Origin of the sequence: Paraburkholderia sediminicola, from assembly GCF_902859805.1 — a bacterium.
Lineage (GTDB): Bacteria > Pseudomonadota > Gammaproteobacteria > Burkholderiales > Burkholderiaceae > Paraburkholderia > Paraburkholderia sediminicola.
Genome location: NZ_CADIKC010000006.1, coordinates 1 through 230,686, shown reverse-complemented (window position 1 = coordinate 230,686; position 230,686 = coordinate 1). Strand labels below are relative to the sequence as shown.

Genomic DNA, 230,686 nt, shown 5'->3' with positions numbered 1-230,686 from the left:
ATCATCTCGGTGATGCCGGCGGCAATCGCCTCTTCAACCGCGTACTGAATCAGCGGCTTGTCGACGATCGGCAGCATTTCCTTGGGACTTGCTTTGGTAGCCGGCAAAAAGCGTGTCCCGAGGCCCGCTACGGGAAACACGGCTTTGGTGACTTTCAGCATGGTAGGCATTCCCACATCGGTTAGAAATTAGTGTGTTCGCGGGCCTCGCGGCCACTTGATGTCGCCGAAAAGATTAACAAAAAAATCAATCTATTTCGTGCATTAATTTTTCTCGATCCAGATAAATAAATCGATTGGCCTTCGATATTCCGGATCGTGACATGCATCAGGAAACAATTACGTATTCGTATCGAATTATTTTCTGAAATTCCGAAAATTTTACGTATCCGGCGAAGCGGATCGCGGGCCATCTCAAGCGCGTCCGGGGGTGCATCGTGGATGTACGAAGGCGCCCCCGGACACCGCTCATTCGTTCTCGTCGATCTGGGGCAGCTTGCCCGGGTTCATCCGAAAACGGCGGATCGGCTCGTTGCGCAGCGCCTCGCGGTAGGCGGAGGCTGCGACAAGGATCAGCAGCACGGCAATGCCGGCGAGTAAATGCAGGTTCATGACTTCACCTCTGGTCAAGAGAATCCGTGCTTTAAATTAGCACAACAAAAGCGGTAAATAATTCGATGTAGCAAGTACTTATGCGGAATTACACTTCGTCACAAAATCGCCATTTAATTCGATTTGCCACGCAATTTTTTATCGTTTTTTTAGCTCCGCTGTGCACTAGCATGTGATGCACCGCGGGCGCGCATGGCGTGCCCGCGGAATAAGCTTTTTTTCCCTCAGAATAAGGACCGCGTATGAGCGACTCAGCACTGGATGCCGCCGGCTCATCCCTGCCCCTTTCCCCGTCACGCAAGGCCGCCGCGCCGCGCGCGCAGAGCGAAGCGCGCGCCGAGAGCGCCGGCAAGGAACATGTAATCGACGCCATGCGGGGCTTCGCCGCGCTTCTGGTCGCGTATTTTCATTGCCGCCAGGTTGAATGGGTGGGCATGCAGACTTTTCACCAGAGTGTCGGCCATTCCTTCAGTCTGAGTACGATCGCGGCTTACCTGACCTTTCCGATTGCGTGGGGTTCGGCCGGCGTGCCGATTTTCTTCGTGATCAGCGGCTACTGCATTCATCGCGGCGGTGCGCTACGTCTGGCAAAAAATCCCGACTACCGGCTCGACACCGGCAATTTCTGGATCCGCCGTTTCGCGCGGATTTATCCGGTTTTGCTGGCAGCGCTCGTGCTGACTTTTGCACTCGACTGGGTCAGCTTGCAATTGCCGCCGGTCAACCACAAGATCCGCGAGATCGGCCTGCAGGCCTTCCTCGTCAACCTGTTTTCGCTGCAAGGCGTGGCCGGCAAGACGTTTGGGTCGAACGGCGCGCTCTGGACGCTATCGCTCGAAGTGCAGTTCTACGCGATCTATCCGCTGCTATTCGCGCTGCGCCGGCGTCTGGGCATGACTTCCGTGCTGGCGATCGTCGCGGTGATCAATGTGGTTTCGGCCTATGTGTTCGAACGCCACGATTTGCAGTTCTTCACGTCCTACTGGTTTTCGTGGATGCTCGGCGCGTGGATTGCGGACGCGAAGGCCCGTAGCACGCCGGATACGCGTTCGTCGGTCTGGCTCTACGTGCTCGCCGCGGCGTTCATTGCGCTCGGCTGCGCGGCGTTTCATTTCGGCCAGTACGGGGCATTCCAGCTCTGGGCGGTCGGCTTTGCCTTCTATCTGTACAAGGCGCTGGAGCGCCCTGATGGTGATCAGGCCAATACCCTTGGCGTGCGGCTCCTTTCACGGTTCGGCGATTTCAGCTTTTCGCTGTACCTGATCCATCTGCCGATCTTTGTGCTGCTGTCGTCGATCCTGTTCCGTTCGTCGCTGCAGATGTCGATCTGGCCGTCGTTCGGCTACATGCTGGTGGCCGTGCCGGTGGCCTACGTGTTCTACCGGCTGGTCGAACTGCCGGCGATGAAGTGGTCGGCGAGTTTTAAGTCGCGATAGGGTTAGGTCCTGCTGTTCTTCTTTTCGTGGATGAAGCTCTCCGGACGGTGGATTGAGACCGCCGGCCTTGAACCCGGACAGCGCGTGCGTATCACCGTCGAGCACCAGGAACTCATCATTACGCCGCTCTAAATAAAGAAGGGCCGCGAACGCGGCCCTTCTGTCATGCTATGAAACGTCGCTTGACCGAGGCTTGTCGTCGGAACAGGGATATCCGACGGTTTCCAGCGACATGCCACAATCCGCCAACAACCTTATGGTTGATGATGAGATAGAAAACCGAAATACAATTGTTTCATTCAATTCATAAAATATTGCAACGCGCAAAACGTTTTCCGCCGTCTCGTCAAATCCACACACCTGCAGATTTCTTAAGAAATCCTGAATCTCTGAATCCACATCATCAACGGCCCTCTCACTGGAAGAAAGCCAGACATGAATCTTCCGCCGCCCATCTGAACCCTCCCTTTGCTGAACGGCAAATGTTTTTTTCATGCTGTCAATCTCCGAGTCTTTCAACTCATGAAATTGAGCATCAACCCAAATGGTGAGTTTCATAATTCCGTCCTGACGGCAGTCCGCGACGCTGCATTGCATTAATTACACCCAGGGCCCGGCTGACCCAGACGCTTCCATTCTCCATATGCACCTAGCGCCTCAGCTTTTGGCACCTGTCCGTTGCCCACCTTTTCGCCTGTCATATTGCCGCTGGCGTGATACCAGCGCCAAAAGTCCCGAGGAAGCCCATACAGGTTGTCCCATGGCCCAAGCCCAAACGGATCATTGAACTGAACAGGATTGCCGTTGACGTAGGCATACGCATTCGTCTGCCCACTCGCGTACCCTATAGGATCTTCGCTGATGAACCGTCCGGTTTGTGGGCTGTAGTACCGATTCCGATAGTAATACAGCCCCGTCCCATCATTCTCCCGCCCGATGTACTGCTGCGGATTCGGATCTGCCGCCCCGGTTTGCGTCGTCGCACCGTACGGCTCAAACCGATACTGCGTCAGGCTCCGCTGGTTCGCATCCGTCAGCGCAATCACGTTGTTATTCGCATCGCGCAACACGTACCGGTCCTGACCCGCATCGTCTCCGATACGCCGGTACGTCAGTTCATCCAGCCCGCTCTCCGGATACGGCGAGAACACGCGGATGCGCTGTGACCAGTCCCCGTCCGGCACCATGAAGTTCAATTCATCCCCGATCCAGACGGTCTGCATACGCCGGCCGTTGACCGTGCGGTCCGTGCGCCGGTCAAACACGTCATAGCTGAAACTTGCCGTCACGCTGCCGGTCATCTGGCCCAGCAGACCCTGTTCGTTCCAGCCGTACTGGCTCACGCCGTCACTGGCCAGATTGCCGTTCAGGTCATACGACAATGTCCTGCCCGCCCACCGTGTGAGCTGGTTGGCCGCGTTGTACTGCGCGTCACCCACTGCCTGCGGCAGATCAACCTTCGCGAGACTGCCACCGGCCTTCGTGCGTCGCCCAGCCTGGTCGTATCCATACGTCAGGTCGCCCAGCACGCTGCCATCGGCGCGCCTGTACGTGATGGCCGTCAACTGGCTGGCTGCATCCCACGTATAGGCCGCCGTGATGCCACTGGCGAGCGTCGCCTGACTGCGCCGCCCGAGCGCATCGTAGGTATATCCGAAAGTGCGCGGCGTCTCGTCGTTCACCCGATACGCGATCTGCGTGACGCGATGCTCCGCATCACGGCTGTAGTCCACCGTTGCACGGTCCATGTCGATGCCGGCCAGCTCACGCGTGTCGGATGCGTAGCGATATGACCAGATGCCCTGCAGGGACGGCCAGTCGGAAGTCCGCGTCAGCCTGCCCGTGAGACGATCGTAGTAAAGGACCGTGCCGCCAATCGACTGGTCCGCAGCGACGTTGCCGCGCCGGCTCGGCCCGTAATCGCCGATGCCACTGAGCTTGTCAAGCGTGTTATCCCAGCCGTAATGCCAGCTCCGGCTCACCGCCGTGCCGGCTGCCGGCCGGAAATCGATCTGCTTCGTACGTCCTGCCGCGTCGTAGGTATAGGTTTTTACCTGCCCTTTTCGGTCGGTCACGCTCGCCAGTTGCCCCGCGCTGTTCCACGTGTATGTCTCACTATGACTTAGCGGGTCGGTTTTACTCACCGGCCGGCCAACCGCGTTGTAGGCGTAACGGGTCGTCACGCCCTTCGGGTCCGCCTGACTTGACAGGTTCCCGTTGCGGTCCCATGTGAAGCGGGTTACTCCGTTCAGCGCGTCGGTGACGTCGGTCGTACGGTCCAGCGCGTCGAGCGTGCGCTTCGTCGTGTTACCCAGCGGGTCCTGCACTGCCGTCACGCGCCCCACGGCATCGGGCGTGAACTGCGTGGTCCTATTCAGCGGATCGGCGACACTGGTCAGATCCGCGCCGGTATACGTGAACTTAGTCACGCCCTTGAGCGCGTCGGTCACCGTCAGCGGGCGGCCCTGGCCGTCGCTTGTCAGCGTGGTCCGGTTGCCCAGGCGGTCGGTGACCGTCAGCAGGTTGCCCTTCGAGTCGTACGTGTAGGCGATCGCAACGCCGCGCTGCGGGTCGCCGGCCTCTGCGTCCGTCAGTACCTGGCTGTAGCTGTCGTAGGTACGTGTGCGCAGCGTGCCGAACTGGTCGGCTTCACTGCTGCGGTTGCCGTTCGTGTCGTAGCCATAGGTGTACTGGCGGTCGCCTGCAGCGAGGTTAGTCACGCGGCCGGTCGCGTCGTACGTAAAGGTCTGCACCTGCTGTTCCGGCTGGCCGGCCGGATAGGTGCTGCGCAGCACCCGTCCATTCGCATCAAACTCCAGACGGCGGATGCTGCTGCGGCGGTCTGTCACTTCGGTCCTGGTCACCTTGCCGCCCGTGACCGTATAGGCGAGGCCGAAGGTGCTACCGTCTGCGAGCTTTTGGGCAACCACGCGGTCGTTGTCGTCGTAGGTACTGGTGACCTGCAGATTGCCCTCGGGGTCGGTGACGCTCACCAGCCGTGATTTGCTGTCCCAGCCGTATTTCCACACGCCGCCGGCTGCGTCCGTGACCTGGGTGAGACGGTCCTGGCTGTCGTAGGTATAGCTGACCTGGCGGTTCAGCGGATCAGTCACGCGTGAGACGAGCGGTGTGCCGCGCGCACCGGCCACCGTCGTGAAGGCGAGCTTGCGCCCATTGGGACCCGTGATGCCGGTGATCGCCCCGTTCGCGCTGTCGCGAGCGATCACGACCGCATTGCCGTTGCGATCCTGAACGCGGCTCAACCGGTACAGCCCGTTGACCATCGTGAACTGCTGCACCCGGCCGTCGCGCAGCGTGAGTGTCATGCCGGCGCTGCCGCCACTGATCCCCGCGCGGTAGTACGCGCCCGGGCTCGTCAGGTCATCCCAGGCCGCCGTGGTGCCTGCGCGCGGGGTAAACGGCACCCGCACACCGCTCGGCAGGTACAGTTCGACGCGTTGTCGCACGCCACTGTCATCCGCTGCGCTGAACACCAGGTAGCTGTCGTACGCAAACGTCATCCCCACACCGAACACGCCGGCCACCGGACTTCCAGATGCATCATAGGTACTGCTGCGATAGACACGCGCGACATCCAGTGCGATCGTGTCAGCAATATGCAGGTCATGCGCGACCAGCCTGAACTGGCCGGTGGACAGGTTCACCGGGTCCGCCCCCGATGTGCTGCTGCCGCAGCCGGCTGTCGCGTCAGCCGCGCAGCCCCCGGCGTCGCCGGCGTGGCCATCGGGGAGGTCGCCGTCTGCGGCGATGACGCCCTCGGCTGGCACCGGGCCGACGGTACTACCGCCAGCGGAGCCGCCGCCGCAATACGCGGCAATGGTCAACGGGTTGCCGCAGGTGTAGCCGCCCATGCCGCCGAAATCGGCCGCAGCCGCCTTCAGCGAGCATTGCGGGTCGGTCGGGAAGGCGCCGGCTCTGGCGTAGGCCATTGGACATTCAATGGCGCGCGCATGCGGTGCGGCGAACCATGACGCAAACAGAAGGAACAACAGAAAAAACGGGCGCGACAACACACGCCGCACCGCACGGGCATCGGTTGATTGCATGGGAATCTGGCTGTGATCTGGAAAGAAAAAGCTTGGGCGTCGTGCGTCTAGCGCGCGCTGGCCTGAGTCAAGGGTGGCGAAACCGGCGATTTACCGGCTTCTGATACAGGGGGAGAACCCGCGCTGCTCACAGGCAGCGCCGAGAACAAAGTCCCCTGCCGCCTGATTGCGGCGATATTGCCCGCCGCATCGTAGTCGTAGTACGCGGTGGCGCCAGACACCGTGACGGATGTGAGCCGGCCTAACGCGTCATAGCCATACGTGATGTCATCGGCATGGCAGAAGGAAGAAAACAGTGCCGCCCCGATGACCAACGCTGTGCCGGCCGCGCCCCGGACTGTTGCCGACGATGCTTCTGCATGACTCTCAACTGGAATTCTCACCGCATCTCCTCGCAATCGTTACGTTTTTTGCAAACCGATTGCGAACAATACGGCACTGACCCTCATTAGAGAATCAGCTGGTTCAGTTCAATTCGTAGGACTAACGCTACATCCGCGCCGGAAATACCCTTCATCAATCCGCGTCAGAAACACGAAGCCACGTAGTAGAGCCCGGTTGCACGCGCAGCCCACGGCACAATAAAAAACGGAGCGAAAGTCCTCAGGACTTTTGCTCCGCTGCGCTAACGGCAGGAACCGGCCAGGTCCCTGTCTACCCCCGCGTTAAATCACTTCGCACGTTCATCCGGCTAACCGCCCGCGCGAGCCCCTCAACGGCCCGCCACGCGCTTCAGAATCCGTTCGACACCTTCCACATACGTCGTCGTCCCGAACCGGCTCAGCGCCGTCTGATAGCCGTTTCTGACCAGCTTGTTACGCAGGTCGTCGTTCGAGCGCAACTCGGCGAGCGTATCGGCGAGACCATGCGCGTCGCCGGGGGTGCACAGCACGCCGTTCTCGTAATCGTCGATGATCTCCAGCACGCCGCCCGCGCGTGCCGCCACCACCGGCCGCTGCGCCAGCATCCCCTCGACGATCACGCGACCGAACGGCTCCGGCGTGATCGACGTGTGGACCACCGCATCGACCGCGCACATGCAAGCCGGAATGTCGTGCTGGAAGCCGAGGAAATGCACCCGGCCGCCCAGATTGTGCGCGGCGACGAACGCATGCAGCTCGATCTCGTACGCGTCCTCGCCGAACAGCGGCGCACCCACCAGCACGGCGTGCATCTGCGGATTGAGGACCATCGCTTCGAGCAAGACGTGTTGGCCCTTCCAGCGCGCGAGGCGGCTGAACGAGCCGACCAGAAACGCATCCTGCGGCAGGTTCAGCCGCTGGCGCAGCGTCGCTTGCGGGACCGTACGCAAGGCGTCGAACGGCGTCGCGGAGATACCGTTGAACACCACGTCGATACGCTTTTTGTCGAAGTGCGTGAGTTCCGCGAAGGCGTGAGCGGAGGCCGCTGAATTGGCGATCACGTGCGTGAGGCCGAGGCGTGCACACCACTTGATGATTGCCAGTTGCTTGCCGCCGAAATGCTCGGGACTCACGATATCGCGCAGATGCCAGACCACCGGCCGTCTGGCGAGCTTGCCGGCAATCGCGCCGATCACCATCGCGCGCTGGGTGTTCGCGTAGATCACCTCTGCGTCGCGCGCGCGTTTCGCGGTAGCGCGCACGAGCGACAGCAAGCCCTTGAGCGCCTGGCCCTTCGGCAGCGAACCGCCCTGCTTGCGCACATTGCGCAATGCGCCGGCTTCCAGCACGTTGACGGTTACGCCAGCCTTGGCCAAAGCCGTGCGGAACGGACCGTCGTCGAACAGCACGACTTCGATGCGCGAGCGCAAAGCTTTGACGATTTCCAGCAGCGATAACTCGGCGCCGCCGAGCACGCCGCTCTGGTCGACTGCGAGAATGCGCGGTGCGTTGGCGCCCGGCTCTGCTTTATAAGGAACGTACGTCGGCAATGTTGCCGAGCGCAATGCCGGCACCGAAGCCCGCACGTGGGCGAAGAAACGTTCGCGGAAATTGGCGGCCGAGAACTGCTCGGCGTTGGCGCGGCAATCCGCCGGCGAAAAACGCTTCACGTGGCCGTCGAAACGCTCGACCGCCGCAATGATCGACTCGACGTTCTGCTCGTCGAAAAACATGCCCGTGGGCTTCGACTCGGACAGATCGCGCACGGTTTCAAGCGCTCCGCCCTTGCCGTAAGCGATCACCGGCGTGCCGCAGGCCTGGGCTTCGACCACTGAAATGCCGAAGTCTTCTTCCGCGGCGAACACGAAAGCTTTCGCACGGCTCATCTTTTCCTTGAGCACCTTGAACGGCTGGTAACCCATGATCTCGACATTCGGCCCGGCCTTCGCGCGGATCTTCTGCATATCGGGGCCGTCGCCGATCACTACGAGCTTGCGCTCCGGCATCTGCGCGAACGCTTCGACGATCAGATCGATCTTCTTGTACGGCACCATCCGCGAGGCGGTCAGATAGAAATCATCCTTGTCGGTGCATAGCGCAAACGCTTCGACGTCGACAGGCGGAAAGATCACCTGCGCTTCGCGCTGATAAACCTTTCTGATCCGCCGCGCGATGAAATCGGAGTTCGCAACAAAGCCGTCCACCGAATTCGACGTGCGGATATCCCAGTTGCGGATGTAGTGCAGAATCAGCCGCGCCATCGCGGACTTCGGCCCGGCGGTCAGCTTCGACTGCTGCAGATACTGATGCTGCAAGTCCCATGCGTAGCGAATCGGCGAATGCACGTAGCTGATATGCACCTGATCGGGGCCGGTCAGAACGCCCTTCGCCACCGCGTGACTGCTGGAAATCACCACGTCGTAGGCCGACACGTCGAGCTGCTCGATCGCGAGCGGCATCAACGGCAGATACGTGCGGTATTTGGTCCGTGCAAGCGGGAGTTTCTGGATAAACGAGGTCGTGACCGGCTTGCCGCGCAGGAAGCTGCGATCGTCGAGAAAATCGACAAGGCTGAAGAGGTCGGCGTCCGGAAAGCACGCAACGATCTGCTCGAGCACCTTCTCGGCGCCTGCATAGGTAACGAGCCAGTCGTGCACGATCGCGACGCGCACCGTCTTGTCGCTACGCAACGCCGAGCGGCGCGACGGCGCCTGAACACCGGGAACGGTGGTGAGTTCAGCCAGTGCGCTGCGCTTCACGGGATGCAGCACGGCTTCTTCAAGGACTTCGTGGTTCATGCGCTTTTCCTCGGATTCAGTCGCAACAGCAGTGAACGCGCAAGATCGCGCAAAGCGGGTGTCATCGTGATCGACCAGGCGACGTTCGCGCCAACCATCAACAGGCCGGCAGCGATCGCGAGAGCGAGACTCGGCAGGAAGCTGGCAAGCCACAGGCTGGCCAGCAGAAAAGCGAGGTGCGCAAGCATGTCGAGCGCGATCTGGCGGGCGCGAATCGCCGACAGGCGCAGCAGCACGGCGTAATCGAACAGCGCCCGGCCGGCCACGGCAATCGCCGCGCCCGTCAACCCGAAATGGGTAATGCCGAGCCACAATGCCCCTGCAAACAAGGGCAATTCAAAGAGGCCGACGCGCGCGGCGGTGGCCGGATTGACCTGTGACTGGATCAGAATCCGCGTCACGTTCGCCTGGCCGACGAGCCACACGGCGACGATCATGATCCGGCCCACCGGCGCGGCCACAGTGGCGATCTCATTGCCGACCCATAGATGCAGGAACGGTTCGAGCACGAGCATCGCGACCAGCGCCACTGGCGTGAACACGCCATTGAGGAATTCGAGCGACTGCTGCGTGATGGTGTCCGCATCCGCGCGGCCCACAGCTGAGAGCCGTGGAAACAATGTGCGCACCAACGCGGTCGGCACGATATTCAGACGCGTCACGAGGTTCTGCGGCACCGTGTAGTAAGTGACGAAACGCGCGCCGAGACTCGTGCCGAGCATCACGCGGTCGAGCGATTCGGCGATCATGTTGGTGACGCTCGCAATCAGCATCCAGCCGCCGAAGTTGAAGAGCCCCTTCGCCACGCCGAGTTGCGGCGGCAGAATGCTGCGGATCTCCAGCACTTTCAGCGCGGAACGGCCCAGCAGAATCGCCGCGAGAATCCGCGCGAACACTGCGGCCGCGAGCACGTTTTGCAAGGTCGCCCCCAGCCACAGTGCAGCGCCGAGCGGCAGCAACTGGAACAGGAAGGTGCCGATCGTCTGATTGGTGTTGTAGACACCAAAGCGCTCCGCGCCGTTGATTGCACCGGCGAACACCCACGACACGTTGGCAATCGGAATCGCCACCGCGAGCCACGGCAGCGCCATATAGACCTCATGCTGCAACTCGGGCGACACCTTGGTGAAGTACGCGGTGTACAGAAACGCGCCGAAATAGATGATCAGGCCGCCGACCACACCGGTCGCGAGATTGAGCCACGTCGCGCTCCAGAACACGCGCGCGCTCTCGCCCTTGTCGCCCGAGGCGCGCGCCTTCGAGATGTGGTTCTGCGCGGCCATGCTCATGCCGAGATCGAGGATCCCGAAGTAGCCGATCAGGGTCCACACGAGACTGATCACGCCGTAGCGCTCGACACCGAGCAGCTTGATATACGACGGCACGGTCACGAGCGAGACGAAAGTCGGCAGCACCAACCCGAAGAAGTTGATTGCTACGTTCTTGAGAATGCCTTTGTCCATCGGATGCCTTGGGTTTGACTACATTTGCCTGGTATTGCGAAGAAAGCGGTCATGCCGTACGTCGCGTCATGGCTTCCAGCGATACATCATCACTTTCCCGCGTGCGTCTTCTTCAACGAACACGAGGTACTCGCCATTGCTGCGCTTCGAGGCGCTGATGCCGTTGGGGACGTCGACCCAACCCGAAGCACTGCCCACTTCCGGGCCCGGACGAATCACACCGATCTCCTTACCGCTGTCCTTGTCCCACACGTGCACCGCGCCGACCGGCTCGACGCCGAAGATGTATTGCCCTTCAACTGTGAGGCCGATAATCGTGGCGATGGGTTTGGTCTGCGTGGCCCACGGCAGCGTGATCGAATAGCGCTGCACCGGATTGCCGCTCGACCATTTGTCGTAGCGCACCAGCACGCGGCCCACTTCTTTCCAGAAGCCGCGATCCACCGGTGTATCGGGCGTATAGCCGGTCACATACATCGTGTCGGTTTCGGGCTCGTAGATCGCACGATGCAGTTCGGTGAACGGTTGCGGCACCGGGTACTGCGTCAGGTTCGAATACGAGTAGATGGGATTGCCCTTCCCATCGAGTCCGCCGAAACGGAAGCGGTAAATGCCCTTGTTATCGCGGGTGCGCCAGATATCGCCGGCGCTGTCGACCCACCAGCCCCAGCCGCCCGCGAGCTTCGTGCCGCTCGTGTTGAGCGTGAATTCGTCCGTGTTGAACTTGCCGTCGCCGTTCACATCGCGCCAGATCCAGTCGCCACCCGGCGGCGCATTCGGCACTTTGGCGACCGCGCGTTCACGCCCGGCAATGAAGCCCGAAGGAATCGCCGTCTCGCCGTCATGCTGCGGGTCGAAGCGATAGATCTTCAGGTGGTCCGCGTACATGTCGGTCAGGTACAGGAACGTGCGGCCCTTGAGCTTGCGAGCGATCGGCAAGCCGGGATATTGGTCGGTGTGAAAGACCGGGTCGTCGGGATACTTGAAACGGTTCGACAGAAAGCCCGCGTATTTCCAGTCCTGCCCCGCCGGCTTCGAGAGATCGAGTTCGAAGCGCTTGTTGCCGGTATAGACGCTGTCCGGGCGCGACGGATCGATCCACGCGCCGTCGACGAACAACAAGCCTTGCACCTGCCAGTTCTGCTTGCCGTCCGGCGCATAGCTTTCGAGCGTGGCGCCGAGGCCCGCGCCGATCGGGTCGTAACGCGGACCGATGCCGTTGGTCGACACATAGACGTTGCCGCGTGCATCCACGCCCACGCCAGTCAACCCATTGAAGCGCTGCGGGCCGGGCTTGCCGGGCGTACCGCTGAAAATGCCGCCGCGTTCACCGAGCGAGCCCGACTCCGCATAACGGCCGTTGCTCCTGCTGAAAAACAGCACCTGTTGGCGCGGACCGTTGTCCGCGATCAGAACGCGGCCTTGCGCATCCAGAGCGATATCGACCGCGACCGTATCGGCGGGCAGCGTGAACGTTTCGTCGATGCGTTTGCCCGCGGCGGTGTAGTGCTCCACATGCGGCGCCTTATCGTTGCGCGTACCGCTCAACACCCAGAGCGTGCCGTCGGGCGCCAACGCAATACGGCCCGGTTCGTGCACGGTCCAGGTTGTTTTCTGCTGCATCGATTCCGCGTCATACACTTCGATGCGATCGCGCGCAGTGTTCGCCGCGTAAAGCGTGGTGTCGTTCGCCGCCAGACCGCCGATTTCGGCGCTCGTGCCGGTCGGCACTTCGTTCATCATCAGAAAGCCCGCTGCGAGTTGCGCATGCGGGTCAGCGCTTTTCGCAGCTGGCTGGAACGGCGCGGCACGCTTCGGATCGGCAATCTGCCTGCGCGAAATGCCGAACCATTGCTTGCCCTTCTCCGGCCACACGCCCTGCTCGACCAGACGTCCTTTCTCGTTGCCGACTTCGATCGCCACAAAGGCGTACTTGCGATTCACCGAGACCGCGCTGCCGCCACCGTTGCCCCATCCATGCGTGCCGCCCGCGAAACCGAGCATCTTGCCGTTCTGGTAGACGCTCGCTTCAGCGCCGCTTTCGTCCCATGGCGCGTTCGTATAAACCTTGCCGTCGGGCGCGACCGCAATGGCGGTGATGTTGATCTGCGTCCACGTGCCATCGCCGAAACCGAAGGTGTTACCGATCCAGGAATTTTTCGCGTTCAAGACGGTTTCCGCGGATGCCGTGAAGCTGACCGATGCCGCCGTCATTCCGGCCGCATAGGCAAACACAGCAAGCCAGGTTTTGAACGTGAAACGGGCCAAAGTTATTCCTCCAATCAGGGCCGTGCCGCAATGGGATAAAAGCCCGCGCGGATGCAAAATCCAATGAGATGACGACTGACGCCGCGAGAAGCGACGCAGGAACACGAGACTGATTCCCGCAAGACACGACGTATAAGAAGGGGCCTGGAAATCGGGCTCACTACACAAGCTCACTACGCAGGCTCACTGCCCAACGCGAGCCCGGTCGAATACGGGCACTGGGCGCGTGACGCACGCGCCATCCCCGGCCCCCCGTCCACACGGCTCACATTACGCGGAAAGAATGCCGCGACGAAAATCGAAAATAATTCAAAAATATTCGGTGCTTTAAGCGTCGTGAAAGAAAATGATTTAAAAATCGATTAAATGAAAATGGCCGTGCGCAGCTGCGTCCGGCGGTGCCTTTGCGCCCCATCCTTACCGATGCAGCCTGACTCCGACTGCACTTCTTACGGATTGCGACAACCACAAGACACAAGCATAAAAATCTATTGCGAATGGATAACGAAACACCCTGTTGCAATCTGATTCATTTATCCATTTCATTCCCGTTTTTTCATCAATTTATTTTCCCTAGAATCGAATGCACTTCCGTTGCGACGCGAAGCGAGCGCGCTCTTGCCATCAAGCCCTGTTCCTGACTTGAGACGGCTCGCGCAATCCTTCGCCCGGCCCATCCGCTTCACACCATGGACGGTTCATGACTGCTAGCGCACTGCCTTTAGCGCCTTCTCACTCTCGCCGCATCGTGCAGCTCGACGGTTTGCGCGCCATCGCCGTGCTCGCGGTATTCGCCCAGCACGCGTTGAAAGCGCCGCTGTGGATGGGCGTCGATCTGTTTTTTGTTTTGAGCGGCTTCCTGATTACCGGCATCCTGCTCGAGCGCAAGGCGCGTCAGCAGTCGTATTTCGGCTATTTCTATGCACGCCGGGCGCGGCGCATCCTGCCGCCTTATCTGCTGCTGATGGTGGTGTCGTCGATTCTGTTCGGCTTCGGCTGGGCGCAGCACTGGCAGTGGTATGCGTTTTTCGCGACCAATATCGGCGACGCGCTCAATCAAAGCGGTCACGACAGCCTGAATGTGCTGTGGTCGCTGGCGGTCGAAGAGCAGTTCTATATTTTCTGGCCGTTCGTAATCCTTCTGCTGCCCGAGCGCGTGCTCGGCTACGTGGCGGCCGCGCTGATCGTGCTGGTCCCGGTGCTGCGCGCAGTCGCCACGCCCTGGTTCGATTCGTTCTGGCCGATCTATTACCTCACGCCGTTCCGCATGGACCTGCTGGCGGCCGGCGCGCTGCTCGCTGTCGCCGTACGGCGCGATCGCAACGCACTCGAACCCTTCAAGGGCCTCGCCGTGCTCGGGTTTTTTGCCGCGCTCGCCGTGCTGGCGTGGCTGCATCTGCACTATCCGCGGTTCCGGGCGGCCAATACGCCGCTATCGAACGCTGCGCTCTACAGCATTTCGTTAGTGCTTTGTACTTCAGTCGTGGTCATCGCCCTGCAAAGCAAGGGCATCGTCAAGCGGCTGCTGTGCAACCCCGTTCTGGTCTATATCGGCACCATCAGCTACACGATTTATCTGATCCACCTGAGCGTGCTGTACACGCTGTGGCCGCTGAATCTGAATCGCTATCTGACCGCGGCGCTGGCACTCGCGATCACCCTCGCCTACGCCAGCATCACATGGTTCGCGTTCGAAAAACGTTTGATCTTCGGCTCGGCAGGCAAAGCCCATTCGCCCGCCGGCAGCGTGTCGAGGGGCGCATCGCAAGCGCCGCAAAGCCGCGCATGAGGCGCCGCGCGTGGCTCGCTGCGGGCATGTCGGCCGCTGCGTCAGTGTTGTTTTCACTGGCACTGGATGCGCACGCCAGCGGACCTGCATCGCAGGTGCTGGTGGACGCCTACGGCGATTCGACCACGCTCGGCATCACGTGCAGCGAGGGCCGCTGCGGACCGCAGGCGCAAAACGCCGTGTCGTATCTGCAGGACGAATTGCAAGCCAGGTACGGTCAAAAGGTGCGCGTCACGAACTACGGCGTGGGCGGCACGATGGCCAGCCAGTTGCGCGACGGCACCGGCAACCGCCGCGCCGGCCCGACCGCAGGTTTGCCGTGGCAGGAACGGCTCGCCGCCTCGTCCGCGCAGATCGTGTTGATCAACTATGGCATTAACGAAGTGATGCAGAACCAGACGCCCGAGCAGTTTTACGCAGCGGAAACCACGCTCGTGAAAACGGCTCGCGCGCTCGGCAAGGAGCCGGTTCTCCAGACATCAAACCCGATGCCCGACAACCGCCTGAACGCGCGGCTCGCCACGATGGTTGCGATGACGCGCCGGGTGGCCGCCGAACAGCAGGTGCCGCTCGTCGATCAGTTCGCGTACGTCAGCAATCTGCCGGACTGGAAGACGCTGATGTCCGACGGCGCGCATCCCAAGCCGGGCTTGTACCGGCTCAAGGCGGAACAGGATTTTCAGGTCGTCGATCCGCTGGTGCGGCGACTGCTGGACGGCACGCTTTGAAGCTCCTTTTTCAAGTGCACTTCTCTTTCTCTTTTACCAATATCGAAGGCAAGCTATGAGCCAACCACGCAAAGCGATCATCACCGGCGTATCCGGACAGGACGGCGCCTATCTGACCAAACTGTTGCTCGACAAGGGCTACCACGTGACCGGCACTTACCGGCGCACGAGTTCGGTCAATTTCTGGCGCATTCGTGAGCTCGGCGTGCTCGATCATCCGAATCTGCGTCTGGTCGAACACGACCTGACCGATCTGGGCTCGACGCTGCGCCTGCTCGAAGGCGCGCAGGCCGACGAGCTGTACAACCTCGCCGCGCAAAGCTTCGTGGGTGTCTCATTCGACCAGCCCGTGACGACCGCCGAAGTGACAGGCATCGGCGCGCTGAATCTGCTCGAAGGCATCCGCATTCTGAATCCGAAGACCCGCTTTTATCAGGCATCGACCTCGGAAATGTTCGGTCTCGTGCAGGCGGTGCCGCAACGCGAGGACACACCTTTCTATCCGCGCAGCCCGTATGGTGTGGCCAAGTTGTTCGCGCACTGGTCGACCATCAACTATCGCGAGTCTTACAACCTGTTTGCGAGCAGCGGGATTCTGTTCAATCACGAATCGCCGCTGCGTGGCCGCGAATTCGTCACGCGCAAGATCACGGACACCGTCGCCAAAATCAAGCTCGGCAAACAGGACGTGCTGGAACTCGGCAACCTGAGCGCCAAGCGCGACTGGGGCTTCGCGCTCGAATACGTGGAAGGCATGTGGCGCATGCTGCAAGCCGATGAACCCGATACCTTCGTGCTCGCCACCGGCCGCACCGAGACGGTACGCGACTTCGTGCGCATGGCGTTCGCCGCCGCGGGTTATCAGATCGAATGGTCGGGCAAGGAAGAGCGTGAAACGGGTATCGACGTGGCAACCGGCAAGACGCTGGTGCGCGTGAACCCGAAGTTCTATCGCCCGGCGGAAGTGGATCTCCTGATCGGCTGCGCGGACAAGGCGCACGAGAAGCTCGGCTGGAAGCCGGAAACCACGCTTGAACAGCTGTGCCACATGATGGTTCATGCGGACCTGGGCCGCAACGAGCATCACGAGACGTTCTGATGCTGTCCTGAGTATCGGCTGCGCGGGCAGCCGATACTCCATGAAAAAAGGCCTGATCGCAAAGATTCAGGCCTTTTTTCTATTGCGTCTTTTTCTATTGCGTCACGACACCTTCAATGCACGCCACCCGCCGCGATCGCTTCGCTATACACCGACGCCACACGCTTCGCGATCACCGAATTATCGAAGTTCTCGCGCGCATAGCGGCGGCAGGCATCGGCATCCGGCAACTTCAGTGAACCGTTCAACGCGCCTGCCAGGCCTTCCGCAATCGCCTTCGCGCCCGTCTCCGGCAACACCAGGTTCGGCGACAGACCCGCCACTGCCTCCGGCAAACCGCCCACCGGCGTCACCAGCACCGGCGTGCCGGAAGCCAGCGATTCAACGGTAATCAGCCCGAAGCCTTCGAGCGCCACCGTCGGCACCACGCTGATATTCGCCGCACGGTACAACGCGGCCAGATGCTGATCGGGCACGAAGCCCAGCAGTTTCACGTTGTCTTCGAGGCCCGCCTCGGTGATACGTGCCTGCAATTCCCCTTCGAGCCGCCCCTTGCCCGCGATCAGCAGCAGCACATCGGGCTCAGTGCGCTTGAGCAGCTTCACTGCATCGATCAGATCTTCCAGGCCCATGCGGCGCACCAGACGCCGCACGGCCAGCACGATTGGCCGGTCCTGCGGCAGTTGCAGCTTCAGACGCGCCTCGGCCGGCGTGATCGGCAGATTGAACTGCTCGACATCGACGCAGCCCGGCACTACGCGCACGCGGTCGGGTGCGATGCGATAGCGCGAAGTCAGAATCTTGCCGAACGCTTCCGACAACACGATCAGCCGCGATGAGCGCGCATACACCGATTGCTCCAGATAGCGCTTGGCGCGCTGGCCGAGCGAATCGGCGCCTTCGACGTGACTCTCGTCGGCCCACGGTCCCTGGAAATGCGAGACCTGCGGAATGCCGCGCGTCACGTCGAGACCCGGAAACGTGTACAGCGCGAAGTGCGACGAAATCACATCGGGACGCGAGGTGCTGATCTCCTGGCGCAGCGCGCGGCGTGCCGCCATCAAGCGCAGCGGCAGCGATTGCGCGGCAGAGCCGAAACCGTTGATCGCACCACCGGTGTCCGCGGCCACTTTGGGTGAACCGGCCACCACGCCGCGCACCGCGACGCCCGCGCCCGGCAATGCGCCGACCAGCGAGTAGTACATGCGGTCGAGGCCGCCCGCGCGTTCCGGAAACCAGTGCATCCCGATCTGCAGCGATTTGATTGATCCTGTCGTCATAGTTGTTGTCCCTGAGCGTTGTGGTGGATTGTCTGCCCGGCCAGCGTGTTCAGCGTCAGCGCGTCGGTCTTGGCGACCACCGCGGCTTCCGCTTCGCTGCGTCGGCGGTCCTTCTGCTGCCCCGCCAGTTGCCGGTACAGCGCGATGTATTGCTCGGCCATCCGCGCCCAGCCGAAGCCGGTTGCGAGTTCGTTGGCGGCGACGCCCATCGCGCGGCGTGCTTCGTCGTTACCGGCAAGACGTGCGACAGCGCCCGCCAATGCCTTGGGATCGTCCGGGTCGTCGAGCACGATGCCGCATTCTGGCGTGATGATTTCCGCACCGCCCGCCGTGCGCGCCGTGACCACCGGCAAGCCCGCGGCCATCGCTTCGAGCAGCGACAGGCTCATCGCCTCATAGCGCGACGGAAACACGAACGCGTCGACCGAATGCATCAGCACCGGCATTTCTTTGACCAGCCCGAGAAAATGCACGCGATGCGCAATGCCGAGCGCCTTCGCCTGTTCCGGATACGGGCTGCCCGGCAGAAAACCGGCCACGGCGATCTGCACGTGCTCGGGCAGATGCTTGAGCACGTGCAACACCGTGCCGAGGTTCTTGCGCGGCGTGCGCAGGTCGCCGACGAACAGCAGCAGGAACGCGTCAGCCGGCAAGCCGAACTTCGCGCGGTCACCCGTGGCAGCCGCGAAGCCTTGTGTATCGACGCCGTTGTAGATCACGTCGACACGGTTATGAGGCGTCAAGCCGATCGCGCGAATTTCATCGGCGACCTTTTGCGACACCGCCGTAATCACCTTCGAACGCCGGTAGGCCCAGCGTTCAAGCAACGCGTTGCAGCGCGTATAGACCGACTGATACGCGGACCACACGCCCTTCGTGAGCCCGAACGGGTAGTACTTGCTGCCGAACCAGCCGCTATGCACGAAGTGCGAGGTGTTGACGTCGGCAGGCGCCCACGTGATGAAGCCGTTCACGTGCAGCACGTCGAATTCGCGGCGATGCGCGCGCAGCCACATTGCGCTTTTGAACGCGAACACCTGCTGGCGCAGCAGATTGGTGGGCCACCAGCGGCCGATCTTCATCGGCACCCAGCGGACGTTCGGATGCGCGAGCAAATCCGGCGCAACGTGCGACGCAACCAGCGTCACACCGATGTTTTCCTCGAGGGCGGCGCGCGCAATCTCGTGGTTGACGCGCCCCTGGCCGTCGTTATGGCGCACGACGTGCGTGACAATGGCGACTCTCAATCAGTGCCTCCGTGGAAAAGTAGCGTGCGTCTGCGGTTCATCTTTTCGTAGTGCACCGCGGATAGGATCGAAAAAACACTCATGAAAAGCAGCAGCCCGCCGGTGCCGACCAGCGAATTGGTGAACACCAGCATCGCGAAAGTGGCGAGACTGAGACTCAGGCAGGCGGACACGAATTTGTCGTTGCGCAGCTTGAACGACGCGAGCGCCGCGCGCACCACCAGCCAGACGATGCCGGACATGTAGAGCAAGGTGCCGGGCCAGCCGAGCACGAACGGGATGTTCATCACGCCGCTGTCGAAGTTGCCGTACTGGCCGAGCTGGCCGCCGTCGTTCGAGAGCTTCGTCGAGGTGCCGGTCGCGCCCATGCCTTCGCCGGAGACATCGGTAAAGGCGGTCTTCGCGAAGGTCGCGTAGAACTCGTTACGCGCCGCGTAGCTCTGGTCGTCGCTCAGATTGACTAGCGTGTTCAGGCGCGCCTGCATCCGCTCGGCGACCGGGCCGACCGTGAGCAGCGGCACGCAAAGACCGGCAAGCAGCACCGCGCTCGCGACGATCCGCACGCGCACCTTGTTGTTCGCCTTGACCAGCTGGATCAGGAGCGCGATCGCCCAGCCGCCCCACGTCGAACGCACGAGGCTCAGCGCGAACGCGAAGAAGCCCAGCGCGGCAGCAACCCAGCGCACGCGGTGCGTCGCTGCCATCACGTAGACCATCGCGCCCATCATCGCGAACGCGAACGGTCCCGACGAGTTCATTGTGCTGAAGACGCGTACACCCATCGGCACGGGATCGCCCTGCGAATTCATCTGCGAGCCGAGCATCCACAGCGCGTCCCACGGCGGCATGATGAAGAACTGAATCAGGCCGTAGCCGCCCATCACCAGCATGCCCCAGATGAAAGTACTCACGATGGTGTCGCGGTACTTCGGGTACTCGCGCGTGTGCGCCATGATGTGAAAACCGATCAGGATCGGATAGAGCCAGTTCGCGAGGTCATAGGTCGCGGCGAGCGGCCCGCTCGACATCACGCCGATCATGAACGCGTAGGCGAGCCCCATCAGAACCAGCAGCACCGGCAGGCCGCGCCGCTGCGAAAGCAGCTTGTAGTAGCGCAGCAGGGAGAACGCGCTGATCATCGTCACCGCGAGCGGCGCAACCTGGATCAGGCTGGTCGGCGTGAACGAGCCTTTGGACCAGTCGGCAAGACGCCGCACCTCCGGGCTCAGGAACCACAGCCACCACATGAAGCCGATGTAGCGCGCCGGGCTCTTGAAGTAGAGCCACAGGCCCGTCAGGATCGCGAGCATCGGGAAGCCGAACGTGAGGACCGTACCCTGATGCGCGATGATCAACATCACGGTGATCAGCCACAGTAAGGCCTCCGGCAGCCACTCCTTGCGGGCGCCGGACAGTACCCGCTCCGCGTTATCGCCGCCTCGCGCAATCGTCGACATCGTTTAGAGACCTCCGCGTGATTCGCGCGGGCCAGAGCGTTGACCTTGGCCCTGGCTGCCCGCGCGAACTCGCGCCGGCTGGTTCACCGCGGTGGCGGCCGCCGCCGTACGCGGCGCCTTTGCCGCGGCATCGGCGTCGGCCGTACCGGTCATCACGCGTCCGCGCGACGCTGCGCGCGCCCGCAGCATCTCCTGCGTAATTCTCACGTGCTGCATCGCATAGTTCTGCGTGGTCAGATCGCGCGACAGCAAACCGGCAGCCGCCGCCTGCGCCTGATGCAACGCGTCCGCGGGCGAAGCGGCGAGCTGGTCCACCGCCTCACGCAAAGCCTGCGGATTAAACGGCGGGATGTAAGCCGCCTCGCCCGCCGGAAAATAATCCTGCAACGCGCCGACGTTGGTGACCACCATCGGCTTGCCGACCGCCGCCGCTTCCAGCATCACGGTGATGCCCGAAGCGTGCGAATTCGGCCGCAGCGGCACGACGATCACATCGGCCCAGTCATAAAGCTCGTGCTGCTTCCTGATACCGGAGAACAACGCGATCTCGACGTTCGGCGCGCGCAGCGAAGCGGGAATCCGCCGGCGTGTCGCGAGCTTCACCGTGTAGCGCGCATCGTTGCCGAAGGCCTTGATGAGCGTTTCCCAGTCGCGGTCGCGATCGTTGCCGATGGCGGCGATACGGATCGGCGTATGCGGCGTCCATTCGGTCGGCGCCTTCACGGGAAAGTCCTGCGTGTTCAGGCCGTACAGGAGCGGCTTCGCGTCGCGATTGAAATAGCGCTGGCATAGTTCGGCGTTTTCAGTGGCGAGCGTAGTCAGCTGGTCGGCGCGCGTCATCAGCTTGCGATACAGCCAGCTGCGCAGAATCCCATAGGAAGGCCATTTATCGAGCAGCCACACGCTTTGCGCCAACAGCAAGGGGCTGGCATCAGCGCCCGCCTTGCGGCCGCTCAGCAGCAGCATCAGCGCGGCGGATAGCCATTCCTGCTCGGTATGCGTCCAGATGACGTCCGAGCGCAGCATCTCGTCGCGGTTGCGCCACGTATGGATGAAGTCGAACCCGAGCGCCGCCTTCAGCGCGCGCCGCAGCAAACGCACCGGTTTGCTTTCGCGCGCGTCCTGCGAATAGGTCAGCCTGAACGCGTCGGATTCGGCATGGTGATACCCGTACAGGCAGCCGATGTTGTCGCCCGGCCGGTAAAAGCGCGGGTCGGCGCCATAAAACAGATGAACGTGAACTTTCGTACTCATGCAGACACTCCGCTCTGCCGGTGGAAAGGGGCATCGGCCTGCGCGGGCAGGCGCCAGTGCCGATGCACGAACGTGCAGGACGTTGGGGACAGGTGAGCGCTCGCGGGCTTCACGCGGTCCGCGACAACGCGCGGCGCGCTTCATGCGCGCCGGTACGAACCGCACGCCAGCGCGACAGTCTCAGGCTCGCCTGTTTCGACACCAGCGCAAGCGCGGCGTGCGTGAGCCCCGGATAGACGCGCGTGCCCACCAGCGTCCACCACCACCACGCGGTTTCGCGGCGCAGCGGCGGCAACTGGTCGCGCAGGATCAGGTGGAAGTTGAAGGCGGCATTGCGCAACGCCGCCATGGTTTGCGCGTCGCGCCGGTCGTCGTCGAAACGCTCGGCCGGGAAATGGTCGACAGCCACGCGCGGGTCGTACATCAGCTTCCAGCCGGCGTTCTTTACGGCGAGGCTGAAGGCCATATCGTTGTGAACCTGAGCGCCCGCGCCACGCAGGCGCTGATCGAAACGGATCGTGCGGACCGCGTCGCGCCGGTAGCTCATGTTGGCGCCCTTCAGGATGTCGACTTCGCGCGCGCCACCCACACCCAGGTGGTGATTGCCGATGATCTTGCCGTGTGCCGTGACCTTGCCGACCAGCGGCCGCTCGCCGTCGAGCACGCGGCCTTTTTCATGCACCCAGTCGCGTCCACCCAGCGCACCGAGGCGCGCATCGCTTTCGAATGCGGCAGCAATACGCTGGACCCAATCCACGTGCGGTGCGGCGTCGTCGTCGGTGATCGCGATCACGTCGCCTTTGGCCGCATCGAGTCCGCGATTCAGGGCCGCGACCTGGCCGGGCACCTCCACCAGCGCGACCGACAACGGCAAGCGGCCGGGCACCGCCGGATCGCGCAGACAGGTGTGGGTCGCTTCGTCGTCGGCGCGCGCGACCACCACCACTTCGTCCGGCGCGCGCGACTGCCGTTGCAGCGCCGCGAGGCAGCGCGCCAGGTCGGCCGGGCGGCGGTAAGTCGGAACCAGTACGGTCACTTTCATCGTGATGTCCTTTTCTATCGTGTTTGCGCTGGCATCAGCACACTGGGCTCAGCCTCGTGGTTCAGGTGCTCAGGTGCTCAGATATTCCTGGACCGCCGCATAGCCACGGTCGTAGCCGCCGCGCGAGCGCGCCGGCATACCGTTGAAGATGCCGCCCTGCACGTGCACGCCGGCTGCGCGCAGACGCTTCAACGCCTCCGCGATCTCGCCTTCGTTGTGCACGCCCGAGCGAATCACGAAGAAGGTCGAACCGGCATACGCGCCGATAATCGACGCATCGGTGACGGCCAGCACCGGCGGCGTGTCGATCAGGATCACGTCGTAGCGCTTGGCGAGGCCTTCCAGATATTGCGGAAGACGCGGCGACATCAGCAGTTCCGACGGATTCGGCGGACGACGCCCGCACGAGATGAAGCTCAGGCCTTCGACATTCGAGGCGCGAATCGCTTCTTCGAGCGAAATCTGCCCGCTCAGCAATTCCGACAGGCCGTTTTCCTGGGTACCGCCCACATAACGTTCGAGCACGCCGCGACGCATATCGCCGTCGATCATCAGCACGCGTTTGCCCGAGTTCGCGAGCAGCACCGCCAGATTGACCGTCAGGAAGCTCTTGCCGACGCCGGACATCGGTCCCGTCAGCATGACGATGCGGTTCTTCGCGTCCATCATCGTGAACTGCATGGACGTGCGCAGGCTGCGCAGGCTTTCGATCGTGACGTCCTTCGGCCGCGCATTCGCCAGCACCGAGCGCAGGCGTTCGCCGCCGCGCTGGAAGCCGCTTTCGAGCAAGGCCTGTTCGGCGCTCAAGGGCACGAGGCCGTATACCGGCAGATGGAACGCGCGCTCGATATGGTCGGGATCGTCGATTCCCTTGAACATATTGCGGCGCAGGAACACGAAGCCGGTGCCGCAGATCAGGCCCAGAATCACTGCCGCCGAGAGAATCAGCACCTTCTTCGGCTTGACCGGCGCACCCGGGCGCATCGCCTGGTCGACGATATGCACGTTGCCGCCGGTACCGGCCTTCTGCACCGACAACTCCTGCACGCGGTTGAGCAGCAGCACGTAGATGTCTTCGGCCACCTTCGCATCGCGCTGCAGCTGCACGGCCTTCACTTCGGTTGCCGGCAGATCGCGGAAGCGGTCAGCATATTTGGCGCGTTGCGCCTCCAGTTCGGCCATCTGCTGACGCGCGGCCACGAGCATCGGATGGTCGTCGCCGTAGCGCTCGGTCAGCTGCGCCATCTGCAGACGCAAACCGGCGATCTGCTGCTCGTACTGCACGCTGCCTTCGAGGTAGACCTTGGCTTCGTCGCTCGCATTGATGGAACCGGACTGGCGCTGGTAAGCGGTCAATGCGGCTTCGGCGCGTTCGAGATCGGCCTTCAGGCGCGGCTCTTCGCTCTTCAGGAAGTCGAGCATCTTGCTCGCGTCGACCTGCTTGTTCGACACGTGCTGACGGACATACGACTGCGCGAGCGCATTGGCCACCAGAGCGGCGTGCTCGGGGCTCTTGTCTTCCAGCGAAATCTGGATCACGCCGGTCTGCTTGCCCTGCTCCTGCACGGTGATCGCCGACTGGAACGCGGTGATCGCGTCGAGGTCGTTAAAGCGCGTCACAATGAACTCTTCACCCGGACGGGCCACCAGCTTGCTGACGAGGATCGTCACACCGCCGCCCTGCTCCTGCTGGCCCACCTGGCCGCGCAGCAGCAATGAGCCGTTCTCCGCGTACAGTTCGTAGTGCTGCTCGTCGAACACCTTCATCATCAGCTTCGCGCCTTCGAGCGCGGGCACCACGTCGAGCGAATCGACCTCGGCGTCTTCACCGCCCCACGCGTACGAGGACAGGCCCAGCCACGGCCGCGCCGGCTGGCCCGGCGTCGCCAGGCGCGCGGCGATGCTGCCGAGCAGCGGAATCGTCTTCGGCGCGACGCTGAAGTTCAGCTTCAGTTGCTGGACCACCGGGCCGACTACGCCGCGGCTCTTGATGATTTCGATTTCGGCGTCGGTCGGCAGCGAAGTCGAGCCGGTGGTGATGGCCGCGCCCGTTTGCGTCTGCGTGAGCGCCTGCGAGGTGTTGTCGGACTGCTCGACCCGCACGTGCGCATCGGCCGAATAGATCGGCTTGGCGAGGAAACAGTACGCGGCGGCCAGCGCGACGATCGCCGCGGCAATCGCGATCAGCCACCAGATGTCGTCGAGGATCACCTGCACCAGTTGCCCGAGGACGACGTCCTCTTCTTCGGTCTTGATCGGACCGGCCATGTGTGGAGAGATTTGGTTGCTCACAATTCGATCCCGTTTCGGTTGCTTCGGCGTGGGCTTCAGCGGGTGCTTCGGCATGGGCTTGCGCGTTTGCCTCGGCGTTTGCTTCGGTCCCGCGCCCTGTGAGAGCGGCGCGGGCCTGTCGACGGTTCAGACAGTTATTTCGTCAGCTGCTTCAGGTAGAACAAGGTCTGGATGGTCGGCAGGACTTGCTGCAACACACGGTTGAACGTGGTCGAAGCGGCGGTGCCCACGTACACGACGTCCATCGGCTGCAACTGGAACTGGGACGACAGCATGATCGCGTCGGGCTGCGTCATGTCGAGGCGGTACACGTCCGGCGTGGTCGGATGCTCGCGCATGCCGCGCATCACGAAGATCTGGCGCGGATTGGCGTCCGTGTCGAGAATGCCGCCCGACTGGGTGAGCGCGTCGGCGATCGTCAGGCGGCCCTTCAACATCGGCACCTGGATCGGCGTCTTCACTTCGCCCATCACGAAGATGCGGCTGTCGCTGCGATCCGGAATGTTGATCACGTCGCCGTTCTGCAGCATCACGTTCTGCGTGGTGTCGCCCTGGTCGAGCATGCGGTTGGCGTCGAGCACGTACAGCTTGTTGTTGCGCGTGAGGCGCACACGCTGGATGTCGGCGTCGCTGTTCGTGCCGCCCGAGCGCGTGATCGCGTCGACCAGCGTGAGCGGCACGTCGCTGATGGCGAGCGGGCCCGGCGTCTTCACGTCGCCGGTCACCTGCACTTTCTGGCCACGGTACGACAGCACGCGCACGTCGACCTGCGGATTGCGGATGTAGCGCACGAGGCCGGCGCTCAACTGATCGCGCACTTCGCCCACGGTCTTGCCCGCGGCCTTGATGCGGCCGACAAACGGGAAAAAGATCGTGCCGTCGGGGGCAATCGTCTGGCCGTACGGATCGGCCTGGCCTGGCAGCGCGGCGGTATACGGCTGCTGCAAGGCGCCGCCGATCGACTGCGTGGTGTTGCCGCCCGCGGACAGCGTGCTGCCCTGCGGGGTGGTCAATTCCGGGTGGTCCCACACGGTAATGCCGAGAATGTCCTGCGGCGAGAGCCGGTACACGTACTGCGACGGATCGCTATAGTGCGAAGTCGGCAGCGCCTGTTGCGCAGCAGCGGCTTGCGCCTGAGCTTGAGCCGCCACCAGCGGGCCGTCGATCAGATGAACCGGATAGGTTTCGTTAGCTTGCTGACCCTGGTGCTGGCCGTCGTCTTTCAGGCGGGACGTGTCGAGGTAATTGCCAGGTGCGGTAGCGCAGGCCGACAGAAAGGACGTCAGCAAAAGCGTGGCGGCGAGTTTCGATTTAAAGCCCGTCGAATTGACGTTCGCGAATGTGTGTGCAGTACTTTTTTTCATCAGCATATTTTCTTCAGCCATCCCATGACCAGGTGTTCGATGAGCACGAGACTCTCCCTATAGTCGACTTCCCTGCCGCCGTGCGGATCGGCGACGTCGGAATCGTCTTCCCACTTGCCGAGCGGATAAACCTTGCCGCGCGAAGCCGGATCGAGAGCTTCGACCGCGCTTACCTGCGCGCGCTCGCTGACGAGCACGAGATCGGCTGCGCGCACGAGCCGGCGGTCGAGGCGCCGCGAATAGTGGATGCCGGAGGCGACGCCCTGCTCGGCGAGCAGGCGCCGCATCACCGGGTCCATGGCGTGGCCGTTGGTGGCGCGCAGGCCCGCCGAATGAAACGCGATCGGCGCTGAGGATGGCCGCGACGGCGCGCGCTGCCGGGCCTTGAACAGCATCTCGGCTGCGGGCGAACGGCACACGTTGGCGTGGCAGACGATCAGAACGTTGGCGAACATAGCGGGCTCCCTGGTGAGGCTTTGGCGGTGCGGCGGCTTATTGGCCAAATTACTGGCCGACCTCGACCGTATCGGCCGCGTCTATCGTGACCGGCAGGCCGTTCGCGCCGACCTTCGCAGGCGCATTGCGCAGCGCGTGCTGACGGCCGATCGCGTGATACTCGATACCGAGTTCGAGCAGCGCGTCCGGCTCGTACAGGTTGCGGCCGTCGAAAATCAGCGGCGTGGTGAGGCTCTCCTTGAGCGAACCGAAGTCCGGACTCTTGAAGACTTTCCATTCGGTGAGGATCACCAGTGCATCGGCGCCCTCGGCCGCTTCCATCTCTTCGTTCACGAACGACAGGCGCGCATGCTGTTGCGGCACGTCCTTCAGATCGAGTGCGAACACGCGCTTCGATTCGTCGATCGCGACCGGGTCGTAGGCCTTCACGCGTGCGCCACGGCGCAGCAGTTCGGCGATCAGCGGACGGCTCGGCGCTTCGCGCATGTCGTCGGTGTTCGGCTTGAACGCGAGGCCCCACACGCCGAAGGTGCGATCCGACAGGTCCTCGCCCAGACGGTCGACGATCTTCTGCGCGAGGATCTTTTTCTGCGTGTCGTTGACGGCTTCCACCGCTTCGAGAATGCGCAGATTGGCCTTATGGTCGGCTGCCGTGCGAATCAGTGCCTGCACGTCTTTCGGAAAGCACGAGCCGCCGTAGCCGCAACCGGCATACAGGAAGTCGTAGCCGATGCGCGGATCGGAACCGATGCCGCGGCGCACCGCTTCGATATCGGCGCCGACGCGGTCGGCCAGATTCGCGAGCTCGTTCATGTACGAGATACGCGTGGCGAGCATCGCGTTGGCTGCGTACTTGGTGAACTCGGCCGAACGCACGTCCATGTACAGCGTGCGTTCGCGATTGCGGTTGAACGGCGCGTAGAGACGCTTCATCAGTTCGCGCGCTTTTTCGCCGGGCACGTCTTCGTCGCAGCCGAGCACGATGCGGTCGGGACGCGTGAAGTCTTCCACGGCCGCGCCTTCTTTCAGGAACTCCGGATTCGACACCACGGAGAACATGTGGCTCGCGTTGCGCGCGGCCAGTTCCTCGGCGATCACGTCGCGCACGCGCGAAGCCGTGCCGACCGGCACCGTCGATTTGTCGACGATCACCTTGAAGCCCGTCATATGGCGGCCGATATTGCGCGCGGCGGCGAGCACGTATTGCAGATCGGCGGACCCGTCTTCGTCGGAAGGCGTGCCCACCGCGATGAACTGGATGTCGCCGTGCGCGACCGCGGCCTCGATGTCGGTCGAGAACTTCAGGCGGCCTGCCTTGCGATTGCGCGCGATGATTTCCTGCAGACCCGGTTCATGGATCGGCACGCCGCCGTTGTTGAGCACGTCGATCTTGCGTTGATCGACGTCGAGACAGAACACGTCGTGGCCGATGTCGGCGAGACATGCGCCCGTTACGAGGCCTACGTAGCCACTACCGATGATCGTCAGGTTCATGTATTACACCTCGGAAAATGGAGTTGATTCATTAAATGCGGTCGCGCGTTGCGCGGCTGCATGTTCAATATGCGTTGCTGCCCACAAAGCCCTTCCATAGCGTCAGCACGACGATCTTGATGTCGAGCCAGAAGGTCCAGTGCTGCATGTAGTACAGATCGAGCTTGACGCGGCCCATCATCTTTTCGATGCGATCGGTCTCGCCGCGATAGCCGTTGATCTGCGCCCACCCGGTGATGCCCGGTTTGATCCGGTAACGGTGCATGTAGCCCTTCACCAGATCCTTGTAGATGTCGTCGTGTTCGAGCGCGTGCGGACGCGGACCGACCACCGACATCTCGCCGCGCAACACGTTGATGAACTGCGGCAATTCGTCGAGGCTGGTGCGCCGCAGGAACGCGCCGACCGCGGTGATGCGCGGATCGCGCTTTGTAGCCTGAGTGATCTTGCCGGCCTCTTCCTTGTGCATCTTCATCGAGCGGAACTTGTAGATCTCGAACTGGTTGCCGTCGATGCCTTTCCTCTTCTGGCGGAAGAACACGGGGCCAGGCGAGCTCACCTTCACCATCACCGCGATCACCAGCATCACCGGCGCCAGCGCGGTCAGTGCCGCCAGTGCGAACAGGCGGTCGAAGATGCGCTTGGGCAGCACGCGCAGATCGGTGATCGGCGAGGCGGCCAGGTTGATCGCCGGCACGCCGAGCAGATCCACCATCGGCTGGTTGAAGAGCGTGAGACTGCGAACGTCCGGAATGAAGCGGATATTCACGAAGTCGTTCTTCAGATCCATCACAAAGCGATGGATCGCCTTCTCCTTCGAGATCGGCAGCGCGAGCCACAGTTCGCGAATCGCGCGCTGACGCACCAGTTGAAGCATCCGCGAGTAATCGCGCTCGACCGGCACGCCTTCGATCGCGTCGCTCGCATCCGGATCTTCATAGGGGTTGATCGTGCCCTCTTCGTCGAACAGCACGACGGGGCTAAAGCCCGCTTCCGGGCGGCTGCGCATCTGTTCGATCAGGAAGCGCCCATACGGCGCGCCGCCGACGATCGCCACCGCGCGCTGATTGAAGCCTTCGCGGCGCAGTCCGCGCAGAATCGAATAGACGATCACCTTGGTGACGATCAGCAGCACGATCGTGGCGATCGCCCAGTAAAACAGCCACAGACGCGACAGGCTGTCCGAACGGTGCAGGCTGAAGCTGATCAGGATGCCGGTGATCTCCACCATCACCCAGCCGCCCGCAACGCGGCACAGCAGGTCGTACAGCGGCTTGCCGCGCCACGACTGATAGATGCCGAGCGCGGGGAAGAACACCACCACGAGCAGGCAGTCAAACGCGAGCGATACGCTTTGGACGTCGTCCAGCCACACCAATTTCCCGCTGTGCACGGCCGTCGCGATAGCCGCGCCGAGCGCGACCATGGCGATGTCGATGATTCTCGATAGAACGCTCAGCATGAGCTGCCCCTCAGTTCGTCAGTCAAGTGCCATCCGTTGGTTGGTTGAATTCCCGTCACACTCATCGCCTCCTGTCACCGGCAGTGCAACGCCGGTATTCGCGCCTGCAGACCGATGCGCGGCGCGAAACTGATTGAACCGGTGTTAATTGCCCTGCCGCTTTCCGGATTAAAAAAATTCCTGAACGGACGATCCGGAAAACAGGTGTCGAAATGAGTGAATACCCTTGTACAGGTATAGATAAAGCGGTATTAAAATTCGGACTGCAAGACAGCAAAATATCTCAAAATGTATCGGTCATTTTTTCGATATTTTTTTGGAATTTTGTGCGGCAATTGTTACCGAATTTGCGTTTGAGAGGCCGGTTTCGCGCCTTTCTGGAAGCGGATATCAGCCGAGCTGTCCGTTTTCCTACGAAGCTTACGCCGCGCCTTTCGTCCCTATTCTGCGTCATTGCGCCGGATAAAAAAATCACCTGTGATTTTTTTCGGGTAATTTTTCTTTTTTAAAAATTGGCCGGACATTTTTCCTTCACGGAACGGCCAATTTTATTAAGCGTTTTATATAGTTTCTATTTAACGCGCTTTTATTGATTCTTTACTTCGTGATAAAACTCGACGCATTCACCCAGCCTCGAGGAGTCCATCATGACAGCTCCGGTTACGGCCACACCCGCCGACACCCGGTCCACGCAAGCTATGCACCTAAACGTCAAGCTCAAAGTTCATCCCGTGATTCTGGCGGGCGGCTCCGGTACACGCTTGTGGCCGATGTCGCGCGAGCAGCATCCGAAACAGCTGATTGGCCTGCTCGGCGACGACTCGCTGTTGCAGTCGACCACGCGCCGGCTCGACGGGCTCGAAACGGGTCATCCGCTCGCGGAGCAACTCGTCGTGGTGGCCAACGAAGAACAGCGCTTCACCACGGCTGAGCAACTGCGCACGAGCGGCAAGCCGACCCGGCTGATTCTCGAGCCCGCCGGGCGCGATACGGCGCCGGCGCTAACGGTGGCTGCTCTTTCGATCGCCGCGCAGGACGAGGACGGCATCATGGTCGTGATGCCCGCCGATCACGCGGTGACGGACAGCGCCAGTTTTCATGCAGCGGTGGCGTCCGGCGTACAGCATGCGGCGGCCGGCCATATCGTTACGATGGGTATCGTGCCGACGCGTGCGGAAACGGGTTATGGCTACATCCGCATTGGCGCGGCGCTTGGCATGCCTAACGACGCTCTCGCAACGGACGCCGATGCGGCCGGCAAGATCGGCGCGCACAAGCTCGATCGCTTCGTCGAAAAACCGCATCTGGAACTGGCGCAGCGGTATATCGAATCGCAGGAATACTGGTGGAACAGCGGCATTTTCATCATGCGCGCCTCGACCTGGCTGAAGGCGATCCGCCACTTCCAGCCGGCGATTTACGAAGCCTGCGACGCGGCCTTCGCAGGCGGCAAAGCGGACGGCGATTTCTTCCGTCTGCAACGCGATGCATTCAGCGCCTCGCCGTCGAATTCGATCGACTATGCGGTGATGGAGCAACTCGGTAACGATCAGACCGCTGCATCCGGCGTGGTTGTGCCACTGCAGGCCGGCTGGTCGGACGTGGGTTCGTGGGACGCGATCTGGGACATTTCGGAGAAAGACGCTGATCAGAACGTGGGACGCGGCCGCGTGATGTTCGAAGGGGCAAGCTCGACCTTCGCGCATTCGGAAGGACGCCTGATCGCCTGCGTCGGAACGCAGGATCTCGTGGTGGTCGAAACGGCCGATGCGATTCTGGTCGCGGACAAATCGCGCGTACAGGACGTTAAAAAGATCGTCGGACGGATTCGCAACGATGGCGGACTGGAAGCGACCAACCATCGCAAGGTGCATCGCCCGTGGGGCAACTACGATTCCGTCGACACCGGCGAGCGCTTCCAGGTCAAACGCATTGTCGTGAAACCAGGTGCGCGACTCTCTCTGCAAATGCATCATCACCGCGCGGAACACTGGATCGTCGTGCGCGGCACGGCGCTCGTCACGCGGGGTGAAGAGCGCTTTATCGTCTCCGAAAACGAATCAGCTTATATACCGCTGGGCGTCACCCACCGTCTCGAGAATCCGGGCAAGATGCCGCTCGAAATGATCGAGGTGCAGTCGGGCTCGTATCTCGGCGAAGACGATATCGTGCGCTTCGACGACACGTATGGACGTCAATGATTTACAACGAATGAAGCGGGAACCTGCGGCTGTTGCTCCTGACGGCCGCGGGGTATTGCTGTACCGGCGTTGTTCTACCTGCGTTGCTCTACCTGCGTTGCTCGACCGGCATTGCTCTATCGTCAACCGGCGCGCTCACCCCGCATGGGAGATGAGTTCTGGATACGACGGAAAACGATCTGATGCACTGCTTTCGGTTGCGGGTGCGGCCGGCTCGCTAGGGTAACGGCGCAGCGGTCCACGGAATGCATTGAGCGGACCGTGCAAAGGCCCACCGTGATTCACCGCGACCGGCTCCGGCACATGACGCATAGCCGGCAACGGACGCGCCACTGCAGCAGCAGCCGTGGCATTCACTGCCGGTGCGGCCTCGGCTGCAGCCTGCGTACGGCATTCACGGTCGATCCACTGCCGTGCCCATTCGAGCGCGTATTCCTCCGCCGCGTCGGCCTCGGCAAAGCGCGGTCCCACGAGGCCGGAACGCTCGACGCGTTTGCCGTCCTTCATGATCTCCGCCCAAGCGCGATACATGGCGTTGGGCACCTGCTCCGCCGCAACGTAGATCACATAACCGCGCCGGTCGGCGACTTGCGTGCCGCGTGGCGCGAGGCTCATCGACAGCGAGCTGCGCTGCTGATCTTCGAGCTGTTGCGTGCGGCGTGCCGACGTGATGGCCGAATCCAGGCTGTGCATTGCCGCGCCTACCGCCCGCGCTTCTTCCATGCTTTGCAGACCGGCGCGCATGGCGGGCCGGTTTACAGGTGACGCGGATGCCGGGCTGGCCGAAGGTGTACGCGACACCGGCGGCACGTTTGTCGTACCCGTCGTCAATCCGGACAACTGGCGCGTGATATCGGCGAACGGATCCGCTGAACGCCAGTTGCTCAGACTGCTCGATACGCCGGGCGCCTGCCACGATTCGGGGCTCTTCCACGACACACCGCGCAGACCTTCGTCACGCACGCTGGGGGTTTCGGCTACCGGTGCTGCCGGTTTGGCCGCGACGGGCGGCGCCGGTTGCGGGACGTACGCAAAGGTACGCCCGGTTTGGGACAACAGCCGAACCATCTCGAGCAGAGTGCCGTTCAACTGCCATTCTTCAAAACGGCGCCGGCATGTAGGACCTGACGGATAGCGGCCCGGCAGTTTCGACCAGGGCTCGCCAGTTGTCAGGATCCACAGAACGGCATTCGCCACGATACGCGGTTCGGCGCGGGGCCGGCCGCGTCGGTTCAGACGGACGGCCGGCTCGTCAGAGACAAGCGCTGCCAGCAGCGCCCATTCGTCATTGCTTAGCTCATCGAAAAACATTGGGTTTTCTCCACGCAGCCTGGCCGGGCCGCGGCTTTGGGCGGCCACGGATTCAACTTTCACGATCCGTGTGCAGCCCGCGGTTGCACAAATATGTTTTGTACGTTCTGTTTGCGGGTCAATAGCGCACTGGGTTAGTGCGGTTTGTCCCTATTGCGAAGCACAAAACGTGGTCTCACTCGTGCATGGGAGAATTTGTGCACGAAGCATACCACCACCAGGGTTTGCGTGAATATGGTTGAGACAAGTGTTACGGATGGAAACAATCTTGTCCTTTTTGCTGCGTCATTTCTCGTATTGCCGTAACAGAACTACCGTCGGTTCCAGCGCCGAACGGTGTTATTGCACAGCACAACTGCACGGCAACGTAGGCGAATAGTGTTTACGAAATTTATATTTGAGCCACAACGCATTTCGATGCATTTTGATGGCATTTCCGCCTGGCTGAGGAAAGCCTTGGCGCGGTGTTTTGACAGCACCTGGGTGACAACGGAGGCGCGATCGCCGTCGAAGCGGACTCAGCGCGTCTTCATGCTGTTCGCATTCCTCTCGACGCCGCGCGAGCGCGGCGGTTCGGCTTGCTTCTAGCGCACGGGATTCGCCGCGCCCTCACCCACCACGGTCGTCCATGGACGTACGCACCAGCGCGTCACGAGCCCCGCGAGCACATACGGATCGGCTCTGGCAAAGGCTTCGGCGGCTTCGGGAGAGTCGCCTTTGAAGAGCAGCACGGCGGTGTCCACAGGCTCGGTCAAGGCCCCGGCCAGTTGCAACTCACCGCGTTCCGTGGCCGCCCAGGCGAGCGCCAGATGGGCGTCGCGATACATACCGCGCCTCTCGAGGTAGTCCGGCACGAGGTCATACATCAACAGGTAGTGCATGGCGAGCCTCCTTTGGCTTGCGTGATCAAGACGACGGGTGGCGCATCGGCGCAGGAATTTCTGTCAAGATTACCCCTATGATCCTTAACGGGATTTTCTGCCGATTTCCTATTCATTTGCACCTGCAGCAATGCAAATTGGATGTTTAGAATTTGATCGCCCATATGGAATGACGGTGGCCTAATTCATTTGCATACGCCTTAGCAATTAATCCGGATTGCATAACATATTTTTACACGGCTGCCATTCGCCCGTTTTATCCCCCCGAAGCGCCGAAGACCCCAGCCCGTAGGGGAAAACCAGCGTGCTCGCCTGTCAACCGGAATGGCATTCCGTCCGTTCTGGCAGACAGCATTTGCCATAATGGACGTGCCGAGGGGTCCTGGACGCCGTTGACGCCCACGCGCATGAACGACCAAAAACGTTTTCACCACCGATGGAGTGTCACATGAAAATCCAATCCGCTATCGCTGCGCTGGTGCTGGGTACTGTCCTCGTTTCGCCGGTGTTCGCGCAGAACAGCCAGCAAACGAAAATGGCCGACTGCAACAAGCAGGCTGCCGACAAGAAAGGCGACGACCGCAAGGCGTTCATGAAAACCTGCCTGTCCGCGAAGCCGGCCGCCGCAGCGCCGATGAGCCAGCAGGACAAGATGAAGGCGTGTAATACACAAGCCGCCGGCAAGAAAGGCGACGACCGTAAGGCCTTCATGAAGACCTGCCTCTCGTCCGCGCCGGCTAACTAAACACGAGGCAATCGGCGCGGGCCACGCGCCGCACGCCTCACCGTGTATTGCTCGAACAGGGCCGCGCCGTTTTCAGGCGCGGCCTTGCTCTTCCTTCTGTCCCGACTCCTGCTCTTCGTCGCCGCCTATCTCGCGGCAGCCGCCCTCGCACGATCTATCCCTTCGCAGTCCACCCGCGCGAACGCGCCGTTTTTCTTCTATGATGGCTGCGGAGACGGCCCACCCCCATACACAACATTAGACGGGCCGCCATCTTGTCGTTGGTGCTGCAGAGCATCGATCGGAGGCAAGGATGGTATCGAAGCATAAAAACCGCTGGTTGAGGCGGTGGCTGGTCGTCATCATTTTCTGGGCGGTGCCCGTGGCGATCGTTGCAGTCAGCGAGATCCGGGAGGAAATGGCGTACAACGCCGTCGACCTCGACCGTGCGCTGACCACCTGGAATTTCACCGACGCACAACGCGCCGCCGGCGCGCCTGCGCGCTGCCATGGCAAGCCCGACGAGGCTCAAGCCGCGGGCTGCCCGGCCGATGTGCTGGCGGCCAATGCGCCGCGCCAGCAGGACGCCCGCAACGAATACAGCGTGCGCCGCTCCACCCTCATGGGTTACCTCTGGCATGCGTTCGTCGGCTACTGGATCGTGCCGGCCGTCGCGCTGTTCCTGATCGGCGTATTGATCGGCATGATTCGCCGCGTGTTGCGGCGCCCGCCGGTCAAAAGTCCGGCAAACCATGGGTGAGGATGCCGGTGCGGATACGGCGCGGATGCAGCGTCGAGGCAACACTTTCAATTCGATTTCAACTCGAATCGTGAACGTGCAAAATCGGTAAAAACCGGTCTTCGATACGGTTTCAACCTGACCGTCTCCGAGTCGCTCTCCGTCCGGCACGAGTCGCGAGACGCCCATTCGAAGGCGCTGGTGAAGCCCCTTGCAACGCTCTCCCGCCACCGGTCAAAATTACACGAGCACCCTTTACGAAAAGTCGCAAACCCCCGCCCCACAAGGCTTTTCACCGAACGACGAAGTACGCCCTCTACGCTTGCGTGTGATATAACTCAAAGGCAGCCCGGCAACACCCTATGAGGTTGCGCCCAGGAACCATGATGGAGAAAAACGATGCAAAGACGAAACTTCATGCTGAAGACTACCGCTGCGCTCGCTTTCGGAGGCCTTGCACTCGCTGGTTGTACGACTAACAGCGGCAACCCCAACACCCCCTCCACTGATGCCTCCAAACGCCAGTCGATCGATGCCAGCGTCGACGGCACCATGTCGCGCCTGTTCACGACCGTGAAGGGTTCGCGCGAACTCGTATCCAAGGCGCGCGGCGTCCTGGTGTTCCCGTCGGTACTGCAAGTGGGCTTCATCGTTGGCGGCCAGTATGGCGAAGGCGCGCTGCGCGTAGGCGGCGGCACGGTCGGCTACTACAGTACGGTTTCCGGCTCGTTCGGTCTGCAGGCGGGCGCGCAATCGAAGGCCATCATCTTCCTGTTCATGACGCAGGACTCGCTCGACACATTCCGCAATGCCGACGGCTGGTCCGCGGGCGGCGACGCCTCCGTCGCGCTGGTGAAGATGGGCGCCAACGGCGCGATCGACACAACCACGGCAACGGCCCCGGTCGAAGTATTCATTTTGACCAATGCCGGCCTGATGGCCGATGTCTCGCTGCAAGGCACCAAGGTAACGCGCCTGAAGATCTAGGCACTCGGTCCCGCGCGATCTCGCGCGAACCGATTGCCGGCCAGAGGCACGGCGGCAATAAAAAAACGGCGATGCGTTGTGCACATCGCCGTTTTTTTCATACCGCCGTGCGGGCCGGTTTTACGCCGTTCAACTCCCCGACGTATCGATCACCTTGAAGCGCGAGCGCTTCTGCGCTCGAATCACCGACTGATACGCATCCACATACTGCTGCGCCATCCGGTGCGACGTGAAGCGCTCTTCGAAGCGTTGCCGCACGCCCGCCCGCGGCATCTTATGCAGGCGATTGACCGCTGCCACCGCGCCGATCTCGTCTTCGACGATAAAGCCCGTCACGCCGTCGTCCAGCACTTCCGGCACCGAGCCGCGGTTAAACGCGATCACCGGCGTGCCGCACGCCATCGCTTCGATCATCACGAGGCCGAACGGCTCCGGCCAGTCGATCGGGAAAAGCAGCGCATGCGCGCCGGATAGAAACTCGGCCTTCTGGTTATCCGCGATCTCGCCGATGAATTCGACATGCGGCAAGTCCAGCAACGGCCGGATTTCGCGCTCGAAGTATTCGCGGTCGGCGGAGTCCACTTTCGCGGCAATGCGAATCTGCATGCCGCAGCGTCCGGCAATCCGGATCGCGGTATCGACGCGCTTTTCCGGCGAAATACGGCCCAGAAACGCGAGGTACTTCTGCTCGACCGGTTGCGGCGTGTAGAGCTGTTCCGGCAGACCGTGATAGACGGTGGTGAGCCACTTGGCCTGCGGCAAGGGATGACGCTGCGAATTCGAAATCGAGATCACGGGCGCGGTGTTGAAGGTGTCGAACACCGGCTGTTGCTCGGGCAAATCGAGGCGCCCGTGCATTGTCGTGACGAAGGGTGTCTCCTGGCGCTTGAAGACCGAAAACGAGTAATAGTCGAGGTGAAAATGCAGCACGTCGAAGTTTTCGGCCTGGCGGCGCACCAGTTCCATCAACAGCATATGGGGCGCAATGCGGTCGCGGATACCCGGGTCCAGACGCAACGCACGCGGCCAGACGGCTTCGAGCTTCGCGCTCGTAACGGAGTCGCCGCTCGCGAACAGCGTCACGTCATGGCCGAGATCGACCAGCGCCTCGGTGATATAGGACACGACGCGCTCCGTGCCGCCGTATAGCTTCGGCGGCACCGATTCGGTCAAAGGGGCGATCTGCGCAATCTTCATATTTTGTCTCCGTGAACTGACGGCTCGCGCCAATGGCGGTGCACGTCAGCGGCGCTGCTTATGACAGCGCCGGTCCTTCTCCATCAATGCAGTGGACATCGAGCGTCCGCCTGCACCATCCGCATCACACCATTATTCACCAGGGCGGAACAAAAAGCCCTTGGCCTTTCAATTCCTGAGCGCTGTTACATTCAGCTTACATCCGTTGGCGCGCCTATTATCCGCTCAGGGACGTAGCTCAGGCACATTGCCTGGGCAACTCGCTTGCCCGTTGCCCTTAACCAGATTGCAGGGCCACGCTTATCGCGTCGGCCATTTCCACGGCGGCAGGTCGCGATCGTCCGCATCGGTGATCCGTGTAGCGCCGAAGTGTTTCTCGAGCACGATCGACTGGCTGCCGTCCTCCCGTTCGAGCGCCGCGATCAGCCGCGCCGCGTGCGACACCACCAGCACCTGCGAATGCGCGGAAGCCCGCGCAATCAGGCGCGCCAGCGCCGGCAGCAGGTCCGGGTGCAAGCTCGTCTCCGGTTCGTTCAGCACCAGCAAAGCCGGCGGACGCGGCGTGAGCAACGCGGCCACCAGCAACAGATAACGCAAGGTGCCGTCCGACAGCTCCGCGCCCTTGAGCGGCCGCAGCAAGCCGTGTTGCTGCATCGACACTTCGAAGCGACCGTCCTCCGACGAGGCGACGTCGAGGCGTGAACCGGGAAAGGCGTCGTCGATGGCGGCATCGAGCGCAACCGGGTCGCCGATCTCGCGAATGGTTTGCAAGGCCGCGGCGAGGTCCGCGCCGTCGTTCGAGAGCACCGGCGTGTGCGTGCCGATCTGCGGCAGACGCGCGGCCGCGTCTGCATCCGTGCGGAAGTGGTCGTAAAAGCGCCACGAGCGAATCTGCTCGCGCACCGTGATCATCTCGGGAGCGGTCCGCGGGTCGGAGAACTCCGTCATCATGCTGTCGAAGCTCGCGACAGGTTGCGGGATGGTTTGCCACTCGCCCTGTTCGTCACGTGTGCGTAACGCTGCACCGTGCCGGTCGACCAGCAAGGCCGACGGCCGCAGCACCGGGCCGCTCCAGATGCACTCGCGTTTGATGGTGGGGTCGAGCGGGAAGCGGGTGGCCCTGTCGAGCGGCGGCAAGCCGAGATCGATCGCATAGCCGAACTCATCGCCGGAAAATCCAAGCCGTAGACTCACCGGGTCTTTGCGGCGCGTACCCTCCACGGGCAATTCTCCGGCCAGCATCGCGCGCGAGAAACGTTCGGGCCCAGCCCACAAGGTGGATTGCAAACCGCCCTCACGCGCAAGCGATGTAATCACTCCGCCGCGCGCTGTCTCGGCCAGCAAACGCAACGAGCGGTACACGCTCGACTTGCCGCTGCCGTTCGCACCCGTGATGACGTTCAACTGCCCGAGCGGCACGATCAACTCGCGCAACGACCGATACCCGGCGATGGCCAACGTCCTCAGCATGCGGCCACCTTGCGATCAAACGCGCGCTGCCGGGCGCTCAGTAAAACCATTCTGTTCACACGCACCATCACTTATGCCCACCGCCTTTACCCGGCGTCTGCACGGGCACACTGCGCAAATCGTTCAGGAAGGTATCGCGCCACACGCCGAGATCGTTCTTGCGCAGCGCCGCCATATTGATCTCGTGACGCCGCTGGCGTGCATCGAGCGGCATTTGCAGCGCGCGCTGCAAGGCCTCGCACATGCCGATTGCATCGTGCGGATTGACCAGTAGCGCGCCCGTCAATTCCGCCGCCGCGCCGGCGAAAATCGACAGCACCAGTACGCCCGGATCGTCCGGGTTCTGCGCGGCGACGTATTCCTTCGCGACCAGGTTCATGCCGTCATGCAATGGCGTAACAAAGCCAATCTGCGACTCGCGAAACAGCGACATCAGTTTCCAGCGGTCGTACTGCTGATTCAGATAGCGGATCGGCGTGTAATCGAGGCCCGAATAACGGCCGTTGATGCGCCCTGCTTCGTATTCGAGATCCTGGCGGATCTTCTGATAGGTGGCGACGTCCGAACGGGTCGGCGGCGCGATCTGCACGAGCGTCACGTTGCCGCGCCATTCCGGCGAGCGTTCCAGCAGTTGCTCGAAGGCGCGAAAACGTTCGACGAGTCCCTTCGAATAGTCGAGCCGGTCGACGCTCATGATCAGCTTGCGGCCCTCCAGACTCTGCTTCAGGTCGAGCACGTGCTGGCGGCTTTCGTAGCGCTGCGCCTGTTCAGCGATTTCATCGGGGAACACGCCGATCCGATAGACGCCCGTGCGCAGCTTGCGGCCGAAGGCTTCGACATGATTGCCTCCGCTGACGGTGCCCCGCACGTGGCGCGTCACGTAGTCGTGAAAAGCGAGTTCATCGGTGGCGGTCTGGAAGCCCAGCAGGTCGTAGCACGAGAGCGATTTCACCAGCTCTTCGTGCGGCGGAATGTTGAGCAGGATCTGCGGCGCGGGAAACGGAATGTGCAGGAAAAAGCCGATGCGGTTCGTGATGCCCTCGGAGCGCAGCGCTTCGGCGAACGGGATCAGATGGTAGTCGTGAATCCAGATGACATCGTCGGGTTCGAGCAGCTTGATCAGCTTGTGCGCAAGCCAGGCGTTGACGCGGCGATAGCCTGCGTATTCTTCGCGCTCGTAGCGCGCAAGGTCGTTGCGGTAGTGGAACACCGGCCACAGCGTCGCGTTCGAGAAGCCGCGGTAGTACTGGTCGTAATCCTTGCGCGTGAGGCCGACGGTCGCGAAGGTTACCGCACCATCCTGCTCCAGCGTCGGACCGGCGTTAGCAACGGTCTCGCTCACCACGTCGCCGCTCCAGCCGAACCACACACCGCCCGCGTCCTTCAGCGCGCCGAACACACCGACCGCAAGGCCGCCCGCAGCCCCCTTGGTTTCCGTCGGCGTTGCGACACGATTCGACACGACGATCAGTCGGCCCATGTTGGTAGTCCTCCTTGGTTCGCACGGCGCGGCGTTCACGCTACAGCGGCTTGTGACGCCTTGAGCGCTGCAACACTTCGATGACGTCAAGCGGCTGAATCACACGCGATACCGCACCAGGTTCGTGAGTCAGATGGAGGGTTCGACCGCCTGGGTGTCCGATCAGTTGCACTCAACTGCGTGCCGACGCCGAACGCACCGAGCCGCGTATGCAGCGGCGCTTCGACGATACGGCTGAGGTCGTCGGGAGTTGGCATGGAGGGTGCTCAAGCCGGCGGCATTCTGAATGCGGCCGGGTTTGAGCCAAAATCAACTACGCGATCAGCTGCCGCTCTTGCAAGGAAATGCCTTGCCGAGCCCGAGCGAGATCGCCGTGCTGGCGTTATAGCCCGCAACGATCGGATTCTCCGCGATGTACTTGCGTACCGCGTCGGTGAGTTGCGCCGAGCGCGCATCCGGCGGCAGGCAGTAGTACTGGCCGACGCGCGGCCCCGTCGTGCCGCCGATCGCGTCGATCGTATTGAAGATGCCGTCGGCGGCGCCCTCGATATACGCGGCGCACGCACTACGCGATGCCACATCGGTTTTCGTGCACAGCTTGTTGAGGTCGCCCCCCGTAAACGCGGCTGCCGATAGCGGTACGGCAAGCGCGCTGGCGAAAATCAAAGCCCGCAGCATGGTGTTCCTTTCCAGGGTCGTTTATCAGGCGGTCTTGCGCCGCATCGAACCGGCGCGCCTCGCAACGCGCCAAGTCGTCATTCTGCACTGTTTTGCGAAGCGGCAGGCATGCCAACAGGTGCTAACTTCAGGCAAATTTTTGGTCCGGGGAACTAGCGATCCAGTGGCCGGTTCTCCAGATTTTCTCGCAGCTTACTTCTGTTGCATCTGTTGCAGGCGCGCGGTGAGGCCTTCGACCACATCCGGTTCCTTGTAGGTCTTCGCGAAATCGAGCGCGGTTAGGCCGATCTGGTTCTTCACCGTGAGGTCCGCGCCGTTATCGAGCAGAAGCTTCACTGTCGACACATGACCGCCGCGCGCGGCCATCATCAGCGGCGTGGTGCCGTTAGGCGAGCCGGCGTCGACGTAGGCCGAATGGTCGAGCAGCACCTTGACGATATCGTCGTGGCCGTTCGCAGCCGCGTAGTGCAGCGGCGCCCAGCCCTTCTTGTTGACTTCGGCATCTTTCGCGATCAGCAGGTTGACGAAGTCGAGATCGCCGGCCAGCGCGGCCATCATCATTGCGTTCTCGCCGGCCTTGTCCTGAATCTCGATGTTGGTCTTCGGGTTGGCGAGCAGCGCGGCGCCCACCTTGTCCGACTTCTCGCGCGCGGCGAGCACCAGCAGCGGGATGCCCTGGTTGTCGACGCTGTTCGGGTCCATGCCCTTGGCGAGCAGCTTGTTGACGCCGTCGACGTCGTCGAATTTCACCGACTTGATGAGCGAGTCGATCGGCGCGGCCTGAACGGGCGCCGCGACCAGCGAGCTCAGCGCAGCGCAGGCAAGCGTGGCGGCCAGCGCAAGGCGCGACGCGCCGCGGCGTGCCGAACCGAAAGCAGTTTGCGCTGCTGAAGTCTCTTGAACCGCTGCCGTCGAAGTCGAATAATTTGTCATGTTTTACTTTAGGAAACTTCCCTATCCATTTGATATTTATTGGCTTTACCGATCACACACCAGCCGGCGCGGGAATCTTGAAGAGCCGGAAGAAGTTTTGTGTCGTCGCGGCGGCCAGCGCCGTATCCGGCATCTCGCGCTGTTGCGCGATGAAGCGTCCGACATAACTTACGTACGCAGGTTCATTAGGCTTGCCGCGATACGGCACGGGCGCGAGGTACGGCGAGTCGGTTTCGATCAGCAGACGCTCGAGCGGCACGCGGCGCGCGACGTCCTGCACGTCGGTCGCGCTCTTGAACGTGACGATGCCCGACAGCGAAATGTAAAAATTCTGCGCCAGCGCCTGCTCGGCAACCGCCCACGGCTCGGTGAAGCAATGCATCACGCCGCCCGGCTCGCTCGCGCGCTCCTCGGCCATGATGCGCAGCGTGTCTTCCGACGACGACCGGGTGTGGATGATCAGCGGTTTTTTCGTGGCGTGCGCGGCGCGGATATGGGTGCGAAAGCGCTCGCGCTGCCATTCCATATCGGCGATCGTGCGGCCTTCAAGACGGTAGTAGTCGAGGCCGGTCTCGCCGATCGCGACCACTTTCGGATGGTCGGCGAGCTCAATCAGTTCGGCAAGACTCGGCTCGCGCATGTCCTCGTGATCGGGATGCACCCCGACCGACGCGTAGACGTTCTCGTACTGATTGGCGATTGCCAGCACGGACGGCAGTGTCTCCAGGTCGACCGATACGCACAGCGCATGCGTGACTGAATGGCTGCGCATGTTCTCGAGCACCTGCGGCAGGCGGTCGGCGAGTCCTTCGAAGTTGATATGGCAGTGCGAATCGACAAACATGATGATGTCCTGCTAAGTAGCTGGGTGTGAACCGGGCTGTAAATCGTGGCCGCAAATCGTGGCTGTAAATCAGGCCGCGGCCGGCTCGAGCCGTTTGCCGAGAATCACCAGATCGCGTTCCACGCCATCCAGCACCGCAACGCGCGGCAGCGAGCCCCACGTATCGAAACCGAAGCCGCGGAACAGGCGCAGGCTCGCGTCATTGTGACCAAAGATAAAGCCCAGCACGCTGTCGATGCCGAGCGTCGGCGCCACTTCCAGCGAGGCTGCCAGCAGTTGCTTGCCAAGCCCCTTGCCGCGCGCGCTTTCGTCCAGATAGATGCTGACTTCGGAGGTGCGTTGATAGGCCGGGCGGCCGTAGAAATCCGAGAAGCTCAACCACGCGATCACGCGGCCGGACTGCTGCGGATCTTCCACCACCCACAGCGGACGCTTGTGCGGCCCATGCGCATGAAACCATGCCAGACGGCTTTCGATGCTCACCGGCTCGAGATCGGCCGTGACTTGCCGCGACGGCACGGTCGAGTTGTAGATGGCGACGATCGCGGGCAGATCGTCGAGCGTGGCATCGCGGTAGGAAAGACTCATGGTGCTTTGACGTGAATTGGAAGACGAATCAGCGGACGGATGCATGAATCAGTGCGGCGGGTTAAGGCACGCCAGCCTTGCACACACCGTCGGCCATCAAAATTGATTTACGCGAACAGCTCGCGGTAGCCGATAAACAGTTCTTCGAACACCAGCCGCGCGTTCAGCGGATGGTTCTCGACAGCGCGCTGGCGCGTCACGGTGCGCATGAAGCGCGCAAACGCGCTGGCATCGGCTTGCGACGCACAGCGCGACAAGGCAGTCGACGCCTGCGGAAAATAACGCGGCGCGCCGGCCGTGCGCTGCGCCAGCAAATCGTACATCCAGCGCTGCAGCCAGCCGAGCACGAGCGGCACCGGCAGCTTCTGCAGCGCCTCGCCGCAGGCGAAGGCGTCGCAATCGGCGCCCGCGGCCAGTTGCTTCAAAGTCCAGTCGCGCAGCGTGCGGTTCTCGTCGCTCGCCAATGCGAGGGCCGTGAGCGGCGCGCCGCCGGCTTCGGCGAGCAGCGCGGGCGCTTCGGCGACGCCTTGCGCGGTGAGCCACTTCGTGGCGACTTCCGGCGCAGGCATCGTCATCGGCCATTGGCGGCAACGGCTGATGATAGTGGGCAGCAGGCGGTCGATGCGCGCCGACACCATCAAAAACACTACGCCGGCCGGCGGTTCTTCGAGCGTTTTCAGGAGCGCGTTGGCCGCGGCGATGTTCAGCCCCTCGGCGGGATACAGCACGACCACGCGCGCACCGCCGCGGTGCGACCCAACGCCGACGAAATCGAGCAGGCCGCGAATCTGCTCGATCTTTATCTCCTTGCTGGGCGCGCGCGTTTTCTTGCCTTCGTCGCCGTCGGCCTTTTCGGCTTTTTCGTCCGCAGCGCCGGCGAGTCCGGCTTCGGCGGCCAGCGCTTCGGGCACGATGATCCGATAGTCAGGATGGTTGCCCTGCGTGAACCAGTTGCAGGCGACACAGGCGCCGCACGGCTCACCGTTGGCCTGCTGGGCCTCGCACAAAAGCCCCTGCGCGAGGTGCTGCGCGAAGCGCAGCTTGCCGATCCCCGCCTGGCCATGCAGCAGCAAGGCATGCGGCCAGTGCCCACGCAACTGCTGCAGGCGGTTCCAGTCATCGGCTTGCCACGGATAAATCATCGTTTCTCTTTTAAATCAATCGGTTGGCGACGTTTTGTGAGACATAACGTGAATTACGTCTGTCGTCATAACTCGGGATTATATTCTTTTAAAATCAAAGAACTGTGATCAATTCTTCAAGCTGTTTCTGAATTCGCGCGATGGTCTGCGAAGAGTCAATGATAGCGAACCGGTACGGCGCTTCTTCCGCGCGGCGCAGATATTCGGCGCGGGTGCGGTTGAAAAATGCCTCCGACTCGCTTTCGAACCGATCCGGATCGCGCGCGGCGCTGCGCCGTTCGCTGGCCACCTCCGGCGTCAGGTCGAACAGCACCGTCAGGTCCGGCTGAAAACCGCCCTGCACCCAGCGCTCCAGCGTTTCCAGCTTGTCGCGCGGCAGGCCGCGGCCGCCGCCCTGGTAGGCAAACGTCGCGTCCGTGAAGCGGTCGGACAGCACCCAGTCGCCGCGCGCAAGCGCCGGCTCGATCACCTCGGCCAGATGCTGGCGGCGCAGCGCGAACATCAGCAATGCCTCGGTTTCGAGGTCCATCTTCTGATGCAGCACGATTTCGCGGATCTGTTCGCCAAGCGGCGTGCCGCCCGGCTCGCGCGTCATCACGACCGAGCGGCCGGTGCTCGCGACTTTCTCTTCGAGGCGTTCGCGAAACCAGCCCAGGTGGGTGGTCTTGCCGGCACCGTCGATGCCCTCAAACGTTATAAATTTGCCCCGCGCCATCATTGCCCTCGAATGTATTTGTCCACGGCCTTGTTGTGATCGCCGAGGGTGTCAGAAAAGATACTGCTGCCGTCGCCGCGCGAAACGAAATACAGCGCGGTGGATTGCGCCGGGTTCATCGCCGCCTGCAGCGATGCGACACCGGGCAGCGAGATGGGCGTTGGCGGAAGCCCCATCCGGGTGTAGGTATTGTAGGGAGTGTCGGTCTGCAGGTCTTTCTTCCTGATGCGGCCGGCGTAGCTGTCGCCCATGCCATAGATCACCGTAGGGTCGGTTTGCAGCGGCATGCCCACGCGCAGACGGTTCGCGAACACGGCGGCCACCATCGGCCGGTCCGATTTCTTGCCGGTTTCCTTTTCGATGATCGACGCCATCGTCAACGCATCATACGGAGTCTTGTACGGCAGGTTCGGCGCGCGCGCGGTCCACGCTTCGTCCAGACGCAGCCGCATCAGCCGGTACGCGCGGCGATAGATGTCCAGATCGCTGGTGTTCTTGTCGAACAGATAGGTGTCCGGGAAAAACAGCCCCTCGCCGTTGCCGATCGGCGCTTCCGGCGCGTTGATCGCGTTCATCAGATCGGTGTCGCTCATGCCGGCCGTGTCGTGCTTGAGCGCCGGATTGCCGTCCAGCTCGGCGCGCATGCGCTTGAAGGTCCACCCCTCGATGATGGTCGCCACGTATTCGTTGACGTCGCCGCGAGCGATTTTTTGCAGCACCTCATACGGCGTGATGCCCGTCTTGAATTCGTAGTTGCCCGATTTCAGGTCGCTTTGCAGACCGAGCAGCCGCGTCATGATGACGAACAGTTCAGGCTCGACCGGCACACCGCCGCGGTTGAGCTGCAGCGTGACGCTGCGCAAGCTGCTGTGCGGCTTGACGGTGACATCGAGTTGCGCGGGGGTCAAATCGAGTGGGCTGGTGGCCCAGTGATATCCGCCTGCGATTGCGGCTGCGGCCAGCACAATGACGATTGAGCCGGCGACCAAACATTTCTTCAGAAGGGACATGCGTAACGGGGCTGGGTTGGACCTCATATAATACTTGTTTGCCTTAGCTAAAGTCAGAATTGACTGTTCCCGGAATCCATGAACACACCGCTCGCTACCGCTTCAGGCACGCCTTCAGTTGCGCCCGCAGTTGCTCACACGGGTACCGCCGCCACGGCACAGGCTTCCGCGTCCGCCGGACTTCCTGTCTTGCCGCGCCCCGCCGCTGACGAATTCGCCGCTGTCATCGGGCAAGGCGCCTACATGCCGCTGACGCAATTCGGCGTGATCGACGTAACCGGTGACGACGCGGCGAGCTTCCTGCACGGCCAGTTGACCAACGACACCCAGCACCTCGACGCCGCCAACGCGCGCCTCGCGGGCTATTGCTCGGCCAAGGGCCGGCTGCTGGCGTCGTTCCTGACGTGGCGCACCGGCGAGACGATCCGTCTGCTGGTGTCGAAGGACGTGCAGGCCGCCGTGCAGAAACGGCTGTCCATGTTCGTTCTGCGCGCCAAGGCCAAGCTGGTTGATGCGAGCGGTGAACTGGCGGTGGTGGGTCTGGCGGGCGACGTGCGCAAAGCGCTTTCCGGCGTGTTCGATGCGCTGCCCGACGGCGTGCACGTTCAGGTGGACGGCACGGCGGGGTCGTTGATTCGCGTTCCGGACGCGCTAGGCCGCCTGCGCTATCTGTGGGTCGGCCCGAAGGCCGCGGTCGAAGCGCGCCTGCCTGTGCTCGACGAAAAGCTCAAGCGCGTGTCGCCGGCGGTATGGGATTGGCTCGACATTCGTGCGGGCGAACCGCGCATCACGCAACCGGTGGTCGAGCAGTTTGTGCCGCAGATGGTCAACTTCGACGTGCTCGGCGCGGTCAATTTCCGTAAAGGCTGCTATCCGGGTCAGGAAGTCGTGGCGCGCAGCCAGTATCGCGGCACGATCAAGCGGCGCACCTCGCTCGCGAACGTGACGGGCGAACTGGAGACGGTCAAAGCCGGCGCCGAACTTTTCCATTCGAACGATCCGGGCCAGCCGTGCGGGATGGTGGTGAATGCGGCGTCGGCGCCGGAGGGTGGCGTCGACGTGCTGGTGGAGATCAAGCTTGCGGCGCTCGAAGGCGGCACGGTGCATCTGGGCGCGGCGGAAGGTCCGGTGCTGACGTTCCTGGCGTTGCCGTATGGTTTGCCGACTGAGGTCTAAACGCCCGAACCCGAGCGGCGCAATCGAGCGCCGCTTTTTCATGGCATCTGTTCCTCCACCGTCCCCACCGGGAGACTCCACCCGATGTGCCTGATCGTTTTCGACTGGCGGCCCGATGCGGTCGACGGACCGCTCTTCACGCTCGCCGCGAATCGCGACGAATTCTTCCGCCGCACCGCCGAACCGATCAGCTGGTGGCATGATGCGCCGACCGTGCTGGCCGGACGGGATCTGGTGGGCGGCGGCACGTGGCTCGGTATGTCGCGCGATGGCCGCTTTGCCGCGCTGACCAATTACCGCGCGCCGCACGAAATGCGCGCCGATGCGCCGACCCGCGGCACGCTTGTCAGCGACTGGCTCAGTGGCTCCGCAAACGGCTCGCACAACGAGACGGACGGGACGCACGAAACGCCGCTCGACTATCTGCGACGCGTCGCGCAAACCGGCGATATCTACAACGGATTCAATCTGCTCGTCGGTGACTGGACGCGCCGCGAACTCGGCTGGTACTGCAACAGGTCGAACACCGCGCCCACCCTGCTCGAGTCCGGCACGCACGGCATCTCGAACGCGGTGCTCGATACCGCCTGGCCGAAGCTGGTCAAAAAGCGCGCGGAACTGGGCGCCATGCTTGCCCGCGATGCGATGCCGCCGCTTGAACGCCTGATCGATCTGATGCGCGATCCGCAGCTCGCGCGCGATGACGAATTGCCGTCCACCGGTATTCCGCTCGAACGGGAGCGGGCGTTGTCGGCTGCTTTTATTGAAACGCCGGAGTACGGCACGCGCGGTACGACCGCGGTGCGCGTGGTGGCGCATGGCGACGTGATCAGCGTAGCGGCCGCCGAGCGTAGCGACGATAACGGCTCGCATCGGATCGTACGGCCCGGCGATTTCGAGCGCAGCTTCGCGTTCAATGTTGAACGCGAGATCGCCTGACGAACGTTTAGCGACTAGCTCGGCTATTCACTGCCTGACGATCACTGAATGACCGCCTCACCGTGGTGCAGTCGGGTGATCAATCGCACGATCTCCCAGCCTGCCTATACAGAGCGCAAACTACTCCACGCCGAACGCCGCCCGCAACGCCGCGGCGGCATCCGCATGTGCCTCTGCAACGTCAGGCACGTAGCCACCCATCTTGAAGAACTCGTGAATCATGCCCGGGTAGCGTTTCAGCGTGACCCGGTTACCCGCTGCGCGCAGTTTCTCCGCATACGCATCGCCTTCGTCGCTTAAAGGATCGTATTCGGCGGTCGCGATCCATGCCGGTGCAATGCCGCTGAAATCCGGCGCGCCGCGCGTGCCGTCGAGCGGCGCGAAACGCCAGTCGTCGCGGTCGCTTTTATCTCGCACGTATTGGTCGAAGAACCATTGAATTGTGTCACCCGAAAGCAGGAAGCCGTTGGCGAGGCGCGCGTGCGAATCGGTTTGCTGATAGCCCGTGGTACCCGGATAGATCAATAGTTGCAGCGCGAGCTTGATGCCCGCGTCGCGTGCCAGCACCGCGCACACCGTTGCCAGCGTGCCGCCCGCGCTATCGCCACCCACGGCTAGCCGCTCCGCATCGACGCCGTACTCCGCTGCGTGCGCGTGCAGCCAGGTCAACGCGTCGAATGCGTCTTCAACGGCGGTGGGAAATTTGTACTCGGGCGCAAGCCTGTAATCGACCGACAGCACCGTGCAATGTCCGTCGCGCGCGAGCATCCGGCACAGCGCATCGTGCGTATCGACACTACCTACCGTGAAGCCGCCGCCGTGGTAATACACCAGCGCCGGCGCAGGCTCGGCCCAACTCGGCTCGACCGGCTGATAAAGCCGCGCGCGAACCGTCGCGCCGTCACGTGTCGGCACGTGCAGGGCTTCGACCGAGAACATCGGCGCGCTCGCGATCTCCAGAATCGGCGCGCTTTTTTCGTAGGACGCGCGCGCCTGTTGCGGAGTCAACTCGTGAAGCTGCGGGCGTTTCGCGCGCGCGATCATGTCGAGCACCTGCTCGATTTTCGGGTTCAGCGGCATTGGACGTCGAGTGGCGCGTGGGCGGCGAAGGTTAGTGGATCAAAAGTGGGAAACAGCGCCTAGCTCGCGTTCTTCACTTCGGGCTTCAGCGACATCGGATCGGTCGGGTTACGCAACGCCTCGATGTCCTCATGACGCAGCTTCACCGTCGCCATGATGCCCGGATGCGTGACGATGTAAAAACGCCGCGCCGCAATCGCTTCGAACGTGATCTCGGCGACGTCGGCCGCGCTCAGCTTGCCCGATTGCACCGCGCGCTGCAGTTGCTTGCCGGCGGCGATCTGCGAGCGGGTCGGCCTGCTATCGTTGCGCAAATCCGCAGGCCGCGCGCGTTCCGCGTCGGCGATGCCGGTCGGCACGAAGGCCGGGCACAACAATGAACAGCCGACTGCGCCGCCCTCCGCATTCCCGGCTTGGGCCAACTGCAGGTCGTGATAAAGCGTCTCCGTCAACGACACGACGGCGTGCTTCGAGGCGTTGTAAATGCCCATCGCGGGCGGCGACAGCAAGCCCGCCACCGATGCCGTGTTGACGATATGCGCGGGTTCGTTCTGCCGCAGCATGATCGGCGTGAAGGCGCGCACACCGTGCGCGACGCCCATCACGTTGACGTTGAACACCCACGCCCAGTCGTTCGCCGTGCTTTCCCAGAGGAAGCCGCCCGAGCCCACGCCCGCGTTGTTAAAGAGCAGATGGACTTTACCGAAGGCGTCGAGCGCCGCTTGCGCGAGCGCTTCGACCTGGGCGGCGTCAGACACGTCGGTCGGCACGCCAATTGTCTCGGCGCCGCCGGCGCGCAATGCGTCGACGGTTTGCGCGAGCGCCTCGGGATTCACATCGGCCAGCACGAGCTTCATGCCGAGCGACGCGCCCTTCTCCGCGAACGCCCGGCCGAAGCCGCTTGCCGCACCGGTGATCACCGCCACCTTGCCTTCAAATTCGAACATCCTTCCTCTCCTGGATTTAGCGGTCGGGGATTATCGGTTGAGTCTCATCGACAGCCCCCGCGTTCAGATCAGCTTGACGAGCTGCTTGCCGAAGTTCTTGCCCTTCAGCAGACCGATGAACGCCTCGGGCGCCGCTTCGAGCCCTTGTGCGATGGTCTCGCGATATTGCAGCTTCTTCTGCGCGACCAGCGTGCCGAGTTGCTTGAGCGCTTCCGGCCAAACGTCCATATGCTCGCTGACGATGAAGCCCTGCACCAGCAGCCGCTGCGTGAGCATCAGCGACGGATGCTTGAGCGGCATCGGCTGGCCGTCGTAGCCCGCGATAAACCCGCACAACGCGATACGGCCGAACGCATTCATGCGCGCAAGCGTCACGTCGAGCACTTCGCCGCCGACATTCTCGAAGTAACCGTCGACGCCGTCCGGCGTCACGGCCTTGAGCTCCTGATACAGATTGCCGGCCTTGTAGTCGACGCAGGCATCGAAGCCGAGCGTCTCGACCACATAGCGGCACTTGTCCGCGCCGCCCGCGATCCCGACCGCTCGCGCGCCGGCCAGCTTCGCCAGTTGCCCGACCACGCTGCCCACCGCCCCGCTCGCCGCGCTGACCACCACCGTGTCACCCGCCTTCGGCGCAATAATTTTGTTCAGACCGTACCAGGCCGTCACGCCCGGCATGCCAACCGGGCCGAGATACGCCGACAACGGCACATGCGTATCGTCGACTTTCTGCACGCCCGCACCGTTCGAGGTGCCGTACTCCTGCCAGCCGAACATTGCGACAACCTTATCGCCGACCGCAAACTTCGGATTCTTCGACTCCACCACTTCGCCCACCGTGCCGCCGATCATCACTTCGTTCAGCGGCTGCGGCGCTGCGTACGACTTGCTGTCGTTCATCCGGCCGCGCATGTACGGATCGAGCGACAGGAAGTGATTGCGCACGCGGAATTCGCCATCGGCAAGCGGCGCCAGCGGCGTTTCAACGAGCTTGAAGTTATCGGGCGTAACAGCGCCTTGCGGACGCGAAGCCAGCACGAGTTGACGGTTGATCTGAGGCATGACGATCGTCTCCATGAGTTACCGATGTGATCGGCGAATAGTTCGAAGCAACAGCGTCTGCAAAAGAGGAGTCAGCGCGCGCGGCACTCGACACGCGCGCTATTCGTCCGGTGATTAACCGTCGCTTGGACCCGGTTTCGCCGAAGGATCGCTGCGCAGACGCTGTCGCGTCACGTCGCGGCCCACGGCGAGGCGCCGCATATATTTGAACGTGCCGAGTGCCTTGGCGACGAAGTGGCCTTCGCTGTCGCGAATCTCGCCTTCGCAATAGGCCATGGTGGTCGAGCGGTGCAGCACGCGGCCGGTAGCGCGCAATTCGCCGCGTCCTGGCTGCATGAAGTTGACCTTCATCTCGACGGTGACCACGCCGACGCCGTCACCGGCCAGACTGCGCGCGGCCATCGCGAGCGCGACGTCGGCGAGCGTCATGGTCACGCCGCCATGCGCGACGTCCCACGTGTTCATGTGATCGGGTTGCAGCGGCAATATGACTTCGCTGGCGCCGTCGGCCGCCGACAACAACTGCGCTCCGAGCCGGTCGACGAACGGGCTTTCGGGCAGCGTCGCGCTGCTCGCTTTAGATGAAGATGAGGATGAGTCGGTCATTGCGGATTTCAGATTTCGTAGTCGACACATTCACGCGATTCGCGCACCGCACCTGTGAAACCCTTCAGCGCCGTGTGCGTCGGATGGACCTGGTAGGCGTCGAGCGCGGCCTTGTCGGTGAAGTCCGAGACGAGCACGATGTCGTAGGTCGATTCGAGGCCCGGTGCCGCGATGCCCACTTCGAGCTTGAGGATGCCCGGAACAATGCCGCGGCAGCCTTCGAGTTTTTCCTTCAGCTTCAGGACGTTTTCGGCACGCGAGGCACCTTCGGCGTGTTCTTTGAGTTTCCACATCACAATATGACGGATCACGGGATCACCTTCTTCGATTCAATTCGTTGTGCCGGGACTTGGCACAGCAGGAAATCATAACCGTTACGGCGTTCGCGCATGCGCCAGCCTCTGTGCCGCCAGACGCCCTAACCTGCGCACCGCGTCATCGGCCTGATCGAGATCCGTACTCGGGCAACTCAGACGAATGAAATGATCGAAACGCCCTGCGTTCGAAAACACCGTGCCCGGCATCAAGCGAATGCCTTCATCCAAAGCCGCATCGAAAAATGCAGCCGATGACACGTCACGCGGCAGCTCGATCCAGAAAAACATGCCTCCGCCCGGCGGCGTAAAGCGCGTGCCCTCGGGAAACGATGCCGCGATCGCTGCGGCCATCCGTTCGCGTTGAATCCGCAGACGATCGCGCAAACGCCGCAGATGCCGTTCATACGCATTCGTTTCCAGAAATTCGGCGAGCACGACTTGCGACAACTGCTCGTTATGCCGCGACTGCGCGAACTTCAGCATGCCGATGCGCGGATGCCAGCGTCCGCCGTTGATCCAGCCGACCCGCATGCCGGGTGCGAGGGTCTTGTTGAACGACGTGCAATGGATCACCGTGCCGTCGGTGTCCCAGGCCTTCAACGATCGGGGTGACTGTGCGGCGTCGGAGAGTTCGCGGTAGGGATCGTCTTCGATCAGCGGAATGCCCGCTCGCGCGCAGAGTTCGACGAGCTGTGCCTTGTGCGTGTCGGGCATCACGCTGCCGAGCGGATTCTGCAGATTCGGCACGACCACGACAGCCTTGACGTCGGGATGCGTTTGCAGCGCGAACGCCAATGCTTCGATGGCAATGCCGGTGGTCGGACTGGCCGGAATTTCGAGCGCGCGCAGGCCGAGGCTTTCGAGCACTTGCAGCAAGCCGAAGAAGCACGGCGATTCCACCGCGACCGTGTCGCCCGGCTGCGTCACCGCGCGCAAGGCCAGGTTCACTGCCTCGATGCCGCCGTGGGTCATGATCACGTCGTCCATGCCGATCTGGATGCCGGCGTCGAGCGCACGGCGCGCGATGATGGCGCGCAGCTCGGGATCGCCCTGATCGGGTCCGGCCGCGGTCAGCAAGGTCGGCCGTCGGCGCAAGGCGCGCAGCGCGGCTTTCTGCAGGGCGTCGGTGGGGTAAAGATCGGGAGATGCGGTGGCGCCGCCGAGGTTCAGCGCGTCGGGATAGCGCTGGAATTTCGACACGATCGCCGAAATCGCCGAGTGGATGCCGACGAACTGCGCCGCGCCGGGCACGACCGCAAGGTCGGGCTCGGTTGCCGCGGGCAGCGCCGCCGCTTGACGGGCGCGCACGAAATAACCGGCGCGCGGCCGGGCGTCGATCAGCGCGGCGCGTTCCAGGGTTCGGTAGCTCTCGGTCGCGGTTGCGAGGCTCACGCCGTGCCGCTGCATGAAGGCGCGCATCGACGGCATGCGGTCGCCGGGACGCAGCACGCCGTTATCGATCGCGCGACGATATTGGTCGGCCAGTTGGCGATAGAGGGGGCGGCCATCCGCGGGCCGGCCATCCGCGGGGCGGCCGTCCGCGGGGCGGCTGTCGGCGGGCAGCGCCTCCGTGCACGTTGCGGCTTGTGCGTCGGGTATCGAGGTAAAAGTGCTCATGAGCCGATGGTGCGGATAGTTAGGGCGTGACGACAGATACACATCGGCGAGATTCCAACCGATACAGCATGTTCAAACCCCGCCTTGTACCGGTTCACATTGTCCATTATTGCGCCTGTTTTCACCTGGACGGACTCAATAAGCTGTGTGGCATGAAAACGGTTTAAAGGAATCGGTCATGCCCATCACCCAACCTCGCACCGGTTTACCTCACGATGCGACCACTTCGCGCGTTGCCACCGGTCAGATGGCCGTGCACGATCTGCGCGCGCGGACCTCGATCGTGGCCGTCGAAGGCAATCTGCAGCTCGCCTTCCGCGATCATTCTCTCGCGTGGCTCGGAGACGCCGTGCCGGTCACGTCGGTCACGCTGCATGAAGGCGAACGCTATGTCACGCCACAGCGCGGCATCGTGTCGATCAGCACAGTGCAAGCGCAATCCGCGGCGTTCGTCGTCGAGCCATGGCACGCTGAACACGAATGGCACCGCTTCATTTTCATCAGTCAAGCCGTGCGCAAGCTGACGAGCCTCGTGAAAACGCGGCTGCAGCGCGCCACCTGAAACGTCGCTACCGGCGCACAACGGCCCGCTACAATGCATGACCCAAGCCGCTTCCTTCGAGGTATCGGTCATGCCCTTCTTTCGCGTACTGCTGTCCCGCCCTGATGCCCGTTACGCCTCTTATGCCAGTTATGCCCGTCTGGCCGCGATCCTCGCCGTCATCACACTGACGCTCAACGGCTGCGCCGGTCTATTCGGCGGCGACCCTTTGCGCGTAAGCGTGGCCGGCATCGAACCGGTCGACGGTCAGGGTCTGGAGATGCGCTTCAACGTCAAACTACGCGTACAGAACCCCAATGAATCCGCTGTCAACTTCGACGGCGTGTCGCTTGCACTCGAACTGAACGGCAAACCGTTCGCCAGCGGCGTCAGCGATCAGAGCGGCACCGTGCCGCGTTTCGGCGAAACGGTCGTCAACGTACCGCTGACAGTGCCCGCCTTCGCCGCGGTTCGCCAGGCGTTCGCCTTTGCCGGCGTCGCACAGTCAGGGCAGATTCCGTACATCCTGCGCGGCAAGCTCGCGGGCGGCCTGATAGGCACGACACGTTTCGTCGATCAGGGTACGTTGAGCCTGCCGGCGCTCGGTATGGCGTTGCCCTGATTTAGCCCGGTTCGCGCCGCCAGTCGTTGTGCTCGTGTTGCATGCCGGATACCCAAACAAGCCCGACCCACACATATAAAAAACGGGTGCCGTGGATTCAATGCCTGCACACCCCATCGCACCGAACCACACGACACCCGCTTTTAATCAAGCCCGCTCGCGCCTGATCAAACCACTTCGAACAGGCCCGCCGCACCCTGGCCGCCGCCGATACACATCGTCACGACGACCAGCTTCGCACCGCGCCGCTTGCCTTCGATCAGCGCATGACCGGTCAAACGCGCGCCCGACACGCCATACGGATGGCCCACCGCGATCGCGCCGCCATTCACGTTCAGACGGTCTTGCGGAATACCGAGCTTGTCGGCGCAATACAGCACCTGCACTGCGAACGCTTCGTTCAGCTCCCACAGGTCGATGTCTTCGACTTTCAGGCCTGCCTGCTTGAGCAGCTTCGGCACCGCGAACACCGGGCCGATGCCCATCTCGTCCGGCTCGCAACCGGCCACCGCAAAGCCACGGAAAATGCCGAGCGGTTGCAGCCCTTCGCGCTCCGCGACTTTCGCGTTCATCACGACGCAGGCCGACGCGCCGTCCGAGAACTGGCTCGCATTACCCGCGGTGATCACGCCGCCCGGCATCGCGGTACGAATCTTCGACACGCCTTCGAGCGTCGTGTCGGCACGAATGCCTTCGTCGGCGCTGACCGTGACTTCCTTCGTGAAGAGACGCCCGCTCGCTTTGTCGGCGACGCCGGCCAGCACTGTCAGCGGCACGATCTCGTCCTTGAACTTGCCGGCTTCGAGTGCCGCCGCGGCACGCTGTTGCGAGCGCACGCCGTATTCGTCCTGACGTTCCTTCGAGATCGAGTAGCGCTTCGCAACGTTCTCGGCGGTCTGCAACATCGACCAGTAGATTTCCGGCTTGTTCTGGCTGAGCCAGCCTTCGGTCACCATGTGGCGGTTCATCTCGTTCTGCACGCACGAGATCGATTCCACGCCACCCGCGACGAACACATCGCCCTCACCGGCAATCACGCGTTGCGCGGCCAGTGCGATGGTTTGCAAACCAGACGAACAGAAGCGGTTCACCGTCATGCCCGGCACGCTAACCGGCAAACCCGCGCGCAGTGCGATCTGGCGCGCGATATTCATGCCTGTCGCGCCTTCCGGATTCGCGCAACCCATGATCACGTCTTCAATGCGCGCCGGGTCCAGCTTCGCGCGCTCGACGGCGGCCTGCGTCACATGCCCGCCGAGCGTCGCTCCGTGCGTCATGTTGAAACCGCCGCGCCATGATTTGGCGAGGCCCGTACGGGCGGTCGATACGATTACGGCATCAGTCATGCATCTCTCCTATGTCGACCGGAGTTAGCGCTTTAGTGCTTACTCCGGTCCCATGCCAGTTGGCTGGTCCTTCCAGATGTTGATAGCGGGCGCGCTGGCGGATCGCTCAGTCGCCCCACTTCATTCATTTCACTCATTTCGCCTGAGCGGCGGCGCTTCAGCCGTTGAACCCACGGCCCTTGGCCGCCAGCTCCGCGATGCTCGGCGCCAATTGCCACGCATCGCCATTCGGGCGCGACGCATAGCGGCGAATCGCGCGCTCCACGTTGTAGAGGCCGACCGTATCCGCGTACAGCATCGGACCGCCGCGATAGAGCGGGAAGCCGTAGCCGGTCAGATAGACCATGTCGATATCCGACGCCTTCGACGCAATGCCTTCCTCGAGAATCTTCGCGCCTTCATTGACGAGCGCAAACACGAGACGCTCGACGATTTCCTCGTCGCTGATCTTGCGGCGCTCGGCGTTGGCTTCCTTCGAGAACGACGTGATCATCTCGTCGACCACTTTCGACGGATACGCCGTGCGGTCACCCGCCTTGTAGTCGTACCAGCCGCCACCGGTCTTCTGTCCGAAGCGTCCCGTCTCGCACAGACGATCGGCGATCTTCGAGTAGTGCATGTCAGGATGTTCCTGATAGCGGCGCTTGCGGATCGCCCAGCCGATGTCGTTGCCGGCCAGGTCGCTCATGCGGAACGGGCCCATCGCGAAGCCGAACTTCTCGATCGCCTTGTCCACCTGCGCGGGCAATGCGCCTTCTTCGAGCATGAAGAGCGCCTGGCGCACGTACTGCTCGATCATCCGGTTGCCGATGAAGCCGTCGCACACGCCCGAGACCACTGCGGTTTTCTTGATCTTCTTGGCGAGCTTCATGACGGTGGCGAGCACGTCTTTCGCCGTGTCCTTGCCGCGCACCACTTCTAGCAGCTTCATCACGTTGGCCGGGCTGAAGAAGTGCATGCCAACCACGTCTTGCGGACGCTTCGTGAAAGCCGCGATCTTGTCGACGTCCAGCGTCGACGTGTTCGAGGCCAGGATTGCGCCGGACTTCGCCACTTCGTCGAGACGCTTGAACACCTGCTCCTTGACGCCGAGTTCTTCGAACACCGCTTCGACGATCAGGTCGGCGTTTTTCAGGTCGTCATAGGAGAGTGTCGGCGTGATCAAGGCCATGCGCTGCTCCAGCGCTTCGGGCTTGAGCTTGCCTTTCTTGACGGTGGCTTCGTAGTTCTTGCGAATCGTGGCGAGGCCGCGATCGAGCGCTTCCTGTTTGGTTTCCAGCAGCGTGACCGGAATACCCGCGTTGATGAAGTTCATCGCGATGCCGCCGCCCATCGTGCCGGCGCCGATTACGGCCACCTGCTTGATGTCGCGCACCGGCGTATCGGAAGGCACATCGGGAATCTTGCTCGCCGCGCGTTCGCCGAAGAACGCATGACGCAGCGCGTGGCTTTCCGGCGTCTGCACGAGCGCGACAAAGCATTCGCGTTCGAATGCGAGACCCTTGTCGAAACCGTTCTGCACGCCCGCTTCCACGGCATCGATGCACTTCAGCGGCGCCGGGAAATTCTTCGCCATCGCCCCGACGGTATTGCGCGTGAACTGGATGAAACCGGCCGCGTTCGGATGCTCGATCTTGCGGTCACGCACCTTCGGATGCGGGCCCGTTTTCGCGCCGACCTTGCGTGCAAACGCGAGCGCGGCTTCGGCCAGATCGCCTTCCACGACTTCGTCGAACAGGCCTGAATCGGCGAGCTTCTCCGACAGCACGGGCGCACCGGAGACGATCATATTGAGCGCGGCTTCGAGGCCGATTGCGCGCGGCAGACGCTGCGTGCCGCCCGCGCCCGGCAGGATGCCGAGCTTGACTTCCGGCAGCGCGATCTGCGCGCCGGGTGCGGCGATGCGGTAGTGCGCGCCGAGCGCCAGTTCCAGCCCGCCGCCCATCGCGACGCTATGAATCGCGGCGATAACCGGCTTGGCGCTGCCCTCGACGGCCTTGATAACCGTATGGAGCGTCGGCTCCTGGGTCGCCTTCGGCGTATTGAATTCGGTGATGTCGGCGCCGCCCGAGAAGGCTTTGCCGGCGCCCGTCAGCACGATCGCCTTGATGGCCGGATCGTTCTGCGCGCGCTCGATCCCTTCGACGATGCCGGCTCGAGTCGAGAGGCCGAGCCCGTTTACGGGGGGATTGTTCAGCGTGATGACGGCCACGCCGTCATGAGTTGTGTAGTCCACTGCCATCTGCCTGCCTCCGTGCGATGAGGCGGCGCATGACGCGCCGCCTGTCCGGTTGATCGAGTCGGCTCATTGTCCGACTTTAGCGCCGATTTCCCCGGGGTCAGCAGGCAGAATACACAAAAAAGCACGCTCGTTCAATTCTCGTTTGTTTTATTTCTAGGCGGGGTTTCCCCTGGCAAGCGGAGTCAGGGGGCAATCCTTCTCGTCTTCCAGCGCGGACGGCAGGATGTGGTCGCGGAAAATGTCGCGCAGTTTGAGTTTCTGCAGCTTGCCGGTGGCCGTATGCGGCAACTCGTCGACGAAGACGACGTCATCGGGAATCCACCATTTGGCAACTTTGCCGTCGTAGAACGCGAGCAGTTCCTCGCGCGTCACGTCGAAACCCGCCCGCTTGACGACCACCAGCAACGGCCGCTCGGTCCATTTCGGATGCGCGCAGGCAATGCACGCGGCTTCGGCCACCGCCGGATGCGCGATCGCGACGTTCTCGATGTCGATCGAACTAATCCACTCGCCGCCCGACTTGATTACGTCTTTCGAGCGATCCGTGATGTGCAGGAAACTGTCGCGATCGATGGTGGCAACGTCGCCGGTCGGAAACCAGCCGTCCACCAGCGGCGAATCGTCCTTGCGGAAATACCGGTCGATCACCCACGGGCCGCGTACGTGCAGATCGCCGAACGCCACACCGTCCCACGGCAGATCGCTCCCGTCTTCGCCGACGATCTTCATATCGACGCCATACAGCACGTGCCCCTGCTTTTCGAGCAATTTGCGCTGCTCTGCCAGCGGCCGCTGACTCTGCTCCCACGTCAGTTTCGACAAGGTGCCGAGCGGCGACATTTCCGTCATGCCCCATGCATGGATCACCTGTATGCCGTATTCGTCTTCGAAAGCTCGCAGCATGGCCGGCGGACAGGCCGAGCCGCCAATCACCGTGCGGTCCAGCGAAGAGAAACGCACCTTGGCTTCGCGCAGATAGTTGAGCAAGCCGAGCCACACGGTCGGCACGCCGGCCGAATACGTGACGCGCTCGCTTTCCATCAATTCATACAGCGATTTGCCGTCGAGATCCTTGCCGGGAAAGACCAGCTTCGCCCCCGTCAGCGGCGCCGAATGCGGAATGCCCCACGCGTTCACATGGAACATCGGCACGACCGGCAGCACGGAGTCGCGCGCGGACAGGCTCATCGCGTCGGGCAGCGATGCACCGAACGCGTGCAGGACGGTCGAGCGGTGCGAGTACAGCGCGCCTTTCGGATTACCCGTGGTGCCGGACGTATAGCAAAGATAGGATGCCTGCCGTTCGTCGATAGCCGGCCAGTCGTAGTTCCCGTCCTGCGCTTCGACCAAGGTTTCGTAGCTCAGCACCGGCGTTTGCATCGCCGGCAGATGCGCTTCGTCGGCCAGTGCGATCCAGCCGCGCACTTTGGGGCACTGCGGCGCGAGCGCGTCGACGAGCGGTGCGAACGTAGTGTCGAACAGCACGTAAGCGTCGTCGGCGTGGTTGACGATGTAGGCGATCTGATCGGGAAAGAGGCGCGGATTGATGGTGTGACACACGGCGCCGAAGCCTGTCGTGCCGTAATACGCTTCCAGATGCCGGTAGCCGTTCCAGGCCAGCGTGGCCACCCGCTCGCCGGGTTCGACGCCGAGCGCGATCAGCGCCTGCGCCAGCTGCTTCGCGCGCTTTTCGCAGTCGCGATAGGTGTAGCGATGCACGTCGCCTTCAATGCGCCGCGACACGATCTCGGTGTCGCCGAAATGCCGCGCGGCATGCGCGAGCAACGAGGACACGGTGAGCGGCACGTCCATCATCTGGCCAAGCAGCGGCGTCGTCATAAAGAGAGGTCTCCTCGCCTTGTTTGCGTCGTTTGGGTTGTAGCTCGGGGCCGCGTGCACTCCGCTGCGTCGCACGCGGCGCTTCGGTGAGTCCGCAAGGGACGCTCCAGTGGGTCGCGTAACGTACTCTGAAGCGGCGCGGAAGCGCTCCGGCAAGAGACGTCCGCCACGCAGGCGCGTGTCCGGCCAAACATTGGGCTAACAGCTGGCCAGCACCGCCGCGGGCGCGGACTTACAATATCGGTTAATCCAGAGGCGCTCAACATGTCGTTTTCCCCAAGCATTGCAGGGTTATCCGGGCCTTTAGCGGCTCTTTCCGACGCACTGATCACCTCGCCCGAAAGCGCATTCGCGCGGCTCGGCAGCGTGTTTCTGACGCGGCTGCCGGCGGCGCCGCTGAGTGCGCCGTACGTGGTCGGGTTCTCCGAAGAGACCGCCGCGTTGCTCGGTTTAGAGCCTGGGCTCCAGAATGATCCGGGCTTCGCCGAACTGTTTTCAGGCAACGCCACGCGTGAATGGCCTTCCGAAGCGCTGCCGTATGCGTCGGTGTATTCGGGGCATCAGTTCGGCGTGTGGGCGGGCCAGCTCGGCGACGGCCGCGCGCTCGGTCTCGGCGAAGTCGAACACAAAGGCCAGCGCTTTGAGCTGCAACTCAAAGGCGCGGGCCGCACACCCTATTCGCGCATGGGCGACGGCCGCGCCGTACTGCGTTCGTCGATCCGCGAATATCTGTGTTCTGAAGCCATGCATCACCTCGGCATTCCGACCACGCGCGCGCTGTGCGTGATCGGCTCCGACCAGCCGGTGCGCCGCGAGGAAGTCGAGACCGCGGCGGTCGTCACGCGCGTGGCGCCGAGTTTCGTGCGCTTTGGGCACTTCGAGCATTTCTATTCGAACGATCGCGTCGATGCGCTGCGCGCGCTCGCCGACCACGTGATCGAGCGCTTCTATCCGCATTGCCGCGAAACCGACGATCCGTATCTCGCGCTACTGAATGAAGCCGTGAATTCGACCGCCGATCTGATGGTCGAATGGCAAGCCGTGGGCTTCTGCCACGGCGTGATGAATACCGACAACATGTCGATCCTCGGCCTCACGATCGACTACGGCCCGTTCGGTTTCATGGACGGCTTCGACGCCGGCTACATCTGCAATCACTCCGACTCGCAGGGCCGTTACGCGTACAAGATGCAGCCGCAAATTGCGTACTGGAACCTCTTTTGCCTCGCGCAAGGCCTGCTGCCGCTGTTGGGCGTCCGGCATGAAGAAAGCGTGCGCGGGGACAAGGCGATCGAAGACGCGCAGCGCGTGCTCGGCGGCTTCAAGGAGCGGTTCGCGCCGGCGCTGGAAAAACGCATGCGCGCCAAGCTCGGCCTTGAAATCGAGCGCGACGGTGACGACACCCTGATCAACCGCCTGTTCGAAGTAATGCACGCCAACCGTGCGGACTTCACGCTCACTTTCCGCAATCTGGCGCGTATTTCGAAGCACGATGCAAGCAGCGACGCACCGGTGCGCGACCTGTTCCTCGACCGCGCCGCATTCGACGCGTGGGTGAACGACTACCGCGCGCGACTGTCCGAAGAAACACGCGACGACGCCGAGCGCGCCATTGCAATGAACCGTGTGAACCCCAAATTCGTACTTCGCAATCATCTGGCGGAAACAGCGATCCGCCGGGCGAAAGAGAAGGACTTCTCCGAAGTGGAACGCTTGGCAGCCGTCCTGCGCCGCCCGTTCGACGAGCAGCCGGAAAACGAAGCGTATGCGGGGCTGCCGCCGGATTGGGCCAGCTCGCTGGAAGTGAGTTGCTCTTCGTGACGAGCCCCCAGAACAATCTTGAGACAGGAACCCCGACCATGAACAAGCCCGACGACCTCAACACCGGCGCCCCCGCCGTGCAGAAAGACGACGCTGAGTGGCGCAATCAGCTCTCCGACATCGAATACCAGGTGACGCGCCACGCGGCCACCGAGCGTCCCTTCACCGGCCGCTATCACGACCACTGGGACCGCGGCATCTATGACTGCGTCTGCTGCGGCACGCCTCTGTTCGAATCGGACACCAAGTTCGACGCCGGCTGCGGCTGGCCGAGCTACTTCAAGCCGATTAACGGCGAGGTGATCGCCGAGAAAACCGACCGCACGCACGGCATGCTGCGCATCGAAGTGCAGTGCAAGAACTGCGGCGCGCATCTGGGCCACGTGTTCGAAGACGGACCGGCGCCGACCGGTCTGCGTTACTGCATCAATTCGGCTGCGTTACAATTCGAGCCCAAGTAACGCAGCGCGGAGTCCGGCGCCCGTTGAATGATGCGCGACCGGCGTCTGTCATCAGGCGCGCGCCGGCCGCGACACCCTTCAGCCGGCTTGCAGTCCGGTCACCCCAGCGGTCATCCGGCGGTCGACCCGGCGCGGCAATCATGCTACGAACAGCGCAATGCGCCGTTTCCGGCTGCCGCGGCGGGTTTTAGCAGCATCCCTGCCACCGGGCGCCCCGCGCCGCGCCCCCCATTCTCCGACTCTCCAACCCACTCTCCGAATTCCCGACCAGATAATGAAATTCCTGTTCGATCTGTTCCCGATCATCCTGTTCTTCGTCGCCTTCAAGATCTGGGGCATTTTCACGGCGACGGCAGTGGCGATCGTCGCCACGCTGGTGCAGATCGCGTGGGTGGCATTCCGCCACCGCAAGGTCGATCCGATGCTGTGGGTGAGCCTCGGCGTTGTCACCGTGTTCGGCGGCGCGACGCTCGTGCTGCACAACGACACGTTTATCAAATGGAAGCCGACGGTGCTGTACTGGGCGTTTTCGGTCGCGCTGATCGTCTCGCAACTGGCCTTCAACAAGAACCTGATCGAAGCGATGATGGGCAAGCAGATCACGCTGCCGCACGCGATCTGGGGCAAGCTGAACATCGTCTGGGCGATTTTCTTCGTGCTGCTGGGGCTGGTGAACCTGTTCGTCGCGTACAACTACACGACCGATCAATGGGTCAATTTCAAGCTGTTCGGCGCCACCGGGTGCCTGGTGGTATTCATCGTCGGACAGAGTTTGTGGCTGTCGAAGTATATGAAGGAAGAATGACATGACGAGCGATGTATTCATGCACGCCACCACCGCCGAGCGCGCCGCGCTGATCGAGGCGCGTCTTACCGCGGCGCTCGCGCCGGTCGCCTCGATCCGGATCACGGATGACAGCGCGCAGCACGCGGGCCACGCTGGTGCGTCCGCCGGCGGTCATTTCTCTGTCACGATCGTGGCTGCCGCATTCGCCGGGAAAGCCCGCGTGGCGCGGCATCGCATGGTGTATGATGCGCTGGCCGATGCCATGCAGCGCGGCATTCACGCCCTTGCAATCACGGCGTATACGCCCGAAGAATTTGCTTTGTTGCCCCGCTAGGAAACCTTTCGATGACCTTGAAGAAAACCCGCCTTTGGGTATTGCTGGCTGCGTTTGCGGCCGCACCTGCATTCGCACAGAACATCGCCGTCGTGAACGGCACGCCGATTCCGAAAGCACGCGCTGACGCGCTGATCGATCAACTGGTTCATCAAGGCCAGCAAAACACGCCGCAACTGCAAATGGCCGTGCGCGAAGAGCTGGTGAACCGCGAAATCCTGATGCAGGAAGCGCTGCGCCGTGGCTTGCCGAATCGTCCGGACATCAAGGCGCAAATCGCGGTTGCACAGCAAACCGTCGTGCTGCGCGCGCTGATCGAAGACTTCGTGAAGAACAACACGCCGACCGACGCTGAAGTCACCGCACGCTACAACGCGCTGATCAAGGACGCGGGCGGCAAGGAATATCACCTGCACCACATCCTGGTCGACAACGAACAGCAAGCGAAAGACCTGATCGCCAAGATCAAGGCCGGCGCGAGCTTCGAAGACCTCGCCAAGCAATTCTCGAAGGACCCGGGATCGGGCAAGAACGGCGGCGACCTGGACTGGTCGGACCCGAAGGCCTACGTGCCTGAATTCGCGGACGCGGCCACGCATCTGCAGAAAGGCCAGATGACCGACACGCCGGTGCACACGCAATTCGGCTGGCACATCATCCGTGTCGACGACGTGCGCAACATCACGCCGCCGCCGCTGGAGCAAGTGCGTCCGCAGATCGTGCAGCAGATCCAGCAGGAAAAGCTGCAGGCGTTCGAAGAAGGCCTGCGTAAGAACGCGAAGATTCAGTAAGCGGCTTTGCGCTGCTGCTTTGGAATAAAAAAACCGCCCTCGGGCGGTTTTTTTATTGCTGCGGGTTATGCATTGCTTCGTCTCTGCTAAAGCGAAGGAGCCGCCGCGACGAGCGGCGGCCCTCATCGCATCATCAACCCAGCCAGCGACGTGCGTTCTGGAACACGCGCAACCACGGGCTCGCGTCCGTGCTGCCCTCGCCCCAACCTTCCGGATGCCAGCTCATCTGCACCGCGCGATGCACGCGCTCGGTGTGCGGCATCAGCACGCTGAAGCGGCCATCCGGCGTCGTGACCGACGTAATGCCGTCCGGCGAACCGTTCGGGTTGAACGGATACTGCTCCGTTGCCTGCCCACGGTGATCGACGAAACGCATCGCCACCGCCACCTTCGACGCATCGCCTTGCTGCGAGAAGTCCGCGTAACCTTCGCCGTGGGCAATCGCCACCGGAATACGCGAGCCTTCCATGCCGGCGAAGAAGATCGACGGTGAAGCCTGCACTTCCACCAGCGAGAAGCGCGCTTCGAATTTCTCCGACTTGTTGCGCGTGAACTTCGGCCAGGCTTCAGCGCCCGGGATCATCGACGCGAGGCTGCTCATCATCTGGCAGCCGTTGCAGATGCCCAGCGCAAACGTATCTTCGCGGCCGAAGAACGCAGCGAACATATCGGCGAGTTGCGCGTTGAAGCGAATCGCCTTCGCCCAGCCCTCACCGGCACCCAGCGTGTCGCCGTATGAGAAGCCGCCGCACGCCACCGCACCGGCGAAATCCGCCAGGTTGGCGCGGCCGGCCAGCAGGTCGCTCATGTGTACGTCGTGTGCGTCGAAGCCGGCGCGGTCGAATGCATACGCCGTTTCCAGGTGCGAGTTCACGCCCTGCTCACGCAGGATTGCCACACGCGGACGTGCACCCTTGCCGATGAACGGCGCAGCCACGTCTTCAGAAGGATCGAACGTGAGAACCGGCGAGATGCCCGGATCGGCTGCATCGGAAAGCGCGTCGTATTCGGCATCGGCACAAGCCGGGTTGTCGCGCAGACGCGAAATACGCCAGCTCACTTCGCTCCACGCGCGATGCAATTCGGTACGCGGTGCGTCGTAGATCTTCTTCGCGTCGCGATAAATTTCGATCGTGTCACGATCGTTGATCTTGCCGATCACATGCGAGCACGCCGACAGACCGTGTTCGCGCAATGCGCCCAGCACCGAATCGCGGTCTGCTGCGCGCACCTGAATCACGGCGCCGAGTTCCTCGGTGAAGAGCGCGCGGATCGTGCGGTCTTCACGACGGCCGCTGGTCTGCTTCGCCCAGTCTTTCGCGTCGCCGTAATCGGATTCGTGGTTCGGATCGAGCACCAGCATGTCGACGTTCAACGACACGCCGACGTGACCCGCAAACGCCATTTCGCAAACCGTCGCCCACAAGCCGCCGTCCGAGCGGTCGTGGTACGCGAGCAGCTTGCCGTCGCTATTGAGCGACTGGATCGCGGTGAAGAAACGCTTCAGATCTTCCGGATCGTCGACGTCCGGCACCGTATCGCCGACCTGCTGCGTGACTTGCGCGAGGATACTGCCGCCCAGACGATGCTTGGCGCGGCCAAGGTCGATCGCGATCAGCACGGAGTCGCCCACACCATCCGTTCCGTTCGCGCTGCGCAGTTGCGGCGTGAGGTGCTTGCGCACGTCTTCGACCGGCGCGAATGCCGAGATGATCAGCGAGACCGGCGCGACCACTTCCTTGGCCACGCCACGGTCTTCCCACTTGGTGCGCATGGACAGCGAATCCTTGCCCACCGGAATGCTGATGCCGAGCGCCGGGCACAGCTCCATGCCGATGGCTTTGACCGTGTCGTACAGCGCGGCGTCTTCGCCCGCTGCGCCGCATGCGGCCATCCAGTTTGCCGACAGCTTGAGCTTGTCGAGCGACGCAATCGGCGCCGCCGCGATGTTGGTGACCGCCTCGCCGACCGCCATGCGGCCCGACGCCGGCGCGTTGATCACGGCGAGCGGCGTACGCTCGGCCATGGTCATCGCTTCGCCGCGGAAGCCCGCGTAGTCCATCGTCGTGATAGCGACGTCAGCCACCGGCACTTGCCACGGCCCGACCATCTGATCGCGCGCGGTCGTGCCGCCCACCGAGCGGTCGCCGATCGTGATCAGGAACGACTTGCTGGCAACCGTAGGGTGACGCAGCACGCTGACCGCGACTTCCGACAACGCGATGCCGGTGACATCCACCGGCTCGAGCTTCTGTTCGACGCGCTTCACGTCGCGATGCATGCGCGGCGCCTTGCCGAGCAGTACTTCCATCGGCATGTCGACCGGTTCGTGCGCGGCGTCCTTGTTCGATTCGGAATCGATCACCTTCAGCTGACGTTCGGCCGTAGCCGTGCCGACCACCGCGAACGGGCAGCGCTCGCGCTCACACATAGCCTGGAAAGCCGGCAGATCGGCGGGCGCAATCGCGAGGACGTAACGCTCCTGCGCCTCGTTCGACCAGATTTCGCGCGGCGACAAACCGCTCTCTTCCAGCTGGATCTTGCGCAGATCGAAGATCGCGCCCTTGCTGGCGCCGTCCACCACTTCCGGGAACGCGTTCGACAGGCCGCCCGCACCCACGTCGTGAATGCTCAGAATCGGGTTCTTCTCGCCGAGCTGCCAGCACGCGTTAATCACTTCCTGCGCACGGCGCTCGATCTCCGGATTGCCGCGCTGGACCGAGTCGAAATCGAGTTCGGCCGTGTTGGTGCCGGTCGCCATCGAGCTGGCGGCGCCGCCGCCCATGCCGATGCGCATTCCCGGGCCGCCGATCTGGATCAGGAGCGAGCCTTCCGGCAGATCGTGCTTGTGCGTGTGCTGGTCCGAAATATTGCCGATGCCGCCGGCGATCATGATCGGCTTGTGATAGCCGCGCACCAGACCCGCAACGTTCTGCTCGTACGCGCGGAAATAGCCGCCCAGATTCGGCCGGCCGAATTCGTTGTTGAACGCGGCGCCGCCGAGCGGGCCATCGATCATGATTTGCAGCGGCGACGCGATGCGGTCAGGACGACCATAGGCTTCGTGCTTGTCGTCCGGATTGCGATGCGCGAGCGGCTGCGCGGCGTCACGGGCGTTTTCCCATGCTTCGACGCCGTCCGGCAATTCCAGGTTCGACACCGTGAAGCCCGCCAGACCCGCCTTCGGACGCGCGCCGCGGCCCGTCGCGCCTTCGTCGCGGATTTCACCGCCCGCGCCCGTGGATGCGCCCGGAAACGGCGAGATTGCGGTTGGGTGGTTGTGCGTCTCCACCTTCATCAAGGTGTGCGTCAGTTCGACGTTGCGGCGGTAGTGTTCGGGCAGCGAGCCAGCTTCCGCCGGCGTGCGCGGGAACCAGCGCTCAGCCACGCCGCCCGCCATGATCGCCGAGTTGTCCGAATACGCGACGATCGTGCCTTGCGGGTTCAGCTTCTCGGTGTTGCGGATCATGTTGAACAGCGAGATGTCCTGCTTCTCGCCGTCGATCGTCCAATCCGCATTGAAAATCTTGTGGCGGCAGTGTTCGCTGTTGGCCTGCGCGAACATCATCAGTTCGACGTCGGTCGGGTTGCGGCCGAGTTTCGTGAAGGCGTCGACGAGGTAGTCGATTTCGTCGTCGGCGAGCGCGAGGCCCAGTTCCGTGTTCGCCACTTCCAGCGCGCCGCGGCCGTTGCTCAACACGTCGACGGTTTGCAGCGGCTTGGCCGGCAGTTCGTCGAACAGATGCAGCGCGTGATCGCGCGAGGGCGACACGCTTTCGGTCATGCGATCGTGCAGCGCTGCGGCGACGGCCGCGCGAGCGTCGTCGGAGAGCGCCTTCTTGCCGCCCAGCAGGCCGCTTTTCAGCGTGACCGTGTATTCGACGCCGCGCTCGATACGGCGCACCTGCGTGAGACCGCAGAGGTGAGCAATATCGGTTGCCTTGCTGGCCCACGGCGACACCGTGCCGAAGCGCGGCACCACGAGGAAGGTTTCGGCCGCGCCGCGCTCTTTGGTTTCTTCGAGCGGATCGCCGTAGTGCATCAGCGCTTCGATCTTCGCGTTGTCTTCCGCGGACAGCGGATTTTGCGCATTGACGAAGTGCAGATACTGCCCGCGCACGCCGGTGATGTTGGCGTCGATGCGCGTAAGCGTCTCGAGCAGGCGGGTTTGACGGAAATCGGAAAGGGCCGAAGCGCCGGGGAAACACGAGAAGTGGGCCATGGACTTGACGTTGCGTCGCTAATGATGCCGATGAGTGATGCCGATGAGTCGCGCGTGAAGGCGACGTGAGGCGGAAAGGAAGTCCGAGATTATACCCCGGGAACGGCCTTCCAACGGGCTTCTCACCAGGGTTTTGGCGGGGTCTGCGTGGCCGGTCTGGCGTTTTGACTGCTATCATTCGCCCTTTCACCAGATCGGCGCGAGCAGCCTGAGCAATCCCGGGCAGTGCGCCGCATGCCACGCCTAACGGGAACGCGGCGTTTCGGCGTCCCGCCGGCAAATCGAATCAGATCATGGATGTCATCGTCATTGGCGGCGGGATTGTGGGCGTCGCCACCGCTTATCAACTGCGCGCGGCCGGTCACCGGGTATGCGTCGTCGAGCGCCACGCAACCGTTGCGCAAGGCGCGACCTACGGGCACGGCGGCACCGTGCTGCCAACCCCGCTCGACGTCTGGTTCGGCCCGACTTTCATGGCGAGCCGTCAGGCCGCCAAAAACGGCGTGATCAGCAAGACCGGCTTTAACGGGCCGGTGCGCCAGTTCGTCAAGCAGCTGACCGCTTTGCAGGAGCCGGAGGCGTTCAGCCGCCAGTACGCGCGGCTGCGTCCATTGATTGAAGCATCGCGCGAAGCGATGGCGGATATCGAAGCACGTTTCGGGCTCGAATTCGAACAGGCGAGCGGCCTGCTCTACCTGGTGCGTTCCGCGCAGGAATGGCAACAGACCCAGACCGCGCTTGATCTGCTGCGCCAATACGAAGTCCCGCACCATGTGCTCACGCCGGCCGAATGCGCCGCGTTCGAGCATTCCGTGCGGACCGAGCCGGAATTCGCCGGTGGCGTGCTGTTCGACCATGAGCGCACGGCCAACTGCCCGCTTTTCGCGAAACTGATCAAGCAGACCCTCGATACGCAAGGCGGCGTGCAATTCATGCTGGGCTGCGAAGTCTCGGCGATCCGCCTCGAGGGTCAGCGCCCCGCGGTGGAACTGGCGCCGCGGCCGGGCATGGCTTCGCGTTCGCGCGAAGTCGACGTGATCAATGCCGACGCTATCGTCGTGGCTGCCGGTTACGGCAGTCTGCCGCTGCTCGAACGCCTTGGGCTACGGCTGCCGTTGCATCCGCTGCGCCTGCATAACCTGGTGGCGCCGATCGCGCATGAAGAATGCGCGCCGCATGTCGCGATTGTCGACGCCGTCAAGCGGATTACGGTCAGCCGCATGAATCATCGCCTGCGGATTGCAGGCGGCGCGGTTTTGCAAAGCGCCGGGCAGGTCGACAAGCCGCTCGGCGAAACGTTGACAAAGGAAGCGCTGGCGCTGCTTGGCCAGGCGACGCACGACTGGATTCCGGGCGCTGCCCGGATCTCCGCGGCTTTGCCGTGGGAAGGCGTAAAACTGCTGTCACCGGACGGTTTGCCGGTGGTCGGCAATGCGCTTCATCCGCGTCTGTTCGTGAATGCCGGGCACGGGCCGGCCGGTTGGGGTCTGGCATGCGGAGCGGGCAAACTGATCGCCGACCTGATCTCGGACAAGACCCCCGACGTTCCCGCGGACACGCTGGCTGCACTGCGCGCGGACCGATTCCAGTAAACGGCGCGGCGGGAGCGTATCGGCACTACCATAGTGGCTCCCAACGCTTCCTCACCTTGCCCAAGGTGAACTCCAAGCCTCGCCATGACAGTGCCCGAATCCACGCTCCCGACGCTAATCAGCCCGCATAACCGGGCGTTGCCGCTGCTCTCGCTGACCGATCTGCGCATCCTTGAAACCCAGGCCGCGGCGGCACTGCCTCAGCACACCTTGATGTCTCGCGCCGGCAAAGCAGCCGCGAGCTATCTGCAAGAGCTGATCACCCGCGACACATCGATCGAAAAATCGAAGCACAAGGTATGGGTCATAGCCGGCCCGGGCAACAACGGCGGTGACGCATTGATCGTGGCCGCGGAACTGCACAGGGCAGGCATCGCCGTGGACCTTTGCATGCCGCTTGAGGTCAAGCCGGACGACGCCCGCTGGGCGCTCGACACCGCCCGCGCGGCAGGCGTAGCCATGACGTCGACACCGCCGGCATCGCTGGAAAGCTATACATGGCTGGTGGACGGCATGTTCGGTATCGGTCTGACCCGCCCTCTGGAAGGCGTCTTTGCCGCCATCGCCCGCCAGCTTTCACAACGCACGAAAGCAAAGTCCAGACGAGGCGGCGTGCTGGCGCTCGATACGCCAAGCGGCCTCGACAGCGACACCGGCACGGTCGTCGGTGAGAAACAGAACCAGGGCGAAAACCAGAACGACGGTGCCGCAGTCCACGCCACCCACACGATCACCTTCATCGGGGCAAAGCCCGGCCTCTTCACCGCGCAGGGGCGCGATCTTGCCGGCACGGTAACGGTGGCGCCGATCGGCATTGACAGCACCAGCCGCACGGCCGTGCAACTCAACGCGCCGGATCTGTTCGCCGACTTCCTGCCGCCGCGCGATTTCGCCACCAACAAGGGCACTTTCGGCAGCCTCGCCGTGGTCGGCGGCGACACCGGCATGTGCGGCGCGCCGATCCTCGCCTCGCGCGCGGCGCTCTACACCGGCGCCGGCAAAGTGCATGTTGCCTTGCTCGGCGACGGCGCCCCGCCCTACGATCCGCCGCATCCCGAACTGATGCTGCATGCGATCGACAATCTGCCGCTCGACAAAATGGACGCGCTCGCCGTCGGTTGCGGCATGGGTCAGCGCGACATCGCCACGCGTGTCATGCACGACGTGCTGCAGCTCGACGTACCCAAACTGTTCGACGCAGATGCACTCAATCTGATTTCAACCGACCCATCGCTCGCGGCCGAAGTCACCGCGCGCGGCGTACAAGGCGATCCTTGCGTGCTCACGCCGCATCCGCTGGAAGCCGCGCGCCTGCTTGGCACGGATGCGCGAGGCGTGCAACGCGACCGCCTCGCCGCCGCGCGGGCACTGGCTGCGCGCTTTGCCGCGGTGGTCGTGCTGAAAGGCACGGGCACGGTTATCGCCGCGCCGGACGGCCGCGTCGCGATCAATCCAACCGGCAATGCCGCCCTCGCAACAGGCGGCACCGGCGACGTGCTCGGCGGCATCATCGGCGCACTGCTCGCCCAGCATCTGCCGCGTTACGAAGCCACGCTGGCGGGCGTCTATCTGCACGGCCTCGCCGCGGACACGCTGAGCGCGCAAGGCCACGGCCCAGCCGGTTTGACGGCGGGCGAACTCGCCCCGATGGTGCGGACGCTGCTCAACCGTATGTTCTATCCGGCAACGGGTGCATGAATCCGCGGGTGAATGAAGCGCCCCATGCAGCGCCTCAAACGGGGCGTCCTGAACGTGACGCCTCATCCCACAGTTTGCATGGGACGCCCAAACCGCTGCCACCCGTCACACAAGGCCGTTATACTGATTGACCGCGCCGCGCGTCGGATTCATCGCGGGTTACGGCGAAATTTCGGTGGGCCGTCCGATCTCCGGGCGGGCTTGCGAAGTTTCCCCGCAACCCACTACGAACCCCACCGCTCGGCATCGCTCTAACAGCATCGTTGCATCATCCTCGGCAGCGCTTCACGCGCGCGCCTTTCTTCGTGCCCCTTCGTTAGACGGACGCTATGACGCAGAACTCGCTCCCCTCCTGGTCCTCGCTGCAAACGCATTACGAGAAGATTCGCGATGCGCACATGCGCGACTGGTTCGCCCCCGAGAACGATCCCGCCCCTACCCGTGCTGAGCGCTTTGCGTTCGCGGGCGGCGGTCTCGTGGCCGATTTTTCGAAGAACCGCATCACCGACGAAACCCTGAAACTGCTGGTGCAACTCGCGCGCGAAGCCGGCGTCGAGAAGCGCCGCGACGCGATGTTCGCGGGCGAAGTCGTCAATCCGACCGAAGGCCGTGCCGCCTTGCACACCGCGCTGCGCGCCACTGATCCGAAGGCGCCGTTCCATGCGGAAATCCAGGCGGAGCGCGCGAAGATGGCCGCGTTCGCCGACAAGGTCCGCAGCGGCGAGTGGACCGGCTATACCGGCAAGCGCATTCGCTACGTCGTGAACATCGGCATCGGCGGCTCGGACCTCGGGCCGAAGATGGTCGTGCACGCACTGCATCATCTGGCCACGCCGGAGATCACCACGCACTTCGTGTCGAACGTGGATGGTGCGGATCTGTACAACGTGATGCAGCAGATCGATCCCGAAGAGACGCTCGCGATCATCGTCTCCAAGACTTTCACCACACTCGAAACGATGACCAATGCGCGCTCGCTGCGCGACTGGTTCATCGAGAAAGGCTGCCCGGAGAGTGCGCTGGCGAAGCACTTTGTCGGCGTGTCGGCGAACCCGGCCGAGGTAGTCAAGTTCGGTATCGCGAAAGAGAATGTGTTCGAGATGTGGGACTGGGTCGGCGGGCGTTATTCGCTGTGGTCGGCCGTGGGTTTGTCGATCATGATCGCGATCGGTCCGAAACAGTTCGACGAACTGCTGGCCGGCGCGAACGAGATGGACCAGCATTTCCGCGACGCACCGCTTGAGAAGAATCTGCCGGTGCTGCTCGGCATGATCGGCATCTGGTATCGCAACTTCTTCGGCTCGCAAAGCTACCTGGTCGCGCCGTATTCGGAAGCGCTGCATTTCCTGCCGTCGTACCTGCAGCAGCTCGAAATGGAGAGCAACGGCAAGTCGGCGCGCCTCGATGGCGTGATGGTCGACTATCCGACCTCCGCCGTGACCTGGGGCGAACCGGGCACGAACGGTCAGCATGCGTTTTTCCAGATGCTGCATCAGGGCCCGACGATCGTGCCGATCGACTTCGTCGCCGTGTTGACGCCGGAGCATCCGCTCGTCAGCCATCATCCGAAGCTGCTCGCGAACTGTTTCGCGCAAAGCGAAGCGCTGATGCTCGGCCGCACGCTCGAGGAAGCGAAGAAGGTTGCCGGTGCGGACAAGCCGGAACTCGCGCCGCATCTGGTGTTTCCGGGCAACCGTCCGACGAGCACATTGCTGGTCGATGCACTCACCGCGCGTTCGCTCGGCGCATTGATCGCGCTGTACGAGCACAAGGTGCTGGTGCAGGCCTCGGTGTGGAACATCAACCCGTTCGATCAGTGGGGTGTCGAGTTGGGCAAGATCCTCGGCAAGGTGGTCGAGGCGGATCTGACGTCGGCAAGCGTCGATGAGAAGAAGCATGACTCGTCGACATCGGCGTTGATCGCGCGGGCGCGTGCTGCGTTGAAGCGATGAGCGTGAGCGGCGCGCTTGCCCGTGCCGCCTACGCCGATTGCTCACGCACGCGTGCTTAGCGGCGTTGCGTTGTCGAGTTGCATGAGATGTAAAAGCAAAGCGGGCCCCTGTGGCCCGCTTTGCTTTATTCGAACGCGTGACGATTGACGCCTGGCTGGCAGGGTTCTCTCAGGCCAGACGTCCCGCTTCGATGGTCACCGTCGTATCGCAGCGGCGCGCCAACTCGACGTCGTGCGTGACGAGGATCAACGTGGCGCCGTTCGCACGGTTCATTTCGAACATCAGATCGATCACCGCGTGACCGGTGGCTGCATCGAGACTGCCCGTCGGCTCGTCGGCGAAGAGAATCGCCGGATGGGTGACAAAGGCACGCGCGAGCGCGACCCGCTGCTGTTCGCCACCGGACAGCAGCTTCGGATAGTGCGCAGTGCGCTTGGCGAGTCCCACCTGCTCCAGCAATCCGCGCGCACGCGCCGCAGCCTCACGCGTACCGATGCCGCCTTGCAATTCGAGCGGAAGCGTGACGTTTTCGAGCGCCGTCAAATGCGGCATCAGTTGAAACGACTGGAACACGAAACCGACCGAGCCGCTGCGCAACGCGGCGCGCTCGTCTTCGTCCAGTTCGGTGAGCTCGCGGCCGAGCAGCCGAACCGAGCCCGAGCTTGCGCTGTCCAATCCTGCGAGCAAGCCGAGCAGCGTAGACTTGCCCGACCCGGATGCACCGACGATCGCCACACTGCTGCCGGCATCGATAGCAAGATCGATGTCCTCGAGAATCGTCAGTTCGCCTGTTGCATCCTTAACCTTCTTGCACAAACCCCGCACTTCAATGACTGGATCAGTTTTGTTTAGCATGGTGAAGCGTAGGTTGAAAGTGCGCGCCGTAGCGACGGCGCTGACTACCGCATTCGGCCCGGCCGTGCTGGCCGCAACCCTGTTTTCGCTGCCCTTCCCAGCCTATGCGGCCAACCCGCCCGAACAGGCCAAGCCGGTGATCGTCGTGCTCGGCGACAGCATCTCGGCCGAATACGGCTTGCCCCGCGACACTGGCTGGGTTGCCTTGATGCGCCAGCGCCTCACCGATGAGCGAATCGATTATAGCGTCGCCAACGCGAGCATCAGCGGCGACACCACGAGCGGCGGCCGGGCCCGCTTGCCGGCGCTCCTGCAGCGGCTCAAGCCGAGCATCGTGATCGTCGAACTCGGCGCCAACGACGCGTTGCGCGGCGTGCCGCTCGCAACAACCGAAGACAACCTGCGCACGATCATCGAACAGGCTCAACAAGGCCACGCGAAGGTCGTACTGATCGGCATGTACGTACCACCCAATTACGGCCCCGACTACACGCAAAAGTTCCACGGCCTGTACGGCGAACTCTCGAAGCAATTGCGCGTGCCGTTGGTGCCTTTCCTGCTAGCCGGCATCGCCGACAAACCGGAAATGTTTCAGGCGGATCAGATCCATCCCACGCAGCAGGCACAGCCAGTGCTACTCAACAACGTGTGGCCGGCTATCAAGCCACTCCTTCGCACAAGTTCGCCGCACTGAAAAGCTCGCTAACAACTTGTTTCCGGTAATTGGGGAGCGCGGATCGGCAAGATCGCTCCAACTTTCGTAATCCCGCGCAACCCGGCTCGATTCTGAGCGACTTCTGAGGAGATAACGTGAAATATTTACCGTTAATCGCTTTGACCGTGGCAATTTCTGCATGCGCCGCTCAACCGCCGGCAGGTGTCCAATCCGTGGGCCAAAGCCAGCAGCCGCCGAAGGCCGTCGCAACGTGCATCGCGCAAAAATGGGCCGATAGTTCGCAACAGCAGGTCGTGGCGCAAGACACCATGGCTAACGATCAGGCAATGGATGTCTATGTGCCGGGCCAACAGCCGCCTAACGGCGCAGCCGCCGTCGTACGGCCCTCCTACAGCGGCCCGGGCTCATGGGTCGGCTTCCGCGCCAATGGCGCGGCGGGCAGCGACGCCACCAGTTCGATCAGCGCTTGCCTCTAGGCGGCTGACGGCATAGCAAGCCGCGCTCCGAGCGCGGACCGTTTGACGCGCTTGCACGCGTCAAATGAAAAAGCCCCGCATTTGCGGGGCTTTTTTGTGGTTGCGCGCTTTACCTGCTTGCGCGCTCACGCTCGTGTTTGTTCGTGTTTGCTTGGGTCTATTCGCCGCTCGCCTGCGCATTGCTGCTGTCGAGCGAGCCGTAGAACTTCACCTTCGAACGGGCACGCACCGCTTCAACGTAAGCCTCCGCGTCGGATTGCGCATCGACCTGCGCAATCTGTTGCTGCGCAGCAGCCAGACGCTGCGGATCGATCGGTGCGCTTGCAACGACCGCGTTCACGCGATAGATCGCATAACCGTCGTCGCCGAGGTCCACGCCAACGTACGCAGGTAACTTTTGCGCGTCGGCCTTGTAGATTGCACTCAATGCAACCGGCGGCACGCCTTGCGCGTCGTTGCGCGAAACCTTCAGCGGCGACGAGAAGCCCGCCGTGGACTTCGACTTGTCGAAGTCTGCCAGCTTCGCAATGCCGTCCTTGTGAGCGGCCTCGTTCGACTGCACGGCGATCACTTTCTGACGCACGGCGTCCTTGACGGCGTCGAGCGCCGGCACGGCTGCAGCCTTGTAATCGGTCACGTGCGCCGCGATCAGCGCGTTGCCGCCGACGTCGATCGCTTGCGTGTTGTTGCGCGCGGTAGTCGCGTCGCTTGCGAACACGGCAGCCAAAAACTTCGCGTTATTCAGCGGGCTGTCAGGTGGCAGCTTCGGATCCGGCTGCGGCGTGACCGTGGCCGTTTGCAGTTGCAGCTTGTACTTGTCGGCAGCGGGCTGCAGGCTCTTCGCCTTCTCGTAGACGATCGACGTGAAGCCTTCCGAGTCGTCGCTGAATGCCTTGCTCGCCAGTTGCGTTTTCAGGTCTTTTGCGATCTGGTCTTTCACTTCGTCGAACGGCTTGGTGACGGCCGGCTTCACGTCCGTGACCTTGACGATGTGATAGCCGAAGTCGGTCTGCACGATGCCGCTGACTTCGTCTTTCTTGAGACCGAACACAGCGTCGTCGAATGCCTGGCCGCCAGCGATCATGCCGCGACCGAAGTACCCCAGATCACCACCCTTCGAGGCCGAACCCGGATCCTGCGAATTCTGCTGCGCGATCTGCGCGAACTGGTCCGGATGCGCCTTGACCTGTGCGAGCACCTCATCGGCCTTCTGCTTTGCCTTGGCCTTGTCAGCCGCGCTTGCATCTTTCGGCGCGGCGATCAGGATGTGGCTCGCGCGCACCTGACCGTCCGTGCGGTAATGCGCGATGTTGTCGTCGTAGTACTTTTTCAGATCGGCATCGCTCGGCTGCACGGCAGCGGACAACGTTGCCGGCGACATCACAAGGTACTGGATCGTTGCCGTGGCGGGCGTGGCGAAGTCGTTACGATGCGCGTCGTAATAGGCCTGAAGTTGCGCGTCCGTGGGCTGCACCTTCGCTGCATAGTCGCGCGGATGGAACGCAATACCCTGCACTTCGCGCTGCTGTTCGGCGAGCTCAGTGAGATGCTGTGCGAGCGTCTTCGACGTAAAGGCGCTGCCTTGAATGCTTGCCGGCAACTGCTGTGTGGCAATGCTGTAGCGCACGCGTTCGTCGTATTGATCAGGCGTCATGCCCTGCATCGCGAGCAACTGCTTGTAGCGATCGACGTCGATCGAGCCGTCAGGATTCTTCAGCGACGAGATCACCGGATCGTTCAGCAGCACACGGCGCACGGCGTCGTCAGACGCGGTCAGATGCAGGCGCTGTGTTTCATCGGCCAGCACGCGCTGCTCGATCAGACCGTCGAGCATTTCGCTACGGCGCGCAGGCGTATCAAACGACTTCATGTCGAACTGCGCACCGAGCATTTGACGGGCGCGGTCGAGTTGCTGACGCATCGCGTCGTCATACTCTGCGCGAGTAATCTTGTGGCCGTTGACGCTGGCGACGTTTGCACTTTCGTCAAAGAAGCCGCGGAAGCCTTGAATACCCACAAAACCCAACCCCGGCACAATGACGAGGATGAGCATGAACATCATCAGGCGTTTGTGATTGCGGAAAAAATCGAGCATGCGTGAGGGAGTGCCAAAAACAGAACGCCCGATCTTACAACAGCGGGCAATAAAAAAGGCGAACCGGAGTTCGCCTTTCGTGGATACTGGCGGAGTGGACGGGACTCGAACCCGCGACCCCCGGCGTGACAGGCCGGTATTCTAACCGACTGAACTACCACTCCTTATACTGCACTGTACTAAACAGAACCACTTTGCCGAATCTGAAACTGGTGGGTGCTGAGAGGCTCGAACTCCCGACCTACGCCTTGTAAGGGCGCCGCTCTACCAACTGAGCTAAGCACCCGTTTCGCGATTCAGCGTGCTCCTGCTTTTGCTGCCTGATTGATCAACTTGCGTATCAACTAGTGCGACGCCAAGTTACACAGATCACGCAGGATTCGTCGCACTTCTTTCTAACGAACCTGCAATTCCTCAAGCAGCAAGCCCATTAGTTTAGCGCATCCTTCAGAGCTTTGCCAGGCCTAAATTTAGGGACCTTCGCTGCCTTGATCTTGATGGCGGCGCCGGTACGCGGATTGCGTCCCGTACGCGCGGTACGCTTGCCCACGGCAAAGGTACCGAAACCCACCAGCGTCACCGAACCACCCTTCTTCAACGTACCTTTGACCCCACCGATCACCGCGTCGAGTGCGCGGCCTGCCGCGGCTTTCGAAATATCGGCTTGCTGCGCAATGTGATCGATCAATTCCGTCTTATTCATTCCAACCCCCGAGAATGTTTGTGGCAATCGTGACGGCGCTCTGTAGCGCCTGGCATCACGTGGCCGGCGGGTAACGCCGAGCCGACTCATTAGAATTGGCCGAAACCCTTGTGTCAAGCGGGGTTGAGCCTGATTTAAGCGCTTCTGGAGGGTGGCCTCTGTCACCAGATCTTGCTATGGATCGATGCACGCACAACCAGTCGCCGGCTCAGAACGTCCTTTACTCAAAAAGTGGGATTGCTTGTGTTCCAAGCGTGATTTCATGCATCTCGCAGGCAATAAAAAACCCGCGACCGAGGCCGCGGGTTTTTGTACAGCAAACAGCTTTCGCTACTGACCAGCTTAGTGCTTCACGACTTCTGTTGCACCGGCGTCTTTGCCCGGTTCAGCCGCCGCGACAGGCGTAGCGGGCTTAGGCTCTTCTTCCGGCAACGCCTGCGGCACACGTTCGAGCGCCAGTTCGAGCACTCTGTCGATCCAGCGGACCGGCATGATTTCGATGGCGTTCTTCACGTTGTCCGGAATCTCCGTCAAGTCCTTGACGTTTTCTTCCGGAATCAGCACCAGCTTGATACCGCCGCGATGCGCTGCCAGCAGTTTTTCCTTCAGGCCGCCGATCGGCAGGACTTCGCCACGCAACGTGATTTCGCCCGTCATCGCGACATCGGCACGAACCGGAATACCGGTCAACACCGACACCAATGCGGTCGTCATCGCGATACCGGCTGACGGACCGTCCTTCGGCGTCGCGCCTTCCGGCACGTGAATGTGAATATCCTGCTTCTCGAACGCTTCGTCCTTGATACCCAGACGGCGCGAACGCGAGCGGACCACCGAGCGCGCAGCTTCGACCGATTCCTTCATCACGTCGCCGAGCGAGCCCGTGCGAATCACATTGCCCTTACCCGGCATCACCGCGGCTTCGATGGTCAGCAGATCGCCGCCCACTTCCGTCCACGCAAGACCCGTGACCTGGCCAACCTGATTTTCCTTCGCGGCCAGACCGAAGTCGTACTTGCGCACGCCGAGGAACGTATCGATATTGCTGCCGTCGACCGTCACCGCGCCTTCCGCCTTCTTCAGCAGAAGCATCTTCACGACCTTGCGGCAGATCTTCGAAATTTCACGTTCGAGCGAACGAACGCCCGCTTCACGCGTGTAGTAACGAATGATGTCGCGGATCGCGGTTTCCGTTACATCGACCTCGCCATCCTTGAGGCCGTTGTTCTTCTTCTGCTTTGGCAAAAGATAACGTTGCGCGATGCTGACCTTCTCGTCTTCCGTATAACCCGATAGACGAATCACTTCCATCCGGTCGAGCAGCGGCGGCGGAATGTTCAGCGAGTTCGACGTTGCCACGAACATCACGTCCGACAGATCGAAGTCGACTTCGACGTAGTGATCGGCGAACGTATGGTTCTGTTCCGGATCGAGCACTTCCAGCAGAGCCGAGGACGGATCGCCGCGGAAATCCTGGCCCATCTTGTCGACTTCGTCGAGCAGGAAGAGCGGATTGCGCACGCCGACCTTGGTCAGGCTTTGCAGAATCTTGCCGGGCATCGAACCGATGTACGTACGACGGTGACCGCGAATCTCGGCTTCGTCGCGCACGCCGCCGAGCGCCATACGCACGAACTTGCGGTTCGTAGCGCGAGCGATCGACTGACCCAGCGACGTCTTACCGACACCCGGGGGCCCAACGAGGCACAGGATCGGCGCTTTGACCTTGTCGACACGTTGCTGAACAGCGAGATACTCGAGAATGCGTTCCTTCACTTTCTCGAGACCGAAGTGGTCTTCGTCGAGCACGCGTTCCGCATTCGAGAGGTCGTTGTTGACCTTGCTCTTCTTGCGCCACGGCAAGCCGATCAGCGTATCAATGTAGTTACGCACAACGGTCGCCTCAGCCGACATCGGCGACATCAGCTTGAGCTTCTTCAGCTCGGCGTCGGCCTTCTTCTTGGCTTCCTTCGGCATGCGGGCAGCCGTGATGCGCTTCTCGAGTTCCTCGAGATCCGCACCTTCTTCGCCTTCGCCCAGTTCCTTCTGGATCGCCTTGACCTGTTCGTTCAGGTAGTACTCGCGCTGGCTCTTCTCCATCTGGCGCTTCACACGCCCACGGATGCGCTTTTCGACCTGCAGGATGTCGATCTCGGCTTCGAGTTGCGCGAGCAGATGCTCGAGGCGCTCGATCACCGGGAACATTTCGAGGATGTGCTGCTTCTGGTCGAGCTTGAGCGGCAGATGCGCCGCGATCGTATCGGCCAGGCGGCCAGCCTCGTCGATGCCCGACAGCGACGTCAGGATCTCCGGCGGGATCTTCTTGTTCAGCTTCACATACTGGTCGAACTGCGACACGATCGCGCGGCGCAGCGCTTCAGTTTCAGCGCTGTCGGCGTGGTCGGGTTCGAGCGGCATGACTTCGCACGAGAACTGCGTTTCCTGTTCTTCGATGGAAAGCGTTTTCGCGCGCTGCAAGCCTTCGACGAGCACCTTAACGGTGCCATCGGGCAGCTTCAGCATTTGCAGGATGTTGGCGATACACCCTACTTCGTACATGTCCTTTTCGGTCGGCTCATCTTTCGCAGCCGTTTTCTGGGCGACGAGCATGATGTGCTTGCCGCCTTCCATCGCTGCTTCGAGAGCCTTGATCGACTTCGGGCGGCCTACGAAGAGCGGAATCACCATGTGCGGGAAGACGACTACGTCACGCAGCGGGAGCAGCGGGAGCGTAATGCGTTCCGGCGGAAGGAGTTGGGTTCCTGACATTTCATTTCCCCATGAGTGGAATCAGTTCGTTCGATAGGTGAGGCCAGCAGAAAAGATTGCAAGCCTCCGCGTGTGGGAAAAGTTCAGTGACTCCGAAGGTTCAGTGACTCCATAGTGAAAACAACCATCCTGACCACACGATAAACGAAAAAAGCCGTTCACGTTGCCATGAACGGCTTTTTTTGCAGAACCCGAAAGCCGATCAGTTCGAACCCGCCACTTTGGGCGCGTCTTCGTAGATCAGCAGGGGTTTCCCGTCGCCGTCAATCACGTTGTCGTCGATGATGACCTTGCTAACACCTTTCATCTGCGGCAAATCGTACATGACATCAAGCAACGCCTGTTCCAGGATGGAACGCAGGCCGCGAGCGCCCGTCTTGCGACGGATCGCCTTACGTGCAACGGCCTGCAACGCAGCCGGGCGAATTTCGAGCTCGACGCGTTCCATATTGAACAGCTTGTGGTATTGCTTCACCAGAGCATTCTTCGGTTCGACGAGGATCTTCATCAACGCGACTTCGTCGAGTTTGCCGAGCGTAGCCACCACCGGCAGACGACCGATCAGTTCAGGAATCAGGCCGAACTTGATCAGATCTTCCGGCTCCACTTCGCGCAGCACTTCGCCGGCGTCGCGGTCCTGCTTGCTCTTCACGCTTGCGCCGAAGCCGATACCGGTCTTCTCGGTACGGTCGACAATGACTTTCTCGAGGCCGTCGAATGCGCCACCGCAAATAAACAGAATATTGGTGGTGTCGACCTGAATGAAGTCCTGATTCGGATGCTTACGGCCACCTTGCGGCGGCACCGACGCCATCGTGCCTTCAACCAGCTTTAGCAGTGCCTGTTGCACGCCTTCGCCCGACACGTCGCGGGTGATCGACGGGTTGTCGGACTTGCGACTGATCTTGTCGATTTCGTCGATGTAGACAATGCCGCGCTGGGCCTTGTCGACTTCGTAATTGCAATTCTGCAGCAGCTTCTGAATGATGTTCTCGACGTCTTCGCCGACATAGCCGGCTTCCGTCAGTGTCGTTGCATCTGCAATGACGAACGGGACGTTCAGAAGGCGTGCGAGCGTCTGCGCGAGCAAAGTCTTGCCGGAGCCGGTCGGGCCGATCAGCAGAATGTTGCTCTTGGACAGCTCGATCTCATCCTTCTTGTCGAGATGCTTGAGGCGCTTGTAGTGGTTGTACACCGCAACCGCGAGAATCTTCTTCGCGCGTTCCTGACCGATCACGTACTGGTCGAGGATTTCACGGATTTCCTGCGGACTCGGCAGATCGGACTTGGACAAGCCCGCCTCGATGCCCGCACCTGCAGCCTCATCACGAATGATCTCGTTGCACAGGTCGATACATTCATCACAGATGAACACCGACGGGCCGGCAATCAGTTTTTTGACTTCATGCTGGCTCTTGCCGCAGAACGAGCAATACAACAGCTTTTCGCTGTTAGAACCTTTCTTGTCCGCCATAGATGTGTGAGCCTCCGGACACTCGATTACATGATACGCCGTTTGCCCCAGCCTCGCAGTTTGGGCGCGGCAGGGCTTGAGCCAAGGTGACGGCGTTTGCCGCAGGCACTCGGACGAGTCTTGATTATTTCACAACCGATCCGACGACGGCCCCGCCCCATTTTTGGGCAAGACCGCACCGGCGTTTCAGGGACACTTCATTGACCACATCAAGGACGCTTGTGCGCCACCTGATCAACCAGACCGTAAGCTTGCGCGTCATCGCCGGACATGAAATTGTCGCGGTCGGTGTCGCGGGCAATACGCTCGACCGGCTGGCCGGTGTGGTGCGCGAGCAGATGATTCAGACGTTCCTTCAGGTACAGAATTTCACGCGCCTGGATTTCGATGTCCGACGCCTGGCCGCGCGCCCCGCCCAGCGGCTGGTGAATCATCACACGTGAATTCGGCAGCGCAAAACGCTTGCCCTTCGCGCCTGCCGCCAGCAGGAACGCGCCCATACTGGCCGCGAGACCCATGCACAGCGTGGACACGTCTGGCTTGATGAACTGCATCGTGTCGTAGATCGCCATCCCGGCCGAAACCGAACCGCCCGGGCTGTTGATGTAGAAGCTGATGTCCTTGTCCGGGTTTTCACTTTCAAGGAACAACATCTGCGCGACGACGAGGTTAGCCGTCTGGTCGTTCACTTCGCCGACCAGGAACACGATGCGTTCCTTCAGCAGACGCGAGTAGATGTCATACGAGCGCTCGCCCCGGCCGCTCGTTTCCACGACGATCGGCACCAGTCCGAGCGCCTGCGCTTCGAGATCCCGGGACGACTGGGAGGTCAACGTGTCCAGCATTTGGGCGCGAAAGGTCATGCAATGGATCCTTGTCTGGAAATATTCTAAATATTAGATGCTAGACAGGTGTGGTCGACGAGCCCGTATTCAAGTGCCCGATCAGTGCGAGCGCGGCGTGCGACGCAATGTGAAACACGCCATGCAAAACGCACCGCACTTTCACAGCACAAAAAAACGGCGTGCGGGCCGTCGCTCCGACAGCCGGCACGCCGTTGCAGCGACGCTTACGCTTGCGCCGTTGCGCTTGCCAGTTCTTCGAAGCTTACTTCCTTGTCCGTCACCTTGGCCTTGCTAAGGACGAAATCGACGACGTTGGCTTCAACGACGTACGCTTCCATTTCTGCAAGACGTTGCTGATTGGAATAATACCAGCGGACGACTTCCTTCGGGTCTTCGTAGCTTTTCGCGAATTCGTCGACTTCGGCACGAATCTGCTCCGGCTTGGCTTGCAGTTCGTTGGCCTTGACCAGCTCGGCCAGCACGAGGCCCAGCTTCACACGACGCTCAGCCTGTTCCTTGAACATTTCAGCCGGGATCGGTGCGTCGGCGGCATTCGGCACGCCACGTTGCTCGAGGTCCTGACGAGCCATGCCGACCAGACGTTCCTGATCTTGCGCGATCAATGCGCCCGGCACGTCGAGTTCCGAAATCTTCAGGAGCGCGTCCATGACCTGGTTCTTGACGATGGCTTGCGTGCGACGCTTCGCTTCGCGTTCGAGATTGTCTTTGATCTCAGCGCGCATCTTGACCAGATCGCCGTCTTCGATACCGAGCGATTTCGCGAATTCAGCGTCGATTTCCGGCAGATGCGGCCACTCGATCTTCTTCATCGTGATCGTGAATTGCGCGGTCTTGCCTGCGACGTCCTTGCCGTGATAGTCAGCCGGGAAAGCCAGGTCGAATTCCTTCGATGCGCCGACCGCGAGGCCGAGCGCTGCCTTTTCGAATTCCGGCAACATGCGGCCTTCGCCCAGCACGAATGCGAAGTCGTCAGCGCTGCCGCCCTGGAACACTTCACCGTCGATCTTGCCGACGAAGTCGACCGTCACGCGATCGCCGTCTTTAGCCGCCGTGTCCGCGCCGCCGTCGCCATGCTCGCCGGCTTCGCCGCGAGCGTGGAAGTGCACGCGCTGCTTGCGCAGGATGTCCAGCGTGCGGTCGATTTCCGCTTCGCTGATGGTGGTCGTGGTGCGTTCGATTTCAGCCGTGGCGACGTCGCCCAGCTTCACTTCCGGATACACCTCGAACGTCGCGTCGAACGCGTAATCGCCTTCAGCAGCGTCGGCCTTCGGCGCGAAGCTCGGCTGACCGGCAACGCGCAGGTTTTCGGCGCGGCTGATGTCGAAAAATTCCTTGCCGACCTTGTCGCTCAGCACTTCAGCTTCAACCTGGCCCGAATACTGTTGCGTCACCATCTTGAGCGGCACCTTGCCCGGGCGGAAACCCGGCATGCGCACGTTCTTTGCCAGTTGGCGGATACGCGAGTCCACTTCCTTCTGCACGGCATCCTTCGGCAGGGAAATCGTTACGCGGCGTTCGAGCTTGCCGAGGTTTTCAACAACGTTAGCCATGGCTTCAATCGTCCTAAAATTATTCGAGCGAATCAGTTATCTTCTCCGTGCCGCTTTTCGATGCCGCCGATGTCGCATTTGCGTCGTCTGGCATCGATTGCGCGCCTGCGCCGCGGGCTTGCAGGCCGCCGGCAGCACGGTTGGGTCCAAAGAGCCGAATATTTTAGCAAACTATTTGCGCGCTTAGCCGGGATTCGATGATTGCGCGCGCTTTTATCGGTGTTCGAGCCGTTTTCAGCGCTGTTTTTCGCCTGTTTGCAGGTTGTCCGGCGGCTGTTCGCTGACCGCTCCACGCCCATCCGCTGCCAGTTTTCAGCCTGCCTTCGCCAATCTGACAATTCCTTTCGCCTGCCACGTTTTCGCCGGAAGCGCCCGCGTGACCGACGGCGTCGCGCCCGCCGCCCGCGTTCGCACGGATGGATCCCGCACGCGTCTCCACGGACAATCCCGGCTATGCCATTCGACATATTCAGTCGGCGCGCCCATGCTGATAAGCTTACGGACGCGCTCGGGGCTGCGCACGCATCTGGTCAATTCACCCGCCCTCGCAACGACTCCAACCATTCAGAGACACCATGCCGAATTTGCCGTCCTCGCCTGTCGTCGTCATTGCTCCCGATTCCTTCAAAGGTTCGCTCAGCGCGGAACAGGTCGCGCAGGCGATTGCGTCCGGCATCCAGCGCGCCCGGCCGGATGCCAGCGTGCGTATCTGTCCGATGGCCGACGGTGGCGAAGGCACGCTCGACGCCATGCTCACGAGCGGCGGCGAACGCCGCAAGCTGAGCGTGCGCGGCGCGGCCGGTCCGGTGCGCGAAGCCCTTACGGGCCTGCTTGCGGATGGCAGCGCGATCATTGAGACGGCGGAAATCGTCGGCATTACCGATCCGGTCGGCATGGGCGTACCGGTTGAGGCGCGCAGCACGCGCGGCATGGGCGAAGCGATTCGCGCGCTGCTCGATGCAGGCGTACGCCGCTTTTTCGTCGCGCTCGGCGGCAGCAGCACAAACGACGGCGGCGCCGGCCTGCTGGCCGGCCTCGGCCTGAAGCTTTTCGATGCACAACACAAAGAACTCGACGCCACGCCCGAACAACTCGCGCGCGTGGTGCGCCTCGACGTGTCCCAACTTGACGCGCGCCTCGCGGACACGCAGTTCGTCGGCATGTCGGACGTGGATAACCCCCTGACCGGCGATCACGGCGCAACCGCGGTGTTCGGTCCGCAAAAGGGTGTGAAGCCGGACCAGGTTGCTGCGATCGACGCCGCCCTCGCCCGCTTCGCCGATCTGCTCGAGGCAGCGCTGGGCCGCACGGCTCGCGACCAACCCGGAGCGGGTGCGGCCGGCGGCCTCGGCTTTGCGCTGCACATGCTCGGCGCGCAGTTCGAACCGGGTGCGGAAACCGTCGCTCGCCAGATCGGTCTGGACGCAGCGCTCGAGGGCGCAAACTGGCTGATCACCGGCGAAGGCCGCTCGGACGTGCAAACGCTGCACGGCAAGGCACCGTTCATTGCTTGCCGTCATGCGCAGACGGCTGGCGTACCGGCCACGCTGCTCTCCGGCGCGGTCGACTCCGCGGCGCTCCCGCGTCTCGCCGAATACTTCAGTGGCTGCTTCTCTCCGGCTCCAGGGCCGATCACGCTCGAGGTTGCGATTCGCGACGCGGCGCGTTTGCTGGCGGACGCGGCCGAACAGTTGACGCGCCTGAAATACGGCGCGCGTTGACCGGCGGAACGGTTGCGGCAACAATCACAGCGCCACAACCGCACCCACTCACAACGGGAAGACAATGAAGGCATCCGCCAGAACCGGACTCGAACAGTTCCTAACGTACCGTCTGCACGTCCTGAACAAACTCGCCGAGCGTGGCATCAGCGAGCGCTATCAGGACAAACTGGGTGTGACATTGCCTGAAGCAAGAGTGGTGGCGTCGGTGGGCTCGTTCGGACCGTTTTCGATCATGGAACTGGCGCGGCACGCCAACCTAGACAAGAGTCAGGCGAGCCGTGCGGCGGAGGCGTTGATCAGGCAAGGACTTGTGAAGCGCGAGCCGAGCGCAGAAGACGGCCGCGTCGTGCTGGTGTCACTGACTCCCGAAGGCCGCGCGCTCTATCGCAAAGTGATGCCGATCGCGCGCAAGTGGAACGGGGATATGTTCGACTGCCTCGACGAACAGGAAAAACTCGCGTTCGGCGAGGCGCTGGACAAGATCATCAACACGATGTCGGAGCGTGAGGAGTAAGTAACCGAGTACGCAGCCGCAGGGTGCCTGCGGCCTGCAACCCTCCCACGCCGCGCGATCGTTCTGTGCGGAGCAATCACCCGGCTACGGTGCAGCCCTTCGGCACGTTCCGACTACAAGGCTTCCAGCAATCCTCTACGCCGAAATACGCGCGCATCGAAGTCACTTCTTCCCGGTGTTTTGACCGTCAGCACTGGCGGTGCCTGCGTCCTTAGCTGTAGCGCTCGCCGCGCCCGACCCGCCTAGTGCATCGCCGGCCAATCCTCCAGCGCCGGCCGCGCCAGCCACTCCACCGCCGCCGTCGGCCACTCCCCCAGCCTGAGGCGCGACCTGCCCTTGAGCGCCACGCGCAAGCCGCCAGGCGATCGCACCGAGCGAGGCAACGGCCAGCAACAGAGCGGCCCACAACATATACCGCCGCATCGCATCGGGGTCTTTGCCTGATAACTGCGCATCAGCCTCCTGCCCGACGGGCAGTTCCTCACCCAGTCGCGCCGTCACGGCAACCGACGAAGCGCCCATCAGCAGGTCCGCCCGGCTGACCGCCGACGAAACCGCGGCCGCATTCCCCACCGCCAGCGTGAACGGCGCCGCGCCGCGCGCGACGAACGTGAGCGTCGCCGGACGCCAACCCGCGGCGACAATCAACGCGCCGCTCCCCAAACCGCCATTGCGCGTGTCGACCACCACACGCCAATGGCGATCCGTGTCGGGCTCCATTTCAAGCGATGGATTGCTCTGCTCCACCGTGCCGTTGTGCAAGCGGAACAATGTCGCGCTCGATACCTCTCGCCACGGCGCATCCAAACCCGAGCGCGAATAGACCACGGCCGGCGCCACGGTATTCGGCTGCGGAAGATTCAGGCGCAAACGATCGATGGGATAAGGCCCGCCGCTCTCGAAGAAATACTCGCCGGTTTTCGGCCCCGGACGGGCCACGATACCTTCGCGCCATTGCCGCTGCATATCGGCGCGCTGGGCCGCGCCGGCGCTGGCCATCTGTACCTGAGCGTCGATCGATTCAACGTAAGGCGCGCCGTCGAGCCAGTGCAAGCGCAGATAACGCGCGCGCATCCCGTTGAGCTCGATGCGATCCTGGCTCAGCGTGCTGCCGTTGTAGCTGACCTTGAGCAGTTGCGCTTCGCCCGCGGGTTGCCAACTGCGCAGATCGTTACTCGACTCGACGCTGACTCGCCCCTGGTAATTGTCGTCACGCACGTGCACGATCAATGCATCGACCAGAGCTTCGCCGCGCGCCTCGCGCGCGACGTCGACCAGGTCGGCGTCATGTTGTGCGCGATCGGGCGGCGCTGACGTTGCCCGCAGCGATCCGTCAGCGGCAATCGTCACGCCGAGTGGCGCACCGGTGCCGCCGGAAGCGGCGGGCGGCAAGGGAAACCAGTGCACCGTTCGCAATGTGGCCGGCGCACGGGCCGACTCACGCGGCGCGTCGAGCGAATAAGGCACAGGTTCGCCGGCGCCGTTGAATACGCGCACATCGCCGAGATCGTTGCGCTGGCTGGCAGCGTAGACGGGGGCCGACAGCGGCACGCTGTAATAGGCGGCGCCGCTTTCGAGTTCGAGCGCAAAACGCTGGGCAAAACGATCGGCCGCTACGGCCGCCGTCGATACCCACACAGACGAGATCGCAAAACACCACCCCGCAGCTATCAGGACACGCTTCATTGCTCAGTTTCCAGAACTGCCGCTTTGGGCGGCAAAGGCGAGAAGTAACCTATCAGCAACAGCATCAGACCGATACCGATGAACGACACGATCCGTTCGATACCCGTCACATGCGACAAATCGAACAGGAACAACTTGACGACGGTCACCGCCAGCAAGCCGCCGCCAATGAACCAGAATATCCGGCTCGCCCGGCGCGTTGCCCAGATCATCATAGCCAATGCGCAGACCGTCCAGAACACCGATACCGAAGCCTGCACGAGCATCGAATGAGACATCTCGTCAAGCTGATACGGCACGCCGATCCAATGATGCAGCGTGCGCAGCAGCATCGCGTTGAGCCAGATGAATCCGGTCACGCCGACGGCCACTTGCAAGGGCACACGGTACTCGCCGACCGGCACGCCCAGCCGGCTGATGCGCATGAGCCACAACGCAGCCAGCGCAAAAATCACCGCCTGCACCAGGTCGAGTGGATTAAGCAGCGGCAGGCGCGCCCACGCGCCGCCGTCCTGTGTCAGGTTCGCATAGAACGTCCACACCCACATCACCAGCACGAGCGGCGTCGATGCGATCGCACACAAGCGCACGATGCTGTCGCGACGCGCGAGCCACAGCCCGGCAAATGCAAACGCGCTCCAGCCAACCAGAAACACCTGCTGAAAATTGAACGACGCCAGCACCGCATCGACATCGTACGCCGCATGGAAATGATGATGCAGCGTGCGCAGCAGCAATGCGTTGAACCATAGGAACAGCGTCGCGAGCACCGCGTAGTCGAAAGCCCGCGGATGCCAGTGCACACCGAGTGCGCGCAGCCGCCGCAGCCACACGGCGCAGGCAATGAACGCGAGGATCTGCGCCACATCCAGCGGATTGAGAAGCGGCAGCCAGAAGAGCGGCGCGGCGCTGCCGTCGCTCGTGACGCTTGCGATGCTCCATGCCCACAGCAAGGCGGCGAGCGGCGCCGCTGCCCACACCTGATAGGCCGTTACGAAGCGCGCGACCGGCCAGCGCAAACGATGCCCGACGCCGGCCACCAACAGCAGCAGAATGCCGAAGCCATAAGCCCACGCGCTCCAGCTCCATGCGCCTTCCGGCACGTAGGCGCGCAAGCCCCAATAGCCTTCGAGCGCGACGAGCGCGCCGGCGGTCCAGAACATCAGTGTATGAAGCGGCGCAAGCACACGATCGCCGACATCGCGTTGCTGACGCCACAGCAGCAAGTAGGTGGACGCGGCGGCGACCGCGCAAACCAGCCAACCGTAACCGCTGACCGGCGCCATGCTCAACATGAACAGACTCAAGGTCAACAGAGCGAGAACCGGCACGAGCGCCAGCGCCGGCAGTTCGGCGAGCGGCCAACGCAGCCTGCGGCGCGCGCCGTGGGCGAGCCACGCTGTCAGAACGGCGAACAGCGCGACGACGGCAACGTCGCAACGATCGCGGTCATACGCAAGGTGCGCTTGCACGTACGTGTTGATTTCGCTTAGACCGCCGAGTATCCACCACGACAATCCCCACACGCCGGCAACAAGGCCGATCTGCGGCATCCATACGTGCCACGCGCCCGCCTCGCTGCGCCCATGCAACCGCCATCCCGTGAAGATCCCCGCGACCGCGATCAGCACACTCGCGATGTACGCGCCGTTGAGCACCGGCCAGGCATGCACGGCGTCGATCTGTGCGAGCGTGCCGACCACATACGCACCCGCGGCGCCCAGTTGCATCAGCAAGCCGAAGCCGAACGCGATCAGACGCCGCTGACGCACCGCGAGCCAGGTGATCGCGGCGCCTTCGATTGCCCAGGTCGCGCTCGTGGTCGGTCCGGTGAACGCGAGCGGGACGGCGAGCGTGGCGAAGATCACGGCCAGCGCGAGCATGGCTTCGAACATCATGCCGAGGTGCGCGCGCCGCCGCGCCAGCCAGCCCGCGATCGCGAGGTAGAACGCGGCCAGCGCCACCGCGCTCCACGCGAGACCGAATTCGGTGCCTTTCATCAGCGCCGCTTGCAGGCCGATCGCGACGAGCGGCGTGCCGAACACCAGCGTGCCGTCGACGTAATGCTTGAGCGCGACCTCGCGGCGCACCGCATAGAGCAACGCGATGCCGACATACATCAGGAAGAACAGGATAAGGAACGGTTCGGTGCTGGCAAGCAGCTCGGGCCGGTAAGCCGTCACGCCCCACGCGGCGCCGATCGAAAACGTGAACACGAAGCCGAGCAGATTGAGAGGCCGCCACGCCTTGAACCACGCAATCGCGAAGATGCCCGCGTTGAGCAGCGCGTAGTAGCTGAACAGCATCACGTGATTACCGCCGCCCGTTGACAGGAGCACCGGCGCGAGGAAGCCGCCCGCGCTCCCCATGAAGGCCAGCGACGACGCGTTCTGCCGCACCGCCAGAAACGCGCTCAAGCCACAGATCGCGATCATCAACGGCAAGGCTGCGCCTGCCGGTAGCAGATGGTAGAGCCTGGTTGCGGCGAACACGGTCAGATAGAGCACGCCGACGCCGCCACCCTGCAGGATCAGCCCGTACGCGCCGCGGCGCTCGCCGATGCGCCAGCCGAGTCCGATCAGGACGGTTGCGGCAAGCGCAACGCCGGCGAGGCGGAATTCGATCGGCAGCAGGCTGTTGTCGGCTGCGTACTTGAGCAGGAACGCAATGCCGAAGAACAGCACGATGATGCCGACCCGTACGACCGTGTTGCCGCCGAATAGCCAGTCACGGCCACTTTTGAAGAGGCGTTCAGCGAGATTGGGACCGGGCGGCGGTGCGGGCGGGGCTTGCGTCGGCAGTTGTTCGGTGGAAAGCGCGGGTCCGGCGGACGGCGACAAGGTTGTCGGGTTGGGTAGGTGAGCCTTCAGCGTGCTCGATGCGCCCGGGGTGCTCGATTCAGACATGCCGGCCGACATCGGCGGCGTGACCGAAGTAGCGCTCGCCGTCGGGGGGACGACGGCTGGTTGACCCTGCATTGCCTCAGACTCGGGATGCGGCTTCTGCTCCGTCGCAGGCGGCATCGCGTAAGGACGCGGCATAACGTTGGCCGGACGCAGTTTGAGCGCCGTAGGCTCGCCATCCACGCTTTCCTTAGCCGATGCGCCCGTGACGCTGGCTCGCAATTCGTGGATCTCGCCGCGCAGAGCGACGATCTCGCGTTCAAGTTGCTCGACGCGCGCGGCCAATGTGCCAGATGGGCTGCCAGGAGGGCTCAAGTTATCGGCCGCAGCCGGCCTGGACACAGATTCGTTGGAGACGCCCACACGCCTCTTTTGCAACAACCGCGCAATCGCAACACCGGCCACCCCACCCACCAATGCGCCGAAGCCGATCGAAAAATCGTTCGACACGGCGGCGATTATCCCGACCACCACGCCGATCACGGCAAATATCACGCTCATCGCATCCCTCTTTTATTGTCTTCTGTTGCGAGATCCATTTGTCGCCCGGATTAATCCGAGAATACCGTGTCAGCCATACGGTGAAAATCGGCGCGCAGAATACCACGTAAAGCGCGCTTTCGAGCCATCGAGCGAGCGCAGTTGGATCGTCATGCCTAGTTGCTGATGCATATCGGTTTTCTCAGACTTTGCGCTACTCGTTCTCCTTGGATTAATCCGAGGGCGGATTGGCATGAGGGCAAGCGTGTATTAGCAATCTGCGCAATCTGAGTGACAACGGATACCGCCTGATCCCAAGCGCAGCTCGGTAGGCACATCGATTACCTGGACAGATCCAGCAGCGGTGTCCGACTCCATATTGCTTGATAGCCTGACTACGTTGAAAACCATCGTCACGCTTCGAACACGGTAGCCCCGGCGCGGCAGCCGCGTTCGCGGCAACCCGCCAACCATGTCAAAATTCGGGGTCGGCCGCCAGGTCGTCAGTCACCCCCATTTCATCCAGGGAAGCTTCAGTGGACATCAACAAACAGGTAGCGGCCCTCACCGCATCAGAACTTCAAACCGCCGGCGCGAGCCAGGCGACGGCGATCGCTGTCAGCGTGGTGCTGCGTCATCTGCGCTCGCCCGAGCTGGCAAAACTGTTGTCGTCGGCATTCGAAAACCACCAGGCGGTCATGCTGCAAACGCCGTGGCCCGATCCGATGCTGCAGGCGTTCGAATCGACCCGCCGCTTTCTCGAAGGCGCCGTGCAAGCCGAGTTGCCAGGCACACAAGCCGAATCGCAATCACCGGCACCGGACGCCTGAGCGCGGCGGGGCACGCGAAGCCAGGCGCCGGGCCTGGCGTCAAATCACACGAAAAACAAAAAACCCCGTCAGTCCAAAGACTTAACGGGGTTCTCTGCTACATATTTGTTGGTGCGAGGGAGGGGACTCGAACCCCTACACCCTTGCGGGCGTCAGGACCTAAACCTGGTGCGTCTACCAATTTCGCCACCCTCGCAGCCGGGCAAAGCGCTGTGCGTTCTGCCCGATGTCCTGCATGCCCACGGCCGCGTTAAAACCCGCGCCCGAAAGCGTAAGCGCGAGATTCTAACCGATTGATTCGCACTTGTCTGCATTTGCTCGTGCATCGGCCCGCAAGGCGTCGATGCTACAATTTTTGGCTAAACGCACGCACGACGTGCCCCCTGTTTGCCTGCCCTTCCCCACATTCCTATCCCGTGAATTTCGACGAATACTGCCAGCAGAAAGCGGCGCCGCCCGGATCGAGCACTTACTATGCGCTTCGGCAAGCGCCCGCGGCAAGCCAACCGCTCCTGACCGCGCTGTTCGCGCTGCGTCGCGAGTTCGAGGAAACCGTTAAGGAAACCAGCGATCCGGCCATCGGCCGCACCAAACTCGCATGGTGGCAAAACGAGCTCGCCGCGCTGGCGTCGGGCTCACCGTCGCATCCGGTTTCCAAGGCGCTGGCGGCTTATCTGCCTGACGTGCAGGCCGAATATCCCGAGCTGCAGGCCTTGCTCGCCGGCTTCGAAATGGACCTCGACCAGGCGCGCTATCTCGACTACCCAAATCTGCGGCGTTATGTGCAAGGCGTCGGCGGCACCTTCGCGTCGCTTGTCGCGCGTGCTACGGCGAAAGACAGCGCGCAGGCGTCGAACTGGTCCGCGCCGCTCGGCGAGGCGCTGCAGCTTGCGCAGTTCGTCGCCGAAACCGGCAACGATGCGCGCCACGGCCGCATCTATATTCCGATCGATGAAATGCAGCGCTTTAACGTCACCGCTGCGGATCTGATCAATCGCAAATATTCCGATGCGTTTACCGAGCTGATGCGCTTCGAGACCAAGCGCGCGCGCGACGCGTTGCAAGCAGCGCTCGCCGCCATGCCCGCGAATGAGCGCCGCTCGCAGCGCACGCTCGTGGCGCAGGCAGCGCTCGCCCTGGCGCTGCTGGATGAAATCGAACGTGACGGCTATCACGTGCTGCATCAGCGCATTGCGTTGACGCCCATCCGCAAACTCTGGATCGCGTGGCGCGCGAAGTAAGCGGCAGACCCAACGGCCGCCAGCTCATGCTAATCAGCCAACGCCGTCCATCATCAGACGCGTAGTAGCGGCAGCGGCTCGAACCGCTGCTGCAGGATCGCTGACGCGTCGAGCCCCCACCACGGCCCGAGCACGGTCGCGTAGAGTTGCTGAAAATCGACGCCGACCGGCAAGTTGCCATTGCCGTCGAGCCGCGCGAGCGTCGGCGGCACACCGTACAAACCGCCCCGCACTCGCCCGCCCATGACGAAATGCGGCGCCACGGTGCCGTGATCGGTGCCGTTGCTTTGATTCTCGCGCGGGCGCCGGCCGAACTCGGCATAGGTCATCACCAGCGTCTCGTTCCAACGGCCGAGTTCCACCAGCGCCGACTTCATCGACGCAAACCCATCGGCCAGTTGCTTGAGCAGCGCCGCCTGTTGGCCCGGCTGATTCTGGTGCGTATCGAAACCGTTCAGCGTCAAACGGATCACCGCGACACCCTGCCCGCTCTTCGGCTGTCCTTGCGGGGTGTTTCCAGCCGCGAGCACCTGCATCGCCGTCTTGATCGAACCGCCGAATGCGCCGCCGGGAAACACCGTCTTCAATTGCGCCTGACCTTGCGTGGGACGTAGACGATCGGCGGCTTTCACGATGTCGTTCTCGACGTCGAGAATGTGCGCCAATTCCGGATTGCGCTCGTGCAGCGACACCGGCGTGACGAGGCGCGAAGCCTTGACGAACTGCGCCGGATTGACCAGCGCGATCGCGCGTGCGCCGTTGGCGAGCGGTCCCATTTCGGCGCTGCCGATCACCACGCCGTCGGCGGCAAAACCGGCTGGCACCGGCGCCTGCGCGAACGCACGTGTGAGCCAGCCCTCGCGCAGATATTGATCCGAACGCGAGGCGGTGTCCCAGATCTCGATCGAGCGGAAATGCGAGAGATTGGGCTGCGCGTAGCTGACGCCTTGAACGATCGCCAGTTGCTGGCTCTGCCAAAGCGGCATCAGCGGCTGCAACGATGGATGCAGCGCGGTGCGCTCGTCGAGCTGGATCGCCTGCTCGCGTTTGATGCCGATGTTTTTCCGCAGTTGATAGTAAGTGGGATCGGCAAACGGAATCACGGTATTCAAACCGTCGTTGCCGCCCTTCAGTTCGACGAGGATCAGCAGGTTGCCGTAGCCTCGATTCGTAGCGCCGCCCACTTCTGCCGCCTGCGCACCGAACGCGCGTGGCAACCAAAGCGTCGCGCCGGCGGCTGCGCCCATCGAGAGAAAGCTGCGTCGTTTCATCCTGCACCTCGTTCGATTGTCATGGCGCGTGTCTGGCCGCCGTCGACGGATCGTTCATTTGCGCTGCTCATCGGCGTTATACGGTTGAGCGGCTCAATTCCGTCGCCTGTCCGCACTGCTCACTTCCTCACTTCCTCACTTCAATTGATAAGCCGGGTCCATCAGCAACGCCTCCAGATAAGCGCTGGCGGTCGAATCGGTTTCGATCGCGTCGACCGGCGTAAGCGGCAAGACCGCGTGCTGCAACTGAAGCTCCGCCGACAGCCCCGGCTTCGCCGTCGGCGCGGCGTTGTAATGCGCAAGCCACGTGTCGATATCAAAGCGTACGCCACCCTGGCTAGCCGGGCCAACACGCGCCATCGCGCGCTGCATTGGCGGACTCGTCTGCATATTGCCCGATGCACCGCTCGCCGCGATCTTCGCACCCACCGGATTGTTCATGCGCTGCGGACGGGCGGCTTCAGTCGCGCGAAACAGTTGCTCGACGAATTGCTTGCGCGCCAGCAGCGTCGAACTATTGATCCAAATCGTCCCGCCCGGCCATCCTTTGACGTTCGGCGGGTAGAACAGGTTCTCGCCGAGGTTGCGGATCTGCGCGGCAAACGGCGCCGTGTTGTCGTAGCCGATATCGAACGCACGCAGTGTCCCGACCACGAATTCCACCGGCGATTTCACGAGGACGCCGCGATCGCCGTCGTCCCAGAACGCGTCGCTCATGAAAAGGCCGCGCAGCGCGACCTTGATATCGTAGTGACTCGCGCGGAACTGCGCGGCGATCGGTGCGATGCGAGCGGGGTCCGGCGTATCGGAGACGAACTCGCGCCACAGCTTGGTCGTGACGAAGGTCGCGGTTTCCGGCCGGGCGAGCAGGATGTCGAGCACCTGGTCGCCGTCGAACGGTCCGGTTTGACCGAGCACGGTCTTGTTGCCATCGTCGTGCTGCCTGGCCTGCCACACGTATGCCTGGGTATCGGGGTCGAGGCTCCACCCCGTGTAGGCACGCGCAGCTTCCGACACGTCGCGCTGCGAGTAGTGCCCTTCGCCCAGCGTGAACAGCTCCATCACTTCACGCGCGAAGTTTTCGTTGGGCTTGCCCTTGCGATTGCTCGCGCCATCGAGGTATTGCAGCATCGCCGGATCTTTCGCGACGTCGTGCAACAGTTCGCCGAAGTTGCCGAGCGCGTCACGGCGCAACAGCATGTTCTGCTGCGCCATCTGCTGCGGATACTGGACCTTGTCCTGGCCGGAGGTGAAGTGGTTGTGCCAGAAGAGCGTCATGCGCTCGGTCAGCGGCGACGGCGTTGCCAGCATCTCGCGCACCCACCACGCGCGTAATAGTTCGTAACGCTGGCCGCGCAGCCGCTGCTCGTCGCGACGTTGATCGTCCGTCCATGTCTTGCGAATGTCGCGCGTCGGGATAGGTTCGAGCACCCAGTCCGGCAGCGGCGTGACAGATTCGGTCCGGGTTGTCGCGAGCACCTTGTCCACCGCCTGCTCGCGTGTGAGGCCAACGTATTGGGCGACCTCGCCACTATCGGGCGCAAAGCCGACGCGCGTCAGGAAGAAACGGGCGTCGTCGGCGTCGAGGATGTCCTCGTCGGCCACGGAGACGGCAGACGCGGCAGACGGCGCGCGATGTTTGTTGTGGGGGGCATGAGAAGTAGAGGCGCCCTGCTGCACGGCCGGCGCCGGTGCACACCATGTCACGGCCACTAACGCCGTGGCTGTGACTGCCAGCCAACGCCCACCTTTACCGCCTGTCAGCACTTTCATCATCGGTCATCCGGTTGCGGGGCATCACGGAAAGGCATTCGCGCATGGAAAAACGCGCTACACACGCGCTGTGCTCTGGCAACTCAACGGCAGATGGAACGGGAAAGTTGACGGGGGAAGTGCAACGAAATCTTTCACGCGCGGAGAATCGGCGAGCGGCCGGCGACCCGCGTGCCCTGGAGCAGGCACGAAAATAGCTACCGTTTATAGAGCTCGCGGACAGCATCTTCGATGTGCTGCCGTAACAGACGCCGTTCGTCGGGCGTCATATGACCATCACGACGACGTTGATCGAGATCGGGGGGAACTGCAGTGCGCAACATCACGTCTGACGCAGGGCGGTCGTTAGTGACGCTGGGGTTGTGGCGGCTCGCTTTGGAATTTGGCGGCCTGGGCGCGCGTTCGCTCGCAGCTCTGTCGGCCGAAGGCTGGGCGTGGGCGAGCGTTGGTCCTAGTGTGCCTGCAAGCGTACCGGCAATCGCCAGTGCAATTACGCTCAGGCGCACATTCGGCCAAACCCCTCCCTTCATGTTGTTCCCTTCGTGGCGCGGCAACCGGCTACCTCAAATGCGTATACAAACCCCGGTAGCGAGCCGGGTGCGAGAGTTTTAGTCGAGTGAAGTATCCACCGAACAGCCGCATTCAGTAAAGGAGTCTACCTGCCCCTGCTTTACGTCGTGCCACAGTGCGGGTAAATTTTGTAACTGACTGTAACCCGATAAATGATGCAACCGCGCGCTACTTTCTAATCGCGCTAAGATGCCGACCATGGAAACCAAAAACCCTTCGAAAATCCTCGTCGTCGACGACGATCCGCGCCTGCGCGATCTGCTGCGCCGCTACCTCGGTGAACAGGGCTTCAATGTCTACGTTGCCGAGAACGCGCCGTCCATGAACAAGCTCTGGGTGCGTGAGCGCTTCGACTTGCTGGTGCTCGATCTGATGCTGCCAGGCGAAGACGGTCTGTCGATCTGCCGCCGCCTGCGCGGCAGCAACGACCGCACGCCGATCATCATGCTGACGGCCAAGGGTGAAGACGTCGACCGTATCGTCGGCCTCGAAATGGGCGCCGACGACTACCTGCCCAAGCCGTTCAACCCGCGCGAACTGGTCGCGCGGATTCACGCGGTGCTGCGCCGGCAATCGCCGTCGGAGTTGCCTGGGGCGCCGTCCGAAACCACCGAGGTGTTCGAGTTCGGCGAGTTCGCCCTGAATCTCGCCACCCGCACGCTCACCAAGGCCGGCCAGGAAATCCCGCTGACCACGGGTGAGTTCTCGGTGCTGAAGGTATTTGCGCGTCACCCGCGTCAGCCGCTGTCGCGTGAAAAGCTGATGGAACTGGCGCGCGGCCGTGAATACGAAGTGTTCGACCGCAGTCTCGACGTGCAGATTTCGCGTCTGCGCAAGCTGATCGAACCGGATCCGGGCAGCCCCCGTTTCATCCAGACCGTCTGGGGCCTCGGCTACGTGTTCATTCCTGACGGTGCAGCCTGAGTTTGCTCTCGCACCCCAGTGTCGACCAGAGTTGGCGCTTCAGCGCCTTATCTCTGGTCACCAGCAAAGCAATCGACCCGAGTTCGCGCTTTAGCGCGACTACTCCGGTCCCATACAAGATAGTTCCAGATAAGAAGGGCCCATGCGGATCGACCGGCGCCTCCTGACGCTCGCGTTCGGTGGCCTTTTCTGGCGGACCTTTCTGTTGATCGCGCTGTTGATCGCAGTCAGTCTCGCCGCGTGGTTCCAGAGCTTTCGGGTGATCGAACGCGAGCCGCGCGCGCAGCGCGTGGCGTTGCAGCTAGTCGCCATCGTCAAGCTCACGCGCACCGCGCTCCTCTATTCCGATCCTGACCTGCGGCGCGCCCTGCTGCAGGACCTGGAGAGCAATGAAGGGGTGCGCGTGTACCCGCGCGAAACCACCGACAAGTACAAACTCCAGCCGGACGAATCCCTGAACCGGCTGATCGAACACGACATTCGCGGCCGCCTCGGCGACGACACGGTCATTGCACAGAGCGTGAACGACATCCCCGGCGTCTGGATCAGCTTCAAGATCGACGACGACGACTACTGGGTGGCGCTCGACCGCGATCAACTGGACAACGCGACGGGCCTGCAATGGGCCGGCTGGGGCGTGTTCGCGCTGGCGCTGTCACTCTTCGGCGCGGCGTTCATCACGAGTCTCGTGAACCGTCCGTTCGCCCGTCTCGCCATGGCCGCGCGCAAGGTCGGCTCAGGCCAGTCGCCAGAACCGTTGCCCGAGCGCGGCATGGGCGTGGCCGCCGAGACCAATCGAAGTTTCAACCAGATGGTGCAGGACCTCGAACAGCTCGAGGCCGACCGCGCGCTGATGCTCGCGGGTATCTCGCACGATCTGCGCACCCCGCTCGCGCGGCTGCGGCTCGAAACCGAAATGAGCCCCTCCGACCAGGCCACGAAAGACGCGATGGTCGACGACATCGAGCAGATGGACATGATCATCGGCCGATTCCTAGATTACGCGCGTCCGGTGCAGCGGGTGCCGGAGCCCGTCGATCTGTCGGTGATCGCAGGCGAGCTTGCCGCGCGGATGCAAAGCGAGGACAGCATGCGGCTGATTACGCGCCTCGCGCCCTCGGCGGTGATCGAGGCGGATGAGACCGACATGCGGCGCGTGGTGGGCAATCTGCTGGAGAACGCGCGCAAGTACGGTTTGAGCGACGGCGACGGCATACCGCACGTGATTCTGGAAACACGGGTATCGCACTCGCGGGTCGAATTGTCCGTGGTCGACGAAGGGCCAGGCATTCCTGAAGACCAGTTGGCGCTTGTCACGCGACCGTTCTATCGCGTGAATTCCGCGCGCACCCAGGCGAACGGCACGGGCCTCGGCATGGCCATCGTGCAGCGGCTGGTAGGCCGTTATCGCGGCGCGCTGCGTCTGCGCAACCGCACGCCAGGCCCGGGCCTCGAGGTCACTATCGAGTTTCCGCTCGCAAAAGGCGTCTGATTGACCAGCCCCGGGGCTTTACGTCGACCGCGTTGAGTCATATCGCTCCAAGGCGCTAGCCAACGACTATTGAGCGGATAACCCCATAGGGCCATACTCGACAACGTGCAACGTGCCTGTTACGACAAGCTGATAGCGTCGAACATGCTGCTTTCCCATCTCACGAAGGAGCTCTTGCATGAAAACCGTTGGCGATAAACTCGAAGCGTTCACCGTCACTGCGGCCAAGCCGGGCTTCAACAACCATGAAGAAAACGGTGTGTCCGCGTTCGAAGAGATCACGGAGCAGTCGTTTTCGGGCAAGTGGAAAATCATCTACTTCTATCCGAAAGACTTCACGTTCGTGTGCCCGACCGAAATCGTCGAGTTCGACAAGCTGGTCAAGGATTTCGAAGAGCGCGACGCGGTATTGCTCGGCGGCAGTGTGGACAACGAATTCGTCAAGCTGGCCTGGCGCCGCGAGCAAAAGGAGCTGAACCGGCTAAATCACTATTCGTTTGGTGACGTGAAGGGCGAGTTGATCGACCAGCTCGGTGTGCGCGACCAGGAAGCCGGCGTGGCGCTGCGCGCTACATTCATCGTCGATCCGGACAATACGATTCAACACGTTTCGGTGAACAACCTGAACGTGGGCCGCAATCCGACAGAAGTGCTGCGTATTCTCGACGCTCTGCAAACGGACGAAGAGTGCCCGTGCAATCGCCCGATCGGCGGCGCAACGATGTAAGCCGCGTATTGCGGCTGAAGGTGAACAGGGATTTTCCGCGCGCAGCGGGATTAAGTTTTTTTTCGCTGCGCGCTCATGGTTTTGGTGAATGCACCGCAAACACCAAAACCAAAACCCAACATCAATTCTTGATCAATAAAACCGCTGCCTGCGCTTCAATGCCCTCGCCTCGCCCGAGGTAGCCCAACTTCTCATTCGTCTTGGCCTTAACATTAACCCGCTCAACCGGCAGGTTAAGGTCCGCAGCGATATTCGCCCGCATGCCTTCGATATGCGGCGCCAGCTTGGGCGCCTGAGCAACCACGCTGCTGTCCACATTGGCAATGGAAAACCCGGCAGCTTTAACGCGGGCAAAACACTCTCGCAATAAAACCCGGCTATCCGCGCCAGCAAACTTCGCATCCGTATCGGAGAAATGCCGCCCAATATCGCCCATTGCGGCGGCGCCGAAAATAGCATCGGTAATGGCATGCAACAGCACATCCGCGTCCGAATGCCCGAGCAGCCCGCGCTCATAAGGAATCGTCACGCCGCCGATAATCAACGGACGTCCCGGCACCAGCGCATGCACGTCATAACCCTGCCCAATTCTGAAATCCATATGCGTCAAGTCCTCAAGCCCATTGATTGAAATCTGATTTATCCATTAGGAAGCTGCAGGCCGGCACAGAATCGCCTCGGCCAGATCGAAGTCTTCCGGATAAGTGACCTTGAAGTTTCGCAAACTCCCCTGCACCAGGCGGGGCGCATGCCCCAGCCACTCGATCGCGCTCGCTTCGTCGGTCAAATCGTGGCCGTCCGCCTGCGCGCGTAAGATCGCCTCGCGCAACATGCCGATGCGGAACATCTGCGGCGTCTGCGCTTGCCACAGGCCATCCCGCGCCTCGGTGCGGGCAATCCGCCCGTCTGACGAGGCCGGGTCGATCCGCTTCAAGGTGTCCGCCACCGGCAAGGCCATGATGCCGCCCACCGGATCGTCCTTCAGCGCGCCGATCAGCGTGCGGATCAAGCCAGGCGTAATGCCCGGCCGCGCGGCGTCGTGCACCAGCACCCAGTCGTCGTCGTGCGCGCCAAACTCGGCCAGCGCGTGCAGCCCGTTCAGCACCGACGCCTGGCGCGACGCCCCACCGGCGCGGCGCACGGCGAAACGCAAGCCGCTGAAGCGGCGGGCGTCGAAGTGCTGGTCGTCGGGGGCAATCACGACAAGGGTTTGCGCAAACTCGCTGCAGGCGTCGAAAGCCGCCAGCGAGTAATGCAACATGTCGCGACCGGCAACAGTGCGATATTGTTTGGGCATCGCGGCGCCGGAACGGCTGCCGGTGCCAGCGCACGGAATCAGGGCAAATAGACGGGAAGTCACGAGTGCGGATGCCGCGAGGTCAAAGTAAAGGACGGATTTTATAATAGGTCCTTCGCATCTACGCCCCGACACGCGTAAACTTGCCGATCACGTGTGAGCCCGAGGCCGCTTTTTCTCTTCTATGCCAGACATCGCCGCATCATCGCAGTACTCCCCGCCCGTCGCGCTCGTCAAGGCCGGCCAGCGTTTCGCCTTCGACGGCACGCACGGCTCGTCCGACGCGCTGCTGATCGCCCGTTACCATCTCGCCTACCGCGAGAAGGTGCCGCTGCTGGCGGTCGTCTGCGAAAGCGCTGTCGACGCGCAGCGGCTGGCGCAGGAAATCGGCTTTTTCGCGCCCGAGGCACGCGTGCGGTTGCTGCCGGACTGGGAAACGCTGCCTTACGATACCTTTTCGCCCCACCAGGACCTGGTCTCGGAACGCCTCGCCACGCTGCACGATCTGGGCGAAGGCCGCTGCGACATCCTGCTGGTGCCGGCCACCACCGCTTTGTACCGGATGCCGCCCGCCTCATTCATGGCGGGCTACACGTTCTCCTTCTCGCAAGGCGAGCGCCTCGACGAGGCCAAACTCAAAGCGCAATTGACGCTCGCGGGCTACGAGCACGTGAGTCAGGTGGTGCGTCCCGGCGAATACTGCGTGCGCGGCTCGCTGCTCGACCTCTTCCCGATGGGCTCGCTGCTGCCGTACCGGATCGACCTGTTCGACGACCAGGTCGATTCGATCCGTGCATTTGACCCGGACACGCAGCGCAGCCTCTACCCGGTGAAGGACGTGCGTCTCCTGCCCGGCCGCGAATTCCCCTTCGACGAAGCGGCGCGCACGGCTTTCCGCAGCCGCTGGCGCGAGACCTTCGAGGGCGATCCGAGCCGCGCGTCGATTTACAAGGACATCGGCAACGGCGTGCCGTCGGCCGGCATCGAATACTATTTGCCGCTCTTCTTCGAAGAAACGGCGACGCTGTTCCACTACCTGCCCGAAGGCGCGCAACTGGCGTTCGTCGGCGATCTGGACGCGGCGATCCGGCGCTTCACCAACGACACCAAACAGCGCTACAACTTCCTCTCGCACGATCGCGACCGACCGATTCTGGAGCCGCAGCGCCTGTTCCTCTCGGACGAGGATTTCTTCGCATTCGCCAAGCCGTTCGCGCGGCTCGCCTTACCCGCCAACGCGGGCGGCGGCTGGTCGACCCCGCTGCCGGATCTGGCAATCGACCGTCACGCGGAGGATCCGGTCTCGGCCTTGCGCACCTATCTCGAGACCACGCCGAACCGTGTGCTGTTCGCCACGGAATCGGCGGGCCGTCGTGAAACGCTGTTGCAACTGCTGGCCGACAATCACCTCCGGCCTGTATCGAGCGACAGCTTCCAGGACTGGCTCACGAGCGACGAACGTTTTTCGCTAGGCGTCGCGCCTTTGGCGAACGGCTTCGCGGTGCCTATCGACGGTATCGCGATCATCACCGAGACCGAGCTTTACGGCCCGCTCGCACGCCGCGCGGGACGGCGCCGCCAGGAACAGGCCAGCAACGTCGATTCGATGGTGCGGGACCTGTCCGAGCTGAAGATCGGCGATCCGGTCGTGCATTCGCAGCACGGTATCGGCCGCTATATGGGCCTCGTCACGATGGATCTCGGCGAAGGCGAAACCGAGTTCCTGCACCTCGAATACGCGAGCGACAGCAAGCTCTATGTGCCGGTCGCGCAACTGCATGTGATTTCGCGCTACAGCGGTGCCGATCCGGAAAGCGCGCCGCTGCATTCGCTCGGCTCGGGCCAGTGGGAAAAGGCCAAACGCAAAGCCGCGCAGCAGATCCGCGACACCGCGGCTGAATTGCTGAACCTGTATGCCCGCCGCGCCCTGCGCGAAGGCCACGCATTCGCGCTCGAACCAAGAGACTATGTGAAGTTCGCCGAGAGCTTCGGCTTCGAAGAAACGCCGGACCAGGCCGCGGCCATTGCTGCCGTGATCGGCGACATGACGAGCGGCAAACCCATGGATCGCCTCGTGTGCGGCGACGTCGGTTTCGGCAAGACCGAGGTGGCCTTGCGCGCGGCATTCATCGCGGTGATGGGCGGCAAACAGGTTGCGCTGCTCTCGCCCACCACGCTGCTCGCCGAACAGCACACGCAAACCTTTAGCGATCGATTCTCCGACTGGCCGGTGCGCATCGCCGAACTGTCGCGCTTCAAGTCGACGAAGGAAGTCAACGCCGCGATCCAGCAGATCAACGAAGGCACGGTCGATATCGTGATCGGCACGCACAAACTGCTGTCGTCGGATGTGCAGTTCAAGCGGCTGGGGCTCGTAATCATCGACGAGGAACACCGTTTCGGCGTGCGTCAGAAAGAGGCGTTGAAAGCGTTGCGCGCCGAAGTCGACGTGCTCACGCTCACGGCGACGCCGATCCCGCGTACGCTCGGCATGGCGCTCGAAGGGCTGCGCGATTTCTCCGTGATTGCCACCGCGCCGCAAAAGCGCCTCGCGATCAAAACCTTCGTGCGTCGCGAAGAAGACAGCGTGATTCGCGAAGCGATGTTGCGCGAGTTGAAACGTGGCGGCCAGGTCTACTTCCTGCACAACGAAGTCGAAACGATCGAGAATCGCCGGCAGATGCTTGAAGCGCTCGTGCCGGAAGCACGCATCGCCGTCGCGCATGGACAGATGCATGAGCGCGAACTCGAGCGCGTGATGCGTGACTTCGTTGCCCAACGCGCGAACGTTCTGCTGTGCACGACAATTATCGAAACGGGTATCGACGTACCGAGCGCCAACACGATCCTGATTCACCGCGCCGACAAGTTCGGTCTCGCGCAATTGCATCAGCTGCGTGGCCGCGTGGGCCGCTCGCATCACCAGGCGTATTCGTATCTGCTGGTGCATGACCCGCAAGGACTGACCAAGCAGGCGCAACGCCGTCTCGAAGCGATCCAGCAGATGGAGGAACTCGGTTCGGGCTTCTATCTCGCGATGCACGACCTCGAAATTCGCGGTACGGGTGAAGTGCTCGGCGACAAGCAATCAGGCGAGATTCAGGAGATCGGATTCCAGCTTTACACCGACATGCTGAACGACGCCGTGAAGGCGCTCAAGGAAGGCAAGGAGCCGGACCTCACCGCACCGCTCGCGGCGACCACCGAGATCAATCTGCACGCCCCCGCGATTCTGCCGGCGGACTATTGCGGCGATGTGCAGGAACGCCTGTCTCTCTACAAGCGCCTCGCTAATTGCGAACACAACGATTCGATCGACAGCATTCAGGAAGAGTTGATCGACCGCTTCGGCAAGTTGCCGCCGCAAGCGCATGCGCTTGTCGAGACGCATCGCCTGCGGTTGGCGGCGAAACCCCTGGGCATTTCGAAAATCGATGCAGGCGAAACGGTGATCGGCTTGCAGTTCATCCCCAATCCGCCAATCGACGCGATGCGGATCATCGAGATGGTGCAGAAGCACAAGCACATCAAGCTCGCAGGCCAGGACAAGCTGCGCATTGAAACGCGCAGCCCGGACCTGGCCGTGCGTGTGGCGACGGTGAAAGAAACCTTGCGCGCACTCGGCACGCCTAGCCGCGGCACGGCGGCCGCGGCGGCCGCGCGCTAAGGTTGCGTACTAAGGTTGCGTACTAAGGCTGCGCACCGTTGCGTGCTCCCGCGCCGGCGTTGTAGCGACACCGGTGTCAACACCGGCGCCGTGACCGGAACCAACGGCACCGTCATTAAAAAAACGGGGTACATCTAGCCGTTTTTTTGTTTATGCTGCGGTGCGCAAACGCGTGCCGCAGCATACGGGTGCGTTTTTTTTGGGTATGATCGAAAGACTCAAATGCCGGAGTCTTGTCATGTCTCACGTCGCTGAAACAGCGCAGTCCTCGCAAACGCCCGCCTCAGAATCGAATTCCTCCTCGCCTGCCTCGCTGCCTGCCTCGCTTCCGTGGGTGACCCGTCTCGTGTCGATGGACACGGTGAGCCGCAATCCGAATCTCGGTCTGATCGAAACCGTACGCGACGAATTGCGCGCGGTCGGCATCGAAGCCACGCTCACCCACGACGAAAGCGGCAAATGGGCAAATCTGTTCGCGACGATTCCGGCACACGACGGTGAGACCAACGGCGGAGTCGTGCTGTCGGGCCATACAGATGTCGTGCCCGTAGACGGTCAGCAATGGGACAGCGATCCGTTCAAACCGGAAATCCGTGGCGACAAGCTGTATGGCCGCGGCACCTGCGACATGAAAGGCTTCATTGGCGCGGCGCTCGCACTCGTACCCGAGATGCAGCGTACCAGGCTCGCGAGGCCAATTCACTTTGCGTTGTCGTTCGACGAGGAAGTGGGCTGCGCCGGCGCACCGCTCCTGATTGCCGATCTGATGAAGCGTGGCGTGAAGCCGGACGGCTGCATCGTCGGCGAGCCGACCAGCATGCGCCCGATCGTGGCGCACAAAGGCATCAACGCCTATCAGTGCTGCGTGCGCGGCCAGGCGGCGCATTCGTCGCTCACACCGAAGGGCTTGAACGCGATCGAATACGCCGCGCGCCTGATCTGCTACATCCGCGATATGGCCGATCAATTCCGCGCACAAGGCCCGTTCGACGAACTCTACGACGTGCCCTTCACCACCGCGCAAACCAGCACGATCATCGGCGGCAACGCGATCAATACCGTGCCGGCCGAATGCAAGTTCCAGTTCGAATTCCGCAACCTGCCCACGCTCGATCCCGAACCGATCTTCGAGCGCATCGATCAATACGCGCGCGAAACGCTGCTGCCGAAAATGTTGCGCGAGCATCCATCTGCCGCCATCGAGATCACGAAGATCGCCGCCGCCCCTGGCCTCGATTCGTCTGAACAAGCCGCGATCACGCAACTCGTGCGCGCGCTGACCGCGGACCAGGACAAGCGCAAGGTCGCGTACGGCACTGAAGCAGGGCTATTCTCGCTTGCGGGCATTCCGAGCATTGTGTGCGGCCCCGGCGACATCCAGCAGGCGCACAAAGCCAACGAATTCGTCGCGCTGGATCAGCTCGTGGCATGCGAGCGCTTCCTGCAAAAATTCATCCACAGCATGTCGGTGGAAGCGCACGCACACTGAAACTGAGCGCGCTAAAAACGGTCATAGCCATATTGAGGAAAAACACGCCCACGCCATGTCAACCGCCACACAGCAGCACACCGACCACACGATCAACGGCGAGCCGATCCCTACTCTCGACAACATCGCCACGCAGCATTTTGCGTTGACGCCGTGGGTGACGCGAACGCCGGTGTTCGACCGGCTCGACTTTCCATCGCTGGAAGGCACGGTGGTGAACTTCAAGTTCGAGTTGCTGCAAGCGGGCGGCAGTTTCAAGGCGCGCGGCGCGTTCACCAACCTGCTCGCGCTCGACGAAGCGCAACGCAGCGCGGGCGTCACGTGTGTGTCGGGCGGTAATCATGCGGTGGCGGTCGCGTACGCCGCCATGCGTCTTGGCATCAGCGCGAAGGTCGTGCTGTTTCGCGCGGCCAATCCGGCACGTGTAGCGTTGTGCCGGCAGTATCACGCTGACATCGTCTTCGCGGAAAACATTGCCGAAGCCTTCGAGCTTGTGCGCCGTATCGAGGCAGAAGAAGGCCGTTATTTCGTGCATCCGTTCAACGGCTATCGCACCGTGCTCGGCTCAGCCACGCTCGGCTATGAATGGGCCACACAAACGCCCGACCTCGAAGCGGTGATCGTGCCGATCGGCGGCGGCGGCCTCGCTGCCGGCGTGGCCACCGCCATGCGGCTCGCGAATCCGCGCGTTCATATGTACGGCGTCGAACCGGAAGGCTCGGACGTAATGGGCAAAAGCTTCGCCGCCAATCACACGGTCAAGATGGGGCATATGCACACCATCGCCGATTCATTGGCATCGCCGCATACCGAGGAATACAGCTACGAGTTGTGCCGTCGCCATATCGACCAGCTCGTCACGGTATCCGACGATCAATTGCGCGCGGCGATGCTGACCTTGTTCGGACAACTGAAGCTAGCTGTCGAGCCGGCCTGCGCCGCCGCTACGGCAGCGCTGCTCGGACCGCTGCGCGAAACGCTGCAAGGCAAACGCGTGGGCGTGCTGCTGTGCGGCACCAATACCGATCCGGTCAGTTTTGCTGCGCATATCGAACAGGCGCGTCATAGCCAGTCACAGTTTCCAGAGTAAAAGCAATCCGCTCTTGCCGTGCCAAAAGACTAGCCTATCCTTCTCAGATTGGTATGATTCGATAATCGACTTCTGGGAGGAACGTATATGAGCATGATCAAGGAATTCAAGGAATTTGCCCTCAAAGGCAACGTAATGGATCTCGCCGTTGGGGTGATTATCGGCGGCGCATTTTCCACCATCGTCAATTCAATTGTTAAAGACCTGATCATGCCGGTTGTCGGCGTTGCCACCGGCGGCCTCGATTTTTCCAACAAGTTCGTTCGCCTCGGCGATATTCCCGCCAGCTTCAAAGGCAGTCCCGAGTCCTATAAAGACTTGCAAACGGCAGGCGTGGCAGTGTTCGGTTATGGCTCGTTTATCACCGTGGCCATCAACTTCGTGATCCTCGCGTTCATCATTTTCCTGATGGTCAAGTTCATCAATAATCTGCGCAAGCCGGCTGAAGCCGCGCCGGCAGAACCGCCGCCAACGCCGGAAGAAGTCGTGCTGCTGCGTGAAATCCGCGATTCGCTGAAGAGCTCATCGCCGCGCTGAGCGGCCTGGCGTAAGTCACCTGGTTAAGTCACCCGGGTTGGATCAACCTGAACCACGTTAAACATTCGCGCCGGCACATTAAGCGGCGCAAATAAATAAGGCCTGTCGCGAGGAAATCGCCACAGGCCTTTTTCATACCGCGTGCAGATTACGTCGCCCGGGTCGACGTGGCGAACACACTAAGCGTTCTTTTTGTCCGCTTCGTTCCCCTCGCCCTTCTCCGCCTTCAGAGTCATCGCGCTTTCGATCATCGTCTCGAGCTGTCCGAAATTGACAGGCTTGGTCAGATGCGAAGTAAAGCCGGCGCTCAGGCAACGGCGCACATCGTCATCGGTACCGAAGCCGGTCAACGCGACCGCCGGCGCATCCGAACGCTCGCGGAACGCCTTGACGAAATCGAGGCCCGTGCCGTCGGGCAAGCCCACGTCGCTGATCACCAGATCGAACGTCTGCGACTGGGTAGCGGCGAGCGCATCGTCCACACGGCCCACCATGGTCACGTCGTGACCCAGGCTGCGAATCAGTTGCGCCATCACCTCGGCGGTATCCACGTGGTCTTCGATCAGCAGAATAGTCAGCAGGCCGTGATGACGCACCTCATCAGGCGCCGCAACGGGCGTGAGCTCCTCGGGCGCGGCGGCGGTCGGCAGCGTGATCGTGAAAGTCGCGCCGCAGTGCGCGCCGGGGCTCTGTGCGACCACCGTGCCGCCGTGCACATCGGTCAGGGCCTTCGTGATCGCAAGACCCAGGCCCAAGCCGCCGAATTGCCGCGTCATGTTCTGGTTGCCCTGCTCGAACGCGTTGAACAGTTTGCCGATCTGCTCGGGTTCGATGCCGATGCCCGTATCCTCGACCGAGATTTGCACATGCATGCGTTCATCGTGCGTGCGCACGTAGATATGGCCGCCGTCCGGCGTGAACTTGGCGGCGTTGCGAATCAGGTTCCACAGCATCTGTTGCAGCCGTGCGCGGTCGGCGAGCACGTAATGGTGTTGCGCATTCGTGCACACGTGCACATCCTGCTGCTTGACCTGGATCTCGCTGCGAAAGAGTTCGAGCACGCTGTCTATCACCTCGTGCACGTCGACGGTTTCGAGCGACAAACGCAGCTTGCCGTTCGCCACGCGCGTGAGATCGAGCAGGTCGTCGATCAGGCGCGCTTCGAGTTCGACGTTGCGGCGAATCATGCGCACGCTCGCACGTGCCTGATCGGGCAGACCCGGGATCATCTCCAGCACGCTAGCGCCTGCCAGCACAGGCGTGAGCGGCGTGCGCAATTCGTGCGACAGCATGGCGAGGAAGCGGTCTTTCGCACGATTGGCTTCTTCAGCGATCTGGCGGGCGGCCTGCTCCGAGGCCAGCAGCCGTTCACGTTCCTCGATCGCCTCGCGCTGCGGATGAATGTCCGTGCAACTGCCAAACCACTTGCTGACGTTGCCTTCAGCGTCGCGCATCGCGACCGCGCGGATGTCGAACCAGCGATAAGCGCCGTCGTGGCGGCGAATCCGCAGTTCGTGCCGGTAGTCACCGGCGCCGCCTGTCACCGCCTTGAGCCAGGTACGGCGAATCTCTTCGCGATCATCCGGATGCACCGCTTCGAGCCACGCGAGACCGTACGAACTGCTTTCCGCCAACCCCGTGTAGTCGAACCACTGCTTCGACAGGAAATCGCAATCGCCCGCGGCGTTGCAGGTCAGCACGAGATGCGGCAACGCCTCCGACAAGGTGCGGTAATGCTGTTCGCGATCGCGCAGCAACAAGGCTTCGTCCGAGGCCTTCTGCAAACGCACCTGGGACAGCACCCGCTCCACCGCCTCGGGCAGGTAATCGAGGTAGTCGCCGGACTTCGGCACCACGTCGGATACGCCTGCGCGCAAGGCTTCGATCACCCGGGATTCATCAGTAAAACCGGTCACGAGGATGGCGGGGATCCGCACGCCCTCCGCGCGCAAGCGGCGAAAGAAGTCGAGACCGGTCTCCGGCCCGCTGAGCTGATAGTCGAGCACGAGCAGGTCGGGTGCACCCGTGGCGAGTCGTGCGCGGGCCGCGTCGACCTGCGCGCAGATTGCAACCCGGCAGCCGGCGCGTTCGAGCGACTTGCGCGCGAGCCGTAAGATGCCTTCGTCGTCATCGACGACCAGCACATACGCGGCGGGCTGCGTGGACACGTCTTCGGTCATGCGGAATCTTCTCTGGCTAGGTCTGGTGTGGCTATCTTGTCATGGGCCGCTTTCGGAGCGCCTTCATATGAACCTTCTGTCACGGCGCGGTCAGCCGGTGGCCCGAGGGCAGTTTGACCACCTGCAGGAAGAAGCCGAGACGGCGCACCGCTTCGATGAACGCGTCGTATTCGACCGGCTTGGTGATATAGACGTTGCAGCCGAGTTCGTAACAGCGTGCGATTTCACGCGGATCGTCGGTCGTGGTCAGCACGATCACAGGCACCGCGGCTGTCTGCGGCGAATCCTTCAGACGCCGCAACACCTCGAAGCCATCCACGCGCGGCATTTTCAGATCGAGCAGCACGACGAAATTCGTCAGATCTTCGCGAGGTGGGTAAGGACTGGCAGCGGGATCCGCCGGCGCCGGACCGAAGAAGTAGTCGAGTGCCTGCTGGCCGTCGCGAAAGCGAACGAAACCGTTCGAAATACCGGCTCGGCGCAGATTGCGCTCGACCAGCGTGGCGTGGCCGTCGTCATCTTCGATCAGCACGATACTGACCGTTTCCCCGTGCTTCATATGCCCTCCGTACTGACAATGCGTTTTTGCATCATGCTTTTAGCTATCCCCACCGTTTCTTCTCACGCCTGTTGCGGTTCAATTGCGCGCAGGCTGTTCTGGTAACACGACAAAAAAAGTCGATCCCGCGCCTTCGGCCGATTCGACCCAGACGCGGCCGCCATGCCGTTCTACCATACGCCGCACCACCGCGAGGCCGATGCCGTCTCCGTTCGCGACGTCGCCGTGCAGGCGCTGAAACGCCCGGAACACCTTCGACATATACGCCGCCGGAATCCCGAGCCCGTTGTCGCGCACATAATAGGTGCGCGTGCGCAACGCGCGCGGCTCGGTTTCGTCGACCGGTTCCGGCTCCAGCGCGCCGATCTCGATGCGCCCATTGCGCGCCGGGTCGAGATAGTTGAGCGCGTTCCCGATCAGGTTGCCGAAAATCTGCTCGATCGCACCCGGATCGCCCCATGCAGGCGGCAACTCGCGCACGGTCACCACCGTGCCGCGCTGGCTGATGGCGCCTTGCAGCGCATCGACCACTTTGCCCACCACCCGACCGACGCTCACCCGCTGCCACTGATATTCGAGCCGCCCGGCGCGTGAAATCCGCAACAGCGCGTCGATGATCGCCGCCGCCCGCGTCACCGCCGTGCGTAGATATTGCAGAGACTCGCGCACGTCGCCGTCAAGAACATGCGTCATCCGCCGATGCTCGGTCTCCGGCAGTTTCGCCGCCTCGACGAGGCTGTCCAGTTCGTCGCACGACACCTGCAATTCTTTCGAAAAGCCTTGCAGATTCACCAGCGGCGAGCGCAGATCGTGCGACACGCTGTAGATGAACATTTCGTTGTCTTGCGTCTCCTGGCGCAGCTCCTCGTTCACGCCGGCCAGTTCCCGCGCCCGCGCCTCGAGCCGCACTTTCAGCTTGGCCTGCTCGCCTTCGGCCTCGCGCAGGCGGTCGCCCGTCTGATGCAGCACCGCGTCGAGTGCGGCAATTTCGTCGCTGCCGGACAGCGGCGCCGCAAGCTGCCGCCCGCTGCCGAGGCGCTCGGCATTGCCGGTCAACACCTCCAGCCGCCGGCCGATGCTGCGCGCAAACACGACGGCAGTGGCCGCCCAGATCAGCATCGAGCCCAGCACCGCGGCGATCAGCGCGTATTGCTGGCGTTCGCGGCGCCGTGCCAGGGCCGCACCGCGCTCCGCGTCGAGCCGCGAGGCCTCATTGCTGAACTCGGTGAGCTGATCGCGAAACAGTGCGATCTGCTGGGGCAGCGCGCCCGTGTCCAGCCCGGCAAACGAATTCAGGTTGTGGCCTGCGCGCAGCGCCTGCGAGATCGCGGTGGCCTGCATGCGATACGCGTCGATCGCCTGTTGCATCTTGCGCACGCGCGCAACCTGTTGCGGCGTATCGGCCACCAGCGTTTCCAGATTCGACAGGCGGTCGCCGAGATCGACCCATACAGTATGGCGGTCGACAAACGACGGATCGCCGACGACCATACCCGTGCGGACCCGCGCGGCCTGACGCAGCAGCGGATCGACAATGGCCGACGACTGATAGAGGATCTGCTTGCTGTTGCTGACCCACCGCGCGGCCTGCGCTGTTTGCTCCTGGGTATCGAAGACGACGCCCAGAAGCGCCAGCTCGACCACGCTCGGCACTGCAATCAGCAGCAGACCCTTGGTGAATAGTTTCATGTTCGCCCGAAGGGTCGTTCAAACCGCGGCGGTACGCACGAACCACGCGCCTCGCCTCGGCATGCGGGCGGGCCGTTGCGATGCAGGACTGGCCAGCACGCCGCGGTGCAGCCGGACGGGCCATTATCGACGTGAATGTGAGATATTTCAACGTAGCGGCAAGATGCGCTCGCCCACATAAAAATGACTTTTTTATTGATACGAGTTGTTTTTTCCGTGGCGCGTGCGTCTATGATGGAGACAGATGTGCTGGGAAGCGAAAGCGCGCGGCGAGGCGGTTCGGCATGATTCGTGCGGGAGGCGGTGGGACGGCGTAGACGCCGAATCATCGTGAATCCGGCCTTGTCGTATGCTATAAAAGATCGACGTGCGGCGCGCGAAGCCGGGAGTTGTCGCATGAGGACGCTGCGTTTCTTGCAATTCTTTTTCAGGCGAATTTTTATGTCCTTCCCGAAAAAGCGTAGACGCGCGAAGGTGGACGGCGATGAGTCGTTCCTCGCGGTACTACGGCATTTCAAGCCGTTCGGTCAGCTCGACACCAAAATTGCACGCGCTCGCGCACAGGACGAGCCGGTGCTTTATGCACATGTGCTGCCTGGGCTCGACGTTCTTCTGTGCAGCGTACGCGGCGCCCAGCCGCCCTATCCCGCGCCCGCCGAATTGCGGCGGCGTTGTATCGAATCCATTACCAATGCATTGGAACAGCCGCTCGACGGGCTCGAGAACGGTGGATATTGGTATGAAGCGGACGGATTCGGGTTCCTGGTCTTTGCCAGCCGGGCCCGAGGCAAGATTCTGACCGAGTTTGGCGCCACCCGCATCGGCGGCGCCCGGCGTGGGGTTCGCAGGCAGGATGCGGCGGGAGATGCCGCTCCGCGCTCGCTGCGGTAGTTCTTTTTCCTTAGCCTTTTCCTTTTCCTTTGCCTTTGCCTTTGCCTTTGCCTGTCGTAGCTGATTAGTGTTCGCCCCGTATTGGGGGAGCGCTAATCAGCCACAAGAAAATAAAGGCAAGGGCGGATCCGCAGAACCAACTCCACCAGCTCCACCAGTTCCACCAGTTCGCAGACAAAGCAGAAAGCATTAACTCCCCTTGTATTCAGCTCCCATCGGCGGCGACATGACCGCAGGTTTCCTGTCGCCCGCAGCCGGTGAGGAAGCGCCCGCAGAAGGCTTGTTCACCGGCGCACCGTCGAGGGAAATGGCCGGCTTGGGCTGTTGCTTCATACCCGGCGCCGGTGCGCTCGGCGCCTGACGAACCTGCGCCAGCAACTCCCCGCACGGCAGCGGTTTGTTATTGCTAGGCGCAAGCAGCGGAATCAGCGCCGCAAACGGATTGATCAACCCGAGCCCGATTACGGCGCCCCCTCGCAGCGCCAGCGCGGTGGCGTTCACGCCAACGTGCGGGTCCTTGAACGTCCCCTTCACATACAGCGGCGAGCGCAGCGAAAACACCCGGAAGCCCTTGGTATGCGGATGCACGCCAAGATCCATCGATTCGTCGCGCAGATTCACGTTGCCGTCGATGTTGATGACCGCGTCGTCCGTGTCGAGCGCAAAGACACGCGAATCCAGCACGCCGTTCGTCGCGACAAAATCCGCCGCCGCGCAGTTGATCTTCACGTCGCGATTGCCGAACAGCTTTTCATAGACCACGTTCGCCACGTTCAGGCCCGCGGCTTCCATCAGCAGACGGCTTACGGTGCCGTCGGTGATCAAGGCCTTCACCTCGCCGTTCGATGTCGCCGCCAATGCCGCCGGCGAATTGCCGGTCGCGGTCAGCGCGGCGTCGCCATTGATTTCGCCGAGCGCGTTCTGCATCGTCTTGAAGTTCGGGAACAGCTGCTTGAGCTTCAGATGCCGCGCTGAGGTCGCGAAGCGGCCCTTCAGCGGCGTCGTGCTGCCGTCCAGATGAATGTCCGATGACAGCGAGCCGCCCGCCACGCCGAACTTCAACGGCTCGAGCGACAGCACGCCGTCGGTCATCACGACGTGCGTGTACAGGTCCGTAATCGGCAGATTGGTGTCCTTGACGATGCGGCGCCCCGTGAACTTCACGTCCGCGTCGATCGCCTTCCAGCGATCGGTGCGGAATTCTTCGACCGGCAGGACTTTGTTGGCCGGCTGCGCGGTCGCGTCGCCGCGCTTGGCCTTGCTGGAATTCGAGTCCGCGCCGATGACCGGCGCCAGATCGGCGAATTGCAGCAGATGCGACACCAGCTCGCCCTGCAACAGCGGACGCGGCTCACGCGCCGTGTAGGTCAGCGAGCCGTTCAGATCGCTGCCGCCCACCCGGCCTGTAAAATTTTCATACTTGAAAACGTTGGCGCCGGGCTTGAACTGGCCGACCAGACGCCCTTCGGTTGCATATGGCGGCGTGTCGGGCAAGGTCACGCCCGTCAGCGAATACAGCCGCGCCAGACTGTTGCCTTGCAGCCAGAGACGCAGATCGACCGCGGCAAGGTGCGCCGGATCGGTGATCGTGCCCACGAGGCCAACGCGCAGATCGCCAGCCTTCACATCGGCCTGGACCGGGAACGGCCGGTTCGCGTCCTGCAGTGCCAGCACGCCGCCCACCTTGCCGCTGCCGGATACCGGCGTCTTGTTGTAGGTGCCCTTGACGGTCCAGGCGATCGCGTACGGCGGAATCGTCGGTTTTGCGCCGGTTGCCGTGCCTGCCTCGCTAGCGTTCGACGCCGAGGCTACCGCGGCGCCGCTTGCGCCCTCGCTTGCACCCCCGCTCGCACCGTTCGCCCCGCCGGCAACCAGTGCACCCGACGCGCCATTCGCCGCCGTCGCGCCGGACGCGGTGATATCCGTCGACGAAGCGCCGGAAGCTGCCGCCGCGGACGCCGCCGCTTCCGATGCCGCCTGTGCGTTAGCCTGTGCCGTCAGCTTGCTCGCACCTGCTTTACCGACCGCCTCCGCCGATGCACTACGCGACGCCGTCTCCTGCTGCTTCATCACCTCGCCGATCGGAATCGGCTGGCCGAGCGTATCGATGGCCATCTGCATCTCGACCTTCTTCTGCTGATCCGACAACGCGATATTGCCTTTGGCAAAGGCGATGTCGTGCAGATCGAGCTTCCATTCGGAAGGCCCGCTCGAAGACGCCAGTTTGAAGGTCCAGTTGTCGCGCCCGTCGAGCAGTCGTTCAAGATCGACCGAAGGATTCACGAGGTTGATCGCGGGAATCACGATGTCGTGCGCAAGCAGCGGCAGCACCTTGACCTGGAAGTCGATTTCGTCCAGCGTCGCGAACTGCGGCTGTTTGGCCCAGTCGGGATTGCCTACCGTGATATTGGCCGCCGAAAAACGCGGCCAGGGCACCCAGCCACGCCAGCCGGTTTCGCCGACCGGATGCTGCCAGCCTACTTTCAGATCGCCGTTGATCGCGAACGGCCGGCCGATCGCCTGCGTCACCTTGTCGTCGATGTACGGGCGCGCCCGGTTCCAGTCAAAGGTCAGGATGAAGATGGCCAGGGCGACAATCAGAATGACGATGATCGCCACCAACCATGCGATGATTTTTGCTATCCGTCTTCCAATCGTGCTCGACACTGCCATTGAAAAGCTCCGCCTTTGTTCTTCGTTGTGCATGGGGCCAGCACGTATCGTGCCTGGTAGTATTGTTTAATAGGGGTCGTTTTATCATGCCGCTCAGCTCCGGCACAGGTTTCCCAGCCATGAAAACGTAAGGAAATGTCATGGCGGCCTCCGCATCCACGCAAAAATCCACCCAGACCCAACTCATGCCAGATGTTCCCTTCGTCCTCGCCGATGGCATCGCCCGGCGCGATGCATTGCGCGGGCAAACGCTGCTGCAGCCGACAACCTTCGCCCTTTGCGCCGGCGACCGTGTCGCGGTCACCGGACCCTCGGGTTCGGGCAAGAGCGTGTTCATGCGCGCCCTCGCCCTGCTCGATCCGCTCGATGCCGGACGCATCATGTGGCACGGCGCGCCGGTCGAGCGCGCCGCCATTCCGCGTTACCGGCGCAACGTCGCGTATATCCGGCAACGGCCCGCGCTCCTCGACGGCAGCGTGGAAGACAATCTGCGTTACCCGTTCGAATTGCGGACCTATCGCGACGTGCGCTTCGATCGCGCACGCGCGGCAAGCCTCGCCGCTCAGGCCGGCCGCGGCGACGATTTTCTCGCCAAGCGCGCGAGCGAATTGTCCGGCGGAGAAGCGCAGATCACCGCGCTGATTCGCGTTCTGCAACTCGCGCCCGAAGTATTGCTGCTGGATGAGCCCACCGCGTCGCTCGATCCGGAGTCGTCACACGCGATCGAGGCTTTGGTGCACGCGTGGTTCGCTGCCGAACCCGGTCGCCATGCGTCGATGTGGGTATCGCACGATCCGGCGCAAGCGGCGCGCATGAGCGAGCGGCATCTCACGATGCGCGCCGGCGTGCTCGACGAATCCTCGGTGACGCCCGCACATCAGGAGCTCGGCCAATGACATTGCAAAACCTGAGTCTCTGGGACCTCGCGATCGCCGCGCTGCTGATCGTGGTGAATGGCGTGGTCTCGGTCGCGCTCAAGCTCGATCTCGAACGCAAGCTCGCGTGGGCGGCGGTACGCACCGTCGTGCAATTGCTGGCGATCGGCTATGTGCTGGGCTGGGTGTTCCGCTATGACCACTGGTTCGTGGTGCTGCCCTTGATGGTCGTGATGACGCTGATCGCCGGCTTCGCGGGTGCGCAGCGCGGCAGCCGCACCTACGCCGGGCAGCGTGTGGACAGTGTGCTGTCGATCTGGGTCAGTTCGTGGCTGGTCGCCGCGGTCGGGCTCTTCGTCGTGATCCGCATTCACCCATGGTACGAGCCGCAGTACGCGATTCCGATTCTCGGCATGATCCTCGGCAATACGCTCACCGGCGTGTCGCTCGGTATCGAGCGGATGACCGAGGAACTGACCGCGCGGCGCGACCGTGTGGATATGGCGCTCGCGCTCGGCGCGACCCGTTGGGAAGCGGCGCAGGCGCCGGCGCGCCAGGCTGTGCGCGCGGGCATGATGCCCACCTTGAATCAGATGGCCGTGGTCGGCGTGGTGAGTTTGCCCGGCATGATGACCGGGCAGGTGCTGGCCGGTCAGTCGCCGTTGCAGGCCGTGCGTTATCAGATCGTGATCATGTTCCTGATCGCCGCGGCCTCGGCCTTGGGCACGGTGGGCGCGGTGCTGCTTACGTATCGGCGGCTTTTCTCAGCGGAGCACCGTTTTCTGTCAGCGCGGCTGGTGGAGCGGCCCGCGGCGCAACGTTGATGGGACAAACAGTATGCACGGGGGCGACGCGGCCGGCGTCGCCGGCTCGCGGTTTGTCTCGTTGGCCGCGCACCGTGAAGTTTGCCCTCATTGCGCAGACTTCACGTGCGGCCCTCAGCGTTTCGCGGTGACCGCCACTTCGGTGCCGTCATTAAGCGTCAGCGTTTTCGTGCTGCCGTTGGTCGGCATCGTAAAGCGCAGAATCTGGCTGACTGCCACGCTGTTCGGACACTTGAGCGTTTTGCCGCCGCTCGTCACCGTCTTGACGCCATGCGGCGTCTGCGCCTGGAAGCTCAATTGCACTGACGCCGTACCGTCTCCGGCGACGACCGGCGCAAAACGGATCTGCGTCTGGCGAATCATCGCACCGTTGGTATCGGTTGGCAGCGACGAGTAATTCGGGCAGCTATCCGTCGCGGGCACGGGGCCGCCTGGCGGCACCGTCTTCCACGTGAAGTCGTCCGATTCGCCGGAGCGGATCGTACGCGTTTCCTGTGAATTGCCGAACTGTTTCGACGTGACGCGCACCGTATAGCGGATCGGACCGTCGAGGGCGGACTGCGACGTCACCGTGATCGGCGTGGCTGCGTGAGCTGCCGTCACGAGCATGCCGGGCGCGAGCGCGCATGCGAGAGAAGCAACAACTGAAACGGCGGAGAGTTTGAAGCTGGAGCTCATACTGTCACCTCGTTGTTGTACCGCTGCGCGCCCGCTCTAGCGCTACTGCCAATGCACCGTCTGACTGGAGCCTGGTTCACGCCTGGTGAATGCCTGGTGAGTACCGCGTAGCACCTGGTCAACACCCGGCTGAGGCCCTGCCAGACGAGTCGCGAGACGCGCAACTGTTTTAGCATGATGCCCCACCAGTCTACCGCCAAGCGGCGCTGCGCGCGCTTCATACGAATCGGGTGTTACCCCGCTTGCGTTGAGGCGTTTTCTGCGCGTGCGACGTGACAGAAGCGCCAAACCTCGCGCAGTCTAGAAGCCCGTCAGCACCAGCTTGCCGATCGCGCGCCCTTCTTCGAGCAACCGATGCGCACGGCGCAGATTGTCGGCGTTGATCGTGCCGAGATTCTGGCCGACTGTCGTGCGCAACGTGCCTGCATCGACGAGACGCGCCACTTCGGTGAGCAGCTTATGCTGTTCGATCATATCCGGCGTGCTGAACATCGAACGCGTGAACATGAACTCCCAGTGGAACGCGGCGCTTTTCGCCTTCAATAGTTCGACAGGCACCGGCTCGCTGTTTTCGACGATCGTGCAGATGCCGCCCTGCGGCTTGATCAGTTCAGCCGCTGCCGGGAAATTCTTGTCGGTATCGTTGAAGATCAGCACGTAGTCGACCTGGTCGATGCCGAGCTTTTTCAACTGCGCGGGCATATCGCCAAAGTGATCGACGATATGATCCGCGCCCAACTCCGTCGCCCACTTTGCCGATTCAGGGCGCGAGGCGGTCGCGATCACTTTGAGTTTCGCGAGTTGCTTGGCCAGCTGAATGCCGATCGAACCCACCCCGCCCGCGCCGCCGATGATCAGTACCGTGCGGCCTTCATCCGCGCCTTGCGGCGACACGCCGAGGCGGTCGAAGAGTGCTTCCCATGCGGTAATCGCGGTCAGCGGCAGTGCGGCCGCGTGCGTGAAATCGAGCGACGCCGGCTTGCGCCCGGCAATGCGTTCGTCGACCAGATGGAACTCGCTATTCGCGCCCGGCCGGGTAATGCTGCCCGCGTAGAAAACCGGGTCACCGACCTTGAACAGCGTGACGTCGGGGCCAACCGCCACCACGGTGCCGGCAGCGTCCCAGCCGAGCACTCGCGGCGCTTTCTCGACAGTGTCTTTCGGGGCGCGCACCTTGGCGTCGACCGGATTAACCGAGATGGCTTCCACCTTCACCAGCAGGTCACGGCCGGCGGCTTCGGGTTTGGCAATCTCGACATCGACCAGCGACTCGGCTTGATCGATCGGCAAGTAACGATAGAGACCTACGGCTTTCATTGCAGCTCCTGTTCTTTCTGATGAGGTTGAGAAACCGGCGATCGATGCCGACAGCGCCTCGCGCCGTGCAGGGCTAATCGATCGCATTGGCGTCATCCTAAGGCGGTTCTGCTTCTCATAAAAGCGTCATAATGACTGAAACATCTTTTTGAATTTCAGAAGAATGGACCATCCTGCCGACTCCGTGGAACCCACTGTCAAGCCCTCGTCCGGCGAACGCGAACGACTCGATCTGCTCGACGTCGGCCTGTTCGTGCGGGCCGCACTGCTCGCCAACGTGTCGGCGGCCGGCCGCGAATTCGGGCTGTCGGCGGCGGTGGCGAGCTCACGCATCGCGCAACTCGAAAGGCTCCTTGGCGCGCGGCTGCTGCATCGGACCACCCGTCGCATCAGTCTCACGCAGGACGGCGAAGTGTTCATGACACGCGCCCAGGCGCTGCTCGACGCAGCCGATGCGGCACGCGCCTCGGTGGGTCGCGCGCAGGCCGAGCCGCAGGGGCGCCTGCGGGTGTCGATGCCGTCGTCGTTCGGGCGGCAGCACGTATCGCCGGTAGTCAGCGAATTTCTGCGCCGCTATCCCGGCGTGAGCGTCGATCTGCGTCTGACTGACCAGATGGTCGATCTGGTCGATGCGGGTATCGACTTGGCGATTCGTGTCGGCGTGCTCAAGGATTCGTCGCTGGTGGCGCGGCGCCTGGCTGTCAACCGCCGCGTGCTATGCGCCGCGCCCGCTTACCTCGCCGCGCGTGGGGCACCGCACCATCCTTCGGACCTCGCACAGCACGAATGCATCATCCTGTCAGACCAGCGCGACTGGGCATTCGTGACGCCCACCGGACCGCTCACGGTGCGGGTGAGCGGACGCCTCGTTGTCGACAACGGCGAAGTGATTCGCGATGCCTTGCTGGCCGGTTTCGGCATCGCGCTCAAGTCGACCTGGGACGTGGCGCCGTATCTGCGCAGCGGCGAACTGGTCAGCGTGCTCGACACCTATCCGCTCGCGGAGCAGGTGGCGATCTGGGCGGTGTATCCGAGTCGCGCGTTCGTGCCACCGAAGACGCTCGCGTTCATCGAGTTCCTTGTCGCGCATTTTGGCGATCCGCCTTATTGGGATGTGGAGCCGGGGTGAGACGGAATGAGCCATCTGCGGACCGCACCAGGTTGCCGACCGCGGATGGCGTAGGTGCGAGCGCATAGGAGCCGGTTCAAAGCGCGGCTACGGCGGTTCATTCAGGGACGCGCCGAAGCGGCACCGCGCGGCGTTTTCCGCGGATCAGCACTTGCCGGGCTTGCCATCACCTGCACCTGCATTGCCATCGGAATTGATGTCCGCGTGCGCATCGTTCTGCGTCTTTTGCTGATACTCGTCACCGCCACGCCGGTCGGTGTCCTTCAGTCCGCGCTCGATGTCGCGATGCGCCTGCTTGCCGACACGACGCGGAGCGTCTTCGTGTTGCGATTCCGGGTCCTGATCGGTTTCATGCGGCAGCGGCGCCGACGCCTCTTCGCGTGAAAGCGGAGCGTTCTTTGCATGCGGGTCGGCCTGCTTCTCGCCGTCGGACGATTGCGCTGAGGTTTTCATGATTTGCTCCTTTTCCGGTTGAATCGGGCTAGCTGGATCGCGGTCACTCCGCTTCATCCAGACGTTTTCTCATGGCGGCGGTGATGCGTTGACGTGTCTTTGCGTAGTCGGCCCACGGGTCGCGCTTGAGGTCTGCGAGACGCTCGTGCACGTTTTCGACGGTCCATTGATCGCCGCTCGTGGTGGTGGCGACTTCGTCCCACGAGAGCGGCACTGAAACGCCCAATCCCGGCCTGGCGCGTGCTGAAAATGCGGCCACCGTACTCGAGCCGCGGTTGTTGCGCAGGTAGTCGACAAAGATCTTCTGTTTGCGATTCTGGGCGCCCATCTTTGCGCTGAAGTACTTCGGCAACGTCGTCGCCATGTGCTGCGCGACGGCTTGCGAAAACGCCTTCACGTCGTCCCAGCCGGCATGCTTCGCGAGCGGCACCACCACATGGAACCCCTTGCCGCCACTCGTCTTGCAGAACGAGGTCAGGCCGAGCTCTTCGAGCAGCGAGCGCGTCAGTTGCGCGGCCTCGATCATCCGCTCCCAACCGAGCGATGCGTCGGGATCGAGATCGAACACCATGCGATCGGGTTTGTCGATGTTCGACACTACGGCATTCCACGTGTGAAATTCGATCGTGCCCATCTGCGCGGCGCCGACCAGCGCCTTGAGCGTATCGACAGTAATCAGCGGCGGATGACCCGGGTCGAGTCCCGGATGCTGCGTGACGTTGGGGATCGACAGCTTCTGGCTATGCTTCTGGAAAAACAGCTCGCCGCCGATGTCCTCGGGCGCACGCACCAGCGACACCGGCCGGTCTTGCAGATGCGGCAGCATCCAGTCGGCGACCGACTCGTAGTAGCGCACGAGATCGATTTTGCGGGTGCTGGTGCTTTTGTCGATGACGCGGTCGGGATGGGACACGCGCACGCCGGCGACTTCGGTTTGCTCCTGCACATCGGCTCCTTTACGGGGTGCTTCCCTGACGATCTGCCGCGCCGGTTTATCACTGCGCAGACTCACGAACGACGCCTGCCGCACGATGCCCTCGCTCGTCCATTCAGCGAAATTGCATTCGCAGACAAGCACCGGTTCGACCCAATGCAGCGGCGTGCGGCTGCGCTCGCGCGGCGTGCTGGCGAACGGCATGCGGCTGGTTGCGCGCGCGTCGAGTTCCTTCTTGAGCAAGCGCAGCAACGCAGCGTCGAAACCCGTGCCGACACGGCCGGCGTATTGCAGTTTGCCTTTGCCGTCGTAGACGCCAAGCAACAGCGCACCGAACGCCGCACGGCTACCCGCCGGCTCCGAATAGCCGCCGATCACGAATTCCTGGCGGCGTCGGCATTTCAGTTTGATCCATGCGGACGAACGCCCCGAGGTATAGCCGCTATCGCGCCGTTTGCCGATGATGCCTTCGAGCGCCATGTCGCACGCGCTCTTCAGCAGATCGTCGGCGCTGAACGCGAAATCGTTCGAGAAGCGCAGTACGCTGCCGTCGTGCCCATCCTGGTCTTCCAATAACGCGCGCAGAATCGCGCGGCGTTGTTCGAGTGGCACGCCTCGCAAGTCGTAACCGTTCAGGAACGGCACGTCGAACAGATAGATGACGATGTCCTGCGGACGGTCCGCATCGAACGCGTTTTGCAGCGCCTGAAAACTCGGTACGCCGTTGTCGTCGAGCACTACCGCTTCGCCGTCGAGCCATGCGCTTTCGATGTCGAGTTGTTCGAATGCCTTCACCTGCTTGCCGAACTTCGCGCTCCAATCGTTGCCGGCTCGCGTCAACACCTTGACTCCACGCGTCTTTGCGTTTCGATCGATGCGCGCCAGCACGCGATAGCCGTCGAACTTGATTTCGTATGTCCATTCATCGCCGGGTGGCGCGGCGTCGACGAGCGTCGCCAGTTGCGGTTTGAAGGTGGCGGGCAACGCGGCCTGGACAGCGCCTTCAATCGACGGTGACGCGGCAAGCTCGCGCAGTGACTGTGTGCTGCGGGTCGACACGATGTCGGTTTTTTTCGGATCAGCACGGCTTGAAGAGCTGGCTTTTGGACCGTTCCTGCGAGAGGCGTTCGAACTCGATGCTGTTTCTTTGGCCTTGGCGGCGTTTGCAGTCCTGGCAGCCTTGATTGCAGTCTTCGCTCCGGTCCTGCCTGTGCTCTGGCGGCTGGACTCGCTCGCGGCCGTTTTCGTCGCGGTCCTCGTGGCCTTGGCGCGCTTGCCCACCGACTCACTGCCTTCCAGTACGCTGCCAGGGCACGCCTTCAAGACGTCGTAGTCGTTCTGATCGCGCGCTTCATCGTCGCGCTCCTTGATCAGCAGCCACTGCTCCTTGTCGCCGCTGCCGCGCATATGACTGCGCACCAGCGTCCAGCCACCGTGCAGCTTTTCGCCAGAGAGCCGGAATTTGAGCTTGCCCGCCTTGTACGATCTGGCCGCCTCCACCGCGCCGCCGACCGGCTCCCACGTCCCGCGATCCCACACGATCACGGTCCCTGCGCCATAGTTGCCAGGCGGGATTTCGCCTTCGAAAGAACCATATTCGACAGGGTGATCTTCGACATGCACCGCGAGCCGTTTCACCGACGGGTCGAGGCTCGGCCCCTTGGGCACCGCCCACGACAATAACGTGCCGTTCAGTTCGAGGCGAAAGTCGTAATGCAGGCGTCGCGCGTCGTGCTCCTGAATCACATACGACAGCGCCTCGTTCGATACGCGCGCCGCGCTCCTGCGGCCGGTTTTCTTCCGCACAGCCGTGCCCGATGGCTCCGGCGTTTCGTCGAAGCGGCGCTTGCGGCTGTAGAGATCGAGCCTGTCGTTCATGGAGATGAAGTCGTCGTGGAACGGGTTGGTGCGGCGTTATCGATCGAGATCGATCAAGCGAGCGATCAGGCGGCCGCACGCCGTTTGCGTGCTGCCGGGGCCGACCTGGCGCTGGCGCCACTGCTCTTGCTGCCACTGCGGCTCGTACCCGCCGAGCGCGCCGCACGCGGCTTCTTGCGGGCTGGCGTGGCTGCTTCGGCTTCGGCATCGTCGCCCGCCTCGTCATCTTCCGCGGCATGCTTGCGCGCGCCCGTCGCCGGCTTGCCTTTGCCGCGGCCGAGGCTGCGCTTGAGCAGGTCGGACAGGTCCAGGATGTCGGCGGATTGACGCGATTCGCGCGGCGCCTCGACCTCGGTGATTTCCTCGGTCTTACCCGCGCGAATCTTTCGATCGACCAGCGCCATGATGTCGTCGTGGAACGTGTCGTGATACTGCGACGGATCCCACTTGTCGCTCATGTCGTTGATCAGCTTTTTCGCCATGTCGAGTTCACGCGAGGTGACGCCGGCCGCCTTCATCCCTTCCGGCGGCAGTTTGAATTCGTCGAAATCGCGCACCTCGGCGGCCCAGCGCAGGGTGTTCAATGCCAGCATCGGTCCGACCGGAATCAGCGCCGCGAGATGCTGCTTGTTGTGCAGCACCACACTCGCCACGCCGATCTTGCCCGATGCTTTCATCGCTTCGCGCAGCAGCGCGTACACCTTTTCGCCCTTGCGATCAGGCGTCAGAAAGTACGGCGTGTCGAGATAGAGAAACGAGATGTCGGGTGCGTCGATAAAGGCAAGGATGTCGACCGTCTGCGTTGACTCGGGATTGGCCGCGCGAATCTCGTCGTCCGAGAGAACGACGTATTTGTCCTTTTCGTACTCGAAGCCGCGCACGATGTTCTCGCGCGCTACCTCTTTGCCGGTGCGCTTGTTGATCTGCTTGTAGCCGATCGGATCGATCGTGCGCTTGTCCAGCAGATTGAAGCCGACTTTCTCTGACTGCGTCGCCGGATACAACTGCACCGGAACGTGGACCAGGCCAAAGCTGATTGCGCCCTTCCAGATCATGTGTGCCATCGTGCGCTCCCCAAGGCCTGAGACCTTCGGTGAAGCAGCAAGCGTGCCACGGGTTTGCGCGCTATTCCCGGCTCGGTACGGCGGTGGCTGCCACGGTTCCAGACGCTATGCCGCCGTGGCGCCGGGCCGGTTGCCACGCGCATCGGCTGTAAGTCTTGCGCCATATCGGCAAAAGATACGGCGCTTGCAGCGCTCCTCCAATGGTGCCTGGCAAGCGCCGATCTTCACCCGCCGCTCACCGGTTCGAGTTCGATCGGCACCGCTGCGAAGCCGCGAAACCGCACCCGTCCGCCGCGCGTTGGCTCGCCGTCTAGTCGATACGTGGGAAAGCGCTGCACGAAGCGTCCGATGGCGATGCGCGCCTCGAGTCGCGCGAGCGACAAGCCCGCGCATTGGTGAATGCCGAAGCCGAACGCCAGATGCCGGTTCGGATCGCGGCGGATGTCAAAGCAATCCGGTTGCGCGAACTGCTCGGGGTCGCGATTGGCCGCGCCGATGCACAGCGTGACGGGCGTACCGCGCGCCACCGCGACGCCGCCGATCTCCGTGTCGACCGTGGCCATCCGGTTGCCCAGCTGATTCGAGCTCTCGAACCGCAAACACTCTTCGACCGCCGATTCGATCAGCGACGGTTCGCGCAGCAACGCCGCGCGCTGTTCCGGCCAGGCGGTGAGCGTAACGAGACCGTTGCCGATCAGATTTGTGGTGGTCTCATGACCGGCGTTCAGGATGAAGATGCAGTTTTGCAGCAGTTCCGCTTCCGACAACTGCTCGCCGCCCTGTTCGCCCTGAATCAGGCGCGTCAGCACGTCGTGTTGCGGATCGCCAGGCTCGCGCCGGCGCCGTGCCACCAGATCGCGCAGATAGTCGACAAACTCGCTGACCGCACGGTTGCCCCGTTCGAGCTGCGCCTCGTTAAGCGACGGCTCCAGCGCGCCGAGTATCGCCAGCGACCAGTCGCGCAACGGCTCGCGCTCTGCGTGCGGCACATCCAGCAGATTGCCGATGATCTCGACCGGAATCGCCGACGCGAACTCTCCAATCAGATCGATCCGGCCGCGCAGAGCGGCAGTATCGAGCAAACCATCGACGAGGCGGATCAACCCGGGTTCCATGGCCGCGATCGCGCGCGCCGTCAGCGCGCCGGCGATTAGTTTGCGCACCCGAGTGTGACGCGGCGGATCGTTGAAGACGAGACTGGTGGTGTGGTGGGTGAAGAGCGGTGAGTCGCCGTACTTCGGTTTGAATTCGACAGTTTTGTCGGAACTGAAAGTTTTGGGGTCGCGGTAGACGGCCTGCACGTCGCGAAACCGCGTCAGAAATAGCGAGCCGTCCGGCATGCGTTTGACCGGTTCATGGGCACGCAGTGCGTGGTAGACCGGGTATGGGTCGGCGTAGAACGCGGGGCTCAGCTGGCGCAGATCGAAATCGCGCGCAAGGGTGGATGCGTCGCTGGCTGTTGCGGGGGGCATTGCTTGTCTCCGTGGTGGCGCGCCTCGTCGTGGGTGCCGATACCTTGCCGATGCGTGCCACGTGCGAGTGTGCTGCGCGGGTTCTGGACGCGATGGGCCTGGCGGGTTCGATGGCTGCGGGGCGTCGTTCGAAGCGCCAGTATGACGCGGGCGCCTGATCGTTGCACGGTGGATTGCCGGGCGTCCTGCCTGGATGGTTAGGCGATGGGTCAGGTGATGGGTGAGGTGATGGGTGAGGTAATGGATTTTCTCCCGGACCGTTTGTTTGCCTATTGTCCGGTCAACGCCAACCCGCCTGACTGCCATCCAGGGATACCTATCGCCGCGTTGCCGACTGCCCCCTGCGGGCCACATGCCGCCGAACCGTTACAATGACGGAATTTTCCGCGCGCCTCGCGCGCGCCCTCTTCCGCGTCAATGGGTCGCCCATGAACCTCGTCATCCAAAGCACCGCGCCCCTTTCCGCCGACCACCACAAAACGCTCGTCGCGCTTGCGCGCGGTTCACGCGCCGCTGTCATCGACGCGAACGCGATTCGCATCGCCGACGCGAACGTTGCGCAGCGCGCAGACCTCGCGGTCTATTGCGGCACGCATCAGCTGGACTACGCGTTTGTCGAACCCGGCCGCCAGTTGCGAGACTTCGGCCTCGTTGCGATGGACATGGATTCAACGCTGATCACGATCGAATGCATCGACGAAATCGCCGACTTCTGCGGGTTGAAAGCAGAAGTCGCCGCGATCACCGAAGCCTCGATGCGCGGTGAAATCAAGGACTTCAACGAGAGCCTGACGCGCCGCGTGGCATTGCTAAAGGGACTCGACGCCGGCGCGCTCGAACGCGTTTATGAAGAGCGGTTGCAACTCTCGCCCGGCGCCGAACGAATGCTGGCAGGCGCGAAAGCGGCGGAATTGAAAACGCTGCTGGTGTCCGGCGGATTCACGTTCTTTACCGAAAAACTGAAAGCCCGGCTCGGCCTCGATTTCACGCACGCGAACACGCTCGAAATCGTGGATGGAAAGTTGACCGGCAACGTAATCGGCGAGATCGTCAACGCCGACGTGAAGGCACGCACGTTGCGCGAGACATGCGCCCAACTGGGCATCGAGCCGACGCGTGCGATTGCGATGGGCGATGGCTCGAACGATCTGAAAATGATGGCGGCCGCGGGACTTTCCGTAGCGTTCCGCGCGAAGCCGGTAGTGCGCGAAGCAGCCAGTGTGTCGTTCAACCACGTTGGGCTGGACGGCTTGCTGCGGTTGTTCTGAAGCTTGAGTGCGCTGGCCGTTGCAATGGCGGCCAGCGCCGGTACGAGAATTATTTGTTGAGATGGGCGATCAGGAACATGCCCAACATGGCGATCCCGGTGACGCCGATCACGACGCTATTCCACTTCAGAAAAAGGGCGTGGTTTTCGTTAGATTCCAGAAACGTGAATAGTCTATGCATGAGTGCCTCCCAAATGGAGATCAGTATAAGAGCTGAGTTATCTAATAATTCTAAATCAGGTGAACGTGTAGGATTACCAACAGAGTAGCTGCAAGAGATGTTGCAAAAATCGAAGTCGCAATGGCCACACGCGCCACACGCGACAACGCTCCCGTAGCACACCGCTTCCGCCTTTCACGAATGCATGTAGCCGTCTGATCATGGCACGTGTTGACCAGGGACGACATCACCATATTCGAGCAAGCGAATGCCAGGATGCAGAATCCAGCAATGGCACCCTCCAGCATAGGCATCACGCCACTTCCCCGCTCCAGCGCAGTCACCGCCTCATAAACCGCGGCCGCGCACAGTCCGATCGCACACCAGAACAGTTGGCCGTCTTTCACTGATGCGGCGATCAACGTCTTCGCGACCCGCCAGCCGTGCGTGGGAGCGACGAGCGCTAGCGTAAAGATCGGGCCGACAATCGGCACGCCAAGATTCAGCAATATCCAGAAAAACAGATTCATCGAAGCTCACCATCGTGCGTTGATCGTTAGTCATAGTGCGCACCATCGTAGCGTCGAGAGCCGGCGTCCACCATTCAGCCGAATGGTTAGGTTGACCGGCTATCCTGACAAAACAAAAAGCCCATCGTGAACTCGTCACGATGGGCTTTCTCAACGTCGGCAATCAGCAATCGGCAATCAGGCGCTTAACCCAGCGCCGCCAGACACTGTTCGATATCCGCGCGCAAATCGGCCTCCTCTTCCAGGCCGATATAGAACCGCACCAGCGTGCCGCGATACGGCCATTGACCTTCCGTGCGCATCGAAGCGACGTCGTACGGCATCGCGAGACTGTGCGCACCGCCCCAGCTCCAGCCGAGCGAAAACAGCTCGAGCGACTCGCAGAACGTGTCGATTTGCGCCGCGCTGTAACGTGCATCGAACACCACTGAGAACAGTCCGCCCGCGCCCGTAAAGTCGCGTTTGTAAAACTCATGTCCGGGACAGTCGGACAACGCCGGGTGCAGGACCGCGGCAATTTCCGGACGCGTCTTCAGCCAGTTGGCGAGGCCGAGCGCTGCCCGGTCATGCTGTTCGAAACGCAGCCGCATGCTCGGCAGACTGCGCAGAATCAACGAACAGTCATCCGACGACACGCCGATACCCGTGCGCATGCGCGCGGCCTTCAGCTTCAGATGCAACTCGCGATCGACCGTGATCGTCGCGCCCATCAGCACGTCGCCACCGCCCGACTGGTACTTGGTCAAAGCCTGCACCGAGATGTCGACGCCATGGTCGAACGGCCGGAAACCGAGCCCTGCGGACCAGGTATTGTCGATCGCCGTGACGACATTGCGCGCACGCGCCACCGCGGTGATGGCCGGCACGTCGGGCACTTCCATCGTGACCGAACCGGGCGCTTCGAGCCAGATCAAACGCGTATTCGGCTGGATCAGATCCGCGATGCCCGCGCCGATCATCGGATCGTAGTAGCGCGCGGTGATGCCGAAATCGCGCGCCAGCCAGTCGCCGTGATCGCGGTTCGGCGAGTAGACGTTATCGGGAATCAGCACGTCGTCGCCGGCCTTCACGATGCCGAAGTACACGTTCGAAATCGACGACAAACCCGACGGCTGCAGCAATGCGTGATTACCGCCTTCGATCGTGGCAAGCCGCTGCGCCAGCGCGAGCGAAGTCGGCGTTGCATGCAGGCCATAGCGCCATTGCGCGTCGTTTTTCCAGTCGAGCGCGCGCATCGTCGCGAGGTCGGGGAACACGACGGTCGAGGCGCGCGTCACCGGCATCGAGAAGGATTCGAAGCCCGGCGTAAGCTGGTCCTCGTGCCGCACGATGCTGGTTTGCAGGCCGCGTTTGAGTTTGGATTGGGTCATGGTGTTGGTAGGCTTTATTCGCCGGTTTGCAGGTTGCTCACCCCGCCAACGGCGTGGCCACCACCTGTCGCCGAGGCAGGCGCTGCTGCGCTGCCGGCGGACGGCTGCGGCGCGACCGCAGCCTTGTTAGCGGCCGCACCGGCACTCGCTGATGCAGCCGGCACAGCCTGCCCCGCTGCCAGCGGCTTCAGATCGAACGGCTGCGGGTCGGAATCGTCGACATTCATCCGGTCGCCGGCCACCGAACCGTCGGCGGCAAACTTGCCCACCCAGTTGCCCGTGATATGCGTGCCGTCGTTCGATTCTTCGACTTCGAGCGTATCGCCGTCGCGGTCACCCGCGATCAGGATCACCTCGCCGGTGTCGGTGTACTGATACTCGCCGTGCACACCGGCCGGATCATCCGTTTTCGCGCCGAGACGCAGCACGATCTGACGCGAGCCCAGCATGCCGGCGTAGCGCGGAAACTTCGCGAATTCGGGGCTCGGCTTGAGCGGCAACTGAATCGGCGGGGGCGCCGCCAGCTCCTTCACCGCGTCGCTTTCCGCCCATGCCTGCGCGGGCAGCACAGCCCCGGCGCCGGCACACAGCAATGCGGCGGCGCTTACTGCGCCCCGAAGGAAGTGCCCCTGGAGGACTGCCCAACCGCGCCGACGCATCGCACCCTTCATCGCTTTCGATTCCTGCATCCGTTCTTTCCTTGTTGCCTGATACTGCTCGATACTAGTTTGCTACCCGGCTTCGTTCCGCGGAACCAGATGACGCCTCGCGTGGCGTTACCTGGGTCCACCTCAGGCTCTCAGCTTCAGATCCGTTCGAAGATCGCCGCGATGCCCTGCCCGCCGCCGATACACATCGTCACCAGCGCGTAGCGACCGCCAACCCGCTGCAACTCATACAACGCCTTGACGGTGATCAGTGCGCCGGTTGCGCCGATCGGGTGGCCGAGCGAAATGCCGGAGCCGTTCGGATTGACCTTGGCCGGATCAAGACCGAGTTCCTTGCTGACCGCACACGCCTGAGCAGCAAACGCTTCGTTCGCTTCGATCACATCGAGATCGGCGACCGTCAGACCGGCGCGTTCGAGCGCCTTGCGCGTCGCCGGCACCGGGCCGATGCCCATGTAGGCCGGATCGACGCCCGCATGCGCGTACGAAACCAGCCGCGCCAGCGGCTTGATGCCGCGCTTTTCGGCGACGCTGCGCTCCATTAGCACGACCGCCGCGGCGGCGTCGTTGATGCCCGAGGCGTTGCCGGCTGTCACCGTGCCGTTTTCCTTCGCGAACACCGGCTTCAACTTGGAGAAGTCTTCGGCCGTCGCGTTCATACGCGTGTGTTCATCCGTATCGAACACGACGTCGCCCTTCTTCGACGGAATCGTGATCGGCAGAATCTGGTCCTTGAAGTAGCCGCTCGTAATAGCGTTAGCCGCACGGCGATGCGATTCGAGCGCGAGCGCGTCCTGCGTTTCGCGCGAGATGTCGTACTTGCGGGCAACGTTCTCAGCAGTCACGCCCATATGGATGGACTGGAACGGGTCGTTCAGCGCGCCGACCATCATGTCGACGAGGCGCGCGTCGCCCATGCGCTGACCGAAGCGCGCAGCCGGCATGGAGTACGGTGCACGGCTCATGTTTTCCGCACCACCGCCGATCGCGATGTCGGCGTCGCCGAGCAGCACGCTTTGGGCGGCCGAGACGATGGCCTGCAAGCCGGAGCCGCACAGGCGGTTGACAGTCAACGCGGGCGCATGTTGCGCAACGCCGCCGTTGATCGCGGCCACGCGGGCCAGATACATGTCTTTCGGTTCGGTATGCACGACGTTGCCGAACACCACGTGACCGACTTCGTCACCCGACACGTTCGCGCGCGCCAGCGCTTCACGTACGACGCGTGCGCCCAGATCGGTCGGCGGAAAATCCTTCAGACTGCCGCCAAAACCGCCGATTGCCGTACGTACACCGCTTACCACCACTACGTCTCGTTGCATCGCTCGCTCCTGTTTAGTGTCTCAAGATAGTCTTGTCCTGGCGGGCTGCGGGGCGCGCCTCTCAGCGCGTGACTGTCAGCCGGCCAGGATGTGTTCGACCGTCGCGCGCGAAGGGATCGGCGCGACCGCGCCGTAACCTTGCGTGGACAGTGCCGCGGCGACGTTCGCATATCGCGCCGCCTGAAAAGGATCGTCACCTGCGACGATGCGCGCGATGAACGCGCCACCGAAGCAATCCCCGGCGCCGGTCGCATCGACCGCATTGACAACGTGGCCCGGCACGACGCGCCGCTCGTCTGGCGTGGCGATGTACGAGCCTTCCTTACCGAGCTTGAGCGCCACGACACGCGGACCATGCGACAGCAGAAAATCGACGATCTCGTCGCGGCCGGTCAAGCCGGTGAGTTCGGTGACGTCGTCCCAGCTCGGCAGGCAAATGTCGGTGCGACGAATGGCTTCGAGCATCACCGCGCGCGCTCTTGCCAACGGCCACAGCTTCAAACGCAGATTGGTGTCGAAGCTCACGAGTACGCCGTTTGCGCGTGCATGCTCGATCGCCGCCAACGCGGCGTCGCAGGCGCTCAGGCTGATCGCGAGACTGATGCCGGACAGGTGGATGACTTTGGCCGCGGCGATCGCATCGAGCGGCAAATCGTGCGGTGCGTAGCGGCTCGCGGCCGACCCCGCGCGCAGATAGTCGAACGCGTGACCAGCGGGACCATGCGAGACGAAATAGACACCGGTGGGCGCGTGCGGATCGACGCGCACGAGCGACGTATCAACCTGCTCGCGTTCCCACAAATCGATCAGCAGACGCCCGAAATGATCGCTGCCGACGGCCGACACGAAACCTGTCTTCGCGCCCTGCCGCGTTGCCGCGATACAGAAGTTCGACGTGTCGCCGCCGAAACCTTGCAGATAGTTCGGCTGATCTTTAGCCGACTGGTTGAACTCGATCATCGCTTCGCCGAGCGCGAGGATCTCCGGAGGCTGGCTCTCCGGGCGCTGGGTTGCCGGCGCGCCGGCCGTACTCACCGTCATCGCTTAGACCTCGCCCCACAGATCGTGACCGTCGGCGCCGGTGATCTTCACCGAGACAAAATCGCCGACCTTGTAACGCTTCGACGCCTTGGTGGCCGGCGCGATATACACGACGCCGTCGATCTCGGGCGCATCCGCCGCCGTGCGGCCGATGCCGCCGTCGGCATTGATCTCGTCGACCAGGACTTTCAGCGTTTTGCCGACCTTCTTCGCAATCCGTTTGGCCGACACTTCTTCAGCCACTTCCATGAAACGCGCGCGGCGTTCTTCACGCACTTCGTCGGGCAACGCACCGTCGAGTTCGTTGGCGCTCGCGCCTTCGACCGGCGAATAAGCAAAGCAGCCGACCCGATCCAGTTCCGCCTCGCGGATAAAATCGAGCAGCGTCTGGAATTGCTCTTCCGTCTCGCCCGGGAAGCCGGCGATAAACGTGCTGCGGATCGTCAGATCCGGGCACATTTCGCGCCACGCCTTCACGCGCTCCATCACTTTCTCGGCGTTGGCCGGGCGCTTCATGCGCTTCAACACTTCCGGATGCGCGTGCTGGAACGGCACGTCCAGATACGGCAGCACGTGGCCCTTGAACGGACCTTCGGCCATCATCGGAATGACTTCGTCGACGCTCGGATACGGATACACGTAGTGCAAACGTACCCATGCGCCGTATTGCGCCGCGAGTTCGCCGAGCGCGCCGACCAGATCGGTCATGCGCGTCTTGATCGGCTTGCCGTTCCAGAAACCGGTGCGGTATTTCACGTCGACGCCGTATGCGCTCGTGTCCTGCGAAATCACCAGCAGTTCCTTCACGCCAGACTTGAACAGGTTCTCCGCCTCGAGCATCACGTCGGCGACCGGGCGCGACACGAGGTCGCCGCGCATCGACGGGATGATGCAGAACGTGCAGCGGTGGTTGCAGCCTTCGGAAATCTTGAGGTAAGCGTAGTGGCGCGGCGTGAGCTTCACACCGGCAGCCGGCACCAGATCGATGAACGGGTCGTGCGGCTTCGGCAGATGATTGTGTACCGCCTGCATTACTTCGCCGAGCGCATGCGGACCGGTCACGGCCAGCACCTTCGGATGCACTTCTTCGATCAGGTTCGAGCCACTTGCGCTCTGCTTGGCGCCGAGGCAACCCGTGACGATCACCTTGCCGTTTTCGCTGAGCGCTTCGCCGATCGCGTCGAGGCTTTCCTGCACCGCTTCGTCGATGAAGCCACACGTGTTGACGACGACGAGATCCGCGCCGTCATACGTGCCGGAGATCTCGTAACCCTCGGCGCGCAACTGCGTGATGATCTGCTCGGAATCGACAAGCGCTTTGGGGCAGCCGAGGCTGACGAAACCGACCTTCGGAGTCGAAGGAGTCGGCACTGCGGGGGAAATGGTCTGCGACATAGGATGGGTCCGGCGTATAGCGGTGACGATGGCGACAAATGGGGACGGTGCGGCAAGGCCAAGGGCCGATGGTCAGTCAGACCACAGCCCGGACAACGTCCCGCGCACGCAACCCTTTATTGTACCGCGCCGGCGACCGTGCAGTCGGCCAGGTAGCGGGGCATTGCCGGATCAGCGAGGCCATGCGCCGCATATTGATGCGCCGGCATCGGGATCAAGCCACTGAGTGCCTGGGCACGTTCGATCACGTCAAGAATGTCGCGCGAATCATGCAGCCGCCGGATGGCCGTATGCAGCTCGGCAGCCTGCGGCCACGTCCGCTTCAGATAGCTGAGCCACATTTTGACGCGTCCGTGCTCATGGCGCGCCGCGACGCGGGCTTGCAACTTTCTCAGGTAGTCGGCGAGCAAACCCAGCACGGCCGGCCATTCCTCGCCGGAAGCCGTCTGCTCCATCAGTCCGCGTATGCGCAAAGCCAGGAAAGGGTCCGATACGGCGCCCCGCCCGATCATGACGTCCGCACAGCCGCTGACCGCCCGGCACCGCTCCCAGTCGGCCACCGTCCAGACTTCTCCGTTGGCAGTGACCGGCACGTCCACGGCGTCGTCGATTCGCGCGATCCACTCCCAGTGGGCCGGCGGCCGGTAGCCATGGTCGCGCGTTCTGGCATGCACCACGAGCGAGGCCGCTCCACCCTCTGCCAGCGCTGTGGCGCAATCGATCGCAAGAGAGGTATCGGACACGCCCAGCCGCATTTTTGCCGTCACGGCGATGCCGGCAGGCACCGCGGCGCGAACGGAAGAAACAATCCGGTTCAGTTGCTCAGGATGCGCGAGCAGCATCGCGCCGCCGCCGTGCCGGTTGACGACTTTAGCGGGACAGCCGAAGTTCAGATCGAGTCCATACGGCGACAAACTGGCCGCCTGGGCCGCGTTCAGCGCCATCCATTCAGGATCGCTGCCAAGAAGTTGGATCACCATCGGCGTGCCGCCGGGTGTGCGGCCTCCGTGGAGGACTTCGGGTGTATCCCGCTCGTAGACACGCTCGGGAAGCACTGAGCCCGTCACCCGGACGAATTCGGAGACGCACCCGTCGAACCCGCCCGTGCCGGTCAGCACGTCGCGCAACACGTAGTCCGCGAGCCCCTCCATGGGCGCAAGAAACAGCTGGCTCATGTGGGCATGGCGCTCAAGCAGCTTCGGCGAATCTTACGGTCAGCCAATGCTGACAAATCCGGCCTTCGGAATCGAAAGCATAGGGGCGGTAGGGAAACGGGTCTGCGACATAGATGGGGCTGGGATACAGCGGTGGCAGTGGCGACGGCGACAAATGAGACGCTGCGACGCGGCCTGAGGGATAGCGGGATCAAATGGATCTCAAGGACCACACCCCGCAACAGCGCCGGCGCACGCAACCCGTGATTGTACCGCGCCCGTCAGCTTGCGCCCGGCGCGCAGGCCGCCGCAGTCCACCCGCCGCCTCATTGCGCGACGGGCACACCGATGGATACACCATTACTGCGCCGTTTGCCCGTGGGACCGACGCTTAAAGACCCGCCCGCCGCGTCAGCGTCGCGCCCTTACTTCTTCTCCGGCTCCGGATTGGTTTGCGGAGCAGCCGGTGTGGCCGGCCCGCCTGCCGCATTCACCGGACCACCTGGCGTGAACGGGAAGGTGGCGAACATCGATTTCGCCTGGTTCTGCATCTGCTCCTGCATCTGCACGAACATGTTCTTCGACTGTTCGATGTAGCTGGTCATCATGCCCTGCATCATGGGCGCCTGCATGTTCATGAATTGCGACCAGACTTCGGGGTTCATCGCCTTGCCTTCGTACAGATTCTTCGACTGGTCGGCGAGCTTCGCCTGAATGTCGATGAAGGCCTGGATGTTCTTCTCCAGATACGTGCCCATCATGCCTTGCATGGCATGGCCGTAGAAACGGATGATCTGCGAGAGCATCGAGGACGAGAACATCGGCAGGCCGCCGCTCTCCTCTTCGAGAATGATCTGCAACAGGATGGCGCGCGTCAGATCCTCGTTGCTCTTCGCATCGATGACCTTGAAATCCTCCTGATCCAGCACGAGCTGCTTAACGTCCGTCAGCGTGATGTACGTGCTTGTCTCGGTATCGTAGAGCCGGCGATTCGGATACTTCTTGATCAATCGTTCGGCTGTTTTCTTTGTAGTAGTGGTCATGTAACGCCTTTGAGCGCGAGTTGAGCGCGGAAACGGCGTCATGCCGGCGCACAATCGGGCAATTGTGCAGCCGGGACGCCGCCGGAACCATCTGAGTCGAAGCGCGCTGCCTTGTGAGCGGCGCGCCGGTGACTCAGCCCATATGCAAACCACCGTTCAGCGAAAAATCCGCGCCCGTGGAGAAACCCGATTCGTCCGAGGCGAGCCATGCCACGATCGAGCCGATTTCCTGCGGCTGACCGAGACGGCGCACCGGGATCGTCGCAACGATCTTTTCCAGCACGTCCGGGCGGATCGACTTGACCATATCGGTGCCGATGTAGCCAGGCGATACGGTGTTGACCGTCACGCCCTTGGTGGCCACTTCCTGCGCCAGCGACATCGTGAAGCCGTGAATACCGGCCTTCGCGGTCGAGTAGTTGGTCTGGCCGAACTGCCCCTTCTGGCCGTTCACCGACGAAATGTTGATGACCCGCCCGAAGCCGCGCTCGACCATCCCGTCGATCACCTGCTTGGTGACGTTGAAGAGGCTGGTCAGGTTGGTGTCGATCACCGCCGTCCAGTCTTCGTGCGTCATCTTGCGGAACACGACGTCGCGCGTGATACCGGCGTTGTTCACCAGCACGTCGATCTCACCGACTTCGGCCTTGACCTTGTCGAACGCCGCCTTGGTCGATTCCCAATCGCCGACATTGCCTTCGGACGCAATGAAATCGTAGCCGAGTGCCTTCTGCTCTTCGAGCCACTTCACGCGGCGCGGCGAGTTCGGGCCGCAACCGGCGACCACCTTGAAGCCCTCTTTGTGCAGACGCTGGCAAATGCTTGTGCCGATGCCACCCATCCCGCCCGTTACGTACGCAATTCGCTGTGTCATAAACTACACTCCGTTTTTCGTTTTCGAGGTGCCGACCGGCTACCTCTTCCCTCGCCTGTGCTTCATCTCCACTGCCGCCGGGCGACCGGCCGACGAGGCCATTGCTCACCGCGCGCTACCTGCTGCAATGTGGCGCGCGGCAACCCTGCTTACCGCCTGCTAAAACCTGTTTGACCCTGCTTGAACCTGCTTGACCCACCTTGAGGCCCCGAGCTCGGGTCCCCAGGACTTGAGGTCTATCAAGCGCGTTCGAGCGCCAGCGCCACGCCCATGCCGCCGCCGATACACAGCGACGCCAGACCCTTCTTCGCATCGCGCTTCTGCATTTCATGCAGCAGCGTGACGAGAATCCGCGCGCCGGACGCACCGATCGGATGGCCGATCGCGATCGCGCCGCCGTTCACATTGATCTTCGACGTGTCCCAGCCCATTTGCTGATTCACGGCGCACGCCTGCGCGGCAAACGCTTCGTTGATTTCCATCAGGTCCAGATCGGCCGGCGTCCAGCCCGCGCGTTCGAGACAACGGCGCGAGGCCGGCACCGGGCCCATGCCCATCACCTTCGGATCCAGACCCGAGGTGGCGTACGCCTTGATGCGCGCGAGCGGCGTGAGGCCAAGCGCCTCGGCCTTTTTCGCCGACATCACCAGCACCGCCGCCGCGCCGTCGTTCAGACCCGACGCATTGGCCGCTGTCACCGAGCCTTCCTTCGAGAAAGCCGGCTTCAGACCCGCCAACGATTCAGCCGTCACGCCGTGACGCACGAATTCGTCAGTTGCGAAACGCAGCGGCTCGCCCTTGCGTTGCGGAATTTCGACCGGCACGATTTCGTCGTTGAAACGGCCCGCCTTCTGCGCAGCTTCCGCCTTGTTCTGCGACAGCGCCGCGAACGCATCCTGCTGCTCGCGCGTGATGCCGTATTCCTTGGCGACGTTTTCTGCCGTCACGCCCATGTGGTACTGGTTATAGACGTCCCACAGGCCGTCGACGATCATCGAGTCGATCAGCTTGGCGTCGCCCATGCGGAAACCGTCGCGCGAGCCCGGCAGCACGTGCGGCGCGGCGCTCATGTTTTCCTGACCGCCGGCGATCACGATGTCCGCGTCACCCGCGATGATCGCGTTGGCCGCCAGCATCACGGACTTCAGGCCCGAGCCGCACACCACGTTGATCGTCATGGCCGGCACCGCCGTGGGCAGCCCCGCCTTGATCAGCGACTGACGCGCCGGGTTTTGCCCCGAGCCTGCCGTCAGCACCTGTCCCAGAATGACTTCGCTGACCTGCTCAGGCTTCAGACCAGACCGTTCGAGCACGGCGCGAATCACGGTTGCGCCGAGTTCGGGCGCAGCGATCTTCGCCAGCGACCCACCGAATTTGCCAACTGCCGTACGGGCGGCCGATACGATCACAACATCAGTCATTTCCATATCCTCCGGGACATCGGCTAAATACGCCGCAGCCCGTCAAGTTAAAAATCTTGTTGCCAATGCGTCCTTGCACCTATCAGAACGCGCACTCATACCGCCACACCACCGCGCCCTCAGGCGCGCTGAAGCCTACTCCCGTTGCCGCACATAACGCCCCGGCGCCGGTTCGATCACCGGGAATTCGGCGGAGCCGGCCGTGGCGCGCGGCTTCACTTTCTTGCCGCCATACTGATCGAGCCACGTGGTCCATTCGGGCCACCAGCTGCCAGGCACTTCGGTCGCCTCGCCGAGCCATTCGTCCGGGCTTTCCGGCAACGTCCTGGCGTCGCCTTCCAGCGCCCAGTAGTTACGCTTTTTCTTCGCCGGCGGATTGATCACGCCAGCGATATGACCCGACGCGCCGAGCACGAACTTCAGCGGCCCGGAGAGCAGCGGCACCGACGCATAGGCGGTTTGCCACGGCACGATATGGTCTTCACGTGAACCGTAGATGAAGGTGGGCACATCGATCTTCGAGAGGTCGACCGGCTCGCCGCAGGTGGTCACCGCGCCCGGCTCGCGCAGACGATTCTCGAGATAGGTGTTGCGCAGATACCAGACATACATCGGGCCCGGCAGACTCGTCGAATCGCTGTTCCAGTACAGCAGATCGAACGGCACCGGCGTGCGCCCCTTGAGGTAATTGTCGACGACGTAGTTCCACACCAGATCGTTCGGCCGCAGGAACGAGAACGTGTTGGCGAATTCGATGCCGCGCATCAAGCCGGGTTTGCCGCCGTTCTTGCCGCCGATGGTCTGCTCGCGCATCTGCACATGCGCCTCGTCGACGAATACGTCGAGCACGCCCGTGTCCGAGAAATCGAGCATCGCGGTGAGCAAGGTCATCGACGCAGCCGGATGTTCGCCGCGCGCGGCCGCCACCGCCAGCGCCGTGGCGAGCATGGTGCCGCCCACACAGAAACCCAGCGTGTTGATCTGCTCACGGCCACTGATCTTGCTGACCGTTTCGATCGCCTTGAGGACACCTTCGCTGACGTAGTCGTCCCACGTCTTGCCTGCGATCGATGCGTCCGCGTTGCGCCACGAAATCAGAAATACCTGATGACCCGAATCGAGTCCGTGCGCGACCAGCGAATTCTCCGGCTGCAGATCGAGAATGTAGAACTTGTTGATGCAAGGCGGCACGATCAGCAGCGGCCGCTCACGCACGGTGGCCGTGCGCGGTTTGTACTGGATCAGCTGAATGAGGTCGTTCTCGAACACCACCGAGCCTTCGGTGTTCGCGAGATTTTCGCCGACCACGAAACGCGATTCGTCCGTCTGCGAAATCTTGCCGCGCTGCATGTCGCCCAGCAGATTCATCACGCCCTGGCGCAAGCTCTCGCCCTTGCTATCGAGCAAGGTCTTTTGCGCTTCCGGATTCAACGCGAAGAAGTTGCTCGGCGATGCGGCTGCGGTCCACTGCTGAACCGCGAACCGAACGCGCTCGCGCATCTTCGGTTCCGTTTCGAGCGCGTCGACCATTTCCTGCAGATAACGCGCGTTCAACAGATACCACGCAGCGGTAAAGGCATAGGCCGGCGTCGCGCTCCACGCGTCGGAACTGAAGCGGCGGTCCTTGAGTTCGGGGGCTTTCGCCGTGGAGGTGGCCGCCTGCTGGATCAGCTCCATCGCCTCGCGCGAATAATCGGTTTGCAGCTTTTGCAAACGCTCCGATGGAATCGCGGCGCTCGGCACATTGAGTCCGGCGAATGAGGGCATTGACGGCAGGGAGCCTGCGGCCAGCTTGCTGAAGTCGGGCATGCCGGGGAACGACGGTATCTGCGGCAAGCCCATTGGCGGCATCTGGGGCACCTGCGGCATCTGGAACGGCATGCCGCTGCCGCCGGGCGGCGTGCCCAGCGAACGCCATGCGTTCATCCAGGCGTCCAATAACTGCTGCATGCCTGCGGCTGGTGATGCGCCGCTCGTACCGGCCTGCTGCGTGTGCTCCGTCGAGGAGTCCGTGCTGGGAGAAGCTGAGGAATGTGATGCTGCCATACCTGCTTTTGACCGGTGAGTCCTTGCGGACGGGTTGAGAGGCAGGTTCATGCGCACGTGGGCGATTGCTCGCGACCTCGTCACGCCCTGTCCCATGTACGAGGAGCTGTGAGGAACATTCTTGCTCCCCATCGCAAGGCATGTCAATGCTTGTTCCCGATTTTGCCGCAGTGCGATAGTTTTTTAATTATCGTTTTCCCTGTATAGCAGATCACGCTTTTGGAACATGGGTTGATAAGTGCGGGTATAAGCAAAAAAAGCTCCCGTATTGCATGGGCTTATGCATATTTATGCGCATTTATCCGTTCACTGGCGCGCACTTTTAGCGGCAGATTAATGCATGCGCGACAAATTCCGGCAGCGCAGCAAAAGCACGCAGTGCATCTCCGAATAAACCCTCATACGGATGCGCGCAAGACACGCTCGCACCGGTCGAAGCAAGCGCGGGAAGCGCCACGGCCGCACGATGGCGCGGATAAATCGAAGCGTCATGCGATGCGGCCGTGTAGGGATGATTGAATGCAGAACTAACGCGTAATCTGATCGTCCAGCCAGATCAGCGCGGCCATGCGCCCTGTCTCGCGATCACGGCGATAGGAATAGAAACGATCACGTTGCGTGACCGTACACAGATCGCCGCCGACAATGCGCGTCACACCGATCCGTTGCAAGCGCAAGCGCGCGAGCGCCGCGAGATCGGCGAGATATTTACCGGGGTTTTGCGGATGCGTAATGAATGCATTCGCAGTGGCTTCGCGTTGTGCGCCGTCCACGCCGTTCATGAAGGCGTCACGTACATCTGCACCCACCTCGAATGCGTCCGGTCCAATCGCCGGACCGAGGTAGGCATGCAACGATGCGGCCTCCACACCGGCGAGACCGGCGACACGCTGCGCAGTCTGCTCGACGATACCCGCGGCCAGCCCACGCCAGCCGGCATGGGCCGCGCCGACCGCGCGTCCCGCTTCGTCGCACAACAGCACCGGCATGCAATCGGCGACCATCACGACACACACCGTGCCGGGCCGATCGGTAACGCTGGCGTCCGCTCGTGTCGGCGTACCGCTCGCCTGAGTCTGCGCGAGCGCATCTTCCGCGCGCACGATGCCGGCGCCGTGAATCTGTTCGAGCCAGGCGGCCTCGCCTACGCCTGCCAGACTCAGCAAGCGTGCGCGATTCGTTGCGACCGCGGCGGGATCGTCACCGCTTTTCATCCCCAGATTCAGGCCGCCCGGTTGGTCAGCGCCATCCTGCCAGCGGCCGAACGGCGGCTCGCTCACGCCGCCGTTGCGCGTGGTGACGAGCGCGCGCACACGCGGTGACACGTTCCATGCGGGTTGCACAACATCGGCAAAGCTCAGCTCGGGCAAGCTCATGCGTGACCGTCCTCGTCGTGTTCGTCGTCGTGATCCGCGTCTTCGTCGTGATCGCCGTCTTCATCGATGTCGTCGTCCAGCGAAGCGTCGTAGTCGTCTTCTTCGTAGTACGTCTCGTCGAACTCGCCCGCATCGTCACGCCCAAGCCCAAGCGCCGCCGACAGCACCTGCATGTCTTCCGGTGCATCGGCGCGCCATTGCATGGTCCGGCCGGTTTTCGGGTGGATCAGACCGAGACGCCATGCATGCAACGCCTGACGCGCGAAACCGTCCGGCAGCGGCGTCACCGAGCGCTTGCCGCGTGCGCGCCCATAGATCGGATCGCCGAGCAGCGGATGACCGATATGCGCGCAATGCACGCGAATCTGATGGGTGCGGCCGGTTTCCAGATCGCAATGAATCGCGGTGACCGGCTGACGCTGCCAGATCGCCGTGTCCACACGCCGGAAATGCGTACGCGCGGCTTTGCCCGATGCGCTCGTCACCACCGCCATGCGCGTGCGTTCGCGCGGATCGCGGCCGATGGGCGCGTCGATCGTGCCCTCTTCGGGCATATTGCCCCACACCAGCGCGAGATAGCGGCGCTTCACCGTGCGTGCCTGCAACTGGCGCACCAGATCCGTCTGCGCCTCGAGCGTGCGCGCCACCACCATCAAACCGGACGTTTCCTTGTCGAGCCGATGCACGATACCGGCGCGCGGCAGCCCTGCCGCTGCGTCGCCATAGCGGTACAGCAGGCCGTTGAGGACGGTGCCGCTCCAGTTGCCGGCCGCCGGATGCACGACCATGCCGGCCGGCTTGTTGATGACCACCAGCGTGTCGTCCTCGTAGACGATTTCGAGCGGCACCGGCTCGGGCGTGAACGCGAGTTGCTCGGGCAGCAGATCGGGCACGAGCTCGATGGTGGCCCCAAGCGGCACCGGCTGGCGGATTTTGGCCGGTTTGCCGTCGATGCGCACCCGCTCCGACTCGATCCAGCTTTGCAGCCGGTTACGTGAAAACTCCGGAAAGACTCGGGCCAGCACCTTGTCGAGGCGCTCACCGGCCATTTCGTCGGGCACGACGACGCTGCGCGGCGACTCGTCCGCTACAGGGCTCGCCACGGTTGGCACGCTGCGCGGGCCAGCGGCGGCGAGCGCGTCGCTGCCGAGATCGTCGTCGAGCGAGTCGACGCCCAATGCGTCGGAGGGGTCAGCGCTTACGCTATAATCTTTGTTGCTATTCCCGGCACCGGTTGCGGCGCCTGGAGTATTTGAGCGGGTCATTGAGTCTGGGTCACCTGGACGTAAAGCTAGACTGGAAAATGCGAGCCTTGAACACCATCACTAAAGCGGCGATCAATTTGGCGGTCATCAAGAAGATGGCCCGGAAAGTGGCCGGATACATTGCGTGCGCCGCAGCCGTCGCCGTTGTTGCGGCTTGCCACGGCCTGCCGGAAAAGACCGACGAGACAGCTACGTGGAACAACAACAAATTATATACGGAGGCGAACGACGCTCTGACCGGTGGTGATTTCGGCAAGTGCGCCAAGTATTTCGAAATGCTCGAAGGCCGTGATCCGTTCGGCCACTTTGCCCAGCAAGCGCAGATCAACGTCGCGTATTGCAACTGGAAAGACAACGAAAACGCCGCCGCCGACCAGGCGATCGACCGCTTCATCCAGCTGCACCCGGATCACCCGGACATCGCCTACGCGTACTACCTGAAGGGCATGATCCACTTCAACGACGACCTCGGTCTGTTCGGCCGCTTCTCCGGCCAGGACATGAGCGAGCGCGATCCGAAGTCGCTGCGCGAGTCATATGACGCGTTCAAGGTCGTGGTCGACAAGTACCCGAACAGCAAGTATGCGCCGGACGCCGCGCAACGCATGCGCTATATCGTGAACGCGCTGGCGTCGCACGAAGTTCACGCGGCGGATTATTACTACCGTCGTGGCGCGTATGTCGCCGCGATCAACCGCGCGCAACTGGCGTTGAAGGAATACAAGAACGCGCCGGCTATCGAAGACGCACTGCACATCATGATGCTGTCGTATGAGAAGCTGAACCAGCCGCAACTCGCGGACGACACGAAGCGCATTCTGGCCGGCACCTTCCCCGACAGTCCGTATATCACGGGCCACGCAAGGCCCGGTAAGGAAAAGTCGTGGTGGCAGTTCTAAGCCTCGATTAGCTGCATTAAAAAAAACGCCACGACTTCGGTCGTGGCGTTTTTGTTTGTGCCGCGCTGCCGGCCTATACAGCACCGGCCGGCAACCCGCGCCCTCAGTCCCGCTCGAACAACGCAATCGACTCCACGTGCGAGGTGTGCGGGAACATGTTCACCACACCCGCACCCACCAGCCGGTAGCCGGCCTCATGCACCAGCAGCCCCGCATCGCGAGCGAGCGTGGCGGGCGCGCACGACACGTAGACGATACGCTTGGGCAACGGCCCATTGCCGCTCTGCGCGATCTCCGCGAGCGCCTTGGCGACAGCGAGCGCGCCTTCGCGCGGCGGGTCGATAAGGAATTTGTCGAAATGGCCGAGCGCGCGCATGTCGTCGGCGGTTACATCGAACAGGTTGCGGCAAGCAAACGACGTATGCCCCGCCACATCGTTCAGTTCGGCATTCGCAAGCGCGCGCGAAGTCAGCACTTCGCTGCCTTCGATTCCCATCACTTCTTTCGAAATGCGGGCGAGCGGCAGCGTGAAGTTGCCGATTCCGCAGAACAGGTCGAGCACGCGGTCCGTGCTGGCCGGGGCCAGCAGACGCAGCGCACGGCTCACCAGCACGCGATTGATCGCGTGATTCACCTGCGTGAAGTCGGTCGGCTTGAACGGCATCCGGATGTTGTATTCCGGCAGCGTGTAGTCGAGTTGCGCGTCGAGCGGATAGAACGGCGTGACCGTGTCAGGACCGCCCGGCTGCAACCACCACTGGATCTTGTGTTCGTCGGCGAAATCGCGCAGCACCTGCTCGTCGGCGGCGGTGAGCGGCGCGAGGTTGCGCAGCACCAGTGCGGTGACCGACGAGCCGACCGCGAGCTCGATCTGCGGCATGCGATCGTAAATCGATAGCTTGCGGACCATGAAGCGCAGCGGCATCAGCATCGCCGAAATGTGCGGCGGCAGTATCTCGCAGGTCTTCATATCCGAGATGTAGCTGCTCTTCTTCTCGTAGAAACCGATGCGCATGCCGCCCTTTTCCGGCAGATAACGCACTGCCAGACGCGCGCGATAGCGGTATCCCCAGGCCGGACCGTGAATCGGCCGGAACACGGTCTCCGGGCGCAGCTTCGCCAGATGCTGGAAATTGTCTTCGAGCACGCGCTGTTTGACGGCGATCTGGGCGCGGATGTCGAGATGCTGCATCGAACAGCCGCCGCAGGTATCGAAGTAGGTGCATTTCGGCTTGGTGCGGAGCACGCTTTCGCGGAATACCTGGACGACCTCAGCCTGCTCGAATTTCGGCTTGCTGCGATGCGTCGTGTAGCTGACACGCTCGCCGGGCAACGCGCCTTCGACAAAAATCACCTTGCCGGGCGTGCCGTCTTCGCTCTCGATGCGGCCCACGCCGCGCGCTTCCATGTCGAGCGAAACGATTTCGATGATCGGCTCATTGCCGGTAATGACGTGCGCTTTCGCCGGAGCGGGCGCCTTCTGGCGCTTCGGCGAGCGGCGTTGGGGGGCAGTTCGGGACACCTGCGACTTCCTGACAAACTTGGGGGAAAGGCGAGATTGTAGACGAAGCGCCGCGCACACCGATCGCTTCGATCACGATTGGCATACGGCGAACCCTGGCGCTTGCGCCCGACTTCGCGCTACGGCGGCTGCCGTCAGACGCTCAACCGCGTTAGTGTGCGGCGAACGGTTTCGTTACGACAAGAACGACAAGACCGATAAGCAAGCCGCTCACTGATCGAATGCGGCCAGATACTCGGCCCATTGCGGCGCCGCCTCCAGCGCCAGCGCATTCTTGACCAGGTTGATCTCGTCAGCATACTCTTCGGCCGAAAACGCGCCGCGGATCAGCTGGAAGCGGCAATACAGCAGGTACGTATTGACGACGTCGGTCTCGCAATAGTTGCGGATTTCCTCGATGCGGCCTTCCTGGTAAGCATTCCACACCTGGCTGCCGTCCATGCCCATCTTGCCCGGAAAGCCGCACATCTTGGCGAGCGCGTCGAGCGGTGCGTTGGCGCGCGCCTGATACATCGCCAGCACGTCCATCAGATCGGTGTGACGCGCGTGATATCGGCTGATGTAGTTGTTCCACTTGAACTCGCGGTCGTCCTCGCCGAGGTCCCAGAAACGTGAGGCGGGAATGCCGTTGACCAGCGCACGGTAGTTCAGCACCGGCAGGTCGAACCCGCCGCCGTTCCACGACACGAGCTGCGGCGTGTACTTTTCGATCACGCGATAAAACGACTGCACGAGCGCGGCTTCGCCGTCTTCCAGCGTGCCGAGCGAGCGCACGCGGAAACCGTTGTTGTCGCGGAACACACAGGAAATGGCGGCGATCCGCTGCAGGTGGTGCGGCAGGAAATCGCTGCCGGTCTTTTCGCGGCGCGCCGCAAAAGAGTGCTCGGCGACTTCGGCGTCGCTCAGCGTGGCGGGTAGATCTTCGAGGCGGCGAATGCCGGCGACATCGGGAATCGTCTCGATGTCGAAAACAAGAATCGGTGTCATCAGGTTATAGAACGGCGTCCTTCCGAACACCGTTGGAGGCAAAGAAGCGCTTGAGCCGCACCAGCGCTTCCTGTTGGATCTGGCGCACACGCTCGCGCGTGAGGCCCATTTCGTCGGCCAGCTCTTCGAGCGTGGCGGGCTCGATATGGTTGAGCCCGAAGCGGCGCTCGATCACATGACGATGCTTGTCCGACAGCCGCGCGAGCCACGCACGCGTGAGCGTTTCCAGCTCGCGGTGCTGCACTTCGGCGTCCGGCGACTGGCTTTGGTCGTCGGACAGCAGGTCGAGCAGACTGCTCGCCGGGTCGAGATCGAGTGGCGCGTCAAGCGACGCGGTGTGCTCGTTCAGCGCGAGAATGTCGGTAACTTCGTCGGTGGTCTTGCCGGTCAGATAGGCAATGTCGTCGATGCTGGCGTCGCGACGCTCGGCGGCCTCACCGGAATTCATCGAATTCTTTTCCAGATGGCGCTTCGCGCGCAGCACCTGATTGAGCTCACGGATCACGTGCACCGGCAAACGCACCGTGCGCGCCTGGTTCATGATCGCGCGCTCGATGCTTTGGCGAATCCACCATGTGGCGTACGTCGAGAAACGGAAGCCGCGCGTAGGATCGAATTTCTCGATGGCGTGCATCAGGCCGAGATTGCCCTCTTCGATCAGATCGAGCAGCGGCACGCCGCGGTTCAGATAACCCTTTGCGATGCTGACGACGAGCCGCAAATTGCGCTCGATCATCACTTGCCGCGCTTCGAACTCGCCCGCCTTCGCCAGACGCGAATACTTCTGCTCCTCCTCGACAGTCAGGAGCGGCTTGACGCTGATGCGGTTCAGGTAGTGCTGAATCGTGTCGGCCGTCAGCTCGGCTTGTAGAAGCGCGCGGAAGTCGTCTGCGTCGGCAGGGACTTCGCGGGCCTCGCTGGGTTCCTCCGCGCCGCCCTGACGTTCGTCGAGATCGCGTTCCTCTGCGATCTCTTCTTCGACTTCCGAAGCGCCGCTTTCCTCCACCGAAGCGGGCGTGACGCGGCTAATCGTCTCAGACTCGGCTTGCGGCAGGCGGCGCTTCGATTTCGGCATGGTCGTATCGCTTATTGCGGCGGCAAATACTTCAGTGGGTCGACAGGTTTACCCTGGCGGCGAACTTCGAAATGCAACATCACGCGGTCGGAATCGCTATTGCCCATCTCGGCGATCTTCTGCCCTTTGGTTACCGCATCTCCCTCTTTTACCATCAAAGCGCGGTTGTGTGCATACGCCGTGAGATAAGTTGCATCATGCTTGATGATAATGAGATTGCCGTAACCACGCAGCCCATTTCCTGCATAAACCACGCGTCCATCCGCCGAAGCCTTAACCGGATCGCCAGCCGCGCCGCCGATATTAATACCCTTGTTGGTCGAATCGTTGAACGTGCCGAGCATCGGTCCGCGTACCGGCCACGAGAACGCCACGTTGCCGGATGCGCCGGCGCTCGAGTCGCTCGCTGCACCCGGGTTGGCCGGCGGCGTTAGCGACGCGTTGTTCGCACCCGAACCATAGATCGGCGGCGCCGCGACGCCAGCTGCCGGCGGCGTACTGCCAAGCGGTGCGCTCTGCACCGCGCCACCGCCGCCGATCGGCGCCGTCGACACACCCGGCGTCAGTGCGGCGGTGTTCGCGCCCGGCGGCACGACGCGCAGCAACTGATCGACTTCGATCTGATTCGGGTTGGTGAGATTGTTCCACGTCGAAATGTCGCGGTAGTTCTGCCCGTTCTCCAACGCGATCCGATACAGCGTATCGCCCGGCTTCACGCGGTAGTAGCCCGGCGGCGGCGGTCCGAGCGGCACGGCCGGCTGTTGCGCGGCTTGCGTGCCGAGCGCACCGCTGCCGGAACGGTCGACGACCGGCGCCTGATCGAGGCGGGTCGCACAGGCCGACATCAACAGGGACAAGGCGAGCACGCACACGCTACGCTGGGTTACGGTCATAGGGATAGTCAGTCTGGTTCTTTGCATCGCGCGCAACATACTCATCGGTGTCAAATCACTCCGGATTTTAAGGGTACAAAGAAAACGCGATCAAGCCGCGACTCGCGCCACTGCGCGGGTCCGAGACGTTCGACCAGAGTCAGCACCTGGTTCTGGCCTTCCTGCGAGCCGACCGGCGCGACCAGACGGCCGCCGATCGCGAGTTGTTCAAGTAATGCTTGCGGTACATCGAGTCCGGCTGCGGCGATCACGATCGCGTCGAACGGCGCCGCCGACGGCAGCCCGAGGCGGCCATCGCCGTAGTGCAGCCGGATGTTCGGAATGCGCAGCGGACGCAAGTTTGTCTTCGCGCGTTCGGACAGCGGCTTGATGCGTTCGATCGAGTAAACATCGCGCGCGACCTGGCTCAGCACCGCCGCCTGATAGCCGCAACCGGTGCCGATTTCGAGCACGTTGTTCAACGCGCGGCCCGCAGCCGCCAGTTCGATCATCCGCGCGACCACAGAGGGCTTGGAGATCGTCTGGTGATGGCCGATCGGTAACGCGGCATCTTCGTAGGCCTGGGCCGCGAGGCCCGGGTCGACGAACATGTGGCGCGGCACCACCGACATCGCATTCAACACGCGCTGATCGGTCACGCCATTCGCACGCAGGCGTTCGACCATCCGTTCGCGAACCCGTTCCGAAGTCAGCGCCAAAGCGCCGTTCAATGCGACGTTCGGCACAGCGGCGCGCTCGTTGAGTTTGGCGGTGGGCTTGTTCACCGGCGCCGGTTTTGGCGTAGCGCGCGCAGGCGAACCTTGCGCGACGGTTGTTGCGTGCGGTTTGGCCTGCAGTTTGGTTTGCGGCTTGGCCTGGGCACTGACAGGCGGTTTCAGCGTCGAGTTCACCGGCGCCTTGATCGGCGCCTTCGCCTGCGGCTTTGCTTGCGATGTCGCTTGCGCTTGCGTCTGCGCCCTCGCCGGCGACTTCGCCTGGGTCTTCCCCACAGAGCCGAGCGGCGAATTCTTCGCCGGTTGCTGGCGTGCGTTCAGCGCCGCGCTCGCGGCAAGTGCCGCTGCGCGCACTTCGCCCGGACGCCCTTCGGGCCGGCGCGGCTCGCGCACCAGGTCCTCGAGACCGAGCGGAAAGCGCTTTGCGCGCTCGCTCGTCATGAAGCGCCGCTGCCGGCGCGCGCCCAATCGCGCGCTGCGGGCAGCATTTGCGTGTGGGTCAGGTCGAGCTGCAACGGCGTGATCGACACCTGGCCATTGGCGACAGCGTGGAAATCGGTGCCTTCGCTCGCGTCACGCGCGCTGCCCGACGGGCCGATCCAGTAGATCGGTTCGCCGCGCGGGTTGGTCTGGCGGATCACCGGTTGCGACGGGTGCCGCTTGCCAAGACGCGTGATATGCCAGCCGTCGAGTTGATCGTACGGCAGGTTCGGAATATTGACGTTCAGAAGCGGATGCCCCGGCAACGGCTGCGCGAGGTAGTGCGCGACGATCTCGGCGGCCACGCGCGCAGCGTCTTCGAGATGCACCCAGTCTTTGTCGACCAGCGAGAAAGCGATGGCCGGTACGCCGAACATGATGCCTTCGGTGGCGGCGGCGACGGTGCCCGAATAGAGCGTGTCTTCGCCCATGTTCTGGCCGTTGTTGATGCCCGAAACAACCAGGTCCGGCGTGTGGTCCAGCATACCCGTCAGTGCAATGTGCACCGAATCGGTTGGCGTGCCGTTCACATAGTAGAAACCGTTGGCCGAGCGCAGCACCGAAAGCGGACGCGACAGCGTCAAGGAATTGGACGCGCCGCTGCAGTTCTGCTCGGGGGCCATCACGGTGACGTCCGCGATCGGCTTGAGCGCTTCGTAAAGCGCGGCAAGGCCGGGCGCCAGATAACCGTCGTCATTGCTGAGTAGGATTCGCATCCGGCGATTGTAACCGAGGAAAGAAGGCACGCGAACGACACGGCAGGCCATGCGCGCATCGCATGCAAAGCGCACGCGCCAGGCCCCGCGCCGATGCGTATTGACCGCGCACGAACCGGCCTCAAACAATAAAAACGCACGGTCGTGCGGATTGTTTTACACTCAGAATAGTTGCGAACCCCTGATCGATATGGAGACACGATGCGCGCGATTCGCTGTAATCAATATGGACCGCCGGAGAGCCTGGTCGTCGAAAATCTGCCTGACCTCGAGCCGCCGCCAGGCCACGTCGTGATCGACGTCAAGGCCGCGGCCGTCAATTTTCCCGACGTGCTGATCATCGAGAACAAATATCAGTTCAAACCGCCCCTGCCCTTCACGCCCGGCTCGGAAGTCGCGGGCGTCGTGCGCGCGGTCGGCGCCGGTGTGACGCAGTTCAAGCCGGGCTCGCGGGTGGTCGCGTTCACCGGCTCGGGCGGCTTTGCCGAGCAGGCGCTGGCGCCGGTCGCGGCGTGCGTGCCGCTGGCGGACGGCGTCGACTTCGAACTGGCCGCCGCGTTCACGCTCGCCTATGGCACGTCGCATCATGCGGTGGTCGATCGCGGCCAGTTGAAGGCCGGCGAGACGATGCTGGTGTTGGGCGCGGCGGGCGGTGTCGGGCTCGCTGCGGTCGAGATCGGCAAGGCGCTCGGCGCGCGCGTGATCGCGGCGGCGTCGACCGACGAGAAGCTCGCCACCTGCGTGAAGCATGGCGCGGACGCCACCATCAACTACAGCACCGAAGATCTGCGCGAACGCATCAAGGCGCTGACCGACGGCAAGGGTCCGGACGTGATCTACGATCCGGTCGGCGGTGTGTATGCGGAACCGGCGTTTCGCAGCATCGGCTGGCGCGGGCGTTATCTGGTGGTCGGCTTTGCGAACGGCGAGATTCCGAAGTTGCCGCTCAACCTGACGCTGCTCAAAGGCGCGAGTCTGGTCGGCGTGTTTTGGGGCGACTTTGCGAAACGCGAGCCGCAACACAATCACGCGGCGTTCGAGCAGATGACAGGCTGGATCGGCGCGGGCAAGCTCAAGCCCTATGTGTCGGAACGCTATTCGCTCGAAGACACCGGCCGCGCGTTGCGCGATATGGCGGAGCGCCGGGTGATCGGGAAGATCGTGATTACGCCTTAGGCGCCGTGCGCTGACGCAGCCACTCCTTGAGTGTCAAGAAACGGAAAACGGCGTGCGGTCCAAAAAACCGCACGCCGTTTTTGTTGAGCTTTCAGGAAGGCGCAGCTACAGCTTTTCCGTATCACCCGACTTCGGCTGCCACTTCATCAGCCGCCGCTCGCCAATCCCGACGATGGCGTCGAGAATCAGCGCGAACGCGGTCAACACCAGAATCCCGGCGAACACAGTATTGATATCGAAGGTGCCTTCGGCTTGCAGAATCAGATAGCCGACGCCGCGCGCCGAGCCGAGATACTCCCCCACCACCGAACCGACGAACGCGAGGCCCACCGACGTGTGCAGGCTCGAAAACACCCAGCTCATCGCACTTGGCAGATAGACAAACCGCAGCAACTGCTTGCGATTCGCGCCGAGCATGCGCGCGTTGGCAAGCACGACCGGGCTCACTTCCTTCACGCCCTGGTAGACGTTGAAGAACACGATAAAGAACACCAGCGTGACGCCCAGCGCCACCTTCGACCAGATGCCGAGGCCAAACCACACGCCGAAGATCGGCGCAAGAATCACGCGGGGCATCGAGTTGGCGGCCTTGATGTACGGATCGAATAGCGCGCTCGCGAGCGGCGACAGCGCAAGCCACAGACCGACGCCGAGCCCGAGCGCGGTGCCGAGCACGAATGCGAGCACCGTTTCGACCAGCGTGATCCACAGGTGCAGATAGATTTCGCCGCCCGTGAACCACTCCCAGATGCGTTGCAGCACCTTCTGCGGCTCGCCGAAGAAGAACGCGGCCTTGTTCGGGTCGTCGAAATAGAACGCCGGCAGCAAGGTCGGACTGGTCAGCACGTACCAGAGCACGAAGCACAGCACGAGCAGCAGCCACTGCCAGATCACCAGGTTCGCCCGGTTCGGGCGCAACGTCTTCCACATGACTCGGTTTGCCTTAGACGATTGATCGACGCCAATACAGGACGCAACAAACAGGACTTAACTACGGATTTCCGTACGCGCCGCCACTTCACAACGCAACTTCGCAACGCAACGACACAACTGCGCGCCCCGCTTATACAGCCGTAAGTTGCTGCTGATAACCCTTGAGCACCTCATCGCGCAGCACGCTCCAGATCTGTGCATGCAACTCGACGAAACGCGGATGCGCACGAATTTCGGCGACATCGCGCGGACGCGGCAGATCGATGGTGAATTCGCCGATCGGATGCGTGCCTGGCCCCGCCGACAGCACCACCACGCGGTCGGACATCGAGATCGCTTCGTCGAGATCGTGCGTGATGAACAGCACCGCTTTGCGTTTGGCCGCCCACAGGTCGAGCAACTCGTTTTCCATCAGCTGACGCGTCTGGATATCGAGCGCGGAAAACGGCTCGTCCATCAGGATGATGTCCGGATCGAGAATCAGCGTCTGCGCCATCGCGACGCGCTTGCGCATGCCGCCCGACAGTTGATGCGGATAGCGATCGCCGAAACCGCCGAGGCCGACCCGCTTCAACCACTCGTCGGCTTTGCTGCGCGCTTCGGCCAGTGGCACGCCGTGAAATGAGAGCCCGGCCATCACGTTGTCGATAGCCGAGCGCCACGGCATCAGCGCGTCGGCCTGGAACATGTAGCCGGCGCGCCGGTTGATGCCCTTGAGCGGTTCGCCGAACACACTGACCGTTCCCGACGACGGCTCCAGCAAACCCGCGCCGACGTTCAGCAAAGTGGATTTGCCGCAACCGGTCGGGCCGACCACCGAGACGAATTCGCCCGGCGCGATGCGCAAGGTCGTGTCCTTCACCGCGGTATAGCGCTGCGCGCGGTTATCGCGCGCGGCAAAGGTGCAGGTGATGTTGTCGAGCGCCAGGGCGGCAACGGTCATCGTTCGACTCGCTTCGAAGATCGATTTCGGTTTGTCATGTCGTCATGACGACGGTGGTCGAGGCGAATGCGGCACGTACCGTCCTTCGCCCCCTACTGACTGACGCTACTCAGGCCTTGACCGTCGCCAGCGCTTTCTTGACGAAGTCGTTGGTCCACGTCTTCGACAAATCGATCGGCTTGCCCTGCACGTTCGCATCGAACGCCTGCAGGGTTTTCAGCGACGTGGCCGGGCCGTCGGCGGGCATCAGACCGTCCGGCGACATGGCCTCCTTCACGTGCTGCCACGCGTCCAGGTACACCGCGCGGTCGCCGAGCAGATAGCCTTCCGGCACGGTATTGATCAGCTCGCTGCCGGTCGCCGTTTGCAGCCACTTGAGGGCGCGCACCATTGCATTGGTCAGCGCCTGCGTGGTGTTCGGATTCTTCGTGATGAAGCTCTGCGACGCGTACAGACACCCCGCCGGCATGTCGCCGCCGAACACGCTGCGCGTATCGGCCAACGTACGCGTGTCCGACACGACGCGAATCTCGCCGGTGCGTTCGAGCTTGGTCATCACCGGGTCAAGATTGGCGATGGCGTCAATCTGGCCCGACTGCAGCGCGGCAATCGCGCCAGCCCCTGCGCCCACGCCGATAAACGAAACGTCTTTCGCAGTCAGCCCGGCTTTCGCCAGCACGAAACTCGCCATGATCGAGGTCGACGAACCCGGCGCGGTCACGCCGATTTTCTTGCCTTTCAGATCGGCGATCGACTTGTAGTTCGGCATCGCCTTCTTCGACACCGCGAGCACGATCTGCGGGGCACGGCCTTGCAGGACGAATTCGCGGAACGACTGCTTTTGCGCCTGCAACAGCAAGGTGTGTTCGAAGGCGCCGGAGACGACATCCGCACTGCCGCCCACGGCCGCCTTCAGCGCTTGCGAGCCGCCGGCGAAATCCGAAATTTCGACGTCGAGTCCTTCGTCCTTGAAGTAGTTTCGGCGCTCGGCAATCGTGAGCGGCAAGTAATAGAACAGGTTCTTGCCGCCGACGGCGATCGCCACCTTGCTGGTTTCGGGCTTGCCCTGTGCGAAAGCGAGCGGCGCGGCGGCGAACGTGGCGCCGGCGAGCGCAGCGGTACCCGCGAGGAAGGTTCTGCGTTGCATGGTCTCTAGTCTCCGAACTTTTGTTGTCTTTTTGCCGCGCGCTCAATCACACAATCTGTTGCGCATGCAACCTTGCAATGTGGTCAGAATCATAACCTAGTGATTGAAGGACTTCATCGGTATGTTCACCCAGTTCCGGGCCTAACCAGCGCGTCTCGCCGGGGGTTTCCGAGAGCTTCGGCGTCACCGACGGCAGTGTGATTTCCTGACCGTCCTGCCATTTGAAGCGTTGAATCATCTGCCGCGCCATGTATTGCGGATCGGTGAACATGTCCGCGACGCTGTAAATCCGGCCGACCGGCACGTCCGCGGCATTCAGCACGGCGAGCGCTTCGTCGATGGTGCGCGTGGCGAGCCATGCGGCGATCGCGCCGTCGATTTCCTGGGTACGCGGCACGCGGCCGTCGTTGTGCGCGAGCGCTGGATCGTTCGCCAGGTCTTCGCGTTCGATAGCGATCATCAGGCGCTTGAAGATCGGATCGCTATTGCCGCCAATGACGATGCTGCCATCGCGGCACGGATAGGTGTTCGACGGCACGATCCCCGGCAGCGACGCACCGGTGCGCTCACGCACCATGCCGTACACGCCGTATTCGGGCACCACGCTCTCCATCATGTTGAAGACCGCTTCGTACAGCGCGACGTCGACGACCTGCCCTTTGCCGCCATTCACCTGTTTGTGATGCAAGGCCATCAACGCGCCGATCACGCCATGCAGCGCGGCAATCGAATCGCCGATCGAAATGCCGATGCGCGGCGGGGGCAAATCCGGATAGCCGGTGATGTGGCGCAAGCCGCCCATGGATTCGGCGATCGCGCCGAATCCAGGCCGGTCGCGATAGGGCCCGGTCTGGCCGTAGCCGGACAGACGCACCATCACGAGCCCGGGGTTCTCCGCCGACAGAACGTCATAACCGAGCCCGAGCTTCTCCAGCAAGCCCGGTCGGAAATTCTCGACAACGATGTCAGCCTCTTTCGCCAGACGCCGCACGATCTCCTTGCCCTCTTCGGCTTTCAGATTGATCGTGACGGATTTCTTGTTGCGCGCCTGAACGGCCCACCATAGCGACGTGCCGCCGACCTCCGGATAAAGCTTGCGCCATTTGCGCAATGGGTCACCGCCTTTGGGATCTTCGATCTTGATGACGTCGGCGCCGAACTCGCCGAGAAAGCGCGCGGCGAACGGGCCGGCGATCAGCGTGCCGAGCTCGAGCACCTTGACGCCGGCGAGCGGGCCTTTCGGCGTGGCGGTGGCGTTGGCGGTGGGATCGGGATTGACGCTCATGTGTCTCCTCTGTGTTCTGTGCTTGCCTTGGCGCGGCGCGGCTGGAGGCGTTGCGAAGCGATGCCGCCTGGCGCACTCAGGAATTGCAGGCGCCGCGGCATGCCGCGGCCGGTCACGTCGTGCTACATCGAGCGCCGGTCGAGCATCGCGCGGGCGATCGTACCGGCGTCGACATACTCGAGTTCGCCGCCCACCGGTACGCCGCGCGCGAGGCGCGTCACGGCAAGGCCGCGCGCCTTGAGCGTCTGCCCGAGGTAATGCGCGGTAGCCTCGCCTTCGTTCGTGAAATTGGTTGCGAGCACGACTTCCTTGACGATGCCATCCGACGCGCGCTTAACCAGGCGGTCAAAATGGATCTCCTTCGGGCCGATGCCGTCGAGCGGACTGAGCCGCCCCATCAGCACGAAATAGAGGCCGCGATAGGTCATCGTCTGTTCGAGCATGATCTGGTCGGCGGGCGTCTCGACGACGCACAACAACGCGGGATCGCGCTCTTCATCGAGGCAGACTTCGCAGATCTGCGCTTCGGTAAAGGTGTTGCACTTCTCGCAGTGCTGCAGATGTTCAGTCGCGAACAGCAACGAACGGCCGAGCTTCTCGGCGCCGTCGCGATCGTGCTGCATCAGGTGGTACGCCATGCGTTGCGCGGATTTAGGCCCGACACCGGGGAGCACGCGCAGTGCTTCGACGAGCGCCGACAAGGCGGAAGGTTGTTTCATGCGGATCGGCGGTGTCGAAGTGGGTGTTGCCTGATATGGCCCGGTATGGCCCGGTATGGCCCGGTATGCGGGTGGCGACGCGGTTGCTTCTGGTTGCTGCTATCAGCTCGACAACCTGTCGGTCAGGCATGCCCGACGATCGAACTGAACTGAACTGCATCGATGCAAACCTGCACGCACCGGGAACTGCGAACTGAGCAGGTATTGGAACGAGCCCGGCTCGCGTATTCAACTCACGCCGCGCTCAAAGCCGCGGCATGAGCCCCTTCTTGCAGCGACGTCGCTCAGAACGGCAGCTTGAAGCCCGGCGGCAGCGGCAGACCGGAGGTCATACCGCCCATCTTTTCCTGAGCAGTGGCTTCGGCCTTGCGCACGGCATCGTTGAACGCAGCAGCGACCAGGTCTTCCAGCATGTCCTTGTCGTCGGCGAGCAGGCTCGGATCGATCGATACGCGGCGCACGTCGTTCTTGCAGGTCATCGTCACCTTGACGAGACCGGCGCCCGACTGTCCTTCGACTTCGATCAACGCAAGCTGCTCCTGCATCTTCTTCATGTTTTCCTGCATCTGCTGGGCCTGCTTCATCAGCCCGGCGAGTTGGCCTTTCATCATGGACATGCTCCTTCTTGAAAGCGTGAAATCCGAAAAATCGGGTGCGCCGCACGGCGCGGCGAATCAGTGAGCGGACGGCGCGCCGTTCGGGCCGGCGTCCTGCGTAATCGGGCGAATCGAGCCGGGCACGATGCTCGCGCCGAACTCGCGAATCAGCGACTGCACGAACGGATCGGCGCCGATTTCGCGCTCCGCTTCCTGCTGGCGCTGGGCGCGCATGGCGGCGTCGTGTGCGGCCGCCGTGCGGCGCGCCGGGCCGACTTCGACCAGTACGTCGACGTTCTGGCCGAGCTTTTCCGCGAGCGCGACTTTCAGTTTAGCGACCTGCGAGGCTTCCGCGTACTGCGGCACCGGCACGTTCAGCTTCAGCGTGCTGCCTTCGAGCGCCATCAGTTCGCTGTTGAACGCGAGCTGATACGAAATGCCCTTGAGCGGCAGGTCGACGGCGAGCGCGGGCCAGTCGCCCTGGAAACCTAACGGATCGAGCGGCACGGCCGGCGGCAAAGGCCGCTTGTCGATCACTGGTGCGGGGGTCGCTGCAGGCGTGGCGTTCACGCGGACGTCGTCGGGTCCGCTGTCGAACACCGGCACGTAGTTGTCATCCGGCAGGCCGTAATAGCCCTCGTCCGCTGCCGTGAGCGGCATGTATTCATCGGGCGGCATGTCGTCCCACGGCGCGCCCGACGAGCCGTTCTGCTCCTGAGCTTGCGGCGACGGCGCACGTGCGGCGGCCGGCGCGGCGTCCTGTTGCGGCGCGCGGCGCGGGGCGCCCGGCGTCGGCACGTTGACGACCACGCGGGGCGCGGCAGGCTTCGGCGTGGCTGGGGTTGCTGCGGGCTTGGCGGCGGAAGCTGCCGCCGTAGCGCGGCCACGGTCGGACGACACTTTCAGGCCGGCGCTGCGCAATACGTTGAGCGCGTCGCTCGCACCACCTGCGCGACGCGGCGGGATGTCCGCCGCGGGCGGCGATTCTTGCGATGCTCTTGCGGGTGCGGCCTCTTCCGCCCGTGCGGACGCGGCAGCGGCTGGGGCAGCGAGCTGAGAAGCGGGAGCCGATTCCTGAGGCGCGGCGGCGGCAGGTGCTTCGCTCCAGGCTGGCTCGGTGGGCGCGTCGTCCCACGGTGCCAAGGCCGGTGCAGTTGCTGCTTTGGTTGCTGCGGTTGCTGCGGTCGCTTCGGTCGCTGCGGCCGATTCGGTCGCCGGTGCTGAGGGCAGCACAGCCGCTACTTCTGTTGCTGCGATCGCTTCGGTCGCTGACGCCGAGGACATCGCCTCAGGCATCGGGGCCGCTTGGGCCGCGCCCGTGTCCGCAGGTACAGGCGCCGGTTCGCTCAGAACCGGTTCGGCGGACGCCTCTTCCTGCCACGGCGCTAAAGCCGGCGAGGCGATGACGTTAGCCGCCGCGGGCGCAGGTGCCGCGCTCGCTTCGGCAGAAGCGGGCGAAGAGGCAGACCTGGAAACAATCGGCGCTTCACCAATAGCTGGTTTCGGCGCATCAACACTTTCAGCAGGCTCCGCCGACCCTACGTGCCGCGCATCCGGCATCGCAGGCTTCGCTTCTGCCACGGGATTTGCCGAACGCACCGGCACGGTAGCCGCTGCTTCAACCGCACGCGACGACGCCACGGCCTGCTGCTCAGCGACCGCCGGCGAGCCGGTGCGTTTAGCGCCACCTGCCCCCGCCGGCCCAGCCGCTCGCGCCGCAGCCGCGCCGCCACCACCGGTGGGCGCGGGCTCGAACGCCAGCATGCGCAACAGCGTCATCGTGAAACCAGCGTATTCGTCGGGCGCGAGACCCAGTTCGCTTCGGCCGATCGTCGCGATCTGATAGAACAACTGCACCTGCTCGGCGCTCAACGCTTCTGCGAAACGACGCAGATCGCCCGCTTCAGGCCATTCGTCCAACACCGACGACGGCGCGAACTGCGCCCACGCGATTCGGTGCAACAGGCTCGCCAGATCCTGCAACGCCGTCGAAAACGACAGACTGCGCAACGCCATCTCGTCCGCAACCGACAGCACGGCGGCGCCGTCGCCATCGGCCAGCGCGTCGAGCAGGCGAATCAGATAGCTTTGATCGAGTGCGCCGAGCATGCCGCGCACCGCTTCTTCATTCACCTGATTGGCGGAATAGGCAATCGCCTGATCGGTCAGCGAGAGCGCGTCGCGCATCGAGCCGTCGGCCGCGCGCGCGAGTAGGCGCAATGCCTGGGCGTCAAACGGCACCTTCTCTTCGCCGAGAATGTGCTCGAGATGCGACACGATGTGCCCGGCCGGCATCTGCTTCAGATTGAACTGCAGACAGCGCGACAGCACCGTGACCGGAATCTTCTGCGGATCGGTGGTAGCAAGAATGAATTTGACGTGCGAAGGCGGCTCTTCCAGCGTCTTCAACATCGCGTTGAACGCGTGGTTGGTCAGCATGTGCACTTCGTCGATCATGTAGACCTTGAAGCGCGCGTCGACCGGGGCGTAGACCGCTCGCTCCAGCAGCGCCGCCATTTCGTCGACGCCGCGGTTACTCGCCGCGTCCATCTCGACATAATCGACAAAGCGGCCTTCATCGATCTCGCGGCACGCGCGGCACACGCCGCACGGCGTGGAGGTCACGCCGGTTTCGCAATTCAGCGCCTTGGCAAAGATGCGCGACAGCGTGGTTTTACCGACGCCGCGGGTACCCGTAAACAGATAGGCATGATGCAGACGGCCACCGTCGAGCGCGTGCGTGAGCGCGCGCACCACGTGCTCCTGTCCGACGAGCGAAGCGAAATCCTTCGGCCGCCATTTGCGTGCGAGAACTTGATAGGTCATCCGGAAATTGTATCAGTAACGATGGCGCGCAAAACCGATTCGAGACGGCGCGCGAACGCGTGTTGCCGCTTCATTGAAACAGGCTAACGGACCGATAGAAAAAAATAGATGAAGCGCGCAAGAAATGCCACTGCGGCGTCTGGGCGACAGCGCTTGGGGTAAACCGAAGATGGGACGTACGGCAGAGGAACAACAGAAAAAAGGAAGGTGACGAGCCTGACCCTCGGCACTGGTGGAAAACGGCTGTGGCTGCTTCGTTCCCGACCTGACCAGGTTGACCATCCCTCCATGCGAGGAGGCCCGTCACGAAACATTCTATCATCGCTTGGCCCGTCGCGCGACTGTTAATACGACCAAACCGACATCGACGCGCCGAATCACGCGCTTCGTACCATATAGACACTACCCTCGAATGAGGCGTTCGGGTCACTTGAGTTTGCGCTGCCCGCCACCAGATAAGCTGCGTCGCGGTTATCAGAACGTAGCGGTGCTTCACCGGCAGCCGTTGGCCCCACTGCCCTTGATGAGTACTATCACCACCGGCAACGCATAGCGAATTAAGCTAAACTCCGGTACGGATGACCCGCAGACGCGAGCTTTCCGCGCATTTCAGAATGGTTTTTTTGACCATTTCAGGCGTACGCAGGCAAGGCTCCGATTGCGGCAAAGCGAACGGAAGTTTCCCTAGATTTTGACGTATCGTGGCGAGCAATTCAGGCGGGCCTCGAACCGATAGAGGTATTCATACAATGAGCGAATCAATCAAGCATATTAGCGACGCATCGTTCGAACAGGACGTCGTGAAATCCGATAAACCCGTGCTGCTCGATTTCTGGGCTGAATGGTGCGGTCCGTGCAAGATGATCGCGCCGATCCTCGACGAAGTCGCGAAGGATTACGCCGATCGCCTGCAAATCGCCAAGATCAATGTCGACGAACATCAATCGACGCCGGTCAAGTTCGGCGTGCGTGGCATCCCCACGCTGATCCTCTTCAAGAACGGCGCTGTCGCCGCGCAGAAGGTCGGCGCATTGTCGAAGTCGCAACTCACCGCGTTCCTCGACGGCAACCTGTAAAACGGTCGCATCGGCGCGCGCGAGGCCCTCGGGACCTCCAGGCGCGCTGCCATAGGCGTGTTGTCCCGCGACAACACGCCTAATAAGAAAGATGCCAAACCGTCGTACTGACGGAAATTGGCGTGTGCTATGCTAGAATCCGCAAAACGTCGAAAAGACGTGTAAGTCCTTGAGCGGTTCCGCTCACTCTCCTCCCAGATTTCATTTCGTCGCACCTTCTCCTGCGGGTTCTCCGTATGCATTTATCCGAGCTTAAGACTCTGCACGTGTCCGAATTGATCGAGATGGCCAATGGCCTCGAGATCGAAAGTGCAAACCGCCTGCGCAAGCAGGAATTGATGTTTGCCATTCTAAAAAAACGAGCCAAAACGGGCGACACGATCTTCGGCGACGGCACGCTCGAAGTGCTGCCGGACGGCTTCGGCTTCCTGCGTTCGCCGGAAACCTCGTATCTCGCCAGCACGGACGATATTTACATCAGCCCGTCGCAAATCCGCCGCTTCAACCTGCACACGGGTGACACGATCGAAGGCGAAGTGCGCACGCCGAAAGACGGCGAACGCTATTTCGCGCTGGTCAAGGTGGACAAGGTCAACGGCCAGCCGCCGGAAGCCTCGAAGCACAAGATCATGTTCGAAAACCTGACGCCGCTGCACCCGAACAAGGTGCTGCTGCTCGAACGTGAAATGCGTGGCGAAGAAAACGTCACGGGCCGCATCATCGACATGATCGCGCCGATCGGCAAGGGCCAGCGCGGCCTGCTGGTTGCGTCGCCGAAGTCCGGTAAGACCGTGATGCTGCAGCACATTGCGCACGCGATTAAGCAGAACCATCCGGATGTCGTGCTGTTCGTGCTGCTGATCGACGAACGCCCGGAAGAAGTGACCGAAATGCAGCGTTCGGTGGCGGGCGAAGTGATCGCCTCCACGTTCGACGAACCGGCCGCGCGTCACGTACAAGTTGCTGAAATGGTGATCGAAAAAGCCAAGCGCCTCGTCGAAATGAAGAACGACGTGGTGATTCTGCTCGACTCGATCACGCGTCTCGCGCGTGCGTACAACACCGTCGTGCCGGCCTCGGGCAAGGTGCTGACGGGTGGTGTCGACGCGAACGCGCTGCAACGTCCGAAGCGCTTCTTCGGCGCTGCGCGCAATATCGAGGAAGGCGGTTCGCTGACCATCATCGGTACCGCGCTGATCGAAACCGGCAGCCGCATGGACGACGTGATCTACGAAGAGTTCAAGGGCACTGGCAACATGGAAGTGCACCTGGAGCGTCGCCTGGCTGAAAAGCGCGTCTATCCGTCGATCAATCTGAACAAGTCCGGCACGCGCCGTGAAGAACTGCTGATCAAGCCCGAAGTGCTGCAAAAGATCTGGGTGCTGCGCAAGTTCATTCACGACATGGACGAAGTCGAGTCGATGGAATTCCTGCTCGACAAGATTCGCCAGACGAAGAGCAACTCCGAGTTCTTCGACATGATGCGTCGTGGCGGCGGCAGCTAAGGCTTAAGCCTCAAGGCTGCACCAGAAGTAACCAACCGCACCGCACAAGAAAGCCGCTCGCCGCAAACGAGCGGCTTTTTTTCGTCCGTAGCACCTGCAATGACACACAGGCACCGCGCGCATTCAAATGCGGTCGACCCTGCCAACATGAACGTGAACGTACACGTTGTACTATAATGCGGTTAATCCATCCAACCCGCTAGCTCCTATGTCAAAGGACTCACCCGCCCTGCTGACCGTGCGAGACGCCGCCGAGCGCCTCGGCGTCACACCGCGCACGCTCAAATACTACGAGGAGCGCGGCCTCGTCTCGCCTGGCCGCAGCGAAGGCCGCTACCGGCTGTACGACGAAGAGGACCTCAAGCGCTTCGGCCGCATTCTGCGTTTGCGCTCACTGGGTTTCTCACTGCACGGCGTCACCGAGATGCTCAAACGCCCGCTCGAATCGGTCGACGGCGGCCACCGTTACTCGCAGGAATCGCTGCAGCAGATTCGTGACGCCCTCGCGCAACAGGTCAGCGCCCTCGACACGCGCATCGAAGCGATGCGCCGCGAACTCAAGGAAGCACAGAAGCTGCGGACCGAGTTGGCGCCCGACCTCGACTATCTCGAGCGCCGCCTAGCAGGAGAAAACGCCGACGTTCTGCTCGAGCAACGGCGCAACGCGCGCGCCGCAGCGGCGGCGGGTCCGTCCACGAAACGCCGGAAGACCCAAGATGAAGTAGCACCCGGCGCCGCAGAGCCAGACAAATCCGCATGAGCGCCACGTCCTCTCGCGTACCGTTGTTTAGCGCCGCGAAACTGCGCGGCGATTTTTTCCCGTGGGTGCTGGCCGTCGTCACCGGCCTCGACTATTTCGACAACTCGATCTTCTCGTTTTTCACCAGCTACATCGCGGGCGGCATTAATGCTTCGCCGGATGAACTGGTATGGGCGTCGAGCGCCTACGCGGTGGCGGCCGTGCTCGGCATCCTGCAGCAGCAATGGTGGGTCGAGCGTTTCGGTTACCGGCGCTACGTGGCCGGCTGCATGCTGCTCTATTCAGTGGGCGCGATCGCCGCCACGTTGTGCGAGTCATCGATCGAACTCGCCTTCGCCCGCGGCTTTCAGGGCTACTTCATCGGCCCGATGATGGGCACTTGCCGCATCCTGATCCAGATGAGCTTTACGCCACGGGAGCGACCGGTCGCAACGCGCGCTTTTCTTGTGTTGATCGTATTGAGCAGTGCGCTCGCGCCGCTGATCGGCGGTCAACTGGTCGCGCATTTCGACTGGCGTGCGCTGTTCGCCTGCACCGCGCCGGTGGGTGTCCTGTTTGCCATTCTTGCCCTGCTCGCCCTGCCCGACACCGGCAACCGCTTGCCGGAAGAGCGCGGCGCGGCGCACTTCTGGCCTTACCTGATCTTCGCGTTCGCGCAAGCCGCGCTGCAAATCGTCATGCAACAAGTGCGGTTCCAGCTGTTCAGCGCCTCGCCGGGGCTGATTCTGTTGACGGTGGCGGGCATCGTCGCGCTCGGCTGGTTCGCGTATCAGCAATGGCACCATCCGGCACCGTTGATGCGCCTGCACGCGCTGCGTGAAAAGGTGTTTCAGGTCGGGCTCGTGCTGTACATGTTCTACTACTACATCTCGACGGTGTTCAGCTATCTGACGTCGCGCTTTCTCGAGAGCGGCCTCAACTATCCGGTTGAGAACGCCGGGCGACTGGTCGGCGTGACGTCGCTGATTTCGGCGAGCGCGCTGTTCGCCTACCTGCGCTACGCAAAGCTCCTGCCGCGCAAGAAGTGGATTATTGTGCCGGGCTTCGCGGTGGCTGCATTCGCCGCGGCATGGATGACGCGCATGTCGCCGGACGTGGGCGAAGCAGCGCTGATCGTGCCGATGCTGCTGCGCGGCTTGCTGTTACTGTTCATCGTGCTGCCGGTCGCCAATCTGACGTTTAGAATCTTCGCCATTGAAGAATTCACGCACGGCTACCGGCTGAAAAACATTGTGCGGCAACTGACGATCTCGTTCGCGACGGCTTCGGTGATCATCGTCGAACAACATCGGCAGGCGCTGCATCAAGCACGCCTCGCGGAGTTCGTGAATTCGTACAATCCGTTGTTCCAGAATTCGCTCGCTGCGCTGACGAGCGGCTTCAGCGCCGCCGGCCGCTCGGCGTCCGAGGCGCATTCGCTTGCGATCGTGGAAATCAGCCGGACGGTTGCGCAGCAGGCCAGTTTTCTGGCGTCGCTGGACGGCTTCTACTTCCTGATGGGTATCGCGATTTGCGGCGGCCTGTTCGCCGCGTGGCAAAAACAGATCGACTAAGGGTTTCATCAAGCCATGCTCTCGAAACTCACCCAATGGTTCGGCACGCGCCGCCGTGATCGCGCGCTGCGCGACTACGCGATCGAAGACACACTCTGGCAAGCCACCCTCGACGGCCTGCCGTTCCTCGCTCATCTTGAGGCGCCGGATCTCATGCGTCTGCGCGAGCTGACCAGCCTCTTCATCGCGCAAAAAGAATTTTCGACCGCGCACGAACTCGAACTGACCGACGCCATGACCGTGGCGATCGCCGCGCAAGCGTGTTTGCCGGTGCTGAACCTGAGCCTCGATCTGTATCGTGGATGGGTCGGCGTGATCGTCTATCCGGGCGAGTTCGTGATCCGCAAGACGGTCGAAGACGAAGACGGCGTGGTGCACGAGGTCGAGCAGGACGCAAGCGGCGAAGCGTGGGAAGGCGGACCGGTCATTCTCTCGTGGGAAGACGCGCAGATGACGGACGGCTCAGACGCCTACAACGTCGTGATTCACGAATTCGCGCACAAGATCGACATGCTGACCGGCGAAGCGGACGGCCGCCCGCCGCTCATGCGCCGCTGGCACGCACCGCTCGACTCGCAGGCGTGGGCGGACGTTTTCGATCATGCCTACGACCACTTCTGCGCCAAAGTCGACGCAGTGCCGGAGCGCCGTTGGGCACGTTTCGAGCGCGATTCGCTGATCGATCCGTATGCGGCAGACCACCCATCGGAATTTTTTGCCGTTTGCAGCGAGGCGCTGTTCGTCCAGCCGCAGGCCTTCGAGGCGGAGTATCCCGAGTTATACCGCTTGCTGGCGCGGTATTACCGGCAGGATCCGGCGCGGATCGGGCTGGAATTCGCTGCGACCTGACGCCGCCGCCGCGCAAGCGCCCGCCGGATAAGGGCTGCCGCGCCGGCCTACCCACCCAATACGAACCTGCGCGGCGACACCAGAAACGTGGTGAAAACGAAGCAAACCGCTGCTAAAAAGCTGGCAGAAAGGTCGTCAAGCGACTGATTTTCTGGCATAATCGTCGTTTTTCGACCATAGGCAAGTGGCTCGCGCCTAGATGCTGTCCGCATTCGTAGCGGCTGCTCGCGGGTTGGCTACCGCCAGATTAAAGGAAAGACCATGAAAGAAGGCATTCACCCGGATTACCGCGAAGTCCTGTTCATCGACATGTCGATCGACTTCAAGTTTGTCACGCGCTCGACCATCCTGACGCGTGAAACTGGCGAATTCAACGGCAAGACCTACCCGCTCGCCAAGATCGAAGTGTCGTCGGAATCGCATCCGTTCTACACCGGTCAACAAAAGATCATGGACACGGCAGGCCGCGTCGAGAAGTTCAACAAGAAGTTCGGCTCGCGCGCTACCGGCAAGGCAGCAGCGAAGTAATACCCGCCTCGTCGCCGGCCTTGGCCCGCAACGAAGCAGCAGCAAAAAAGGGCAGCGCGAGCTGCCCTTTTTTGTCTCCGTTTCATCGTCTCGCTTCGTCGTCGTGCTTCCTTGTCTCATTTGCTTGTCGCGCTTCCTTGTTCCCTTACACCGGACGCCGGGTCACACCTCGCCGCCCACCGCGGCGCCGTGTTACTGGCACCCCAATGACGTTGCGAGCCATTACCGGCCGTGACGCGCATCGCACGGCACGACTACAATGCCGGATGCTCCAAACTGGCCATTCCCGCCGGACCATCCGTCCGGTCCCGGCTGCACCGCTTATCCGATATCCACACACCGCATGAGACCTGCCGTTCGCCTCACTGCCTCCGCGACCAGTGCGTTGCCGCGCTGGCTGCTGCTGACCATCTGTATCGTCTACGCATTTTTCGGCCTGTTCGGCCGGGATCCGTGGAAGAACGAGGACGCAGCCGGCTTCGGCGTCATGTGGACGATGGCCAACGGCAGCGCGCACGACTGGCTGCTGCCGAATCTGGTCGGCAAATACATGACGGAAGACGGCCCGCTCGGCTACTGGCTCGGCGCCAGCGCGATCCGCGCGCTCGCGCCGTGGGTCGACGCGAGCAACGCGTCTCGCGTCTTCACGGGCCTGCTGTTTTGCGCCGGCTGTGCGTTCGTCTGGTATGCGGCCTACCTGCTCGGCCGGCGCGCCGAAGTGCAGCCGTTCAAATATGCATTCGGTGGCGAACCGGAGCCGCGCGACTACGGGCGCACCCTCGCCGACGGCGCACTGCTGATCCTGCTCGCCTGCTTCGGCCTGGCCGAACGCGGCCACGAAACCACGCCGCAGCTCGCGCAGTTCTTCGGCATCGCCATGCTCGTGTACGGGCTCGTGCGGATGATCGACAAGCCCATTCAGGGCGCGCTGATCTGGGGCCTGGCGCTCGGTCTCGTCACCTTGTCAAGCAGTCCGGTGCTGGTCGGCGCCCTGTTGCTCGGGACCCTGGCAATGGCGCTGATCGTGCGCGAAGCGCGTACGCGCTGGCTGCTGCTGGCCGGTTTGCCGGTAGCGCTCGTGCTGTCGGTCGCGTGGCCGATCGCCGCGCTCGCCGCCTTTCCCGACGACGCCGTCTGGTACCTGAACCAATGGGTGCATGTCAGCCTGTCGTCGTTCGCCGGGCCGCCCGGGTCGGTCGCCGCCTACGCGCTCAAAAACCTGCCGCTCTTCACCTGGCCGGCCTGGCCGCTTGCGCTCTGGGCGTGGTTCAGCTGGTCGGGCCTGCGGCGCGCGCCGCACGTGGCGATGCCGCTGTCGGTGATCGGGCCGCTGCTCGTGCTGGTCGTGTTGCAAAGCCATCAGTCGAACCGGCTTTACATGCTGTTGCTGCCGCCGCTCGCGGTGCTGGCCGCCTTCGCACTGCCCACGCTCAAACGCGGCGCGATCAATGCGATCGACTGGTTCGCGCTACTGAGCTTTACGATCCTCGGCAGCTTCGTCTGGCTGGTGTATGCGGCCGGGCTAACCGGCTTCCCGCATCCGCTCGCGCGCAACCTCGCGCGTCTCGCTCCGGGTTTTGCGCCGCAGTTCAAGGTACTGTCGTTCGTGTGCGCGGTTGCAGTGACGATCTGCTGGTTCGTCCTGGTGCAATGGCGTCTGGCCCGTCATCCGAAAGTCCTGTGGCGCAGCGTGGTGCTCTCGAGCGCCGGCACGACGCTGATGTGGGTGCTGCTGATGACGCTGTGGCTTCCGGTTGTCAACTACAGCCGGACCTATAAGGACGTCGCCGAGCAGATCGCGAGCCATCTGCCGGAGGACTACACCTGCATCTCGCCGGTACGCCTCGGTAACGCGCAGATCGCGACCTTCGCCTATTTCGGCGATATGCATTTCTCATTCAACCAGGATTGCGATGTGATCCTGCGTCAGGACACCCAGGACTTCGGCGACCCGAGCGCAATGTCGGACTTCGTGTGGAAGCTGGTGTGGGAAGGCCGCCGCGTGGCCGACCGCGACGAACGCTTCCGCCTGTACGTGCGGATCGACCGTCCGAAGCCGCCGGTCGTCAAACGCCGCAGCTGGCATAAGAAGCCGGACTGAGCATGTTCGCCGACGTACGGAAAATCGCCGGGCTCGCGTGGCCCGTGCTGATTGGCCAACTGGCGATCATCGCCTTCGGCGTGATCGACACGGCCATGGTCGGCCGCTATTCGGCCGTCGATCTCGCCGCGCTCGGCCTCGGCTCGTCGATCTACATTTCCGTCTACATCGGTCTGACCGGCATCCTGACCGCGCTGCAACCGATCACCGCGCAACTCTATGGCGCGCGCCGCTACGCCGAGATCGGCGAGGAAGTGCGCCAGGCCTTGTGGCTCGCACTCGCGCTGACCGTGATCGGCTTTCTGATTCTCTATTTTCCGGGGCGCGTGCTACAGCTCGCGCGCGTGCCCGAAGCGCTGCATGAGCGCACGGTCGCCTACCTGCAGATTCTGGCGTTTGGCTTGCCGGCCGGCCTGACCTTTCGCGTCTATAGCTCGATCACCAATGCCGTCGGCAAACCGCGGCTCGTGATGATCCTGCAGATCGGCGCACTGCTGCTCAAGGTTCCGCTCAACACATGGTTCATCTTTGGCGGATTCGGTATGCCTGCCCTCGGCGGACCGGGTTGCGCGCTTGCCAGCACCACGATCAACTGGGGACTCGCAGTAGTAGGGATGCTGCTGTTGACGCGCGTCGACGTGTTCAAGCCGTTCGCGATCTTTGCCCACTTCTGCTGGCCAGTCTGGCGCCGGCAGGCGGCGCAGCTGCGCCTCGGCATTCCGATGGGTCTGTCGTACCTGATCGAAGTCACCTCCTACACGTTCATGGCGCTCTTCATTGCGCGCTTCGGCACGACGACGCTCGCCGGCCACCAGATCGCCGGCAACATCGGTGCGGTGCTCTATATGACGCCACTGGCGATCGGGATTGCCTCGTCGACGCTGGTCGCTCAGGCGCTCGGCGCGCATCGCCCGGAAGCGGCGCGCACGCTATCGCGGCACGGCATCATGATGGCGGTGGCGATCGCCTTCTGTTACGGCGCGATCGTGCTGGTGCTGCGGCCGTATGTGATCGAAGGCTATACGCCGAACGCGCAGGTCGCGGCGGCGGCGATGCCGCTGGTGCTGATCGTCGTGTGCTATCACCTGTTCGATGCATTGCAGATCACCACCGCGTTCGTGCTGCGTGCGTACAAGGTGGCGGTCGTGCCAACCGTGATCTATGCGGTCGCGCTGTGGGGCGTGGGGCTCGGCGGTGGGTATCTGCTCGGCTTTAACGTCACGGGTTTCACGCCGGAATGGCTGACCGGCGCGCGCGGCTTCTGGGTCGCGAATACGGTGAGCCTCGCGATTGCCGGTATCGGTTTGCTGTTGTACTGGCGTGGTGTGAGCAAGCGGTATTTGCGCGCCGAGGCGGTGGTCAGGGTGGATTCGGCGGCTTGAGGGACTGGTTGGGCTTGTTGGGCTCAATCGGTTTGCTGGGCTTGCTGGGCTTGCTGGGCTTGCTGGACTTGCCGAGCTTGCCAGGTTGTCGAGAATGTTCGACCGCATCTTGGGAGCCGCCGCGCAATACCGAAGGAAAAGCCCCCCTCCATGCTAGCCAGATTTTCAGGCCATCCCGCCGGCGCCATGTCGAAGTGGCCTGCAATAGCAGACCGTTAGTTGCATATCAAAGTCCACAAAAAAGCGGCCACACCCTGCAGCCGCCCTTCTCTCCCGTCTCAAGCCGCTTGTGCTTCCTCCAGCGCCCGATCCCGCCGCTCGAAAATCTCCCTTGCCGCGAACAGTGCGTTCAGCGCCGCCGGGAAACCCGCATAGAGCGCCATCTGCATGAACACTTCGACGATCTCCTCGCGCGTGCAGCCGACATTCAACGCCGCCTCGATATGCACCTTCAACTGCGGTTGCGCGCAGCCGAGCGTCGCCAGCGAGGCAATCGTCGCAATTTCTCGCGCGCGCAGATCGAGCTGCGGCCGGCTGTAAATGTCGCCGAAGCCGAATTCGATCAGCAGGCGTCCGAAATCCGGCGCGATCGGCGCAAGCGCGGCGATCACCTGCTCGCCGGTCGAGCCGTCGATTTCCTTCAGTTTGTCCCAGCCCCGGGTGTAGCGATCGTTTTGTGCGTATTCCATGGTGAGTCCTCGTCCGAATGCGAAAGTGATTGGGTTTCGTCGTTCTGTCGTGTCGGCGCACTCGCGGCGGGCGTGCGCCCAGCGGTCTCGTAATAGGCGATTTTGTCGATGATCGCGCCGAGATTGCTTTGCAACTCGGCGATCCGCGCCAAAACGGCATCCCGATGCGCCACCAGCAAGTCGCGCCGCTCACCCACCGTAGACTGACCTTCTGCCCGCAGCGCCGCGAACGCCTGCATCCCGGCGATCGGCATGCCAGTCGCCTTCAGACGCATCACGAACTGCAGCCAGTCGAGATCGGCCGGCGAATACAGGCGATGCCCCGCCTGCGTGCGCCCGACCGCCCGAATCAGGCCGGCCTGCTCGTAATAGCGCAGCGTGTGGGTAGAGACGCCGATCGTTGCGGCAACCTCGCCGATGGTGAGTGCTTTTGACATTTTCGACATGACGGAGCTCAGGTTAGGACTTCGAGTGCACTCTAAGTCAAGTAGAAGACGCTGTCATTTATCTGCCTTGTCGTTATTTACGATGGATCGATAAACTCATAACTGCTTAATCGCCAGGCAAAAGCTTCAAATACTGTCAGGCCTGATTTACTTGTCATGAATCGATCGGTATAAATCGTCGGCGTTCGCAAATAAGGGCGCGCAATTTGTTCTATGCTTAAACGCAGCGCCTGCTGACAGGACGCGTCGTTCCGAGTTTTCCCTTTGCGGCTAACTTTTTTTGCCCTCAATGGAGTGCTTGCCATGCTGAAGAAGCTTTTGATGCTTTGCGTTGCTTTGGCTTTGTCGCTGTCGGCCGGATTTGCGGCGGCCGTCGAAGTGAATTCCGCCGATCAGGCGGCGCTCGAATCGGTCAAGGGTATCGGCCCGGTGCATGCGAAAGCGATCATCGACGAACGCACCAAAAACGGCCCGTTCAAGGATGCCGATGATCTCGCCACCCGCGTCAAAGGCATCGGCACCAAATCGGTGACCAATCTCGAAGCAGCCGGTCTGACGATCAACGGCTCGTCCACGCCGCCTACGGGCGCCAAGGCTGCCACGAAGTCCAGCAGCACCGCCAGCACCAAGGCGGCGCCGGCGGCCGCGCCTGCAGCAACGACTGCGGCCACGACAACAGCACCAGCGGCGCCTGCCGAAGCATCCGGCACCAAAGCATCGAAGTCGAAGAAGAAGAGCAAGGCCGCGGCATCCGACGCAGCGGCAGCTTCCGCGCCGGCCACAGCAGCCGCTGCCAGCGCGCCGGCCGATGCATCCGGCACCAAGGCTTCGAAGAAGAAGGCGAAGAAGAGCAAGGCTGCATCGGCTGCGGCAGCTTCTGGCGGGGCGTAAATAGGGTTGAGTACCGGCCGCAAGGCGACCGCGCTGGTCTCACGTGCGATGCGCGCGTGATGCACACGTAAGCGCGGCCCCGCTACCGTCTACCTTCCTTCCACCGGCGCCGCGCGACCGCGCGGCGTTTTCACCCGCTGACTCGTCAAACACGGGTCGGCATTCAAGAGAGACCGTCATGAGCCTACTCGACACTATCGGTTCCCTGGTTGGCAAATCGCCTGAAGGCGGTGGTCAGCAAGCCCTCGTTTCCGCCGCGCTGGAATTCGTCAACAACCAGCCGGGCGGCCTGAACGGCCTGATCAGCAGCTTCAAGGAAAAGGGCCTCGGCGACGTCGTGTCGTCGTGGGTCAGCAACGGCGAGAACCAGGCGATCTCGCCCGACGCCCTGCACAGCGTGCTTGGGTCGGACGTCGTCACCAACCTCGCGGCGAAGGCCGGCGTGCAACCGGATCAGGTCACCGGTCTGCTGTCGCAAATTCTGCCGCACGTCGTCAACGCAGCGACGCCCGACGGCGAAGTCCCCGCCGAAGGCAAACTGAATTCGACGACCGTGCTGGGCGCGCTCGGCGGCCTGTCGGCGCTGTTCGGCAAGGGCAACGCTTAAGCTGCATTGCCCGTCATCACCCTGTAGCAGACGAACGCAGGCGGAAAAAAAAGCGGCAACGAAGTCACCTTCGTTGCCGCTTTTTAACGTTGGCTGGAACGGCCAACCACTGCCGTTCCATGCTTAGCCTAACGCGTTTCGCTTAGTGCACGACGCGGTCGAACACCAGCTTGCCGTTTTCCACTTCGACCGGAATCACGTCCTTCGGTCCGAACTTGCCGGCGAGTATCAGCTTGGCGACCGGGTTCTCGATCTCCTGCTGGATTGCGCGCTTCAGCGGCCGCGCCCCGAACAGCGGATCGTAGCCGACCTTGCCGACATGCTCGAGTGCCTCGTCCGACACCACCAGTTGCATGTCGAGCTTGGCAAGCCGTTCATGCAGACGTTGCAGCTGAATTCGCGCAATCGACTGGATGTTCGAACGGTCGAGCGCATGGAACACCACGACGTCGTCGATCCGGTTCAGGAACTCGGGCCGGAAGTGCAGCTTCACTTCTTCCCAGACCGCATCCTTCACTGCTTCCTGCGGCTCGCCGACCATCGCCTGGATCACCTGCGAACCGAGGTTCGACGTCATCACGATCACCGTGTTCTTGAAGTCCACGGTACGGCCCTGGCCGTCGGTCATACGGCCGTCGTCGAGCACTTGCAGCAGAACGTTGAACACGTCCGGATGCGCCTTCTCGATTTCGTCGAGCAGGATCACGCTGTACGGCTTGCGGCGCACGGCTTCGGTCAGGTAGCCGCCCTCCTCGTAGCCGACGTAGCCCGGCGGCGCGCCGATCAAACGCGCGACGCTATGCTTCTCCATGAATTCGCTCATGTCGATACGGATCAGATGGTCTTCCGAATCGAACAGGAACGACGCCAGTGCCTTGCACAGCTCGGTCTTACCCACGCCGGTCGGCCCGAGGAACAGGAACGAGCCATACGGCCGGTTCGGATCCGCGAGACCCGCGCGTGAACGGCGAATCGCATCCGCCACCGCGGTGATCGCTTCGTCCTGACCGACCACGCGGTCGTGCAGTTTCTCTTCGATCTGCAGCAGCTTTTCGCGCTCGCCCTGCATCATGCGCGACACCGGAATGCCGGTAGAACGCGAGACGACTTCAGCGATTTCTTCCGCGCCGACCTGCGTGCGCAACAGGCGCGGCCGGGTCGGATTGTTCTGCTCCTTCGCTTCGGCCTGGGTCACTTCCTTCAACTGCGCTTCAAGACCCGGCAGCTTGCCGTATTGCAACTCGGCGACCTTCTCCAGCTTGCCTTCACGCTGCAGGCGCACGATTTCCGCACGCGTTTTTTCGATATCTTCCTTCAACTGCGCGCTGCCCTGCACCGCCGCTTTTTCCGCGGTCCAGATTTCTTCGAGGTCCGAATATTCGCGATCCAGCCGCTCGATTTCTTCTTCGATCAGTTGCAGACGCTTTTGCGACGCTTCGTCCTTTTCCTTCTTGACGGCTTCGCGCTCGATCTTCAGCTGGATCAAACGACGGTCGAGCCGATCCATCTCTTCCGGCTTCGAATCGATTTCCATCTTGATCTTCGACGCGGCTTCGTCGATCAGGTCGATGGCCTTGTCCGGCAAAAACCGATCCGTGATGTAGCGATGCGACAGTTCGGCCGCTGCGACGATCGCCGGGTCGGTGATGTCGACGCCATGATGCAGCTCGTACTTTTCCTGCAAGCCGCGCAGGATCGCGATAGTCGCTTCAACCGACGGTTCGTCGACCAGCACCTTCTGGAAACGGCGCTCGAGCGCGGCATCTTTTTCGATGTACTTGCGATATTCGTCGAGCGTGGTGGCGCCGACGCAATGCAGTTCGCCGCGCGAAAGCGCCGGCTTGAGCATGTTGCCGGCGTCCATTGCGCCTTCGGCCTTGCCCGCGCCGACCATCGTGTGAATTTCGTCGATGAAGACGATGGTCTGGCCTTCGTCTTTCGCGATGTCGCTCAGCACGGCCTTCAGGCGTTCTTCGAACTCGCCGCGGTATTTTGCGCCGGCCAGCAAGGCCGCCATGTCCAGCGACAGCACGCGCTTGCCCTTCAGCGTTTCCGGCACTTCGCCGTTGACGATACGTTGCGCCAGGCCTTCGACGATCGCGGTTTTACCCACACCCGGCTCGCCGATCAGCACCGGATTGTTCTTGGTGCGGCGTTGCAGGATCTGGATCGAGCGGCGAATTTCGTCGTCACGGCCGATCACGGGGTCGAGCTTGCCGGCGCGCGCGCGCTCGGTCAGGTCGACGGTGTACTTTTTCAGGGCTTCACGCTGGCTTTCGGCGTCCTGGCTATGCACTTGCGAACCGCCGCGCACCGCTGCGATCGCGCTTTCCAGCGACTTACGCGACAGGCCGTGCTGACGCGCAAGACGGCCGGCCTCGCCTTTATCGTCGGCGACCGCGAGCAGGAACATCTCGCTCGCGATGAACGTGTCGTTGAGTTTTTGTGCTTCCTTGTCCGCCTGGTTCAGCAAACCGGTCAGTTCGCGGCCGATCTGTACGTTGCCGTCGGTGCCCTGCACTTGCGGCAGGCGCGTAATGGCGTCGTTCAGCGCGGTTTGCAGCGCCTGAACATGCACGCCGGCACGCGAGAGCAGCGAACGCGCCGACCCATCCTGCTGGGCGACGAGTGCCGACAGGACATGAACCGGTTCAATATATTGATTGTCGTGACCGACGGCCAGACTCTGCGCGTCGGCCAGTGCTTCCTGGAATTTAGTGGTAAGTTTGTCGATTCTCATCAAGAGACCTCCAATTTCAATTACCACCAAATTGAGGCGTTTTACGCAGGTTTCAAGCGCTTTTTTGCAATCAGCAACAACTATTTAACATTTGACGCGCGAGAACTTGCCCGCCGGTTTCAGGAGGCCGGCGTGGCGCCGCCAGCAGAAGAAACCGGCACGATCGGGATGACGGTGCTCAAACCCAGCAGCGCAGCCAACGGGCCCTGCGGCTCTGCAACCTCGCCAATGGTGTGACGATCGAGTTCGGCGAGAAACGCATTGCGCGCCGCCTCGAGCGCGCCGCGCAGACGGCAGTGCGATGTAATGACACACGCCCGGCGCTCGCTTTGCTGCTCCGGGAAGCAGCCGACCAGCGCAAAGTCGCTTTCCGTGGCCCGCACGATTTCACCCACCGTCAACGCGCTGGTTTGTTCGGCCAGCCGCAGGCCGCCGTTACGCCCGCGCACCGTCTCGACCCAGCCGAGTTCGCCGAGTTGCTGCACCACCTTCATCAAATGGTTCTTGGAGATCCCGTACGCGTCCGAGATGTCCTGAATGGTCGATAAGCCTTCACCGCGGACGGTGAGGTACAGCAGGACGCGTAATGAGTAATCCGTATAGTCGGTCAGTCTCATAAGTGCAGGTGCCACGATGAGCGCAAGCCGCGATCCGGGGGATAACCGCGTCGATGCAAGGGTTGCCGGGGGCCGTCGCTTCGCCATAAGATGCTGGCGCTACGCATGTTTTCTTATTTTGCGCTGACAGTCGGTGTTTGTCTTTCGGCAGTAATGGTAACGTTTCCCGCACGGACCATTCATACGAAAAGCGGGGCATTCGTGGCCTACTTCCTTTTGTTTGGACACAGTTTGAGGTCATTCCTGACGGTCTGTGGCGCCATGTGGCGATTCATAATGAATAACGACATTATCTGGAATTTGCATGAATCCGTCTTTTCCCGCCGCAGCGGTTGTCGAGCGCGCCGCCGAGCCTACTGAGGCGAATATTCGCGAGCTCGTCTACGGTTTTTACGACCGGGTGCGCGCCGATCCGCTTCTGGGCCCGGTGTTCGAGGCGACGCTGGCGGGCCGCTGGGACGACCATTTACCCAAGATGTGCACCTTCTGGGGCAGTCTGGTACTGGGCGCAAAGCAATACCGCGGCAATGTGCAGCAGGCGCATCAGCCGCTCGAGGGCGTCGAGCCACAGCATTTCAGCCGCTGGCTGTATCTGTTTCTGGACACGGTGGAGTCGCGCTATCAGCCGGCTGCCGCGGTCCGCTTCATGGAGCCGGCGCTGCGCATCGCGCAGAGTTTGCAATTGAGCCGCTTCGGCTGGGATTACAAGATTCCGGCGGAACAGCAGGCGTTGCTGGAGCGCGTCGCGCCCAGGCGTCCGCGCGACGATGACCCGCACGAAGCGCATGCGCCGGGCGCTTCGACGCGGCGACCGGGTGAGCCGTTCCCGACGAGAATCATCGGGAAGGGGAAGGATGACTGATGGGGGTGCCTAAGAGGTGCCTAAGAGGTGCCTAAGAGGTGCCTCAGTGTCGTATGAAGGCGATGACGCGCTCAAGGTACCCGAACTTGCGCTGCAAATGTGCTGAAGCGTTCTAGACATGCCGCCCAGCCGGCTTCAGGGCCTGTGAAACCCGACGCCCTCCTAATCCGCTTCCTCGTTACCCGGTTCGATGCCCCAACGGGCCAGGGCCGCGTCGTCGGCAACGCGAGCATCTACCCAGCGCTCGCCCTCTTCGGTTTTTTCTTTCTTCCAGAACGGCGCCTGGGTCTTCAGATAGTCCATCACGAATTCGCACGACGCAAAGGCGTCGCCCCGATGCGCGGCGGTGGTCGCCACCAGCACGATCTGGTCGAGCGGATAAAGCTTGCCGACCCGATGCACGATCAGCACCTCGATCCCCGGCCAACGCTCGCGCGCGCTCACGACGATCGCTTCCAGCGACTTCTCCGTCATGCCCGGATAGTGTTCGAGCTCCATGGTTTCGACCGTGCTGCCGTCGTTCAGGTCGCGCACGGTGCCGACAAAACAGGCCACCGCGCCGATCTTGGGATTGCGCGCGCGCAACGCGGCGACCTCGGTAGTGAGGTCGAAATCTTCCGTCTGGACGCGAACGGGCATCTCTGACTCCTGGGCGGCTTGGCGATATTTAGCGTAACTTGACAGGTTTTTAGCGACGATCCAGCGCGTTTTAACCGCCGGTGACGGGCGGAAAGAACGCGACCTCGCAGCCTTCGGTGACGCGCGTGCCGGCATCGGTCATCACGTGATTGCAGGCCATGCGCAGCGCGCGGCCTTCGGCGAGGGTGTCGGCCCAGATGCCCCCGCGCACGCGCAACCAGGCGCGCACGTCGCCGACGGTCGCGATGCCGTCCGGCAGATCGACCGTTTCGTCGGCGGTTTCGAGCGCTTCGCGCACGCTTGCAAAATATCGGAGTTGAATCTTCATCGGGAAACCGCCGGCTGTTGCCGGCCTCAGTTCAGCAATTCGGAAAAAGGGATGAAACGCACGGTCTCGCCGGCGCTGATCGCATGGTTCGGCGGATTGTCGATCAGGCCGTCGCCCCACACGGTCGAGGTCAGCACGGCTGAGCTCTGATTCGGAAACAGATCGAGGCCGCCGGCCGGATTGATGCGCGCGCGCAGGAATTCGTTGCGGCGGTCGGCCTTCTTCTGTGTGAAATCCGCGCGCAGAGACAACGCGCGCGGCTCAACTGTCTGCATGCCGGCCAGACGCAGGACGAACGGGCGAACGAATAGCAAAAAGGTCGCGAAGCTGGACACCGGATTGCCCGGCAGGCCGATGAAGAAGGTTTCGGCTGAGGCTAACGCAGCCGCATCGGCCTGCTGCGCGGCACGGCGAACCGCGCCGAAGGCGAGCGGCTTGCCCGGTTTCATCGCGATCTGCCACATCGACAGACGCCCCTCCGCCTCAACCGCCGGTTTGACATGATCTTCCTCGCCGACGGACACGCCGCCGCAAGTCAGGATCAGATCGTGCGCTTGCGCGGCTTCACGCAAAGTCGCGCGGGTTGCGTCGAGTTTATCGGGGACGATGCCGTAGTCGGTCACCTCACAGCCCAGTTTTTCGAGCAGGCCGCGCAGCGTGAAACGGTTCGAGTTGTAGATCGCGCCGGGTTTCAGCGGCTCTCCAGGCATGGTCAGTTCGTCGCCAGTGAAGAACACGGCGACTTTTACGCGGCGGCGCACCTGAAGTTCTGCGCAGCCGACCGACGCGGCGAGTCCCAATGCTTGCGGCGTCAGGCGCGTGCCCGCCGGAAGGATGATCGAGCCACTACGGATATCCGCGCCTTGGGCGGTGATCCATTCGCCGGGTGCCGGGCTGTGGAGGATCGTGACTTCGTTGCCGGCGGCCTCGGTTTGCTCCTGCATCACGATGGCGTCCGCGCCCGGCGGCACCGTAGCGCCGGTGAAGATGCGGGCTGCCGTGCCGGGTTTTAACGGCTCGGGTGCGTGGCCGGCTGGAATGCGTTGTGAAATTGGCAGGCGGCGGTTGCCGTCGGTTGCCAGATCTTCTGCGCGGATCGCGTAGCCGTCCATGGAACTGGTGTTCATGGGGGGGACGTCGAGCGGCGAAATAACGTCTGCCGATAGCACGCGGTTGAGGGCGTCAAGCGTGGGGATCGATTCCGTGCCGGGGATCGGGCTCGCTGCGCTGAGCAAGGTCGCCAACGCTTCGGCGGTGGAGAGCATCGGGGCGCGGGGCGTTGGGGTGGACATCTTCTGGTCTCGAAGCCGCTGGTTAAAGGAATATTGTAGCGGTCGGAGTTGGTGGTCGGTGGCGGGTGGGTGTTATGGCGGTTTTTTTGCCTGTTCGGCGGTTGTTTTTCTGGTTGCCTGCGGGGGGTGGTGGCTTTTCTTGTTTTGTTAGTGGTCTATTAGTGTTGCCCCTGTGCGGGGCGGCACTTACTTTCTTTGCCGCCGCAAAGAAAGATAAGCAAAGAAAGCGGCTCAAACCGCTCATGCTAAGTGGGCGCCGTGGTTTGCTGCGGGTAGTGGTGCGACTGGAATCTGGGTTCGTGCACCTGCACGTGCTTGTGACTAGGGCGTCATTCTTCCGGCGGCGCTGCGCGCGCCGAAGCGTATTTCTTTAAACCAATCTCGTTCCTCGCTCATCGCATCGAGCGCGACGCCGTCGCGCTCGATGCTCCGGTGTTACTCGCTCGTGTTTGCGACGATGTAGTCCTTCACGCGCTGCGCGTCTGCCGGCAGTACTTCGAATCGCTGCGGCAGCGATTCCAGGCCCGAGAATGCGGCGGGGCGCTCCGGTTCGCGTAGCAGCGCTTCGCGGATCGTTTCGCCAAACTTGATCGGTTGCGCCGTCTCCAGCACGATCATCGGGATGCCCGCCTGCAAATGCTCGCGCGCCACCTTCAGACCGTCTGCCGTGTGCGTGTCGATCATCGTGTCGTAACGCTCGAACACGTCGCGGATCGCAGCCACGCGGTCCTCGTGGCTGCTGCGGCCAGAGACGAAACCGAATTCCTGTACGCGCGCAAAATCGCCGCTCGCCGCCAGGTCGAAACCACCCTTTTCTTCGACGTCGCGGAACAGTTGCAGCACGCGCGCCGGGTCGCGGCCCAGCAGGTCGAACACGAAACGCTCGAAGTTCGATGCCTTCGAAATGTCCATGCTCGGGCTGCTGGTGTGATACGTCTCGGCCGCCTTGCGCACGCGGTAAATGCCCGTGCGGAAGAACTCGTCGAGCACGTCGTTTTCGTTCGTCGCGACCACCAGCTTCTCGATCGGCAGACCCATCATGCGCGCGATGTGACCCGCGCACACGTTGCCGAAATTGCCCGACGGCACCGTGAAGGACACACGTTCGTCGTTCGACTTCGTCGCGGCAAAGTAGCCCTTGAAGTAGTACACGACCTGCGCCACGACGCGCGCCCAGTTGATCGAGTTGACCGTGCCGATCTTGTACTTCGCCTTGAACGCGTGGTCGTTCGAAACCGCCTTCACGATGTCCTGGGCGTCGTCGAACACGCCCTCGACCGCGATGTTGAAAATATTCGGGTCCTGCAGGCTGTACATCTGCGCGGTCTGGAACGCGCTCATCTTCTTGTGCGGCGAGAGCATGAACACGCTGATGCCCTTCTTGCCGCGCATCGCGTATTCCGCTGCGCTGCCGGTGTCGCCCGAAGTTGCGCCCAGAATGTTCAGCGTCTCGCCGTGTCTGGCCAGCGCGTACTCGAACAGGTTGCCGATCAACTGCATCGCCATGTCCTTGAACGCGAGCGTCGGACCGTTCGACAGCTCTAGCAGCGACAGCGGCGCGCCGTTCTCGACGCCCAGCGTCTTCAACGGCGTGATCTGCGCGGCGCTTTCGTCGTCACGCACGTGGCAGTACGTCTCGGCCGTGTAGGTCTTGCGCGTCAGCGCGCGCAGGTCTTCGGCGGGGATGTCGTCGCTGAATTTCGACAGGATCTCGAACGCGAGATCCGCGTACGGCAGCGTGCGCCAGCGCGCCAGTTCGTCAGCCGTGACGCGCGGATATTCCGCCGGCAGGTACAGGCCGCCGTCTTTCGCAAGACCGCCCAGCAGGATGTCGGAAAACGTATGGCGCTCGCCGGCTCCGGCGCCGCGCGTAGAGAGGTAGTTCATATTCGGCCTAGTTCAGCGCTTCCATGCGCAGCTTCGTGACTTGCGAGACGACGGTCTTCAGCGCTTCGATCGTTTTGATCGCGGCGTTGACGTGCTTTTCGACCGTCTCGTGCGTAATCAGGATGATGTCGGTTTCGCCCTTGCCGTTCGCATCGACCTGCTCCGATTCCTTCTGCAGCAGCGCGTCGATCGAGATGCCCGTATCCGCCAGGATGCGCGTGATGTCGGCCAGCACGCCCGTCACGTCAGCCACGCGCAAACGCAGGTAGTAGCCGCTCGTCACTTCTTCGATCGGCAGGATCGGCGTGCTCGACAGGCTGTCCGGCTGGAACGCCAGATGCGGCACGCGATGCTCCGGGTCCGCCGTATGCAGACGCGTCACGTCGACCAGGTCGGCCACCACCGCGGATGCCGTCGGCTCCGCGCCCGCGCCCTTGCCGTAGTACAGCGTGGAGCCCACCGCGTCGCCGTGCACGACGACCGCGTTCATCGCGCCTTCCACGTTCGCCAGCAGGCGTTTTTCCGGAATCAGCGTGGGATGCACGCGCAATTCGATGCCCTTGTCCGTGCGGCGCGAGATGCCGAGCAGCTTGATGCGGTAGCCGAGTTCTTCGGCGTATTTGATGTCGATTGCCGCCAGCTTGCTGATGCCCTCGACGTACGCCTTGTCGAACTGCACCGGCACGCCGAACGCGATCGCGCTCATGATCGTCGCCTTGTGGGCGGCGTCGACGCCTTCGATGTCGAAGGTCGGATCGGCTTCGGCGTAGCCCAGTTCCTGCGCGGCCTTCAACGCGGTCGCGAAGTCGAGCCCACGGTCGCGCATCTCCGAGAGGATGTAGTTCGTCGTGCCGTTGATGATGCCGGCGATGTACTGGATGCGATTGGCCGTGAGCCCTTCGCGCAGCGCCTTGATGATCGGAATGCCGCCGGCCACGGCCGCTTCGAACGACACCATCACGCCGTTGGCGCGCGCGGCTTCGAAAATCTCCGTGCCGTGCACGGCGAGCAGCGCCTTGTTGGCGGTGACCACATGCTTGCGGTTGTTGATCGCGCGCAGGACGAGGTCGCGCGCCACGCCCGTGCCGCCGATCATTTCGGCCACGATATCGATCGACGGATCGTCAACCACCGCATTGAAGTCATCGGTCAGCGCCACGGTGCCGGCTTCACTGCCGAGCGCCGCGGTCGCCTTGGCGGGATTGCGCACGGCAATGCGCGCAATCTCGATGCCGCGGCCCGCGCGGCGTTTGATTTCTTCCTGATTGCGGCGCAGTACCGTGAAGGTGCCGCTGCCTACCGTGCCGAAGCCCAGCAGTCCAACTTTGATCGGTTCCATGCAGCGTGTGTTTTCGAGTAAGGGATTAAAAGGAAACTGGGGCTGGCAGCGGCGCGCGCCGGGCGCGCCGTCCATCTCAAGCCGTGTGGCGTTTGCGGTAGCCGTCGAGGAAGCGCGCGATCCGGTTGATCGAATCCGCGAGGTCGTCCACGTTCGGCAGGAACACGACGCGGAAGTGATCCGGCGTCTTCCAGTTGAAACCGGTGCCTTGAACCAGCAGCACGCGCTCTTCCAGCAGAAGGTCGAGGATGAACTGCTGGTCGTCCTGGATCGGATAAATCTTCGGATCGAGGCGCGGGAACATATACAGCGCCGCCTCGGGCTTCACGCAACTCACGCCGGGGATGGCCGTCAGCATGTCATACGCGAGTTCACGCTGTTTGTACAGGCGCCCGCTCGGCACGATCAGGTCGTTGATGCTCTGGTAGCCGCCGAGCGCGGTCTGGATCGCGTACTGGCCGGGCACGTTCGGGCACAGGCGCATCGAGGCCAGAATGCCGAGCCCTTCGAAGTAGTCTTTGCCATTGCGGCGGTTTTCGCCAGTCAGGCCCGAAATGAACATCCAGCCGGCGCGGTAGCCGCACGAGCGGTAGCTCTTCGAGAGACTGTTGAACGTGACGGTGAGCACGTCTTCCGAGAGCGCGGCCATCGACGTGTGCTTCTTGCCGTCGTAGACGATCTTGTCGTAGACCTCGTCGGCGAAGATCACGAGGCCGTGCTGGCGGGCGATCTCGATCAGACCGAGCAGCAGTTCGTCCGAGTACAGCGCGCCGGTCGGGTTATTCGGATTGATGACGACGAGCGCACGCGTATTCGGCGTGATTTTCGCGCGGATGTCGTCCAGATCAGGCATCCAGCTGTTCGATTCGTCGCAGATGTAGTGCACGGGCGTGCCGCCGGAAAGGCTTACGCCTGCGGTCCACAGCGGGTAGTCCGGCGCGGGCAGCAACACTTCGTCGCCGTCGTTCAGCAGGCCCTGCAGCGCCATCACGATCAGCTCGGAGGCGCCGTTGCCGATGTAGATGTCGTCCAGTTCGACGCCGTGCACGCCCTTTTGCTGCGTGTAGTGCATGATCGCCTTGCGCGCGGCGAACACCCCTTTGGAATCCGAGTAGCCGGACGAACCCGGCAGATTCAGGATCATGTCCTGGATGATTTCATCCGGCGCATCGAAGCCGAACGGCGCGAGATTGCCGATGTTCAGCTTGATGATGCGGTGGCCCTCTTCTTCGAGCCGCTTCGCATGTTCGAGGACAGGCCCGCGAATGTCGTAGCAGACATTCAACAACTTGTTGGATTTGAGAATCGGTTTCACGGCGGGCACTTCATCCTGTTGATGGGCTTGGGCAAACAAGCGGGGGCGAAAAAACCGGGACCCGGCCAAGTCCGCCGATACGGGGAATTATGACGCGGCGCGCCCGTCAGAGACGAGAAAAGCAGACGAAATGCGGGCAGAACCAGGGCAGGTAGCCAATGGGCCGCGCCCGTGCTCTCAGGGCGGCTTATGACAGCACATGAGGTGGCACTTGAGCGAGGGGCGCCGCAAGGCGGCTAAAAAGTTATAATTTAGCGGATTTTGGCCGACTTCCGCAATGCACCAACCGCAACGGCAAGCCTTTTCGGCCGCTTCTGTGTCACTCGCTGTGCCACTCGCGTGTCCCACTCGCGTCAAACCGCCCTGCTTCCGTTCTGCCAGGTCAGGCCGCCAACACGCATGATGTCTCACGACGACTTCGGAAAACGAATTTGAAATTACATCAGGATTCCAGCGGCGCCCTCAACACCGTCACCGGTTACGGCGCCGGCTATGTCGAAATCAATCTGGTGCGCCACGCCGGCAGCATTCTCCTGCTGCCGGAAGCCCCGGTCATCCCCTGGCCCGTCTCCTCGTTCGAAGACCTGAGCGCCGAGCACTTCGCCATGCTGGTGGACGCCGCGCCCGAAGTGGTCATATTCGGCAGCGGTGAGCGCCTGCGCTTCCCCCATCCGCGCCTGACGGCCGCGCTCACCGCCAAACGCATCGGCGTCGAAACGATGGACTTCAAGGCCGCCTGCCGCACCTACAACATTCTGATGGCCGAGGGCCGCAAGGTCGCGGCCGCGTTGCTGATCGAAGCCTAGTGGCGCCGGGCAGCCGGCGTTTGCCTGACGTGCCGGCACCGGCCGCGAGGCATGGCAGCCGCCGTGTGCGCATCACGGAACCGGCTGCGCGCCCTGGCCGCGCCACGGCCGATAACGTACACTGCGCGCCATTGGCGCCATGCTGGCGATCGCCATTTTCAGATAACACTGCCTCGCTGCCCACGCGGCGTTGCCATAAAGGTTGAAATTCATGAACGATACGCCGACGAGGCTACCGCTCAATCGCACCACGATCCTGCTGCTGGTGCTGGCCCTCGCCGTGATCTGGTTCGTGCCGCTCGGCTGGCGGCATCTGCTGCCGAGCGACGAAGGCCGCTACGCCGAAATGGCGCGCGAAATGTTCGTCACCGGCGACTGGATCACGCCGCGCTACAACGGCTACAAGTATTTTGAGAAGCCGCCGCTGCAAACCTGGCTCAACGCGCTCACGTTCGCGTGGTTCGGTATCGGCGAATGGCAGGCGCGGCTCTACACCGCGCTGACGGGCTTTGCCGGCGTGCTGCTGATCGGCTTCACCGGTGCGCGTGTGTTCAATGCGGCGACCGGCGTGTTCGCGGCGATCGTGCTGGCCACGTCGCCGTACTGGAACCTGATGGGCCACTTCAACACGCTCGACATGGGCCTGTCGTTCTGGATGGAGCTGACGCTCTGCGCGCTGCTGCTGGCGCAGCGCCCCAACCTGCCGACGGCCAACGTGCGGGCATGGATGTGGGTGTGCTGGGGGGCGATGGCGCTGGCAGTGCTGTCCAAGGGACTCGTCGGCGTGATCCTGCCGGGCGCGGTGCTGGTGCTGTACACCCTGGCCGCACGCGACTGGGCCGTGTGGAAGCGCCTGCACCTGATCGGCGGCCTGATTGTGTTCTTCGCGATCGTCACGCCGTGGTTCGTGCTGGTGCAGCAGCGCAACCCGGAATTCCTGAACTTCTTCTTCATCGTTCAGCAGTTCAAGCGCTATCTGACGCCCGAACAGAACCGCCCGGGGCCGTTCTACTATTTCGTGCCGGTGCTGCTGGTCGGCTTCCTGCCGTGGTTGTCGGTGACTTTCCAGAGCGTGCGTCATGCGTGGCGCCTGCCGCGCCAGCCGAACGGCTTCGCGCCGGTCACGCTGATGCTGGTGTGGACCGCGTTCATCTTTCTGTTCTTCAGCGCATCGCACTCCAAGCTGCTCTCGTACACGCTACCGATCGCGCCGTCGATCGCCCTGGTGATCGGCATGTACCTGCCGCTCGTCACGCGTGAGCAGTTGCGCCGCCATCTGGCCGGCTACGCGCTGTTTCTCGTCGTGGCCGCGTTTGCCGCGCTGTTCATGGCGCGCTTCGGCAACGCGCGCAACCCGACCGAGCTGTACGTCGAATACCGCAGCTGGGTGCTGGCAGCGCTCGGCGTTGCCTTCGTGGTCACGCTGTTCGCGCTGTGGCTGAACCGCCGCAGCCGCGCCGGCACGCTTGGCGCCGTCGCGAGCTTTGGCGCGGCGTGGCTGCTGCTCGGCACGATTGCAGGCACGGGGCACGACGTGTTCGGCCGCCTGAGTTCCGGCGCACCGCTCGCGCCCGCGATCAAGGCCGAAATCGCGAAATTGCCAGCCGATACGCCGTTCTACTCGGTCGGCGTGCTCGACCATACGATGCCGTTCTACGTCGACCACACGATGATCATGGTCGAACATCCGGACGAACTGGCGTTCGGCATATCCGTCGAACCGCAGAAATGGGTGCCGACGGTCGACGCGTGGGTCGAGCGCTGGAAGGCTGATCGCTATGCGCTCGCGCTGATCCCGCCGTCGACTTACGACAGGCTGCTCAAAGAGGGGCTGCCGATGCAGGTGGTCGCACGCGATTCCCGCCGGGTGGTGGTGACCAAGCCCGCGACAGTGGCCGCGCCCGCATCCGGCGCGTCCGGCGCTGCGACGCAAGACACACCGGCGCCTGATGCACCTGCGCCAGTGGAAAAACCACAACAATGACCCCATCTCAGGAACTGACCGTTCGATGAACCCGATTTCGCTCTTTTGTATCCTCGCAGGCGTCACGTTGAACGCCGGTGCGCAGTTGCTGCTCAAAGCCGGAACGAATGCCGTTGGACACTTCGAATTCACCCGTGCGAACATCCTGCCCATCGCCTTTCGCCTCGCGACCCAACCGCCGATCATCGGCGGGCTCGCCTGTTATGTGATCAGCGTGGGCGTATGGGTGATAGGACTCTCGCGGGTGGACGTGTCGATCGCCTATCCGATGTTGTCGCTCGGATACGTCGTCAACGCGTTCGCGGCGTGGTATCTATTCGGCGAAGTGATGTCGGTACAGAAGCTGGTGGGGATCGGCGTCATCCTGATCGGCGTGGTCGTCCTGGCGCGCAGCTAGACGGCACGGCCCCGGCAGCACGGTGCCGGGCACGATTTATTACCGTTTATTGCGCGGCACTGATGCACGCGTCGCGAAAATGCCGGCGGAAAAAGATGCGGTAAGCCGGGCCCCGCCGCCGGCTAAGTAAAACGTAAGCTTGGCCGCGGTAAGCTTGGCGGTTGCGCCCTTTTTTAGTCGTGGCCTTGGGTTTGCGCGTAGTTTGTGATCTACTTCGCGCCCTTCGGGTTGCGCCCCTTTCAATCGAGCGAAGCATTCATGAGCCAGTCAACAGTCCCGTTTTTGCCGTTTGTCAAACCTGAGATCGACGAAGAGACGATTCAGGGTGTCGCCGACGTGCTCCGCTCCGGTTGGATCACCACCGGCCCGCAGAACCAGAAGTTCGAAGCGGCGTTGTCCGAGTTCTGCGGCGGCCGTCCGGTGCGCACGTTCAATTCCGGCACCGCGACGCTCGAAATCGGCCTGCGCATCGCCGGCGTGGGTGAAGGCGACGAAGTCATCACCACCCCCGCCTCGTGGGTCGCGACCAGCAATGTGGTCTACGAGGTTGGCGCGACGCCGGTGTTCGTCGACATCGACCCGGCGACTCGCAACATCGACCTGGATCTGCTGGAAAAGGCCATCACGCCGCGCACCAAGGCGATCATTCCGGTGTATCTGTCAGGCCTGCCGGTCGACATGGACCGGCTGTACGAGATTGCCCGCGCCCACAAGCTGCGCGTGATCGAAGACGCCGCGCAGGCGTTCGGCTCGACATGGAAAGGCGAGCGCATCGGCAAACTCGGCGATATCGTCTCGTTCAGCTTCCACGCGAACAAGAATCTGACTTCGATCGAAGGCGGCGCACTGGTGCTGAACAATGAGGAAGAAGCCGTCCTCGCGCAGAAGTACCGCCTGCAAGGCATCACCCGCACCGGCTTTGACGGCATGGACTGCGACTTGCTGGGCGGCAAGTACAACCTGACGGACGTTGCCGCGCGCGTCGGCTTGGGCCAGATGCCGCATCTCGAACGCTTTATTGCGCAGCGCAAGAAACTGGCGCGCGCGTACTTCGCGGGCTTCGAAGGCGGCGCGGCGGCCAGGCTGGGCGTCGGCCTGCCGCTGGCGGATTTTGAAAACAGCAACTGGCACATGTTCCTGATCACGCTGCCGCTCGAAAAACTCTCGATCGACCGCGCCGGCTTCATGGGCCAGTTGAAGGAACGCGGCATCGGTTCGGGCGTGCACTACCCGGCGATCCACCTGTTCTCGCTGTACCGCGCGAAGGGCTTCAAGGAAGGCATGTTCCCGCACGCGGAGCGCTATGGCGCCAGCACGGTCACGCTGCCGCTGTTCACGCTGATGAACGAGAGCGACGTGGAGCGGGTCTGCCGCGCGGTCAATGAAATTTGCGAACAATACGGAAAATAAGCGGAAATGAGTTATTCGGAACATCGCGCCGTCGCACCGGAAGTGTCGATCATCATCCCGGTGTACAACGAGGAAGCCGGGCTGGCCGCGCTGTTCGCGCGCCTCTACCCGGCGCTCGACGCGCTCGGCACCGGTTATGAAGTGATCTTCATCAACGACGGCAGCCGCGACAAATCCCCCGCGCTGCTCGCCGATCAGTTCCGCGCCCGGCCCGACACGACCCGCGTGATCCTGCTGAACGGCAACTACGGCCAGCACATGGCGATTCTGGCGGGCTTCGAGCAATCGCGCGGCGAGATCGTCATCACGCTCGACGCCGACCTGCAGAATCCGCCGGAAGAAATCGGCAAGCTGGTCAGCAAGATGCGTGAAGGCTACGACTATGTCGGCACGATCCGTCTGCAACGCCAGGACAGCTTGTGGCGCCGCAAGGCCTCGCGCGCAATGAACCGTCTGCGCGAGCGCATCACGCGCATCAAGATGACCGACCAGGGCTGCATGCTGCGCGCGTACAGCCGGCACATCATCGACACGATCAATCGCTGCGGTGAAATCAACACCTTTATTCCGGCACTCGCCTACACCTTCGCGCAGAATCCGGTCGAGATCGAAGTCGCGCACGAAGAGCGTTTTGCCGGCGAATCGAAGTACTCGCTGTATTCGCTGATCCGTTTGAATTTCGACCTCGTCACCGGCTTCTCGGTGGTGCCGCTGCAATGGCTGTCGTTCATCGGCGTGATCCTGTCGCTCGGATCCGCGGCGCTGTTCGTGCTGCTGCTGATTCGCCGCTTCATCATCGGCGCGGAAGTGCAAGGCGTGTTCACGCTGTTCGCCGTCATCTTCTTCCTGCTCGGCGTGATCATCTTCGCGTTGGGCCTGCTGGGTGAATACATCGGCCGGATTTATCAGCAGGTGCGTGCGCGCCCGCGTTATCTGGTGCAGACGATTCTCGAGCAGCGCGACGGCGCGACCGTGACCGAAGCGCCGCGTCAAGCGGTCGTGCAGGCCGTCCAGGCCGCCCCGCTGATCGATCAGGACCCGAACTCATGAAGCCGCGCGCCGTCGTTTTCGCGTATCACAACGTCGGCGTGCGCTGCCTGCAGGTGCTGCTCGCACGCGGCGTCGACGTGGCGCTGGTCGTCACGCATGAAGACAACCCGACCGAAAACATCTGGTTCGGCAGCGTCGCCTCGGTTGCGGCCGAGCACGGCATTCCCGTTGTCACGCCGGCCGATCCGAAGAGCCCGGAATTACGCGCCGCGTTGAGCGCCGCGCGCCCGGACTTCATCTTCTCGTTCTACTACCGCCACATGTTGCCGGTCGACCTGCTCGCGCTCGCCGCACGGGGCGCTTACAACATGCACGGCTCGCTCCTGCCGAAGTACCGCGGCCGCGTGCCGACTAACTGGGCGGTGATCCACGGCGAAACCGAAACCGGCGCGACGCTGCACGAAATGGCCGCCAAGCCCGACGCGGGCGCGATCATCGCGCAAACGCCGGTGCCGATCCTGCCCGACGACACCGCCGCGCAAGTGTTCGACAAGGTCACGGTAGCCGCCGAGCAAACCCTGTGGCGCGTGCTTCCGGCTTTGCTGGCGGGCGAAGCGCCGCATCTGCCGAACGATCTGTCGCACGGCAGCTATTACGGCGGGCGCAAGCCTGAAGACGGCCGGATCGACTGGACGCAACCCGCTCAGCAGGTCTACAACCTGGTCCGTGCGGTCGCGCCGCCCTATCCCGGCGCGTTTACGGATCTGGAAGGCCGCCGTTTCATCATCGCCCGTGCGCGCCTGGCTGCGCCCGGCGCGCTTCGCTCGGATTTGCCCCCGGGCCTGCACGTAAGCGATAATGCCGTTTTTGCGATATGCGGCGACGGTCGCTCGATCGCCATCCACGAATTGCGGCACCTGTACGACGGCAGCGAAACCGTCGTTACCCCGTCCGAATTCGCCCGGCTCATCCAAACTCCCCTCGAAACTCCCCGTTACTCATGAAAAAAGTCCTGATTCTGGGTGTGAACGGCTTCATCGGCCATCACCTGTCCAAACGCATTCTCGAAACGACCGATTGGGAAGTCTTCGGGATGGACATGCAGACCGAACGTCTGGGTGACCTGATCAACCATGAGCGGATGCACTTCTTCGAAGGCGACATCACGATCAACAAGGAGTGGGTGGAATATCACATCAAGAAGTGCGATGTGATCCTGCCGCTGGTCGCGATCGCCACGCCCGCCACGTACGTGAAGCAGCCGTTGCGCGTGTTCGAGCTGGATTTCGAAGCGAACCTGCCGATCGTGCGTTCGGCCGTCAAATACGGCAAGCACCTCGTGTTCCCGTCGACCTCCGAGGTCTACGGCATGTGCACGGACGAGCAGTTCGACCCGGAAGAGTCGCAACTGTCGTACGGCCCGATTAACAAGCCGCGCTGGATCTACGCGTGCTCCAAGCAGCTCATGGACCGCGTGATCTGGGGTTACGGCATGGAAGGCCTGAACTTCACGCTGTTCCGTCCGTTCAACTGGATCGGCCCGGGCCTCGATTCGATCTACACGCCGAAGGAAGGCAGCTCGCGCGTGGTCACGCAGTTCCTCGGCCACATCGTGCGCGGCGAGAACATCAGCCTCGTGGACGGCGGCGCCCAGAAGCGCGCGTTCACGGATATCGATGACGGCATCGGCGCGCTGATGAAGATCATCGAGAACAAGGACGGCGTCGCCACGGGCAAGATCTACAACATCGGCAACCCGACCAACAACTTCTCGGTGCGCGAGCTCGCGCACAAGATGCTGACGCTGGCCGCTGAATTCCCGGAATACGCCGAACTGGCCAAGAAGGTGCAACTGGTCGAAACGTCCTCGGGCGCGTACTACGGTGCGGGCTACCAGGACGTGCAGAACCGCGTGCCGAAGATCGACAACACGATGCAGGAACTCGGCTGGGCGCCGAAGTCGACCTTCGACGAAGCGCTGCGCAAGATTTTCGAAGCGTATCGCGGCCACGTCGCCGAAGCGCGCGCCCTCGTCGAACAACAATAAGGCCTGATCCTTGGCTCGTATCGTCCTGAAGATCGACGTCGACACGCTGCGCGGCACCCGCGAAGGCGTGCCGAATCTCGCACGCATCTTCGACCGCTTCAAGGCGCGCGCCACTTTCCTCTTCAGCCTCGGGCCCGACCACACCGGTTGGGCGATGCGCCGCGTGTTGCGGCCGGGTTTTCTGAAGAAGGTGTCGCGTACCTCGGTGGTCGAACACTACGGCATCAAGCAATTGATGTACGGCGTGTTGCTGCCGGGTCCGGATATCGGCGTGAAAACCGCCGCGGAAATGCGCGCGATTCACGAGGCCGGTTTCGAATGCGGCATCCATACCTGGGACCACGTGTACTGGCAGGACAACGTGCGTTCGCAAGACCAGGCTTGGACCGAGAAGCAGATGCAGAAGAGCTTCAACCGCTTCGTCGGGATCTTCGGCGCGCCGCCCGTCACGCACGGCGCAGCGGGCTGGCAGATGAACGGGCATGCGTTCGAGCAGATCGACGCGTGGGGCATGCACTACGCGTCCGACGGGCGCGGCCACTCGCCGTATCTGCCGGTGGTCGACGGCCGGCAACTGTCGCACGTGCAGATGCCCACCACGCTGCCGACGCTCGACGAAGTGCTGGGTGTGGATGGGGTCGACGAGCACACCGTCGCCGCATGGATGTTGAAGCACACCGAAAACAATCCGCACGATCAGGTGTTCACGCTGCACGCGGAGCTCGAAGGACAAAAGCTCGCACCGATTTTCGAACAGCTGCTGGAAGGCTGGCGGGCGCAAGGTCATACCTTCGCGACCATGGGTGATTACTACGCCACGCTAGACCGCAGCACGCTGCCATCGTACCCTGTTACGTGGGGCGAAATTCCAGGTCGCTCCGGCGAGCTGATTGTCCAGCCCTGACTGGCCAATCTCTCGCTGGCACTGACGACCAGGCCGCGCGAGCGACCACCACACGCGCCAGTCGCCCTCCCCGAAAGCCTCGATGCCAGGCCGGCGCCGCAGCAGTTGCAAGTGCAAATGCTGCGGCGTCGGCCATAACAACCGGAGAACCTCGTGCCCATCGCAGTCGACCAACCCATCCCCGACTTTACCGCCCCCGCTACCGGTGGCGAGATCACGCTGTCCAAGCTGCGGGGCAAGAAGGTGGTCCTGTATTTCTACCCGAAGGACAACACGCCGGGCTGCACGACCGAAGGTCTGCAGTTTCGCGATCTCTATCCGAAGTTCAAGAAAGCCGGCGCGGAAATTCTCGGCGTGTCACGCGACAGCCTGCGTTCGCATGACAATTTCAAGGCAAAGCTCGAACTACCGTTTCCGTTGATCTCGGACCCCGAAGAAACGTTGTGTGCGCTCTTCGGCGTCATGAAATTGAAGAAAATGTATGGCAAAGAAGTGCGTGGGATCGAACGCTCCACGTTCCTGATCGACGCCGAAGGCGTGCTGCGCCAGGAGTGGCGTGGCGTGAAAGTGCCAGGGCATGTCGATGACATTCTGGAGGCTGTACAAGCGCTTTGAGGCGCGTTATATTGGGTTCCAATGAGTGCCTGTCCACCCCACACTTTTCGTTGCTGCGCCGGACTTGACGGCCGTTTCGTCGGCTCTGTCGAAGTCATGAGGCGCAACGCGATAACCGAAGGCGAGCCGCTTGTCCCGTACGCCGGGGCGGCGGCTTTTTTAATTGCGCGCGGCCGTGCGTTCACTCGGCTACGCGCTTCCGTTAAGGAGCCGATCGAAAACCAGGCGAACCGGCATCTCTAGACCGAATGCGCGCCTCCGGGCGCAAACTGCGTGCGCACTCACTGGCACCGGCAGAATGCGACAGGCGGCGCACGAAATGTGACCCGATTAATTCGAGGGAAACCATGCCTTTGCCTACCCCCCCCAGCAAGCTCGGCAATCTCCTGCCGCCTGACGAATACAAGGCCAAAGCCGCCACGCCGGCGCGCTCCGCCGCGAAGAAACAGGCAGTCGGAGGGGAATCAGCAGAGTCGGCCGATTACGGCCGCGCGAACGTCGCCACCCCGATGGCGCACGCCGCCAATGCCGCAACCACGTTGCGGCCCGTGCCGGCATCGTCGGCCTCCCCTGTTGCGTCTGCATCCGCCGAGCAAGCTGCACCGGCGCGTGGACGCAAATCGAAGCAGACCGCCGCATTGCTGCAACCGGTTCCCGCTGCCCGTCCGCAAGCCGAGCCGGCGGTTGTTCCTACGCCTGCGGCCAAATCGCAGCCGGTCGTCGCGCGCGCGCCAAGCGCGAAAGACCCGGCCGCCAGCACGCCCGCAGCCGTAGCACCCAGCACGCGCGGCACCAGCAAGAAGCGCGGCGCAGCCGCAGACCCGCTCGAAATGCAGAAGCTTTTCGTGCTCGACACGAACGTGCTGATGCACGATCCAAGCTGCCTGTTCCGTTTCGAGGAACACGACGTCTATCTGCCGATGATGACGTTGGAAGAACTCGACAACCACAAGAAGGGCATGTCCGAAGTCGCGCGCAACGCGCGGCAGGTGAGCCGCACGCTGGACGCGTTGGTCGCGAACGCCGGCAACATCTCGGACGGCATTTCGCTTGCGCGTCTCGGCAGCCGTGAGGCGTCCGGGCGCCTGTACTTCCAGACCAAGCTCAACGCCATCGAGCCCGTCGAAGGTCTGCCGGAAGGCAAGGCCGACAACCAGATTCTCGGCGTGGTGCGTGCGTTGCAGCGCGACCGCATGGATCGCCAGGTCGTGCTGGTGTCGAAAGACATCAACATGCGTATCAAGGCGCATGCGCTCGGCCTGCCCGCAGAAGATTACTTCAACGACCAGGTGCTCGAAGACAGCGATTTGCTGTATTCCGGCATCCGCGCGCTGCCCCAGGATTTCTGGACCAAGCACGCAAAGGGCATGGAGAGCTGGCAGGACACCAAAACCGGCACCACGTACTACCGCGTGACGGGACCGCTCTGCGCCTCGATGCTGGTCAACGAGTTCGTCTATCTTGAACCGCAGAACGGCGAGCCCACGTTTCATGCGCTGGTGCGCGAGCTGAACGGCAAGACGGCGCTGCTGCAAACCTTGCGCGACTACGGTCACCACAAGAACAACGTGTGGGGCATCACGGCGCGCAATCGCGAGCAGAACTTCGCGCTGAACCTGCTGATGAATCCGGAGATCGACTTCGTCACGCTGCTGGGTCAGGCCGGTACCGGCAAGACGCTGGTCGCACTCGCGGCCGGCTTGGCGCAGGTGCTCGACGACAAACGCTACAACGAGATCATCGTGACGCGTGCCACGGTGCCGGTCGGTGAAGACATCGGCTTCCTGCCGGGTACGGAAGAGGAAAAAATGCAGCCGTGGATGGGTGCATTCGACGACAACCTTGAAGTCCTGCAGAAAACCGACGACGCAGCGGGTGAATGGGGCCGCGCCGCGACTCAGGAACTGATCCGCTCGCGCCTGAAGGTCAAGAGCATGAACTTCATGCGCGGCCGTACGTTCGTGGACAAGTATCTGATCATCGACGAGGCGCAAAACCTGACGCCTAAGCAGATGAAGACGCTGGTTACGCGCGCGGGTCCTGGCACGAAGATCATCTGTCTCGGCAATATCGCGCAGATCGATACGCCTTACCTGACCGAAGGCAGCTCGGGGTTGACGTACGTCGTGGATCGCTTCAAGGGCTGGGCGCACAGCGGGCATGTGACGCTGGCGCGCGGCGAGCGTTCGCGCCTCGCGGATTACGCGTCGGAAATCCTTTAAGTTTCAACGCTTTAGTTTCGACTGGAAGCCGTGTCCGGGTCACACCGGGCGCGGCTTTTTTATTGGGCACGCGTTTCCGGTCGGCAACACTTAGCGCACGAACTTCAAGTAATTTATCAAGAATTCTTGCTTGAGCCAGCTTCGACGGGCTACCATCCGGACATCGTCCGCCATTAAACGAGCGTTTACCCGCTCCCTTCGTCTTCATGCGCAAACTCGCCTTTTCGCTGCTGACCGTTTTGCTGCTCGCCGCTTGCGCCGGCGCGCCGCAAAAGACGTCGCGCGGGCCGGGTTCGTCGGTTGTGGTTACGAATGGCGCTTATCACGCGCCGCCGCCGGGTTTCCCGAATTTCGTCGACCACAGCATCGGGCGCGAGGAAATCTCAATCCAGGCGATGGGTCTGGTCGGTATTCCATACCGTTGGGGCGGCAATACACCCGATAGCGGCTTCGATTGCAGCGGATTGGTTCGCTACGTCGTGTCACGCGCGGCATCGGTGAATTTGCCACGGACGACCGCGGATATGAGCGGCCGCGGCGAATCCATCGAACCGGATGAAATTGCGCCGGGCGATCTGATTTTCTTCAACACCACCGGACGCGCGCATTCGCACGTCGGCATTTACGTGGGCAAGCTGCGCTTCGTCAACGCACCGTCGACGGGCGGCACCGTGCGGCTCGACTATCTGACTAATCCGTATTGGGCCAAGCGCTTCGACGGTATTCGCCGGGTGGCAGCGCCAGCTGCGACACCGGCACCGTTCGATACCCCGAGCTATCAGGCTGCGGAGCCTCAACCCGAACGCGGGGCGCAGACAATGCCTGCGTATGCGACGGCAGCGACAGCGGGTACAGCAGTCACGGCCGCGGGCATGGCGACGACAAGTTCGACGCCGGCAACAGTCCGGCCTGCGGCGGCGCAACCGCCCTCGAACTACACGGCGGGTTCGCTCACATCGCAGCAAGCAACTCGCGTCGCCGCGACGACACGCCCGGCATCTGCCGCAAGCCCACAACTCGCCACAGCGACGACGCTTGCGCCTCAAGCTGATCCGTTCGAGCCACCGCCGCCCGGCATGAGCGCGGCGCAGTTACAGGCGCGCGCGGCGGGCGCCGTCTCGCCGACGCCGGTTCCAACCGCCCAGGCAAGCACATATGACGCCACCGGGGCCTCGGCCCAACAACAGGCGGCTGGACGCACTGTCCCGCAAACCGCGGCCACCGGCGCGCCTGATCCGATCGACGCTGCAGCCGACGCCTTCGAACCGCCTCCGCCCGCCTCAGTCGCCGCGCGCCAGGCTCGGCAGGCTCAGCAAGCCGACGCGAACGGCGGCGTGCAGATCATGCGGGCCTCGACAGCATCGCGTGGCGTCCCCGCTCCCACGCAAACCACCGACGACCCCATCGCCCGGTTCGCCAACGGCAGCTTTTGATACCGCAGCACGACTCGTCCGCACACGCCGCATAGTCCCCCTGACAATCGCGCCGGTGACGATAATGCGATTAGACATGCTGATTGAGTTCCTCAAGCGTAATAGGCGCGGTGCCCACCTTGCCAACCACGATGCCGGCAGCCACGTTAGCGAGGCGCGCTGCGCTCTCGACGTTGTGGCCCGCGCCCATGGCGGCGGCCATGGTGGCAATGACCGTATCGCCGGCGCCGGATACGTCATAGACCTCGCGCGCCTGGGCGGGAATGCGGATGTGGCGCCCCTCTAGAAAGAGGCTCATGCCTTCTTCTGAGCGCGTCACGAGCAGGGCTGCAAGCTCCAGGCTGTCGCGCAGTGCAAAGGCGCGGCGCTCGAAGTCCGATTCATCGGTCCATTTGCCGGCAGCCTGCGCGAATTCATCCCGATTTGGAGTGACGACGGTTGCCCCACGATATATGGAATAGTCGTGCCCCTTGGGATCGATCAGAATGGTCGAGCCCGCGGCCCTGCCCGCCTCCATCATCAGGCCAAGGTGCACCAGACCACCCTTGCCATAATCCGAGAACACAACTGTCTTGCACGATTCAAGCTTCTCGTGAAAGCGAGCCACCAGCGGAAGCAACAGTTCGTGGTCGGGACGCTGCTCGAAGTCAGCACGCACGATCTGCTGGTTGCGAGAGATGACGCGGAGTTTAACGGTGGTTTGCAGCGCCGCATCGTGCAGAAATGCGCATTGAACATTCGCGGATTCCAGCAAAGACCGCAAGGAACGCCCATCCTGGTCGTCGCCGACAATGGACAGCAGCGTCGTTCTCGCACCCAGATTCACCGCGTTGATGGCCACATTGGCCGCCCCGCCCGCCACGTCACGCGTGCGCCGGACATGAACGACAGGGACAGGCGCTTCTGGGGAAATTCGCGTGCTATCCCCAAACCAGTAGCGATCCAGCATCACGTCACCGGCAACGATGACGAAAGCCGACGAGCAATCCAGACTCAAGTTACGGCTCCTTCAGATAGTGTTTTTCGACATAGGACATACGAATCAAGCGCTTTCGTGGTCACGGATATCTTGAACAGGTGACGACGAGCGAAAATCGGATGCTGGTTGAGCGTTGCCGTAAGCCATCGCGAGTTTGCGGCCGTGCAGACGGGCGGGAACTTCGATGAAGCGATAGGTTACGTCTGCCAGGATCAGGGTGACAACCAGAAAGACTGCGCTCATCAACAGCAGATCGGACAAATGATGGCGGCTCATCTCGCTCAATGGCCCACTACGCAGTCCTAATGCAATGACCGCGCCATTGACCAGATAAATGGCATACGATCGGTTGCCAATCCAGGACAGCAATTTGCCCACAAAACCGTGCAATCCGAGATACCCCTCGTCATAGCTTGCAATAAACACCAGCAATCCCGACAGAGCGGCAATCAGACCGACACCAAAAGGCAGTGAGTACAGGAGTTGAGGCATGACAGCGATGCTTGCGAGCACGAAGACTAAAAGCGGGCGTGCAAACCAGCGGCGGCGCAGCAATGTCGGTTCGATCAGCGCCCTGGGCAAGCGGCTTGACGAGAGCAGGGACAGCAACACGCCCCACGCAAACGCGTCGCTGCGGATGAACCAGGCCAGATCGTCAGTATTCGCGCCGCGAACCATGGGAAACTGGACAGCGATCACTGACACCAGAATGGCAATAACCCATTTGCGAGGCACGAACAGCAGAAACGGTGCACATAGCAGGTAAAACTGCTCTTCGAGAGAGAGACTCCAATAGGGGCTGGCGTAGAGAGGTCGCATGCCGTTGTGGTGCCAATAAGCCCATTCCTGAATATTGACGACGTTTAGAATGCCGCCAAAGAGAAACGAGACATTGGCTCTCAGGTTTGCCCCGTGTTGCATGTCCGGAATCGCTATCAACGCGACGATGAACGGCACCATCAGCCAGAGCCAGGCCGCCGGCCACAAACGCCAGACGCGTTTGATCCAGAATGAAACCAGCGCCCTTACCTTGCCCTGCGCGGATTGAAGACCAACCATCGAGCGAAGCAGGGATTGCGCAATGACAAATCCGGAGATCGCAAAAAACAGATCCACACCACCCCAGAATGACGCATAGTCACCCAGCGTTGACTGCAGATTCGGGATATCCCAGAAACCGAAAATATGATCTGCCAGCACGAACAGGATGGCAACCCCACGCAGCATCTCGATATCATTGTTGCGTTTGCCGTCGAATACGCTGGCTGGGTTTTCATCCCGCATGGGCTTGCTCTTGCGTCACGACGGAATCCACACAAGCGTCGGCTTCGGGTGCCGGCTCGTGGGTCTTCATCACCGGTTCCGCGCTCAACAGGAGCAAGGCATTGGACACAACGTGCTGCGCATCGATGCTGCCCATGCAGGCTGGCCGTTCATATCCGGCTGCGCAGAAATCCATCCACGAGTCGGTTGACCACCAGCAGTTGCCGCATTGCCTAGGCGAAATATTGGCGTTTTGTGAATAGCCAAACCACTTCACATTGGTCGGCCCGAACATCACCACGCTTTTCACCCCAAGCGTGGCGGCGATATGCACAAGACCCGACTCGGTATCCAAATGCAGAGCAGACCCAGCCAGGATGGATGCGGATTGCGCAAAGGTCAGCTTGTTCTTGAGGTTGACATCCACGCCAGGAATATCGTCGCCCGTCTTGCCGCCCAACTGAACAATCATCAGATCCGGACGCGCGGCCTTAAGGCGGCGCACTACGTCAATCCACGTCTGCAGCGGCAATGCCTTGGTCGGACGATGCGCAACCAGCTTGAACTTGGTGTCCCAACCGTCGTGCACGGTGACGTAGTTTTTCGGCATCAGCCCGAAGTCCTGGCAAGCTGTGGGGTCGGCGCCGATGTTGAGGAGATCACCGCCGTAGTCGATCCCAAGCATCTCGTGCAGATAGGTGTTGCGCGTGTGGTTCTGACGCACGGCTATATCGGCGAACGAACCGTCGAGAGACGGATGCGCCACGATGTATTTCTCGATGTCCTTGCGTATTGCCTGCACGTGGCCAAACAGGCTGAGAACCTTCGGGTTGTCGCGCAGCAGCGCACGATAGTGCATGTGTTCGTTCAGGAAAGTCACGAACTGGTTGGCGATAAGCGAGAACGTGTAGTGCGGCGCGGCTGTTGAAAAAGCATCGACGTGAATGCTCTCCCGAAAGCCGGGAATACCTCTGAAAAATGGCTCGATAATCTTGGGCGAAAGGAAATACACGTCGAACTTCGTTTGCCCACCGAGCGTGACCTGAAGATCACGGGCCAGGCGCGCGATGATAATGGCGTCGCCCAGGCCTCCCGTGATGCGAATGGCGTAGACCGTTTCGCCTGCGAGACTTCCATCTCTAATGGAAGCCTGGCCGGGTCTTTTCCAGAATCGCAGTTTCATAGGTTTAATCAGTTTGGATTTGGTTAAGGACCAGCCCTTGGCCAATGCGCGATTGATGAAATAGCCGACTACCACCGGCTGTGAGTAGGTCGTGGAAAGTTCCCTGTAACGGCGAACGCTCCGCCCCAGCAGCGGAACGTGATGCCGGTTGAGATCCATCTGGCGAAGACGGCTGATCTTGATCGCGCGCAGATCGGAATTCATGCCGCGGCCCTCCCATGCATGAAGTCGTCATAGGCGCGCACCACTTCATGCGCGCCCCCTAGCATGCGAACGTTGCCGTGGTCGAGCCAAAGCGCCTTATTGCACATTTCCATGATGACTGGGCTGGAATGCAGGGCGATCACGACGATGCCGGACTCCGCAGCGACCTCACGCAACCTCGCCTTGGCTTTTTCCTGGAAAGCGCTGTCGCCAACGCCAAGCACCTCGTCGAGCAACAGAATGTCGGCTTGCACCGCCATCGAAATAGAAAACGCCAGTCGCATACGCATGCCCGTGGAGTATGTGCGAACCGGCATGTCGATGTAGTCCCCGATCTCCGCGAACGCTGCGATCTCCTCCTCACGATCCTTGATCAATTCGGGATCCATCCCAAGGAACAAGCCGCGCAGGCGAATGTTCTGACGGCCGGTGGAGTGCTCGTCGAGGCCAAGCGTGATGTCCAGCAGCGGAACTGTTTTCCCGGTCCTGCACACCACGCCTTTCGTTGGCCTGTAGATGCCGGCCAGCACTCGCAGCAACGTGCTTTTGCCAGCACCGTTCTGCCCGATCAACCCCAGGCGGTCGCCCCGCTCGAGTTGAAAGCTCACATCGTTTAGCGCCCGCACGATAATCGCGCCTTCGGCACCCTCGGCCATGGTGCTGCGACGGCCGAGCGCGGCCACTCGCTTGCGCAACGACCTGCCCTGCACCTCGAATACGGGAAGATCGACGGTTATCCTTGAAACCTGAAGTTCGGACATCATGATCACACCCAATAAGCAACACGTTCGGACGTGCGGGCATACATCCACAAAGCCAGCAGCCAGCCCACGATGGCGAGACACAGGCCGACCACCCAACTTGCCATGGCTGGGGTCTGCCCCAGCAGTGGAGAGCGCACAAGATCGACCAGCGACGCAAATGGGTTGAATGTGATCAACCAGGCATGTCTCGACAGCATCGTGGGACGCCACATCAGCGGTGTGATGTAAAACAGGATCTGCACGACAGCCGCCACAAGTTGAGGCACGTCGCGATACCGAGCCGACGAAAGGGCGAATACCTGCGCCATCCAGGTCAAGTTGAGCATGAGCACGGCCAGACCGGGCACGAACCACACCAGCGACGCCGGATGATCAATGCCAAAGACGGCAAGAAGAACCAGCACGATGACGAAGTTGTGGGCGAACATGATCAGTTGGCGACACAACACCTGGAAGATGTAGGTCCAAAGACCAGCATCGCTTTGGCGGATGTAGTTGGCGTTGTTGATGTAGGCGCCGCAGGAATCGTTCAATACCCCCGAGATCAACCCCCAGACCACGAAACCATTACCAACGAGAGGCAGATAGCCGGTCATGGGCTGGCCGAAAAGCGTGCCGTAGACGAGGCCAAGAGATCCCACCATGACGCCCATGCTCAGGGTGATCCAGAAAGGCCCCAGTGCGGAGCGGGCATAGCGCTGTCGAATGTCCAGCCAGCCGAGCAAAGACCACAAACGCCATCGTTCGAGAGCCGAGGAAAAATCACGGAGTGAATCGGAGAGCATGCTTTAAATTTCCAGTGGGTGATGGTTCCGGCCGAAAACTGCGAGCACCACCCTTCTGCGTGCGCTCACTGCTAATCCTTTAGGCGTCGTTGCTGGGAACGATTTAATGTAGTTGACACGAGGGAATCAGGGCGTCACATTTCCCATAGTATTTAGTCATCCTACTTTTTACAGATTGCATGTCATGGAAGAACGAGCCTTCTTACCTGACTTACCTCAATGCCACGGGGCGGCACCACAACAATACTCGTGGATGCAGCGAACCAGCATTCTTACAAATGCCATCATGCAAGACGGCGCTGCTGATGTGGCCACACAACACATGAAGCAAATAGGATTCGTCCGATTGATTGCGATTCTGAACCGACAGCAAAACTGGACGCCAACATTCCTCCAATCACAGGAAAGTCGGCATAGGTGAATCGAATCCCCGAACCCGGCCTTCCCGAATGTCTTGCTGCCATCAAGAGCGGATTAACTTGCGCATGTCCGGCAGCAGATCCCCCGATTGTGCACAGGCATGCCTAACAACGCGGCATTGAGTTGCCGACCTGCGTTCACCTTGACCAGGATATTAGGGACTGAGGCACTGAGAGCCTGCCGCAACGGAAAATGCCGGGTTGAGGGTCTGTGTCGCACCCCATGCGCGGCGTTGAAACTCATTGAGATGCCGGGCAACCAAACTGCTCTCCCCAATTTTTCCTCGCCAAAGCCGCGTGACACTGCAGCGAAAGCCGCCGATCTGCTATCGTCATCGATATTCTTCCGACTTCGGGTGATGACGATGGATCTCGGGCTGAAAGACAAGGTGGTGTTGATCACGGGCGGCAGCAAGGGCATCGGGTTCGCCTGCGCCCGCGCATTCGCGCTGGAAGGCGCCAAGGTGGCGATCGTCTCGCGCGACCCCGCCAATCTCGCGCGCGCTTACGAGCAGTTAAAGCAGGAAGGACTGCATGTGCATCGGACCCGGGCCGATCTGCACGAACCGCATAGCGCTGCCGATATCGTCGAGGAAGTCAGCACCGCCGTCGGCCCAATCGACGTACTCATCAACAGCGCCGGCGCAGCCCGTCGCTATGACCCGGAAACGCTCGATGCCGACGCGTTCCGGGCCACCATGGAAGCGAAGTATTTCCCCTACATCTACCCGCAACAGGAAGTCTTGCGCCGCATGGCCGAGCGTGTAAAGGCCGGCGACAGCGCCGAGCCCGGAACGATCGTCAACATCATCGGCATGGGAGGCAAGATCGCGAGCGACATCCATATCGCTGGCGGTGCTGCAAATGCCGCGCTGATGCTGGCCACCGTTGGCCTCGCGCACTATTACGCGCGCTACGGCATCCGCATCAACGCGATCAACCCGGGTTCGACGCTAACCGAGCGCGTCGAGGAAGCGGTCAAGCTGGAAGCGTCACAGCAGGGCATCGAGAACGCGGACGCGCTGGCGCGCGGGCAGGCCAAGGTGCCACTCGGACGCTACGCAAAACCGGAGGAGATCGCCGACGTCGCGCTGTTTCTTGCCAGCCGCCGCGCGAGCTATGTGACGGGCGCAATCGTCCCAATGGATGGAGGCAGCACGCCGCTGATCTGAGCGGCGCGCTTTTATTTGCAGCTGTAAGGTCGGGGGCGTGCTCTTGGCTCCGAGGTCCAAGGCAAAGCATTGAAGCCTGAAAACAAGCGGACGGCAAAAGCCGTCTGCGCAAGATTTACAGGAAGCGGTGGCCAAGCCACCAGGCAGCCGCGGACAGCGCCGCGGAGGCCGGAATCGTCAGAATCCACGCCCATACGATGTTGCCGGCCACGCCCCAACGCACCGCGCTCAACTTCTGCGTCGCGCCGACACCGACGATTGCGCCGGTAATCGTATGCGTGGTGGACACCGGAATACCGAGCCACGACGCCGTAAACAACGTGATCGCCCCGCCCGCTTCAGCGCAAAAACCACCCACCGGCTTCAGCTTGGTAATCTTCTGGCCCATCGTGCGGACAATCCGCCAACCGCCGAACAAGGTGCCGATACCCATCGACAGATAGCAGCCACCGATCACCCACAGCGGCGGTGCATCCGCGATCGACGAGGCGTAGCCGGTCGCGATCAGCAGCATCCAGATGATGCCGATGGTTTTCTGCGCGTCGTTACCGCCGTGGCCAAGGCTGTACAAGCCTGCGGACACCAGTTGCAGACGCCGGAAACGCCGGTCGACCTTGCTCGGTGGCGTACGGAAATATATCCACGACACCGCCAGCATGAAGAACGAGCCAAGTACGAAACCGAGCAACGGCGAGATGAAAATGAACGCAACCGTCTTCATCAACCCGTCGAAATTGAGCGAACCCCAGCCCGACTTGGCGAGCGCCGCGCCCACCAGTCCGCCGATCAGCGCATGCGACGAGCTCGACGGAATACCGTAATGCCACGTGATGATGTTCCAGCCGATTGCCCCGACCAGCGCACCGAAAATGACGTAGTGGTCGACGATATTCGGATCGATCGTGCCCTTACCGACCGTCTGCGCCACCTTCAGGTGGAACACGAAATAGGCGACAACGTTGAATGCCGCCGCGAAAGCCACGGCCTGCTGCGGCTTCAAGACGCCGGTCGACACGACCGTGGCGATCGAATTCGCCGCGTCGTGGAAGCCGTTCATGAAGTCGAAAATCAGCGCGACGGCAACCAGGCCGGCAACGACCCAGATAGCGAGTTGTATCGATTGCATTATGCGTTTTCCAGCACGATGCCTTCGATAATGTTCGCCACGTCCTCACACTTGTCGGTGATCGTTTCGAGCAGTTCGTAAATGGCCTTCAGCTTGATCAGCGTCTTGACGTTGTCTTCTTCGCGGAAAAGCTTCGACATCGCCGAGCGCAGCACGCGGTCGGCTTCCGATTCGAGGCGGTCGATGTCCTCGCACGCCTTCAGTATCTGGCTCGCTTGCTTCATGTCCGATAGCAGGCCGACGGCGAACTGCACCCGCTCGGAGGTGGCTGTGCAGATATGCGCCAACTGGCTCGCTTCGGAGGTCACCGCCTGCACGTCGTACAGCGAGATAGCGGTGGCGACGTCCTCCATCAGATCGAGGATGTCGTCCATCGTAGTAATCAGCTTGTGGATCTCGTCGCGGTCGAGCGGCGTGATGAAGGTCTTGTGCAGCAGGTCGATGGCTTCGTGCGTGAGCTTGTCAGCGGCCTTTTCGGCCTTCTGCACGTTTTGCTTGTGGGTCTCGGCGTCCTGAAGGTTGTCGATCAGCAGCTCGAGTTCGCGGCTTGCCGAGACGATGCACGTTGCGTGCGCATTGAAAATTTCAAAGAACTTGCCCTCGGTGGGCATGAAACGACCGAACATTGGGATCCCGAAAATTGGTCACATTATGGCTGACATAAAACCGCCACATTGTACCGTTCCGGGATCGATGCCGCACTTTTGAAAGCACCGTTACAACACTCGCAGCGGTTATCTCCTCTGTTACCGCTGCAGTTACCTCTTTACTCGCTGTAGAAATTCTGCGCGCCGGCAAAATTGTCGAACTTCGTGAATTGACCATGGAACGTGAGCCGAACAGGGCCGATCGGACCATTCCGCTGCTTACCGATGATAATCTCCGCCGTGCCCTTGTCCGGGCTGTCCGGGTTGTAGACCTCGTCGCGGTAAATGAACAGAATGACGTCCGCATCCTGCTCGATAGCGCCGGATTCGCGCAAGTCGGACATGATCGGCCGCTTGTTCGGGCGCTGTTCGAGACCCCGGTTGAGCTGCGACAACGCGATCACGGGTACGTCGAGTTCTTTGGCGAGACTCTTCAGCGAACGCGAGATTTCCGAGATTTCGGTCGCACGGTTTTCACCCGACGACGAACCGCTCATCAGCTGCAAATAGTCGATGATGATCAGGCCGAGCTTGCCGCACTGGCGCGACAGCCGACGCGCGCGGGAGCGCAGTTCCATCGGATTCAGGCCGCCGGTTTCGTCGATGAAAATCTGCGCCTCGCTCATTTTCTGCACCGCGTGCGTGAGCTTCGGCCAATCCTCATCAGTCAGGCGCCCCGTCCGCATGCGGTGCTGGTCGAGCCGGCCGACTGAGCCCAGCATACGCATGGTGAGCTGCGAGCCCGGCATTTCCATGGAGAACACGGCGACCGGCAGGCCATACTCGACCGCCACATATTCGCCGACGTTCATCGAAAACGCCGTCTTACCCATCGAAGGGCGCCCAGCCACGATGATCAACTCACCGCCGTGCATGCCCGAAGTCATGCGATCCAGATCGACGAAGCCCGTCGGCGTGCCCGTCACATCGCTCGGATTGGCGGTGTGATACAGCGTGTCGATCCGCTCAACCACCTCGGTCAGAAGTGGCCCGATTTCCAGGAAGCCTTGCGTGCCGCGCGCACCGTCTTCAGCGATCGAAAACACCTTCGATTCGGCCTCGTCCAGTAACTGACGGACTTCCTTACCCTGCGGGTTGAAAGCGTCGGCGGAAATTTCGTCGGCCACAGATACGAGACGGCGGAGCACCGCGCGGTCGCGCACGATTTCCGCGTAACGGCGGATATTAGCCGCGCTCGGCGTGTTCTGCGCCAGCGCGTTCAGGTAAGCCAAACCACCGACCTCTTCCGCCTTGCCCGAGGTGCCGAGCGCCTCGTACACGGTAATCACGTCGGCCGGACGCGTCGCCGCGATCAGCTTGCCGATGTGCTCGAAAATGATGCGGTGGTCGTATCGGTAAAAATCGCTCTGCGACAGGAAGTCGGCGATGCGGTCCCATGCCGCGTTGTCGAGCAGCAGGCCGCCCAGCACCGACTGCTCGGCTTCGATCGAATGCGGCGGGACTTTCAGCGACTCGATTTGGGGATCTTTGGACGGTGCGTTCATGGAGAGGAATTATCGGGTAAATGCGCGCGGAGGGAAATCAAAAACCGATACTTCGATGCATCGAAAACGGGCAATAAAAAAGGCAGGGGCCGGTCACCCGGCCCCTGCCTTTCGCCAGCAACTACCTGGCAGATGCTAACTGATGCTTAGACGTGTTCGCCGATCACAGCCACGTTCACATCGACAACAACGTCGGTGTGCAGCGAGATCTGAACAGCGTGTTCGCCAACCAGCTTCAGCGGGCCTTCCGGCAGGCGCACTTGCGCCTTTTCCACTGCGAAGCCAAGCTTCACCAGTGCGTCAGCGATGTCCGCGTTCGTCACCGAACCAAACAGACGGCCGTCGACGCCAGCCTTCTGATTGATCTGAACCGTCGAGCCTGCCAGCTTTTCGCCTTGAGCTTGAGCGATAGCCAGCTTTTCAGCGGCGATCTTTTCCAGTTCTGCACGGCGAACTTCGAATTCAGCCAAAGCTTCCTTCGTTGCACGGCGAGCTTGCTTGTTCGGGATCAGGAAGTTACGTGCGTAACCGTCCTTGACCTTCACGATATCGCCCAGGTTGCCCAGATTGACGACTTTTTCCAGAAGAATAATTTGCATTCGGATACTCCTTATCGCGTCGTCGGGTTAGGCCTTGTGCTGGTCGGTGTACGGCACCAGCGCGAGGAAACGTGCGCGCTTGATTGCCGTATCCAGCTGGCGTTGATAGTGCGACTTCGTACCCGTGAGACGCGCCGGCGTGATCTTGCCGTTTTCGCCGATGAAGTCCTTCAGCGTTTCGAGGTCCTTGTAGTCGATGTGATCGACGTTAGCGGCCGTGAAACGGCAGAACTTCTTGCGCTTGAAGAGCGGATTTTGTTGCTGACGACGCTTGTCGAATTTCTTACCAGTCGGGCGGGGCATGTTCAGTCCTTTCCAATGTCCTGCAATTCTGTGATGTGAAATACCAGAGTTCTTGCGTTGCGGTGCTTTTTCGCCAGAAAGCCTGTGAAGAGCGTTTCTACGCCCATCTGACAGCCTTCCAGCTTACCGCTCGCTTCACCTGCTGCTACCGCCTGCATGGTCAATTCGACTTGCCGGGCAATACCGGCTTCGACGACTTCCGTGCGGTGGTGCAACGTGCAACCTGCAATCGGAACGCCGGCGGGGGTATACCGCACCGGTTCGCGTTCAACGACGCTGGCCGTAAGTTGCAGCCGATTCATGTAGCCTTTGGCGAGAGCGACGCTTTCGTCTGGTAGCTTAAATAGTGTGTCTTAAGCCTGCGCTTCGGACGGTTGCGTAGCAGCCGACTTCTTGGCTTCTTCGCGCTGCACTTCCTTCATCATCGGCGACGGGCCGGTTTCGGCCTTCTTCATCTTGACGATCAGGTGACGCAGAACCGCGTCATTGAACTTGAATGCGTGTTCCAGCTCGTCGAGCGTGGTTTGGTCGCATTCGATGTTCATGCAGACGTAGTGAGCCTTCGCGAGTTTCTCGATCATGTAGGCCAGTTGGCGACGGCCCCAGTCTTCGATACGGTGGATCTGGCCACCGTGCGAGGTGATCGTGCTCTTGTAACGCTCGATCATGGCGGGCACTTGCTCGCTCTGATCGGGATGCACGATAAAGACGATTTCATAATGACGCATACACACTCCTTGTGGATTAAAGCCACCCGGGCGTCTGAACCGGTGTGGCAAGTGAGAAGCCAAAGAGTGTAACCCGATTAGGGCCGGGTTGCAAGATATCCCGTTAATGTGACACGTGAATCGGGTGTGTTTTCAAGGGTTTAGGACGAAGCGGATAAACGTGGATAAACGCGAACATACGGGGACACAAGGCCGGGCCGCCCGCGCATGCGCGCCCGGGAAAATCCTCCCGGATCGCGCACGCGACACCCGTTCAGCCCCCCTCGGTCTGCTCGCTGCCGCCCGCCAGACGGGCTTTCAGCGCCTTTTCGAGCCCGCTGAGCGCGTCCGGCGCAGCGTCGGTGACGGCCCACCAGGTCATCCCCTGCGCGTTCCAGTGCGCAAGCGAGTAACCCTCGCGGGTCTGCGCCATCGAAAGCCCGGCGGCGGCTTCCCGTCCAGCATCAGCGGAGCGCGTTTCCGGAAACACGTAGACGTCGATGATGTGCTTCTCATAGCGGTACACCAGCACCGCCACCCGTTGATGCGCGATGTAATCCAGCCGGCCGCCTTCCAGCGGAAAACCGCTCGCCGCGAGGTCCTCGACCGGCGGCGAATAGTCGATCCGGCCGTTGAACCATGGCTTGACCGTGTGCCGGTCAGTCGAAATGACATCGATGTCGTGGCCGGACATTTGCGCCCGCACATGGCTTTCGACCAGTTCATCGGAGAACCCGCCGCCTTGCGCCGGACGATGCTGGCTCATTGTCACGCCCACCGCCACCGCACCGAGCGCGACCACCAGCGCGACGAGCCAGCCCTGCCCGATCATTGCCCCTGAGCCTACGCCTCCGCCCGGCCGCCCCATCGCGCCTTGCGGACGCAGCCAGCCATTCAGCCAGTTGCCCAGCCAGCTTCGCTTCGGCCTCGGCTGTGCGGTGGCCCGCGGAGCTTCGACGGGCTCGTCAGCAGCCGCGTCACCCGCCGGAAGGGCGGCAAGAATCCGCGCCCGCAAAGCATCGGGCGCGCGGTAATAAGGCTGTGCGCGCAGCGAAGCGCTCAACGTATGCAAATTTTCGCTTTCGCGCCGGCAGGCGTCGCAACTCTCGATGTGCTGCTGGACGCGCTGTGCATCCGGCGCGGGCAATTCGTGGTCGGCGTTCGCATCGAGGAGCGGCCGCGCTTCGTTACAGTCCATCTGGCGTCTCCTGGGCTAAGCCGGCAGCACTCGCGCCGGGGTTGTTGGATGGACGGCCGTTGGAGGCCGCCCGGAGTGGTGTAACTGAAGCCGTGGGCGCTGCGGAGGCACCCGGCGCCGTGGCTCGCGGCGGACTTCCACCTCCCGGAAGCCCGGCCCCGGGATGCCCGGACGCCTGCTTCGCCATCAACAGCGTGGCCAGCTTGCGCCTGCCCCGTGCAAGCCGCGACATCACCGTGCCGATCGGCACATCGGCGACCATCGCGATCTCCCGGTAACCCATTTCTTCGAGTTCCCGCAGGATCAGCACCTCCCGATACTCGACCGGCAACTGCGCCAGCGCCTCGTGCACGAGCTTCGTGTCTTCGTCGCGGATCAGGAGCGTCTGCGGATCCGCGCCGCCCGTGCTCCAGCCGTCGAAAGTCGCCTCGTCCATGGTGTCGTCGAACTCGACCACCTCGTGCGACGACGCCCGCCGCCGCCATTCCGTGTACCAGGTGCGGCGCACGATCGCCAGCAGCCACGGCCGCGCGGAGTCCCCACGGAACGTGTCGAAGAAACGAAACGCGCGCATGAATGCTTCCTGCACGACGTCGTCGGCATCGTTGGCGTTACCGCACAGCCAGCGCGCAAGGTTGTACGCGGCGTCGAGATGCGGGAGCGCCAGTTCCTGAAAACGGCGGTTCCTCGCTGCATCGGCGTCGTGCGCGCGGGCGGCATTTGATTCGGGTTGACCCACCTCGGCCCTCCGGGGCATTGCGGCTAAGCTATTGACTCGTCATCCAGCATGACCGGCCGCATACCGAGTTTATTCCCGGCTTCGTGTGAAATCCGCGAAAAATTACCTTCACCCCCGCACTCAATACGTCGGACGATTCCAGTAATCCTCGCTGGCATACACCTCTTTCAGGTAGTCGATGAAGTAGCGCACCTTAGCCGGCACGTAACGCTGCTGCGGATAGACCGCCAGGATGTCGTAGTCGGGCAGCGCGTATTCATCCAGCACGGTTTCCAGCTCGCCGCGCGCCAGTTGCTGCTGGATTTCCCACGTGGAGCGCCAGCCGAGGCCAAGCCCTTCGGATACCCAGCGATGCAGCAGCTCACCGTCGTTGCAGTCGAGCGTGCCGCCTACCCGCACTGTCGCCAGTTTGCCGTTGCGGCGGAAGTACCAGCCGCGGTTCTGTCCGCCTTGCAGGTTGAACGCGAGGCAATTGTGCTGCGGCAGATCTTCGAGCGTTTTCGGCTTGCCGTATTTGCGGAAATATTCCGGCGTACCGCACACCACGCGCCGGTTCGACGCCAGCTTCACCGCGACGAAATTCGGGTCGACCGCGCCGCCGATCCGGATCGACAGGTCGTACCCCTCGCGCACCAGGTCCACGACCCGGTCGGTCAGATTGAACGACACCTGTAATTCGGGCTTGTCGGCGAGAAAAGCCGGCGCAAGCGGTGCGACGTGCTTGCGCCCGAACGCGGCCGGCGCCGACACGATCAGATGGCCGTTCACCGCGCGCCGTCCGGCGCTCAGTTCGTTTTCGGCCTGGTCCCACTCGGTGAGCAGGCCGCGGCAGCGCTCGAGAAACGCCGCGCCTTCTTCGCTCACCACAAGACGCCGCGTCGAGCGGTACATCAGCTTTACGCCCAGGCGCTTTTCGAGCGCGTCGATGCGGCGCCCGAGAATCACCGGCGACACGCCCTCTTCCAGCGCGGCCGCCGCGAGACTGCCAGCATCCGCGACGCGTACGAAAGTTTCGATTTGTTTGAAGCGGTCCATTTTTTGTCTCTCCCGTCCCCTACCACCAAGGCCATTCCATACTTTTTGTTTCGAAATAAGCGACCCGGACTGATCTTATCAAACCTTTAGGTGAAGCCTACAGTTCGATCAACACCTTTGGTTTGCATATCCGTCAGCGAATTCGTCAGCCAACTTATTCGCCCATCCAAGACATTCAGGAGACATTCATGGCCAAGATGAGAGCCGTCGACGCAGCCGTGCTGGTGCTCGAAAAAGAAGGCATCAGCACCGCATTCGGCGTTCCGGGCGCAGCGATCAACCCGTTCTACTCGGCCATGCGCAAGGCAGGCAGCATCAGCCACGTGCTGGCGCGTCACGTCGAAGGTGCGTCGCACATGGCCGAAGGCTATACGCGCGCCCAGCCGGGCAACATCGGCGTGTGTATCGGCACCTCGGGCCCCGCCGGCACCGACATGATCACCGGTTTGTACTCCGCTCAGGCCGACTCGATTCCTATTCTGGCTATCACAGGCCAGGCGCCGCGTGCGCGTCTGTACAAGGAAGACTTCCAGGCCGTCGATATCGAATCGATCGCGAAGCCCGTCACCAAGTGGGCCGTCACCGTGCGTGAGCCGGCTCTCGTGCCGCGCGTGTTCCAGCAGGCCTTCCATCTGATGCGCTCGGGCCGTCCGGGTCCGGTGCTGGTCGACCTGCCGATCGACGTGCAACTCGCCGAAATCGAATTCGACATCGACACGTACGAACCGCTGCCGGTCTACAAGCCGAAAGCGACCCGCAAACAGATCGAAGCCGCGTTGACGTTTTTGAATGACGCTGAAAAGCCGTTGATCGTCTCGGGTGGCGGCGTGCTGAATGCAGCCGCTGAAGACCTGCTGGTCGAATTCGCCGAAACCGTGGGCGTGCCGGTGATCCCGACGTTGATGTCGTGGGGCGCGATTCCTGACGACCATCCGCTGATGGCCGGCATGGTCGGCTTGCAAACGTCGCACCGCTACGGCAACGCGACGATGCTCGCCTCCGACTTCGTGCTCGGCATCGGCAACCGCTGGGCGAACCGTCACACGGGCAGCGTCGAGGTTTACACCAAGGGCCGTAAGTTCGTGCACGTGGACATCGAGCCGACGCAGATCGGCCGCGTGTTCGGCCCGGACCTCGGCATCGTGTCGGACGCTAAGTTCGCGCTCGAACTGTTCGTTGAAGTGGCGAAGGAATGGAAGGCCGCCGGCAAGCTGAAGGACCGCAGCGCATGGGTCGCCGATTGCCAGCAACGCAAGCAGACGATGCATCGCAAGACGCACTTCGACAACGTGCCGATGAAGCCGCAGCGCGTGTACGAAGAAATGAACCAGGTGTTCGGCCGCGATACGTGCTACGTGAGCACGATCGGTTTGTCGCAGATCGCCGGCGCGCAGTTCCTGCACGTCTACAAGGCGCGCAACTGGATCAACTGCGGCCAGGCAGGCCCGCTCGGCTGGACGATTCCGGCAGCGCTCGGCGTGCGTGCAGCAGACCCGCAACGTCCGATCGTCGCGCTCTCGGGCGACTACGACTTCCAGTTCATGATCGAAGAGCTGGCAGCCGGCGCGCAATTCAAGCTGCCGTATGTGCACGTGGTGGTGAACAACTCGTACCTCGGCTTGATCCGTCAGGCACAGCGCGCATTCGATATGGACTTCTGCGTGCAGCTCGGCTTCGAGAACATCAACTCGCCGGAAACGAATGGCTATGGCGTGGACCACGTTGCGGTTGCCGAAGGCCTGGGTTGCAAGGCGATCCGCGTGTTCAAACCGGAAGAACTCAAGCCGGCCCTGCTGAAAGCGCAATCGATGCTCTCCGAGTTCAACGTGCCGGTGATCGTCGAAGTGATCCTCGAACGTGTGACCAACATTTCGATGGGCACCGAAATCGACGCGATCAACGAGTTCGAAGATCTGGCCGAGAAGCGCGAAGACGCGCCGACGGCAATCAGCATGCTCGACTGAGCTTGCCGACTTTGCAGCAGATGAGCGCGATTCAGCGGCGTAGGCGTAGTCATTCAACGCAACTGGATCGCCTCATGAAGTTATTCCACTGACCGACCAGCGAGACAAAAAGCACCATGCCGAAATTTGCAGCGAATCTCACCATGCTGTTCAACGAAGTCCCGTTCCTCGACCGTTTTTCGGCAGCAGCGGACGCGGGCTTCAACGCCGTCGAATTCCTGTTTCCGTATCCGTATCAGATCGCTGAATTGAGCGAACGTCTGCAGCAGAACCGTTTGAAACTCGTGTTGCACAACCTGCCCGCGGGCAACTGGGAAGCGGGTGAACGCGGCATCGCATGCCTGCCGGATCGTGTGGGCGAGTTTCAGGAAGGCGTCGGCCGCGCGATCGAATACGCGAAGGCCCTGAAGGTGCCGCAACTGAACTGCCTCGTCGGCATTCCGACGGCCGGCGTCGATGCGGACAAAGCACGTTCGACGATCGTCGACAACCTGCGCTTCGCCGCGGGCGAACTGAAGAAAGCGGGCATCAAGCTGCTGGTCGAGCCGTGCAATTCGTACGACATCCCCGGCTTCGCGCTGAACCGTTCGGGCGAAGGCCTCGACGTGATTCGCGCGGTGGGTTCGGACAATCTGTTCCTGCAATACGACATCTATCACATGCAGCGGATGGAAGGCGAACTCGCGGCAACGATCAAGAAGAATCTGCCGCAGATCGCACACATTCAGCTCGCCGATAACCCGGGCCGTAACGAACCGGGCACCGGCGAAATCAACTACCCGTTCCTGTTCGACCTGCTCGACTCGCTCGGCTATGACGGTTACGTCGGCTGCGAATACAAGCCGCGCACGACCACCGCCGCCGGCCTCGGCTGGGTGCAGAGCGTGGCCGGGCAAACCCGCGGCGCGGCCCACGCCGCTGCGTAATCGATATACAGCGCGATATACCGCGCGATACACCGCGCAACGCACTGCGCGACTTGTCGATCACCTCATCGATTACATCAGACAGACCACGCCCCGAGGGAAGTCCCTCAGGGCGCCCCGCAACAACACTGGAGATTTAGACACATGGCAAAGATCGGTTTCATCGGCCTCGGCATCATGGGCGCGCACATGGCGCGCAACCTCATCAAGGGCGGCCATTCGCTGTTCGTGAATGGCGCTTATCCGGTGCCGGAAGATCTGAGCAAGACGACCACCGTAGTCGCCGATTCGACCGCTGTCGCACAAGCGGCCGACATCGTCATCATCATGGTGCCGGACACGCCTGACGTCGCCAACGTGCTGTTCGCCGACGACGGCGTCGCCGCCGGCCTCACGCAGGGCAAGCTGGTGATCGACATGAGCTCGATCTCGCCGCTCGACACGCAAGCTTTCGCGAAGAAGATCAACGCGCTGGGCGCGGACTACCTCGATGCGCCGGTCTCGGGCGGCGAAGTCGGCGCGCGTGAAGCGTCGCTGACGATCATGGTCGGCGGTCCTGAAAAAGCGTTTGCGCTGGCCAAGCCGCTGTTCGAACTGATGGGCAAGAACATTTCGCTGATCGGCGACAACGGCGCGGGTCAAACCTGCAAGGTCGCGAACCAGATCATCGTCGCATTGAACATCGAAGCGGTAGCAGAAGCGCTGCTGTTCGCGTCGCGCTCGGGCGCCGATCCGGAACGTGTGCGCAAGGCATTGATGGGCGGTTTCGCTTCGTCGCGCATTCTCGAAGTGCATGGCGAGCGTATGACCAAGCGTACGTTCGATCCGGGCTTCCGCATCGAACTGCACCAGAAGGATCTGAACCTCGCACTCGACGGTGCACGCAAGCTCGGTATCGCCCTGCCGCATACGGCGAGCGCACAGCAACTGTTCAGCGTATGCGCGGCGAATGGCGGCAAGGCATGGGATCACTCAGCCATGGTGCGCGCGCTCGAAATCATGGCGAACTACGAAGTCGCGCAAGCGCCGGGTAGCGAAGCCAAGGCAGCTTAAGCAACAACAAGGTTGCCGTGACGGTTGCGGTTTCAACGTGATCGTCGCGGCAACGCAGGTGGGGCGCCCGGTTCGTCGTGCGGCATGCATGGCGGAACGGGCAAATCGTGCCGCTCTGGGCTGAGAGCGGCAAGTGGGGTCCGCAGCGGCACCCGGCGGCGCCGGGGAAGCCTTGGTCGGTCAGACGTCGTCGTCGGGTGTCCGGCTGTCGGATTTCAGATTCATGCGTTTTCCGCCAATCTCTCGCAGCGGCTGCATCATGCATGCCGCCTGCCAGTACCTCTCTTTGCAGGTCTCCTCGCACGGGTGCTCGCAAGTCCGCTTGCATTTGCTTGCAACTCCGCGTCCGCAGCACGACCTTTTTTGACACATCCCTCCCCGCTTTTCTCCTACACTCGTTGAGTCTGGTTGCTCGCGTATCAGAGCTCACGTGCAGCTTGCCGATCATCGCGGCACATGTGCTCTGTCTGATTCGCCCGATCCACACGATTCACACGATCCGCAACCAGAATTCAACCCGTGAGCGGACTGTGCTTGCGCCGTTAACCCCTCTGCAAAGGATTCAGCATGAGTATTTTTGGTGACATCGTAAACAAGCTCTTCGGCAAAGCGAAGCCCGACCAGCCTGCGCCTGCGGTTGAGCCGACACCGGATCCGGCAGCGGCACAAGCTGCCGCACCAGACGCTGCGCCGGCACCGCCGCCGCTGACTGACGTCGACGTCGCGGCCGTCATGGACCAGTTCGTGAGTGAGAGCGGGCAAACGCTGAACTGGCGCACCTCGATCGTCGACACGTTGAAAGCGCTCGGCGTCGACAGCAGCCTCGAGCATCGCAAGCAACTCGCACAGGAACTGAAGTACAGCGGCGACACGAACGATTCGGCAAGCATGAACATCTGGCTGCACAAACAGGTGATGCAAGCGCTGGCGGCGAACGGCGGGAAGCTGCCTCCGGATCTGGCGTCCTAACAGCTTGCCTGCGTCGCCTGGTTCCGGCGAAAGCGATAAACATTAAGCTGTAACGACAACGCGGCGCCCGGATCAATGATCCTGGCGCCGCGTTGTCATTCAAGCTTCATGTGCGGGACACGGTTCTGACTTTGAACCAGGCCGCCCGCGCTCAATCAATCAGTACGTATCGAACGTCTTCTGCAACATAACCGGGCCTGTGGCTCCCGCTGCCAGTGCGAGCATCAAAAGCACGCGCGCCTTGTACGGATTCAGCGAACCTGCGCTGACGAAACCGAGTGCGTCGTCAGCGGCCGCGCCGTTGCGCATCACATGCCCTGAACCCACGCGCGACGCACGCACCACCACGACGCCCTGCGAAGCGGCATCGGCCAGCGCCTGCTGCATGGAAGCGTGAATCGAGCCGTTACCCGTACCCGCCACGACGATACCGCGCACACCGGCAGCAACCAACGCATCCACGGCAATGCGCGAAACGCCCGCATAGCTCACGACGATCTCTACATGCGGCCACTTCGCGCCGATCACGAATTCGGTCGCGAGCGTATGCGGACGCACCACGCTGCGCTGAAATTCGACGCGGCCGTCCTGCACCCAGCCGAGCGCGCCGATATCCGGAGACTGGAAGGCATCGACCGCATATGTGCTCGTCTTGACCACGTCGCGTGCGCTGTGAATCTTGTTGTTGAACGCCACCAGCACGCCCTGCCCGCGCGAATCCGCGTGCGCCGCCACCGTCACAGCGTTCAGCAGATTCAGCGGACCATCGGCGGACAGCGCCGACGCCGGGCGCATGGCGGCGGTCAGCACGACCGGCTTGTCCGACTTGATCGTGAGATGCAGCAGATAGGCGGTTTCTTCGAGCGTATCGGTGCCATGTGTGACCACCACGCCGTCGATGTCATCGTCGGCGAGCAGTGTGTTGATGCGTTGCGCGAGCGTGGTCCACAATGACATTTCCATGTCTTTACTGTCGACGCTGGCAATCTGCTCGGGCGCGATGCGCGCCACCGTGGACAAGGCCGGCACCACGGCCAGCAATTGCTCGACGCCGACCACGCCGGCCTGGTAGCCCGATGTGTTGGTGGCGTCCGCGGCCGCGCCGGCGATCGTGCCGCCGGTCGCCAGCACGGCGATGCGCGGCAGCTGCGGCGTGGCGTCTTCGTCTGAAGGCGTGGCGGAGGAAAAAGTCGAAGTATTCATGGCGGCGATTGTAAGCGATGCGCCGCGCGCCGCCATGCGTGAAAAAACGGATACCCGTTCGTTTCGGAGCTGGATGAGGCCGGCGCTCCGCGCGCCACGCGTTTGCGCAGCGTTTATATCAAGGACGGCCGTAGCCCGCTTGAAGATCGCACTTTTGGCGCCGCAATGAATTCATGCGGCGCCTTGCGCGTCCTGCGCCGAACCGTGGCGATCCGGCGCATCCCTGCGTATCCCTCACACCGCTTCGCGCAACTGTGCGGCGATTTCCGCTTCATTCAACTGCGGCGCGAACATTTCGATCAGCCGGTACGCGTATGCACGCAGGAACGCGCCCTTGCGCAAGCCGACCCGCGTCGTGCTCGCCTCGAACAGATGCTGGGTATCCAGCGCGACCAGTTCCGTATCGCGCTTCGGATCGTAGGCCATCGCGGCAACCACGCCGATGCCCATGCCGAGTTCGACGTACGTCTTGATCACGTCGGCGTCGATGGCGGTCAACACGACGTCGGGCAACGCGCCCGCTTTCGCGAATGCCTGGTCGATGTGCGAGCGGCCCGTGAAGTCCTGGTCGTAGGTGACGATCGGGAATTCGGCGATCTCGTCGAGCGTCAAATTCTCACGGCCAACCAGCGGATGGCCCTTCGGCACAACCACGACGTGATGCCATGAATAGCACGGGAACGTGACGATATCGGGGAAGCGGTCGAGTGCTTCCGTCGAAATGCCGATGTCCGCTTCGCCGTTGATGATCATCTGCGCAATCTGTTGCGGGCTGCCCTGACGCAGCGCCAGATGCACCTTCGGGAACACCTCGGTGAATTGACGGATCACCTTCGGCAGCGCGTAACGCGCCTGCGTGTGAGTCGTCGCCACGACGAGGTGGCCGCTATCCTGATCCGCATATTGACGCGCGACGCGGCGCAGATTCTCCGCATCGAGCAACATGCGCTCGATCAGTTGATGTACCGCCTTGCCCGGCTCGGTGAGGCCCGTCAGACGCTTGCCGCGCCGGATGAAAATATCGACGCCGAGTTCGTCTTCCAGATCCTTGATCTGCTTCGACACACCCGACTGCGACGTGTACAACACGTTCGCCACCTCAGTCAGATTCATGTTCTGACGTACGGCCTCGCGCACAAAGCGCAATTGCTGAAAGTTCATCTGTATGTCTCCGGTTGAGCCAGAGTTGAGTTATTAGAGTTTGATTGAAACGCCGAGTGTTGTTGCGCTGCTTGTGTTGATGCTCGTGGCACGGCCTATTGCGCCGGAAATACGCGCAACGCGCGCGGCACTGCCGTCACGCCGTCGCCGATCGACAGTTGCAGATCGCGCCACGATTCGCGATCGAGTTCCGCCTCGAGCACGTTGCCTTCGCGGCCCGCCAGTTCCACACGCACCGAGCCGCCAAGCGTCACCACACGCCGCACGTCGACCACAATGCCTTCGCGATGGCCGGACGCCTGGCTGTACAACTGCAGATCGTGCGGACGTACATACGCGAACGCCGGCCCGCTGAAACCGGCCGTAATCGCGACCGGCAACGCAGCGCCGTCCACCACAAAGCCGCTTGCATCCACATTGCCGTGCAGACGGTTCGCCGCGCCGAGAAACTCGTAGACGAACGAGGTTTGCGGATGGTCGTACACGTCCTGCGGACTGCCCACCTGTTCCACATGCCCGCGATTCAACACGACAATCCGGTCGGCCACTTCGAGCGCTTCTTCCTGATCGTGCGTGACGAAAATCGTCGAGATATGCAGATCGTCGTGCAAACGACGCAGCCAGCTGCGCAACTCCTTGCGCACCTTCGCGTCCAGCGCGCCGAACGGTTCGTCGAGCAGCAGGACCTTCGGTTCGACAGCGAGCGCACGCGCCAACGCAATCCGCTGGCGCTGACCACCCGACAGTTCCGACGGGTAGCGCTGCGCGAGCCAGTCGAGTTGCACGAGCTTCAGCAGTTCATGCACCTTCTCGCGAATCACCGCTTCCGAAGGCCGTTCCTTGCGGGGTTTCACACGCAAGCCGAACGCCACGTTCTCGAACACCGTCATGTGACGGAACAGCGCGTAATGCTGGAACACGAAGCCGACTTCACGCTCGCGCGCACCGACCGTCGCCACGTCCTGGCCTTGCAGCACGACCTGGCCCGCATCCGCGTATTCGAGGCCGGCAATCACACGCAGCAAGGTGGTCTTGCCACAACCCGAAGGCCCGAGCAGCGCAACCAGTTCACCCGGCGGAAAGTCGAGCGAAACGTTGTCGAGCGCGACGAAATCGCCGAAGCGCTTTTGCAGGTTACGAACGGTGATACCCATTACAGCTCTCCTTGCTTGAGCGCGTGCTGCTGTGATTGTTGATGCGATGCATGCGTTGCATTGACGGACTGTGCCGCAGACTGTGAAGCGGACGGCGGCGTGACCGGCCCTGCATACGCCGGCACATCGCGCGCGGCCGACAGTTCCGCCGACATATGGCGCTCGGCGAGCAGCTTCAGGCCGAGCGTCACGAGTGCGAGCAAGGCCAGCACCGACGCAACGGCAAACGCCGCCGAGAAGTTGTATTCGTTATAGAGAATTTCGACGTGCAGCGGCATGGTGTCGGTCTGGCCGCGAATGTGGCCGGACACAACGGACACCGCGCCGAACTCGCCCATCGCCCGCGCGTTACACAGAATCACACCGTACAACAGGCCCCATTTCACGTTCGGCAGCGTGACGCGCCGGAAGATCTGCCAGCCCGAGGCGCCGAGCACGTGTGCGGCTTCTTCTTCGTCGTTGCCTTGCGCCTGCATCAGCGGAATCAGTTCACGCGCGACGAACGGGAACGTGACGAAGATCGTCGCCAGCACAATGCCCGGCACGGCGAAGATGATCTGCACGTTGTGGTCCTGCAGCCACGGGCCGAACCAGCCCTGCGCGCCGAACATCAGCACGTAGATCAAACCGGAGATCACCGGCGAGACCGAGAACGGCAGATCGATCAACGTGGTCAGCAAGGCCTTGCCGCGGAACTCGAACTTGGCGATACACCATGACGCCGCGAGGCCGAACACGAGATTCAGCGGCACGGCGATCGCGGCTGTGATCACGGTGAGCTTGATGGCCGACAACGCATCCGGATCGGCCAGCGATTCCAGATAGAAGCCGATGCCCTTGCTCAAGGCCTGATAGAACACGGCGACGAGCGGCACGACGAGGAACAGCGCGAGAAACAGCAACGCGATGCCGGTCAGAATCCAGCGCACAACGGGTGGTTCGGTAACCGGATCGGGCCGGCGCGCGACATTGAGCGGCGCACGCGGCGCCACGGCGACAGTCGTAGCATCCGCGCCATTCAGGGAGTTGCGGCTCATTGCACACCTCCGCCGACACCGATCGCCGCCACACTCGCGGCGGCAGGCGCCGGTCCCGCGCCGCCGCGCCCCGTGCGGCGCTGCAGATACCACTGCAGCGTATTGATCAACAACAGCATCAGGAACGACACCACCAGCATCACGACCGCAATCGCGGTGGCGCCGGCGTAATCGTATTGTTCGAGCTTGGTAATGATCAGCAGCGACGTGATTTCCGATTTCATCGGCACGTTACCCGCGATGAAAATCACCGAGCCGTATTCGCCGAGCGCCCGCGCGAACGCCAGCGCGAAACCCGTGAGCAAAGCCGGGAACACCGCAGGCAGCACCACGCGCCGAAACGTCAGCCAACGCGACGCGCCGAGGCACGCAGCCGCCTCTTCCTGTTCGCGTTCGAACTCTTCGAGCACCGGCTGCACGGTCCGAACGACGAACGGCAAACCGATAAAGGTCAGCGCGATCAGCACGCCGGCCGGCGTGAAAGCGATCTTGATGCCGAGCGGTTCGAGAAACTGTCCGATCCAGCCGTTGCCCGCATACACCGCCGCGAGCGAAATACCGGCGACGGAGGTCGGCAACGCGAACGGCAGATCGACCACCGCGTCGACGATACGCTTGAACGGGAACGTATAACGCACCAGCACCCACGCGACCAGAAAACCGAACACCGCGTTGATCAACGCGCCGCCGAGGGCCGAGAAAAAAGTCAGCCGATACGACGCGAGCACGCGCGGCGAGCTGACCGCGCGCACGAACTGAGGCCAGTCGAGCGTCGCCGTCTTGAGAAAGGTCGCCGCAAGCGGAATCAGCACCACGAGGCTCAGATAAGCCACGGTGATGCCGAGTGTCAGGCCAAAACCGGGCAAGGCGCTCGGTTTTCGGAAGGTCAACGTCGTCATGCTTGGTACTCTTTCAGGGTTGAGGCCGGCGGCTCTTTTTTCGGCCGCCTGGCTGGCCAAAAAGCGCGCCTCGCGGGCGCGCTTCCTGGCTAGGTGTGACTACGCGTTCAACTGCGGCGTCTAACTGCGCATCTCGTCCGGCTGACTGCCCGCATTACCCGTACTACCCATTACTGCGGCGAGTAGATCGAATCGAACACGCCGCCGTCGGCAAAGTGCGTCTTCTGCGCGTTCGCCCAGCCGCCGAACGAATCGTCCACCGTGTACAACTTCAGCTTCGGGAACTTCGACGTCAGCTCGGCCGGCACCTTGTTCGAACGCGGACGGTAGAAGTTCTTCGCGGCGATTTCCTGACCTTCCTCGCTATACAGGAAGTTCAGATACGCTTCCGCCACCTTGCGTGTGCCGTGCTTGTCGACCACCTTGTCCACCACCGCAACCGGCGGCTCGGCCAGAATGCTCACCGACGGCACGACGATTTCAAACTTCTCCGGACCGAATTCCTTCAGCGAGAGAAACGCCTCGTTTTCCCACGCAATCAGCACGTCGCCGATACCGCGTTGCACGAAGCTGGTGGTCGCGCCACGCGCGCCCGAATCCAGCACGCCGGCATTCTTATAGAGCTTGCCGACGAATTCCTTCGCCTTCTGGTCGTTGCCGCCCGGCTGATGTTCGGCATAGGCCCATGCGGCCAGGTAGTTCCAGCGCGCGCCACCCGAGGTCTTCGGATTCGGCGTGACGATCGACACACCCGGCTTGATCAGATCGTCCCAATCCTTGATGTGCTTCGGGTTGCCCTTGCGCACCAGAAACACGATCGTCGACGTGTACGGCGAGGCGTTGTCCGGCAAACGCTTTTGCCAGCCCTTATCGAGCAAACCCTTGTTGGCCAGCGCGTCGATGTCATAGGCCAGCGCCAGGGTCACGACGTCCGCCTGCAGACCGTCCAGCACCGAACGTGCTTGCGCACCCGAGCCGCCGTGCGACTGCTTGAAGGTGAGCGTCTCGCCCGTTTTCGCCTTCCATTCCTTGCCGAATGCCTGGTTGACGTCCTGGTACAGCTCGCGTGTCGGGTCGTACGACACGTTCAGCAGCGTCGTGTCGGCTGCATGTGCCTGCACCGTGACGCCGACCGCGGCGATCGTACCGACTGCGCCGAATGCGAGCGCCGCGATAAGTTTTCTGGTCTTGCCTGCCAGCCCCGTGCCCTGATGGTTCATGCCAACTTTCTCCGCGTCGTAGTCCGCTGAAACAGCGTGTGGTGTTGTTTTGCGTCGCGGTCACGTGCACATGAGCGCCAACTCGAAGGGCAGTCTATCGAAGAGCTTTCATCATTAAAAATAATGTTTCTTCATTCTTTAATACGCAAAAGTGGTAATGACGGCCGGATAAGGCGTTGCGGCACGAAAACGGGTGCTGGAGCGTCCATTTACGGCGCTGGAACGCCACCCCAAGCCGCGAACTTAAAGTAAAGCTTGAATTGCGCGGAATACTGTATAAAAATACAGGCACCTGTTCATACATACAGTGGCGCCATGACCAAACTCACCGCACGACAGCAGCAGGTTTTCGATCTGATCCGCCGGGCCATCGAACGCACCGGCTTTCCGCCTACCCGCGCGGAGATCGCCGCCGAGCTGGGTTTCAGCTCGGCCAACTCGGCAGAAGAACATCTGCGCGCCCTCGCCCGTAAAGGCGTGATCGAACTGGCGGCCGGCGCATCGCGTGGCATTCGCCTGCTGGGCGGATCGGAAGACTCGCCCTACCAGTTCACGCTGCCCCACGCCAGCATCATGCAACTGTCGTTGCCGCTGATCGGCCGCGTTGCAGCAGGTAGCCCGATCCTCGCGCAGGAACATATCTCGCAGCACTACGCGTGCGACCCGGCACTGTTCTCGAGCAAACCGGACTACCTGCTGAAGGTGCGCGGGCTGTCCATGCGCGACGCGGGCATCTTCGACGGCGACCTGCTCGCGGTGCAGAAGAAAAGCGAAGCCAAAGACGGCCAGATCATCATCGCGCGTCTTGGCGACGACGTGACGGTCAAGCGCCTGAAGCGCCGGCCGAACGGCATCGAACTGATTGCCGAGAACCCCGATTACGACAACATCTTCGTTGAAACCGGCAGCGCGGAGTTTGCGCTCGAGGGTATCGCCGTCGGGCTGATCCGCCCGGGCGAGTTCTAAGACCCGCTCGTACGCCAAACCCAAAGCTGCCCCAACGTTGAATCGCCTGGAGAGACTCATGGAACGCCTTGCCCGCCTGCTGCCTTTTCGCCAGTTCGGTCGTTTGCGTCATCTGCGCAAGCTGGTGCCGTGTTCGCTGATCGAGGCGTCCCCGGCCAGTTCTCCATCGCTATCGCTGTTCGACGCGCCCGCCGGCGTATCGGGCTTGCCGTCCTCGTTGCCGGCTTTTGCTCGCGTGTCGTTGAATTCGGGGCTGAATACGGCTGAACCCGCGCGCCGTGCACCGGTGCGCGTGTATCACGGACCGTCGCGGCTGATCATGGTCGGCACGGTAGACGCGGTGTGCCGCATGATCGATCGCTGCATCGCAGATGAAGCCAACGTGCACGGCGCGGTGTTCGAGTCATAAGCCGCACTGCGCGTGCACCGCATTCCATTGCGGCTGCACGATGCGCGACACCCGGCGTAAGGCTGTTCACCCGTTGTTCACCCGCTTGCGCCTTCTCGGATATCGCATCGCCTGGGATCGTTTTTGCGTGGCCGCGGTCCACGTTAGATCACACCTGATGGAGAGTCCCACTCGATGGCAGTTTCAACACGCACGAAACGCAGCGCCGCCCGGCCACTGATCGTCACCTTGATAGTGATTGTGGTGATTGCCGCGTTGGGGTTCTGTTACGCGTCGCCTTACATGGCGCTGAATACGCTCAAACGCGCGGCGGATGCGCGTGATGCGCAAACCGTCAATGAATACGTCGACTTTCCCGCGCTGCGCGAGAGCCTGAAGCAGCAGGTCACCGGCCTGTTGACGCGTCGGCTCGACGTGCAAGGCAACGGCAATCCACTCGCGGCGCTTGGCGCGATGATCGGCGTGGCCTTGATCGGTCCGCTGGTCGACGCTTATGCAACACCCGACGGCGTCGCGGCATTGCTGAACGGCATGCCGCCGCGCGGCAACCCGGGCGAGCGCCCCCCTGTTCCGGCTGGCGCCGGCAATCCGCCGGCCGCCACGGCGGCGGCACCTGAACCGGCGCCCCCTGTTGCGGGCAACAACGGGAACAGCGCCACGCCGCCGCAACCGCCGCAAACCACGGCAGGCTACCGCGGCCTTAACGAGTTCGTCGTCAGCTATCAGCATGGTGCTGGTGACGCGCGTTACTCGGCGATCTTGCGGCGCGAAGGTTTGTTCACATGGAAGCTCGCGGCGGTCAATCTGAACGAGTGATCACCCGGCGTTGGCTATCGACTTGAGCGTATGAGCGAATCGGGGTTTGGCCGAAACGATCGCCGCAAATGGCGACCGTTCGGCCACGTGGCTTATTCAACTCATTTCGCGTCAACTCATTCAGCGCAGGCCACACCCTTCGCCCTGCTCCGCGTCAGGCCCTACGTCAGGCCGCCGCCGCTTGCTGCTGTTCCTGCGCGGAAGAGCACGCCACCAGAATGCTGCATGAAATCCGGTCGAGCAGCGGAGTATTGCCCGCGCCCATCCACCATCGTGACAGGCCGGTGCGGCAACGGTGGCCGACCACCACGAGGTCGACATGCAATTCGTTAGCGAGATTGGCGATCTCGTCGATCGGGTGGCCAAACGCAAAATGCCCTTGCGCGGTCACGCCGCGTTCGGTGAGCCAGTCCACCCCTTCCTGCAGGATGTCGCGGGCTGTTTTCTCGAAGCTGCCGCAGGCCACATCGGTCAGCAGGCCCGCGCTTTGCGCAATGCTCGAGCGCATATCGACCACTGATAGTAAGTGCGTTTCCGCCTTCAGGTCTAACGCCAGGTCGGCGCCGCAACGTAACGCTTTGCGGCCTTCGCGCGAGCCGTCGTAGCACAGCAGGATTTTCTGGTAGCTCGCCATGATTTTTCTCCCATCCGCGAGGAGCGCGGTCTGAATGAATCATGGTGCGCCGCAATTCAGGTTGCAAGGGATGGAAAACGCTAAGTGCGCCCTAAATAGGTGCGTGCTGGATTTGTGGCGGGTTTGGGTCGGGTTTGGGTCACTCCTGAGCCTTTGCCGCAGCGCAAGAAACGCCGTCCGGCGCATCCCGTGACGACCAACACCTCACTGCCGATGCCATAGAATGAGCGGCCTTGCCGGCCATTTGCGTCTTTTCCCGGAGCCTCGATCGATCCATGTCTGAAGCCGCCATTGAATTCCACCAGGTTAAAAAAAGCTACGGCGATAAGACGGTGGTCGACGGACTGTCGTTTCATGTCAACGCCGGCGAATGTTTCGGCCTGCTCGGCCCGAATGGCGCAGGCAAGACCACCACGTTGCGCATGCTGCTCGGCATCGCCGCACCGGATGCCGGCACGATCCGCCTGTGCGGCGAGCCGATTCCCGGCCGCGCGCGCGTGGCCCGGGCGCGTGTCGGCGTCGTGCCTCAGTTCGACAATCTCGATCCCGATTTCACGGTCCGCGAAAACCTGCTGGTGTTCGGCCGCTACTTCGGTCTGAGCACCGCGCAATGCCGCGAGATGGTGCCGTCGCTGCTCGAATTCGCGCGTCTCGAGAGCAAGGCGGATGCACGTGTGAGCGAACTGTCGGGCGGCATGAAGCGGCGCCTTACGCTGGCGCGCGCGCTCGTCAACGACCCCGACGTGCTGATCATGGACGAACCGACCACTGGTCTCGATCCGCAAGCGCGGCACCTGATCTGGGAGCGGCTGCGCTCGCTGCTCGCACGCGGCAAGACCATTCTGTTGACCACGCACTTCATGGAAGAAGCCGAGCGTCTGTGCCACCGCCTCTGCGTGATAGAGGAAGGCCGCAAGATCGCCGAGGGCGCGCCGCGTGCCTTGATCGCATCCGAGATCGGCTGTGACGTGATCGAAATCTTCGGCCCCGATCCGGTTGCGTTGCGCGACGAACTGGCGCCGCTTGTCGAGCGCACCGAGATCAGTGGCGAAACGCTCTTCTGCTACGTGAACGACGCCCAGCCCGTACATGCCCGGCTCAAGCAACGCGCCGATCTGCGCTACCTGCATCGCCCGGCGAATCTGGAAGATGTGTTCCTGCGCCTGACCGGACGCGAGATGCAGGACTGACGCGTATCGACATCGGCTCAGCACGCAATCCTCTACAGCTATAACGACACGGCAAGAGACACGCAATGGACGCACGCACTTACGAACCGCACGGCGAGACACCGCCGAAGCAGGAGACCTTCGCCGCTTTCCCGGCCAACGCCGTCAACTGGATTGCGGTGTGGCGCCGCAACTATCTGGTCTGGCGCAAGCTCGCGATTGCGTCGATGTTCGGCAATCTTGCCGATCCGATGATCTACCTGTTCGGCCTGGGCTTCGGGCTTGGGCTGATGGTCGGGCATGTCGACGGCGTGTCGTATATCGCATTTCTTGCTGCGGGCACGGTGGCATCGAGCGTGATGATGTCGGCGAGTTTCGAGTCGATGTATTCGGGCTTTTCGCGCATGCACGTACAGCGCACGTGGGAGGCGATCATGCATACGCCGCTCACACTCGGCGACATCGTGCTTGGCGAGGTGATGTGGGCGGGCAGCAAGTCGATGCTATCGGGCGCGGCGATCATGCTGGTGGCGGGGAGTCTTGGCTACGCGAGTTTTCCGTCGATGTTGCTGGCGTTGCCGGTGATCGTGCTGACGGGGCTCGCGTTCGCGAGCGTCGCGATGGTGGTGACGGCGCTGGCGCCGTCGTATGACTTTTTTATGTTTTATCAGACTTTGGTGTTGACGCCGATGTTGTTGTTGTCTGGGGTGTTTTTTCCTGTTTCACAGCTGCCTGCTGCAGCGCGGGTTGTGACTGAGCTTTTGCCTTTGGCGCATGCTGTTGATCTGATTCGGCCGGCTATGCTTGGGCGGCCTGTTGATGGGGCTGTTTTGCACGTTGCCGTGCTGGTGGTTTATGCGGTGGGGGGGTTTGTTGTTTCGGCGGTTTTGTTTCGGCGCAGGATGATGAAGTGAGGGTTGGGGTCTGCGGCTGGTTTTTGCCTGCGCGGCGCTTTTTGTCTGTTTGCTTGGGGCTTTGGCCTTTCCTTGTTTTGGTAGTGGCCTGCTTGGCGGTTGTTGTCTGTTTGCCTAGGGCGTTGGCCTTTCCTTGTTTTTGTTAGTGGCCTGCTTGGCGGTTGTTGTCTGTTTGCCCAGGGCTTTGGCCTTTCCTTGTTTTGTTAGTGGTCTATTAGCGTTGCCCCTGTGCGGGGCGGCCTGTGGTGGTCAAGTAATCCTGGACACTTTTTCCGCTTTCCACTTTTTCTGCATGGTGATTTCGTATTCGGCGGGCGGCATATTGCCGGCCGCCGAATGCAGCCGCTGCTG

The 230,686-nt window shown here is 62.4% G+C and carries 198 protein-coding genes, 3 tRNA genes and 1 other RNA gene (1 of these 202 cut by a window edge); 74 read left to right on the top strand and 128 right to left on the bottom strand.

Annotated features, from left to right (window positions below):
• Both galU and R8871_RS21985 read right to left on the bottom strand, forming a co-directional pair.
• Positions 1-161, bottom strand: partial view of a UTP--glucose-1-phosphate uridylyltransferase GalU gene (gene galU, locus R8871_RS21990; RefSeq protein ID WP_175052342.1) — the start only. 757 nt of this gene lie to the left of the window's left edge; 161 of the gene's 918 nt are visible here — the first part of the coding sequence; it begins with the start codon at positions 159-161; its stop codon lies off the left edge, out of view.
• A 306-nt stretch (positions 162-467) separates the two neighbouring features.
• Positions 468-611, bottom strand: a complete 144-nt coding sequence (locus R8871_RS21985; protein ID WP_167378338.1) for a hypothetical protein — start codon at positions 609-611, stop codon at positions 468-470.
• 242 nt (positions 612-853) lie between these two features.
• Between R8871_RS21985 and R8871_RS21980 the strand changes: the two genes are divergently transcribed.
• Complete coding sequence (locus tag R8871_RS21980; RefSeq protein ID WP_175052341.1) at positions 854-2,047, top strand: acyltransferase family protein; 1,194 nt, start codon at positions 854-856, stop codon at positions 2,045-2,047.
• 30 nt (positions 2,048-2,077) lie between these two features.
• The gene (locus R8871_RS38735) at positions 2,078-2,179 is read left to right on the top strand and encodes a SymE family type I addiction module toxin (protein ID WP_281370246.1); all 102 of its coding nucleotides are present in this window, start codon (positions 2,078-2,080) and stop codon (positions 2,177-2,179) included.
• Positions 2,180-2,215: 36 nt separating this feature from the next.
• Here R8871_RS38735 and R8871_RS21970 read toward each other — a convergent pair whose 3' ends face one another.
• The 6 genes from R8871_RS21970 to R8871_RS21945 all read right to left on the bottom strand — a co-directional run bounded on the left by R8871_RS21970 (position 2,216) and on the right by R8871_RS21945 (position 13,005).
• Positions 2,216-2,605, bottom strand: a complete 390-nt coding sequence (locus tag R8871_RS21970; RefSeq protein WP_175052340.1) for a hypothetical protein — start codon at positions 2,603-2,605, stop codon at positions 2,216-2,218.
• Positions 2,606-2,643: 38 nt separating this feature from the next.
• Positions 2,644-6,114, bottom strand: coding sequence for an RHS repeat-associated core domain-containing protein (locus R8871_RS21965; protein WP_175052339.1), 3,471 nt, complete (start codon positions 6,112-6,114; stop codon positions 2,644-2,646).
• Positions 6,115-6,161: 47 nt separating this feature from the next.
• Complete coding sequence (locus R8871_RS21960) at positions 6,162-6,497, bottom strand: RHS repeat domain-containing protein (protein ID WP_246287638.1); 336 nt, start codon at positions 6,495-6,497, stop codon at positions 6,162-6,164.
• Between the two features lie 329 nt (positions 6,498-6,826).
• Positions 6,827-9,274, bottom strand: a complete 2,448-nt coding sequence (locus R8871_RS21955) for a glycosyltransferase family 4 protein (protein ID WP_175052337.1) — start codon at positions 9,272-9,274, stop codon at positions 6,827-6,829.
• Positions 9,271-10,737 carry a flippase gene (locus R8871_RS21950; RefSeq protein ID WP_175052336.1) on the bottom strand — a complete coding sequence of 489 codons (1,467 nt, stop codon included), beginning with the start codon at positions 10,735-10,737 and terminating at the stop codon, positions 9,271-9,273. The genes R8871_RS21955 and R8871_RS21950 overlap by 4 nt, the downstream gene beginning before the upstream one ends.
• 66 nt (positions 10,738-10,803) lie before the next feature.
• Positions 10,804-13,005 (bottom strand): NHL repeat-containing protein, encoded by a 2,202-nt coding sequence (locus R8871_RS21945; protein ID WP_175052335.1) that lies wholly within the window; start codon positions 13,003-13,005, stop codon positions 10,804-10,806.
• Between the two features lie 700 nt (positions 13,006-13,705).
• Between R8871_RS21945 and R8871_RS21940 the strand changes: the two genes are divergently transcribed.
• Genes R8871_RS21940 through gmd form a run of 3 tightly spaced genes read left to right on the top strand, consistent with a single transcriptional unit; the run spans position 13,706 to position 16,621 of the window.
• Positions 13,706-14,794: an acyltransferase family protein gene (locus R8871_RS21940; protein WP_175052334.1), complete on the top strand. Its 1,089-nt coding sequence runs from the start codon at positions 13,706-13,708 to the stop codon at positions 14,792-14,794.
• Complete coding sequence (locus R8871_RS21935; protein ID WP_175052333.1) at positions 14,791-15,522, top strand: SGNH/GDSL hydrolase family protein; 732 nt, start codon at positions 14,791-14,793, stop codon at positions 15,520-15,522. The genes R8871_RS21940 and R8871_RS21935 overlap by 4 nt, the downstream gene beginning before the upstream one ends.
• A 55-nt stretch (positions 15,523-15,577) precedes the next feature.
• The gene (gene gmd, locus R8871_RS21930; RefSeq protein ID WP_054037584.1) at positions 15,578-16,621 is read left to right on the top strand and encodes a GDP-mannose 4,6-dehydratase; all 1,044 of its coding nucleotides are present in this window, start codon (positions 15,578-15,580) and stop codon (positions 16,619-16,621) included.
• Between the two features lie 113 nt (positions 16,622-16,734).
• On the opposite strand, the gene R8871_RS21925 is transcribed toward gmd, so the two are convergent.
• The 10 genes from R8871_RS21925 to R8871_RS21880 all read right to left on the bottom strand — a co-directional run bounded on the left by R8871_RS21925 (position 16,735) and on the right by R8871_RS21880 (position 29,969).
• Positions 16,735-17,901, bottom strand: coding sequence for a glycosyltransferase family 4 protein (locus tag R8871_RS21925; RefSeq protein WP_175052332.1), 1,167 nt, complete (start codon positions 17,899-17,901; stop codon positions 16,735-16,737).
• On the bottom strand, positions 17,898-19,148 hold the full coding sequence (locus tag R8871_RS21920; RefSeq protein ID WP_175052331.1) for a glycosyltransferase family 4 protein: 1,251 nt from the start codon (positions 19,146-19,148) through the stop codon (positions 17,898-17,900). The genes R8871_RS21925 and R8871_RS21920 overlap by 4 nt, the downstream gene beginning before the upstream one ends.
• Entirely contained in the window at positions 19,145-20,605 is a 1,461-nt protein-coding gene (locus R8871_RS21915; RefSeq protein WP_175052330.1) for a glucose-6-phosphate isomerase, read from the bottom strand. Before R8871_RS21915 ends, R8871_RS21920 begins: the two co-directional genes overlap by 4 nt.
• Positions 20,606-20,608: 3 nt before the next feature.
• A complete protein-coding gene (locus tag R8871_RS21910) occupies positions 20,609-21,859 on the bottom strand; it encodes a glycosyltransferase (protein WP_246287637.1) in 1,251 nt (416 codons plus the stop codon).
• 109 nt (positions 21,860-21,968) lie between these two features.
• On the bottom strand, positions 21,969-22,901 hold the full coding sequence (locus R8871_RS21905; protein WP_175052329.1) for a glycosyltransferase family 2 protein: 933 nt from the start codon (positions 22,899-22,901) through the stop codon (positions 21,969-21,971).
• Positions 22,902-22,970: 69 nt separating this feature from the next.
• Positions 22,971-25,169, bottom strand: a complete 2,199-nt coding sequence (locus tag R8871_RS21900) for a polysaccharide biosynthesis tyrosine autokinase (protein WP_175052545.1) — start codon at positions 25,167-25,169, stop codon at positions 22,971-22,973.
• A gap of 158 nt (positions 25,170-25,327) precedes the next feature.
• Complete coding sequence (locus R8871_RS21895) at positions 25,328-26,563, bottom strand: polysaccharide biosynthesis/export family protein (RefSeq protein WP_407673182.1); 1,236 nt, start codon at positions 26,561-26,563, stop codon at positions 25,328-25,330.
• Complete coding sequence (locus R8871_RS21890) at positions 26,557-27,012, bottom strand: arsenate reductase/protein-tyrosine-phosphatase family protein (RefSeq protein WP_175052327.1); 456 nt, start codon at positions 27,010-27,012, stop codon at positions 26,557-26,559. The genes R8871_RS21895 and R8871_RS21890 overlap by 7 nt, the downstream gene beginning before the upstream one ends.
• Positions 27,013-27,061: 49 nt before the next feature.
• A complete protein-coding gene (locus R8871_RS21885) occupies positions 27,062-28,507 on the bottom strand; it encodes a UDP-glucose dehydrogenase family protein (protein WP_175052326.1) in 1,446 nt (481 codons plus the stop codon).
• 64 nt (positions 28,508-28,571) lie between these two features.
• Positions 28,572-29,969, bottom strand: coding sequence for an undecaprenyl-phosphate glucose phosphotransferase (locus R8871_RS21880; RefSeq protein ID WP_175052325.1), 1,398 nt, complete (start codon positions 29,967-29,969; stop codon positions 28,572-28,574).
• 212 nt (positions 29,970-30,181) lie between these two features.
• On the opposite strand from R8871_RS21880, the gene R8871_RS21875 reads away from it, so the two are divergent.
• Positions 30,182-30,478: a hypothetical protein gene (locus R8871_RS21875; protein WP_175052324.1), complete on the top strand. Its 297-nt coding sequence runs from the start codon at positions 30,182-30,184 to the stop codon at positions 30,476-30,478.
• 138 nt (positions 30,479-30,616) lie between these two features.
• Positions 30,617-32,170, top strand: coding sequence for a mannose-1-phosphate guanylyltransferase/mannose-6-phosphate isomerase (locus R8871_RS21870; RefSeq protein WP_281370245.1), 1,554 nt, complete (start codon positions 30,617-30,619; stop codon positions 32,168-32,170).
• A 135-nt stretch (positions 32,171-32,305) separates the two neighbouring features.
• Here the strand turns inward: R8871_RS21870 and R8871_RS21865 are convergent, their stop codons facing one another.
• Together R8871_RS21865 and R8871_RS21860 are read right to left on the bottom strand one after the other, a co-directional pair.
• Complete coding sequence (locus R8871_RS21865) at positions 32,306-33,481, bottom strand: transposase (RefSeq protein WP_175052323.1); 1,176 nt, start codon at positions 33,479-33,481, stop codon at positions 32,306-32,308.
• Between the two features lie 584 nt (positions 33,482-34,065).
• Positions 34,066-34,362 (bottom strand): YciI-like protein, encoded by a 297-nt coding sequence (locus tag R8871_RS21860; protein ID WP_175052322.1) that lies wholly within the window; start codon positions 34,360-34,362, stop codon positions 34,066-34,068.
• Positions 34,363-34,810: 448 nt separating this feature from the next.
• Here R8871_RS21860 and R8871_RS21855 point away from each other — a divergent pair, with 448 nt between their 5' ends.
• The 3 genes from R8871_RS21855 to R8871_RS21845 all read left to right on the top strand — a co-directional run bounded on the left by R8871_RS21855 (position 34,811) and on the right by R8871_RS21845 (position 36,812).
• Positions 34,811-35,107 (top strand): PsiF family protein, encoded by a 297-nt coding sequence (locus R8871_RS21855; protein ID WP_093633754.1) that lies wholly within the window; start codon positions 34,811-34,813, stop codon positions 35,105-35,107.
• A 292-nt stretch (positions 35,108-35,399) separates the two neighbouring features.
• Positions 35,400-35,846 carry a hypothetical protein gene (locus R8871_RS21850; RefSeq protein WP_175052321.1) on the top strand — a complete coding sequence of 149 codons (447 nt, stop codon included), beginning with the start codon at positions 35,400-35,402 and terminating at the stop codon, positions 35,844-35,846.
• A gap of 378 nt (positions 35,847-36,224) precedes the next feature.
• Entirely contained in the window at positions 36,225-36,812 is a 588-nt protein-coding gene (locus R8871_RS21845; RefSeq protein ID WP_175052320.1) for a BPSL1445 family SYLF domain-containing lipoprotein, read from the top strand.
• Positions 36,813-36,941: 129 nt separating this feature from the next.
• On the opposite strand, the gene R8871_RS21840 is transcribed toward R8871_RS21845, so the two are convergent.
• The 10 genes from R8871_RS21840 to mltG all read right to left on the bottom strand — a co-directional run bounded on the left by R8871_RS21840 (position 36,942) and on the right by mltG (position 46,869).
• Positions 36,942-38,009 (bottom strand): glycosyltransferase family 4 protein, encoded by a 1,068-nt coding sequence (locus R8871_RS21840; RefSeq protein WP_175052319.1) that lies wholly within the window; start codon positions 38,007-38,009, stop codon positions 36,942-36,944.
• Between the two features lie 300 nt (positions 38,010-38,309).
• Entirely contained in the window at positions 38,310-39,479 is a 1,170-nt protein-coding gene (locus tag R8871_RS21835; protein ID WP_175052318.1) for an AAA family ATPase, read from the bottom strand.
• 67 nt (positions 39,480-39,546) lie between these two features.
• Positions 39,547-40,959, bottom strand: coding sequence for an alpha,alpha-trehalose-phosphate synthase (UDP-forming) (otsA, locus tag R8871_RS21830; RefSeq protein ID WP_175052317.1), 1,413 nt, complete (start codon positions 40,957-40,959; stop codon positions 39,547-39,549).
• Positions 40,960-41,280: 321 nt separating this feature from the next.
• Entirely contained in the window at positions 41,281-41,637 is a 357-nt protein-coding gene (locus R8871_RS21825; RefSeq protein WP_054042704.1) for a Rap1a/Tai family immunity protein, read from the bottom strand.
• Positions 41,638-41,829: 192 nt separating this feature from the next.
• The gene (locus R8871_RS21820) at positions 41,830-42,570 is read right to left on the bottom strand and encodes an ankyrin repeat domain-containing protein (RefSeq protein WP_175052316.1); all 741 of its coding nucleotides are present in this window, start codon (positions 42,568-42,570) and stop codon (positions 41,830-41,832) included.
• Positions 42,571-42,622: 52 nt separating this feature from the next.
• Positions 42,623-43,414: a TatD family hydrolase gene (locus tag R8871_RS21815; RefSeq protein ID WP_175052315.1), complete on the bottom strand. Its 792-nt coding sequence runs from the start codon at positions 43,412-43,414 to the stop codon at positions 42,623-42,625.
• Positions 43,415-43,483: 69 nt separating this feature from the next.
• Positions 43,484-44,002, bottom strand: coding sequence for a GNAT family N-acetyltransferase (locus R8871_RS21810; protein ID WP_175052314.1), 519 nt, complete (start codon positions 44,000-44,002; stop codon positions 43,484-43,486).
• A gap of 107 nt (positions 44,003-44,109) precedes the next feature.
• Positions 44,110-45,144, bottom strand: a complete 1,035-nt coding sequence (locus R8871_RS21805; protein WP_175052313.1) for a DNA polymerase III subunit delta' — start codon at positions 45,142-45,144, stop codon at positions 44,110-44,112.
• Positions 45,145-45,238: 94 nt separating this feature from the next.
• Positions 45,239-45,859, bottom strand: a complete 621-nt coding sequence (tmk, locus tag R8871_RS21800) for a dTMP kinase (RefSeq protein WP_175052543.1) — start codon at positions 45,857-45,859, stop codon at positions 45,239-45,241.
• Positions 45,859-46,869: an endolytic transglycosylase MltG gene (mltG, locus tag R8871_RS21795; protein ID WP_175052312.1), complete on the bottom strand. Its 1,011-nt coding sequence runs from the start codon at positions 46,867-46,869 to the stop codon at positions 45,859-45,861. Before mltG ends, tmk begins: the two co-directional genes overlap by 1 nt.
• A gap of 78 nt (positions 46,870-46,947) precedes the next feature.
• On the opposite strand from mltG, the gene ygfZ reads away from it, so the two are divergent.
• Positions 46,948-48,045, top strand: a complete 1,098-nt coding sequence (gene ygfZ / locus R8871_RS21790; protein ID WP_175052311.1) for a CAF17-like 4Fe-4S cluster assembly/insertion protein YgfZ — start codon at positions 46,948-46,950, stop codon at positions 48,043-48,045.
• Between the two features lie 84 nt (positions 48,046-48,129).
• A complete protein-coding gene (locus R8871_RS21785) occupies positions 48,130-48,984 on the top strand; it encodes an NRDE family protein (protein WP_175052310.1) in 855 nt (284 codons plus the stop codon).
• 120 nt (positions 48,985-49,104) lie between these two features.
• On the opposite strand, the gene R8871_RS21780 is transcribed toward R8871_RS21785, so the two are convergent.
• The 6 genes from R8871_RS21780 to R8871_RS21755 form a co-directional block, all read right to left on the bottom strand.
• A complete protein-coding gene (locus tag R8871_RS21780) occupies positions 49,105-50,064 on the bottom strand; it encodes an alpha/beta hydrolase (protein ID WP_175052309.1) in 960 nt (319 codons plus the stop codon).
• Positions 50,065-50,123: 59 nt separating this feature from the next.
• A complete protein-coding gene (locus R8871_RS21775; RefSeq protein ID WP_175052308.1) occupies positions 50,124-51,011 on the bottom strand; it encodes an SDR family oxidoreductase in 888 nt (295 codons plus the stop codon).
• Between the two features lie 63 nt (positions 51,012-51,074).
• Entirely contained in the window at positions 51,075-52,073 is a 999-nt protein-coding gene (locus R8871_RS21770) for an NADP-dependent oxidoreductase (RefSeq protein ID WP_175052307.1), read from the bottom strand.
• Positions 52,074-52,187: 114 nt separating this feature from the next.
• Positions 52,188-52,679, bottom strand: a complete 492-nt coding sequence (locus tag R8871_RS21765; RefSeq protein ID WP_175052306.1) for a PaaI family thioesterase — start codon at positions 52,677-52,679, stop codon at positions 52,188-52,190.
• Between the two features lie 8 nt (positions 52,680-52,687).
• Positions 52,688-52,990, bottom strand: a complete 303-nt coding sequence (locus tag R8871_RS21760; protein ID WP_175052305.1) for a Dabb family protein — start codon at positions 52,988-52,990, stop codon at positions 52,688-52,690.
• A 63-nt stretch (positions 52,991-53,053) separates the two neighbouring features.
• The gene (locus R8871_RS21755) at positions 53,054-54,613 is read right to left on the bottom strand and encodes an aminotransferase-like domain-containing protein (RefSeq protein WP_246287636.1); all 1,560 of its coding nucleotides are present in this window, start codon (positions 54,611-54,613) and stop codon (positions 53,054-53,056) included.
• Between the two features lie 178 nt (positions 54,614-54,791).
• Between R8871_RS21755 and R8871_RS21750 the strand changes: the two genes are divergently transcribed.
• Positions 54,792-55,175: a hypothetical protein gene (locus R8871_RS21750; protein ID WP_175052304.1), complete on the top strand. Its 384-nt coding sequence runs from the start codon at positions 54,792-54,794 to the stop codon at positions 55,173-55,175.
• Positions 55,176-55,245: 70 nt separating this feature from the next.
• Positions 55,246-55,776 (top strand): LEA type 2 family protein, encoded by a 531-nt coding sequence (locus R8871_RS21745; protein ID WP_407673186.1) that lies wholly within the window; start codon positions 55,246-55,248, stop codon positions 55,774-55,776.
• Positions 55,777-55,943: 167 nt separating this feature from the next.
• Here R8871_RS21745 and R8871_RS21740 read toward each other — a convergent pair whose 3' ends face one another.
• The 3 genes from R8871_RS21740 to R8871_RS21730 form a co-directional block, all read right to left on the bottom strand.
• A complete protein-coding gene (locus tag R8871_RS21740; protein ID WP_093633775.1) occupies positions 55,944-57,122 on the bottom strand; it encodes an acetyl-CoA C-acyltransferase in 1,179 nt (392 codons plus the stop codon).
• A 157-nt stretch (positions 57,123-57,279) separates the two neighbouring features.
• Positions 57,280-59,364 carry a 3-hydroxyacyl-CoA dehydrogenase NAD-binding domain-containing protein gene (locus R8871_RS21735; protein WP_175052303.1) on the bottom strand — a complete coding sequence of 695 codons (2,085 nt, stop codon included), beginning with the start codon at positions 59,362-59,364 and terminating at the stop codon, positions 57,280-57,282.
• A 153-nt stretch (positions 59,365-59,517) separates the two neighbouring features.
• Positions 59,518-61,203: a 3-(methylthio)propionyl-CoA ligase gene (locus R8871_RS21730; protein WP_175052302.1), complete on the bottom strand. Its 1,686-nt coding sequence runs from the start codon at positions 61,201-61,203 to the stop codon at positions 59,518-59,520.
• A gap of 264 nt (positions 61,204-61,467) precedes the next feature.
• On the opposite strand from R8871_RS21730, the gene R8871_RS21725 reads away from it, so the two are divergent.
• The 5 genes from R8871_RS21725 to R8871_RS21705 all read left to right on the top strand — a co-directional run bounded on the left by R8871_RS21725 (position 61,468) and on the right by R8871_RS21705 (position 65,397).
• A complete protein-coding gene (locus tag R8871_RS21725; RefSeq protein ID WP_175052301.1) occupies positions 61,468-63,024 on the top strand; it encodes a protein adenylyltransferase SelO in 1,557 nt (518 codons plus the stop codon).
• A 38-nt stretch (positions 63,025-63,062) separates the two neighbouring features.
• Entirely contained in the window at positions 63,063-63,485 is a 423-nt protein-coding gene (gene msrB, locus R8871_RS21720) for a peptide-methionine (R)-S-oxide reductase MsrB (protein ID WP_093633779.1), read from the top strand.
• A 274-nt stretch (positions 63,486-63,759) separates the two neighbouring features.
• Positions 63,760-64,290: a septation protein A gene (locus R8871_RS21715; protein WP_054042677.1), complete on the top strand. Its 531-nt coding sequence runs from the start codon at positions 63,760-63,762 to the stop codon at positions 64,288-64,290.
• Position 64,291: 1 nt separating this feature from the next.
• On the top strand, positions 64,292-64,606 hold the full coding sequence (locus R8871_RS21710; protein WP_054042675.1) for a BolA family protein: 315 nt from the start codon (positions 64,292-64,294) through the stop codon (positions 64,604-64,606).
• An 11-nt stretch (positions 64,607-64,617) separates the two neighbouring features.
• Positions 64,618-65,397, top strand: coding sequence for a peptidylprolyl isomerase (locus tag R8871_RS21705; protein ID WP_054042673.1), 780 nt, complete (start codon positions 64,618-64,620; stop codon positions 65,395-65,397).
• Positions 65,398-65,530: 133 nt separating this feature from the next.
• On the opposite strand, the gene purL is transcribed toward R8871_RS21705, so the two are convergent.
• Positions 65,531-69,619, bottom strand: a complete 4,089-nt coding sequence (gene purL / locus R8871_RS21700; protein WP_175052300.1) for a phosphoribosylformylglycinamidine synthase — start codon at positions 69,617-69,619, stop codon at positions 65,531-65,533.
• Positions 69,620-69,912: 293 nt separating this feature from the next.
• Between purL and R8871_RS21695 the strand changes: the two genes are divergently transcribed.
• The 3 genes from R8871_RS21695 (at position 69,913) to pgi (ending at position 74,861) form a co-directional block, all read left to right on the top strand.
• The gene (locus R8871_RS21695) at positions 69,913-71,211 is read left to right on the top strand and encodes an FAD-dependent oxidoreductase (protein WP_175052299.1); all 1,299 of its coding nucleotides are present in this window, start codon (positions 69,913-69,915) and stop codon (positions 71,209-71,211) included.
• A gap of 84 nt (positions 71,212-71,295) precedes the next feature.
• Positions 71,296-72,909, top strand: coding sequence for an NAD(P)H-hydrate dehydratase (locus R8871_RS21690; protein WP_175052298.1), 1,614 nt, complete (start codon positions 71,296-71,298; stop codon positions 72,907-72,909).
• 329 nt (positions 72,910-73,238) lie between these two features.
• Positions 73,239-74,861, top strand: a complete 1,623-nt coding sequence (gene pgi, locus R8871_RS21685) for a glucose-6-phosphate isomerase (RefSeq protein WP_175052297.1) — start codon at positions 73,239-73,241, stop codon at positions 74,859-74,861.
• Between the two features lie 168 nt (positions 74,862-75,029).
• On the opposite strand, the gene R8871_RS21680 is transcribed toward pgi, so the two are convergent.
• The gene (locus R8871_RS21680; protein ID WP_175052296.1) at positions 75,030-75,716 is read right to left on the bottom strand and encodes an ABC transporter ATP-binding protein; all 687 of its coding nucleotides are present in this window, start codon (positions 75,714-75,716) and stop codon (positions 75,030-75,032) included.
• Between R8871_RS21680 and R8871_RS21675 the strand changes: the two genes are divergently transcribed.
• Positions 75,715-76,410: an arylesterase gene (locus R8871_RS21675; protein ID WP_175052295.1), complete on the top strand. Its 696-nt coding sequence runs from the start codon at positions 75,715-75,717 to the stop codon at positions 76,408-76,410. The two genes, R8871_RS21680 and R8871_RS21675, sit on opposite strands and share 2 nt — an antisense overlap.
• Before the next feature lie 116 nt (positions 76,411-76,526).
• A complete protein-coding gene (locus R8871_RS21670; RefSeq protein ID WP_175052294.1) occupies positions 76,527-76,868 on the top strand; it encodes a hypothetical protein in 342 nt (113 codons plus the stop codon).
• Positions 76,869-77,025: 157 nt separating this feature from the next.
• Here the strand turns inward: R8871_RS21670 and R8871_RS21665 are convergent, their stop codons facing one another.
• The 8 genes from R8871_RS21665 to tig form a co-directional block, all read right to left on the bottom strand.
• Entirely contained in the window at positions 77,026-78,963 is a 1,938-nt protein-coding gene (locus R8871_RS21665; protein WP_175052293.1) for a SurA N-terminal domain-containing protein, read from the bottom strand.
• 87 nt (positions 78,964-79,050) lie between these two features.
• Positions 79,051-79,127, bottom strand: a tRNA-Asp gene (locus R8871_RS21660).
• A 46-nt stretch (positions 79,128-79,173) separates the two neighbouring features.
• Positions 79,174-79,249 (bottom strand) — tRNA-Val (locus R8871_RS21655).
• A 144-nt stretch (positions 79,250-79,393) separates the two neighbouring features.
• Positions 79,394-79,756, bottom strand: coding sequence for an HU family DNA-binding protein (locus tag R8871_RS21650; RefSeq protein WP_266210673.1), 363 nt, complete (start codon positions 79,754-79,756; stop codon positions 79,394-79,396).
• Between the two features lie 252 nt (positions 79,757-80,008).
• A complete protein-coding gene (gene lon / locus R8871_RS21645; protein WP_175052292.1) occupies positions 80,009-82,435 on the bottom strand; it encodes an endopeptidase La in 2,427 nt (808 codons plus the stop codon).
• 202 nt (positions 82,436-82,637) lie between these two features.
• On the bottom strand, positions 82,638-83,909 hold the full coding sequence (clpX, locus tag R8871_RS21640) for an ATP-dependent Clp protease ATP-binding subunit ClpX (RefSeq protein ID WP_007182009.1): 1,272 nt from the start codon (positions 83,907-83,909) through the stop codon (positions 82,638-82,640).
• Between the two features lie 209 nt (positions 83,910-84,118).
• On the bottom strand, positions 84,119-84,772 hold the full coding sequence (gene clpP / locus R8871_RS21635) for an ATP-dependent Clp endopeptidase proteolytic subunit ClpP (RefSeq protein ID WP_007182010.1): 654 nt from the start codon (positions 84,770-84,772) through the stop codon (positions 84,119-84,121).
• 206 nt (positions 84,773-84,978) lie between these two features.
• Positions 84,979-86,325: a trigger factor gene (gene tig / locus R8871_RS21630; RefSeq protein WP_175052291.1), complete on the bottom strand. Its 1,347-nt coding sequence runs from the start codon at positions 86,323-86,325 to the stop codon at positions 84,979-84,981.
• Positions 86,326-86,900: 575 nt separating this feature from the next.
• Here tig and R8871_RS21625 point away from each other — a divergent pair.
• Both R8871_RS21625 and R8871_RS21620 read left to right on the top strand, forming a co-directional pair.
• Complete coding sequence (locus tag R8871_RS21625) at positions 86,901-88,046, top strand: glycerate kinase (protein ID WP_175052290.1); 1,146 nt, start codon at positions 86,901-86,903, stop codon at positions 88,044-88,046.
• A gap of 64 nt (positions 88,047-88,110) precedes the next feature.
• Positions 88,111-88,563 (top strand): MarR family winged helix-turn-helix transcriptional regulator, encoded by a 453-nt coding sequence (locus tag R8871_RS21620; RefSeq protein WP_175052289.1) that lies wholly within the window; start codon positions 88,111-88,113, stop codon positions 88,561-88,563.
• A 162-nt stretch (positions 88,564-88,725) separates the two neighbouring features.
• Here R8871_RS21620 and R8871_RS21615 read toward each other — a convergent pair whose 3' ends face one another.
• Entirely contained in the window at positions 88,726-90,249 is a 1,524-nt protein-coding gene (locus R8871_RS21615; protein WP_175052288.1) for a DUF3999 domain-containing protein, read from the bottom strand.
• Entirely contained in the window at positions 90,246-93,653 is a 3,408-nt protein-coding gene (locus R8871_RS21610) for a DUF2339 domain-containing protein (RefSeq protein WP_175052287.1), read from the bottom strand. Before R8871_RS21610 ends, R8871_RS21615 begins: the two co-directional genes overlap by 4 nt.
• Positions 93,654-94,168: 515 nt before the next feature.
• Between R8871_RS21610 and R8871_RS21605 the strand changes: the two genes are divergently transcribed.
• Positions 94,169-94,462: a hypothetical protein gene (locus R8871_RS21605; RefSeq protein WP_175052286.1), complete on the top strand. Its 294-nt coding sequence runs from the start codon at positions 94,169-94,171 to the stop codon at positions 94,460-94,462.
• A 109-nt stretch (positions 94,463-94,571) separates the two neighbouring features.
• Here R8871_RS21605 and R8871_RS21600 read toward each other — a convergent pair.
• Positions 94,572-94,658: transfer RNA gene (locus tag R8871_RS21600), tRNA-Leu, on the bottom strand.
• A gap of 220 nt (positions 94,659-94,878) precedes the next feature.
• Here R8871_RS21600 and R8871_RS21595 point away from each other — a divergent pair.
• Entirely contained in the window at positions 94,879-95,703 is an 825-nt protein-coding gene (locus R8871_RS21595) for a squalene/phytoene synthase family protein (protein WP_175052285.1), read from the top strand.
• 53 nt (positions 95,704-95,756) lie between these two features.
• Here R8871_RS21595 and R8871_RS21590 read toward each other — a convergent pair whose 3' ends face one another.
• From R8871_RS21590 to R8871_RS38490, 3 genes are all read right to left on the bottom strand, one after another.
• Positions 95,757-96,974: a DUF1501 domain-containing protein gene (locus R8871_RS21590; RefSeq protein WP_175052284.1), complete on the bottom strand. Its 1,218-nt coding sequence runs from the start codon at positions 96,972-96,974 to the stop codon at positions 95,757-95,759.
• Positions 96,975-97,109: 135 nt separating this feature from the next.
• Entirely contained in the window at positions 97,110-98,750 is a 1,641-nt protein-coding gene (locus R8871_RS21585; protein ID WP_175052283.1) for a DUF1800 domain-containing protein, read from the bottom strand.
• 194 nt (positions 98,751-98,944) lie between these two features.
• The gene (locus R8871_RS38490; protein ID WP_246287634.1) at positions 98,945-99,277 is read right to left on the bottom strand and encodes a hypothetical protein; all 333 of its coding nucleotides are present in this window, start codon (positions 99,275-99,277) and stop codon (positions 98,945-98,947) included.
• Positions 99,278-99,506: 229 nt separating this feature from the next.
• On the opposite strand from R8871_RS38490, the gene ompR reads away from it, so the two are divergent.
• The 3 genes from ompR to R8871_RS21570 all read left to right on the top strand — a co-directional run bounded on the left by ompR (position 99,507) and on the right by R8871_RS21570 (position 102,460).
• A complete protein-coding gene (ompR, locus tag R8871_RS21580; RefSeq protein ID WP_006048917.1) occupies positions 99,507-100,241 on the top strand; it encodes an osmolarity response regulator transcription factor OmpR in 735 nt (244 codons plus the stop codon).
• 142 nt (positions 100,242-100,383) lie between these two features.
• The gene (locus R8871_RS21575) at positions 100,384-101,733 is read left to right on the top strand and encodes an ATP-binding protein (RefSeq protein WP_007182020.1); all 1,350 of its coding nucleotides are present in this window, start codon (positions 100,384-100,386) and stop codon (positions 101,731-101,733) included.
• A 178-nt stretch (positions 101,734-101,911) separates the two neighbouring features.
• Positions 101,912-102,460, top strand: a complete 549-nt coding sequence (locus R8871_RS21570) for a peroxiredoxin (protein ID WP_175052282.1) — start codon at positions 101,912-101,914, stop codon at positions 102,458-102,460.
• Between the two features lie 121 nt (positions 102,461-102,581).
• Here R8871_RS21570 and ispF read toward each other — a convergent pair whose 3' ends face one another.
• Complete coding sequence (ispF, locus tag R8871_RS21565) at positions 102,582-103,061, bottom strand: 2-C-methyl-D-erythritol 2,4-cyclodiphosphate synthase (RefSeq protein WP_097392390.1); 480 nt, start codon at positions 103,059-103,061, stop codon at positions 102,582-102,584.
• Between the two features lie 45 nt (positions 103,062-103,106).
• Positions 103,107-103,820, bottom strand: a complete 714-nt coding sequence (ispD, locus tag R8871_RS21560; RefSeq protein WP_175052281.1) for a 2-C-methyl-D-erythritol 4-phosphate cytidylyltransferase — start codon at positions 103,818-103,820, stop codon at positions 103,107-103,109.
• Between the two features lie 121 nt (positions 103,821-103,941).
• On the opposite strand from ispD, the gene mfd reads away from it, so the two are divergent.
• The 4 genes from mfd to mscL all read left to right on the top strand — a co-directional run bounded on the left by mfd (position 103,942) and on the right by mscL (position 110,540).
• Positions 103,942-107,424, top strand: a complete 3,483-nt coding sequence (gene mfd, locus R8871_RS21555; RefSeq protein ID WP_175052280.1) for a transcription-repair coupling factor — start codon at positions 103,942-103,944, stop codon at positions 107,422-107,424.
• Positions 107,425-107,662: 238 nt separating this feature from the next.
• Complete coding sequence (argE, locus tag R8871_RS21550; RefSeq protein ID WP_175052279.1) at positions 107,663-108,913, top strand: acetylornithine deacetylase; 1,251 nt, start codon at positions 107,663-107,665, stop codon at positions 108,911-108,913.
• A gap of 55 nt (positions 108,914-108,968) precedes the next feature.
• Positions 108,969-110,003, top strand: coding sequence for a pyridoxal-phosphate dependent enzyme (locus R8871_RS21545; protein ID WP_175052278.1), 1,035 nt, complete (start codon positions 108,969-108,971; stop codon positions 110,001-110,003).
• Between the two features lie 87 nt (positions 110,004-110,090).
• Entirely contained in the window at positions 110,091-110,540 is a 450-nt protein-coding gene (mscL, locus tag R8871_RS21540) for a large conductance mechanosensitive channel protein MscL (RefSeq protein WP_175052277.1), read from the top strand.
• 179 nt (positions 110,541-110,719) lie between these two features.
• On the opposite strand, the gene R8871_RS21535 is transcribed toward mscL, so the two are convergent.
• The 3 genes from R8871_RS21535 to R8871_RS21525 all read right to left on the bottom strand — a co-directional run bounded on the left by R8871_RS21535 (position 110,720) and on the right by R8871_RS21525 (position 114,968).
• Positions 110,720-112,720 carry a hybrid sensor histidine kinase/response regulator gene (locus tag R8871_RS21535; RefSeq protein WP_175052276.1) on the bottom strand — a complete coding sequence of 667 codons (2,001 nt, stop codon included), beginning with the start codon at positions 112,718-112,720 and terminating at the stop codon, positions 110,720-110,722.
• 79 nt (positions 112,721-112,799) lie between these two features.
• Positions 112,800-113,279 carry a response regulator gene (locus R8871_RS21530; RefSeq protein ID WP_175052275.1) on the bottom strand — a complete coding sequence of 160 codons (480 nt, stop codon included), beginning with the start codon at positions 113,277-113,279 and terminating at the stop codon, positions 112,800-112,802.
• A gap of 78 nt (positions 113,280-113,357) precedes the next feature.
• The gene (locus R8871_RS21525; protein ID WP_175052274.1) at positions 113,358-114,968 is read right to left on the bottom strand and encodes a sensor histidine kinase; all 1,611 of its coding nucleotides are present in this window, start codon (positions 114,966-114,968) and stop codon (positions 113,358-113,360) included.
• A gap of 396 nt (positions 114,969-115,364) precedes the next feature.
• On the opposite strand from R8871_RS21525, the gene R8871_RS21520 reads away from it, so the two are divergent.
• Positions 115,365-115,859, top strand: coding sequence for a hypothetical protein (locus tag R8871_RS21520; RefSeq protein ID WP_091794435.1), 495 nt, complete (start codon positions 115,365-115,367; stop codon positions 115,857-115,859).
• A 189-nt stretch (positions 115,860-116,048) separates the two neighbouring features.
• On the opposite strand, the gene R8871_RS21515 is transcribed toward R8871_RS21520, so the two are convergent.
• The gene (locus tag R8871_RS21515; protein WP_175052273.1) at positions 116,049-118,532 is read right to left on the bottom strand and encodes an AsmA family protein; all 2,484 of its coding nucleotides are present in this window, start codon (positions 118,530-118,532) and stop codon (positions 116,049-116,051) included.
• 185 nt (positions 118,533-118,717) lie between these two features.
• Here R8871_RS21515 and R8871_RS21510 point away from each other — a divergent pair, with 185 nt between their 5' ends.
• Both R8871_RS21510 and R8871_RS21505 read left to right on the top strand, forming a co-directional pair.
• Positions 118,718-119,428: an ABC transporter ATP-binding protein gene (locus R8871_RS21510; RefSeq protein ID WP_175052540.1), complete on the top strand. Its 711-nt coding sequence runs from the start codon at positions 118,718-118,720 to the stop codon at positions 119,426-119,428.
• A complete protein-coding gene (locus R8871_RS21505; RefSeq protein ID WP_175052272.1) occupies positions 119,425-120,231 on the top strand; it encodes an ABC transporter permease in 807 nt (268 codons plus the stop codon). The genes R8871_RS21510 and R8871_RS21505 overlap by 4 nt, the downstream gene beginning before the upstream one ends.
• Positions 120,232-120,345: 114 nt before the next feature.
• Here R8871_RS21505 and R8871_RS21500 read toward each other — a convergent pair whose 3' ends face one another.
• The gene (locus tag R8871_RS21500; RefSeq protein WP_175052271.1) at positions 120,346-120,909 is read right to left on the bottom strand and encodes a DUF6013 family protein; all 564 of its coding nucleotides are present in this window, start codon (positions 120,907-120,909) and stop codon (positions 120,346-120,348) included.
• A 300-nt stretch (positions 120,910-121,209) separates the two neighbouring features.
• Positions 121,210-122,226, bottom strand: coding sequence for a zinc-binding alcohol dehydrogenase family protein (locus R8871_RS21495; protein ID WP_175052270.1), 1,017 nt, complete (start codon positions 122,224-122,226; stop codon positions 121,210-121,212).
• Between the two features lie 163 nt (positions 122,227-122,389).
• Here R8871_RS21495 and R8871_RS21490 point away from each other — a divergent pair, with 163 nt between their 5' ends.
• A complete protein-coding gene (locus R8871_RS21490) occupies positions 122,390-123,355 on the top strand; it encodes a LysR family transcriptional regulator (RefSeq protein WP_175052269.1) in 966 nt (321 codons plus the stop codon).
• A gap of 144 nt (positions 123,356-123,499) precedes the next feature.
• On the opposite strand, the gene R8871_RS21485 is transcribed toward R8871_RS21490, so the two are convergent.
• From R8871_RS21485 to R8871_RS21470, 4 genes are all read right to left on the bottom strand, one after another.
• On the bottom strand, positions 123,500-123,808 hold the full coding sequence (locus tag R8871_RS21485) for a hypothetical protein (RefSeq protein WP_175052268.1): 309 nt from the start codon (positions 123,806-123,808) through the stop codon (positions 123,500-123,502).
• Positions 123,809-123,851: 43 nt separating this feature from the next.
• Positions 123,852-126,620, bottom strand: coding sequence for a DNA ligase D (gene ligD / locus R8871_RS21480; protein WP_175052267.1), 2,769 nt, complete (start codon positions 126,618-126,620; stop codon positions 123,852-123,854).
• A gap of 65 nt (positions 126,621-126,685) precedes the next feature.
• Entirely contained in the window at positions 126,686-127,684 is a 999-nt protein-coding gene (ku, locus tag R8871_RS21475; RefSeq protein ID WP_175052266.1) for a non-homologous end joining protein Ku, read from the bottom strand.
• 224 nt (positions 127,685-127,908) lie between these two features.
• Positions 127,909-129,156 (bottom strand): cytochrome P450, encoded by a 1,248-nt coding sequence (locus R8871_RS21470; protein WP_175052265.1) that lies wholly within the window; start codon positions 129,154-129,156, stop codon positions 127,909-127,911.
• 428 nt (positions 129,157-129,584) lie between these two features.
• On the opposite strand from R8871_RS21470, the gene serB reads away from it, so the two are divergent.
• On the top strand, positions 129,585-130,424 hold the full coding sequence (gene serB / locus R8871_RS21465; protein ID WP_175052264.1) for a phosphoserine phosphatase SerB: 840 nt from the start codon (positions 129,585-129,587) through the stop codon (positions 130,422-130,424).
• 49 nt (positions 130,425-130,473) lie between these two features.
• On the opposite strand, the gene R8871_RS38730 is transcribed toward serB, so the two are convergent.
• The 14 genes from R8871_RS38730 to R8871_RS21400 form a co-directional block, all read right to left on the bottom strand.
• Positions 130,474-130,605, bottom strand: a complete 132-nt coding sequence (locus R8871_RS38730; RefSeq protein WP_281370244.1) for a hypothetical protein — start codon at positions 130,603-130,605, stop codon at positions 130,474-130,476.
• Positions 130,606-130,655: 50 nt separating this feature from the next.
• Positions 130,656-131,114: a hypothetical protein gene (locus R8871_RS21460; protein ID WP_175052263.1), complete on the bottom strand. Its 459-nt coding sequence runs from the start codon at positions 131,112-131,114 to the stop codon at positions 130,656-130,658.
• A gap of 185 nt (positions 131,115-131,299) precedes the next feature.
• Positions 131,300-132,484, bottom strand: a complete 1,185-nt coding sequence (locus tag R8871_RS21455) for a cystathionine beta-lyase (RefSeq protein ID WP_175052262.1) — start codon at positions 132,482-132,484, stop codon at positions 131,300-131,302.
• Between the two features lie 14 nt (positions 132,485-132,498).
• Positions 132,499-133,173 (bottom strand): hypothetical protein, encoded by a 675-nt coding sequence (locus R8871_RS21450; protein ID WP_175052261.1) that lies wholly within the window; start codon positions 133,171-133,173, stop codon positions 132,499-132,501.
• 116 nt (positions 133,174-133,289) lie between these two features.
• Positions 133,290-134,474, bottom strand: coding sequence for a beta-ketothiolase BktB (gene bktB / locus R8871_RS21445; protein ID WP_175052260.1), 1,185 nt, complete (start codon positions 134,472-134,474; stop codon positions 133,290-133,292).
• 75 nt (positions 134,475-134,549) lie between these two features.
• Positions 134,550-135,515 (bottom strand): sugar kinase, encoded by a 966-nt coding sequence (locus R8871_RS21440; RefSeq protein ID WP_175052259.1) that lies wholly within the window; start codon positions 135,513-135,515, stop codon positions 134,550-134,552.
• Positions 135,516-135,518: 3 nt separating this feature from the next.
• A complete protein-coding gene (gene rimO, locus R8871_RS21435; protein WP_054039491.1) occupies positions 135,519-136,910 on the bottom strand; it encodes a 30S ribosomal protein S12 methylthiotransferase RimO in 1,392 nt (463 codons plus the stop codon).
• Positions 136,911-137,026: 116 nt separating this feature from the next.
• Complete coding sequence (locus R8871_RS21430) at positions 137,027-138,085, bottom strand: tRNA dihydrouridine synthase (protein WP_175052258.1); 1,059 nt, start codon at positions 138,083-138,085, stop codon at positions 137,027-137,029.
• 404 nt (positions 138,086-138,489) lie between these two features.
• Positions 138,490-139,107, bottom strand: a complete 618-nt coding sequence (gene phaR, locus R8871_RS21425) for a polyhydroxyalkanoate synthesis repressor PhaR (RefSeq protein ID WP_175052257.1) — start codon at positions 139,105-139,107, stop codon at positions 138,490-138,492.
• A 133-nt stretch (positions 139,108-139,240) separates the two neighbouring features.
• Entirely contained in the window at positions 139,241-139,981 is a 741-nt protein-coding gene (locus R8871_RS21420) for a 3-ketoacyl-ACP reductase (RefSeq protein ID WP_054039485.1), read from the bottom strand.
• 239 nt (positions 139,982-140,220) lie between these two features.
• On the bottom strand, positions 140,221-141,402 hold the full coding sequence (locus R8871_RS21415; RefSeq protein WP_175052256.1) for an acetyl-CoA C-acetyltransferase: 1,182 nt from the start codon (positions 141,400-141,402) through the stop codon (positions 140,221-140,223).
• A 135-nt stretch (positions 141,403-141,537) separates the two neighbouring features.
• Positions 141,538-143,352, bottom strand: a complete 1,815-nt coding sequence (gene phaC, locus R8871_RS21410) for a class I poly(R)-hydroxyalkanoic acid synthase (RefSeq protein ID WP_175052255.1) — start codon at positions 143,350-143,352, stop codon at positions 141,538-141,540.
• A 623-nt stretch (positions 143,353-143,975) separates the two neighbouring features.
• Positions 143,976-144,824 carry a peptidoglycan editing factor PgeF gene (pgeF, locus tag R8871_RS21405; RefSeq protein ID WP_175052254.1) on the bottom strand — a complete coding sequence of 283 codons (849 nt, stop codon included), beginning with the start codon at positions 144,822-144,824 and terminating at the stop codon, positions 143,976-143,978.
• A complete protein-coding gene (locus R8871_RS21400; protein WP_175052253.1) occupies positions 144,821-146,089 on the bottom strand; it encodes an RluA family pseudouridine synthase in 1,269 nt (422 codons plus the stop codon). Before R8871_RS21400 ends, pgeF begins: the two co-directional genes overlap by 4 nt.
• A 95-nt stretch (positions 146,090-146,184) precedes the next feature.
• Between R8871_RS21400 and R8871_RS21395 the strand changes: the two genes are divergently transcribed.
• On the top strand, positions 146,185-146,988 hold the full coding sequence (locus tag R8871_RS21395) for an outer membrane protein assembly factor BamD (RefSeq protein WP_172737781.1): 804 nt from the start codon (positions 146,185-146,187) through the stop codon (positions 146,986-146,988).
• 103 nt (positions 146,989-147,091) lie between these two features.
• On the opposite strand, the gene rlmD is transcribed toward R8871_RS21395, so the two are convergent.
• From rlmD to surE, 6 genes are all read right to left on the bottom strand, one after another.
• Positions 147,092-148,510: a 23S rRNA (uracil(1939)-C(5))-methyltransferase RlmD gene (gene rlmD, locus R8871_RS21390; RefSeq protein ID WP_175052252.1), complete on the bottom strand. Its 1,419-nt coding sequence runs from the start codon at positions 148,508-148,510 to the stop codon at positions 147,092-147,094.
• A gap of 210 nt (positions 148,511-148,720) precedes the next feature.
• Entirely contained in the window at positions 148,721-149,497 is a 777-nt protein-coding gene (locus R8871_RS21385) for a 3'-5' exonuclease (protein ID WP_175052251.1), read from the bottom strand.
• Positions 149,498-149,501: 4 nt separating this feature from the next.
• Positions 149,502-150,572 (bottom strand): RNA polymerase sigma factor RpoS, encoded by a 1,071-nt coding sequence (rpoS, locus tag R8871_RS21380; protein WP_054039479.1) that lies wholly within the window; start codon positions 150,570-150,572, stop codon positions 149,502-149,504.
• Positions 150,573-150,583: 11 nt separating this feature from the next.
• On the bottom strand, positions 150,584-151,510 hold the full coding sequence (locus R8871_RS21375) for a peptidoglycan DD-metalloendopeptidase family protein (protein WP_175052250.1): 927 nt from the start codon (positions 151,508-151,510) through the stop codon (positions 150,584-150,586).
• Positions 151,511-151,515: 5 nt separating this feature from the next.
• A complete protein-coding gene (locus R8871_RS21370) occupies positions 151,516-152,619 on the bottom strand; it encodes a protein-L-isoaspartate(D-aspartate) O-methyltransferase (protein WP_175052249.1) in 1,104 nt (367 codons plus the stop codon).
• On the bottom strand, positions 152,616-153,374 hold the full coding sequence (surE, locus tag R8871_RS21365; protein ID WP_175052248.1) for a 5'/3'-nucleotidase SurE: 759 nt from the start codon (positions 153,372-153,374) through the stop codon (positions 152,616-152,618). The genes R8871_RS21370 and surE overlap by 4 nt, the downstream gene beginning before the upstream one ends.
• 201 nt (positions 153,375-153,575) lie before the next feature.
• Between surE and R8871_RS21360 the strand changes: the two genes are divergently transcribed.
• A complete protein-coding gene (locus tag R8871_RS21360) occupies positions 153,576-154,550 on the top strand; it encodes an NADPH:quinone oxidoreductase family protein (protein WP_175052247.1) in 975 nt (324 codons plus the stop codon).
• Between the two features lie 105 nt (positions 154,551-154,655).
• Here the strand turns inward: R8871_RS21360 and R8871_RS21355 are convergent, their stop codons facing one another.
• The 8 genes from R8871_RS21355 to ffs all read right to left on the bottom strand — a co-directional run bounded on the left by R8871_RS21355 (position 154,656) and on the right by ffs (position 163,304).
• The gene (locus tag R8871_RS21355; protein WP_093632649.1) at positions 154,656-155,480 is read right to left on the bottom strand and encodes an ABC transporter permease; all 825 of its coding nucleotides are present in this window, start codon (positions 155,478-155,480) and stop codon (positions 154,656-154,658) included.
• 133 nt (positions 155,481-155,613) lie between these two features.
• The gene (locus R8871_RS21350) at positions 155,614-156,426 is read right to left on the bottom strand and encodes an ABC transporter ATP-binding protein (protein ID WP_175052246.1); all 813 of its coding nucleotides are present in this window, start codon (positions 156,424-156,426) and stop codon (positions 155,614-155,616) included.
• A 109-nt stretch (positions 156,427-156,535) separates the two neighbouring features.
• Positions 156,536-157,573 (bottom strand): ABC transporter substrate-binding protein, encoded by a 1,038-nt coding sequence (locus R8871_RS21345; protein WP_175052245.1) that lies wholly within the window; start codon positions 157,571-157,573, stop codon positions 156,536-156,538.
• Between the two features lie 46 nt (positions 157,574-157,619).
• Positions 157,620-158,858 carry a CaiB/BaiF CoA transferase family protein gene (locus R8871_RS21340; protein WP_175052244.1) on the bottom strand — a complete coding sequence of 413 codons (1,239 nt, stop codon included), beginning with the start codon at positions 158,856-158,858 and terminating at the stop codon, positions 157,620-157,622.
• A 122-nt stretch (positions 158,859-158,980) separates the two neighbouring features.
• Positions 158,981-159,577: a recombination mediator RecR gene (gene recR, locus R8871_RS21335; protein ID WP_063496327.1), complete on the bottom strand. Its 597-nt coding sequence runs from the start codon at positions 159,575-159,577 to the stop codon at positions 158,981-158,983.
• A 284-nt stretch (positions 159,578-159,861) separates the two neighbouring features.
• A complete protein-coding gene (locus R8871_RS21330) occupies positions 159,862-160,188 on the bottom strand; it encodes a YbaB/EbfC family nucleoid-associated protein (protein ID WP_007182071.1) in 327 nt (108 codons plus the stop codon).
• A gap of 63 nt (positions 160,189-160,251) precedes the next feature.
• The gene (dnaX, locus tag R8871_RS21325) at positions 160,252-162,999 is read right to left on the bottom strand and encodes a DNA polymerase III subunit gamma/tau (RefSeq protein ID WP_175052243.1); all 2,748 of its coding nucleotides are present in this window, start codon (positions 162,997-162,999) and stop codon (positions 160,252-160,254) included.
• Between the two features lie 206 nt (positions 163,000-163,205).
• Positions 163,206-163,304: signal recognition particle sRNA small type (gene ffs / locus R8871_RS21320), an RNA gene on the bottom strand.
• A 444-nt stretch (positions 163,305-163,748) separates the two neighbouring features.
• Between ffs and trxA the strand changes: the two genes are divergently transcribed.
• The 8 genes from trxA (at position 163,749) to R8871_RS21280 (ending at position 172,753) form a co-directional block, all read left to right on the top strand.
• A complete protein-coding gene (gene trxA, locus R8871_RS21315) occupies positions 163,749-164,075 on the top strand; it encodes a thioredoxin TrxA (protein WP_054039468.1) in 327 nt (108 codons plus the stop codon).
• 236 nt (positions 164,076-164,311) lie between these two features.
• Positions 164,312-165,580 carry a transcription termination factor Rho gene (gene rho / locus R8871_RS21310; protein WP_006048863.1) on the top strand — a complete coding sequence of 423 codons (1,269 nt, stop codon included), beginning with the start codon at positions 164,312-164,314 and terminating at the stop codon, positions 165,578-165,580.
• 208 nt (positions 165,581-165,788) lie between these two features.
• A complete protein-coding gene (locus tag R8871_RS21305; protein WP_175052242.1) occupies positions 165,789-166,340 on the top strand; it encodes a MerR family transcriptional regulator in 552 nt (183 codons plus the stop codon).
• The gene (locus R8871_RS21300; RefSeq protein ID WP_175052241.1) at positions 166,337-167,893 is read left to right on the top strand and encodes an MFS transporter; all 1,557 of its coding nucleotides are present in this window, start codon (positions 166,337-166,339) and stop codon (positions 167,891-167,893) included. The genes R8871_RS21305 and R8871_RS21300 overlap by 4 nt, the downstream gene beginning before the upstream one ends.
• 15 nt (positions 167,894-167,908) lie before the next feature.
• The gene (locus R8871_RS21295) at positions 167,909-168,742 is read left to right on the top strand and encodes a M90 family metallopeptidase (RefSeq protein WP_175052240.1); all 834 of its coding nucleotides are present in this window, start codon (positions 167,909-167,911) and stop codon (positions 168,740-168,742) included.
• A 261-nt stretch (positions 168,743-169,003) separates the two neighbouring features.
• The gene (locus R8871_RS21290) at positions 169,004-169,270 is read left to right on the top strand and encodes a type B 50S ribosomal protein L31 (RefSeq protein WP_175052239.1); all 267 of its coding nucleotides are present in this window, start codon (positions 169,004-169,006) and stop codon (positions 169,268-169,270) included.
• Positions 169,271-169,613: 343 nt separating this feature from the next.
• Entirely contained in the window at positions 169,614-171,371 is a 1,758-nt protein-coding gene (locus R8871_RS21285) for an ArnT family glycosyltransferase (protein WP_175052238.1), read from the top strand.
• Positions 171,372-171,373: 2 nt separating this feature from the next.
• Positions 171,374-172,753, top strand: a complete 1,380-nt coding sequence (locus R8871_RS21280; RefSeq protein ID WP_175052237.1) for an MATE family efflux transporter — start codon at positions 171,374-171,376, stop codon at positions 172,751-172,753.
• A gap of 278 nt (positions 172,754-173,031) precedes the next feature.
• On the opposite strand, the gene R8871_RS21275 is transcribed toward R8871_RS21280, so the two are convergent.
• On the bottom strand, positions 173,032-173,442 hold the full coding sequence (locus R8871_RS21275) for a carboxymuconolactone decarboxylase family protein (RefSeq protein ID WP_175052236.1): 411 nt from the start codon (positions 173,440-173,442) through the stop codon (positions 173,032-173,034).
• Entirely contained in the window at positions 173,394-173,888 is a 495-nt protein-coding gene (locus R8871_RS21270; RefSeq protein ID WP_175052235.1) for a MerR family transcriptional regulator, read from the bottom strand. The genes R8871_RS21275 and R8871_RS21270 overlap by 49 nt, the downstream gene beginning before the upstream one ends.
• Positions 173,889-174,191: 303 nt before the next feature.
• Here R8871_RS21270 and R8871_RS21265 point away from each other — a divergent pair, with 303 nt between their 5' ends.
• Complete coding sequence (locus tag R8871_RS21265) at positions 174,192-174,779, top strand: ComEA family DNA-binding protein (RefSeq protein WP_175052234.1); 588 nt, start codon at positions 174,192-174,194, stop codon at positions 174,777-174,779.
• Between the two features lie 43 nt (positions 174,780-174,822).
• The gene (locus R8871_RS21260; protein ID WP_407673179.1) at positions 174,823-175,386 is read left to right on the top strand and encodes a YidB family protein; all 564 of its coding nucleotides are present in this window, start codon (positions 174,823-174,825) and stop codon (positions 175,384-175,386) included.
• 142 nt (positions 175,387-175,528) lie between these two features.
• On the opposite strand, the gene clpB is transcribed toward R8871_RS21260, so the two are convergent.
• Positions 175,529-178,126, bottom strand: coding sequence for an ATP-dependent chaperone ClpB (gene clpB / locus R8871_RS21255; RefSeq protein ID WP_175052232.1), 2,598 nt, complete (start codon positions 178,124-178,126; stop codon positions 175,529-175,531).
• 119 nt (positions 178,127-178,245) lie between these two features.
• Entirely contained in the window at positions 178,246-178,743 is a 498-nt protein-coding gene (locus tag R8871_RS21250) for an Rrf2 family transcriptional regulator (RefSeq protein ID WP_175052231.1), read from the bottom strand.
• A gap of 304 nt (positions 178,744-179,047) precedes the next feature.
• Between R8871_RS21250 and R8871_RS21245 the strand changes: the two genes are divergently transcribed.
• Positions 179,048-179,605 carry a group III truncated hemoglobin gene (locus R8871_RS21245; protein WP_175052230.1) on the top strand — a complete coding sequence of 186 codons (558 nt, stop codon included), beginning with the start codon at positions 179,048-179,050 and terminating at the stop codon, positions 179,603-179,605.
• A gap of 162 nt (positions 179,606-179,767) precedes the next feature.
• Here R8871_RS21245 and moaE read toward each other — a convergent pair whose 3' ends face one another.
• The 6 genes from moaE to R8871_RS21215 all read right to left on the bottom strand — a co-directional run bounded on the left by moaE (position 179,768) and on the right by R8871_RS21215 (position 186,414).
• Entirely contained in the window at positions 179,768-180,244 is a 477-nt protein-coding gene (moaE, locus tag R8871_RS21240) for a molybdopterin synthase catalytic subunit MoaE (protein WP_175052229.1), read from the bottom strand.
• A gap of 70 nt (positions 180,245-180,314) precedes the next feature.
• Complete coding sequence (moaD, locus tag R8871_RS21235; RefSeq protein WP_054039444.1) at positions 180,315-180,572, bottom strand: molybdopterin converting factor subunit 1; 258 nt, start codon at positions 180,570-180,572, stop codon at positions 180,315-180,317.
• Between the two features lie 26 nt (positions 180,573-180,598).
• On the bottom strand, positions 180,599-181,837 hold the full coding sequence (locus R8871_RS21230; protein WP_175052539.1) for a molybdopterin molybdotransferase MoeA: 1,239 nt from the start codon (positions 181,835-181,837) through the stop codon (positions 180,599-180,601).
• A 462-nt stretch (positions 181,838-182,299) separates the two neighbouring features.
• On the bottom strand, positions 182,300-183,751 hold the full coding sequence (thrC, locus tag R8871_RS21225) for a threonine synthase (protein WP_175052228.1): 1,452 nt from the start codon (positions 183,749-183,751) through the stop codon (positions 182,300-182,302).
• A gap of 7 nt (positions 183,752-183,758) precedes the next feature.
• Complete coding sequence (locus R8871_RS21220; protein ID WP_115782845.1) at positions 183,759-185,090, bottom strand: homoserine dehydrogenase; 1,332 nt, start codon at positions 185,088-185,090, stop codon at positions 183,759-183,761.
• Between the two features lie 76 nt (positions 185,091-185,166).
• Entirely contained in the window at positions 185,167-186,414 is a 1,248-nt protein-coding gene (locus tag R8871_RS21215; protein WP_280519153.1) for a pyridoxal phosphate-dependent aminotransferase, read from the bottom strand.
• 422 nt (positions 186,415-186,836) lie between these two features.
• On the opposite strand from R8871_RS21215, the gene R8871_RS21210 reads away from it, so the two are divergent.
• A complete protein-coding gene (locus R8871_RS21210; protein WP_175052226.1) occupies positions 186,837-187,211 on the top strand; it encodes an Mth938-like domain-containing protein in 375 nt (124 codons plus the stop codon).
• A gap of 72 nt (positions 187,212-187,283) precedes the next feature.
• Here R8871_RS21210 and R8871_RS21205 read toward each other — a convergent pair whose 3' ends face one another.
• Positions 187,284-187,424: a hypothetical protein gene (locus tag R8871_RS21205; RefSeq protein ID WP_175052225.1), complete on the bottom strand. Its 141-nt coding sequence runs from the start codon at positions 187,422-187,424 to the stop codon at positions 187,284-187,286.
• Between R8871_RS21205 and R8871_RS21200 the strand changes: the two genes are divergently transcribed.
• The 10 genes from R8871_RS21200 to R8871_RS21155 all read left to right on the top strand — a co-directional run bounded on the left by R8871_RS21200 (position 187,423) and on the right by R8871_RS21155 (position 199,213).
• Positions 187,423-189,195 carry an ArnT family glycosyltransferase gene (locus R8871_RS21200; protein WP_175052224.1) on the top strand — a complete coding sequence of 591 codons (1,773 nt, stop codon included), beginning with the start codon at positions 187,423-187,425 and terminating at the stop codon, positions 189,193-189,195. The genes R8871_RS21205 and R8871_RS21200 overlap by 2 nt on opposite strands.
• Before the next feature lie 25 nt (positions 189,196-189,220).
• Positions 189,221-189,592: an SMR family transporter gene (locus R8871_RS21195; protein WP_054034531.1), complete on the top strand. Its 372-nt coding sequence runs from the start codon at positions 189,221-189,223 to the stop codon at positions 189,590-189,592.
• A 258-nt stretch (positions 189,593-189,850) separates the two neighbouring features.
• Positions 189,851-191,002: a DegT/DnrJ/EryC1/StrS family aminotransferase gene (locus R8871_RS21190; protein WP_175052223.1), complete on the top strand. Its 1,152-nt coding sequence runs from the start codon at positions 189,851-189,853 to the stop codon at positions 191,000-191,002.
• Positions 191,003-191,008: 6 nt separating this feature from the next.
• On the top strand, positions 191,009-192,052 hold the full coding sequence (locus R8871_RS21185; protein ID WP_175052222.1) for a glycosyltransferase: 1,044 nt from the start codon (positions 191,009-191,011) through the stop codon (positions 192,050-192,052).
• Positions 192,049-192,996, top strand: a complete 948-nt coding sequence (locus R8871_RS21180; RefSeq protein WP_175052221.1) for a formyltransferase — start codon at positions 192,049-192,051, stop codon at positions 192,994-192,996. Before R8871_RS21185 ends, R8871_RS21180 begins: the two co-directional genes overlap by 4 nt.
• The gene (locus tag R8871_RS21175; RefSeq protein WP_093632622.1) at positions 192,993-194,039 is read left to right on the top strand and encodes a bifunctional UDP-4-keto-pentose/UDP-xylose synthase; all 1,047 of its coding nucleotides are present in this window, start codon (positions 192,993-192,995) and stop codon (positions 194,037-194,039) included. The genes R8871_RS21180 and R8871_RS21175 overlap by 4 nt, the downstream gene beginning before the upstream one ends.
• A gap of 10 nt (positions 194,040-194,049) precedes the next feature.
• Entirely contained in the window at positions 194,050-194,943 is an 894-nt protein-coding gene (locus R8871_RS21170) for a polysaccharide deacetylase family protein (protein WP_175052220.1), read from the top strand.
• A 153-nt stretch (positions 194,944-195,096) separates the two neighbouring features.
• Entirely contained in the window at positions 195,097-195,558 is a 462-nt protein-coding gene (locus R8871_RS21165) for a peroxiredoxin (protein ID WP_054034536.1), read from the top strand.
• Between the two features lie 347 nt (positions 195,559-195,905).
• Positions 195,906-197,780, top strand: a complete 1,875-nt coding sequence (locus R8871_RS21160) for a PhoH family protein (protein WP_175052219.1) — start codon at positions 195,906-195,908, stop codon at positions 197,778-197,780.
• Positions 197,781-197,986: 206 nt separating this feature from the next.
• Positions 197,987-199,213 (top strand): C40 family peptidase, encoded by a 1,227-nt coding sequence (locus R8871_RS21155; RefSeq protein WP_175052218.1) that lies wholly within the window; start codon positions 197,987-197,989, stop codon positions 199,211-199,213.
• A 70-nt stretch (positions 199,214-199,283) separates the two neighbouring features.
• On the opposite strand, the gene rfaE1 is transcribed toward R8871_RS21155, so the two are convergent.
• The 5 genes from rfaE1 to R8871_RS21130 are packed head-to-tail and all read right to left on the bottom strand — an operon-like array spanning position 199,284 to position 204,391.
• Positions 199,284-200,210, bottom strand: coding sequence for a D-glycero-beta-D-manno-heptose-7-phosphate kinase (gene rfaE1 / locus R8871_RS21150; protein ID WP_175052217.1), 927 nt, complete (start codon positions 200,208-200,210; stop codon positions 199,284-199,286).
• A 45-nt stretch (positions 200,211-200,255) separates the two neighbouring features.
• Positions 200,256-201,476 (bottom strand): acyltransferase family protein, encoded by a 1,221-nt coding sequence (locus tag R8871_RS21145; RefSeq protein WP_175052216.1) that lies wholly within the window; start codon positions 201,474-201,476, stop codon positions 200,256-200,258.
• Complete coding sequence (locus R8871_RS21140) at positions 201,466-202,842, bottom strand: glycosyltransferase family 9 protein (RefSeq protein ID WP_175052215.1); 1,377 nt, start codon at positions 202,840-202,842, stop codon at positions 201,466-201,468. Before R8871_RS21140 ends, R8871_RS21145 begins: the two co-directional genes overlap by 11 nt.
• Positions 202,839-203,606 carry an ABC transporter ATP-binding protein gene (locus R8871_RS21135; RefSeq protein WP_322789519.1) on the bottom strand — a complete coding sequence of 256 codons (768 nt, stop codon included), beginning with the start codon at positions 203,604-203,606 and terminating at the stop codon, positions 202,839-202,841. The genes R8871_RS21140 and R8871_RS21135 overlap by 4 nt, the downstream gene beginning before the upstream one ends.
• A 2-nt stretch (positions 203,607-203,608) precedes the next feature.
• Positions 203,609-204,391, bottom strand: a complete 783-nt coding sequence (locus tag R8871_RS21130; RefSeq protein ID WP_175052214.1) for an ABC transporter permease — start codon at positions 204,389-204,391, stop codon at positions 203,609-203,611.
• Between the two features lie 784 nt (positions 204,392-205,175).
• On the opposite strand from R8871_RS21130, the gene R8871_RS21125 reads away from it, so the two are divergent.
• Positions 205,176-205,982 carry an SDR family oxidoreductase gene (locus R8871_RS21125; RefSeq protein ID WP_175052537.1) on the top strand — a complete coding sequence of 269 codons (807 nt, stop codon included), beginning with the start codon at positions 205,176-205,178 and terminating at the stop codon, positions 205,980-205,982.
• 115 nt (positions 205,983-206,097) lie between these two features.
• Here the strand turns inward: R8871_RS21125 and R8871_RS21120 are convergent, their stop codons facing one another.
• The 10 genes from R8871_RS21120 to R8871_RS21075 all read right to left on the bottom strand — a co-directional run bounded on the left by R8871_RS21120 (position 206,098) and on the right by R8871_RS21075 (position 213,841).
• On the bottom strand, positions 206,098-207,108 hold the full coding sequence (locus R8871_RS21120; protein ID WP_175052213.1) for an inorganic phosphate transporter: 1,011 nt from the start codon (positions 207,106-207,108) through the stop codon (positions 206,098-206,100).
• A complete protein-coding gene (locus R8871_RS21115; RefSeq protein ID WP_175052212.1) occupies positions 207,108-207,734 on the bottom strand; it encodes a DUF47 domain-containing protein in 627 nt (208 codons plus the stop codon). Before R8871_RS21115 ends, R8871_RS21120 begins: the two co-directional genes overlap by 1 nt.
• A 140-nt stretch (positions 207,735-207,874) precedes the next feature.
• On the bottom strand, positions 207,875-209,260 hold the full coding sequence (locus tag R8871_RS21110; RefSeq protein ID WP_063495982.1) for a replicative DNA helicase: 1,386 nt from the start codon (positions 209,258-209,260) through the stop codon (positions 207,875-207,877).
• 146 nt (positions 209,261-209,406) lie between these two features.
• Positions 209,407-209,859, bottom strand: coding sequence for a 50S ribosomal protein L9 (gene rplI / locus R8871_RS21105; RefSeq protein WP_175052211.1), 453 nt, complete (start codon positions 209,857-209,859; stop codon positions 209,407-209,409).
• A 27-nt stretch (positions 209,860-209,886) separates the two neighbouring features.
• On the bottom strand, positions 209,887-210,162 hold the full coding sequence (gene rpsR, locus R8871_RS21100; protein WP_012432802.1) for a 30S ribosomal protein S18: 276 nt from the start codon (positions 210,160-210,162) through the stop codon (positions 209,887-209,889).
• Between the two features lie 2 nt (positions 210,163-210,164).
• Positions 210,165-210,464, bottom strand: a complete 300-nt coding sequence (gene priB / locus R8871_RS21095) for a primosomal replication protein N (RefSeq protein ID WP_028196682.1) — start codon at positions 210,462-210,464, stop codon at positions 210,165-210,167.
• A 51-nt stretch (positions 210,465-210,515) separates the two neighbouring features.
• Positions 210,516-210,890 carry a 30S ribosomal protein S6 gene (gene rpsF, locus R8871_RS21090; protein ID WP_006048823.1) on the bottom strand — a complete coding sequence of 125 codons (375 nt, stop codon included), beginning with the start codon at positions 210,888-210,890 and terminating at the stop codon, positions 210,516-210,518.
• 253 nt (positions 210,891-211,143) lie between these two features.
• Positions 211,144-212,067, bottom strand: coding sequence for an anti-sigma factor family protein (locus R8871_RS21085; RefSeq protein WP_175052210.1), 924 nt, complete (start codon positions 212,065-212,067; stop codon positions 211,144-211,146).
• Positions 212,057-212,824, bottom strand: coding sequence for an RNA polymerase sigma factor (locus R8871_RS21080; protein WP_175052209.1), 768 nt, complete (start codon positions 212,822-212,824; stop codon positions 212,057-212,059). The genes R8871_RS21085 and R8871_RS21080 overlap by 11 nt, the downstream gene beginning before the upstream one ends.
• A 102-nt stretch (positions 212,825-212,926) precedes the next feature.
• Entirely contained in the window at positions 212,927-213,841 is a 915-nt protein-coding gene (locus R8871_RS21075; protein WP_175052208.1) for a LysR family transcriptional regulator, read from the bottom strand.
• 188 nt (positions 213,842-214,029) lie between these two features.
• On the opposite strand from R8871_RS21075, the gene gcl reads away from it, so the two are divergent.
• From gcl to R8871_RS21055, 4 genes are all read left to right on the top strand, one after another.
• On the top strand, positions 214,030-215,805 hold the full coding sequence (gene gcl, locus R8871_RS21070) for a glyoxylate carboligase (protein WP_175052207.1): 1,776 nt from the start codon (positions 214,030-214,032) through the stop codon (positions 215,803-215,805).
• Positions 215,806-215,921: 116 nt separating this feature from the next.
• On the top strand, positions 215,922-216,731 hold the full coding sequence (hyi, locus tag R8871_RS21065) for a hydroxypyruvate isomerase (RefSeq protein ID WP_175052206.1): 810 nt from the start codon (positions 215,922-215,924) through the stop codon (positions 216,729-216,731).
• Between the two features lie 144 nt (positions 216,732-216,875).
• On the top strand, positions 216,876-217,784 hold the full coding sequence (locus R8871_RS21060; protein ID WP_175052205.1) for a 2-hydroxy-3-oxopropionate reductase: 909 nt from the start codon (positions 216,876-216,878) through the stop codon (positions 217,782-217,784).
• A 567-nt stretch (positions 217,785-218,351) separates the two neighbouring features.
• Positions 218,352-218,753, top strand: coding sequence for a DUF3597 domain-containing protein (locus tag R8871_RS21055; RefSeq protein WP_175052204.1), 402 nt, complete (start codon positions 218,352-218,354; stop codon positions 218,751-218,753).
• Positions 218,754-218,912: 159 nt separating this feature from the next.
• Here the strand turns inward: R8871_RS21055 and R8871_RS21050 are convergent, their stop codons facing one another.
• The 6 genes from R8871_RS21050 to R8871_RS21025 form a co-directional block, all read right to left on the bottom strand.
• Positions 218,913-219,956 carry an asparaginase gene (locus R8871_RS21050; RefSeq protein WP_175052203.1) on the bottom strand — a complete coding sequence of 348 codons (1,044 nt, stop codon included), beginning with the start codon at positions 219,954-219,956 and terminating at the stop codon, positions 218,913-218,915.
• A 234-nt stretch (positions 219,957-220,190) separates the two neighbouring features.
• Positions 220,191-221,117 carry a CysB family HTH-type transcriptional regulator gene (locus tag R8871_RS21045; protein ID WP_093632609.1) on the bottom strand — a complete coding sequence of 309 codons (927 nt, stop codon included), beginning with the start codon at positions 221,115-221,117 and terminating at the stop codon, positions 220,191-220,193.
• A 95-nt stretch (positions 221,118-221,212) separates the two neighbouring features.
• A complete protein-coding gene (locus R8871_RS21040; protein ID WP_175052202.1) occupies positions 221,213-222,271 on the bottom strand; it encodes a sulfate/molybdate ABC transporter ATP-binding protein in 1,059 nt (352 codons plus the stop codon).
• Positions 222,271-223,308, bottom strand: a complete 1,038-nt coding sequence (cysW, locus tag R8871_RS21035; RefSeq protein WP_175052201.1) for a sulfate ABC transporter permease subunit CysW — start codon at positions 223,306-223,308, stop codon at positions 222,271-222,273. The genes R8871_RS21040 and cysW overlap by 1 nt, the downstream gene beginning before the upstream one ends.
• Complete coding sequence (gene cysT / locus R8871_RS21030; protein ID WP_093632607.1) at positions 223,305-224,207, bottom strand: sulfate ABC transporter permease subunit CysT; 903 nt, start codon at positions 224,205-224,207, stop codon at positions 223,305-223,307. The genes cysW and cysT overlap by 4 nt, the downstream gene beginning before the upstream one ends.
• 170 nt (positions 224,208-224,377) lie before the next feature.
• Positions 224,378-225,427, bottom strand: a complete 1,050-nt coding sequence (locus R8871_RS21025; RefSeq protein ID WP_175052200.1) for a sulfate ABC transporter substrate-binding protein — start codon at positions 225,425-225,427, stop codon at positions 224,378-224,380.
• Positions 225,428-225,742: 315 nt separating this feature from the next.
• Between R8871_RS21025 and lexA the strand changes: the two genes are divergently transcribed.
• From lexA to R8871_RS21010, 3 genes are all read left to right on the top strand, one after another.
• Positions 225,743-226,393, top strand: coding sequence for a transcriptional repressor LexA (gene lexA / locus R8871_RS21020; RefSeq protein WP_054034573.1), 651 nt, complete (start codon positions 225,743-225,745; stop codon positions 226,391-226,393).
• A 58-nt stretch (positions 226,394-226,451) separates the two neighbouring features.
• Entirely contained in the window at positions 226,452-226,802 is a 351-nt protein-coding gene (locus R8871_RS21015) for a hypothetical protein (protein WP_175052199.1), read from the top strand.
• Between the two features lie 174 nt (positions 226,803-226,976).
• Positions 226,977-227,618 carry a DUF2939 domain-containing protein gene (locus tag R8871_RS21010; RefSeq protein ID WP_175052198.1) on the top strand — a complete coding sequence of 214 codons (642 nt, stop codon included), beginning with the start codon at positions 226,977-226,979 and terminating at the stop codon, positions 227,616-227,618.
• 166 nt (positions 227,619-227,784) lie between these two features.
• Here R8871_RS21010 and R8871_RS21005 read toward each other — a convergent pair whose 3' ends face one another.
• Positions 227,785-228,252 carry a universal stress protein gene (locus tag R8871_RS21005; RefSeq protein ID WP_175052197.1) on the bottom strand — a complete coding sequence of 156 codons (468 nt, stop codon included), beginning with the start codon at positions 228,250-228,252 and terminating at the stop codon, positions 227,785-227,787.
• Between the two features lie 275 nt (positions 228,253-228,527).
• Between R8871_RS21005 and nodI the strand changes: the two genes are divergently transcribed.
• On the top strand, positions 228,528-229,442 hold the full coding sequence (nodI, locus tag R8871_RS21000; protein ID WP_175052196.1) for a nodulation factor ABC transporter ATP-binding protein NodI: 915 nt from the start codon (positions 228,528-228,530) through the stop codon (positions 229,440-229,442).
• Between the two features lie 65 nt (positions 229,443-229,507).
• Positions 229,508-230,335 carry an ABC transporter permease gene (locus R8871_RS20995; protein WP_175052195.1) on the top strand — a complete coding sequence of 276 codons (828 nt, stop codon included), beginning with the start codon at positions 229,508-229,510 and terminating at the stop codon, positions 230,333-230,335.
• The last annotated feature ends 351 nt before the right edge of the window (positions 230,336-230,686 follow it).

Excerpts from the sequence above, each read along its gene's own strand:
- R8871_RS21440 (WP_175052259.1), bottom strand. The coding sequence starts at position 135,515 with ATGACGGTGAGTACGGCCGGCGCGCCGGCAACCCAGCGCCCGGAGAGC.
- R8871_RS21715 (WP_054042677.1), top strand. The coding sequence starts at position 63,760 with ATGAAATTCCTGTTCGATCTGTTCCCGATCATCCTGTTCTTCGTCGCC.
- R8871_RS21585 (WP_175052283.1), bottom strand. The coding sequence starts at position 98,750 with ATGATGAAAGTGCTGACAGGCGGTAAAGGTGGGCGTTGGCTGGCAGTC.
- thrC (WP_175052228.1), bottom strand. The coding sequence starts at position 183,751 with ATGAACTACCTCTCTACGCGCGGCGCCGGAGCCGGCGAGCGCCATACG.
- R8871_RS21195 (WP_054034531.1), top strand. The coding sequence starts at position 189,221 with ATGAACCCGATTTCGCTCTTTTGTATCCTCGCAGGCGTCACGTTGAAC.
- R8871_RS21110 (WP_063495982.1), bottom strand. The coding sequence starts at position 209,260 with ATGAACGCACCGTCCAAAGATCCCCAAATCGAGTCGCTGAAAGTCCCG.
- rplI (WP_175052211.1), bottom strand. The coding sequence starts at position 209,859 with ATGCAAATTATTCTTCTGGAAAAAGTCGTCAATCTGGGCAACCTGGGC.
- R8871_RS21495 (WP_175052270.1), bottom strand. The coding sequence starts at position 122,226 with ATGAAAGCCGTAGGTCTCTATCGTTACTTGCCGATCGATCAAGCCGAG.
- R8871_RS21865 (WP_175052323.1), bottom strand. The coding sequence starts at position 33,481 with ATGTTTTTCGATGAGCTAAGCAATGACGAATGGGCGCTGCTGGCAGCG.
- ligD (WP_175052267.1), bottom strand. The coding sequence starts at position 126,620 with ATGAACGACAGGCTCGATCTCTACAGCCGCAAGCGCCGCTTCGACGAA.
- R8871_RS38730 (WP_281370244.1), bottom strand. The coding sequence starts at position 130,605 with ATGCATAGACTATTCACGTTTCTGGAATCTAACGAAAACCACGCCCTT.
- R8871_RS21175 (WP_093632622.1), top strand. The coding sequence starts at position 192,993 with ATGAAAAAAGTCCTGATTCTGGGTGTGAACGGCTTCATCGGCCATCAC.
- purL (WP_175052300.1), bottom strand. The coding sequence starts at position 69,619 with ATGGCCCACTTCTCGTGTTTCCCCGGCGCTTCGGCCCTTTCCGATTTC.
- R8871_RS21695 (WP_175052299.1), top strand. The coding sequence starts at position 69,913 with ATGGATGTCATCGTCATTGGCGGCGGGATTGTGGGCGTCGCCACCGCT.
- R8871_RS21300 (WP_175052241.1), top strand. The coding sequence starts at position 166,337 with ATGAGCGCCACGTCCTCTCGCGTACCGTTGTTTAGCGCCGCGAAACTG.
- R8871_RS21430 (WP_175052258.1), bottom strand. The coding sequence starts at position 138,085 with ATGAGCCAGCTGTTTCTTGCGCCCATGGAGGGGCTCGCGGACTACGTG.
- R8871_RS21400 (WP_175052253.1), bottom strand. The coding sequence starts at position 146,089 with ATGACCCGCTCAAATACTCCAGGCGCCGCAACCGGTGCCGGGAATAGC.
- R8871_RS21145 (WP_175052216.1), bottom strand. The coding sequence starts at position 201,476 with ATGCGGGATGAAAACCCAGCCAGCGTATTCGACGGCAAACGCAACAAT.
- R8871_RS21810 (WP_175052314.1), bottom strand. The coding sequence starts at position 44,002 with ATGAGTCTTTCCTACCGCGATGCCACGCTCGACGATCTGCCCGCGATC.
- R8871_RS21730 (WP_175052302.1), bottom strand. The coding sequence starts at position 61,203 with ATGACGACGCCGCTGCTTGGCCAGATGATGGACGTGCCGCTCACCGTG.
- R8871_RS21505 (WP_175052272.1), top strand. The coding sequence starts at position 119,425 with ATGACATTGCAAAACCTGAGTCTCTGGGACCTCGCGATCGCCGCGCTG.
- R8871_RS21815 (WP_175052315.1), bottom strand. The coding sequence starts at position 43,414 with ATGTTTGTCGATTCGCACTGCCATATCAACTTCGAAGGACTCGCCGAC.
- R8871_RS21125 (WP_175052537.1), top strand. The coding sequence starts at position 205,176 with ATGGATCTCGGGCTGAAAGACAAGGTGGTGTTGATCACGGGCGGCAGC.
- R8871_RS21590 (WP_175052284.1), bottom strand. The coding sequence starts at position 96,974 with ATGAAACGACGCAGCTTTCTCTCGATGGGCGCAGCCGCCGGCGCGACG.
- pgi (WP_175052297.1), top strand. The coding sequence starts at position 73,239 with ATGACGCAGAACTCGCTCCCCTCCTGGTCCTCGCTGCAAACGCATTAC.
- R8871_RS21890 (WP_175052327.1), bottom strand. The coding sequence starts at position 27,012 with ATGTTCGCCAACGTTCTGATCGTCTGCCACGCCAACGTGTGCCGTTCG.
- moaD (WP_054039444.1), bottom strand. The coding sequence starts at position 180,572 with ATGAAGATTCAACTCCGATATTTTGCAAGCGTGCGCGAAGCGCTCGAA.
- cysW (WP_175052201.1), bottom strand. The coding sequence starts at position 223,308 with ATGAGCCGCAACTCCCTGAATGGCGCGGATGCTACGACTGTCGCCGTG.
- R8871_RS21615 (WP_175052288.1), bottom strand. The coding sequence starts at position 90,249 with ATGAAGCGTGTCCTGATAGCTGCGGGGTGGTGTTTTGCGATCTCGTCT.
- R8871_RS21950 (WP_175052336.1), bottom strand. The coding sequence starts at position 10,737 with ATGGACAAAGGCATTCTCAAGAACGTAGCAATCAACTTCTTCGGGTTG.
- rpsR (WP_012432802.1), bottom strand. The coding sequence starts at position 210,162 with ATGCCCCGCCCGACTGGTAAGAAATTCGACAAGCGTCGTCAGCAACAA.
- R8871_RS21305 (WP_175052242.1), top strand. The coding sequence starts at position 165,789 with ATGTCAAAGGACTCACCCGCCCTGCTGACCGTGCGAGACGCCGCCGAG.
- R8871_RS21765 (WP_175052306.1), bottom strand. The coding sequence starts at position 52,679 with ATGACCGACTCATCCTCATCTTCATCTAAAGCGAGCAGCGCGACGCTG.
- R8871_RS21750 (WP_175052304.1), top strand. The coding sequence starts at position 54,792 with ATGCCCATCACCCAACCTCGCACCGGTTTACCTCACGATGCGACCACT.
- recR (WP_063496327.1), bottom strand. The coding sequence starts at position 159,577 with ATGAAACAACCTTCCGCCTTGTCGGCGCTCGTCGAAGCACTGCGCGTG.
- bktB (WP_175052260.1), bottom strand. The coding sequence starts at position 134,474 with ATGCAACGAGACGTAGTGGTGGTAAGCGGTGTACGTACGGCAATCGGC.
- R8871_RS21005 (WP_175052197.1), bottom strand. The coding sequence starts at position 228,252 with ATGGCGAGCTACCAGAAAATCCTGCTGTGCTACGACGGCTCGCGCGAA.
- R8871_RS21295 (WP_175052240.1), top strand. The coding sequence starts at position 167,909 with ATGCTCTCGAAACTCACCCAATGGTTCGGCACGCGCCGCCGTGATCGC.
- R8871_RS21135 (WP_322789519.1), bottom strand. The coding sequence starts at position 203,606 with ATGATGTCCGAACTTCAGGTTTCAAGGATAACCGTCGATCTTCCCGTA.
- R8871_RS21690 (WP_175052298.1), top strand. The coding sequence starts at position 71,296 with ATGACAGTGCCCGAATCCACGCTCCCGACGCTAATCAGCCCGCATAAC.
- hyi (WP_175052206.1), top strand. The coding sequence starts at position 215,922 with ATGCCGAAATTTGCAGCGAATCTCACCATGCTGTTCAACGAAGTCCCG.
- R8871_RS21970 (WP_175052340.1), bottom strand. The coding sequence starts at position 2,605 with ATGAAACTCACCATTTGGGTTGATGCTCAATTTCATGAGTTGAAAGAC.
- R8871_RS21820 (WP_175052316.1), bottom strand. The coding sequence starts at position 42,570 with ATGACAAATTATTCGACTTCGACGGCAGCGGTTCAAGAGACTTCAGCA.
- clpX (WP_007182009.1), bottom strand. The coding sequence starts at position 83,909 with ATGGCGGACAAGAAAGGTTCTAACAGCGAAAAGCTGTTGTATTGCTCG.
- R8871_RS21075 (WP_175052208.1), bottom strand. The coding sequence starts at position 213,841 with ATGGACCGCTTCAAACAAATCGAAACTTTCGTACGCGTCGCGGATGCT.
- R8871_RS21455 (WP_175052262.1), bottom strand. The coding sequence starts at position 132,484 with ATGACCCAATCCAAACTCAAACGCGGCCTGCAAACCAGCATCGTGCGG.
- R8871_RS21190 (WP_175052223.1), top strand. The coding sequence starts at position 189,851 with ATGAGCCAGTCAACAGTCCCGTTTTTGCCGTTTGTCAAACCTGAGATC.
- R8871_RS21185 (WP_175052222.1), top strand. The coding sequence starts at position 191,009 with ATGAGTTATTCGGAACATCGCGCCGTCGCACCGGAAGTGTCGATCATC.
- nodI (WP_175052196.1), top strand. The coding sequence starts at position 228,528 with ATGTCTGAAGCCGCCATTGAATTCCACCAGGTTAAAAAAAGCTACGGC.
- R8871_RS21855 (WP_093633754.1), top strand. The coding sequence starts at position 34,811 with ATGAAAATCCAATCCGCTATCGCTGCGCTGGTGCTGGGTACTGTCCTC.
- R8871_RS21510 (WP_175052540.1), top strand. The coding sequence starts at position 118,718 with ATGCCAGATGTTCCCTTCGTCCTCGCCGATGGCATCGCCCGGCGCGAT.
- priB (WP_028196682.1), bottom strand. The coding sequence starts at position 210,464 with ATGAATCGGCTGCAACTTACGGCCAGCGTCGTTGAACGCGAACCGGTG.
- R8871_RS21935 (WP_175052333.1), top strand. The coding sequence starts at position 14,791 with ATGAGGCGCCGCGCGTGGCTCGCTGCGGGCATGTCGGCCGCTGCGTCA.
- R8871_RS21420 (WP_054039485.1), bottom strand. The coding sequence starts at position 139,981 with ATGACACAGCGAATTGCGTACGTAACGGGCGGGATGGGTGGCATCGGC.
- R8871_RS21040 (WP_175052202.1), bottom strand. The coding sequence starts at position 222,271 with ATGGGTATCACCGTTCGTAACCTGCAAAAGCGCTTCGGCGATTTCGTC.
- R8871_RS21610 (WP_175052287.1), bottom strand. The coding sequence starts at position 93,653 with ATGAGCGTGATATTTGCCGTGATCGGCGTGGTGGTCGGGATAATCGCC.
- ispF (WP_097392390.1), bottom strand. The coding sequence starts at position 103,061 with ATGGATTTCAGAATTGGGCAGGGTTATGACGTGCATGCGCTGGTGCCG.
- R8871_RS21280 (WP_175052237.1), top strand. The coding sequence starts at position 171,374 with ATGTTCGCCGACGTACGGAAAATCGCCGGGCTCGCGTGGCCCGTGCTG.
- R8871_RS21130 (WP_175052214.1), bottom strand. The coding sequence starts at position 204,391 with ATGCTCTCCGATTCACTCCGTGATTTTTCCTCGGCTCTCGAACGATGG.
- dnaX (WP_175052243.1), bottom strand. The coding sequence starts at position 162,999 with ATGACCTATCAAGTTCTCGCACGCAAATGGCGGCCGAAGGATTTCGCT.
- R8871_RS21735 (WP_175052303.1), bottom strand. The coding sequence starts at position 59,364 with ATGGCAGTGGACTACACAACTCATGACGGCGTGGCCGTCATCACGCTG.
- R8871_RS21985 (WP_167378338.1), bottom strand. The coding sequence starts at position 611 with ATGAACCTGCATTTACTCGCCGGCATTGCCGTGCTGCTGATCCTTGTC.
- R8871_RS21045 (WP_093632609.1), bottom strand. The coding sequence starts at position 221,117 with ATGAACTTTCAGCAATTGCGCTTTGTGCGCGAGGCCGTACGTCAGAAC.
- R8871_RS21840 (WP_175052319.1), bottom strand. The coding sequence starts at position 38,009 with ATGAAGATTGCGCAGATCGCCCCTTTGACCGAATCGGTGCCGCCGAAG.
- R8871_RS21965 (WP_175052339.1), bottom strand. The coding sequence starts at position 6,114 with ATGCAATCAACCGATGCCCGTGCGGTGCGGCGTGTGTTGTCGCGCCCG.
- R8871_RS21915 (WP_175052330.1), bottom strand. The coding sequence starts at position 20,605 with ATGTCGACGATTGCGCGAGGCGGCGATAACGCGGAGCGGGTACTGTCC.
- R8871_RS21885 (WP_175052326.1), bottom strand. The coding sequence starts at position 28,507 with ATGAACCTGACGATCATCGGTAGTGGCTACGTAGGCCTCGTAACGGGC.
- R8871_RS21140 (WP_175052215.1), bottom strand. The coding sequence starts at position 202,842 with ATGAATTCCGATCTGCGCGCGATCAAGATCAGCCGTCTTCGCCAGATG.
- ygfZ (WP_175052311.1), top strand. The coding sequence starts at position 46,948 with ATGAACACACCGCTCGCTACCGCTTCAGGCACGCCTTCAGTTGCGCCC.
- pgeF (WP_175052254.1), bottom strand. The coding sequence starts at position 144,824 with ATGAGCTTGCCCGAGCTGAGCTTTGCCGATGTTGTGCAACCCGCATGG.
- R8871_RS21055 (WP_175052204.1), top strand. The coding sequence starts at position 218,352 with ATGAGTATTTTTGGTGACATCGTAAACAAGCTCTTCGGCAAAGCGAAG.
- R8871_RS21845 (WP_175052320.1), top strand. The coding sequence starts at position 36,225 with ATGCAAAGACGAAACTTCATGCTGAAGACTACCGCTGCGCTCGCTTTC.
- R8871_RS38490 (WP_246287634.1), bottom strand. The coding sequence starts at position 99,277 with ATGAAGGGAGGGGTTTGGCCGAATGTGCGCCTGAGCGTAATTGCACTG.
- R8871_RS21180 (WP_175052221.1), top strand. The coding sequence starts at position 192,049 with ATGAAGCCGCGCGCCGTCGTTTTCGCGTATCACAACGTCGGCGTGCGC.
- R8871_RS21290 (WP_175052239.1), top strand. The coding sequence starts at position 169,004 with ATGAAAGAAGGCATTCACCCGGATTACCGCGAAGTCCTGTTCATCGAC.
- R8871_RS21205 (WP_175052225.1), bottom strand. The coding sequence starts at position 187,424 with ATGAATTTCAACCTTTATGGCAACGCCGCGTGGGCAGCGAGGCAGTGT.
- R8871_RS21980 (WP_175052341.1), top strand. The coding sequence starts at position 854 with ATGAGCGACTCAGCACTGGATGCCGCCGGCTCATCCCTGCCCCTTTCC.
- lon (WP_175052292.1), bottom strand. The coding sequence starts at position 82,435 with ATGTCAGGAACCCAACTCCTTCCGCCGGAACGCATTACGCTCCCGCTG.
- clpB (WP_175052232.1), bottom strand. The coding sequence starts at position 178,126 with ATGAGAATCGACAAACTTACCACTAAATTCCAGGAAGCACTGGCCGAC.
- R8871_RS21350 (WP_175052246.1), bottom strand. The coding sequence starts at position 156,426 with ATGACCGTTGCCGCCCTGGCGCTCGACAACATCACCTGCACCTTTGCC.
- surE (WP_175052248.1), bottom strand. The coding sequence starts at position 153,374 with ATGCGAATCCTACTCAGCAATGACGACGGTTATCTGGCGCCCGGCCTT.
- moaE (WP_175052229.1), bottom strand. The coding sequence starts at position 180,244 with ATGCCCGTTCGCGTCCAGACGGAAGATTTCGACCTCACTACCGAGGTC.
- R8871_RS21155 (WP_175052218.1), top strand. The coding sequence starts at position 197,987 with ATGCGCAAACTCGCCTTTTCGCTGCTGACCGTTTTGCTGCTCGCCGCT.
- R8871_RS21450 (WP_175052261.1), bottom strand. The coding sequence starts at position 133,173 with ATGCAGGAATCGAAAGCGATGAAGGGTGCGATGCGTCGGCGCGGTTGG.
- R8871_RS21870 (WP_281370245.1), top strand. The coding sequence starts at position 30,617 with ATGACAGCTCCGGTTACGGCCACACCCGCCGACACCCGGTCCACGCAA.
- R8871_RS21355 (WP_093632649.1), bottom strand. The coding sequence starts at position 155,480 with ATGTGGAAGACGTTGCGCCCGAACCGGGCGAACCTGGTGATCTGGCAG.
- R8871_RS21530 (WP_175052275.1), bottom strand. The coding sequence starts at position 113,279 with ATGAAGCACGGGGAAACGGTCAGTATCGTGCTGATCGAAGATGACGAC.
- R8871_RS21500 (WP_175052271.1), bottom strand. The coding sequence starts at position 120,909 with ATGAGCTCCAGCTTCAAACTCTCCGCCGTTTCAGTTGTTGCTTCTCTC.
- R8871_RS21535 (WP_175052276.1), bottom strand. The coding sequence starts at position 112,720 with ATGACCGAAGACGTGTCCACGCAGCCCGCCGCGTATGTGCTGGTCGTC.
- R8871_RS21485 (WP_175052268.1), bottom strand. The coding sequence starts at position 123,808 with ATGAAAACCTCAGCGCAATCGTCCGACGGCGAGAAGCAGGCCGACCCG.
- R8871_RS21665 (WP_175052293.1), bottom strand. The coding sequence starts at position 78,963 with ATGCTCGATTTTTTCCGCAATCACAAACGCCTGATGATGTTCATGCTC.
- R8871_RS21015 (WP_175052199.1), top strand. The coding sequence starts at position 226,452 with ATGGAACGCCTTGCCCGCCTGCTGCCTTTTCGCCAGTTCGGTCGTTTG.
- R8871_RS21085 (WP_175052210.1), bottom strand. The coding sequence starts at position 212,067 with ATGGACTGTAACGAAGCGCGGCCGCTCCTCGATGCGAACGCCGACCAC.
- R8871_RS21835 (WP_175052318.1), bottom strand. The coding sequence starts at position 39,479 with ATGCTGAGGACGTTGGCCATCGCCGGGTATCGGTCGTTGCGCGAGTTG.
- mfd (WP_175052280.1), top strand. The coding sequence starts at position 103,942 with ATGCCAGACATCGCCGCATCATCGCAGTACTCCCCGCCCGTCGCGCTC.
- R8871_RS21230 (WP_175052539.1), bottom strand. The coding sequence starts at position 181,837 with ATGCTCTCCACCGCCGAAGCGTTGGCGACCTTGCTCAGCGCAGCGAGC.
- R8871_RS21525 (WP_175052274.1), bottom strand. The coding sequence starts at position 114,968 with ATGAAACTATTCACCAAGGGTCTGCTGCTGATTGCAGTGCCGAGCGTG.
- R8871_RS21745 (WP_407673186.1), top strand. The coding sequence starts at position 55,246 with ATGCCCTTCTTTCGCGTACTGCTGTCCCGCCCTGATGCCCGTTACGCC.
- R8871_RS21370 (WP_175052249.1), bottom strand. The coding sequence starts at position 152,619 with ATGACGAGCGAGCGCGCAAAGCGCTTTCCGCTCGGTCTCGAGGACCTG.
- R8871_RS21025 (WP_175052200.1), bottom strand. The coding sequence starts at position 225,427 with ATGAACCATCAGGGCACGGGGCTGGCAGGCAAGACCAGAAAACTTATC.
- R8871_RS21725 (WP_175052301.1), top strand. The coding sequence starts at position 61,468 with ATGTCGTTTTCCCCAAGCATTGCAGGGTTATCCGGGCCTTTAGCGGCT.
- R8871_RS21415 (WP_175052256.1), bottom strand. The coding sequence starts at position 141,402 with ATGACTGATGTTGTGATCGTATCGGCCGCCCGTACGGCAGTTGGCAAA.
- R8871_RS21515 (WP_175052273.1), bottom strand. The coding sequence starts at position 118,532 with ATGGCAGTGTCGAGCACGATTGGAAGACGGATAGCAAAAATCATCGCA.
- R8871_RS21825 (WP_054042704.1), bottom strand. The coding sequence starts at position 41,637 with ATGCTGCGGGCTTTGATTTTCGCCAGCGCGCTTGCCGTACCGCTATCG.
- R8871_RS21010 (WP_175052198.1), top strand. The coding sequence starts at position 226,977 with ATGGCAGTTTCAACACGCACGAAACGCAGCGCCGCCCGGCCACTGATC.
- R8871_RS21575 (WP_007182020.1), top strand. The coding sequence starts at position 100,384 with ATGCGGATCGACCGGCGCCTCCTGACGCTCGCGTTCGGTGGCCTTTTC.
- R8871_RS21275 (WP_175052236.1), bottom strand. The coding sequence starts at position 173,442 with ATGGAATACGCACAAAACGATCGCTACACCCGGGGCTGGGACAAACTG.
- R8871_RS21345 (WP_175052245.1), bottom strand. The coding sequence starts at position 157,573 with ATGCAACGCAGAACCTTCCTCGCGGGTACCGCTGCGCTCGCCGGCGCC.
- R8871_RS21115 (WP_175052212.1), bottom strand. The coding sequence starts at position 207,734 with ATGTTCGGTCGTTTCATGCCCACCGAGGGCAAGTTCTTTGAAATTTTC.
- R8871_RS21245 (WP_175052230.1), top strand. The coding sequence starts at position 179,048 with ATGAATCCGTCTTTTCCCGCCGCAGCGGTTGTCGAGCGCGCCGCCGAG.
- R8871_RS21780 (WP_175052309.1), bottom strand. The coding sequence starts at position 50,064 with ATGCCGCTGAACCCGAAAATCGAGCAGGTGCTCGACATGATCGCGCGC.
- ompR (WP_006048917.1), top strand. The coding sequence starts at position 99,507 with ATGCCGACCATGGAAACCAAAAACCCTTCGAAAATCCTCGTCGTCGAC.
- R8871_RS21905 (WP_175052329.1), bottom strand. The coding sequence starts at position 22,901 with ATGAAAGTGACCGTACTGGTTCCGACTTACCGCCGCCCGGCCGACCTG.
- R8871_RS21775 (WP_175052308.1), bottom strand. The coding sequence starts at position 51,011 with ATGTTCGAATTTGAAGGCAAGGTGGCGGTGATCACCGGTGCGGCAAGC.
- tmk (WP_175052543.1), bottom strand. The coding sequence starts at position 45,859 with ATGGCGCGGGGCAAATTTATAACGTTTGAGGGCATCGACGGTGCCGGC.
- R8871_RS21785 (WP_175052310.1), top strand. The coding sequence starts at position 48,130 with ATGTGCCTGATCGTTTTCGACTGGCGGCCCGATGCGGTCGACGGACCG.
- R8871_RS21620 (WP_175052289.1), top strand. The coding sequence starts at position 88,111 with ATGAAGGCATCCGCCAGAACCGGACTCGAACAGTTCCTAACGTACCGT.
- trxA (WP_054039468.1), top strand. The coding sequence starts at position 163,749 with ATGAGCGAATCAATCAAGCATATTAGCGACGCATCGTTCGAACAGGAC.
- R8871_RS21080 (WP_175052209.1), bottom strand. The coding sequence starts at position 212,824 with ATGCCCCGGAGGGCCGAGGTGGGTCAACCCGAATCAAATGCCGCCCGC.
- cysT (WP_093632607.1), bottom strand. The coding sequence starts at position 224,207 with ATGACGACGTTGACCTTCCGAAAACCGAGCGCCTTGCCCGGTTTTGGC.
- R8871_RS21910 (WP_246287637.1), bottom strand. The coding sequence starts at position 21,859 with ATGAGTACGAAAGTTCACGTTCATCTGTTTTATGGCGCCGACCCGCGC.
- msrB (WP_093633779.1), top strand. The coding sequence starts at position 63,063 with ATGAACAAGCCCGACGACCTCAACACCGGCGCCCCCGCCGTGCAGAAA.
- R8871_RS21710 (WP_054042675.1), top strand. The coding sequence starts at position 64,292 with ATGACGAGCGATGTATTCATGCACGCCACCACCGCCGAGCGCGCCGCG.
- R8871_RS21220 (WP_115782845.1), bottom strand. The coding sequence starts at position 185,090 with ATGGAACCGATCAAAGTTGGACTGCTGGGCTTCGGCACGGTAGGCAGC.
- R8871_RS21650 (WP_266210673.1), bottom strand. The coding sequence starts at position 79,756 with ATGAGTCGGCTCGGCGTTACCCGCCGGCCACGTGATGCCAGGCGCTAC.
- rpoS (WP_054039479.1), bottom strand. The coding sequence starts at position 150,572 with ATGCCGAAATCGAAGCGCCGCCTGCCGCAAGCCGAGTCTGAGACGATT.
- mscL (WP_175052277.1), top strand. The coding sequence starts at position 110,091 with ATGAGCATGATCAAGGAATTCAAGGAATTTGCCCTCAAAGGCAACGTA.
- R8871_RS21265 (WP_175052234.1), top strand. The coding sequence starts at position 174,192 with ATGCTGAAGAAGCTTTTGATGCTTTGCGTTGCTTTGGCTTTGTCGCTG.
- mltG (WP_175052312.1), bottom strand. The coding sequence starts at position 46,869 with ATGTCCCTTCTGAAGAAATGTTTGGTCGCCGGCTCAATCGTCATTGTG.
- R8871_RS21385 (WP_175052251.1), bottom strand. The coding sequence starts at position 149,497 with ATGACACCGATTCTTGTTTTCGACATCGAGACGATTCCCGATGTCGCC.
- R8871_RS21805 (WP_175052313.1), bottom strand. The coding sequence starts at position 45,144 with ATGATTTATCCGTGGCAAGCCGATGACTGGAACCGCCTGCAGCAGTTG.
- R8871_RS21850 (WP_175052321.1), top strand. The coding sequence starts at position 35,400 with ATGGTATCGAAGCATAAAAACCGCTGGTTGAGGCGGTGGCTGGTCGTC.
- ku (WP_175052266.1), bottom strand. The coding sequence starts at position 127,684 with ATGGCACACATGATCTGGAAGGGCGCAATCAGCTTTGGCCTGGTCCAC.
- R8871_RS21705 (WP_054042673.1), top strand. The coding sequence starts at position 64,618 with ATGACCTTGAAGAAAACCCGCCTTTGGGTATTGCTGGCTGCGTTTGCG.
- gcl (WP_175052207.1), top strand. The coding sequence starts at position 214,030 with ATGGCCAAGATGAGAGCCGTCGACGCAGCCGTGCTGGTGCTCGAAAAA.
- rho (WP_006048863.1), top strand. The coding sequence starts at position 164,312 with ATGCATTTATCCGAGCTTAAGACTCTGCACGTGTCCGAATTGATCGAG.
- R8871_RS21545 (WP_175052278.1), top strand. The coding sequence starts at position 108,969 with ATGTCAACCGCCACACAGCAGCACACCGACCACACGATCAACGGCGAG.
- R8871_RS21050 (WP_175052203.1), bottom strand. The coding sequence starts at position 219,956 with ATGAATACTTCGACTTTTTCCTCCGCCACGCCTTCAGACGAAGACGCC.
- R8871_RS21330 (WP_007182071.1), bottom strand. The coding sequence starts at position 160,188 with ATGATGAAAGGCCAACTCGCCGGGCTGATGAAGCAGGCCCAGCAGATG.
- R8871_RS21860 (WP_175052322.1), bottom strand. The coding sequence starts at position 34,362 with ATGCACTACCTGTTGATGTATGACCTCGTGCCGGACTACCTCGAGAGG.
- R8871_RS21120 (WP_175052213.1), bottom strand. The coding sequence starts at position 207,108 with ATGCAATCGATACAACTCGCTATCTGGGTCGTTGCCGGCCTGGTTGCC.
- R8871_RS21395 (WP_172737781.1), top strand. The coding sequence starts at position 146,185 with ATGGCCCGGAAAGTGGCCGGATACATTGCGTGCGCCGCAGCCGTCGCC.
- R8871_RS21770 (WP_175052307.1), bottom strand. The coding sequence starts at position 52,073 with ATGCCTCAGATCAACCGTCAACTCGTGCTGGCTTCGCGTCCGCAAGGC.
- serB (WP_175052264.1), top strand. The coding sequence starts at position 129,585 with ATGAACCTCGTCATCCAAAGCACCGCGCCCCTTTCCGCCGACCACCAC.
- R8871_RS21875 (WP_175052324.1), top strand. The coding sequence starts at position 30,182 with ATGAGTGAATACCCTTGTACAGGTATAGATAAAGCGGTATTAAAATTC.
- otsA (WP_175052317.1), bottom strand. The coding sequence starts at position 40,959 with ATGGGCCGACTGATCGTCGTGTCGAATCGTGTCGCAACGCCGACGGAA.
- R8871_RS21680 (WP_175052296.1), bottom strand. The coding sequence starts at position 75,716 with ATGCTAAACAAAACTGATCCAGTCATTGAAGTGCGGGGTTTGTGCAAG.
- R8871_RS21490 (WP_175052269.1), top strand. The coding sequence starts at position 122,390 with ATGGACCATCCTGCCGACTCCGTGGAACCCACTGTCAAGCCCTCGTCC.
- R8871_RS21375 (WP_175052250.1), bottom strand. The coding sequence starts at position 151,510 with ATGAGTATGTTGCGCGCGATGCAAAGAACCAGACTGACTATCCCTATG.
- R8871_RS21895 (WP_407673182.1), bottom strand. The coding sequence starts at position 26,563 with ATGCTGATGAAAAAAAGTACTGCACACACATTCGCGAACGTCAATTCG.
- R8871_RS38735 (WP_281370246.1), top strand. The coding sequence starts at position 2,078 with ATGAAGCTCTCCGGACGGTGGATTGAGACCGCCGGCCTTGAACCCGGA.
- R8871_RS21060 (WP_175052205.1), top strand. The coding sequence starts at position 216,876 with ATGGCAAAGATCGGTTTCATCGGCCTCGGCATCATGGGCGCGCACATG.
- R8871_RS21470 (WP_175052265.1), bottom strand. The coding sequence starts at position 129,156 with ATGCCCCCCGCAACAGCCAGCGACGCATCCACCCTTGCGCGCGATTTC.
- tig (WP_175052291.1), bottom strand. The coding sequence starts at position 86,325 with ATGGCTAACGTTGTTGAAAACCTCGGCAAGCTCGAACGCCGCGTAACG.
- R8871_RS21955 (WP_175052337.1), bottom strand. The coding sequence starts at position 9,274 with ATGAACCACGAAGTCCTTGAAGAAGCCGTGCTGCATCCCGTGAAGCGC.
- R8871_RS21340 (WP_175052244.1), bottom strand. The coding sequence starts at position 158,858 with ATGAGCGTCAATCCCGATCCCACCGCCAACGCCACCGCCACGCCGAAA.
- phaR (WP_175052257.1), bottom strand. The coding sequence starts at position 139,107 with ATGACCACTACTACAAAGAAAACAGCCGAACGATTGATCAAGAAGTAT.
- argE (WP_175052279.1), top strand. The coding sequence starts at position 107,663 with ATGTCTCACGTCGCTGAAACAGCGCAGTCCTCGCAAACGCCCGCCTCA.
- R8871_RS21925 (WP_175052332.1), bottom strand. The coding sequence starts at position 17,901 with ATGACGACAGGATCAATCAAATCGCTGCAGATCGGGATGCACTGGTTT.
- R8871_RS21460 (WP_175052263.1), bottom strand. The coding sequence starts at position 131,114 with ATGAATCTGTTTTTCTGGATATTGCTGAATCTTGGCGTGCCGATTGTC.
- gmd (WP_054037584.1), top strand. The coding sequence starts at position 15,578 with ATGAGCCAACCACGCAAAGCGATCATCACCGGCGTATCCGGACAGGAC.
- R8871_RS21520 (WP_091794435.1), top strand. The coding sequence starts at position 115,365 with ATGAGGACGCTGCGTTTCTTGCAATTCTTTTTCAGGCGAATTTTTATG.
- rpsF (WP_006048823.1), bottom strand. The coding sequence starts at position 210,890 with ATGCGTCATTATGAAATCGTCTTTATCGTGCATCCCGATCAGAGCGAG.
- lexA (WP_054034573.1), top strand. The coding sequence starts at position 225,743 with ATGACCAAACTCACCGCACGACAGCAGCAGGTTTTCGATCTGATCCGC.
- R8871_RS21570 (WP_175052282.1), top strand. The coding sequence starts at position 101,912 with ATGAAAACCGTTGGCGATAAACTCGAAGCGTTCACCGTCACTGCGGCC.
- R8871_RS21200 (WP_175052224.1), top strand. The coding sequence starts at position 187,423 with ATGAACGATACGCCGACGAGGCTACCGCTCAATCGCACCACGATCCTG.
- R8871_RS21880 (WP_175052325.1), bottom strand. The coding sequence starts at position 29,969 with ATGCTGAGCGTTCTATCGAGAATCATCGACATCGCCATGGTCGCGCTC.
- R8871_RS21940 (WP_175052334.1), top strand. The coding sequence starts at position 13,706 with ATGACTGCTAGCGCACTGCCTTTAGCGCCTTCTCACTCTCGCCGCATC.
- R8871_RS21625 (WP_175052290.1), top strand. The coding sequence starts at position 86,901 with ATGCCGAATTTGCCGTCCTCGCCTGTCGTCGTCATTGCTCCCGATTCC.
- R8871_RS21755 (WP_246287636.1), bottom strand. The coding sequence starts at position 54,613 with ATGAGCACTTTTACCTCGATACCCGACGCACAAGCCGCAACGTGCACG.
- R8871_RS21360 (WP_175052247.1), top strand. The coding sequence starts at position 153,576 with ATGCGCGCGATTCGCTGTAATCAATATGGACCGCCGGAGAGCCTGGTC.
- R8871_RS21675 (WP_175052295.1), top strand. The coding sequence starts at position 75,715 with ATGGTGAAGCGTAGGTTGAAAGTGCGCGCCGTAGCGACGGCGCTGACT.
- R8871_RS21160 (WP_175052219.1), top strand. The coding sequence starts at position 195,906 with ATGCCTTTGCCTACCCCCCCCAGCAAGCTCGGCAATCTCCTGCCGCCT.
- rimO (WP_054039491.1), bottom strand. The coding sequence starts at position 136,910 with ATGTCGCAGACCATTTCCCCCGCAGTGCCGACTCCTTCGACTCCGAAG.
- R8871_RS20995 (WP_175052195.1), top strand. The coding sequence starts at position 229,508 with ATGGACGCACGCACTTACGAACCGCACGGCGAGACACCGCCGAAGCAG.
- clpP (WP_007182010.1), bottom strand. The coding sequence starts at position 84,772 with ATGACCTTTCGCGCCCAAATGCTGGACACGTTGACCTCCCAGTCGTCC.
- R8871_RS21740 (WP_093633775.1), bottom strand. The coding sequence starts at position 57,122 with ATGACTGATGCCGTAATCGTATCGACCGCCCGTACGGGCCTCGCCAAA.
- R8871_RS21270 (WP_175052235.1), bottom strand. The coding sequence starts at position 173,888 with ATGTCGAAAATGTCAAAAGCACTCACCATCGGCGAGGTTGCCGCAACG.
- R8871_RS21900 (WP_175052545.1), bottom strand. The coding sequence starts at position 25,169 with ATGGCCGGTCCGATCAAGACCGAAGAAGAGGACGTCGTCCTCGGGCAA.
- phaC (WP_175052255.1), bottom strand. The coding sequence starts at position 143,352 with ATGCAGCAGTTATTGGACGCCTGGATGAACGCATGGCGTTCGCTGGGC.
- R8871_RS21250 (WP_175052231.1), bottom strand. The coding sequence starts at position 178,743 with ATGAGACTGACCGACTATACGGATTACTCATTACGCGTCCTGCTGTAC.
- R8871_RS21285 (WP_175052238.1), top strand. The coding sequence starts at position 169,614 with ATGAGACCTGCCGTTCGCCTCACTGCCTCCGCGACCAGTGCGTTGCCG.